The sequence below is a fragment of the Chryseobacterium sp. CBTAP 102 genome (genome assembly GCF_003201365.1).
Taxonomy (GTDB): Bacteria; Bacteroidota; Bacteroidia; order Flavobacteriales; family Weeksellaceae; genus Chryseobacterium; species Chryseobacterium candidae.
On record NZ_QICX01000003.1, the window covers coordinates 115,344 to 346,029 of the forward strand.

A 230,686-nucleotide genomic window follows, 5' to 3' on the forward strand; every position below is an offset into this window, starting at 1 on the left:
GCTTCCGGCTGTATATGGTTTTTACTTATATTCCTTGTTGTAACAACTATTCGTCCTTATAAACTGGCAAGCCAGATGATTGGTGAAAATTATCTCCAGCTGGCTGATTTTTTAAAGATCAAAGCCAATTATTATCAGAAAAATCCTGATTTTAATAAGCTGACAACTCAGGTTATTGCCAAGCAGATTCAAATAAAAAATCTGCAGGAAGATACGCGGGAAACAGTTTTCAAAACCAGAACCATCGTCAATGAATCTACGACCACCAGTCGTTTATTAATGCTGATGTTCCTGAACTCGATGGACCTTCATGAAAAACTGATGACTTCTGAAAGTGATTATCAAAAGCTGCAGCAGAGCTTTGAAGACAGTATGATCCTGGTTAATATCCATGATTATCTAAACCTTTTGGCTGAAGAGATCACCAATATCGGAATTGCCCTTCAAAGTGGTACCAGAGCAAAGCCGATGTTTAATCTGGAACAGGAATTAAAAAGCTTAAATTATAATTATTTCGAACTTAGAAATAAGCAGCTTTCGCCGGACAATCTGGAAAATTTCATGATCCTGCGCCAGATCCTGATGCGTATCTATGAGATCACAAAGGAAATCAACGAGATCTATAAAGTATTTTCACAGGATATCAAACTGGCGAAAAGTTTATCTACAGGGTTAGACCTTAAGAAATTTATGCCTAATGAGCCTAAATTGAATGCCAAGGTTCTGAGAAATAATATATCATTATCATCTTCCCATTTCCGCCATGCCATAAGAATTACAACAGCTTTATTGCTGGGATATGTTTTTTCTATGTTCGATTTTCTTGGACTGGGGCACACGTATTGGATATTAATTACCATTACAGCAATTTTAAAACCAGCTTATTCCATTACTAAACAGAGAAACCTTCTCCGTCTCTATGGAACGATTGCCGGGGCAAGTATTGCGTATGCGATTCTGCATTTTATACATATTAACGGGGTTTTATTTGCGATTCTCCTTATCAGTATGATTATGTGCTTCAGCTTTTTGAAAGGGCGGTATTTCTGGGCAGTTTTATTCATGACAATTTATATTTTTCTGAGTTTTAATTTTTTAAACCCCGGGAAAGTCAATATTATTTTTAAAGACAGAATCCTGGATACTGCCATTGCCGGAATCATAGCTTTTGTGGTGTCTTATATTGTACTTCCGGTGTGGGAACATACACAAAACCTGGATCTGATGAAAAAATCTGCCGCTGACAACCTTATCTATTTCCAGAGTGTAATTTCTAAATTCTTAGAAGGAAATTTCGATCTTGAAGATTATAAGGTAAAACGAAAAAATGCCATTATTTCTTTGGCTAATCTTTCCGATAATTTCCAGAGAATGATTTCCGATCCTAAAAACCAGCAGAAAAAACTGGAAGTAGTACACCAATTTGTGGCTACATCACATCTGATTACGGCCTATACCGCTTCCCTGTCTCAATACTCCAAAAGTAATGAGCAATATCCTGAAATAGATGCTGAAAGCTGGAGCAGAAAGATTGAGGCCGAAATGCAGCAAACCTCTACCCTTCTCAACGGAAACGATGTTAACGAAACACTGAAACGGGAAAGCCGTCTTGAGCCGGAAGATTCTTCCATTGAAGATATGCTTCTGAAAAGAAAAACCGAGATTGAGGAAAATGAAATTGTAGACAGAAGAGACCCTGATAAAATATCACATTTAACAGAGCTTAAAAATATCCATGATATCCTTGAGCTGATCTATGATGTAGCAAAAGAACAGAGAAAAGTGATCGAAAAATATAAAAACGAAACAGAATCTATTGCTACTCCTCCACAATCGTAAAACAGTAATCGTCAAAAAATTCTACTCTGGCTTTGAACTCATCTGAAAACTGATCATCATATACACGGCAGCTTATTTTATGAAGATGCTTCAGCCCGAATGGCTTTACTTCATAGTTTTTCTTTAAAGACCAGTATTTTGAGTGGTGGATTTTGTACATACTTTCCTTCACACTCCATATAATAGTGTAAAAAGTATCCGCCTTATCTTCAGGAATAAATCCACGCTCATTTTCATAGGTAAATTTATCAATAACCCTTAAAATCTTAGGGTTGAATTTTTCAATATCAATTCCTATTTTATTTTTGGAAATAGCAATCGCCGCAAAAGGAAAAGAGTGCGTAATAGAAATTTCCGCATCGTAGGGAGAAAGAAAGGGTTCCCTTTCTTTATATAAAATTTTAGAATCCGGTTTTAATCCTTTCAGGAGCTTGCGAACCATCAGGACTTCCAGTAGTTTTTTAGGATGATAATCTTTTACCTTTTCGGCATTTTCCGGCTCCAGAAGTTCATTGATATCAAGTTCTTCACTTTCATCGTACTTCCAAACCAAAATTGTGGCATTGTCATCTGAAAAATCTCTGTAGAGGGGCATTCTTTTTTATATGAGACAAAAATACTAAAAAAAGCTTGAAGCTGGGAGCTGGAGGATGGAAGTTACTATTCGTGGTAAAAATAATTGTCAGATCAGATAAAAGAAATTGTTGGTAAAAAAGGCTAAGGAAAGGAAGCTGGGAGCTGGAGGATGGAAGTTACTATTCGCGCTAAAAATAATTGTCAGACTTTATAAAAGTAATTCGTTGATGAAAAAACAAACTCTTTGTTTCCCTAATCTTTACAAACCTCCAGCTTCATGCTTCCTGCTTACTTATTTAGCCTGATGGTTCACATCATTTCTATGCTCTACTATTTCCAGATTAGCATCTACAAAATAAGCACTTCCGAAACCGTTTACATAAGATCCTTTTACAGGCTGCAATGCAATTAAAATGAAATCTCCCATTTCGGAAATTACCTCTACTACTTTACCGTGAGTTTTTCTAAGTTTCGCAACTACAATATTCCCTATTTCAGAATCTTTTTCAATCTGAGAAGTGGCTGCTTCAATGGTCAGGCGTTCGCGGGCATAGATTTGTTTAGTCGCCGATTCATCTTTAATAAACATAATAGATGTTTTTCTTCCGTCTGCAAGATTTTTAGTATGTTTTGCCATGAAAGATACCAGAATATAGAATGTATGATCTAGCTGTACAAAAGGTGCATAGCTTGAATTAGGATTTCCTCCGGCATCAACAGTAGCAAGAATTACACTTTTTGAAGCATTAATCAGTTCCTGTACTTTGGGAGCAACAGGTTTGATTTTCTTTTCTGTATGGGTCTGATTCATAATATATTTATTTATCAGCTAAAATTAATTATTTATATTAAGACTAAATAATATTAAATCATGTTTAATCTCATAAAATTGAACCTGGTTTGTCGTTTTTATATCTTAATTATTAATCGTAATTTTGCCTTTCGTTATCAATTGAATTTAAAACTATTCATTACATATGAGTACTACAACACAATACATTCCTTATAAAGTTAAGGATATCTCCCTTGCAGAATGGGGTAGAAAAGAAATTACCCTTGCAGAAGCAGAAATGCCAGGTCTGATGGCTATCCGTGAAGAATACGGACCATCTCAGCCGCTGAAAGGAGCAAGAATCGCCGGATGTCTTCACATGACGATCCAAACGGCTGTGCTTATCGAGACTCTTGTAGCTTTAGGAGCTGAAGTTACATGGTCATCTTGTAATATTTTCTCTACACAGGATCATGCTGCTGCTGCTATTGCTGCTGCAGGAATTCCGGTGTATGCGTGGAAAGGATTAAATGAAGAAGAATTTGACTGGTGTATTGAGCAGACTTTATTCTTCGGTGAAGACAGAAAGCCATTAAACATGATCTTGGATGATGGTGGAGATTTAACGAACATGGTTTTTGATAAATATCCTGAATTCACAAAAGATATTAAAGGTCTTTCTGAAGAAACCACTACAGGAGTCCACAGACTATATGAAAGAATGAAGAACGGAACTTTGGTAATGCCTGCTATCAACGTAAATGATTCAGTTACTAAATCTAAATTCGACAACAAATACGGATGTAAAGAATCTGCTGTAGATGCAGTAAGAAGAGCTACAGACGTAATGCTTGCTGGAAAAAGAGTGGTAGTTTGCGGATACGGAGACGTAGGTAAAGGTACTGCTGCTTCATTCAGAGGAGCTGGTTCTATTGTTACTGTTACGGAAATCGACCCGATCTGTGCACTTCAGGCTGCTATGGACGGTTACGAAGTAAAAAGATTAGACACTGTAGTAGACAATGCTGATATCATCATCACTACAACAGGTAACTTCAATATCGTAAGAGGAGAGCACTTCCTTAAAATGAAAGATAAAGCGATCGTTTGTAATATCGGTCACTTCGATAATGAAATCGATATGGCATGGTTAAACAAAAACTATGGTCATACTAAATCAGAAGTGAAGCCTCAGGTTGATATCTATACTATCGAAGGAAAAGAAGTGATCATCCTTGCAGAAGGTAGATTGGTAAACTTAGGATGTGCTACAGGTCACCCAAGTTTCGTAATGTCTAACTCTTTCTCTAACCAGACATTGGCTCAGATCGAATTATGGAACAACTCTGCTGCTTACAAAAACGAGGTATATATGCTTCCTAAGCACCTTGACGAAAAAGTAGCTGCTTTACACCTTAAGAAATTAAGCGTAGAGCTTGAAACTCTTTCTCCTGAGCAGGCTGAGTACATCGGAGTAGACGTAAAAGGGCCATTCAAGCCTGAATACTACAGATACTAAGGTTCTTAATAAAACATGATATGATCCCACTATTTCTAAGATAGTGGGATTTTTTTATGCAGCATATGAAGCATTTCTTATTTTTGCCGCCTAAAAAATAGCATGAAAAAAATATTATTTCTAGGATTAATGGGATGTGTTGCATTCTTTAACAGCTGCAACAGCAGTAATGACGATGTGGTAAATGGACCTACTGAGAAAAAATTATTATTAAGTAAAATCACTATAGTTTACTATGACAACCCATCTCAGCCACAGACCAGTATAGAAAACCTGGAATACAATAGCCAGGGAGAACTCATAAAAACGATATCCGCATCAGGAAGTTCTACAGTTGAATACAGTAACGGAAAACCCGTCAAGATCAATTACTACACTAACAATCAGACGCTGGAATATTATTCAGTTTTTAATTATAATGGAGATCAGCTGGCAAACGTTAAAGCAATTTATCCAAATCCAGCCAATAACAGAACCGTTACCTACACCTATAATGCAAACGGACAGGTTGCTTCTTCTTCCCTTTGTCAGTCACCGGATTGCTCCAATCCAATGATTGATACTTATACCTATGATGGAAACAATATTTCATCAGAAACTTCAGAAACCGGAGGTTCCTTCGGTACTAGAATCGACTTCTCTTATGATGATAAACTAAACCCATATACGAATCTCAACAAATATCTTAGAATTACGATGAGAGGAGCTTATGTTATAAGCAAAAATAATTATTTGATAGAAAAAATAAGTTACAAAAGTAATGGCGTTTGGATACAAAATCAAACCAGAACTTCCACCATACAATACAACAGCGCAGGCCTACCTATTCAGGTCATTTCAAAAGAAGCCAACGGAAACCTTTCAGCTCAATATAATTACGAATATATCACTCAATAATACAAAGCTCTCCAGAAATTGGGGAGTTTTTTATGAGCTGATCCCGCTATCCGCTCATACTCCTCACGCAAGCACTGTCATTCAATAGGAACGGGCTTTAGCCCGTTTACAGTAAATAAAAATAAGATCCATTGGCTTTAGCCCAAACATAAATATACGTCATACAGTTATTCCGGGTTTTTCCCTATATTTTCTCTCTATTAGAGCTGTATTTATAAAAAATGAATATCTTAGCCCTCTTAAATAAAACATTAAACTATGAAAAAACAAAGAGTATCGAATGCATTCGTTGCTGCGTCGTGGGTAGCTTTGGGAGCAGGAATGATTGGCTTTATTGTTGGTCTTGCAAGAGCAGAAATGCTGCTGAATGAGAAGGGATATTATTTCACCATCCTTCTTTATGGTTTATTTGCCGTGGTTTCGCTGCAGAAAGCAGTACGTGATAGATTAGAAAACATTCAGGTGACAGACATTTACTATGGAATCTGCTGGTTTGCCACGTTATCATCTATCGTACTACTGGCAATAGGGCTTTGGAATGCAACTATTCTTCCAAGTGAAAAAGGTTTTTATGCCTTTGCCTTTTTACTCGCTCTCTTCGGAGCCATTGCAGTCCAGAAAAACACCCGTGATAACATGCTTCAGGAATAAAAAGAGGCTGTCCGAAAAAGTTTGGACAGCCTCAGTTTTTGCTGATTTTATTCGTACCCCTATACAGGAGGCATATTCAAATATTCTATTCTCAAAAGATGTATCTGACTTTTAGGACAGGACATTTAAAAATAAACTATTTATCAAAATGATTGGGATGCTGAGCTTTAATATCATCCACAGTTCCCAGTACTTTATCTTTTAAAGAATCCTGATATTTCTGAAGTTTTGCGGCTACTTCTTCATTGCCGCTTCCTAAGATTTTCGCTGCTAAAATTCCTGCATTCAGTGCACCGTTCAAGGCTACGGTAGCTACCGGAATACCTCCAGGCATCTGAAGAATAGACAATACAGAATCCCATCCGTCTATAGAATTACTGGACAAGATCGGAACTCCGATTACCGGAAGCGTAGTACAGCTCGCTACCATACCCGGAAGGTGTGCCGCTCCTCCTGCTCCTGCTACAATTACCTTTAAACCTCTTTCCTGAGCAGTCTTTGCATAATCGAACATTCTTTCAGGTGTTCTATGCGCCGAAACTACAGTTAATTCGTAAGGGATATCAAGGCTCTTAAGAAAATTTGCAGCCTGTTCCATGATCGGCAGATCACTCTGACTGCCCATAATAATTCCTACCATCTTCAATTTTATTAGATGTTCAAAGATAAAAAATAAAGATGGAAGTTGGAAGAAGGAGGCCGGAAGTTCTTTAAACTCCATGTACCATCTCTATTTTATTCTATCTGTATCAGTAAAAAACAAAGCAACTGTACCCATCATAATCATTTTAAAACGGCTAATTTTGTTGGTTACACTACTTAATATACATTGAAAGATTATAAACTTATTTTTGCTGTTCTTACCGTTGCTATCGTTTGGGGAACTACTTTTTTAGCTATTCGTATTGCTGTGGAAACAATTCCTGCATGGTTTGTAGCGGGAATCCGGCAGCTTCTGGCTTCTGTTATCATGCTTATTGTTCTTATTTCGAGAAAGCAATTCAAGTGGATTGGCTGGAAAAGTTTAGGATATCAGATTATTTTTGCATCCCTGATGCTGGTGGTAGCGAATGGGATGACTACCGTGGCTGAAGAAACTGTTTCGAGCAGTCTTGCCTCGCTGATCAGTGCATGCTCTCCTATTCTTGTGTTTCTGGGAAGTGTAGCTGTAGGATTGCAGAAATTCAGTGTACGCGCACTTAGTGGCGTTCTGCTTTGTTTCAGCGGCATTCTTTTTATTTTTTGGGACGGACTTAAAGATCTTGCCAATCCTGATTACAGAATGGGAATGATCTTCCTTTTCTGTGCCATCGCAGGCTGGGCCTCGGGAACTATTTTCACTAAGAAATTAAACATCCAAAGCGGAAATATTACATTGAATCTGTTCTATCAGTTCCTCTTTGCAGGAGTAGTTCAGGTTATTTTTGCTTTTCTGTTTTCTGAAAATTACAACTTCGGAAACTGGACAATCAAAAGTATTTCAGCGATGTTATACCTTGCTGTTTTTGGTTCTGTTGCTGCTTTTTTCGCTTTTCATTATGCACTGACGAAAATTTCTCCGGTTCAGGTTTCTATCCTTGCTTACATCAACACTATTATTGCCATATTTCTAGGCTGGCTGATTATGGATGAACAAGTAACGTTTAAATTTATTCTTGCAGCTGTCATGATTATCTGTGGAGTTTTCATTATTAATTACAAACCGGAGATGTTCAAAAGACAAAGAATTGAATCTTAAAACAGAAAATAATATCAAATTATCTTACCCTATCTATTCAACTGTTTTCTAACTTATTAAATATAATTAAAATCAGATCTGTTCCTGCTGGGTTTTGTATTTCCTTCATTTTCCTTATATTGTATACTCCAACCGATACAATATGCTGAAAAACACATTTTTTTTATTGCTGGCTGCCTCTTTTCTATTGGTAAGCTGTAATTACAAAGAGAAGGAAAAGAACCTGACAGACAGGGAAAAACAATTATTAGAAAAAGAAAAAGTATTCGCAAAAAAAGAATCCGAATATCAGTCTCTTCTGAAAATGAGAGACAGTATTTTTTCCAAAAAAGATTCTGTAGTAATTGCTGCTGTATGGCCTACGGAAATTTCCGGCCCATGGAACGGTAAGGTAATCTGTACAGAATCCAACTGCAGCGAATATGCTGTGGGCGACCAGCGTACTGATATCTGGGAATTCGACAATGATTCTACCCAGCCCATCACCAAAATCATCAATAACAATAATCTGGTAAGGCTGTATACGGGCAAGTTTGAAAACAATGAGATCAGACTGTCTTTCAAAACCGATTCTACAGCCAAAAAGAATGTAGAAATGAGCGTTCTTCTTAATGATATTTCAGACAACAAGATCAAAGGAACCAGAACTATTACTTCTGATGGCTGTACCGCCAAGTTCTCTGTTGAATTAGTACGTTCCACAAAATAAACACATATGATTTTACTGAGTATACACAACCTGAGTCTTCCTATAGAAGACCCGGTACTGAAATTCCTGTTGGTACTGGTCATCATCCTTGCAGCACCATTGCTGCTTAATAAAATCAAAGTTCCTCACCTTTTGGGACTTATCATTGCCGGGGCCATCATTGGTCCGAACGGATTCAATGTTTTGTCCAGAGACAGCAGTATTGTGGTAACAGGAACTACCGGGCTTCTTTACATTATGTTTCTGGCTGGGCTTGAGATTGATATGGGCGATTTTAAAAAGAACAAATGGAAAAGTCTCACTTTTGGCATCTATACCTTTACAGCCCCTTTTGTATTGGGATATCTGGGAGGATATTATCTTTTACATTTCTCCATGCTGACCTCCATTCTGTTTGCCAGTCTTTTTTCTTCTCACACGCTTATTGCTTATCCATTGGTGAGTAAGTTGGGAATTGCGAAAAATAAAGCCGTTAATATCACCGTTGGGGGTACCATGATCACAGATATTCTTGCCTTATTGGTACTTGCTGTGATTGTAGGAATGTCCCAGGGTGATGTAGGAACAGAGTTTTGGGTTAAATTATCGGTCTCTTTTGTGGTCTTTGCCCTGATTGTACTTATTGTATTCCCTATTATTGGCCGTTGGTTTTTCAAAAGAGTGGATGATAAAATCTCACAGTATATTTTTGTACTGGTGATGATTTATCTGGCGGCTATGCTTGCTGAACTGGCTGGTGTAGAAGCCATCATCGGGGCATTCTTTGCCGGATTAGCTCTGAACAGACTTATTCCTCACACTTCTTCATTGATGAACAGGGTTGAGTTTGTAGGAAATGCCATATTCATCCCGTTCTTTTTGATCAGTGTAGGAATGCTGATTGATTTCAAGGTGTTCTTCAAAAGCTGGGAAACCCTCGAAGTAGCAGGAATTATGCTGGCAGCCTCTATCGGAGGGAAATATCTTTCTGCAGTTGCCACTCAAAAAACATTCAGGCTGACCAAAGAGGAAGGAAAACTGATCTTCGGATTAAGCTCCGCTTCTGCAGCGGCAACACTGGCTTCTGTAATGGTAGGTTACAACATCATCCTTTCTGAAACCGAAACCGGAGAGCCGGTAAGATTATTAAATGAACACGTCTTGAACGGAAGTATTTTACTGATCCTGATTTCCTGTACCATCTCCTCTTTCATTTCTATGGCCAGTGCCCAGAAAATTGCGGAAAGTGATAATGAAGATACCGTTTCAGGAAATACCCACGAAGAAGAAAATATTCTCTTAGCCATCAACCACGAAGCAACGGTTGAGAGAATGGTGAATCTGGGAATTCTGATCAAAGCACATTCCAATACGGAAGATCTTTTTGCGTTGAATGTCATCAACGAAGACAAAAATGAATCTTCGGTAAAGAATGCGGAGAAACTTCTTCATCAGGCAGCAGATACAGCGGCGGCGGCAGATGTAAAATTACAGTCTTTAAAAAGATATGACAATGATGTCATCAATGGAGTGAATAATGTGATTAAAGAACAGAAAATCACCGATCTCATTATTGGACTGGAAGATGAAAAAGGGTTCTCCCCTTCTTTTGTATACAATCTTTACAACGGTTATCTGCAGAATGATGATGTGAATGTACTGGTTTACCATGCTGCACAACCGCTTTCCACCATTAAAAAATATGCAGTGATGATTCCCGAAAATGCTCATCAGGAAGCAGGTTTCTTCCATGCATTGCTGAGGGTGTGGAATATTGCCAGAAATTCCGGGGCCAAAGTTGTCTTTTATGCTCCTGAAAACATCATTGATATTCTTCAGAAAATCATTAAAAAAGCCAATATAGAAGCAGAATTCATTATCATGAGCACATGGCAGGATGGTGAAAGAACTGCTGCCCAGCTGAAAGATGACGAAGCCTTGATTATTCTGATGGCAAAACGCGGCATGAAATCCTATATTCCAAGAATGAGACTGATCCCTGAACTGTTGAACAGGAACCTGAAAGACAATAATTACCTTCTTATTTTTCCTTTCTCAGAATACGACAAAAACAGTCCGGAAATACGTTCTGTAGGAAATCACGGAGATTTTATGGAGATTGGAAATGTGATTCAGAAGATTTTTAAATAAAGCTGGAAGCAGGAAGAGGGATGATGGAAGTTATCGATGGACGAATAATCATTTTTTTTTCATCAATAATCAATAGCGTCGGGCTTTAGCCCGATGTGAACCATAGAAATAAAATTGGTTTTAGCCGAAACCTGAAATTAAGTTTTGGCTAAAGCCATTTGAATTGATAATCATTTGTAAACGGGCTAAAGCCCTTTACTCTTGAATAATCTCATAACAAAAAAGGGAGCTGTTATCTTTCAAACAGCTCCCTTTTATATGTTTTAATTGGGTTATTCAGAAATTACTCTCACCATTCCTTTCACCTGTACAAGCTTTTCCATAAGCTCTTCCCTGGAATCTGCAAGAACGTTGATGTGTCCCATTTTTCTTCCCGGTTTGGTTTCTGTTTTACCGTATAAATGAATGTACGTTTCGGGAAGTTTAAGAACATCTTCCATTCCTTCATACACTACTTTTCCAGCGTATCCTTCTGCTCCAACCAGATTCAGCATTCCACTGTAAGTGATGGCGTCTGTATCAGCTAAAGGTAAGTTTTTCACCACACGGTACATCTGCTCAAATTGCGAATTAGTATTTCCTTCCTGGCTCTGATGTCCTGAATTGTGAAGCCTTGGAGCAGTTTCATTCACCCACACTTTTCCTTCTTTATCAAGGAATAATTCGATAGCAAACAATCCCGGTGAGTTCACAGCCGCCAGAAATTTCTCTGTAATAGAATCAATCTGGTTCTGAACATCTTCTGTAAGAAGAACCGGACATACATTGAAGTCTAAAAGATTCAGTTTTGGATCAGCTACCATTTCCGTTACCGGGAAAATATTGGTTTCTCCTTTTTCATTTCTTGCAACAATCACAGAAAGCTCTTTTTCAATGTCTACAAGACTTTCAATAACAGAAGCTTCAGTCCATATATGCTGATAATCTTCTTCCGTTTTAATTACCTGTACTCCTTTTCCATCATATCCTCCTGTATTCATCTTCTGAACAAATGGCAGTGGCATGATGATCTTCTCATCACTGTTCCACACCACCTGAAATTCCGGACTTGGAATATCATGAGCTTTATAAAATTCTTTCTGAAGGATCTTTTGCTGGATTGTTTTGATAATATTGGCATTGGGAACTACTTTTACTCCCTGCTTTTCAAGTTCTGCCAATGCGTCAGCATTTACGTGTTCTATTTCAATGGTTACAACATCTTTATTTTTTCCGAAGTTCAGAACCGTTTCATAATCATTGAAATTTCCCTGTGTAAAATATGAGATATTATGACATGGAGCATCAGATGCCGGATCCAGCGTATAAAACTCATCATCATACTTCAATGCACTTTGTATTAACATTCTTCCCAGCTGTCCGCCTCCCAGAATTCCTATTTTCATTTTTTATTTTTATTAGATTTACGCTTATTGAATTTTATCGATTTTTAAATAGCCAAGCCCCATCGGGTTCTCCTGATTTTCTTCATCAGACTTTTGAAGGACGATAGAATACTTTTCTTTCATAGAGGCAGGAAGGATATCACTTACATTGAATATATCATCAATATCCACTCCATGTTTATCATCAATATGACTTACAGCGCCTTCAAATCCCATTGTCTGATAAAATTCGGTTACTTTTGCTCTTTTTACAATTTCTCCCATAGACTGTCCTACCATTAAGTGCTGCTCATGAAATTCTTCAAAAAAACCAGGTTTGTACCCGCCTAAATTCAGAAAAAACAACTGATTTTCCGAAGATTTCTCTCCTTTTTCTACAATCTCCACTTTGTACCCATCTGCAAATCTCACTTCCTGATAGCAGTCCAGATGAATTTTTCCTTCAGCTTCCTTCCAAAATTCTTTCATATCAGGAACCAGATCTTTAAGATTTTCCGCTATTCCGAAGAAAACATCGTGCTGTTCTATATTTCTTCCTTCAGGTGTTGCCCCGAGGATGATATAAAATAATTTCAACTCATTTTTCATGCATGCAAAAATACGTTAAATTTATCTTTTTCAAATGTTTGGCAGACTACCACAATAATTTTATATTTGTAATATTATTTGTAGTATGTCAGAAATCATCATACTCTTCCTTGGCGCAATTTCTGCGGGTCTTTTAGGTTCGCTTACAGGTTTAGGAGGAGGAGTTATTATCATTCCTTTATTAACGCTAGGTTTTGGTGTTCCAATGCATTATGCTATCGGTGCTTCGCTTATCTCTGTGATCGGAACTTCTTCCGGGGCGGCAGTAGCTTTCGTAAAAGAAGGCTTTACCAATATGAGAATCGGAATGTTTCTCGAAATAGCCACCACAGCAGGAGCTATTATTGGTGCCCTGGTTTCCGGAATGCTTAACCCCAATACCATCGGAATTATTTTTGCAAGTATTCTTCTTCTAACAGTTATTTTAAATCTTAAAGGAAAACCTGATCACCAGGAACCTTTAGTAAAAGGAAGTTTGGAAGAAAAACTGAAATTATACGGAACATTCCCTGATAAAGGAGTATTGAAAAGCTATTCTGCAAGAAATACTGTTCCCGGATTTTTGATGATGATGTTTGCGGGAGCAATGTCCGGACTTCTAGGAATTGGTTCCGGTGCATTGAAAGTTTTGGCGATGGACAATATGATGAAGCTTCCTTTCAAAGTATCTACAACTACCAGTAATTTCATGATCGGAGTAACGGCTGTGGCCAGTGCACTGATCTACTTCCAGAGAGGTGAAATCATTCCGGTAATTGTGGCTCCCGTATTGATAGGAGTTGTTATCGGAAGTTTTATAGGTTCAAAAACACTGATGGTATCGAAGACTAAAAAATTAAAAGTATTTTTTGCCATTGTTATTACCATTCTTTCTATTTACATGATGTATAACGGTATCAACAAAAGCTTCAGATAATGAAAAAGAATTTTACAGATGTAGATCTGAACCGTTCGGTAGGAAATCTTCTGAGACTGGGTGTTATTCTGTCTGTGGCTACATCGCTGATTGGTTTTGTCAAGTTATTTTTTGAGGGTTTTAAAATGCCTGAAAAATATACCAGTCTTGTGGTAGGAACTTCTTCCGAAAAAGTATGGGGCCATTTCTGGGACTCTTTATGTAAAGGAGAAGGTACGGCTATTATTCAGCTGGGTATTCTTTTATTGATCTTCACGCCTCTGATGAGAATTGTTTTTGCTTTAATAGGCTATTTAAAAGAAAAAGACTACGTATATGTAGTCATTTCTTCTATTGTTTTAGCGATTATGGCGGTGAGTTTCTTTGCAGGATACGCCCACTAATTTTTCACATTTCATAAAACTCTAACGGCAGCTGGTCGGGATCCCGGGTAAAGAAAAATTCTTTTCCGGTGAATTCATCGATTCGGATTTCTTCACAGTTTAACCCTTTTTCCATGAGTTCATTTCGCTTTTCCGAAACATTTTCTACAGAAAAAGCGAGATGCCTTAAGCCACATGCTTCGGGACGTGACGGCCGCTGTGGGGGATTAGGAAAGGAAAACAGCTCAATCACATAATGATCTCCTATGGCCAGATCAAGTTTATAAGACTGTCTTTCTTCTCTGTATACTTCACGGATGATATTCAGATCTAAAATTTCCGTATAAAATGCCTTCGAAACGGCATAATCTGAACAGATGATGGCGATATGATGAATCTTCATTTTTTCTGATTTTAAACTAATTTTTAATTTTATTACTGTATTTCTTTACAGTTATCTTTTCTTCTTGTATCAATAATATACTGAATTTTCCATTCGGTATTCTGTTTTACGAGCTGAAAACTATTAGCCCCGCAATGGGATAATTTCCCCTTTACATAAAAAGAATAAGGAGTAAATACACTGGCCAGATTTCCATCCGTATGAATGGCTTCTATAATAATTCTTTCATCCAGATCTCCTTTTGTAAATTTTGAAACCGAAACAACAAAATCCTGTATGCTGTTACTTTTTACAGTACCCTCTTTTGTAATGGTCTGCAGCACTGCATTCTCTGCAAAAGCGGATTTTACCAACTCAGAGTCTGCATTTTTCATACCAAGGAACAGGTTTCGGATAGGTTTTTCAATATCTTTATTCTGCTGGCCGAAACACGAAATACTGATAAGAACAAGAAATAAAATTATTTTATTCATAGTATGGATTTAGATAATTAAAAATAGATAAAATAAAATTTAAATTGATTAACAAATTTTAAAATTCATTTTCCTTAAATTGTAACCCAATTATTTCAGAGATTTTATATGTGGATTATTTACCTGACACTGGCCATAGTTCTTCTGGTCATGACTATATTACCAAAAATACAGTATTCTCACTGGATATTCAGAGTTCCTGAATTTGCTAAAATACAGGTCACCTACCTTATATGCTTTACTTTTCTATTAGGTTTCTTCATAGATTCTACAGAATATTTCTGGTATTATCAGGGTCTTCTGCTGGTTATGTTCATTTATCATGGTCAAACATTGATCAGATATACCCATTTCTATCCTGTAAAAAAACACAGACAGCGTCACAGGTCTTCTGATAAACTGCATTTTATTTCCGCCAATGTGTATCAGTTCAATAAAGAGTATGAGAAATTCATCGGACTTGTCAAAAAACATAATCCTGATTTTTTCATGACCATGGAAAGCAATGGCGATTGGGAAAAAGCAATGAGACCTTTAGAAAAAGAATACGGTTTCCAACATAAAGTGACTCTCGAAAACACCTATGGGATGCATTTTTATTCAAAAGTTGAGATTAAGGAAGCGAAAACCCATTATTTTGTAGCTGATGATATTCCGAGCATCGAGATCCACATGAAAACAGCTGATGGCTTTTCTTTTGTTTTCTTCGGGGTTCATCCTCCGCCGCCAAGTCCTACGGAGGAAGAAACATCAAAGGAAAGAGATGGCGATCTTTTAAGTACTGCCAAGCGTGTAAAAGAAATCCAAAAACCGGTTATTGTGGTAGGAGACTTCAATAATGTTGCATGGTCACGATCATCTGTTCTTTTCAGAAAAACCAGTCACCTCATAGATCCCAGAATCGGGCACTCTTTTGTTTCTACGTTTCATGCAAAATACCGTCTTTTAAGGTTTCCTATCGATCTGATGTTTCACAGTGAAGATATTTTTATTCAACAGCTGAAGACATTGGAGAATTTTGGATCAGACCACCTTCCGGTCTACTGCGAGTTTTTCATAGATCATCACAACGATGAGCAGGAAGAATTGATAGAAACAGCAACATCTGAGGAGAAAGCTGAGGCTGAAATCATGATAGAGGAAGGAAAGAAAGAAGATGGCGAACGGGAAACGGTTGTTACTGAGGATTAAAAAAGTGGGCTAAAAAGCCCACTCCCATTGAATATTTATTCTTATTTAGAATCTCATCACATCCTTTACTACTCCATTTTTTTGAGTATGCTGTAATAATTCAGCTTCAATAAAGGCTTTCATCTGTTCCTCAGAACCATTGCATGGAAACAGAAGGTGAACATTCGCTCCTGCATCCAGCGTAAAGAATAAAGGAAGACCGGTTTCTCTTCTGAAATCCCATATTTTATTGATAACTTCCAAAGTTCCTGTTTTCATCAGGATAAAAGCAGGATCACTCATCATCATCATCGCATGCAGTGTAAGTGCTTCATGTTCTACCAGCTTGATGAAACGTTCCAAATCTCCGTTTTTCAGGATTTCTTTCATGGGAACAAAGTTTTCCCTTGCTTCCCGGAATCTTCTTTCTGCATAAGGATTGGTATTCATCAAACCATGTCCTACCGTTGAAGAAACACTTTTCTGTCCTTCATGAATCAGCAAAACCCAGTCATTAAAGTTTTTGAAGACTTCATGAATTTCTGCATCAGGATATTGTACTCCGAACAAATCTGAGCTTCCGGCTACCTCATCCGTTTTTCCCCACACCACAAGTCCGTTATATAAGCTTCTGCATGCACTTCCACTTCCTAATCTTGCTAAGAATGAAGCTTTTCTCAATGACTCTTCTTCAGATGTTTTTTCAGTAAAGGAAGCATCTAAAGACATCAGACATTTTGCAATGGCTCCAAATCCTGAAGCTGAACTTGCAATCCCGGAACTATGAGGAAAAGTATTTTCTGTCCTGATGATATATTTTCCTTTTAAAATCCACGGAAGATACTGCTCTATATTTCTGAAATATTTTTCAATTTTTTCGGCAAATTTCACTTCTTCATTTCCAGCCAGGAAAGTCTGTACTGAAAAAGGCTCGTTCGCTGTAAATTCCATTGAAGTATTGGTCTTGCAATGGTTTAAGGTATAACTGATGCTTGGATTAGCAGGAATCTGATCAGCATATTTTCCCCAGTATTTGATCAGGGCAATATTGGACGGACAGCTTTCTGAAACCGTTTGGGTATGAATGGTGAAATTTTCTTTTCCTATAAAATCTTGTGTCGTCATAGTTTAATTTAAGTGTACTGTTTAGTACATTTTCTCTATAATATCTGCGTATTTTTTAATCACTACATTTCTTTTGACTTTCAAGGTAGGAGTAATTTCTCCGGTATTGATATCAAATTCGGCAGGCATTAAGGTGAATTTCTTCACTTTTTCATAGTCTGCCAGATGGTTTTGTAATTCTTTAATTTTCTCTTTATAAAGATTGATTATCTTTTCATTTTTTACCGCCTCTTCCCAATTGGTAAAAGGAATATTATTCTTTTTGATATACTCCTGTAAAAACTCAAAATTGGGAACAATCAATGCTGAAACAAACTGTCTTCCTTCTGCAACCAGCATAATCTGCTGGATAAAATTATTGTTGGTCAGAAGATTTTCAATCTGTTGGGGAGCAATGTATTTTCCGTTGGAAGTTTTCATCAGATCTTTGATTCTGTCTGTAATGATCAGGTTTCCTTTATCATCAAATTTTCCTGCATCACCGGTTTTGAACCATCCGTCATCTGTGAATACTTTCTCGGTTTCTTCAGGCTTGTTGTAATAGCCTTTCATGATTCCGTTGCCTCTGGCCTGGATTTCATCATTTTCTCCAATACGCATTTCTACTCCAGGAAGTGGTTTTCCACTCGTACCATGTTCAAAGTGAGTGAGAGGGAAAAGCGTCAATGTTGCCGTAGTTTCCGTTAACCCATATCCTACTGTTACATGAATTCCCACTGATTCAAAGAAACGGGTAACTTCCGGCGACAAAGAAGCGCCGCCACAAGGCAGGAACCAAAGTCTTCCACCCATTTTATTTTTAATTTTACTGAAAACCAGCATATCAGCTACAGATTCTTTGAATTTTAATCCAAAAGGTACCGGTCTTTCATTTCTTCTTAATTCTGCGGTTTCCCATCCGGTTTTAATCGCCCAGTCGAAAATCTTTTTCTTCAATGATGAACCTTCTTCCGCTTTTTCAAGAACTCCGGCATATACTTTCTGGAAAAACCTTGGTACGGCGCACATGGCAGTAGGTTTTACTTCTTCCAGTGCTTTGGCTACATTTTTAGGATCTTCAAGGAAATAAACACGTGCACCACCGTATAAACAAAGTAAGCTCCAGCTTCTTTCAAAAACGTGGCTTAAGGGTAAAAATGCCAGTGAAAGTTCTTCTTCAAAGTTTTTAAACTTAAAAAACTCAAAGTGTGAGTCGAATGCCCTGATGAAATTTCCATGGGTAAGCATTACTCCTTTTGGGATTCCGGTAGTTCCGGAAGTATAGATCAATGTGGCTGTATCATCATTTTCTTTTTTACAGATCTCAAGTTCTGATGAAGCTTTTGCGATAAAATCTTCAAGATAAAAACTGTTGAATTCTTTCTTGATCCACACTGCTTTTTTGGAAACAATAATGGTTTCCAGATTGTTTTCTTCTTTATGTAAAAACTCAAGACAGGCATCATACTGCATTTGATTTCCTACTAAAACAGCCTTCGCTCCGGAATCGTTGATGATATGTTCTGCCTGCTCAGCATTATTGGTAGAATAAACAGGTACCGTGACAGCACCAATCGCCAAAGAAGCCAGATCCATAATCATCCATTCCGATGAATTGTCTGAATAAATAGCGACTCTGTCATTCTCCTGAACTCCGGATTCTTTTAAAGCATTGGCCGTTTTAAAAATAATCTCACTGAATTTTTTCCAGCTCAGCTCTTTCCATGCTGCATCTTTCTTTTTAAATCCGATAGCTGCTTTTATAGGATGTTTTTCTACATTTTTAAGGATAATTGCCTCTGCAAGGTTCATTTCTTCAGCTTTTTGTCGTTAATATAATTATTCAGGTGAAAGTCTATGCTTTCTTTTACAGGGATAAACTGATAGTTTAGTTTTTCTCTGACTTTGTGATTGGAAATGGTGTTGAATGAAGAAATGGCCTCGATATTTGATCGGGTAACCATTTTCAGTTTTGGAATGAGCCATCCGAAAAGGATATTGGCAACTCTTCCGATATTGAGTACAGATTGTGAAAGAATTCTGGCATCTTTAAGCCCCAATCGTGTTCTTACCTGTTTGGCAAGGTCTGCATACCTCTTGTTTTCAGCGACAATAATAAAACGTTCCCCGAAAAGATTATTTTCCATTAATCCAATAGCGGTATTGGCTACATCTCTTACATCAACGTAGGCAGAACCTCCTGAAAAGGTAAAACTATTGTCTTCAAAGGTTGAGAAAAGCTCACCGCTGCTTTGACTCCAGTTTCCGCTTCCTACGATCATTCCGGGATTGATAATGATCACATTCAGACCTTCTGCTGAAGCTCTCCAGGCTTCCATTTCTGATAAATGTTTAGAAATAGCGTATGCAGAATGTTCCAGTTTCGGATTAAAGTCAGATTCTTCATCAAGTTCTCCTTTTTCATTGAAATTGTCCAGGACGGCAACGGAACTTACATGGAGAAATTTTTTAACGCCTGATCCTTCGCAGGCATACAAAAGATTTTCTGTACCATTGATATTCGTATGGTACATTTCTTTTTCATCTTTGGGATGAAAACTCACTTTTGCAGCACAATGATATACTTCATCTACATCTTGCAGTGCAGTTTTTAAGGAATCGAGGTCATCAAAATCCACGTTTACCCATTCAATTTTATTGAAAAAATCGTCGGGATTCTCCGTATAAAAGCTGTATGAATGCTTTACTTCGTTTAAATTGCTGCCCGGTCTTTTGGAAGCACGTACATTTTTTCCTCTTTTAAGAAGTTCCAGTACAATTATTCTTCCCAGAATTCCGGTAGCACCCGTTACAAAAATCATTAATTATTTTACTTGATTGCTGACTAAAATATAACAATATTTTCTATCCGGCAATTCTTCCGGATCGGTAAAAATTCTTTAGAAAAACTGTTTTTGCAAATTTGCGATTTTTAAAGCATAATTCAACTTAATTTAACCAATATTATCATTCCGAATACAACAAACCGGAAAATTTTAATTTCAGTAGATCATCCAAATGAAAAGTCCTGAAAGAATTGACAACTTTCAGGACTTTTATGCTCAAAAAGCACATTGTTTTTAAGCCATTACCTCATTATTTCTTCTTGGAGCTTTGTCGCAGAGAACATCTGCAATGCTTTTGGAAATAAGGTTTCCTTCTGTAAGATTATCCAGCCAGAAGAATTCTCCTGCCGCATTGATCTCGATAAAATAATATTCGTCTTCAGGAGAAACAATCATGTCTATGGCTCCGTAATCTACGTTGTACATATCAAGCAATTCAAGCAGTTTTGCTTCTACACCTGCCGGAAGTTCTGTTCTGTTCCATTTATCAATAAGATTAACACCGTCTTTTCTCCAGTCTACTTTTGCGTCTTCAGACTGCTGGGAATCTATTTCGAATGCATACACATCTCTTCCCACAATGGTAATACGAAGCTCTTTTTTCTTCTGAATCATCTGCTGAAACTGCATAGGACAATATAATAACGAATCCAGCTCTTCCAGCTTATCCTCTCCCACAACATTCGTAAACACTACATTTTCCACACCGTTTTCATAAATAGCAAAACCGGTTTGCATTTTTGCCACCACATTTTGATGTTTCAGGATAAATTTTCTTGCCTCATCAGGATTATTGGTAAGACAGGTTGCCGGAATGGTAAGACCTAATTTATCTGCAATTTTCAACTGTTCTTCTTTACTGTCGAGCCTTCTGTAAATACTAGGCTTTCCTAAAGAATAAGCATCCACAGATTCAAAGAAACCAAAAAGGGTATTTCTGATTTCTCCCATAGCCGCACCGTAGAACTTAGAATCCATTTCTTCTTTTAATCCTTTTCCGATATTGTAAGCTCTTCTGTACCAGATGGCAGAAATATCGTCCAAACGATGTTTTGTTTCAGGAGTTTCAAGGTAACTGATCCATTCTCCATCCTGGAAAATAGTGGACAGTTTGTTTTGTAATGGATAAACGTCTACATCAAAGCGAATGACTTCACAATTATTTTTTTCTATGTATTCTGTAACTTTTTCAATGGAAAAGTTATCTGCGGTATGGGTAATTATTAAAATTTTATTCATGGAAATTAATTCTTTTGATAAGGTTGTCGGCAATTCTTTCTGCGATGGGAAATCCCAGCTCTTTCTGAAGCATTCCCCATTCTCCCTGCGGATTGACTTCAAGGAAGTAATACGCTCCGTCTCTTCCTTTGATCATATCGATCGCTCCTGTATAAAGTCCCATTTCGTTCATCATGGAAGTGAGATTGGCTTTAACGGATTCAGGTAATTCATATATTTCCCAGAAATACCCTTCACGGGCCACTCTCCAGTCTACATTTTCACTGTTATTGATTTTTCCTGTGAAGAACTCACCGTCTACATACATGATTCGTAATTCGTATTCTTTGTCAATGTAGGGTTGAAAAATCATCGGACAATACGCGATATCTGAAAGGTGTTCAAGAGATTCTTCCTCAATAACTGTGGTAGAAATCATATTTTCTCCTGACATTGTTTTTGCCGTAACTCCGTGAAGCTTCGCAATGGCTTTTCCCTGACAGTATTGATGGAAAAATGTTGTTATTTTTTCTTCATCATTAGAAAAAATGGTTTTGGGAATGGTTAAGTTATTTCTTTGTGCTATTTTCAGCTGAAAGATCTTATTTCCATCTATTTTTTTTTCATTTTCATAAGGGTTGATCCAGGGAATATCTTCTAAAGATGTTATCAGATTATACCTCAGACTTCCATATTCATTGAGAAAGATTTTTTCATAATCCTGATCCAGTTCTTCGGGAGCGCTGATTCTCCAGGCTTTTCTATGCCATACTCCTTTAATGGCATCAGAATGAATGGTATTTCCGGACTCATCGGTCAGTTCAAATGAGTTTTCATAAATGCTGATTTTCTGAAGATGGTTCAGGCGGTCAGAATTCAGTCTGAAATAAGGAATATTTTTAGAAGCCAGATATTCGAAAAAGAGATCAATATTATAAAAATCCTGTGAGTGAGTGATGCAGAGAATCATTTGCCGGTTGTATTAAAAAGGGAAACTTAATGTCTAAGTTTCCCCTACTATTTTATTTAATATTCTTTCTGATCTTACAGTGGAACGTTGATTGTATCATCATCACCATCAGAAGGATATTTCAGCGTGTGCATCATATCGTCTTTTGGAGAAGTCACTGTATCTATTGCCGGTTTTGTAATGACATCTCTTTCAGGAATTGAGATATCTGTTCCTCCTTTTACTGTTTCAGGATCTTTTACCTGTTTTTCTAAAAATGATGCGAAAAACGGCTTTTTCTTTGAGTTGTTGCTTTTCATAATGTTTTAGTTTTGGGTTGATATATTAGCTTAAGCTGTATTTATATTTAGTCTAATTCTAAAACACCTTCATCACCGTCTGAAGGATATTTCATCGTTACATTGTCATTATTAGGCTTTGTAATGCTGTCTTCAAGCGCTGTAGTAGTGATATGATCCTTGATTACTGAAGTAATCTGATCTGCAGCAGCAGAAGTAAGACCTCCTCCTGTTATTGTTTCAGGGTCTTTAACCTGCTTCTCTAAGAATGACGCAAAGAATGGCTTCTTTTTTGAATTTTTGTTTTCCATAAGTTAATATTTTTATCGTTTTGACAAACGCAAAGTACAAAAATTTCAACTCATGGAGAAATAATATAAATTTTTAATAAAATTTTAACATAAAACTAAAAATCAGAGTATAAAATCAATTCAAACCAAGAAAATCCTTGACAACATTTGCAAAATCAACCGGATTTTCTGCCTGTACCCAATGTCCGGCATTCTTTACTGTCACAATTTTAGCTTTAGGAAATTGCTGTTTGATACCGAATTCGTCCTGTGGAAGGATATAGTTGGATTTTGCTCCTGCAATAAACAGTGTATCACCTTCAAAAACCCCAAATTTAATGGCATTGGAGACAAATTCTGTATATTTTTCAGATAGCGTTTTAAGATTGAATCTCCAGCCCAGTTTTTTATTATCATCCCAATACAGGTTTTTCGTAAGAAACTGTACGGTAGATCTTTCAGGAATATATTGGTTCAGGACGGCTTCCACTTCATTTCTTGAAGTTACCGTATTGAAATCAACGGTCTCCAGCGCTTTAATAATTCCCTGATGATGCGGCGGATATGCTTTAGGCGAAATATCTACAACGATCAGTTTTTCAACCCGTTCAGTATATTTTATCGCAAACTGCATCACTGCTTTTCCTCCTAATGAATGTCCCAGAACATGAGCTTTCTGAATACCATAATGATCCATATAACGGGCAATATCATCTGCCAGATCATCATGAGACATACTTTCTGAGTGAAAGCTTCTTCCGTGGTTTCTAAGATCGATCAGGTGTACCGGAAGATATTCTCCCAGATCCTTTCCGAAACTTCCCCAGTTGTCGAGCATTCCGAATAGTCCGTGAAATACAAGAAGCGGCGTATTCGTTACATTTTCGCCAAATATTTTTGAGTTTAAGATTTCCATATTTTTTACCATTTTGCCAGTCTCTTCAGATAAGCCTGAACCGTATTTTCCAATCCCATATAAAGTGCTTCAGAAACCAAAGCGTGTCCGATAGATACTTCCAGAAGGTTCGGAATGGTATCTGAAAAATATTTCAGGTTTTCCAAGCTCAGATCATGCCCGGCATTGATTCCCAATCCGAATTTTGTAGCTTCTACAGCTGTGTCGTAATAAGGTTTTATAGCTTGTTCTTTATTGGTAAGGTAATTTTTTGCATAAGCTTCTGTATACAATTCTATTCTGTCTGCACCTGTTTTAGCTGCATATTCTACCAATTCCGGCAAAGGATCCAGAAAAATAGAAGTACGGATTCCTGCTTTTTTAAATTCTGCAATGATGTCTGTAAGGTAATCGAGATGTTTCTGGGTATCCCAGCCTGCATTGGATGTAATAGCGTCATCAGCATCCGGTACGAGAGTCACCTGTTCAGGCTTCACCTCCAGTACCATATCGATAAAGCTCTGATGAGGGTTTCCTTCAATATTAAACTCAGTCGTAACCAACGGCTTCAGATCATAGACATCTTTTCTTGTGATATGCCTTTCATCAGGTCTTGGGTGTATGGTAATTCCCTGTCCTCCGAATTCCTGAATTTTTACAGCAGCTTCTGTAACACTTGGGGTTTCACCTCCTCTTGCATTTCTTAACGTCGCAATTTTATTAATGTTTACGCTTAGTTTTGTCATTTTTTATTGTAGATGTTAGATATGATATGTTAGAAGCTTGAAGCCTGAGGCTGTAAGTAAATCCAGACATTGTACTTCCTTTGGTCTTCTATATTCATGATCATTTAAAAATTTAATTAAAATTTGTTTTAAAGGTGCTGAAACTTCCAGCTTGCTCTTCTGCCTTCAAGCTTTTCTAAACCTTCACGCTTACCTGCATCACCTGAAGTTCAAATTCTTTCGAAGCCACCAGTAAATGGTCAAAAATATCGGCCTGAATCTGCTCAAAACGTTCCCATTGTGAATCATTGGCAAAACAGTATACTTCAAGTGGCAGCCCTTGTGGGGTAATCTCCAGCTGGCGCACCATTCTCGTTCCGTTTTTATCCACATCAGGATCATTTTCGATATACTGTTGTGCATAGTACCGGAAAACTCCGATATTGGTAAGCTGTTTTCCATTCACAATTTTATCTTTATGTTCCAGGCCTTCTTTTTCTTTTCTGATTTCAGAAGTCTTTTCTTTCAGATAATCAGAAATTAAATTGATTTCTTTTAACCGTTCAATATCTTCATCCGTAAGAAACTTAAAAGAATTAATGTTAAAGTAAATTGATTTCTTAATCCTTCGGGTATTAGATTCAGACATCACCTGCATATTCTTGATCTCGGTGGTCATCAAATCATAAGTGGGAATCGTAGAAACTGTTTTATCAAAGTTGGTAATTTTGGTTGTCAAAAGGTTGATCTCCGTAATATTTCCTTCGATGCTGTATTTCGGAATACTTACCCAGTCTCCTACTTTCAGATTTTTGGAAGTAGCCACGTGAAGACCTGTTACAAACCCAAGAATAGTATCTCTGAAAACCAATACCAGAACAGCTGTAATTGCCCCAAGACTTCCTACAATAGTGGTTCCTTTGATTCCGAAAATCACACAGAGTCCCACTACTGTAAATATGAAAAGTCCTAAAATTTTTACAGTTTCGGAAATGGCATTAAGCGCCATTATTTTATAGAAATCCTGTTTAATGCTGAAATAATTCCTGAAAGCTGTCAGTGATCTGTAAAGCATTCCCGCTAATATCAGGACCAATCCCAGATTGATACATCTTATGATAAAGATGGTTGTTTTTGGCAGTGCATTTTCCGGAAAAACAGATCCCTGAATCCCGGCAACAGCAATCAAAGCAGCAAAATGAGCTACAGAATTGGTGATTTTCGACTGGTAAATGGATTTTAAGATCGGAAACTTCTGTTCATTATGAAATAATCTGAATACGGAATTGATGATGAACTTAAAAATAAAATCGGCAATAAAAAACAGGACAAGAAGTAAGCTCAATTTTACAATGATATGAAAAATCCAATCCAGCCCGGAAGGTGAAATCCGGGTAATGTAAATATAAAGCTGCTCGCTTAGCTCCTGTATAAAGTTTTTGGTTTCTTGTAACTGGTCATTCATCACGGCAAATTTATGAAATTAAGAATCATCATTTTACTATTCACAATCAATTTTCATCCCAAAAGCTATTCACCCTAAAATATTTAATAAAAATTATGAGCAATGATCTTAAAAAATAGTAAGTCTACCACAAACCACAATTATAGATGAAAAATTAACTATTAATTACAGATTTAAATAAAAAATATTAAAATAATTTCCACTTTTAATGTTTTAATATCAAAAATTAATTAAATTTGATTAAAACTAAACCCATCAAAACCAATTAAATATGAAACAAAACTACTTGTTCATCATGCTGTGCAGCCTTGTACTGTTAGTCAATTGTAAAGGCGGTGATGACTCGATCAACCCGGAAGTTTCCAAAACAGTATCCACTGGAACTGTAGAAGGCAAAGTATTTGCTAAAAACGGAACAAAACCTATTGGCGGTGCCATTGTATTTACTATTGACAGCAAAAATCAGGTTTATCACACGTATTCCAATGCGGATGGTTCATTCAGCCTGACTGCACCTGAGGGAAATACAACCCTTCACATCCAGACTGGCAATGGCCTTAATTTCAGGACTGAAATTCCCATTACGGTTAATAAAAATGAAACAACCAGTGTTGCCAGCAAAGATTCCAAACTGAATCAGATTGCAAAAATAGCTTATGTAGAAGGTAGTTATGACGAGATAGAGGCCATTATTACAAGTCTTGGTTACACCGCGACAGAAATCAGCTATCAGGATTTAAAAAATTTCAATACCATTTCTCAGTATGATATTATTTTCCTGAACTGCGGTTCACGTAATCCTGCACAGACGGGAACCAACTCTCCCGGTAATGATCTTTCTGTTTTCAGTAATCTTTCTACTTTTATCACGAATGGCGGAAGCATTTACACCTCAGACTGGGCAGCAGCTTATCTGGTAGGGGGAGATAAATACGTTTCAGGCTGCAGTACTTATGGAGGTTTTCTGGATCTCACAAAGATTTGTTTTACCAACACCGGAAATTCTGCCATGTATAATAACTGTAGTGTTACCAATACTGCTATGGCGGCAGCATTAGGGTTTAGCACACTGGATATTCAGTATGATATGTCTTTATGGGAAAAAATTCAGCATTATGATCCTACATTCTGGGAAGTACTGGTACAGAAAGGTAATGAACCTTTGATGATAAGAACTAATAAATATGTGGATAAAACGGCTCCTAAAATCTCAGTGGGAACATCTTTAAACAATAATCATATGACGATCTGCCATCATACGGCAGGTGGCAACAATGTTACCATTACCATTAATCAGAATGCCTGGAATGCTCACCAGGCGCACGGTGATTACGTGGGATCATGTTCAGGAACAACAAGTAGTGGAAATATCTACTATACCACATTTCATAACCATGCAAGCGGAAATATCGGTAAAGCAGGACCGATTCTGGAATACGTAATCTTAAATTTGTAATAAAATTTTATAACTCAGTTCTCAAAGTGGCTTTTTATAAGGTCACTTTTTTTATATTGCATGTATATTTTTTTTAAGAATGGATACAACAATTATTAATATTTTCTGCCTCATTTTATTATTTATTGGAATATTGGGTACTTTTCTTCCGGTATTGCCTGGTCTTTTACTGAGTATCTGTGGACTTTTGATCTATAAATTCGGAACGGATGCTGATCTTTCCATGATTTATATCTGGGCCTTCGGAATTCTTACCTTAGCTTCAGTAGTATTAAGCTATGTAATTCCGGCAAAGACCAACAGAAAATATGGAGGTACCCGTTGGGGAAGTATCGGTTCTTTTATTGGAACTATTATTGGAATTTTTATTCCGATTCCGTTGGGATTTCTGATAGGAATGTTTGCAGGGGTATTTATTGGTGAATTACTTCACGACAGCAAGGATATGAATAAAGCCTTACAATCAACCAAAGGAGCATTGATTGGATTCATTTATGGAACCGGATTCAGTTTTGTGGTGGGAGTGGCAATGTTTTTGGTAGTATTACTTGATATGTTTAACGTCATTTAATTAAATATAAGAAACTATGTTCCATAAAGTTATCATACTCAGTCTGGGAATATTTGCATTAACAGGATGTGATGCCCAAAAGAAATCCAGGATGAATACAAAAGCTGCTGAAATGTCTACAGGTACAAAATCAACAACTACAAATAACCAGAAAGACGGTGTTATCTACCTGAATGAAGGAGAAAACAAGTTTTTAAGAGAATACCAGATGAATGTGACATTCAAAGGGGTTTCTGAAGACAGCCGTTGTCCTGAAGGAGTCAATTGCATCTGGGCAGGAGTTGCTCTTGCCCAGGTGGAAGTAATGGGAACTTCTACCCGTCCGATGATTCTGAACCTCGCCAGCGGAGATTTCCCGGGAAGAAATTATCACCAATCGACAGAATTTAATGGTTACACTATTACATTGCAGGATATTGCTCCGTATCCGAAATCTCAGGATGGAGCAAAAGCATTAGCCGGAAAATATAAAATCGGAATTACGATAGAAAAAGCAGATCAATCAGCTGATTCTACCAGGAAATAGGCTTTTTTCCCTTGGAAACAAGGTATTCATTGATTTTTGAGAAAGGCTTGCTTCCAAAAAAACCTCTGTATACAGAAAAAGGTGAAGGGTGTGCCGATTTAAGAATAAAATGTTTAGCCGGATCTATGAGTTCGGCTTTTTTTTGTGCAAAAGCGCCCCACAATACAAACACTACATTTTCTTTTTTATCTGAAATTTCCTTAATGATAAAATTGGTGAATTTTTCCCAGCCAAGGTCTTTATGTGAATTGGGTGAATGCGCACGAACCGTTAATGTAGCATTCAGCAGTAAAACGCCCTGTCTTCCCCAATCATCAAGTTCTTTGGAAGTTCTTACCACTCCCAAATCATCTTTTAGCTCAATAAAAATATTTTTAAGTGAGGGCGGTGCGGCAACCTGCTCAGAAACAGAAAAGCATAAACCATTTGCCTGATAATCGTTATGGTAAGGATCCTGGCCAATAATCACCACTTCAATATCATCAAAAGCAGTAAGTTCCAATGCTCTGAAGATCTGATTTTTTGGCGGGAAAACTTTGGTTGTTGCATATTCATTCTTCACTTTCTCCCAAAGGGTAGTAAAGTATTCCGTACTTTTTATGGGGGCTAAAATTTCTGTCCAGGTCATACTGCAAAAATAATAATATTAAAATAAGGGCTTCCATTATACTTTAAATATCTTCACTTTTCTTTCAATAAGCATATACGAAAAATAGGACAGCAATAGTGAAAGAGAGATTAACAAAAGATTATTAAGATGGTAATTATTCACAATAACAAAATCCTGCTTCTTCACCATATAATGGATAATGTATAACGAGTAAGAAATATTTCCTAAAAAATACACAGCCTTGGTTTCTAAAAATGTTTTGAGATAGTTAGGCTTTCCTTCATAGAGATATTTAATCATCAATGCTGATAATAAGGGGATAAACAACAGCCCTTTTTCCACAAACAACATGGACACAAACAATAGGATAATGATATAAAGGATCTGGTTTTCTTTCTTCATTTTAAATGATGGTAAAAGAGCAGCTCCAATACCAAGAAAATAGGAAGAAACTGTTCTTAACAGGGAAACAAAACCATAAGGAAGATCAAGATATCTTGGTGACTCTCCTATTTCCATGGGATGTTCGGAGCCAATATATAAATGTCCGGGTAAATAAGGAAGAAGAAACCTCAAAACCAAACTTATGATGATTAAAATTTCGCTGCGTATTTTATAATACAGGATGAACCATAACATAAAAGGGAATATCAGATAGCAAACCCATTCTGTACTCAGTGACCAATAGACCACATTCAGCAGATAATCCGGGTTAAAAAAACACTGTAATAAGGTGGCGTTTATGAAGAATCCCGCTACAGAAGGCTTCATTAAAAATAATGCTATAAAAACTACTGATATAATGTACACAGGATAAATCCTGTTGATTCTTTTTTTATAAAAAACCTCTATTACTTTATAATTCAGATTCTTCAATTTTCCGGAATAAGAAACTGTTAGTAAAAAAGCACTTAACACAAAAAAAATATCAACTGCTACATATCCCTTTCCTACTACATCCTGAATGAATTCATTCCTAAAAAAACTAAAATGAAAAAACGCTACCCATAATGCAACAATCCCTCTAAGTCCCGTTAAAGATTTTATTTCATTTTTCATATGTAATGTCAATCGGCAATAAAGATAGAGAAAAACCTAGCAGATCTCATAAGAGTTGGCTGAAGCTCTTTTCAAGCTAAAGATAATATTATCCGGAAAACCTTCATCCTGCTTTCCTTCCTGCAAAATAAAATGGTGTTTTAAAAGAAGACCTTTTGAATTTTCATTGAATGTATTGGTAATAGCAACAATTTCATCTAAATGTAATTCATTAAAACCAACATCTAAAACCGCTTTTAATGCCTCAGACATAATTCCTTTTCGGTGATACTCCGGCAACAGTTCGTAACCAACTTCTGCTTTCTTCCGGTCTTCAGAAAAATTCCAGAGACAGATGGTTCCGATAAGATCCGGCTGATCTTTTAAAGAAATCCCCCAATAAAAAGTTTGGTTATTCTTAGTTCTCTCCTTAATGGTCAAAATAAACTGAAGTGCATCATAATTATTCTTCGGTGAGTTTCTTATAACAAACCGATTGATTACTTCATTACTTCGAATGCGCAAAATATCATCAACATGGCTTTCGTTGATGTTTTTCAATAATAATCTTTCGGTTTCCAGTTTCATGGCTCAAATGTAATAAAAGCAGCTCAATCCTATTAAATTCATGGTTAATTTATTCTGTACATCTCTCAGATATACGTAATAATCAAAATTCTCACTAAATTTGCACTGTGTATATAGATAAAGAAGATTTAGACGAATTAGAGTTTCCGCAATTGCTCGCGGAAATCTCCCCATTTGCGTATTCTCCGAAAACAAGAGAAAAAATTCTTCAACTTCGTCCGATGGAAATTGACGAGGCGGAACTTTCATTAAAAAAAACGTCAGAATATCTGTCGAGTTTTGAAAGTTCAAATGCGATTCCGTTTGATGAGTATGAAGATATTGAAAGTGAGCTGAAATTGATGCTGATTGAGAACTACCGTCTGGAAAATGCTGCTTTCATCAAAATAAAAACCATCACGGAACAGATCGGAAGACTTCAGAAATTCTTCCCTACCATGCCGGAAACGTTTCCTACGTTATTAGAAGAAGTTTCTGTACTGGAATTCAGAAAAGAGATCATTGAAAAGGTAGATAAGGTTTTTAACCGTTTTGGTGAAGTGAAAAATGAGGCTTCTCCAGCTTTGAAAGGGATAAGAACTGAAATTCAGCTTGCTAAAAAAGCAATCCAGGAAAATTTTAACCGTGCGCTTACCACGTATGGACAGAGTGATTTTCTGGACGATATCCGGGAAACGATTATTGATGACCAGAGAGTTCTGGCGGTAAAATCAGGATTCAAAAAAAGGGTTGCCGGAAGAACATTAGGAATTTCCAAAACGGGTTCCATTACGTATATTCAGCCGGACAGTGTTGTAAAACACTATTTCAAGCTGCGTGAAAATGAAGAGGAAGAAAAAAAAGAAATTGATAAAGTTCTCCGTAAGCTTACTGCCGAACTGGCAGAATTTCAACCTCAGCTATGGAGATATCAGGTGTATATTTTTGACCTTGATCTTACGAGAGCTAAAGCAAAATTTGGTGAACTGATCAACGGAGTTCTTCCTAAAATCAACCATCATAAAACGCTTAGATTAAAAGATGCTTATCATCCTCTTTTATGGTTAAGAAACAGAGTTGAGAACAAAACAATTCACCCTCAGACACTTACTTTAACAGAACATAACAGGATTATCTGTATTTCCGGTCCGAATGCCGGCGGAAAATCAATTACCCTGAAAACAGTTGGACTATTGCAGCTGATGATTCAGAGTGGTATTCTTGTTCCTGTTCACCCAAAGTCTGAAATGTTTTTCTTTGAGAAAATCATGACGGATATTGGAGATAACCAGTCCATTGAAAACCATTTATCGACCTATTCATCAAGATTGAAGAAAATGTCAGGAATCATCCGTGAAGCAGATGCCAATACCCTTCTGCTTATTGATGAATTCGGTACGGGTTCTGATCCTGAACTTGGAGGTGCGCTGGCAGAAAGTTTTATGGAGTTTTTCTATGACAAAAAGAGTTTTGCCATCATCACAACGCACTATACCAATATTAAACTGGTAATAGAGCAGCTTCCCAACGCTCAGAATGCAGCCATGCTCTTCAATGAAGAAACTTTGGAACCGATGTATAAGCTGGAAGTAGGACAGGCAGGAAGTTCATTTACGTTTGAAGTTGCAGAAAAGAATAAAATTCCGAGATTCATTATCCATTCTGCCAAGAAAAAGGTAGAGCATGATATTGTGAATCTTGACAAAACGATTGTAAAACTGCAGCAGGAAAAATTTGAAGTTGAAAAACTGAAATCCGATCTTGCAGAAAGAAAAGAGTCTGTAGAAGATAAGCGTGATAACCTTCAGAAACTGAATGACCAGCTTCAGCAGAAACTGTTCAATTTCCAGAAATTATATGAAGAGGAACACCGCAAACTTCAGTTTGGAAATAAGATTGAAGCATTCATCGACAGCTATACCAAAGGGAAATCCAGGAAGGATGTTGTAAAAGATTTTGTAAAACTTCTTGAGCAGGAAAAATTCCGAAAACTGGGCAGTGATAAAGATGAAACCAAACGTCTGCAGGTTGTTAAGAGAAAAATTACTCAACAGCTGAAAAAAGAAGAGGTGATTGAAAAAATTGCTGAAACCAATGAAAGACTGGAAGAAAAACGTAAAACCGACCGCGCTGTCTGGATGAAGATTGGACAACGTGTTCGTATTACAGGAAGTACCAGTGTAGGAACTATTGAGAAAATTTCCAGAAACAAAGTGATCGTCAATTACGGAACTTTCAAAACCACGATTGATGCGGATGAACTTGAGAGAATTTAATTAATCTATCTAAGGATTAAGTTACACAAATACAGCGAGAGCACTTTTCAGTGTTCTCGCTTTTAATTTTATTTTTTAATGAATCTTTTAATTCTCTCTTGTATAAAGGTTTTTAATATATTTGAATTCATAAAGTATTAAACATTGTGAGAAACTTTACTATTCTTTGGATCTTTTATAAAAAAATACTGCTTCCTGCGTTACTGTTTTCATTACTTATTTGTTTTCTGCTTCCCTACAGGCTTGAAACATTTGGATTAAGTTTTCTTCTGATTTTACCTGTTCTTCATTACTTTATGTATGAAATAAGGTTTAAAAGCGAATATTACTTTTATGCCAATTCAGGGTTTTCAAGGATTTTTCTTTGGGCAGGAACAATAGTATCAGGGGTTATTGTAAAAATTATAACATTGTTTTTATGAGTAAACTTCATGTTGATAGTGTAACAAAATCTTTTAATGAAAGAAAAATTCTGCAGGATATTTATATAGGATGTGAAACAGGGCAAATTACAGGGTTATTAGGCAGAAATGGTAGCGGAAAATCAACGCTTCTAAAAATTATCTTCGGGATTGAACATGGTAATACGCAGTTTATAAGATATGATCATACCATTTTGAAAACCATTTCCGATAGAAAAAACAGAATTGCTTACTTACCACAGGATCTCTTTTTACCCAGGTATGTAAAAATCAAAAACCTGATTCCTCTTTTTTGCAATCAAAAGAATACTGAACTACTTTTTACTTCAGAATTCATACAGCCTTTCCTCCATGAAAAACCTAAAAACCTTTCTAAAGGTGAACAGAGAATTATTGAAACCCTGATGATTATTTATTCTGAAGCCCATTTTATTTTACTGGACGAGCCATTCCATAGTCTTTCTCCAAAGGTTACTGAAGAATTAAAGAAAAATATACTGCGGGAGTCAGCACATAAAGGTTTCATTATTTCTGATCATAATTTTAAAGATGTTCTGGATATTTCTGAACGTATATTTCTGCTTTCAGACGGTCATCTGAAACAAATACAAGATTTAAGTGAACTGCAGCGGTATAATTATCTTCCGAAAAGCATTTAATTTATATATTTGGAAGATCAAAAAAATTTCATGATGACTTTCATAAACAAAGCATTCTATTTATCCGCTATCAGTATCTTATCTATAACCTTTGTAAAGGCACAGACAAAAGTTCCTTTTGGAGTGGTAAAAGCTGAGGAAGGATATGCTAACGTACGTGTACATAAAGACGATTACCGAAAAATTGTAGACAAGATCCGTATGCGCAAAGGAGATGTATTTGTTTATGTAAAACCGGCTCCGGGAGAAACAGAATGGATCTGGATCAAATATCCGGAAAAACAGGATGACGACAAGCCTTTTGTACGGTATGAAACTCTTGATAAAGAAGGTATGGTGAATAAAGGGCGTATTGCATATGTGGACCAGCTTCCCGCCTATACTCCATCTAAATCTAAAAATGGAAGATCCCTTATTTTCACCGACAATTCGGATCCTAAAATCCCTACTGCCCAAAGAAGCAAAGTGGTGATTGATATTTATCCTTCCAATGCAGGATACCGTAAAAAGGAAAAAGATGCGGATGGAAAGATTCTTACCATTGATAAAGTAAAACCGTGGGGAATTGGAAATGACCTTCCTGAAGGAATGACCGAAATCAAATCCATCAGAGTGCAGCAGCCCGGAAGAGGATCTGTTTTTGTAAGAGAAGCTATCAAAAATATGTTCCAGCCTACCATGGATTTTGAGAAAGTAGGAGTAACATCTCTTGACAATGATAATATTTTTCTTTATATGATCAATGGTTCAGGAGAAAACAGATATACTACCCTGTGGACAATTAAGAAAGGAAGAGTAATCAGCCAGATTATTTATCATAATCCGGAATAAATTCATTATTTTTGCATTCGAAAAGTTTTTACGCTTATTCATCACAGAAATTGGTTCTGCATCACTGCAGATTAAAAGGGAACCGTGTGAAAATCACGGACTGTCGCGCAACTGTAAGTAACTGAAGTCTTTATCAAAGATCCACTGTGCGAGGTATGGGAAGGAGATAAATGATGTTACAAGTCAGGAGACCTGCCTTTTTCTTAAACATGTAACTTTCGCGATTTGAAGTTGTATTGATCTGATGGATTGTTTCAGGAATTCTGTAAGTTCCTGTCATTATTCTGTTGTTTCCAATCATTTCTTATCGCTTTAATTAATAATGATATATGACTACAGAAGAAAGAATTGAAGCATCCGAAACCAGAATCTTTAAAGCGGTTTTCCCTAACACTACCAATCATTATGACACTCTTTTCGGAGGTACAGCCATGCAGCTGATGGATGAAGTAGCTTTTATCACAGCAACCCGTTTTGCCAGAAAAAGAGTGGTAACCGTAAGCAGTGATAAGATTGATTTCAAAAAACCTATTCCTGCCGGAACCATTGTGGAACTGATCGGGAAAGTTTCATACGTGGGAAAAACCAGTATGAAAGTGAATGTTGAAATTTACACTGAACAGATGTATTCCTATGAAAGAGAAAAAGCTATTGTAGGTGATTTTACTTTTGTAGCCATCGATGAATTCAAAAAACCAATTCAGATACTATAAATAAATTTCGGGCGGCCTTTGGCCGCCCGAAATTTTTCCATTCAAAACAATCTATTTACGTATTGACGATAATGATTGGAATTCATTCAGGTTTTCTTTAATTTAGGCCTCAGGAAATTTTTTACCCTTTTCCTAAAACTATAGAAGAACTAATATTACATGAAAAAAATTATTTTAATCATTACACTCATCCTTTCAGTATCACTAACAGCACAAAAAGACGTCAAAATTGAACTCCCGGAAAGTTATGAATTGGGAAATATCATTTTAGCACTCACAGAATACGGTAAAACAGATCCATATGACGTCCAGAAAATCCCTCCGTATTATGATGAAATCATGTCTTATTTTGAGCCTGTAAAAGATCATCCCCTATTAAAAAAAGTAAACTATTCCAGAAAAGACTGGAAAAAATTCTTAGGTTTTCGAACCGATTTCTATGCATTTTCTTTTGATGAAAGTGGTTTACTTAAAAGAGATTTCCCATTCAATTCATTTGGTCCCAAAGAAGTAGATGAAAACCTGGAACTAATTAATGATTTTGTGAAGAAATCGAATTATAGAACCTTTTATAAAAATCATCAGCAGTTTTATAATACCATCATCTCGAACTACAAAGAGTATTATTACATCAATGACACCTATGCTTTTTTGGATAAAATAGCAGCAAGACCAGCCAATGAAGGAGATAAGAAATATGTTATCGCCATTTCTCCTCTGGTAGGCGGACAGAATTGCCATAGAGACATCAACAGTTCATTAACCGTTGACTTCCCTGATATCGGACAAGATCTTATCCTTGGAAATTTAAAAAATAATATTGCCCGAAGACTTCTGGATAATCACACCGTATTTTCAGAAATAGATCATGGTTATGTTAATCCTGTTTCAGATCAGTATTCAAAGGAGATAACGGAAAGCTTCAGTCTGGCGAAATGGGATAAGAAGTCAGGATATCCGGGTATCAGTTCATTCAATGAATATATGACATGGGCTGTTTACGATTTATTTATCAAAGAAAAATTTCCAAAGGAAAAAACAGACAGCCTTTCTGCGATCTATCACAAAGTGAATATCCGACGTGGATTTATTGCACAGACCCTGTTTTCTGAAAAGGTTGCAGAGCTTTATAAAAAGGAAAAGAAGCTGGAAAAATTATATGTCCCATTATTAAAATGGACGAAGAAAATAGGAAACAAAATTTCTCAGCCATCCGTTGTGAATGCCAATAACAAAGATTTTGAAAAAGCTGATCTCAACAATATAGTGGTACAATTCACGGAGCCTATGAAAAAAACACAGACTCTTCAACTGAGATTATTCGAATATGTAGATGGAAAAGAAACCGGTAATACAATAATTACCGTGAAAAACCCGGTGTGGTCCAAAGACGGAAAACAGGTGAAATTTAAACTGGAAACTACTTACAGGAATTTTGAAATGAGGTTTTATGTATGGAACAGTATGGCTGGATTTTATTCGCAGCAGGGAGTTTTATTAAACCCTGATAACTATTTATTGCTGGCCTCATAAAAATTCATGAGATATCCATAAAAAAAGACACTGCCCAATCAATAACCGGACAGTGTCTTTTTTTTTATTATTTCAACACTTTTTCCGTTTCCAGACTTCTGTTTAAAAGAAGTTCAAAAGCCTCTCCCATTTCATCCGATGCTCTGCTGATAGCATTTTCAAGCATATTTCGGATTTGTTTTTCTGTTACTCCTGCTTCCGTCCAGCTCTTTCCTGTAGTATGGGAATTTAAAATAAACGGCATAATCCTGTCGATCCCGCAGGCAAAAATAGCATCCGGTGTTGTCTCTTCTTCAAACTCAAGCCACAGGTTAAAAAATTCTGTACGTAAAGGCTCATCCAGAATTCCAAAGATTTTTTGGGCTGAAGCTTTCTCTCTTTCAAATTTTCCTACCATTGCTTTTTCATCAAAAATAAAAGTATCTCCCGCTTCAATCTCCACAAGATCATGAATGGAAAGCATTCTTATCACCCTTAATAAATCAATATCTGCACGGTTTTTAGCATACGGATAAAGGATCTGGGCAAGAATGATAATCTGCCAGGAATGTTCCGCCGTATTCTCTCTTCGGGAATCATCTGCATTATAATTTCTTCGCTGTACATTTTTAAGTGCATCCACTGCAAGAATAAAATTGATCTCTTTCTGAATTTTCATTTTACTTTTCTCTGTTATATTGTTCTGAAGAGCATACCCTGTGGTTACCCGTTTATTATTTATCTTTTCTTTTGTAAGTACTTTTAGATTTACTTTTTACAAATGATTTAGGTGTTTTTATTTCTAACAAAAATACGAATACTGATACGGACCTCAAAATCAGATAATGAGTAATGAATGATAGCTGGTTACTTTTCTTTTCTCTTCATTTCTTTCATTCTTACTTAAAATTTAAGTGTTTTTTTCACCATTTTTCATTCAAATCTATTTCCAATAAATTTTAAACGAAAATTATTTATTTGATTATCAGTATATTAAATAATTTATTTTAAAAATTTCACTACTTTGTATTGCATAATACCATTTTAATTACATATCTTTGTAATGTAAAATCGAAATAGGTACAACTAGCTAGGTTCCGAACTTCGAAAATTATATAACTAATTAACAAAACTTATCAAAGATGAATACCGAAAATACCAAAGCGCAAATGCGAAAAGGAATTCTGGAATTCTGTATTCTAAGTCTCATCAATAACCGCGAAATGTATGTTTCTGATCTTATTGACGAACTGAAAAAAGGAAAACTGGATGTAGTGGAAGGAACCCTCTACCCTCTTCTTACAAGACTTAAAAACGGAGAGTTTCTCTCTTACAGATGGGAAGAATCTACCGGAGGACCACCCAGAAAATATTATCAGATCACAGAAAAAGGAAAACTTTTCCTGGATGAACTTCTCAATACATGGAATGAACTGACAGCCTCAGTAAACCAAATCACTCAACAAAATTAAAAAACAAAGCTATGAACAAGACACTCTCAATAGGACTCGCAGGTTTTTCTTTTACCATAGAAGAACACGCATATATAAAGCTCAGCGATTACCTGAACGCACTGAGAAGCTCTCTGGATGCTTCTGAGGCTGATGAAGTAATGCATGACATAGAAATAAGAATGGTGGAGATTTTCAAAGATTCTTTAGGAAAACGTGAAGTGATTAACGATACCGATGTAGAAAAGGTAATCGCACAGATCGGAAGCCCTGAAAAAATCGAAGAACAGGAAGAAGCTTATTATTCTGAAAAAACATCTGCCAGAAACAATAATTCAGGGACTCATTATACCGATAAAAAGCAGCTGTTCCGTGATCCGGAAAAACAAAAAGTAGCAGGAGTCTGTGCAGGTTTAGCTCAATATGTAGGAATGGATATTACTACCATGAGAGCAATCTGGCTGGGAATCTTCGTATTAGGAATTTTCACAGCAGCCATTTCCTCTTCATTAATAGGTCTTTTATATGTAATCCTTTGGATCGTACTTCCAAAAGCTGAAACAGCAGCAGATTTCCTGAAAATGCAGGGAAAGCCTATGAACTTCGACAATCTTAAGAATGAGTCTAACAAATTGGTACAATTTGCCAATGAATCTACTCAGAGGGTCGGAGAAATCTACAACGAAAACAAGCCATATATCAACAATGCAAGCAGCGGAGTCTGGAATGTATTCAAGTATATCGTAGGAGGATTCTTCGTACTGATGGCTGTAGGAAGTATTATCGGAGTATTTGTATTATTCGGTCTTTTCGGAATGGATACAGACTTCCCGGGAGCTAATGAGATCAGATTCTATATGGATGATCAGGGGCTTGACAAAGTGCTTGCTGCGATGATGGTGATCGGAAGCTTAATCCCGGCAATCCTTTTCAGCTTATTAAGCATCAAGATTTTCTCTCCAAAAACAAAACTGAGAAATATCGGATGGGTTGTAGGTGGTTTATTCCTTCTTTTGATCGGGCTTGGAACTTACTTCGGAATAAGCATGGCTAAGAAAGACATGATTTACAGAGGAAGCAAGGAAGACGTAGAAAATGTTGCCATCAAAACTACTTCAGATACTGTGTATGTGGATGTAAAACAGATCAACATTCCTCAGAGCTTTAAAGCGTACAACAATGATATTTACTCTGATAAAAGATCGGTGTATGAGGAAGATTATATTTCTGTAGATGTTACAAGAAAACCAGATATTAAAACGCCTTATCTGATCATCAAAAAAGAAGGAAAAGGATATAACTTCCCTATCCAGCTGACAGTTCCTGTAGAAGTGGTAAATAATAAAGTATTACTTCCAAACTACATCAAATATCCATATGAACACAGATTCAGAGATTACAGACTTGATTATGAACTTGTAGTTCCTCAGAAAATGGTGGTTATATCTATGAAAAAAGACCATATCAACATGGATGGTGACTTAGACGGAGACGGTATCAATGACAGCGATCAGGATGGGGATGAAGACAACAACGGTATCAGAATTGAAAAAAATAAAATCACGGTAAACGGTTCCAGTATTGAGTATAACTCTGATGATCAGGACAGTATCATCGTCAATGGAAAAAAGGTTCCGAACAGCCATGCAAAGAAAGTAATTGATTCTGCAGTGTCTACTATCAAAAAATCAAATAAAGATATGGACATCAAAATCAAAGACGGAAAAAACGAAATTTCCATACAAACTAAATAATTAACTTCAGAGAGTGGCAGAAGGTGTGGGTGGATGGCAACCGTTTGAAATTCACACCCTTCTTCTCTCAGAAAAGTGAAAATAAATCTCTATTTAGTTTATTATGTGAAAAAAAAGTTTTAATTTCGTAAAGCTAAATTTAATAACCAAATAATCAAAAACACAGCCTTATCATGATACAATTTGCAATGGAATTCGTAATGAAAATCGTAGATTTAATTAGCGGTTTGTTTTAAGAGCGATAATATTTCAATATATTTGTAAAGTATAACCAAAGCTTGGTTATACTTTTTTGTTTTTAATCCAGGAAATTTATGAAAAAGCTGTTAGGCAAAGCAATGTTAAAAATATTAGGTTGGAAAGTCGTTCTGCAGGGCGATGTCAACAATCTGAACAGGTGTATCCTTGTGGTAGCACCACACACTCATAATATGGAGTACATTTTAGGAAATTTCGCCTATTGGTCTTTGGAAAAACCTTTAAAGATTATTATTAAAGATGCCCACACCAAAGCCTGGTATGGAGGTATCGTAAAAGGGCTTGGAGGTATTGGGATCGACAGGAGCCAGAAAAATGACCTTGTGAATTTCGTAGCCAACCAGTTTTCAAAGGAAGATTTCAGTCTTGTTATTACTCCGGAAGGAACGAGAAGCTGGGTACCCAAATGGAGAAAAGGATTCTATCACATGGCTTTGGCTGCAAAAGTTCCTATTGTTCTGGCAGCAGGAGATTTTAAAAGAAAAATTGTTTATCTGGGCTACACCATTCCCTATGAAAGAATAGCATCAGTCCCTTTTTCAGAGATTATGCAGGAAATCCAGGACTATTATATAAAAAATGACATTGTTCCCAAAGTGCCTACCAACTGGAATCCCGATATTATGGGAACCGAGCTAGAAGCTAGAAGCTAGAAGCTAGAAGCTAGAAGCAAAATTAATCATCATTTATCAATTATTAAAATGAAAGGTAAGACAAAAGAAGAAATATTAGCATTCATCAATAAGTGGGGAGATGTAACTCTTGCCAAAACCCTTGAAATCAAATTTATCGATATTGATCTTGAAAACGAAACCCTTACAGCCACAATGCCTGTTCTCCCAAGAACCCATCAGCCGTTTGGGATCATGCATGGAGGAGCTAGCTGCGTTTTAGCTGAAACCTTAGGGTCAAGCCTGTCTAATATTTTTATCGATGGTGAAAAATATTACGGAGTAGGAACCAATATCAATTCCAATCATTTAAGAAGCAAAAAAGATGGTATTGTAACTGCTACGGCACGTTTTATCAGAAAAGGTAAAACCATGCACGTTTCTGAAATTGAAATCCGTGATGAAAAAGGAGTTTTGATCAATCATACTACAATGACGAACAATATCATTCACAGATAAATTGCATCAACATAAAAAATAAAGAGCTTAAATTAAATTTAAGCTCTTTTTATTTTGACATCTTTAAGACTAGTAATACCTTTGTAGAAAGGAAAATCACAGGGGGGAATTTTCTATAATATTTCCCAATGATGATTTTCAAAATCTTTCATAACCCATGATTTATTTCAAATTTCCTTTTGACGAGAGACTGCTGTCTGCGGATGAAAAAAACACAAAAAATGCTGTCACTTTTTTTTCCTATAACAGCTTAGAACAGATCAGCTTCAGCGGAGATATTTTTGAAATTGATGCTGCAGAATTTGCTCATACTTCTATTAATAACAAAAGCCTGATAAGCGATTCTACTGCTTCTTCTGCCGAAACAAAAGAAGAATACTGCGAAACATTACAGAAAGTAATTGAAGTGATTAAAGAAAATCACCTGCCAAAGATGGTTTACTCCAGAAAAAAGATTTTTACAGAATTTACATCTATCGATTATAAAGAGAGTTTCAAAAATCTATGCGAAACTTACCCCAATGCCTTCAGATATCTGTTTAATGATGGAAAAAATGCTTGGATGGGAGCTTTCTCGGAAGTATTAGGGAAGTTTAATAAAACGACTCACGAATTTGAAACTATGGCTCTTGCCGGAACTCTTCCCGTATCTGAAGAATGGTCTGATAAAGAAATTGAAGAACAAAAGCCGGTTACCAATTACATTCAGGATATTCTTAAGAACTATTCTGACAACGTACAACAATCGGAAACCTATGATCATATTTCCGGTAATATCAAACATTTACGAACAGATTTTAAAACCAGTATAAAACCTGAAGACCTTGATCAAATTATTCAGGACCTGCATCCTACTCCGGCTGTCTGTGGTATTCCAAAAGATTTTTGTAATGAGAATATCCGTAAATATGAAAAATTTCCCCGTGAATTTTATGCAGGCTATATAAAAGTTGAAACACAACAAAGTATTCTTTATTTTGTAAATCTACGCTGTGCAAGGCTTTATAAAGATTCTGTACATATTTTTGTGGGAGGCGGAATAACAGCTCAAAGCAATCCGGACAAAGAATGGAGAGAAACAGAACTGAAATCTGAAGCGATATTGAAAAACTTGGCTATTTTTTAGATCATATTATTTTACGTGTTAAGTTGATCACAGATTGCACAGATTTTCACGGATATTTGCATATAGTTTTCCTTGCTGAGTGCAACGCCCTTGCGAACGATTTTAAAGTGGCTAATAATACCTTTGCGAACTTTGCACCATAATTATAAGCTTGGCTAAAGCCTGTTTCTATTGAATATGAAATCCAATAATGTTTTTAATAACGGCGAAAATTCATAATTCATAATTACTATCATCCAGCCCCCTGCTACCTAAAAACCTGTCACCTAAAAAAACAAAAACCTCCTTCAAAAAGAAAGAGGCTATATCTATATTGAGAAATTCAATTTATTTCTTTACACCAATTCTGCTCCAGGTATCCATTACAAAAAGCAGGATAAGACCTATTGCTGCAGCACCCGCTGAGAATACAAACTTAATGTTATCTTCATCTCCAAGAATATCTGTTGCTTGCCAGTTGATAGCATAAAGATTGATGGTGATGAATACAATAAACAGTACTAAAAATACTTTATAAAACTTCTTCATGACTCTTTAAAAATTAATATAATTCTGCACCAACTGGGCAAAATTTGCGGTGAATAATTTAATTGAAATTGCCAAAAGGATGATTCCGAAAACTTTCTGAAGGATCATTAAGGTAGCATCCCCGATTTTCCTTTCCAGCCATTTCGCTGATTTCAGCACCAAATATACGAAAATTGTATTAAGAATAATTCCGCAGATAATATTAATATCATGAAATTCAGCTCTGAGGGATAGTGCAGTAGTCAGGGTTCCAGCACCAGCAACCAGCGGAAATGCGATGGGTACAATAGATGCGGCCTTTGCTTCAGTAGTTTTATTAATTTCAATCCCTAAAATCATTTCCAGCGCTATGACAAAAATCACAAAAGCTCCGGCAATAGCAAAGGAATTTACATCAACTCCAATAAGCTTAAGAATCTTATTTCCTACGAACAGGAAAACAATCATAATAGCTCCGGCAGTAATAGCAGCCCTTCCCGCTTCAATCTGTCCAAACTTCTGCTGAAGACTTACTATAATAGGAACTGAGCCTATAATATCAATAACAGCAAAAAGAACCATAAAGCTGGTAACAACCTCTTTAAAAGAAAAACCATCAAAAATTTCCATCTATTTGTAATTAAAAATTTCGCAAAAATATGAAAATAAACTGATTATTTGTTAATTTGTGAATATAAATTAACAATAGTTTTTAAAAGTTCTTCAAGAGCTTCAGTTGATTTCACAGGATTGTATTTCTCCATCTGAACTTTCTGCTGCAGCTTGCTGTATTCTTCTGCCACTGAAGAACCGTTGTGCTTTTCAAGAAAAGTCTTAAACTCGGAAGCAGAGCCCTGAAAATACTGACTTCTTACTTCTTCATCCAATTCTTCCAGAGTTACAAAAAACTTTTCATACTCTCCGTTATCTTTAAGATTTTCCAGATATCCGAAATAATCATTGATATCTGTTTTCATCAATTCTCTGATCTCCTTTTCTGTTTCAGCTACTGAACCTAAAGGTTTTGAAGGTACAGTTTCCCTAACTAATGTACGTTTTTTTTGCCAATTTTTAAATAACAGATACGCAACAAATAAGCTGATCAGAATAGCAATATTGGTTAAAAGAATATTCCAGTGGAATTTACTTTTTTCTTTTACTTTAAATGAAGTGGTTTTTAACACCGGAGTATTTACTGTCTCCAAAAGGTTATTGGTGTATTCGTTTACTTTTTCTACCGTAGAACGAGCCTCCATAATCTGATCATGAGAAAATGCGTTAAGATCCAGTGTTTTCTGTCCAAGATCTACATATTCTTTATTGGCAGGATCAAAGAAAGCAAATTGCTCTGTCTTAATTGAAATTACCCCTGATTTTTTAGGAATAATCACATAATTAGCCAGGATTTCACCTTTCATTCCCGCAGTTCCCGGAGCTACTTTAGAGGTAATTTTCGGTGCAAAAACTTCATAGTCCGGAGAAGCAGCAATTCTAGGAAGTTCCATATCCGGTAAATTACCTTCTCCTGAAACTTTCACCACTACATTCAGAGGCTTTTTGGCTTCAGGTTTTTCTTTGGAAGCGTTGTATAAGTTGACATTAAAGTTACCAACAGCATTTTTAAAACATTCCGGAGCTCCTTCAGGAAGCTTTCTTACATTGATTTTAACTTTATTGGAAACAATTTTTGTTTTATTTGAATAAGTACTTACCGAAGCGGATACTCCTGGAATTTCAACATATCCGGCTTCATTCGGAAATACCATAAACATAGCCAGAACCTGTGAAGGCATATTTCCATATCCTGAAGGATCTATCTCAGATTTATCAAAATTGATAGGATGTACATTGATATTGTCCTGCTGAGGAAGACGGATATTTTTCACCTTTCTCAGGTTATCCATATTTCTTGAATACACTCTCAGAACAGCTACGGTAGGCTGATCCTGATATACATCCCGGTCATCAATTTCCATGTTCAGATAGACCTCATTGGAGGTATTGGCAGCCAATGATCTTCTGTCGACAATATCACGGATATTGACATCAAAAGGTTCTGTTTTATAAATCCTGTTGTTTACGGTAACAAGAACGGAACCGATCTTTATTTTCCCTTTTTTCTTAGGCTCAAGAGCAATTCTGGAAACTTTTTGGGTAATTAAAGTATTGGTAGCCGGATCAATAACGGTATTGGTAACAGATCCGCTTCCTATAATATTAAATTTTGAAAGATCCGGAAGCTGAAAACCTGTCTGCTGTACAAGATCACTTCCGTTAAGTTCAAGAACAATGGTCAGATTAATGATATCCTTACCCGCATATTCGGTTTTATCTGCGTCCATAGACAGATTTACCTGTCCGTAAGTAATTACGGATGCCAGAGTAAGCAATATGTAAATTAATTTGTGCTGCATCACCAATCCTTCTCGTTGCTTTCAGGCATCGAATAAGAATTTTTATTTAAAATTCTTCTGGCGGTTTCTTTTTCTTTTTCGTTTATTTTATCTAAGATCGCATTTTCAAGATTCTTTGGCATTCTGCCTTCATTATTTTGATTCTGCTTAGGATTGTCACCCTGGTCACTTTTACCTTCGTTTTGTGGGCCGTTACCCTGATCCTGTTTTTTGTCTTTGTCGCCTTTCTGATCATCCTCTTTGTTCTGATCATTTCCGCCGCCGCCTTTTCCTGAGTTATTCTGTTCGTTTTTTTGCTGTTGTTTTTCTTTCTCTTTCAGTTTGGCAATCTCATAATTTTTTCTCGTTACCTCACTGTGGGGATCCTGCTTCAAAGCTTTTTTATAATAATCAGCAGCTTTTTCCGGCTGATTCATCTGCATATAAGCATTCCCTAAATTATGAAGAGCAGCCGTTTTATCGGAAAGTGTCTGTGAAAGTTTTTCTGCTTTTTCAAACTCAGCTTTTGCTTCTTCGTATTTTTTACTTTTATACAATGCGTTCCCCATATTGTAATGAGCGGTAAAATCTTTATCATTGGATTTTATCGCTTCCATATATTTGGAGGAGGCACCTTCATAATCTTTACCGTCAAATTTCTGATTGCCTTCATACACTAAATTTCTATAGCTTTCCTGCCCAAACATGACGCCTGAGAACGAAAGGGCAACAATAAACGATAAAAATATGATTTTAGTATTCATCACTTGCAAAATTATTCCTTTATATGTTAAGAAACAGAGTTTTATTTGTTAAAATTCGGTTAAAGTAGTTGTAGAATTTCTTCTATAAATAAAGGAATTCTACACATTAAAGTCTTTTTTGGGATTAAAAATATAAATTAAAAAGAAAAACAGAAGAGATACTGCAAGAAAATACTGGTAATAATGATTGGCATTTTGCGATTTCACCATAGTTTCCGCACCGGCAGATTTTTTATTAACTGCTTCTACAATTCTGTCCGGAGCTTCATTGATATTATTTCCGTCAATATAATTTCCGTCTGTAGATTCAGCCATTTTCTTTAATGCTTCTGTCTGTCTTTTTGAAATCACCGTACCTCCGTTGGCATCGGTTTTATAACCCATCAGCTGTCCGAACACATATTCCGGAACCGGAGCACCTTCATCTGTACCCACTCCTACAGAAGTAATGCTTATTCCTTCTTTATTAGCCAATCTGATGGCAGCATTATCATTTCCTTCATTATCTTCACCGTCACTCAAAAGAATTACTTTTCTGGATCCTTTGCTTACATTTTTAAATTTTTCAGCAGCAGCCTGCATTCCTTTCAGAAAATCTGTTCCCTGAATCTGCATAGAGCTGGTTTCAATACCGCTGATATAAGTTTCGGCAGAATTATAATCTGTTGTCAGAGGCATAATAGACATGGCATTTCCTGCAAAAATCACGATACCTACCTTGTCATTATTCATTTTCTTCATGGTAGCCAGCATCAGATTTTTGGCTTCTGTCAAACGGCTTGGATCTATATCTTCAGCGTTCATAGAATTGGATACATCCAGCATAAAGATCACATTGTTCAGTTTTTGGGTACTTTTTACCTCTTCTGAACCGTTCAGAAGGTCAATGATAGAGAATATAAGGAACAATGTACCCAATAAATATAAGGCGGGGAAAAATTTTGTAAATCCCGAACTTTTTTCGAATAAATTATCATGAAACTGGCTACCTGCAAAAATTTCTCTCTTCTTCTTTCTCCATTGTAAAAAACGGATCAAGAAAGAAGCTAACAGCGGCAGAAGCAACAGCAAAAATAAATACCAATAATTTCCTAAAGACCAACTCATCAGCTTAAAATTTTATAAAACACCCATCTCAACAATGCATCCAACACCAATATAGCCAGTGCAATCCAAAGGAATATTTTGAAATATTCTTCATAATTGTACAGCTTGGAAACCTTTACATCAGATTTTTCCAGCTGGTTGATCTCGTTATATACTTCTTCCAGACTGCTGTTTGAGGTAGCTCTGAAATATTTACCTCCCGTTGTGTGTGCTATTTCTCTCAAGGTATTTTCATCAATGGTAACCTCTGTTTCCGTAAAAATAAGGTCTCCAAAAATATCCTGAGATGTCGGCATCAGTGCATAACCATTGGTTCCTATTCCTATTGAATATACCTTGATATTATTATTTTTTGCCAGTTCAGCTGCGATCTGTGGAGGAATTGCATTCTGAATATTGCTTACGCCATCCGTCATCAGAATGATTACTTTACTTTTGGCTTTGCTTTTAATCAAATGATTCACCGCTACGGAAAGACCTTCTCCGATAGCTGTTCCAGGTTCAAGACCTGCAGAATTCAGATTTTTAATTTCATCAATAACGACCTGATGATCTGAGGTAACCGGAACTTTAGTAAAAGCTTCAGCCGCATAGGCAACCACACCTATTCTGTCGTTCGGGCGTTTCTGGACAAATTTCACGGCAATATCTTTCAATGCTGTGATTCTGTCCGGAGTGAGATCTTTTGCCAGCATACTTAAGGAAACATCAATAGATAACATAATATCAACCCCTTTTGTATCGTCTCTGTCCTGAGAAATCGTAAACGTTCTCGGTCTTGCCATGGCAATAATCAACGCAGAAAGAATGATATACTTCGAAATTTTCAGTAAAAAAAGTACACCCTGGATGCCACCGCTATGATCCATATTTTTTACCGTAGGAACTTTTATACCTTTTCTTTTATTTCTTCCAATATCCTTAATTAAAAGTGGAATAAACAGCAGAAAAAGCAGCAAAAACCATGGGCTGTAAAACTCAAAATTAAACATCCTTTCTTAAGTTTTCGAATTCTAAATCTTTGGATGATCTTTTCACAAAATCCCTGATATTGGCAAAATCTCTTTCCATGGTTTCCTGATCCGGGAATGTTTTGGCAAATTTCACCAGGTCTCCTCTAAGAAATACATCTTCTATTATTTTTTCGTTGTCCTGCGAGATTGTATTATTTTTTTTCATGACATCTATAAGGTCATCAGTAAGAAGTACATCTGCCGGAAGGCGGTATTGTTTTGTAATGAAGGTTCTGGAAATATCGATCAGTTCCACATAAAATGAACGGAAGTTTCCGCCTTCAATATATTTTTTCTTTTTAAGGGAATCAAGTTCTTTTAAGGTCTGATTGGTGGCCACTACAGGGGAACTCTTTGATTTTCTTCCCCATTTTACAAACATAATAATGGCAATGACCAGTGCAATCCCTGCCAATGCTGCAAGAATATAAAACTTGTAAAGCTCCCAGTAATCTTTGGGTTCAAGTTTCACCTGCTTGTTATTCATGATATCATTGATCTGATCTGCTTTTTGAGCTGTATTAATGACATCTATTTCATAAGGAATCGTTTTAAGTATTCGATCTCCTACTTTGAATTCCAGTTCCGGAATGGTAAATTTTCCTTCTTCAAAAACAGCAAACTCTATCTTTCTTTCATACGTGTTAGCCGTTTGTCCGATACTGTCTTTAGTTTCTTCAAAATGAAAAGGGAGCAGCTCATTTTTGGCAGCCGAAGTTACCTGCTGTTCATTAAGGTTATCAATCTTTATGGTAAGATGATTAATTTCTCCCAGAGCAAGAGTCTTCTTTTCTACGTTAGAGGATAATATCTGTGAAAAAGCATTTGCACAGATCAGAAAAGATAATATTAAAAGTATTTTTCTCAATGTTAAAATAATAAAGGCAGCTGCCTCATGTTTTTTAATTACGAGCAAAGCCCGATGTTATTTTTTCTGAAAGTAATTATACAATAATTTTGAATAATCTGAGCCGGTATTGATATTCATAAAACTGGCAGAGCTGTTGGCAAAATCTTCTTCCAGGGCTCTCAGTTTTTGTTTTTGAGCTTCCGCGAAGGTATATCGCCATCTTGCACTGGAAGTATTGGCCCATATTTCTTTTCCGGTTTCCACATCAAGTAAACGGGCATATCCTACGTCAGGAATTTCATTATCTTTTTCATCATAAATCCTCATTCCCAGCAACTGATGTTTCTTTGAAGCTACTCTCAGCATTTTGGAATCATAGGCATCCTCAAAATCTGAAAACAGAAATACCAGAGATTTTCTTTTAAAAATTCCCATCATATATTCCATTGCCTTGTCTATTTTAGATTCTGCCGGAACATAATCTGCAGTGAGAATATTACTGATAATGGAAAGAATATGTTTTCTTCCTTTTTGAGGAGGAATGACTTTGTATACTTTATCAGCAAACAAGATCAGCCCTACTTTATCATTATTACCTGCTGCTGAAAAGCCTAAACTGGCCGCAATTTCGGCTACGTATTCCCTTTTCAGCTGAACCTTTGTCCCATAATCCATGGAAGCGGAAATATCAACGAGAATCATCATTGTCAATTCCCTTTCTTCTTCCATCACTTTTACAAATGGCTCACGGAAACGTGCGGTTTTATTCCAGTCGATTCTTCTGATCTCATCACCAAACTGGTAGGGACGTACTTCCGAGAAAGTCATCCCCTGCCCTTTAAAGGCACTGTGATATTGTCCCATTAAAGCAGCCTCCGTCTTTTTTCTGGTACGGATTTCAATCTGCTTTACTTTTTTTACAATATCTTTTATCTGCATAGACGAGTTTAATGTTTAAAATTCTAAGTTTAATGTTGAGTGCGGAATTCGGGGTTAATCTTTTAATTCAATAGAAACATTCAACCACTCATTGTCAAACTTCGGGCTGTATTTTTTATAAAAATTGATGGCAGGTTCATTCCAGTTCAGTACCTGGAATACCATTCCGCTGTAATTATGGGTTTTACCATATTCCAGCGTTGCATCAAATAATTTCTTTCCTATTTGTTTTCCTCTCAGTTTTTCTGTCACAACCAGATCTTCCAGATACAGCCTTCTTCCTTTCCATGTTGAATATCTGTCGTAGTACAATGATATTCCAACTATTTCTCCTTCATATTCTGCCACGAAAGCTCCCCAAACGGGAGAAGCTCCGAAACCATCCTGAGTAAAATCCTCCAAACTAACGGTTACTTCATGCAATGCTTTTTCATATTCTGCCAATTCTTTTATCAAACCTAACATGGGAGCACAATCCTCCTGAACTGCTTTTCTTATGATCACATCACTCATTATGGTGCCTGTATTTTTGCTAAAATTCTATTAATAATTTCTTCTGTTGAAATTTCTTCTGCTTCAGCTTCAAAGGTTAAGCCCATCCTGTGTCTTAAGACATCTTTTGCCAGTGCTTTTACATCTTCCGGAATTACAAATGCTCTTCCTTTTAAGAAGGCATAGGCTCTTGAGGCAATAGCAAGGTTAATGGAAGCTCTTGGAGAAGCTCCGAAACTGATATAATTTTTAAGCTCAGAAAGACCGTAATTTTCCGGATAACGTGTTGCAAACACCATATCCAGTATATATTTTTCAATTTTCTCGTCGAGATAAATCTGATTGATAAGTTCTTTCGCATCTACAATATCCTGAAGGGAAATGACAGGTTTCACTGTGGGCTGATGGGATGTTGAAACCATTCTCATCACCTGTCTTTCGTCTTCAAAAGCAGGATAATCGATCGTACACTTCAACATAAAACGGTCGCTTTGTGCTTCAGGCAGCAAATAAGTTCCTTCCTGATCAATTGGGTTCTGCGTTGCCAATACTAGGAACGGTTTTGGAAGTTTCATGGTTTCATCACCAATTGTCACCTGTTTTTCCTGCATAACCTCCAAAAGAGCGGACTGTACTTTTGCCGGCGCACGGTTGATCTCATCCGCTAAAACAAAGTTCGCAAATACCGGCCCTTTTTTTATAGAAAAATCATTGTCTCTGATATTAAAGATCATGGTTCCTACTACATCAGCAGGAAGTAAATCCGGTGTAAACTGAATTCTTGAAAAATCTCCATGAACAGCGTCTGCCAATGTTTTTATCGCTAAGGTTTTAGCCAGTCCCGGTACTCCTTCAAGAAGGACGTGTCCATTTCCCAAAAGTCCTACCAAAAGACGATCTACCATGTATTCCTGTCCAATAATAACTTTGTTGATTTCCTGTCTCAGAAGAGAAAATAAGTAGTTTTTTTCTTTTACTTTTTCCGTCAATTGGCGGATATCTTCAGCTTGATATATCTCTGACATAGCTTGATTTAAAATAAGTGGTAAATTTCTGATAAATACTTGCATTAATCAACATAATAAATGCCATTTTTGAGTTAAAGTTTGTTAAAAATTCCGGCATTGATGCGAGGTTATGAATTGCTGAAGGCTTAAAACTCAATAAGATTATTAATTTTTTTCATAAAAATATATAAATTTTGCTTCAATCATCTGTTCAAAAATTGTCATTTCCAGTTTATTAAACTATTTTTGGAGATTAAAAATTTTGTAAAATGAATTATCATTTTCAAGCACACAGACAGGTAAGAAAGAACCTATTAGATATCCTTCAGAATACCTCTCATGAAGACCTGATTCTGATTCCGGATGGTTTCAACAACAATATCTACTGGAATATTGCACATACTGTTGCCACACAGCAGCTGCTGCACTATTACCTGAGCGGAAATCCTTTCCGTATTGATAAGTATTGGATTGAGACCTACAAGAAAGGAACTTTACCCAACTTAAATGTTCAGAAATCTGAAGTGGAAGATTTAGAATTTTTGCTTACAGAAACTTCAAAGATTTTAATGAAGGATTATGACAGTGATTTCTTCTCAGATTACACTCCTTACACCACAAGTTTCGGAATGGATCTGAAAAGCATACAGGATGCTATCATCTTCAACAATATGCATGAAACCCTTCATTACGGATATGTGATGGCACAAAAAAGAGCAATTTTAGGAGAGAAAGGCAGATAGTGAATCTTGCTGCGCAAGTCAATAGTCAAATGTAAATATGCATCCGCCAGATTGACTTACAAAGTAAAATTCACGATTGACAATTCACTCTATAACTATATAATATATTTTCAATGAAAGACGATTTTATTTTCGGGCTGCGTCCCGTGATTGAAGCAATTGAAGCGGGAAAAACGATTGACAAGATCTTTGTGCAGAATGCACTTCAGGGTCCTATTTATGCTGAATTAAAAGCCATTTTAGCGAAAAATAAAATCCGTCCCAATTATGTTCCGGTTGAAAAACTGAACCGTTTTACAAGAAAAAACCATCAGGGTGTGGTTGCTTTTATTTCGGATGTACCGTTTCATAAGGTGGAGGATATTGTTCCACAATTATTTGAACAGGGAAAAACACCTTTTCTTTTAATCCTGGACAGACTTACTGATGTCAGAAACTTCGGTGCGATCTGCAGAACGGCAGAATGTGTAGGAGTAGACGCGGTTATCATTCCGGAAAAGGGTGCAGCTCCTATTAACTCCGATGCTATAAAAACTTCTGCAGGTGCTATTTACAACATTAAAATATGTAAAGAAAACAACCTGGCTCATGCAGTAGATTTCCTTCAGCAAAGCGGAATTTCTGTGTATGCAGCCAGTGAAAAAGCTCAGAAATTAATTTATGATGTTAATATGACAGAGCCATGCGCTATTGTTATGGGAAATGAAGAAACCGGAATTTCTAAAGAAGTATTGCATCATGCTGATGAAAAAATAAAACTTCCTATTGAAGGAAAAACTCAATCTCTGAATGTATCTGTAGCATGTGGAGCGATTTTGTATGAAGCGGTAAGACAAAAAATGACCGTAATACCCAATCCATAAACCAGGGCAATACAATCACGTTGCAGTATTGTGAGGATATTATTTTTATATGTATTTCAGATTTATCTGTCAAAAATACAGAATCATAATCTTCTCCAATGAATCAGGTGGAGAATATGAAGCAAAACCGCATGATATTGCGGATTAAGAAATAGTAGTAAAAAATAAAGTTAAAAAAATCAAATGAAGAACATTGCAGCGCTTGCGCTTATATCATCAATAGCCCTTGTATCCTGTAAAAAAGAAACGGCAAAAATAACAAAAGTAGATCCTAAAACCGGAAAGACAGTAACTATAGAAGTTCCTGCTGATTCTGTAGCAAAAGTGGCAGAAAATCCGGCAATTAAAGACTCTGCGGGAGTTATCACACAGACTTTCAAATTAGAAAAAGGAAAGACATATCCACTTACCACTTATCAGAGGGATGTAAAAACGATGACAGATCCTCAGGGAAAATCTATCACGGCTACCAGCGAATCTACAGATGAAATGAATTTTGTAGTGGATGACATCAAAGGAAACGTATATGAGATGACCCTTAACCTTGTAGCAAAGAGAAGTTCTCAGTCAGCACAGGGAAAAACGGTAGTAGTAGACACCAAACTTCCTCTTCCTAAAGAAGATGATCTTAAAATGATCTGGAATGTCAACAAAGCGCTTACCGGAAACAAACTTCAGATGAAGATGGATACAAAAGGGAATGTAATTTCTATTACCGGATTTGATGCTGTTTACACAAAAGTAGGTAACGCCGTAGGTACACTTATCAAAGATGCCAATGAAAAAGCAAGCGTAGTAGCGAGCCTTAAACAGTCATTCAACGAAAAAGTACTGAAAGATCAGTTCCATAAAAACCTGATGATTATTCCTAAAAAAGGAGTAAAAATGGGAGAAAAGTGGTCAACTTCTGAAAATGCTGACCCAAGCGGAAGCGTAAAAGTAACATCGAATTATGTGCTTAAAAGTTTAGGAAACGGAGCAGCAGAAATTGCAGTAACCGGAGGGATTCCTAAGAAAACAGAAAAGAAAGCTCAAGGGCCAATTACACACAGCCTGAGCAGTGAACTGGTTCAGAACGGAACCATTAAATTTGACGAAAGTACTGGATGGATTACCAACCAGAATATCAACGTAAAAACAACTCAGATAGAAACCATTTCAGATGGAAAACAATCTCAGTCTATGAAGAGCGTTTCCAATTCTTCGGTAATGGTAAACCCATCTGCCAAATAACTTGAATAAACATTCAGGGTTTAAAGTTTACATGTTAAGCCCTGAACTTTAAACAAAAAAATTATGAAGTACATTCTTGAGTTAGTACTCTCTGCCATTATTATTTTCTTTGTCTGGAATATTCTGAAAAGAATTTTCTTTAAGACATTCTACAGCTATCGTTTCAATAATGATAACCAGAATAACAAACAGCAGGACCTACACAACTCGAATAAGAATAATCAACAAAACCTTAAGTGGGACGCAGAAACGGTAGACTACGAAGAGGTGAAAGAGAGTAAGGACAAAAGGTAAAAATTCCAAGAAATAAAAGATAATAACCAGCATGGCAAAAAATAAAAACTTAATTTATATTGCAGCTTCATTAGTAGTATTTATAGTTTTAGCATTTTTATATTCCACTCCTGTATTTTCAGGGAAACAGCTTTTCCAGCACGACATCGTGCAATACAGAGGAGGAGCAAAAGAACTGCTCGATTATAGAGCTAATACCGGAAATGAGACCTATTGGAGTGACTCCATGTTTGGGGGAATGCCGACTTATCAGATGGGAAGCCAGTTCAAAGGTGACATCATCAAAAAAATCGACAGCAATCTGAATTTCCTGCCAAGGCCGGTTAATTATCTCTTCCTGCTGTTTGCAGGTTTTTTCCTTTTGGGAATGGTAGTAGTCAGAAATTGGAAATATGCACTCTTAGGAGCCACTTTCTTCGGGCTTTCAACCTATTTTTATATCATTATTGCCGCCGGACATAATGGTAAAGTCAATACCATTGAATATTTTGCACCGCTGCTGGCCGGTATTTTACTGGTGTATATCAGAAAACAATACATCTGGGGATTCATTGTCACTACCCTTTTTATGGGTCTTCAAATTGCTGCGAACCACCCACAGATGACCTATTATCTGTTCCTTGCTTTAGCATTCTTATTCCTATCTGAACTCATCAGAGCCATCCAGAAAAAGACACCGATGAAACATTTCCTTATTTCATCAGGAATTATTGCGGCATCATGTGTTATTGGAGTTGGAATGAATTCACAAAGAATCATGGCCAATTCTGAATATGTAAAAGAAACGGTTCGTGGAAAACAGATTTTAACGAACGACAGCCATACTTCAGGAAAATCCGGAATGGACAAAGAGAGCATGCTGATGTGGAGCTATGGGCAACTGGAAACTTTAAACCTTTTTATCCCAAGATTAATGGGTGGCGGAAGCCAGGAACCTGAAGGAAAAGAAATCATGAACAGAGTTCAGGAACTGGTTCAGGAAAATGTAGGTTCACAGGCAGAAATGGATAGAATTTCCAAAGGTTTCAGCGGGGTAACCTACTGGGGAGATCAGCCGGGAACTTCCGGACCAGCCTATCAGGGAGCTATTGTATGTTTCCTTGCCTTATTGGGATTCTTTTTTGCCTCGAAAAAATACCGTTACTGGATTTTAGGAGCTTCCATTCTCACTATTTTGCTGGCCTGGGGAAGTAACTTCATGCCATTATCGGATTTCTTTATCGATTATGTACCGTTCTATAATAAATTCAGAGCTCCTTCATCCATCTTAGTGGTAGTAGAATTATTATTCCCGTTAATTGCTATTCTGGGATTATACAGATTTTTCACAGATGAAAAACTAACTGAAGAGTACAAACAGAAAATCCTTCTTTATGTGGGAGGTGGAACTTTAGGATTTTTGTTGATTCTTTTAGTCTTTGGAAAGTCATTACTAGGCTTTGTTACAGAAAGCGAAAAAACCTACTTCCCTCCTTTCCTTCTCGATTATCTTGTAGATGAAAGATATAAACTATTCAGAATAGATGCGATAAAAGCATTCATCTATGTAGCGATTGCTGCAGCTGCTTTATTCTTAACTTTAAAGAAAAAGCTTAATCAGAATATAGCTTTGATTATCATCGGAGTGGTAAGTTTATTTGATCTTTGGTCCGTCAACAAGCGTTACTTAAACGATGAAAACTACGTAGATAAAATCTTTGCTGAAAATCCTTTCCAGACAGAAAGCTCAGATCTGCTGGCTGAAAAAGTTCAGGGAAATCCAAATCTGGAATCTATTTTATCCAATGTCAACATCAACAAAACATTGGAAACGATTGCTGAAAAAGACAAAACGCACTACAGAATTTACAACCAGACACTGGGTGTAACCAGTGAAACCAATACGTCTTATTTTAAGGCTTCCATTGGAGGTTATCACGCAGTTAAATTAAGAAGATACGATGATGTACTAAATGAATACATTAATAGTGTCGACAGTGTAAAAACACCTAATATTTTAAACTTATTAAATGCCAAATACATGGTTTTCGGAGGCCCTGAGCAGCCACAGGTTGTTCCTAATCCAAAAGCCAACGGAAATGCATGGTTTGTAAGTGATTTAAAATTTGTAGATACTCCTAACCAGGAAATAAAAGCTATCGGGACTATAGACAACAAAAAAACGGCTGTCATTTCTTCATCTGACAAATCATATTTTGATAACAAACCGGTTCAGGCAGATTCTACAGCATTTATTACTCTCATAAAATACCAGCCTAACGAACTTGAATTTAAATCTCAGTCGAAGACGCCTCAATTGGCTGTATTCTCTGAAGTGTATTATCCTCATGGATGGAAAGTGTTAGTAGATGAGAAAGAAGTTCCTTACATCAAAGCAGATTATTTGCTTCGTGCCGTACATGTTCCGGCAGGAAACCACCATATCAGAATGGTTTTTGAACCTGAAGTGATTGAAAAAGGGAAATGGCTTTCTCTTCTTTCATTCGGATTATTTATCCTGTTGGCAGCATTTGGACTTTTCTGGATGAATAAGAACAAGAAAAAAGAGATTGCAGCTGAATAAAAAGCTTAAACAGTATAATAAGGTTTTTAAATAATATTACGAATGTCATTCTGAATGAAGCATAGCGTAATGAAGAATCTCAAAATGAAAACGTTAGGCACTCATAATTACTATGTTTACATACTGACTAATAAAACAAAGACAGTATTATATACAGGAGTCAACAACGATTTGAAGAACAGACTATACTGGCATAAAAATCCAGAAGCTGTTGAAAAAAGCTTCACCTCAAGATATAAATGCTTTTATTTAATATATTTTGAACATTTTGGTGACATTGAGACAGCAATAAATAGAGAGAAACAAATAAAAGGCTGGACCAGACAAAAGAAAGAAAACTTAATTAAAGAATTCAATCCAGATTGGAAATTTCTCAATGAAGAGATAGAGTGAGATTCTTCACTGCGCTACGCTTCGTTCAGAATGACAAAGACCATTAAGTAAATAAATGGAACAGAAGAAAATATTGATTATCACCTATTACTGGCCTCCTGCGGGAGGTCCTGGTGTTCAAAGGTGGCTGAAATTTGCAAAATATCTGCCAGATTTCGGCTGGAAACCGATCATCTATACTCCGAAAAATCCAAGTTATCCATTGCTGGACGAAACGTTGATGAAAGACGTTCCTGAAAATATTGAGATGGTAAGAACCAAAATCTGGGAACCTTATCAGCTGGCTGAAAAACTGAACAAAAGCAATAAAAAATTCAAAGCAGGACAATTTGATGTAGGAAAAAACCAAAGCTGGAAATCAAAACTTTCGATCTGGGTGAGAGGCAATTTTTTCATTCCTGATGCCAGAGTCTTTTGGGTAAAACCTTCCGTTACATTTTTAGAAAAATACCTGAAAGAAAATTCTATAGATACCATCGTTACTTCCGGTCCTCCCCACTCACTCCATCTGATTGGTTTAGGGCTTAAAAATAAAATGCCGGATTTGAAATGGATTGCCGATTTCCGTGATCCATGGACAGAGATTTCCTATTACAAACATTTGAAATTAACCAAAAGTTCGGATAAAAAACACCGTCAGCTGGAAAGTGCTGTATTTAAAAATGCAGACATTACCTTAGCGACAAGCTACACTGATGCGGAAAATTTCAGAAAAGCCGGAGCCAATGCCGTTTGTATTACGAACGGATTTGATGAAAGCGATTCAAGCAAAAAAGCAGAAGAACAAAAAGGTGAAAATACAAATTCACAAATTGAAAAAGCATTTACGCTAAGCTATATTGGGGTTTTGGAACAGTTGAGAAACCCTGATAATCTATGGAAAGCACTTGATGAACTGATCAGGGAAAATGTCGATTTTGCCACTGATTTTAAATTAAAATTTGTCGGAAGAATAGATGATAAAATTTTACAGTCCATTGAAAATTCAAGCCTGAAAAACCATATCCTGAACCTTGGATACCTTGCTCATGGGAAAGCGGTAGAAGAGATGCAGAATTCTGATCTGCTTCTTATTACCAATTTCCCGAATGAATCTTCAAAGGGAATTATCCCCGGAAAGATATTTGAATATCTGGCTTCAGGAAAACAGATTCTTTCCTTCGGGCCTGAGAAAGCTGATGTGGCAAAAATTCTGGAAGAAACTAAGGCAGGAAAACATTTCAGTTATCAGGATACAGAAACTGTCAAAAAGTTTGTTCTAGAAAAATTTGAACTTTGGAAAAATGGCAGCCTTCTTGAAAACACTCAGCATATTGAGCAGTTCTCAAGAAAAAATCTTACTCAGCAGCTGACTGAAGTTTTGAAATAAAAAGAGAGAGGAAGTTAGAGGCTGGAAGCTGGAAGTTTATTTAAGTCGTCAACTTCTAGCTTCTAACTTTGAACTTTGAACTTTTATATCGTCCACTGATCGTTCACCACAGCAGTCAGATAATATTTACCCTGAAATTCTTCCCATACGAAACGAACCGTTTTCCAGTCCATATTACCGGATTTTTCGGTTCCTTTGATATAATTTTCCGTGAAATCAGCTTTAGGATAAATCTCTTTTAAATTATTCAGGGAATTACCTCCTCCGATAAATTTATTTACTGAATATTGTGAAGCTGTAAAGTCTTTAGAAAAAACCCATTTGCCAAGATAATCGTTGATGGTTGCTTTATAAGGATCTCCTGAACCATCCTGTGTACCCCATGTAAACAATGTTTTAGCAGGCTGGTATTTTTCAAAATCTGCTTTAGAAAAATGTTTATCTTCCTTCTGATTAATAAAAGCATACATTGAAAAGCGAATTCCTTTCTGTGGGTGGATCATAGAAGCAAAAGCAGTGTAATCTTTATTCTGCAGTGCCTTCAAAACCTCATCATTAGCCTGCTTTAAAGCAGCTTCTTTATCAGCATTATTCTCAACGGCACCTGCACTGTCTGTCTTATTTTGTGCAATGGAATCGATCTCGTTCGGAACAGGTTTTCCAGCTTCTTTTTTACAGGCTGCAACAAGACTCAAAACGACTACAGCGATCAATAATTTTTTCATATTTTACATTTTGCAATGGGTAAAAACACCAAAACTGATGCCAAGCGGTAAATAACGTAAAGAGATAAAGACTATGAGGATTGCTGGGTTCTGACTTCCCATTTTAAAAATTACATCGTACATTTGTTAGATGGAAATGTTGGACATTCTGATTATCGGGGCCGGACCTATCGGGTTGAACTGCGCCCTTGAAGCTCAAAAAAACAATCTTAGTCATGTAATCATAGAAAAAGGAACTATTGTCAATTCATTATACAATTATCCTTTGTACATGCGTTTTTTCTCCACTGCCGAAAAACTGGAAATAGGTGAAATTCCATTTATTTCTACCGCTCCAAAACCGGGAAGACAGGAAGCCCTGGAATACTATCAGGGAATCGCCAGACAAAAGAACCTGAATATCAACCTGTATGAAAAGGTTCTGGGTGTTTCAAAAAAGGATGAAATATTTGAGATCAAAACCACCAAAGCAATCTATCTGGCTAAAAATGTAGTCATTGCTACCGGGTTTTATGATATTCCAAACCTTATGAATGTTCCCGGTGAAAACCTTCCTAAGGTTAAACATTATTATACGGAGCCTTACCCTTATGCAAGACAGAAAATTGTTGTTGTAGGATCCAGCAACTCGGCTGTAGATGCAGCATTAGAAACCTACAGAAAAGGGGCTGAAGTAACGATGATCGTCCGTCATTCTGAGATTTCAAAAAGTGTAAAATATTGGGTAAAACCGGATATTGAAAACAGAATTACAGAAGGAAGTATTAAAGCTCATTTTAATGCAGAAATGATGGAGATTAAAGAAAATTCTGTGGTTTTTAAAGATGAGAAAGGAGAAACTCATGAAATTGACAATGATTTCGTACTGGCGATGACCGGCTACCTTCCTGATTTTGATTTTCTGAAAAATTCAGGAATAGAAATCAACGGCGACTGCCTCAATCCATTTTATAATCCTGAAACCATGGAAACCAATATTTCTAATCTCTATCTTGCAGGAGTAGTTTGCGGAGGAAAAGATACCCATCTTTGGTTTATTGAAAACTCCAGGGTTCACGCGAATATGATCATCAATACCATTCTTTCAAAATCTTAATCGTAAACGACTAGTATATAGTAAAAGTTTGCGGGCAATTTCTACGAAATTGCCCGCAAACTTTTTATTTTTAAATTCATGAATCAAAGGTCTATATAATCTCTTTTTCTACCTTATTTTTATCCTTAAGCATCCATGGAATGATAAAGTAAAAGCCAATCGCAATAAATACTGCAAGCAGTCCGGTTCCGATCCATAGTACATTGAATCCTAATTTTTCTGCAATGAGTGTTCCTATATAAGGTGTAATGATAAAGGCAATAGAAAACGACATTCCGTTCAATCCCATATAAGCGCCTTTGTTGTTTTCTCCCGAACGTAATGCCGTAATAGTTGACATAAAAGGGAGGGTCCATATTTCTCCTACACAAAGCAGTGTCATAGACAATACAAGCGTAATCAAACTGTAATCGAAAGCAAGCATAGCGTAGGAAATACCACACAGGAAAGTCCCGATCAACATCGTAAAAGCTAATGTGAAATACTTCTCAGCAATCTGTACCAGTCCCATTTCAAGCAGTACAATCAGGAAACCACTGTATCCGAGAATATACCCGATATTCTGCTGGCTCAGGTGTGCTGTATCCTTATAAAATATCGTCAGAGTACTGAACAACTGGAAGAAACATATGGAAAACAACATACAAAATACGCAGTAAATCAAGAATTTACCGTCACGATAGGGTGAGCTTTCCTTTTTAATAACAATCGCTTCTTTTATCTTTTTCGCTTTCTCTTTCGCCAGTCTTGCACGGTCTTTAAAAAACCAGATATACATCAATCCTGCAAGCAAAGCAGCCAATGCATTGCTGAAAAACAGAAATTCATAAGAAATAGCCGACAAAATACCACCCAGCGCCGGACCAATGGAAAATCCAAGATTAACAGCCATACGATTGAGCGAGAAAGCACGGGTAATATTTTCAGGTTTTGCATATTTGGTAATCGCCACCGAGTTGGCCGGACGGAACGTTTCACTTACAATACTTTGGGCTAAAATAATTCCCGCCAGACCAGCTTCCGTTGTAAAAAGCGGAATCAGACAGAATAAAGGAACGCTGAGCAGTAAACTCAGGCTCTGTACCCTATATTCTCCTATTTTATCCGTGATCATACCGCCCAGCCATGATCCAATGACCGAACCTATTCCAAAAAAACTCAGTACAATTCCGGAATTTTCAATACTGAAATGTAAATGATTGGTCATATAAACTCCCAGAAACGGAAGTACCATAGAACCGGCCCTGTTGATGAGCATTACCAACGCCAGCATCCAACTCTCCTGCGAGAGTCCTTTGAAAGAACTCGTATATACGTTAATTAATCTCACAATACTATTTTGGGGAAATTTGAAAGTGCAAAATTAGCTAAAAATAACCCAAAAAGCCTCTATTTAAAACCTTTTTCATCAATAATTTCCATACAAACAGCCTGTCAGTGTAAAAATGGATTATTTTAAATATAAAATCCAAAGACTTTTATAAAAATCGTAAATTGCAGTAACAGTAAGGCTATTTAAGCTAAAAACCTCTTCAAAACACCATAAAATTTAATCAATACTAAGAATGGTAACCTACGAAAATTTACATGATACGCTATCCTTTTACAGTATTGACTGCCGGCAATCCTATTACATTTCTTCCGGGAAACCCATTTTCAAATTCCCTAAAGCTCCTTTCAGGATGGATTATTACGCTCTGTGTATCTGTACTGCCGGAGAAATTAATATTGAGATAGACCGTCAGAAATATAAAATAGAAGCCCACAGTTTTCTTATGGCAGCTCCTTCCACGATTGTAAAATTTGTAAAGACGAGTAAAGATTTTACGATGAAACTGCTGTTCTTCGACAAGAATTTCCTGATTAAAAATATTTCCAATCCTTTTATTATTGAAAAAATGAATCTTTTTCCCAAAGGTTCATACAGCATCGTAAAAACTACGGCAACAAATTCTTCACTCCTGCAAAATCTTCTGGACTACCTTGATAAAAAATCGAAAAAGCAGGGAAAGTTTACGGAAGAGATTATCCGTACCATTATTTTCAATCTTCTGCTGGAGACTGCTGAGATTATGGAACAGGAAAATGCTTCCAATCCGGAAAAAGAAGAAGGGAAAAAAGACCTTTATCTCAAATTCAGTAAACTGGTCCGTGAAAATATCACCAGGGAACGGGGGGTTCAGTTTTATGCAGACCAACTTCATGTTTCCAATAAATACCTCATTGAAATCATTAAGAAAGCAAGTGGAAAAACCCCTCATGAGGTTATTGATGAAGCGCTGCTTAAAGAAGCTTATGTCATGCTTGGAAATCCCGGGATCACCATATCAGAAATTGCCTTTGAACTTCAGTTTAATTCGGCGTCAGCCTTCGGCCGTTTCTTTAAAAAACATACGACGCTTTCACCTTCGGAATACAGAACTAAAGAAAATATTCAGTCATGAGAATTTGGGGATAATAATTCTGAACTTGAGGATATATATCGCTTTCTGAATAGAGGTACCTTTATACTGTTAATTAAAAACAATAAAAGATGAGTACGATCAATTCAAAATTCGATAAAGTTTTAAATGCCTCTGAGCAGTTCGGCAAAGTAAACCACGAACCGGATTCAAGTAAAGAAGTTCAGATTAACACTCCTGAAAAGACGATGCCTTTCTCCGACCAGATCGGAAATTACCAACGTAATAAAGGTATTCCTTTGCAATCTTACGAAAACAGTAAAATCTATATTGTAGGAAGCGGAATTGCCGGTATGTCGGCAGCGTATTATTTTATCCGTGATGGCCGTGTACCAGGCAAAAACATTATTTTTCTCGATCAGCTGAATGTGGAAGGCGGATCTCTGGATGGAGCCGGTAATGCCAAAGACGGTTACATCATACGTGGAGGAAGAGAAATGGATATGACCTATGAAAATTTATGGGATATGTTTCAGGATATTCCTGCCCTGGAGCTGCCTGCGCCTTACAGTGTGCTGGATGAATACCGCCTCATAAATGATAACGACCCGAACTATTCCAAAGCAAGACTCATTCATAACCAGGGACAGATCAAGGATTTCAGTAAATTCGGACTTGAAAAAAAGGATCAGCTGGCCATTGTAAAATTGTTGCTAAAGAAAAAAGAAGAGCTGGACGACCTTACCATTGAAGATTATTTTTCTGAATCCTTTCTTAAAAGTAATTTCTGGTTTTTCTGGCGTTCTATGTTTGCCTTCGAAAACTGGCACAGCTTACTGGAACTGAAACTCTATATGCACAGATTTCTTCATGCCATTGACGGAATGAAAGACTTCTCATGCCTTGTTTTCCCAAAATATAACCAGTACGATACGTATGTAACTCCATTAAAAAACTTCCTTGTGGAAAAAGGAGTACAGATCCAGTTCAACACTTTGGTAAAAGATCTTGATATTCATATTAGTACGGAAGGAAAAACATTAGAAGGAATCATCACTGAGCAAAATGGCGAAGAAGTAAGAATACCGATCGGTAAAGACGACTACGTAATTGTAACTACCGGATCTATGACTGAAAGTACGTTCTACGGAGACAACAATACTGTTCCCGAAGTTACGATAGACAACAGCAGCGCCGGACAAAGTGCCGGATGGAAACTGTGGAAAAATCTTGCAGCGAAATCTGAAGTGTTCGGAAAGCCTGAAAAATTCTGTAGTCATATTGAAAAATCTTCATGGGAATCTGCTACGTTAACCTGTCGTCCATCTGCCTTTACAGAAAAACTGAAAGAACTGTGTGTAAATGATCCTTATTCAGGAAGAACAGCTACGGGAGGAATTATTACCATTACAGATTCTAATTGGGTGATGAGCTTTACCTGCAACAGACAGCCGCACTTCCCTACCCAGCCGGATGACATTCTTGTAGTATGGGTATACGCTTTACTGATGGATAAAGAAGGTAATTTTATCAAAAAGCCAATGCCTCAGTGTACCGGAAACGAAATTCTTGCTGAGCTATGTTATCACCTTGGAATGACGGATCAATTCGATAACGTTATAGAAAACACCATTGTACGTACAGCATTCATGCCTTACATCACTTCTATGTTCATGCCTAGAGCAATGGGAGACCGTCCGAGAGTAGTTCCTGAAGGATGTACCAACTTAGGCCTTGTAGGACAGTTTGTAGAAACCAATAATGATGTTGTATTCACTATGGAAAGTTCTGTGAGAACGGCAAGAATAGCTGTTTACAATCTTTTGAATCTTAATAAGCAGGTTCCGGATATCAATCCATTACAATATGATATCAGACATTTATTAAAAGCTACCCAGGCTTTGAATGACTATAAACCTTTCTTAGGAGAAGGAATTTTAAGAAAAATATTAAAAGGAACTTACTTTGAACATATCCTTGTAAACCGTCCGGAAGAACAGGAAGAGCATGAATCTTTCCTGACCAGATTTCAGGAATGGGTAAAAGGAGTAAAAGGCTAAAAGATCATCGAATAAAAATATCTTTAATCAAAAATCAATCACATGGATTTTATAAATTAAATATCCAAACCCCACCTATCAGGACAAGGATTTCCTGAAGTAGAATCTTAAATTTCAGATTTTGAACTATTAAATAATAAAAGCAAGACTTCATGTAAGTCCTGCTTTTGTTTTATGATCTGTTCCTGAAAATTATTCAGGTTTATAAGAATCTTTCAAAGTTACTGTTCGGTTAAATACCAATGTATCATCTGTAGAATCCTGATCTTTTGTAAAATATCCGATTCTCTGGAACTGTAATGGTTCTCCCACAGCAACGTCTTTCAGGCCTGGCTCAGCAAATCCTTTTACCGTTGTTACAGACTCAGGGTTGATGAAGTTTAAGAAATCTACATCTTTTTCCGCATCAGGCTGTTCCACTGTAAACAGTTGGTTGTAGATTCTTACTTCTACAGGAATAGCATGTTTTGCAGATACCCAGTGTAAAGTTCCTTTTACTTTTCTTAAACTTTCCTCTGTTCCGCTTCCCGATTTACTCTTCTCATCATAGGTAGCATAGATGGTTGTTATCTCACCATTTTCGTCCTTCTCTACCCTTTCAGCTTTGATGATATAGGCAGATTTCAAACGAACTTCTCCACCCAGTTTAAGTCTGAAGAATTTATTGTTAGCTTCTTCTTTGAAGTCTTCACGTTCAATATAGATTTCTCTTGAGAATGGTACTTCTCTTGTTCCTGCATTTTCCTGTTCAGGATTATTCTCAGTTTCCAACCATTCTTCTTTGTCTTCCGGATAGTTTTCGATCACCAATTTCACGGGATCTACAACTGCCATCACACGCTTGGCAACCTTATTCAGGTCTTCACGCACGCAGAAATCAAGCAACTGAATTTCGATAAGGTTTTCTCTTTTTGCTACTCCTACTTTCTCAATAAAGTTTCTGATAGAAGCAGGAGTAAATCCTTTTCTTCTCATCCCTGAAATGGTAGGCATTCTAGGATCATCCCATCCGGTTACAACCCCTTCAGCAACCAGTCTCTGAAGCTTTCTTTTGGAAGTAATCATATAGGAAACATTCATCCTTGCAAATTCTCTCTGCTTGTTTTTAACTCTTCCTTCTTCGTAAACCTGATCTAAATACCAGTTGTACAAAGGTCTGTGGTTTTCAAACTCCAAAGAACATAATGAATGCGAAATTTGTTCGATATAATCAGATTCACCATGAGCCCAGTCGTACATTGGATAAATTTTCCAGGCTGTACCTGTTCTGTGGTGAGGCTTATTCAAAATTCTGTACATCACAGGGTCACGCATATTCATATTGGGCGAAACCATGTCGATTTTTGCACGAAGAGACATTGAACCACTTTCAAATTCTCCGTTTTTCATCCTTTCGAATAAATCCAACGATTCCTCCACAGGACGGTTTCTGTATGGAGATTCAATTCCCGGTTCTGCGGGGTTCTTTCTTTGCTCAGTAATCACTTCAGACGGCTGCTCATCTACGTAAGCTTTTCCTTCTTTAATTAACTGAACTGCCCAATCGTAAAGCTGCTGGAAGTAATCGGATGCGTACAAAACTTTATCCCATTTGAAACCTAACCATTCAACGTCTTTCATGATAGAATCTACGAATTCCTGTTCTTCTTTTTCAGGGTTCGTATCGTCAAAACGAAGGTTTACGGGAGCATTGTATTTTTCACCAAGACCAAAGTTGATGCAGATAGCTTTTGTATGCCCTACATGCAGATATCCATTCGGTTCAGGTGGAAAACGGAAACGGATCTGATCTCTTTTCAGACCGTTTGCCAAATCATCTTCTATAATTTGCTCAATAAAATTGAGTGATTTTTTTTCTTCTTCCATTAAAGTAGCTTTTATTTTTTAGCAAAAAAAGTTTCACAAAGTTACGGAAAAATAAGCTTTTGTAAAAGTGATAATTTAAAAGCCTCATTGATTGTAATTCAATACTTTTCACTAACTTGGGAAAGCTAATACCATTTTAACCCATTACCCATTATGGCCGTTTATATCTTAAGCAACCGGAAAATTATCCGGCATAAAGGCGAAAAAGTAGACTCTTTTTCCAATGAAGAATACTCAATTCCTAATTTCAGAATCGCTAAATGTGATTTTGACAACTATAAAGAACCAAGCGCTCAGGCCAAAAAGAAGAAAGATTACACCAACAGAAATATTTTAAATTACCAACTTTTTTCTGAACCCGAAAAACCTGGTTATGAGGAAGTTTTAGACGCTCTGTTGAGTGAAAAAGGAATTAAAAAATCCGCTCTTACAGCCAATAATCTTGGCGGAACCCAAAGGATGTTTTATGAACTGTACAAAAACATGTCTTCCACCAAAGACAGAAGTGATGTAATGATATTCATCCATGGTTATTTGTATGATTTTGATGATGAATTAAAGGCTATCCTTGATCTTAAGAAAATATTCATTGATAATCCCGCGTCTCCTGTAGAGCATATCTTATTTGTGAGCTGGCCGGCCTCCGGCAGTATCATCCCATTGAGCTATTTTGATGATAAGGCTTCCAGTATCAATTCCGGAACATCTTTGATGAGAATGTTTTATTTCTATACTCAATTTTTAAAAGATATTTTTTCCAACCGGAATCTTACTCCCTGCAATCAAAGAATACATTTAATGGCACACTCTATGGGAAACAGAGTGCTTCAAAGCATGTTATACAGCCTTAAAAGGGAAAATATCCTTCGTGTCATTGACCAGGTTGTACTGCTGAATGCTGATGTGAGCTATAAAGTATTTGAAGATTCAGAGGACTCATTTAATAAACTTCCTTTATTGGCCAACAGGATTTCTATTTACTTGAACAGACAGGATATTATTCTGGGGGCTTCTCAGTTTACAAAAAACATTCTCACCCCAAGACTTGGCAAAAACGGTCCCAGCGGAATTGATCAGTATAAAGATATTGTGTCTGTTATTGATTGTACCTTCGTAAAAGATGATCTTCTGGACAGCTTTAAATATGAAGTGGGAAACCATTGGGGATATCTTTCAAGCTCGCAGGTACAAAATGATATCTTCCAGAATTTATACGGAATTGACAGAAATCTTATCACCAGCAGAACAAAAGATAACGAAAATATTTTCACAATTATTTCTTAACAAATAATTAGAAGAATTCTTAAAAATAAACCCTATGTTAAAATCAGCTCTCAATTGCAGTATGGCACAGAGATTGCTAATTCATACATTAGGGAAATATAATTTTTTATTATGGGACAGATTAAAAAAAGGGTTTCTTTTATATTAAATTATTTAAAGAAAGCCATCTTTGTAAAAGATGTGATTTAATTGAGTAACAACCTTTAAATCAAAAAAATATCCGAACCACAGCTACCAGGTCTCCCCTACAGACCGGATAAAAAAAATTTATATATTCTGAACAGGAAGGGATTGCCATGCTAAAAGAATGCAACCAACCAAACTCATATTCAAAACTATTCAAACATTTCAGAGGAATTGTTAAATGTTACTAAATAATTCTCCATATGTTGTATAATTAAAAAAAGTTATCGACATTTACTTAACAATCAAATAAAATTATTATCATGAAAAATCTAAAAAAAATCAAAAGAGGGGAATTAAAAACCATCAAAGGAGGAAGACCGCCTCTTGGGTGTAACAGCTGGAATCCGTCTGCAATGTGCTGCAGATCATGGCAGCCGGATTATTGTGGGCAGACGACCTGTCCAGATTCACCTGCACCGTTATGTTAATTACTTTTGTTATATTTGAACCATAGCAGCTCATTTCTGAGCTCCAGATCAGATTCAAAATTATTGACAAATAAAGCTCCAGTGCCTAAACCTTGAGGCATTGGATTTTTTTTGGTAAATGTATACTGAGCAATGGCATTCAAGCCGATATTACTCTCCAGAGCTGAGGTAATCCACCAGCCTGTATTCTGATTTTCAGCCAGGGAAATCCACTCATCAGATCCTGAAAAGCCGCCTACCAGGGCAGGTTTTAAAATAATATATTGAGGCTTAATTTTTTCTAAAAGCTGTCTCTTTTTTTCAGGATCAGTAATTCCGATCAGTTCTTCATCCAATGCAATCGGAATAGGCGTTTTTGTACATAACTCTGCCATATCATCCCAATTTCCGGCTTTGACAGGCTGCTCAATGGAGTGGATATGAAGATCGGCAAGCTGATGTAAAATAATTAACGCTTCCTCTTTACTGAATCCTCCGTTAGCATCCACACGAAGTTCCAGCTGATCTTTGGAGAACTTTTCTCTTAATTTCTGAAGAATAACGTGCTCAGATTTCCAATCGACACCAATTTTTAATTTAATACAATGAAATCCTTTATCCAACTTCTCCTGAATCTGTTCTTCCATATATCCCGCATCGCCCATCCATATCAGCCCATTAATGGTAATGGCAGATTTTCCTTCGGTAAATTCACTTGGAAAATAAAGACTGCCACCATATTTCAAATTCTGAATGGCCTGCTCATAACCAAACCAGATCGAAGGAAACTCTTTCAGTTCCTTCTTCAAAAAAACACTGTCCTGATTGATATTTTCACAAAGCCATTTCAGTTTTTCTTCATAATCAGGCCTGTCATCAAAACTCAGTCCTCTGAAAACAGCACATTCCCCTACTCCTTTTCTTCCTTCTTCGGAAATAGTCAGAATAAAGGTCTCTTTATCAAGCAAAACGCCTCGAGATGTTCCACTCGGGCGTTTAAATTGTAATAAATATTGTAAATACGTTGCTTCCATTTACTTCACGCTGTCAATACGCATAAATTCTTCAGCTTTTTCTACCATTTCAATACTTCCACAGAAGAAAGGAATTCTCTGGTGAAGTTCTGTAGGTTCTACTTCAAGAATTCTTCTGAATCCGTCTGTTGCTTTTCCTCCTGCCTGCTCTGCAAGGAATGCCATTGGATTACATTCGTATAAAAGTCTTAATTTACCATTGGGAGCCTGTGAATAAGATGGATAAATATAAATTCCTCCTTTCAGCATATTTCTGTGGAAGTCTGCAACCAAAGAACCAATATATCTTGAAGTATAAGGACGGTCACCTTCTTCCATCTGGCAGTATTTAAGATAATTTTTTACTCCCTGCGGAAATTTGATATAGTTTCCTTCATTGATAGAATAGATTTTACCTGTTTTTGGGAAAGTCATGTTAGGATGAGAAAGATAATACGTTCCTAAAGATGGATCTAATGTAAATCCGTTTACTCCGTTACCAGTTGTGTAAACAATCATGGTAGATGAACCGTAAATAACATATCCCGCAGCAATCTGATTGACACCTTTTTGTAAAAAGTCTTCAAGCTGCACAGGAGTTCCCGGTTCTGTAACTCTTCTGTAGATGGAGAAAATAGTTCCTACGGAAACATTGACATCAATATTGGAAGATCCATCCAAAGGATCAATTAATACCACATATTTGCTTAAATGTCCGTTTTCACCACATTTAATATCAATAAAATCATCATTTTCCTCAGAAGCAATACCACAAACAACCTCTCTCTGAGATAAAGCCGTAATAAAAATTTCATTAGCGATCACATCCAATTTCTGCTGCTCTTCCCCTTGAACGTTCTGGTTTCCTGCAGCTCCTGTTATATCTACAATTCCGGCTTTATTTACTTCTCTGTTTACCACTTTCGAAGCCAATCTTATTGCACTTAGAAGACGAGAAAATTCACCTGTAGAATACTGAAAATCGTCCTGTTTATCTATAAGAAATTCTCCTAAAGTCTGTAATGGTTGATTTGACATATTTTTCTTTTTACGTTTTGCCCAAATTTCGGAAAATTTATCGCATTAAGAAAATTTAATTAAAAAAGAGATTAATCACTGTATTTCAGGGAGATACAAGCAAAACACAACATAATATCAGGGTTTTATTGAAAATATGACCTCCAAATTTGCCGCTTAATGTCTGTAAAAAATTCAGATTATTTCATGAATTGTTGATTTTAAGGAAATCTTAATTCTATCTCCGCACATGGCTATTTCATATCTCGTTGTAAATTTATAATTTTGACGTCCGTAAAAAACTCATGTAATTTTTTATCTAACAATTTTATTTTTAACAATTTAATGAAAATTTTCAAGTTTGGTGGAGCATCAGTAAAAGATGCCGACAGTGTAAAAAACGTGTCCATGGTTCTAAAAAGCCAGGGATTTGCCAAATGCTTGCTGGTAATTTCAGCAATGGGTAAAACGACCAATGAGTTGGAAAAAGTTGTAGAACTTTATTTCAAAAAAGATAACTATCAAACTGAGATTGAAAAGATAAAACGAAAACACATTGAGATTGCGGAAGGACTTTTTCCTGAAAATCATGCTGTTTTTACTGAAATCAAAGTTTTTTTTGATGATATTGATTCTTTTTTAAGAAGAAATAAATCGCCCAACTACAACTTCGTATACGATCAGGTGGTAAGCTGCGGCGAAATGATCTCAACAAAAATAGTGAGTGAATACCTGAATGAAATTCAGTTTACAAATCAATGGCTGGATGCCAGAGATTATATAAAAACCGATAATTCTTACAGAGAAGGTACGGTAGACTGGAAAAAAACGGAAGAATTTATTTCTCATCTTAATCCTGAAATATGCTATGTAACTCAGGGATTTATTGGTTCAGACGACAACAATTTTACGGTAACCTTAGGAAGAGAGGGTTCTGACTACTCTGCTGCTATTTTTGCTTACTGCTTAAATGCTGAAGCAATGACAATCTGGAAAGATGTACCGGGAGTAATGACCGGAGATCCGAGAAAGTTCAGTGATGTAACTCTTCTTTCCAATATTTCTTATGAGGAAGCTATTGAAATGGCTTACTATGGTGCAAGTGTTATTCACCCGAAAACCCTGCAGCCACTACAGCAAAAAAACATTCCTTTTTATGTAAAATCTTTCGTAGATCCTACCAAAGAAGGAACAAAAGTAGGTGCTTCCGACAAAAATCAACAGGAAGAATCTTATATTCTAAAAGAAAACCAGGATCTTTTGAAAATCTCTACCAGAGACTTCTCTTTTATTGCAGAAGATCATATGAGCCTGATTTTCGGATATTTATCCAAATATAAGATCAAAGTTTCCCTGATGCAGAATTCTGCGATTTCTCTGGCACTGTGCCTTGAGGATAAATTTAATCATATTGATGAGCTTAACGATGAGCTTCAAAAAATTTTTAAAACCGAAGCAATTAAAAATGTATCTTTATTCACAGTAAGAAATGCGAAGAAGGATCACATTGATAAATTTTACCATGAAAAAAATGTATTATTGGAACAAATCTCCAAGAATACGCTTCAAATGGTAACACAATAATATTAATTGCGACTAAACACACATGAGTTTAATTTCGAAAAACGATCTGATCAAAGCTTCCGGCTTAAATAAAATTGGGTTTCTCAAGAACCCGGTAGCATCTGCTGTGATGAGCATTGCTAAAATAAACGAAGTAAATAAATTATACGACAAACTAAAAGACAAGGAAGGCAAAGACTTTTTCGACTCATTTGTGAGAGAAAGAAACCTAAGCTATGTAGCTTTTGAAGAAGATCTGGCAAAGATTCCGAAAACGGGGCCATTTATTCTGGTTTCCAATCATCCGCTGGGTGCTATTGACGGAATCCTGATGTGCAAGGTTCTCACAGAGGTTCGTCCGGATTTCAAGGTAATGGGTAATTTCCTTTTGGAGAAGATCAAACCGATGGAACCTTATGTGATCGCTGTAAATCCTTTTGAAAACAGAAAAGAAGCTTACAGCAGTTCTTCGGGAATGCGTGAAACACTCAAGCATTTGCAAAACGGAGGCTGTGTAGGTATTTTCCCGGCAGGAGAAGTTTCCAACAAGAATAATCCTTACGGAGAAATTTTAGATAAGGAATGGGAAAAAACGGCACTTAAGCTGATCAGAATGGCTAAAGTGCCGGTAGTTCCTATGTATTTCCATGCCAAGAACAGCAGACTTTTTTATCAGGTGGCTAAGCTTCACCCGAATTTACAGACACTGATGCTTCCTGCGGAAATGATGAATGACAGGGAAAAACCTATCAGAATCAGGATCGGGCGTCCTATTACTGTGAAGGCAATGGATGATATGGAAACAATTGAGGAATTGGGAGAGTTTCTGAAACGTAAGGTTTATATGATGAAATCTTATTATGAAAAAAGAAAATCTCTTGCTCAAAGTATCAATCTTCAGAATTTATCTGTAAAATTTCCTTTATTGAAGGAAGAAAATATTGTTCAGAATATCATTGATGAAACGCCTCTCGAAGATATCATTAAAGATGTCGACAAATTAAGAGGAACTGATAAAATGCTTTTCAGTAACGGGAATTATGAGATCTATTTCACAACTTACGAGGAAATTCCATCTATTATGAGGGAAATCGGACGCCAGAGAGAGCTTACGTTCCGTGCGGTAGGTGAAGGAAGTAATCTTCCGTTTGACCTTGATGAGTATGACAAGCATTACCACCACCTTTTCCTATGGGATAACGGTGAGAAAAAACTGGCTGGTGCTTACAGAATGGCATTGGGTAGAGAAGTGATGAAAAAATATGGTGTCAAAGGCTTTTATACAAGCTCTTTGTTTGAGTTTGAGCAGGACATCCACCCTTTCTTTAAAAAGGTGATTGAAATGGGACGTGCCTACATCTGCCAGGAATATCAGCAGAAACCGCTTCCACTCTTCCTTTTATGGAGAGGGATTGTGCATGTATGTCTGAGAAATTCTGATCATAAATTTCTTATGGGTGGTGTAAGTATCTCTAATAAGTTCTCTGAGTTCTCAAAATCGCTGATGATTGAGTTTATGCGTTCTAATTATTTTGATTCTGCAGTAGCTCAATATATCACTCCGAGAAACGAATACAAGGTAAAGCTTCGCGACAGGGATAAAAACATTTTCTTTGAGGAAATGGAATCTGACCTGAATAAGCTGGACAAGATTATTGATGATCTTGAACCTGAATTGAGACTTCCTGTTCTGATCAAAAAATATATTAAACAAAATGCCAAAGTAATTGCTTTTAACGTGGATCCTAACTTCAATGATGCGATTGACGGATTGATGTATATCAGAATCAGTGATCTTCCGGAAAACACGATCAAACCGGTATTGGAAGAGATGAGTGAGCAGATCAGAAAAGAACAGGAAAATAATCCGGCTGATAATCAGTAGGTTTTTAACTTTACGCAAAAAAAGTATGATGAATACTTGCTTTGTATACTAAAACTTACTACTTTTGCATCACTTTAAAACAACGAAGTAAGTCAAACAAAAATATAATGGTTTCTTAGCTCAGTTGGTAGAGCAATGGATTGAAAATCCATGTGTCCCTGGTTCGATTCCTGGAGAAACCACTTTAAAACCTCTGATTAGTCAGAGGTTTTTTTGTATTTTTGCGTATACCAGGGATCAGAAATGATATGGATTATGGGATATATAATTTCATTTTGTAATACCTTAATAGATAATCATAAATAACCATCTCAAACAATCGCTGATTAGAAACAAACAACCGGTTGATATTCATGTGAAAAATGCTACTGAAAAAGCTTTGCAATGATATTCCTAAAGATTGATTTTTATGGTGGTCAATAATATTCCGCAACGCTAAATTACTCTCTTCAATATTAGACATAATAACATTCCGCTCTTCCAAAAAATCTACCGACCTAGTAAAATCTAAATATTTTGGTTTAAACTCCCGATATTTTTTATCCAATTGAGAATTTAATTTTTTATCAGCATTAAATTCCTGTTTAAAAGCTGTATTAAAATCTTTGATCCAATCTAGTTTCTCCTGAACTGAAAGGTTTAGCTTATTCAACATTTCATCAATATAGAAAAGAGAAACAATAATTTTTTCTTCATCATCATAGTGCAGACATTGAAAAGTAAATTCACTGTTTTTGCAAAATAAGGTTTCAGCATCTTCAATGGTATTTTCCCCGTAACGTTCAATTTCTCTATTATAAGTATCAAATATAATGTTTGAAATTTCTCCACTTTCTACAGATTCATATAGGGCTTCATTTATTTTGTCAATAATCTTATTAGAGTTATCAATACTATTTAATTCAAACCTTATTCTTAAATGTGGTTTCGGATCATTATAACGGATAAAAAACCATTTTGAAATAAAATCATTTTCCTGAAAGTATTCTACCAAAGGCTGTGCTGCTTCCTCCAAAATAAGATCTGCTGTTTTCACCCCTGTATAGATTTTCAGATACAGCCATTCAGTTCCCGGAACAAATTTTCTTTTTATCACAACAGTTATTTATTTTTGTGCATGGGGAAAATGAATTCTCTTTTAAATTCATCATTTTCGTTATATAAAAACTCTTCTATAATGATTGACTTTTCACTTTTTACAGCCTGAATAAAAAGCTTTGCCATATCGTAATTCTCCAGATTGATGGTTAAAGTATTATCAAACTTTACCCATTGAATCCACACAGGAGTTTTTCTTTTGCTTCTCCAATTTCTTAGTTTCAGTAAGAAATCTTCTTTATCTGAATTTAATACATCCAAAGAAGAAATATCTTTTTCAGTAATTTTCCATCTGGCTTTTGAAAGAATAATATTATCATATTCTACTCTTGGCAGAAATGTATAAATATGCTCTAATCCACCCCAGCTGAAATAAAGCCCGGATCTGGTATTTTGAGAATACAGATCAGATAAAAAATGATAGACAGGAAGAGTATTTGTATTGTAATTGTGAGCGTTTGTTAAATAAGGAATGATCTTCTTGTTCAATTTCTTTGACCGTAAAACAATTTCATCATTTTTTAAGGAAATATACAAATCCTCAACTTGTATTTGATTTTCTGCAGGCAAAAGCGACTGGGCTAAATAAGGAATTTCATATTGCCTTAAAGTTGGTCTTCTGATTACATTTCCTATTCTTGCTTCTGGTAAATGGATAATTTCTGCCAAAATCACATCAGGATTCAGCTCTTGTTCTTTTTGAGTAATCTTTTTTGTGAGACTCTGAACTTGTGATTTTTCTGAAGAAAATCGCCCTAGAAGATCAGCAGCACTACTTCCGGTACTATTTTTTAATAATAATTTTTTCTGGCTGTTATCAGAAATTATCTCTGTCATTATGGAAATGGTATCCGGTAAATTGTCCCATTTCTCTTCAAAATCTTTGAAATCTTCATCAGATAATGTAATACTATATTGATTATCAGATAAAGCTTCCTGCACCTTTTCATTAAGGATCTGATGAACCGGAGTAAGCTCAATATTCTTGTTTTGATTTTTTTGTAAAACCGGAAAAATCAGGTCTTCCAAATAAGGATGAATACCTTTTGCAGCAATATTTTGTTTGTAACCAATACCTATTTCATTGTCCAGAACATACAGCAATGGCAACTCCTGTGTTTCAAATCTTTCACTAAAGGCTTTTTTAAATTTTGAAAATTCATTTTCCCTTTGACTCAAAGTGATTTTGTTCAAGATTCTTATTCCCTTTTTTAATTGCCTTTTCCATTCAAAGGACAAATGAGGCAATGCTTTATTATAAAGATCAGTCTGGAAGAGATACTTTGGCTCATATTCTATTGCAAAGTATTTTATTAATTTTTCTATTTCAGCATACCTGGCGATTGGATTATTAATGTTCTGGTCTAATTCATTCAATTTATTTTTTATCGAAATTAAAATTTCAGCTTCTTTTTTTATTTCCCTTCTCTCTAAAATAGTAATGATAGTATCCAAAAAATCGTTTCCCGAAACATTAGGTTCCAATTCGCTTACCAATACCTGATTATTGATGAGTTCTTCTACAAATTCCAGGGCCTCGTCTTGTATGATTTTTTCATCAATCAAAATTTCCGCAATTTGCCGTATCGTTTTTCCTTCTTTTGAAAAATTTAATATCTGCTGTAATTCCTCAGAAAGTGGGGCTAAAGAAATAATATACTCCCTTTTTCCTTCGTTGTACTGGTATTCTATATAGCGGATCCTGCTTCCTACTTTATAAATACTGTTATTAGGAAAAAACAAAAGCTTGTTTCTTATCTCCGGTAGCTGCACAAAATGCTGAGCTAAGGAAACAAGAAAGTGCATATCCAATTTGGTATCTCTAATTTTTTCTGAAATTGGAATTGTTATCATGAGCTTGTCGAAGGATCCCAACCCAACCGATGAAAATAAGCCGAATGGAGTACATCGCGTACTTATTCGGCTATAATATTTTAACAGGGTTTGTTTTAGCTTTTGATTTTCTTTTTCTGAATTAATCCATTTAGCCAGCTCATCATGTAAATCTGGCGAGGCTAAATAAACAGCTTCCTGAAATAAGGGATTGATACAGATTTCCTTCAGTTCTGCATCTGTAATTTCATCTTTGCTACTTATTGTCTGTTGAAAGTTTTTGCGTGAAAATAAAGGAGTACGCACTACATATTCATCAAAAAATTGATATGGAAAACGTGACATTTATTTTTTTGTGTTTTCTTTTAGTTGGTAATCTGGATGACCTAGTTGCCAGAATGCAAAAGCAAAAATATCCGAAAGATTTGAATGCCCATGGGCTACAGTTGTATCATTTCCATGACCTCCCTCATAATCTATTTGAAGTAATACAGGATTTTTTGAAGTATTATTCGACTGTAGTTTAGCAGCAAATTTTGCAGGCTCCCAAACCGGAACTCTAGGATCATTTATCCCTCCGGTTATTAATGTTGCAGGATATTTCACTCCTCTTTTGATATGGTAATAAGCATCCATTTCCAGTAAAGCCTTAAACTCTTTAGGATCTTTTAATGTTCCATATTCATCTACATTGCTACCAATAGTAAGCACATCCCTTAATGTATTGGTTGTTGGCACTTCCAGAATTACAGCTTTAAATAAATCAGGTCTTTCTGTCATGGCCCGTCCTACTGTAATTCCTCCTGCACTGGCGCCCCAAATGGCCACTTTATCTTTTGAGGTATACTTTTCATTAATTAAATATTCTGTACAATCAATTAAATCTCTCCAGGTATTGGGTTTTGTTTCTTTATACCCTCCTAAGCGCCATTTTTCTCCTTTTTCTCCTCCTCCTCGCACATGAGCAATAGCCATTACTCCTCCCTGATTTACCCATAATAAATAGGTTCGGGCAAAGAACGGGCTCTGAGAATATCCGTAAGCACCATATGAATCAATTAGAACCGGATTATTACTATCTAATATAATATTTTTATTGTATATGAGAGATAATGGTATTTCTTCACCGTCCCTTGCTTTTATAGTGATTTCCTTAACTAATATATCTTTAAACTCAGGATAATCTGTGATAGGAGACAAATTTTCAGGAGAAAAAGAATTTGTTTTTATATCATATTTAAAGCGCTGCTCTTCATTCGCCCAACCGGAACAACTTACCCAAATGTCTGAAAAATCTTTTCCTTTTGCTTGCAAACTGATGCTTCCTGAGGAGAAAGGTAGTTTGAGAGGAATACTTTTTCCCTCTTTATATAAGTATAATTTTGCTTCAACTCCGTTTTTTGTAGTTGTGTAATAAATACCATCTTTAGTGAATCTATATTGTCCTATCACCTCATCATTTCTTTCTGGAATAAGAATTTCAGGATTTTTATAATTTGGAGCCATTATATTAGTTTTACAAAGTGTGTAATTTTGAGCGTTATACTGAGATAAAAAATACAAATCATTATCTACCAGCTTTAAAGATCTAACTTTATCTTCTTTCGTATAAAGAGTTTTCCACGTTTTTTTATTTTCTAATAAATCTTGTTTAGGAATTATAAATGTTTGTCTGTAATAATTATTATCAAGTAACATTCCTACGTAATATTTATCATTAGAATCTAAGATAATAGGGGATCTTTTTTCATCTATTTTTAGCTCAGGATTATTTTTAGCAGAAAAAATATCTGTCAATTCTTTTGGATTTGTCCCTATTTTGTATAAAATAGCTTGTGTGTGTTTATAGAAATCCTGAGATTTGGAATCTTTGATTGGAAAATACGTATAGAAAAATCCTGAATTATCATTCAACCACTTTATTCCTCCTACATTTGCGGGCATTGTATTAGTAATTACTTCAGTATGAATATATCTGTTTTTTACATCCATAATAATAACCTCTGCAAGCTCCTTCCCTTTTTCGGCCATTGCAATAGCTACCTTACTTCCAATTAAGTCAGGGCTAATGTGGTTAATTACAAACTCATGATTCTGTTCACTACTCTTATAATTAGCAGGATCATAAAGTAATTCCTCCTTTCCTAAAAACCCTTCCCGATAATAAAGCTTTGCTGCTTTTTCATTACCGTTTTTTTTTAAATAAAAATATTTATCATTATTAGTTATATTTAAATTTGACACAGAATACCCCTGTCTTTTATCAAACTCCAGCCTTTTATCTAAATAAAACTTTCTTTTAGGAATTTGACTAAGAATTAAATTAGTATAATCCGTTTGAGTCTTCATCCATTTCTTTGTTAAAGGACTCTCTAAATTTTCTAAATTTCTGTACTCATCTACGATTTTAGTTTCAAAATATTCATCTGTTGTAGAAACAGATGGAGCAGGATTGCTTTTTTGAGCATTTAAAGGAAGGATACAGAAAGTACTAATAATGATAAATATTAATTGTCTCATTTTTTATCTTCTTATTGATACAGGATTTTGAGGAATTAAAGTTCCTGGTTCATCATTAGCATTATCTAATTGATTATTTCCTCCGTTAATTGCTTTCATTTCACTAATTTTCATTATTTGCATTTTCTTTAATGATAATTTTTTTTCTGATTTAATTGTCTTTTTTTTATCGATAATAATATTTAAAAATCAAACGCAAATAAAAGAATATTTTCCAATGCTACAATAAAAATACAATATGGATTTATAAATCCATTATTTCAAAAATAATTTAAAACACTAATTATCAAAATTTAAATACATTTATTTAAGATTTTTCATGGATTCCTAATTTAATGAATAAAATGTAAATTTGCAGTGTATTTACAAAATGATGAAGTATATATTTCCAATTATAATATTATTGTTTAATAATTTGGCAGGTGCTCAAAACGATAATATTGATAGTTTATCTGAATTCAAATATTCCCAGCTGAAAAATAAATTTTATGATTATTATGATCATAATCAATTTCCGCAGTCTGAAAAAATAGCAAAATATTACCTTCAAAAAAGCTAAAAAATAAAAAAATATACTCGAAATAGCGCAGGGCTATAATCTTATACATTTTAATAAAGATTTTCCCACTGCCTTAAAGTACATTGACAGTTTAGCTGTCATTACAAAAAATATAAAAGGAAACTTCTATCCTGCCAGAACTTTTTTGATAAAAGGAAATCTATATTACAAGAATGATAATTTAAAAGCAGCATTGGATAGCTATATTTTGGGGCCGAAATATGCAAAAGAGCAAAATGGAGTAACTCTTTTTTCATACTTTTTACAACTGGAAAATTTGAGGGCGACATTGATAACTTATTTCTTATTTTTAAAAGAATCTACCTTAGAACGTAGTAATAGCTTTGACATATCTATATCCCATTGAGTCTCATTTTTATTAACTATCCATAGTGTTCTGTCATTCAGATCAAATTCTTCAATAAAACAATAGTAAAGCATTCTTGGAAGTCTTTTTTCAAATCGTCCTTCATTCGTACGCAGAGTAAAATAAAGATAAGGAGAATCTGATTTTTTAAACTTCAAAGATAAAATTTGTTCCTCTCCATACAATTCAGCACCAGATTTCCATCCGCTCAAGCGCTTTACCCTACCTTTATCAGATATAACATATTTACCTTCAAATCCAGGTAATGGCTTCCAGCGTTCATCCGGTAAGTCTCTTAAAGATAAATCGAAAATGGCAGGTGGGCTCTTCTTGTTAATGCGTGGTTTACCTACTTTTTCCCAAAGAGAATTATTGAATATTTCTTTGGAATTAAGTACTGTCCTTATACTGTTTATTTCTTTCAGTAAGGATTTCAGTAACAGACTGTAAGGACAATTTTGAAATATCTAAATCCCATTGTGGATCATTTTTGTTTACGATCACCAGATTCCTGTCTTTAAGATCAAATTCTTCTATAAAACAATAATAAAGTATTCGGGTAATTGCTGTATTATAACTTTTTCCATTACAACTTAACTTAGTATAAAGAAAATATTTTTCACTACCAGACTTTTGTACAAAGAGCGAGGTAATATGCTCTTTCCAAAAAGTTTGGCTTACATTCTGTGTCCAGGTGTTTAACCGTTTTACTCTTCCTTTGTTGGAAATGGCAAAATATTCTTCGAGATCTGGAAACGGCCTCCATCTTTCACCGGAAAGATTTTTCAGCGATAAATTCATGCAGGCTGGAGGATTGCTTTCATCAATAAGCGGCTGCCCGAGCCTTTTCCAAAGTTTTGTATTGAGTATCTTTTCCGATTTACTTTTTCTCTCCGGTATGAAATCTTCTTTAGTAGGCTTATATCCTTTCTCAAACCATAAAAATTTTCCTGTCGTAATATTTTTTTTATTGAGTACTGATAGAATATGAGGCGGATAAATCCCCAAAGTTTCACCAGCTGCATAAATGCTTTCGTAAGAAGCAACAAAATTACCATCAACTGTATATTGGCTCACTGCCTGCTGGTAATTTCCTTTCTTTCCCCTACCGGTACTCAGTGACTTACTATGCAGCTTGCTCACTGTTAACTTCTCCAAATTGCTAAAATGTAGATTAAACCGATTATCGTCTTTAAAAGACATAAGAAATGAATGATCATCCATATCAAATTTTTCAACAAAATGATAGTAGACCAAACGGGCTACTGATCTTCCATATGTTTTTCCTTCGACACAGAGATTACATCTCACATTATAAAAATGAGCCTTTAAATGTTTATTAAAATACCTGAAGGTTTGCGGTTTCATAATTCTGTCCAATATTTTTTGCTCTCCTCCGGCAGGAAGTGGAACCCAACGTTCCAAACTCTTAACTCGTCCATGATTAGAAATAGCATAATTTTCAAAACCCTCTATCAACTTCCACTCTTCACCTGGAAGATCTTCCAAGGAAAGATTGGAAAAAAAATTGTTTATATATTCATCTCCTAATTCAGTAGGTAATTTCATAAGTCAAAAATTTGTTTTGTAAAATTACTTTGACATAATCCAATAACTAATTTAACACGAAATTTTATAATATCAACGATAGCTCTCGTTTTTCAATTTCTGTCTTATCAGGAACATATAAGGACAATCATTTCAGAATAAAATCAATTTCAGTAATGAAAATACATTGCCAGAAAACTATTAAAAATAATATTAAAAAAAAGAATCCCTCCAAACAATTGATGAACAGAGCATTGAATACATAAACAGGCTACACCAATACATTTCATCAAAAAAATAACTCAAAAAACTTGCGTAGTATTACAAAATATTATACTTTTGCATCACTTTAAAACAACGAAGTAATAAACAAAAACATAAATGGTTTCTTAGCTCAGTTGGTAGAGCAATGGATTGAAAATCCATGTGTCCCTGGTTCGATTCCTGGAGAAACCACAAAAGTTGAACACAATTCAACTTAAACAATCAATAAAATCCCTTTTAAACAATGTTTAGAAGGGATTTTTGTTTTAGTGATGTTTACTATTGTTTCATCAAATTTAGTCCTTTTTTGTCCCTTTTTTGTCCCTGAGGACAATTTAAAAAGATTTTCAACTGTATCACAGACTAATTTTGAAACAAAAATAGAACTATGAACATTGCATTTTTTTTAAAAGAGCCTACAAAAGCAACCGAAACAATGGTGTACGTCTCAGCAACCTTAAAAGGTCAGAGACTGAAACGCTCCACAGGGGTAAAAGTAAAACCCTCACAATGGACGGGGACAAAAGTGAGACAACTAGCTCCCGAATCAGCAACTAAAAATCTGAAAATCGAAAACACTGTTAAAATCTTAAAAGAGATTGAGCGGGAGTATTTATTGAAAGAACAGCCCCTATCTAAAGAAATTTTAGAAAAAGAATTTGAACACAAGATTACACCCGTCAACACAACAACTGCTAGAAAAAAAGACGTATTAAGCGTTTTTAATGAATTTATTGATATTAGAAAACAATCTGTATCAGAAAATACTATTAAGACCTATAAAACGTGTAAAAACCATCTTCAAACGTTTTCAACTGAAATGAAATTTGATATGTCATTTCAAAACATTACACTTAACTTCTATGATGAGTTATTGGCATATTTCATTGAAAAAAACTTCTACAACTCTACTATTGGAAAATATGTAACAATACTTAAAACATTTATGAATTGGGCAGGAGAAAGACGATTTCATAATAATATGGAATTTAAAAAGTTCTTAGTTTTCAAAGATGATTCTGAAAAAATAAAGCTTACTCCTGAAATAGTAGAAAAATTGAGAACAACTGATTTCGAAGATGATTATAGTAACATCGTAAGGGATATTTTCATTTTTAGCTCCTATACAGGTTTGAGATTTGTTGATATTCAAAACATGAGACCAGAAGACGTTACAGAAGATTTTTTACGATTACATATCAAAAAAGCTAAAGAAATGCTTGATATACCTTTATTAGATGTACCAAAAGAAATAATCAAAGCTCATACAGAACGCTATGGTAGGCTAAAAATACCTACTAATCAATTCTGTAATAGAGAAATTAAAAAACTTTTTGAAACGATTGGTTTTGATGCTAAGATACGGTTTGTAAAATATTCAGGTAAAAATGAGATTACAGTAGAAAAAAATGCTCACGATTATTTAACAATGCATTATGGAAGGGTATTTTTCATTACCAACTCATTGATTAATGGAATGAACGAAGAGTTTATCAGAGAAATTACAGGTCATAAAGATTACAAATCTTTCAAAAAATATGTTCAGTTTTCACGTGAAATGGTAGCTGACAGCTTACATTCTGCATGGAAAAAATAAAATCATATCTTATTGATAAATTCTTATTTTATCCAAAAATGGAGTAACAAAAATATTCATATAGATATTTTAAGAGCCTAACTATTACAATTCCGTAAATTAGGCTCTTTTTTCATAGATTATACATGTAAGTAAAAATTGCGAAATTTTATTATTCTGAAAAATCAACAAACAACTAAATAAAGTACCATTTTAAACATATAGAATTTTAAAAGGACTATGTTTTTAATCTTACTTAAAATGATGGCTTTTCAGCTACTTTCTGATTTGTTGATAGTGATTATTTTATTTTTAGTGAGTGGGCAACCCTTGTCACATCAGATATTATTTTTGACTTTCTGAACAGTTCCGATACTGACCGAACAAATTTTAGCTGTATCTCTGATAGAATTTCCCTTCTTTAAGTTCTTAATCACTTCCTTATATTTGAATAGGAAATCTTCTATGCTTTCCGTAGAACCTTTCTCACGCCCTTTGTAAGTTCCCCTAGCTTTGGCAAGTGCAATGCCCTCTCGTTGACGTTCTAAAATGGTTTCCCTTTCCATTTCGGCTATGTTTGCCATTACAGAAATAATCAGTTTGAAGGCTTGATTCTCCTTCCCTTTGATTAAACTTTCTATTCCGAGATTATCAACTTTGAGAATAACGCCCTTTTCTTTGAAAAATTCCAAAGTCGTAAGAATATCATACAGGTTTCTTCCGAGCCTGTCAATAGAACTTACCGAAACGTAATTAATCTCATTATTTTCAATCACTTTTATCAGTTCCTTTCCCTGCTGTCTTTCTTTGAAAGGTGTAGAACCGCTAACAATATCAATAAAAACCTTTTCGCCCTTAGCTTGTTTCTCTTCTTGTCTTGCGGTGTTCTGCGCTCCTGTACTGACTCTTATATATCTTGCTTTCATAATTGTAAATTGTTATAAAGCACCCTGCATTTAAGCAAGGTGCAAAGATTAGTATTTTAATTAGTTTTTGAAATAATAGCCGTTAGAACTCATATAATCATACATCAAATGTCTGGCGGTTGCTTCCCAATCAATGTAAATGTAAGAGGGCAAATTTTCAGGAATTGAGCCGTCCTGCTCTAAAATATCCTGCGCAAAGTCTTCATCTGAATTGTACTGTCCGAAATAAGAATCTGAAAGATTATGTAAAAGGTCTTCTACGTCCTTATGGTAGTAGCTCATGCACTCTGCATAGGCTTCTATAACCTCGAAATCATAATCTGAACTATTGATTTGTTCGGCTATTTCGTAAATATGTGTTGAAAGATGGCTTTCACTGATTAGCTTTTGTTTGATAAAGAACTCCGAGCATTCATAGTCCTGAATCATAAATTCGGGGTCTTGCTCGTCTTGGTGTAGTTCCCGCATAGCTTCTAAAAGCTCGTCATAACTTGAATAGTTTGATAATTGAAGCCATTCACCGTAAATGCTTCCTGAATTGTACTTGCTGTAAGTACCGACATAGATTTGGAAGTCCTCCAAACAATTTTGTAACTTTGCCATTGTAAGTAAGTTTTAATTAGCGTTAAGAATTATTTTACACACTCCCCGCTCAATATTCTCAGTATTGACGGGGTTTTTTGTTGATTTATAGTAGTCGAAAACCATGCCAAATGTTATAAAAATAGGGTGATATTCAATGAAATAGCAAAAATATTTTGAATCCGTAGAAAATCTCTCGAAACCTGTTCTAACTTTGGATTGTAGTCTAAAAATATTCAAAAAAAGTGCTGAGGTTTTTACACCTCCCAAAACTTTTGTCCGACTTTCAGCAGGTGGGGGGACTACCAAAAACTTGCCCTGAAGTGGGGTACTTTTGTATAGATACCTACTATATTGAGAGATATTGTTGGGATTTATAAATATCTTTGTAAAAAGCATCAGATGAAGTATATCGAAAAGCATAAAACCTTAATTATTTTATTAGTTTTTTTTGTAGCCTTTAACCACTTTCTAATCTCCCTCTATCAAGAATTTATTGTTGATAAATTTTTAGTAAAAGCAGACAATTCAATATTGATGGACGGTATTATTATTTTGCTTTTTATCTTCTCTATAATCTGGACTATATCGAAAATAAAAAAAGGATTTTTTGTAAAATCCGAAAAACTGATTTATCCAGTCATTGGCATCATTGCTTATACAATAATTAGATTAAATTATTGTGATTCATTAATTCCCTTCAAACATTTTGAAGTTCTAAAATATTTTGACTTTATATATATCATTTGTTTAATTCCTGTTGCTTTAACACTTGCTTTACCAAAGCCAACTAATAATAATCAAAATGATAAATTTTATGATGATAACCCTATTGACAAAAATGATAATGATATTTTAGGAAGGAAAACAAAAGCAATTCAAATTGCCAGATTGGTAAAAAATAACAAATCAAAAAGTTCAATTGCTATTGGGATTGTAGGTAAATGGGGGGATGGAAAGTCCTCATTCATGAATTTAATTGAAGAAAATTTAAAGGAAGACAAAAGATTTATAATCGTACAATTTAATAGTTGGCTTAATATTTCAGTCAAATCAATTATTCAAGACTTTTTTAATACCGTTGAAAAAGAAATCACACCTCACAGTTTTGACATTTCTAAAGAATTAAAAAAATACGCAAGTAACGTTTTATCAGTAAACAAAAATACTACTACTGAAACTCTTTTAAATGCCGTTAATTTATTGCCCGAAAATAGTCTTTCGGACGATTTTGATAGTCTAAACAAGCTTTTAAATAGGTTGAATAAAAAGGTTATTGTTTTTTTTGATGATTTAGACCGACTACAGCCTAATGAGGTATTTGAAGTTCTAAAATTAATAAGAAACACTGCATCATTTGATGTTTTCAACTACATTGTAGGATATGACAAAGAATATATTAATGAAGCACTTAAAAATAATCAAATCCCAAATCCTGAAAAATATTGTGAAAAAATATTTTTGAAAGAATTTCCATTGGCTCCAATAACACAAAAAGACATCAATAAATACATAAAAGTAAGATTTATAGAATTTCTGCCAACAAAGAAAGATGAGATAAATGATGCATTTTCTGACATCAATTTGCATTTAGATTACTATCAAGGAAATGTTTTTGCTTCTATTAAGAATATAAGAAATGCTAAAAGATACTTAAATGAGCTTCGAATAAGTATAGAAGGAATAGAAAATGAGGTTGATTTGAAAGATTTCATGTTAATCAAACTCTTAAAATACTCATATTATGACGTTTATAGACTCATGTTTGATAAACAACAATTTATTGATAATCGAGGAAACGACGGCTATAGTGGGCAAGAAAAATTCAATAATTATAAATTGAGAGAAAAAGAGAGTGATAAAAAGAGTTTACCTTTCTCTCTCGATAAATCATTTAATAAATCAATACTAAAAGAAGAAATTGAAAGAATAGGAATCTACAAGAGTGATGAAATTGAAACTATTGGAATTATCTGTGATAGAATTTTCAAAGACAATTATAGAAATGGAAATACTACATCAACATCTTTAGCTTATGGTCAGAACTATTATAAATATTTCAATGATGAAATTGACGATACAAATTTTTTGAAAAAGGATTTTTTAATTTTCATTGCTTCTGATTTTTCAAAAATGATAGAAATTGTTGACAAAGCAAAAACTGATGATAGACTGGTAGCTTTAATGCTATTTATTTACAAATTGAATATTTTTGAAGACTTATCGACAAAAGTTCAATATGAAAATTTCGTAAAGATATTGTTTTACATTGCAAATTTAGACTCGGATAACAGATGGAGGTACTTCGGAATAGATAATAAATTTCTTCATAATGTAACGGACAATTATAAAAATAAAATTGTTTCAACATTTGAGTATAAAGATGAAAATGAACTAAAAGCATTTTTAAAATCAATATTTTACAAAGAAAAAAAATATTATGATTTTGAGCCTGATTACTTAAAATCTGTCTATAATGACTACGGAACAAGTAATTCCCTTAAAATACCATTTACCAAAGAGGAAATCATCGAATACTTAATTTTTTGTTTTGATGTTAACAGTAAACAAATAGAATCTATTGATAATATTTTCTGGGATTGTTATAGACTATGTTTTGTAAAAGATTGGATTAAAGCCACTCCAAACAGCTATAGTGGATACACTAAGGTTGTTGAGCCTAATAAAGAAAAATTTTCATTTGAAATCATCCCATCACTTTTAGATGATTTTCTAGTACATATTGTAGTACCTCAAGATTCATATGGAGAAGAAAAAAATAATTTTAAAGTAGGAATTTCTAATAAGTCACCAATAGAATTATTCGGAACAATTCAAGGGCTCATAGATTACCTTGAATCAAATAAACTGAAACAAAAACTTTATGAATATCCTTCGGAATTTATTACTGAATTTTTAGATTTTGCAAAAAAAGTAGAAATAAAAAAAGAATTTATTGATTTTAATTTCACTTACGGTGCTATGAAACAAAAACTTGAAAACTCAATAAGAAGTTATGACTAATTCAAGAAGTATAAAATTTGCCAAAGACAAAATCACAGGAAAATATTTAAATGCCGACGAAATTTTCAACGATAGACAAGTTGGCTTTGAGTATAGAACACAATACAACCGCAAGGAGATTCAGCCGTATTGTGTTGAATGTGGCGAGAGATTAATCATTTCTTCAAGTAAATATCACAATATTCATTTTAAGCATATTGATTCGGAAATACCTTGTATTTTAAAAGAAAGCCTTTCGCAAGAAGAAAAAGATATTTTTTCTCAAATTAGTTACACTAAAGAGTCTGAAAGACATATATATTTGAAAAATTCTATCGGTGAAAAGCTTTTAACAATAAAAGATGTTAGAAATGTAAGAGTGGATGACCATTTTATTTACGATGGTCACGATAAAAGAAGACCAGACGTTTATTGTGAGTTTTTAGATAAAAAAATTGTTTTTGAGATTCAGCTTTCACAACTTTCTCAGAAATATATTTTAAGTAGATATGACTTTTACAAAAAAAAGGGAATTTATTTAATATGGGTATTAGATGATTTAAACATATTAGAAAGCACTTCTCAAATGGCAAAGGACATCAAATATCTATCAACCCATCAAAATTATTTTAAATTCGATGAAAGTTCAGATAGTCTATATCTTGAATGTAAATATAAATCGACTCATTTATCATCCATAAACGAATTTTATGATAGATGGAATACTGTCAGAATAGGATTAGATTGTCTATATTTTGATAATGCTAATAATGAAGTATTTTTCTATGATTTTGGAAAAGAAAAATCTCTTATTGAAGAAGTTCAAAGAAAGAATAGGATTGAAGAACAGAATCGAAAAAATGAAGAAGAAAAGAAGAAACGCCTACAGCAGATTAAATGGAAAGTTGATGCTATCTGTAGTGAAATTAATGAAACCAAGAATAGTGTATTAAAAAATTTCAGTGCAATAAAAAATAAACTTTTTAGCTTTGATTATGAAGAACTAAACCAATTAAATAAAAAATTATCAATTGATTCTAAATTTGCACTTCACCGTTGGTTAAAGTTGGCAGATAATGAAAGTTTCAATTTCCTAAAGTTTATTTATGAAAATTATGATTTTGTTTATGACATTAATATTGTAGATCCAGAAGGAAATACAGTATTAGATATTCTTTTCAAAAGAAAAGATTTGAAAAACAAAGACTTAATATTTGAACTCATTATTAAGCGTGGATATAAAATCAATGACAGAGATGAAAAATACTTATTTGAATTTTATAAAGACACTCCAGAAGTAGCTGAAAATATTATTATGCTCTCTAACTATTCTAAACAATTTGACAATTCTACTTTCAGAGGATATTTATTTCAGTTCAAAAAAACAATAAGAATAATTGAATCTGCAAAGCAAGGTAAGATTATTGGGTATGCTTTTAACAAAGATGAATGGATAAAATTCGCTAATATGGTTCTAAATTCAAATGCGAAATATTGGGAGTACATAGAAATAGCTTTCAAGCATTATGGATTATATGATAAATTAATTTTACTTGATAGAAAGAAAACTTTTCAAAATAAGCTGAATCAATATTATACTAACCCTGAAAAAACAGACCACAGCTTTAAATGGATTTTTAGAGAACTGTATCCTGAATTAGTGAAACCTGAAAAAGATTTTGACAATCCATTCTAAAGAAAAATTCAAAATCAGTCAAATTATATTGATTTTTTTAGCACTTTTGCAAACTATAAACATTTAAAACGGTTTAATTATTGATATAGAAAAATTTATCTAAAAAGCTAACAAGCTATTTTAGAAGACATCGACGATAAAATAAGTGTTGACTTATTTGCTTTGGCAGAATAAAATTTGGCGATTTTAAAATACAAACAAAGGCAAATAGTGGATACCCACCCTATGGTGTGGGGATTCTGCTTTTGTTTGTAGGGTTACGCCAAATACCTTTTCTGACGAAGTGTGAATTCCTCACACTTTTTTTATTGCTTAAAATCAATCATAAAAATTTAATAGAAATGGGTATTTTATTTTCCACAGACACCGTAAGAAGCCTTAACAAAAGGCAAAAATTGGCAATGCTAACAGTCGTAAAATCAATTTCCGACAATGCAACAGATTCAACAAAAAGATTAAATCAACAAAAAATCCTTACTAAGTATCTTTCGATATTTGAATTGACTGATGTTGCAATGTCAAATTATGAGCAACATTTACTAAGAATTGATTTAAGAAGTCTAAATCCTAATCAACGAGAATATTTTATTGTAATGGGTCATGAGTTGCTAGGTGCAATTCAAGACAGACGATTGGAGGATTATAATATTTTATTTGAAGCTTTTCAAAGCTACGGTACTATCAGTAGTTCAGAATTTTCAGGCACAATTGAACGTTTACAAGGAAACAGCCATTAATATGAGCCGACTATTTACATTATCTTATTTAACGGTATTTGTAGTATCATGTTCAAGCAATAGCAGGGGTGAACTGGAAATCAATTGGGGGATTGTAGGAATTATTGCATTTCTAACAATTGGCTATTTTATGAGCAAAAAGGAAAGGAAAGCCGAAGAAGAAACCAGAAATCTTAACGAGCAAGTAAGAAATCAAAGGGGAAATCCATTGATGCAAAAACTTGTCTTCAATTACAGTAAAATCAAATTTACCAATGAAATAACTTTTAAACCGATTCAAATTGCAACAGCTGAGGTTTACAAAGACAGATTTGAAATTACAATTTACCCCTACTCCGCATATTCGGGAACTTATATTATTGTCAAATCTCAAAAGCAAAGCGACGGAATCCTAAACACTGTTGTCAAAGTTGACGGCGGGAATTTTTCTCAATATAATTCTCAAAAGCCTTGTTTCGTTCACATATCCGAACGAGCAAACATTCTTAAAATATATGATGAAAATCGAATTGGAATAATCTTAAAATTTTAAATACATGAAAAAATTAATTTTTATTTTAATGTTTGCATTACCAACTTTTTATTTCGCACAGGAAGAAAAACCGAAAGAATCACAAATCGTTAAAGAATGTGATTTGCCGAAAGATTTCAAAGAACCAATCAAAAATAACAGATTAAAGAAATTTGTTGCTATTGACAACGGTGTTGATGAAAAAGAGGTAACTATAATCAGAGCGCAAAATGGATTCGGTAGTGGAATTTATACAGCCTGTGTGAAAGGACAACCAATCCAATATCAAAAAATGGGAACTGTGTTTATGCGCGAAGGGAAAAATCCTTTTAACAATGCAAAATGATATTGCAGTTTCAGAGAGCGTGTACTCCACCATTTGAATTTAAACAGTACAGCATTTGGGATGATGTATCACTTATTTTTATACTGTCAGCATATCTCATTTTTTATGTCGGAAGTGCTTATTTCTTCATGCTAGGTTTGAAACTCACAATTAATATAGTGAAAAAGTATTTCAAGAAAGAAAAATGCTAAATACTTCAAAACCTGTTTTAATAAACAGGTTTTGTCGTTAACGTTAATTCAAATTCTTTTTCTCAAAGAAACATATTATTTAAACATAAATAGATATTCTGAACTTTACTTCCCCCAATTACGTACAAAATCTAACAACGGTTTACCTTTTATTGGTTGCAATGAAAATAATTTTATATGTTTTGCTGGTAAAGAGTTAATTCTTAAAACGACATTATTTGTAGTTAATTTATTAGTATCTTTTTCATAATTAATTTGATTTTCCTCATCTATAACAAAAAGCTTTTTTATTAAAGCCATATCTTTAACTAATACTTCAAATAATTCTTTATGATTATTATTGTAGGTTATTCCTTCATAAATAAATTCTTTACCAACAAAATTAGGATATGTTAAGAAGTCAATTTTTTCATTTATATCAGCTAAGTTTGCTTTTACTTTTTCTTTGTATAACTCGGTCATAATTGAAGAAACAAAAACAATATGTTCACACTTTTTTAAATTATCATTAAATATTGATATTTTATCAATATCATCAAATAAAAAATATCTTTCTTTTTTGGGAGACTTTGAATTAATTTCAGCATTATTATATTCTCTTAATAATTCGTTGTTATCATGTGATTTCCTGTAATAATTAAAAGCTTTGATAGTTTGACTACCAGAAAGAGCAATATCAGTGACAAAAATTATTTTTTTATACACTTTTTTTTCTGAACATAGTTTGTCGAAATTCTTTTCCCAGTCAATTTTGCGATCTATTAAATTACATTTTTCTAGTAATCTTTTTAACCCGTTTTCATCATTTATAGGATTTTTAATTGAAAGGATAATTGTGTCCTCATTTTCATTTTCAGACAGGATCTCTTCTACTTTTTCTTTTATAAAAGCAATCCTATCATCCGAAATAAATAGGTGTTTATCAAGAACCATAAGGATACTTTTATGAAGATCAGAGACCTCAAAACCTTTCCCCCTCATAAACACCTGCAAATCACTCCCTTCTATACTTTGCTCATTTAAATTTGACAGCCAGTTAATAATTCTACTTTCTATGTCAGTAGTAATTTTGTAATGTGATTTAAGTTTTTGTAATAAACTTATCCTAGTAGTAAAATTATCGTATGTATGTTTTATCGAATTATAATTTTTATTATTAGGATAAAGGGGCTTCAAAATCTCAATATTGATTGCTTGACTAGAAACATCAACTGTATTGAAAATTTTATCGTATAAATCTTTTCTCTTTTGTATTCTATTAAAACATTTCAAAAGCTCATTTTCTAAAGTATAAATAAAAATATCTTCATTGTCAATTAAGATGAAGTTTCCCCCATTATTTCTTATCAAGCCCCTCAAATCATTTATATCTCTTAAATGAAATTTTTTTGATACATGATTAAAAAAATAAATCTCGTTAAATTCTTTAATCTCACCTTCTATATTTAATTTATAGACAGGTTCATTCGTAAAAATATCACGAGGATTATCTACTGTAATATTTATTTTTTTTAAATCTGCTAAATTTATTTTCTTATTAGTCCCATCAATTTCTATCTCATTTAAATAATCATTAGCAAAAACGTCTTCAAAATTAATATCTTTAATTTGCACTTGGTTCTGAAAGATATTTACTGAAGTAGTAATCGTCAAATAAAAATCCTGCAGATTAGAGTCATTAATTTTAAAGCTATCATCAATTGAGAAAAACAAGTCCATTCTATCATCTTCTTCAAAATGTTTAAAATGAACATCTAAGTAACTAATTAAACTACTAACATCTGTACCTAATTTTTCACATTGCTTAAAAACAGTTTTTGACCATGAATATTGATATTCAAAAATTGAAAAATTTTCTAAATTAATATTTTCTCTAAACTCTTCGATAAAATTTAATTTATCTTCTTCTCTTGAAATTATTGAAGAACCTAACTTAGGAAAAAATCTCTTATCAAGTTCGGTTATATTAAAGTTAAATACTGATTCTTCTGATGACAATTTAATATTTTCATTATTATCGATATTTTTAATCAATTCTTTTATTGACTCCCAATAACTTGACTTTTCAATTTTAATGACATTACCATTATAATCTATAACCTCATCCTGATCAGAATAAAAAGGAATAATTGGTAATGAATTAAAACTATTGAAAGGTTGGTAAAAAACAGGATATTTTGTAGAGTAATCTTTAGAAAAAGACTCATGGATTTTTATTAACTCACTTACTTTGAGTATAAAATCTTTAAAATCTTTAACTTCTAATATCGAAGAAAGCCTTTCATTAGGTATGGAATATTCTAATTCTTCTGTACTTTCATCCTCTAATTTTATATTAAGGTAATCATACTTTTTAAAGTTAATGCTAGAGTTAATGTCTTTAATGAATACTTTTTCAGCATCTTTAAGAACAATAATTCCATTAAGTCCTATGTTTTTAAGTCCAATACCGTCAAACTCTGGATATAAACTTGCTCCTGGTTTTTTTATCCATTTTATGAAAAGAGATTCCTCTTTAATTTTTACTAGTATATCGTCATTAAATCTAGAATAATGGTTTATTTCATCTTTTGAAAACAATAACATGATAACTAAATTTCTATATTGCTTCAAAAATTCATTTTTACAACTAATTTCACTAAGATCAGTCCCTGATTTATCAGACAGAATTAAAGTATACATATTATTAGAAAAATCTTCGTATTTAAAATTTTCTAATTTACTGATCCATAAAAATTGATGATGTTTATTTGATATATCTCCAAACTCTTGAGATTTATTCAATAATAATCTCCAAGACTCTATAATGACTGCATTTTTAGGTGATATTTCAAAAAGAGTTAAAAAGCACAATGCTTGATAATATAGCTTTAAAGTGCCTTCATCTTTCAAAAATGATGTTTCTTGTTTTTCTTCCCATAAAGAGAAACGACTAAATGAATATGTTGCAAGTTCATTTAAGAATTCCTTCGTATAACTATTTTCATTTATGATTCTATTAAGTTCTTTTAAAAAAGAAATTGATTCTGTTTTATCTTGTAATGCTCGGTTTTGTAAGTCCCAATTCTCAATTGACAATTCAAAATCTGGAACTTTGATTGCTGAATACATAATTTTCTCTGAAAAGTTTAGTTTGATTTGGTTATTTGTTTTTAATGCTAATGAAGTGACCAATAATTGATCTGCATCTGAAAGATCACTTCTTAAATGCACCTTCTCGATAATATCATTAATATTTTCTTTATGATATTTTATGATATCTTCGTTTAATAAAATTGTATTAAGAAAGTGAGTCAATGACAGTCTTTGTATTTTGGCTACGTCTTGTTTTAAACTCCAAAATTCATCAGGAAAATTTGAAATAAGATTATTATAAAAAATAAAATACAAAGTACCTCTACCATCATTTGTAAATGGTAATTTTTTTGCTAAACTTTTTTTTAGAAAATCTAATCTTTTATCATCTTTAAAATTACTATAGAAAAATCGAAGATTATCTTTTAATCCAAACTTGAACTCTTCTGTTAGGTTTTCTAATTTAAATAATGCTTCTTGAACATCACTTTCTGGTAAAACAGATTTATTTTTGTTAGCAAAGTTTATATCGTATTTAACATTGTCTTTGAATTTATTGTACTCACCCGATTCAGCATATTTTTTAACATTAATAATTTTTGTCTTTTGAGTATTAAATTCTAAATCATTAATTACTAACCAGTCTTTAATTTTTGAAAAAAGATTATTTGCTCTTTCCTCCGATTCTACAAATATGAATATATCATCTACAAATCGATTATAATATTCTCGTTTTTGATCCTGAATAAATCTATTTTCAATTAGTCCGTCTAATCCAATTAAATAAAGTTCAGCTAAGTATCTCGCATAAGCTGGTCCTTGAGGCAATCCTTTTAAATCATCTCCTGTTGTAGTCTTCGACAAATCAATTAAATAATCTAAAATATTTTTATACTTAATTATATCTTGTTCTGATAATTCTGATAACTTTTCTTTAATTGATGTAGGAGCTTCTTCGAAAAGCCTAATCTTTAATCTATTAAGATTAATTTTATCATAAAAGTTTTTTATATCAAGTTTTATGAGGAAGTAATCTTCATATTCAGAGTTAAAAAGAATAGTTTCAATTTTCCGTGTATACTTTGCCCAGTTTATAAACCAATTATTAAAAATATTATTCTTATAGAAACTACTTGAAAATTCATATCCATATGAATTACCTGAAATTTCACTAAAAAAAATTGAATTTAAAATAAATGTGAAATAAATTGATACAAAATTATCAAGAGGATCAATATTATAAAGTCTTCTTATTTTTGTTGTCTCATTTCTATCAAAACTAAAACTTTCTCTATTTTCAAAACTAAAATTCCCATTATATATACACGAAATAAATTCCTTAATATTTTCAAAGTTTATATTTTGTATAATTTTTAATTGACTAAATAAGGGTACTTCATCGTTTTTTAAAGAATACTGATATAATGATTTTTTTATTTTATCAAAAACATATTCATCAATATTTTGAATATGGTAGTCAGGTAATTTTTCAAACTTAACCCCTTCTATTAATTCGATAGGTGAAACAATAGAACATTCTTTACAAACCGTACATTTTCCTAAACTTTTACAACTAATTGGCTTAAGATACTTTAATGTATCTATTTTTTTTAATGTAATCTCTTCGTTAAAATTTTTAATTTTAGAAAATATTTCTATCAATAGATCTCTTCCAAAATTATCATTATCTTTAGTTTTAAGCTGCCCTAAAAGCCCAACGAGAATACTTCTTTCTTTATTACTCAATCCCTGCTCGTAATTATCAAGAATTCCCCTTAAATTATCACATTTTTTTAGAGAATTTATCAAAGAATCTAAATCTATTTGATTTATTAAATGAGAAGCTATTCTCCTATTTTTGATATATGAAATTGAATTCCTATAAGTATCGGCATATTCATTAATATATTGTGAAACTAACTTATAAGAGATTGGTTTAAAATTTGATAATATTTCAAACTGTTTTTTAAGAAAGGCCATATTAGGACTTTTCAGCCATTTATCTTGATCAAATTCAAAAAATTCATTTTTTTCAAGAAAAAAAGATAATTTATTACTGACCTTATTCTGAGATAATGGAAGTTTAACGCCGTAACCTATACCTTTAGATCTTTTGTTTACATATGGAGTTTTAGGAAATAGATCAGCTGTGATATTTTTCTCAAATTTATCTCTTGTATTTTTATAAATATAGTTAATAAGATTATAGCCTTCTTCTTTAGTAATATTTCGTTCAAATACAATCCAAATATGAAATCCTCTTCTTCCAGAAAATTCAACCAAATGTGGAATATTTATGCTATCAAGATAATTTGATAATAAATCTGTAGTTTTTTTTACAGCTGTTAAATTTTCACTATTAACTTCATTTGTATCTATTTCTGATTTAATAATGTCAAGATCAATACATATCCATTTAATAAAAGCATTATCAACAATATGTAATTCTTGATATGTTAGTAAGCTTTTCTGATGTTTCAGCATATCTTCAACCGTTACTGGTGAAATTTTTTGCTTAATTAACTTATAGCTACCATTATCCTGTTGTATCCCATATTTATGAGAATCAACATAAAAAATATTGAATAATTTATCTGAGATTTTTTTATAAAGATCATCAATATTCATACACTAATTATTTCTTTCTCCAAAGATATAAAGTTCCCTAATTTTTATTAATTATTTGTAAGTAAATATTGAGATTCCTCCACTTGAAATATTTTTAATAGGATTTAAATTTCCATTTGTGAATTCTTAAAAATTATTTCATTTGAATCATAGTTAGAAATCTACTTAAAATAAATTGTTACTCACATCTTTTTGTAATAATAAATAAAAAACATGAATATTTATTCAGTATTTTCACTGTACTTAATATTCTAAAATATCTCAGTAAAAAATTCTTATAAATAGTTTATTTAATCTAATCATTTATAAAAATTAAACACAATAAAGTAGAAGAATATTATTCTCCTACTTCATTTTTTAGCTATCAGTCTTTAATCTTTTGGCTGTATTAAGAACGCTACGGTAGTATTTTTCAACTGTTTTTTTATTTTTGCCCGATACCCCTATTAATGATTTTTGAGTGATTTTTGGATTCTTTTCATAATCCCAATTCATTACACAATCTAGTAGTTCTTTGACAGTTTTTTCAGACCTATCATTTCCTAAAATTCTACCGTTAATCTTTTGTTTTTCAGATAAGGTTTTTATTTCATCACTATATATAACTCTTCTTTTTGCATTATTTCTCGGGTTGACATTTCCTCTTAAATTGTAAATTTTATTAGCTATATGGTCTATTTCCTCCCATTCAAGAGGTGGATTGCAACATTTCGTATTGTATTTTTGTAGATAACGTTTAAAGTTAGTAAAACCAGCATCAGGATTTATTGAAATAAGACAATAGGCGTAAGAACTTACTCGCTGATTCCTTAATCCTTCAGGAACAATTTTACGTGGGGCAAAACATTTACAATAATCAACTTTTTCTTTTCCAAAATCATAAAATCCTTCTTTGTTAAATTCAAAATCTTTCTCTGCTAATATATCAGATAAATTATTGAATCTAATATTACCCCCATTGAGAGAGTAACCTAAATTTTTATTTTTATTACTATTAAAATGGGGGAGTTTTTTAACTGCGTGTACAACAGTTGTATTAAACTCTAATAAATCAATTTCAACAGCATTTTCATTGTAGTGTGCTTCTGTATCAAAACTTATAATGTTCACTCGACTACAATCATTGCATGATTTATCATAAGGGATACCCAATATGCCTACTATATATTCATAGCTTTCCTTGAAATTCTCTTTTACAAGATTTCTCACTTTTACTAATAACCCAAACCCATTTCCTCCAACACTTTTCCATAATGCTGTAATATAAGTTGTGTCGTAGTTAAAGTCTTTTTCTCCGTCTATATCAAAATACAAGAATCCCGTTGATTCATCTGCATTTTCGGTATTGACGTAGTTATTCTTGAAAGTGTAGTTAAAACAAATTGAAGGTAATGTTATTTTTATTGTTTGATATTCTTTACTTTTTTTATCTATTTCTCGTAATTTTAATATTTGGGGGACTTCTACCCTTTTTGCATCTTTAAGATGTTCAACAAATCCAGCTACGGAGTTTATTTGTCCGATAACATTTCGGTTTTTTACGTTTTGTATAACTGAAAACATAAGCTTCTTAATTTTTAGGCAATGGAAAACCATGCAAAGGAATTTCCAATGCGGATTGATATTTGTTCGATAAAATTTGTTTTTTTAAAGTCTTTAGGAAATAAGACTTTGATATGAGATAAACAGCGCTGTTTAGAAAGTAATTTTACTTGAAAAAGTTATTCAATTTTTTGTTTTTCAGAATTATAAATATAATTCAAAACATCACTTCTTCTATAAATAGGGCTTTTTCCAGACCTACCAACAGGCTTTAATAAACCTTTTTTGTTCCAAAGCCAAATAGTTGTTCTCTTTTTTTTGGTAAGTTCACATACTTCAGCTATTAAAAGATGTTCATCTTTTTCTGATTCCGCAGAATCTTTGTCTTTACTTTCTAATTTTGAAATTAATAAATCTAATTTCTCGTCTGTTTTGTTTTCTGACGGAAAGGCACTCACTAATTGAGTGATAATTTTCAAGAATTTTTCTTGTTTCATAATGTTTTATTTAGAATTATGATACAAAAATACTTTAGTGAATTATCCTTAATCAATGCCTGTACCTAAATAGGGACAAAAAAGGGACTCAAAAAAATTAAATTAGATATTTAACCTCTTTTTTGGGAGGCTTACAATCTCTCATTAAAGTTTTTTGAATAGTATCTTTTTTAAACTTTTTATAATCTTCTTCATCGTAAAACATAAAATTTTTGATTATCCATTCCGAAACTTGCTCTTTACTATAAGCAATTAGATGACCTTCATCATAACGTTGTTTAAGAAAATACACAAGCATATTAGAACCTCCTTTGAAAATAATTTCTTTCACTACATTAGTCAATTCACCAAAAATTAGTTTTCTAAAGGATTCGTTACATTCTTCGTGAATATATGGAGAGAGTGAATCAAATACATTTTCTGGGTAAAGAAATTTTATTGGTTCTTGGCTTTTAGTAACTTTTTTAGCAGTTGGCTGTTTATTATCTAAAAAATCAGGATAATCAAACCTTAGATTCATCGCTAACTTTGTGATATTGTCTTTGTATTTTGCAAGTACTTCTAAATTTGAATAATATTCATTTGCTAATTTTTCCAATCCCTTATTTATAAAGCTATTATCAGATATTCGGAGCTCAACAACTTCAAGGTGAAAATCATTTTTTGCATAAATATATTTTATATAGTTTTCTAACATTTCAAAATTAAGAGAAAAGTAATTTTGAATTTTTTGCATGGCATCACCTTCAGATAATTCGGGGATTATTTTATTGTAATCATCTAAAAATCTTGCCGTAATCTTTTCTTTTTCACCCCGATTTTCATTTTTCCTTCCATAATACCAATAATAAATACGGGAAACATAGGCAAAATAGTTATATGATAGGAGTTTACTGTGATAGAATAGGTTTTGAAACTTTTCAGGTAGATCTTGATTTTTAAAATATTGATAATCTAATTCGATAAACTGTTCGTAGTTGTAGTAAGATTCTTTGAGTTTATCCCAAAAAATCATTTCCATCTTATCGGGATTTTCTGTGTACAATTCTTCAAATGCTATCTTAATATCAAACGGAAACTGTTCTTTATTTATTGAATAGATGGATTCTAGAAGAGAAATATCTTCATCGAAACTTTCAGGATTTAACATTAAAATATTTTGAAACCTATATCGAAGTTCATTAAGAAAATTGTAAAAATTGTTTATCTTTGCTTTCATAGTTTACTAAAGAGGGTTAAACAAATATCGGCAAAAAAGACTTAATTTATAAATTATTGTCTCTACTTTGTCCCTCTCAAAAGTAAACATAGATTTAAATCATTGAAAATCAGAATAAAGGGATATTCCTGGAGAAACCACTTTAAAACCTCTAATTCAGTTTAGAGGTTTTTTTGTTTTTATTCATTCTGATTATGTTCTTCAAAAATTACATTGTCTATTTTGAGGATCAAATCTAATGTTGCTTTTAATAATTGAGAATCTGTAAATAGTTGAATGTTTATATATATTTTTAGGAGCTAGTATTGGTGAAGGAAAATGAGATTGGTTGATTGCATCGGGGAAATTTTGCGTTTCTAAACAAAATGCCTCTCTTTCTTGATATATGTGATTCTCTTTTCCTTTTTCATTCTTAATCCAATTGGCGGTATATAATTGTAAGCCCGGCATAGTGGTAAATACTTCCATTTTTCTTCCCGACTGCGGCTCTATAGCGGTAGCTGCTAACTCTAAATTATGTATACGGTGTTTTAAAACAAAATTATGATCATATCCTTTCCCTATAGCTAACTGCTCGTGATCTGTATCAATTCTGTCTCCAATACATGTTAAGGAGGTAAAATCAAACGGGGTATTTTTTACAGTTAAGATCTCACCTGTAGGTTCATGGCTTTTTGTAAGAGGAGTGTAAAAATCAGCTTCAATCTGCAATTGATGATTATTTATTGTTCCACTGCCTTCTCCCGCCAAATTAAAATAAGAATGATTTACCAGGTTGAGTATAGTTTCCTGATCCGTTGTCCCTGAACAATCTAATTGTAATTCATTATTTTCACTAATAGAATAGGTTACTATTACAGTTACTGTACCCGGATACCCTTCTTCCCCGTCAGGAGAAGTGTATTGAAAAGTCACTTTTGAGGCAGAGGACTCTTTAACATCCCATATTTTTTTATCAAAACCAATCAAACCACCATGCAAATGATTGCCTCCATCGTTAATTGTTAATGAGTATTCTTTTCTGTTTAATGTAAATTTTCCTTTTTTAATACGATTAGCATATCTACCACAAATAGCTCCTTGATAGGATTCATTATTATCAATATATTCTTGTGCTGTATCATATCCCTGCACCACATCTGCCAATTTTCCCTCTTTATCTTTAACATTAATACTAACTATGGTTGCACCATAATTAGTTATTTGTACAATCATCCCATTCTTATTTTTCAAAGTGAATAATTGAACTTTTTGATTGTTGTGAACTGTATTAAAAGCCACTTCATTGATGATACCCATTATTTTAAAAGTCTAATTTAACAGCTCCTTTTTCTCGAATAAATAAAGGATGACAAGAACCGGCACCAAATAAATGATTTAAAGTTGTAGTGTATCTTTCAAGCAAATCTTCAGGTACAAAGGCTTGTATCGTTCCTGCGAATCCTCCTCCATGCACACGCCAGGCTCCAGCTCCTTTTAATACTGCTTCGCTATAAGCTAATCCCAATGAAACTGCTTGTTCTTTTATGTTACCTGATACATAAACATTTTGATTGTACATATACGAACTATGTCCTGAATCTATGACCAATTGTAAAAATCCTTTAAAATCATTCTTCTCTAATGCCATTACTTCATCTACTACCCGCTCATTTTCGCACTCAAAGTGAATTGCTCTTAAAATAGCCCGATCTCCCACTTTCTGACGGATAGATGGCGCAATATCCATTACTTTTTCCAAAGTAGTTTCTCTCAGCACACTGCATCCTAAATGGGCTGCAACCTCTTTCATCTCTTTAGGTAAAACAGCATATTCATTATTCAAGTTGGTATGATCCCCTCGGGTATCTGTAATTACAAGAGAAAAACCAGTAGATTCAAAATCAAAATCTACTTTTTTAACAATAGGATTCGCTACATCAGCAAAATCAATGGTCACCAATCCTCCTACCGAACAAGCTACCTGATCCATCAATCCACAAGGCTTTCCAAAGAAAACATTTTCTGCATATTGTCCTATACGAGCATTTAGGATGGGATCTAATGTACCTTCATTAAATAAATGGCTAACAATTACTCCAATTAATACTTCGAATGATGCTGACGAACTTAACCCAGAACCTTTAGGAACGCATCCGTCAATTACAGCGTCGAATCCTCCTATTTTATATCCCAATTCATTTAATCGGGCATTAATCCCACGAACAAGGGCGTTTGGAGTTGAAAATTCATTTTCGTAGGGAATAAGATGACTTAGATCTACTTCGAATGTCTCGTAGCCTGAAGATTCAATCCGGATTATATCTGAATTATTTTTAGCAGCAATGGCAATATTATCCAGGTTTACTGCACCCGCCAATACGCGGCCATGATTATGGTCTGTATGATTACCTCCAATTTCGGTCCGTCCCGGTGAACTGAAAACAGAAACCTCTTTATCCCCAAAAACTTCTTTGAAACGATTTAATGTTTTGGTATATCGGATTGCCTGCTGACGTAATAATTCTGAATTCCTTCCATATAATTCTCTAAAAAGAGGGATATTTCCCTCATTAACTAAAAAATCAATATATTTAATATTTGACATTTACTTGTATCTAAATTTATAAAACAGTCTATCTTTATTAAGAGCTATTCAAATTTTTAAAAAATTAATTCCTTTACCTATATGATGCAGAAATTCCATATCATTATCCTATAAAGCCTTAATAATTTTTTGACTTACCCTTTTTAGTAATGAGGTTGTTTAAACTTTTATATTCATTATTTTAACCACAAAAGGCACAAAAGTTTTAAACACTTAAGTTTTTCAGAACCAAGCCTTATTCGTAATAAGTACACCTAAGTTTTGTGAAAATCTTTACCTATTGAGCGAAGTCGAAATGTTTGTCGTATGCGAACTTTTCTGCGGTATTACATTCAACTTATTTAAGTGAACTCAAGTGTTTTAAAATGAAACCTTGTGTAACTTCTGTGATTTTGTAAAATAAAAACAACTTTAATAATAACTTCGACAGGCTCAGAATGACAACGCTCAAAAATTTCGGTTGGCATTCGACTTTTCACCCTGAACCTGTCGAAGGGATCTCAATAAGAAAATCTTTGTTAATCATTAATCCCAAGTATTAATTAAAAGGATAAGCCAATAATTTTATTTATTTTTATAATGAATTGTTGAACTTTTTTTAAGAATTTCCGCACTTTGTTCAGGAGTAATATCTCTTTGGGCTTCCGCTAACATTTCGTATCCCACCATAAATTTCTTCACGCTGGCTGAGCGAAGCAACGGAGGATAAAAATGCATATGAAAATGCCATTCTTCATGCGATTCTAAATCTGTAGGAGCCTGATGTATTCCGGCAGAATAAGGGAAAGAAATGGAGAAAATATTATCGTATTTTGTAGTTAAATCTTTCAACATCTGAGCAAATAAGGCTTGATCTTCATATGAAAAATCCGATAGGCTATTTAAGGGATTTTTACTGATAATCATTGTTTCAAATGGCCAGGTTGCCCAAAATGGAACCAAAGCTACAAAAGCTTTATTTTCTAATATAATCCGCTCATTAATTTCTATTTCTCTTTGAACGTAATCAGACAGAAGCGTTGTTCCGTTTTTATCATAATAGCTCTTCAAGTTTTGCTGTGTTCTGGCCACCTGAGAAGGAATGGATGACTGTGCCCAAATCTGCCCATGAGGATGAGGATTACTACAACCCATTATTGCTCCTTTATTTTCAAAAATCTGGACATGATTAATGTAATCCAGTTTTCCCAGATTCTGATATTCTTCCTTCCAGACAGACACTACTTTTGTAATTGCTTCTACAGACATTTCAGGAAGAGTGAATGAATGGTCTTGTGAAAAGCAAATTACCCGGTTAATTCCTCTTTCGGGTTTAATTTTAAATAATTCATCCCCGGTTTCATCGAAGGTTACTCCTACGCTCAATAAAGCTCCAAAATCATTATCAAATACATATACACCTTCATACCTGGGGTTTTGGACTCCGTTAGCTCTTGAATTTCCCGGGCATAAATAGCATTCGGCGTCATATTGATTTTGAACGCTTGGTAACGGTTCTTCATGTTGTCCCTGCCATGGCCTATTGGCTCTTTGTGGTGATACTAAAACCCATTCATCCAATAAAGGATTATATCTTCTATGGGGATGATTTTTACTGTTAAATGAATTACTCATATTGAGTTTATTTTTATATCAGTTTAACCCATTTTCAGGGTTTAACTTATCCAAAATAGGTTCGGCTAATGTGTTTAATTCTTTAATTATTTTATTATTTTTCTGTTCAATAATTATAATCTCATTATTATCCTTTTTTAAATAGCATCCTGGTAAATACAATGTCTGCTGTGGCCCTACTGACCAATATCTTCCTAAATTAATACCGTTAACAAATACAATTCCCTTTCCAAAAGGTCGCATATCTAAGAAAGTGTCTCCCACTTTGGATACATTAAAATTTCCTTTGTAGATGGTTGGTCTATTCTCTTTTAAATCAGATTTTTGTTTGGCATCAATTACCGGAGCCTTTTCAAAAGGAAGCCCGTACATTTCCCAATCTCCTGTTATTTTTCGGTCATTAATAAATACAGGAGAAATAATTCCTTTTGTATTTTTATTAATAGCAGCTCCATAGTTAATTCTTCCCATGTTTTCTACCAGAATGTCTAGTTTTCCATTGAAGGGTATATTAACTTCACATTCATATTTTTTATAGTAACGATTAAGCTCTCCAACTTTTTCTCCATTCACATAAACAATTGCATAATCTCTTAATCCATCAAGTTTTAAGGCTCCTTTAATGGGCTGATTAAAATTTTTGCTGTACCAAACATAGCCATGCCCTTGATTTAATTGCTCAAAAGTTAAAGGATTGTCATTAATTACAGGTTTTACATTATTTTTTACATTTTCTAAATCAATTGCCTGAGACAATTTAATACCCTGAATCTGAATAACTGGAATTTTTGCAGGAATAGGGGGCGTAGAGGGAGTTTTTAACAATTCTCTTAATTTCAAATACTTTTCGGTTTCCCAGCCTGCTTCAGTAATAGGAGCATCATAATCATAACTGGTCATACTCGGCTGTATATCATGAGTTTTATCGTAATTAGCTCCAGAGGTAAACCCAAAGTTAGTTCCTCCATGTACCATGTAAATATTAAAAGAAATATCATTATTCATGAATTTTTCAATGTGGCTTTTTACTCTTTCCGCGGCTTTACGAGGGAAAGGTTCTGCCCAATGATCTAACCACCCGGGATAGTATTCTGCTACCATAAAAGGACCTTCTCCATTATGAAATTTCTTGACTTCTTTCTTAATATTGTCTGGATCTTCGTCTCCATTTGCAGTTGGCAACGCTCCAGGCAAAGCACCTCCTTCAAATAACCAGTCTCCATCTGAAGTAAAAAACTCCATTCCTTTGAACCCCGCTTCTTTTAACTGATCAAATACAGATGAACTATATTTTTTATGATCTTCCAGTTTAATGTCTTCTCGTTGACTGACAAAAGACCCAAATTCATTTTCCCCCTGCACCATAACAATAGGGCCTCCATTAACAATCAGATAAGGTTTTACCACTTTGTAAAGCTCTGTGAAATATGCTTTTGTAGAATTTAAAAAAGGAGTATTGTATTCTCTGATTTTCATATCCTTGTCATTTTGCAAAAACCAAGGATAACCACCGAATTCCCATTCTGCACACACATAAGGTCCCGGACGAAGAATGACCATTAAGCCTTCTTCTTTTGCTATTTTCAAAAACTCAGCTAAATTTCGGTTTCCAGTTTGAAAATCCCATTTTCCAGGAGCTATTTCATGATAATTCCAAAATACATAAGTAGCTATTGTATTTAATCCCATCGCTTTAACCATTTTTAAGCGATGCCTCCAATACTCATGAGGAATTCTAGCATAATGAATCTCACCTGAATGCAATTTAACAGCCTGTCCGTTCAATTTAAATTCTCCGCCTTCGATTTTGAAAGATTCGTATTTAATAGGTTTTTGCTGTGCATTTATCGAATTTGCACCTATTAAGGACAAGGCTAAAATTATATTTTTAATAAGTTTCATAGTATGTATTATAGATCTAGTTTAGTTAGTAAAATAAATTTATAAAATTACCCAATGCAATCACACTAGTTCCTACCGGTTTTTGTGAATTTACCACCAGTTTAAAAATTTGGAAATATTTTAATAAGCTCTTACCCAACAACTGCTAAAAAAAAGACAAACCACCTTTCATAAGTAAAGTGTATTGAATAATTTTTTTCAAATGCAAAACTCAAAATTATTTCTATTACCAAAAACGAATATAAATAGCAGTTAGAAGTAATACAATAATGACAATCAGGAATAATGTTCTATTATCCACTTTGAACATATTTTTGTCTGTGACAAAAGCTTTTGGATTTACTTTTGGCCCAAAAATACTTAAGAGAACCATTACAGCTACAGTAATGAAAAATGACCAACCCATATTGATAAGGAAAGGAATTTCTGTAATGGTTTTTACTACACCATTTTCCAATTTTTCATAGGTGAATGCTGTATAAATCCATGTTTCTTTTCCAAATAGTTCAACGGCAAAGCTGTTAAAAAATATAGATAATAAAAAACCAAGAATAACGCCAACTATAGCGGCAGTTCCGGTAGTTCTTTTCCAAAACATCCCTAAAATAAACATAGCAAATACACCGGGACTAATAAAACCGGTATATTTTTGTATAAATGTGAAACCTCCTTCTCCACCGATTCCCAAAATATCTGTCCATGTAAATACCAAAGCAATCAACATCGCTACTATAATTGCCCAACGTCCTGTTCTTACCATTTGTATTTCTGAGGTGTTGGTTTTTAAATATTTTTTATAAATATCTAAAGTAAAAATTGTGGATATACTGTTTACTTTTCCGGCAAGTGATGCTACTATTGCGGCTGTTAAAGCAGCTACTGCAAGACCTTTAAGTCCAGATGGAAGCAACCCCAGCATTGCTGAGTAAGCACTATCTTTTGCCCCATTAAAATTTGACAAATACCCTTTTGTATAGAGCACGTAAGCTGCAATCCCAGGAAGTACAACGATGACAGGCATAAAAAGTTTTAAAAATCCGGCAAATAAAATTCCCGTTCTTGCTGTTTTTAAATCTGCTCCTAATGCTCTTTGGGTAATGTACTGGTTACACCCCCAATAATTAAGCTGTACAATCCATTGTCCGGCAAAATACATTGCTAAACCTGGCAAAGCTATATATTTCTGTGCTGCTAAATTTTCCGGCATTGATAAAGTAGTTGTTGTTATTCGTGGTTTATTTAGAATGAGTTTGAAATGTTCCGGAGCTTCTTTCAAAAGGGTATCAAAACCTGTTAGGGCATTTCCTATAGCAGCCCCATTAATTCTTTGATCCACAACCTGCAATGCCATATAAACTGTAGCAAAGCCACCAATAATAAGAACTGCTACCTGAATAACATCCGTGTAACCAATGACTTTCATTCCTCCCAATCCAATAAACAACGCCATCAGTAAAAGTGCAATCATAATGATATGCAGATGACCTGCACCCAGCAATGAATCAATAGCCACAGCTCCTAAATAAAGAATGGAAGTAAGATTGACAATTACATACAAAAATAACCAGAAAACAGCCATAATAAGAGAAACAGACTTATTATATCGTGTTTCCAAAAACTGGGGCATTGTATAAATTTTATTTTTGAGATAAATAGGAATAAACCATACCGCTATAATTATAAGTGCAATGGCAGCCAGCCATTCATAGGCGGCAACAGCTACTCCTATGAAAAATCCTTCTCCACTCATCCCAATAAATTGTTCTGCCGAAATATTAGAGGCAATCAAACTCGCTCCAATTGCCCACCATGTCAATGAGCCTTCTGCGAGGAAATAATCTTTACTTCCTGCAGTTTTTGATTTTTTCCGCTTGTATATCCATAAGCCGTATAGTGTTACAACCAAAAAATAAATTAGAAATATAACAAAATCAAATGTTGATAGTTTTCCCACGCTTAAAATTTTTATAGTAAGTTTATCATAGATTTCTCTAGTTTTTTAGCACTTTTATGTACTCTAAAGTATTTAATAGTTCAGCACTTCCAATAGATCATTTAAAACAAAACTGAATCTTTTGCGCCAAAACTATACAAAAGGAAACCTTATATTATCAAATGTATAAATTTGGAAAACACTTCCATACTTGTTCCTACCAGTTTTTGTATATTTACTACTAGTTAAAAAAATGGAAATATTATGAAGCTTATTAAAATAATTCCCGATTCGGTTGTCCCTAAATACCAACAGATTATAAATTCCATTGAACAAGCTCTTGCCCAGCAACTGCTGAAAAAAAATGACAAACTACCTTCCATAAATAAAGTGTGCATGGAATTTGGCATTTCCCGAGACACCGTCCTGTATGCTTATGAAACACTGAAAAAGAGAGGTATAGTAAACGCCATTTTAGGTAAGGGATACTATATAAAAAGTACCGATTGGGATTTTGAAGAGCGAATTTTTCTATTATTTGATGAGCTGAATGCTTTCAAGGAAACCCTTTATAATTCATTTTTGGAAGAGCTGCAACAAAGATCTAATATCCACGTTTTTTTCCACTATTTCAATATAGATGTCTTCAAGAAGTTAATTGAAGAAAATAACGGAAACTACACAAAATACATAATAATGCCAGGCAATATGAATGATACGGCACCCATTATCAAGATGCTTCCCAAGAAGGACGTTTACCTATTAGATCAAACCAATTTACATTTAAGAGAATATTCATCTGTACACCAGAATTTCTCAAAAGACATGTATAATGGTCTATCAAAAGCGAAAAAATTGCTTGAAGCCTACCGAAGACTGATTCTTATTTTCCCCGGAAAAAAAGAGCCTATAGGTATGGTAGAAGGATTTACAGGTTTTTGTAAACAGTATAAAATGAAATATGAGATTATCTGTAATTTCACTGATGAGGAAATAATGAACGGAGACGTATTCATAATTCCGGATGACAGGCATTTAGTAAATGTCATTAAGCAATCTAAAAAACAGAAGCTAAAGATTAGAAAGGATTTCGGCATTATCTCCTACAACGAAACACCTCTTAAAGGTATTGTAGAAAATGGTATTACTACAATTTCTACAGATTTCTGGCAAATGGGAAAGATTTTGGCAGAAATGGTTCTCAATACCAAGCAAGGTAGAATTGAAAATGCTTCTGATTTAATTATCAGGAATTCCCTATAATTGATTTGAAATAAATTTATTATCTGAAGTTGTTTCATAAAAATACAAGCCAAAGCTAAAAATGAGGAAACATTCTGAACCCAATGTATGCCTGTTTTTGAAAAAGGCTCAGATTATAAAATCCAAGCCTTGATTTTTTAGCTTACTCATTTCTTGAAATCGTGTCAAGAAAATGTAAATTCTTTCTCTTGCTTTTAATCAATTTTGTTATTAAAAGTCAATAGAATTCAGTGTTTTATCAACCAGCAATCCGTTAGTAGCTTTTATATTAAATGATCCGTTTCGTTTTGCTTTAAATTTAATAATGAATAAATCTGCTGTTCCTTCTAAGGGACTTTTTTGTCCTACATTAACCAGCGTAGGATATAATATCTTCTCTTTGTTGGTATGCAGTCTGTCATAAGTCAGGTTTTCCATCTGGCCGATATTTAATGGTGTTATTCCTATGTATTCCAATTCCTGCTGGTTATATGGAATAGCAAAACTCAATGCATTTACAGATTGCAGATTACTACCTTTTACTACTACTTCAACAATATCATTCTTAGCATATTGCTGTTTTGAAGCAGAGGCTGTAATGCTGCCTTGCAGTGGTTTCAATTCTTCATCGCTTACTCCTCCATCTATTTTTGTAGCGACGTTAGAAATATCAAATGCATCAATGAAGCCGTTCTTATTTATATCCCCATGGCTAATATATCCTTCAAAATCAGAATCTCCTTTTCTCAGACCTGTATAATTCATATATGAAGTAAAGTCATTCCTATCAATTTTCTGATCATTATTGATATCGCCGGGAAGCAAACTTGAAGATCCGGGAACTTTGAATATATATAATTCGTTTCCACTACCAAAGTTTTTGAAAGCACTGCTGACTTCAATCTTCATAAATCGTGTGGTAGGATGGGTGGCGAAGTCTAAAGATTTATTTATGTTATTTCTATCCCATGTAAAAGAGCCAAGTTCTGTCCAGTCTTTTTTATTATCACTATACGAAATTTTACCATTCATCCATACTCCGTTATAACCGCTGTTTCTAGGGATATATTCTAATTTACTGATGGTGTTGATGGAGCCTAAGTCTAAAATTATTTCAAAAGGAACTTTGCTTTTTTCATAATCCGAATGCCAGCCCGTGCTCACATCCTGATCAAAAAGATTTTCTATACCTTCTCCTTCCTGACTTGGAATTGTAACGGTAGCTTTTATGCCTTTAATGGCAAATTCGTAAGGGTTTTTATTGGTTCGGGACGAGAAAGAAACCCAATCAGAAGTATTGGTTTTATTTACGGCTCTTAATTTGAAATCATATTTCGTTTCAGGAGCCAATCCTTCAAACAAGAAAGAGGCATCTTTTATATTACTGTATACCATATTGTTACATAATATTTCATAGTAATCAGCATTAGGGATTTTATTCCATGATGGCAATATAGAATATGCAGTGTTTGTATTTTCTGAAGTGATTGGCTTTAAAGCTTCTGCAAATGCTCCGGAGTTATTTTTTAATTGGTTAGAATTGGTAAATTGGTAATCTTTAATGATAAGCTCTACTTTGTTTTTGCTTATATCGGTAATTTCTGTTTTCACCCAAAGTTGTGGATTTCGGGTAATCGAAACTTTTGAAAACTCAGAACCTTTGGTGGAAAAATTATTGAATTCCGGTTTGCTGTTGTAAAAATAGACGTTGGTGGCATTATTAAATTCATCTAAGGTATTTACTGTATTCAGATTTATATTTTTACCTCCAACAGAAAGTTTTACACCGGATGGTTTTTTAGTAACATTAATTCTAAATTCTGTCATTTTTTCTTTTTCAAAACCATTAAAGTTACCTTGAGTAGGAGAAATACTTATTGTTGCTGTATTTTTAACTACCCTACTTTCTATAAGGGTGCTTACAGATTCATTTTTCTTATAATTTTCGGTTATGCCATCATCATCATATTCTGTAAAACTGGATTTCTCTGAAGGATACACTTCATAAATTCTTAATTTTTTATTGATTTGATGAACGTTATTGTTGGGATTTACCATCGGAATAATAGCGCCTGGCTTCACAAATAGAGGAAGTTTCCAAATTGGGGCATCGAAATGATTTAGAATAATCCCTCCCTCATAAGTTTGTCCTGTAAAGTAATCAATCCAATTGCCTTTAGGAAGATAAATATTATTTCTGATATCATTTCCTTCTTTATCTATTTTTGTGGCCTGATATACTGGAGCTACCAGAAAATAAGGTCCATACTGGTACTGATACTGAGTAGATTTCCCTAAAGTATATTCATTAACCTCATCTAAAAACATTGCTCTGATGATTGGCAATCCATCTACGGCTTCCTTAGCTATACTATACGTATAAGGCAGCAGGGTGGATTTCAATTTTAAATAGTTCCTGTTAATAGAAGCAGCGGATTCACCCAAAGCATGGGGATACTTTTCGTTTGCTCCCCAGCCATCCATGTTGAGCTGCATAGGGGTAAAGGTTTTCCATTGGAAATCCCTTGTATTGATAATCGGGTTTTTCCCGCCAAAAATACCATCCATATCCGAAGTAATGTTAGGCTGGCCAGACAAACCAGAACCTATATAGGTAGGAATATGGAATCTGATATATTCCCATTCTCCACCCGTTTGGTCTCCTGTCCAGATACCGGCATATCGTTGTGAACCAGCCCAACCGTCCAGCGAAATGATAAAAGGACGGCTCCCGTTACCATAGCGTGGTATTATCTGAGCCACATCTGAAATGCCGTTAAGCCCGAATGAGTAGCCAGGGCCTACCCAGGCAACATCCGTTTTTAGGACTCTTACGCCTGCGTCACCCACTTCTTTTATGATATCTCTCTGCAAAAGAGCACTTATTCCTTCTTTTGGATGCAAATCAGACTGTGTCCACAATCCTATTTCTACACCGTTTTTTCTGGCATAATTTCCGAGAGATTTTAAGTTAGCTATATTGCCATCCAAGGTTTCTGTCTGTCCGTATCCTGCACTGTAACCATCATTTGGCAATATCCATCCTAAAGGCATATCTGCATTTTTATAGCGGTCTATAACGGCTCTGGCAGAAAACTGATAATTGTTTTTTTCTCCATTTAAAGATTCTTTAACTCCTCCATTATCTTTTTGGCTTTCTTTATATCTTTTTCCGTCTTCAAATAGGATTCCTTTATCATCTTCTTTCCAATAATCTCTATTGTAGGCATTAAGATGACCTTCATAAAAACCAAACTTAGGTAAAAGTATGGGGTTTCCCGTGAGCTGGTAAAAATCATTCAACAAAGATTTAGGATGATCATCTACCATAAAAAAAACATCCAGGTAATCAGTCTCATGAGCCAGTTTCACTTCATTTTTATTTTGTTTACCAAAATCATAATATCCTTTTTTGAAAGTATGCCACATAAAACCATATCCATTTGTAGACCAGTAATAAGGATTTGGAGAGGCTACGCCACCATCAGTCCAGTTATTTTGATTAACAATTAAAATCGTATTTCCTTTATGAGAAAACCGGCCGTTTTGTACACCGCCTCCATAGAAATATTCATCTTTTCCCTGAGATAAAGTAAGCACTGCTTCTTTGGAATTAAATTCAATGGGAGCCATAAAAGAAAAAGCCTCTTTATTAAGGTTCAGGTTAAACACTTTAAATAAAGAAGTTGTTTTGTCAATTTCTATTTTCATTTTACGAGTAGAGATAGAAATAGTCTGTGGTAAATTGTTGACTGCAATTTCTTGTACTTTTTTTCTGGGCTGATCTACCAAAATCTGAGCGGGAGGTATTGCTTCAAGACTTCTTACTTCTCCACCTTTGGGATCGAAAAATAACCGAAAGATATTTTCTCCATAAAAATCTATTACTATTTTTTTATTGTCAGAAAGCAAAACTTCTACTGAAGTTTCTCCTTTCCTAGCAACATTTTCAATTTTTTGAGCCTGAGTTTTTCCAATGAAGAAAAGAAAAGAACTCAGGAGTAAAATCTTTTGAATTTTTGAATTTAAAACTGCATTCATTTACCTTGATTTTATTTATTAATTTACATTTTATACTACTCTAAGAAATTAAGATTAAAATCAACTTTTAAGATAAAAACCAATTGTAACCCAATGCTATTCAAACACTTTCAAAAGTAGTTTTTTTTGTTAAAAGAGTAGCTCTCTTTTTAAAAACATGGATAACTTATTGAACGATTTCGTTTAAAAAGCTACCCATATTTATTTTAATAACAGACTAATAAAATCTGTGTGCTTGTATAATCACTGTTTAATTTTTAATCAGTCTGGTTTTATAAACCTGACCTTTTTCGTCTTTTACAGAAACAAGGTATATCCCAGAATTGAATGTGCCAAGACTGTTATTGATATTATCATTGAGGGTTTTAATATCTCCTTCAGACTGCAATACTAAAGATCCTGATAATGAATATACAGACATTGTATATTTTCCTTTTGAATCAGCCAGTTCCAGTTTCACGGCATCTGATGATTTCGCAGGATTAGGGTAAATCATCAGTTTACTTACTTTATTTACTTCAGGAGCTGCTGAAGTTTTTGCTTTAGAGGCTGCTGAAATTTTTGGATATACCAATATTTTGCTCCCGTTATAGCCTACAGCGTACACTTTAGCTGATCCTGTGGGATATTCTATTATCGTAGTGTGGTTTGTGGTATCTCCAATACCTGCCAATGATATTCTAGCCAAAGCACCATGAGTATCATAAACTTCATATGCTACAACATTTTTCCATACATTAACCTGGTCTACTTTAAGCTGAGGACCTGTAGCAGTGTTTAATAAAGTAACTCCATTTCCGGTGGTTCCTGATAAAGGGAGCTTATCTCTGAATACTTTTACGTTATGTGCATTAATATAATTCATTACCGGAGAGACGGGCTTAGGGTAATTTTTTGCTTTAACTGCTGCAATAGTAGCATCAATCATATTTTGCGTAACAGTAATATTTTGTACTCCATAATCGTTTATGTTTATATTGACAGGTCTTAGGAAACCTGCATCGGTAAAAAAGTCTGTGAGATCTTCTTGTACAGCATCACAGGTATTTTTAACAAATTCCATAGAGAGCTGTCCGTTGGTTAAATTGGCAGCGTCTGTGTTTCTTGATTTTTCTGCTACATTACCATACCAATGTGCATAGTCTACCCCAGATGCAGGTGACGGATGTTCTTCATCTGTAAGGGCAAGCCCTCCTCTGGCTGCGCCAGCCACCTGATAATACAATTCTAATTGCCAGAATGGACGGAAAATAAGAAAGTTATAGTCCTCAATATTTTCAGCAATAGTCCTCAGCACGTTTTTCTTACCTATAAGAGTATAATTTACACTTTTATTTGCTTTACCCCCTTCTAGTTCTGCTCCGGAGTCAGTTGTTTTAAATGGTTCTCTTTCTAATCTTGGTACCCCTTTACTCATTGTATATTCATTCCAGGCAGAGTAAATATTATTAGTTACTTCGCTTAGCCCTATCCAGCTAAGATTCGGTCTAATTTGATTTACGTGTCCTAGTTCGTGCCCCACGCCCCAGTAATCCATATTACTGACAGAGGTACAGCTAGCAGGTCCCCAAGTTAAATCAAAGTGAGCTCCAGGATTATATTGAAACCAGCCTCCTTTGGATTCAGTATATGCAAATTGGCGATTTTTTGGTGATTTACCATATTTAAACAATCCCATTAGTATTCTTTGTTGTCTTATGATATTATCATAAGCGTTGATGAATTCAGCAGGATTATCCGGAACATATGTCCTTAAAGCACTTTTATCAAATACCAGGTGAATATATTGGCCTCTGATATCTAATTTATGGGAAGCATTATTTAGCAATAATGTTTTCCATTCCGCCGCAGTAATAGTTGCCGCAGAATCAAAATAGCCATTTAAGGTGCCTGTAACAATATTAATTTTAACTGGAGGCAAAGCACTGTTATCATTGTAATAACTGATATATCCTAATCCTCCTGTTTCACTCTCAATAATATTTAATCCTGCTTTAAGAGGATATGATTTTTCCGTAAATTTTCCTTCGTTGGCAAAATTGTGTACTTTTAAAAATACAGGACCTTGGGCACTGTCCATAAATAAAACAATTTTAGTATTTGCCTTAAATACAATTCCTGTCATATTCTCAAATGAATCATAAGCATCTGTTTTTAATGCATTCCGGGTAGTCTTTAAGGTAGGATATACTTCATATGATTTTACTCTGTATTTTTTATTATAGGTTTTACTAAAGAGACACTGAGCCAATGCTTTATAAAAAGGGTTGGTAATTCCGTCTATAATTTCCTGGGTAACGCCCGGCTTCAGTTCAGAATAAATGTTATCTGCAAAAATATCTCCATAAGGAAGTACTTTCTTAGGATAAAACGCCATTTCTGCACAGCTCGCAAAATTATTCAAGCCATTTTGGACAACAATTTTAATATTGGCTGGAGTAATAGTAGATGGAAAATGAACATCTGTAATTGCACCAGTCATACCAAAATCATAATTCATAAGTGGTATGTAAGTGGTATTGCTTATTGTATTATATAAAATTGATACTTTTCCGAAAAAACCATTATTCTGCCCGTCCTGTCTTGGGATATAGCGCAAATAGCCTATAGGCTTTGTCCCATTAAAGTGATAGTTTAACGTAATAGGAAATACATTGGATGTTGGCTCCCACTCAGAGTGATAAAATGTGGAAGTATCTCCATCAAAGCTCATTTTTAAACTATTATTTCCTTTTTTAGTTTCTTTACTGGAAGCAAAAGATCCTGCTGCTATAACGGGTACTTTTACGTTATTGGTTACAGCAGACAGACCACCAATTGGCGGTTTACAATCATCTATGCTATAAACAGGCGGTTGTTGAGATGAATAAAATTTCATTTCAGCACAACTAGAGAAATTACCTCCTCCTTCTGTTATGTAAAGCCTAATAATGTAAGGTTTAGGTATGGGTGATGACGATAGATCTATCGTCTTCTTTTTATTGTTTTCCGCCCACACAATCTGACTTTTCTTTTGAATGAAAGTAGTAGGATTGTCCTGAGTGGAATAATAGACATCTACTTTTGTCCAGATACCATTAGTTTCTGTAGCTCTTGGTATATATTCAAGTTTGTTTATACTTTGTACATCTACAAAGTAAAAATCCAGTTGATCCGGAATACCGTTGGCATTCCATAAGGAGTGGTAGGTTGTTGCGTCATTATCATCAATGCAATTTTCTACTTCTGAACCAGGTTCAGAAGGCTGTAATGATGTTACTTTATAGGCAGTTATTTGGTATTGTGCTTTCGATAAAGAAAACAACATACACAACATAATTAATGTGTAAAACTTTGCTTTCATTTTTATTTTTGGATTAAAATAGCAGACATAGATATTATGTCTGCTAACATATTTATTGATTAATTTTTAATCAGTTTACAGTTATAAATCTGATCTTTTTCACCTTTTACAGAAACAAGATATCTTCCAGAATTGAATGTGCCAAGACTTTTATTGATATTTATTAAGGGACTAATACCTCCTTCAGATTTCAATCATAGAAAATCCTGATAATGAATGTACAGATATCTTAAATGACCTACTTCTAGTTTAAGGTAGCTGATGATGATTTCGCAGGATTAGAGTAAATCATAGTTTACACTTATTTTATTTACCTCAAGAACCTGCTAAAGGAATCGGATATACCCGTATCAGAAGTATCATAAACTTCATACTCATCTTTTATGTATATTAATATCCTTTTGCCGCCTGAGCTTCTTTTAATTTTGGATTTAAATCTACCGCAGTCTGAGGGTAAGGGAATCTGTAAAACTTATCATTCCATACTCTTTTTGCAACCTGTGTATTGGTAATGTCATAAATGGTTTTCATTACATTTGGGGCAATCTTCCATCTTCTGATATCATAAAATCTGTGTCCTTCATTCGCTAGCTCTATTCTTCTTTCATTTCTGATAATATCCCTCAAAGTTTCCTTGGTCTGTGTTCTGCTAATTGCTGGCATCCCTACTCTAGTTCTGATTTTGTCTAGTGCATCATAAACAGAGGCATCCGGCCCATACAATTCATTTTTTGCTTCAGCATAGGTAAGTAATACCTCTGCATAGCGAATCAGCATAAAATTATTACTCGCATTTAAGTTTTCATCTAATGAGTTATAATCTGCCATTTTTTTGTAGTTATAGCCAATTTTCGATGTATTGTTTCCTCCTTTGCTCCATTTGAACAGCTGGCTTGTTCCAAATCCCTGCAGGTAAGACCAAGGCCCATTGGGGTGCATAATACTTGCATATAAACGGGTATCTCTGTTTTTAAACTCGTCCAGATAGGCATCATTTGGATTTCCATCATTATAGTTTGAAGCTCTTACAGCATCAGAAGGGGGTGTAAATGCCGTTCCATCTTTATTCCAATAGGCATTTACCAAATCAATTGTTGGGGTTATAGAGCTCCATCCACTCTCTTCATTGGGCAATAGGAGAAGGGTCATGGAATTACTGTATGTTCCTTTTGAATCAGGTACATATTGAGCTTCTAAAATTGATTCTATACTGCCCTCATTTTTTGCCCAGAATAACGCCTGATAATTACTTAAGCCTTTGTAAAAATTATCTTTATCTGTGGCAGAAGTAAAGGTAACAAAGCTGTCATAGTCTGTACTTGTGTCTATTGAAGCCATATTAAAAAGACTGTACGTTCCGGAGTTCATTACCGATTGAGCAGCCTCGTAAGCTTCTTTGTATTTTCCTGTGTATAAATATACTCTTGCCTTAAATGCCAATACTGCGCCTTTTGTTATTCTACCCTTATCCTGACCAGAGGTATAGGTAATTGGTAAATCATTTTCTATAGCACTCAATTCACTGGTTACAAAATTATCAATTTCAGCTTCAGAAACAGGGGTAAGGGAGGCATCATCTAATTCACCTGATTTTTGCACGAGTGGAAGCGCTCCAAAATACTGGGATAAATCAAAATAATTGAAAGCTCTTATAAATCTGGCTTCTGCTTTATATCTGCCTGCCAAATTTTTGTCCATGGGAATTTTATCAATATTCTCTAAGAAGGTATTTACCTTTCTAATGGTAGTAAAGTCATATCCGAAATCTTTAGAAGGCAGTATATCTCCTGCAGAAGCATCTACTGCATTTGTTTCCCACGGATATTGAGCATATGAATTATCGGTAAAACTATCGTTGTATAAGCTGCTATAAGCTGCTCCAGACAGGTATGCATAAATGCCGTTTAATGCCATGGTAGCATCTTTTTCAGTTTTCCAAAATGTATCTTCTGATATTTTGTCTTCCGGAAACCTATCTAAATTACAAGAACTAGTCACTACAGCTAGGGAAACTGATAGTAATATAATTTTTATTTTTTTCATTTTTTAGATGTTTATTAAATTAAAAAGTAGCATTTATACCAAACGATATGGTTTTTAAGTTTGGATACGTGGAACGGTCACTTGCCATTTCAGGATCAAAATCTTTTACTCTTTTGTCTCCTCTGAACGTAAAGTAATTTTCTAAGTTGGCATATATTCTGAATTTTTTCAATCCTATACGGCTAATGGTTTCCTGAGGAATGGAATATCCCAAAGTAACAGACTTAATTCTAAAGTAACTGGCATCAAAAAGCCAAAAATCTGAAGCAACACCAATATTCTGAGTTCCACCTCCAGACGGCAAAACCCTATGGTATAATGCATTAGGATCTGGATTCTCAGGAGTCCATCGGTTATCCAGGACATATTGTTTTGCACCTGCCCCATTGAAAAATGCCTGAGAAGATTCTTTATCCAGATATACCTGAACATTCTTTACCCCCTGCCCTACTATGTTAAGATCAAAATTTTTATATCTGCCTCCTATGCTTAGTCCGTAGGTAAAACTAGGAACATCATTTCCTATAACTGTCCTATCATTCTCATCAACAACTCCATCTCCATTAATATCCACATACTTTATATCGCCAGCCTGAGAAGAGCTGTATAACTTAGGATAATTATTATTAATATCCTCCTGGGTTAAGAGACCAGCAGTTTTGTATCCGTAGAAATCGCCAATTGAACCTCCTACTTGTGTTATCCAGTTATCTTTATACAGAGGTTTGCTATTGATAAGTGAAAGAACTTCATTACGGTTTTTAGCAAAATTAGCATTGATATAAAAGTCCCCATTTTCAAAATTCTTATTGTATCCCAAAGTAATTTCTATTCCTTTATTTACCACATCACCCGCATTTATAGGAGGTGTTTGGTTTTTTACCGGATCACTGTCCATAATTACCCCTGTTTCATATGGCAATTGATTGTTCATTAACGCCCCTTTTGTAAGACGGTTATATAGATCTACCGAGAATGTGAAAGTATTATTGAATAGAGATCCATCCAGACCAATATTTTTGGTAACAATTTTTTCCCAGCCTATACCCGAAAAACCAAGCTTACCTGGTGATACTGAACCAACAATAACATTCCCCAGAACTGTAGAATTACTATCCATATAGGTCTGGCTGTCATAATAACCGATGGTATTGATAGATCCGGCACTACCATAGGAGCCTCTTAATTTTAGTGTATTGATGAAATTCAGGTTTTTAATAAAATTTTCCTTATCCAGCCTCCAGGAAGCCATAACTGCAGGAAAATACCCCCACCTGTTTTCCTTAGCAAAACGCGAAGAAGCATCTGCTCTTATAATCCCTTCTAAAAAATATTTTTCCTGATAATTATAATTGATACGTGCGAAAACAGACTGGAAAGCATATTGGCTGGTATTAGATTTCAATTCATCTAAGGTTCCGTCAAGGGTAGAAAGAGCACTTAAAGAATGCAATCCATCTTTTGGTATATTAGATTTTCTACCCTCTATTATTCTACGTGTATAGTCTTCATAAGAAGCCCCTCCCAAGACTTTAAAATAATGTGATGATATTTTTTTTTCATAACCTACCAAAACCTGAGTATTAAGCAATTCATCTGATTCCCATTTTTCATGATAGTTATTAACTGCTCTTGCCGTTGCAGCAATAGGAACTTTAGTTAAAAAATTGTTTACAGGGCTTAGCGTATTTGTAAATTCACCTAAACGATAGTTCCAGTTTGAGTAGCTGATTTGGGCATCTATATTTAATCCTTTTACAGGAGTATAACTGGTGGATAATGCTCCCATAAATTTTTGATCATTTGACTTGGAATCTCCTCCTTCTATGTTATTTCTTATAGGATTGGTATTCGCAAATGTATTATCTACTTTACCTGCATTTATAGATCCCCACCATCCGTTGGATTGCCTTAATGCCATAGTAGGAGTTATTCTTGCCAGTTCTCTAGTATTAATACCACCTCCCTGATCATTGATCATTTGTTTGATAAACGATATATTAGAATTGACGGTAAATTTTTCACTTAATTTAGAGGAGGTATTTGCCCTGAAAGAATATCTGTCCATACCTTTTGTAGGGGATAGGGACTCCTGTTTCAGATATCCTAAACTTGCGAAATAACGAATTTTATCTCCCCCTGATACGTTAATCTCATTATTTAGGAGGTTTGCCATTTTTCTATAAGTGGCTTTATACCAGTCTGTGTTAGGGTATCGATCAGGGTCTGTGCCAGCAGCTGTAAGATCGATTTGTTCTTGCTTGTATTGAGAAAAATGACCGACACTATTATCTGCGTTGAAATATGCTTCATTTTTTAGTTTCATATATTCAACAGCATCTACATACTTGGGTAAATAAGTGGGTGTCTGATAGCCATTATACATATTATAACCTATGCTCATCTTCCCTCCGCCGCCTTTTTTGGTCTCGACAAGAATGACACCATAGCCAGCTCTTGTACCATAGATCGCTGCTGCTGCATCTTTTAATATGCTTATGTTTTCAACATCAGCAGGACTCAGCCTGGAAAAGTCTGCAGCACTAGAAAGAATACCATCTATAATATAAAGTGGCGAATTACCCGCAACACTTCTTCCCCTTACATTTAGTGCGGGTACAGAACCTACATCTCCTAAAGAAGATTTAATTGTAACTCCGGGTAATGCACCTTGTATACTCGCTGTTAAGCTTGTTGTTGGGCGGTCCTGCAGTATCTTTTTATCAACAGAAGCTATAGATCCGGAAACAGTTCCTTTTTTCTGTTTTCCATATCCTACCAAAACAATTTCTTCCACATCTTTTACTTTTTTAGTGATAGAGTCTGAAGGTTTGTTTTTAGTTTTCTGTGCATCCACTAATGTTATAGATGACATTAGAAGTGCACTCAAAATAATAGTTTTTTTCTTCATGTTTTATTAAGTTTATTAAAATGTTATCCTATTTAAGGGTAGTTGGCTTCTTACCAATCTTTTTTATAAATAAGATATGATAAGAAAAATCTAAAGGTTTTATATTACTCTTTGCTCTTCAAATTCTATAGAAACAAATGACTATTTCAGTACTGTTTTCACATCTAAACAATTGTTTCTATTTTTTCGTTTGTTCCAGCATAATTGGAAAATATGGAAAAGGAAACCTCCTGATGATCCACAAATACTCTATCTATTTTCTTCTTATTTTGTTTGATTGCAAGTCTTGTTTGAGTGTGAACTAACTATTGCTATAACATTAACTCTATGTTACTCAAATGTAGAGTTTTACCTCATATCTCCATACTGGTAGCCACCAGTTTTTGTCACTTTACCACCAGTTTGAAAAGTATTTGAGTAGGTTTAATCCTATTGATTGGGCTATGGTTTTCAGACTTTAGTTCATTCTTTTCTCCTTTTTGAGAAAAAAAGCCGTTTAGCTTATTGATTTTTTAAAGCATAAAATAATAATGGGCGGAAAAAATCCACCCATGACCGCCTTCTGTACTGGTCAAAAAAATTATATCAGTAAAGAAATTAAATATATATTAAATTTGATTTAGAGATTTGTATTTGTGAAGAATTACGTCCTATCAAAGCATAAACAGAATGTAAAAAATTTAAAGTACAATTACCGAACAACTTTGCAAACAGCCCAAAACATCTGTGATGTATTGTTGAAATACAGGCATAATACTTCCTTCACAAACCTTTAGGAAGTGAATTTCTTCTACAGAATTTACTGCATATAAAAAACTTTGAGCTTTTTGTTTACGCTGTTTATTGCTAAATTCAGAATTTGCTGTATACGAATATCAAAAGGTCTGCCTGGGTTTCATATTTTCCCTATTACCTACCTCAGCAAAGTTAAAACATTCTTTTTGTGTGATTTATAAAACTTCAACGCTGTCTTTTATTGTGAGAAAATATATTTTTTGATTAAGAAAACTGTTTTATTTTTTAGAATTCCCACCTTACAAAAGCTTCCATGGCAGCATAAGTGGCAAGTCCCATTTTATGATAAGTCTCTGCTGTTTCCCTGTTTCTTTCTTCTGCTCTTTGCCAGAATTCTCTCATATCTGTTCCCTGAAATACGACTCCATCTTTTTGAGATTGATGCTTGAAAATTCCATAGCGCTTTTCCAAAATTTGGTCCGGGCTTAGGGGTACTGCCATTTCTATTTCTTCTATAGACCACTCTTTCCATGCTCCTCTATACAACCATAACCAACAATCTTTCATGTATTCCTTCGGTTTTAAACTTTTAACAGATTCGAAAATAGCATCTAAACATACTTTGTGCGTTCCATGAGGATCTGCTAAATCACCAGCTGCATATATTTGATGGGGTTTTACTTTGTCTATTATGTCTGTTACAATTTCTATGTCCTCTTTGCTCAATGGTTTTTTTTCTATTCTGCCTGTTTCATAGAAGGGCATTTCCAAAAAATGAATCCGGCTGTCTGGTATTCCCACAAAATAGCAGGTAGATCTTGCTTCACCTTTTCTTATTAAGCCCTTTATATGTCTTACTTCAGGAATGTCTATATCGCTATTTTTCTTATTTTGTAAAAATCTGACTGCTTTTTCAAAAATCTTTTTTGCTTCACCATTTTCTATACCAAACATTTCATTGTAATCACACACAAAATTTGCAAAACGCAATGCTTCAGAATCTGCTACAGCTATATTTCCAGAGGTTTGATAGGCTACATGAACTTCATGCCCCTGCTGATGTAGTCTTATGAAAGTTCCGCCCATACTGATAATATCATCATCCGGATGCGGACTGAATATAAGAACTCTTTTCTTAGCCGGGGTTTTTCTCTCCGGTCTATTAGTATCATCTGCTCCTGGCTTACCTCCAGGCCAGCCAGTTATGGTATGTTGTAATTTATTAAAAATTTGGATATTGATATCGTAGGCAGGTCCTTTGTCTGCAAGCAAATCGCTCATTCCGTTTTCTATATAATCAGAATCGGTGAGCTTTAATATAGGTTTTTTTATTTTCTGGGCTAGTCCTAAAACGGCTTTTCGGGTCAATGCCTCCGTCCATTCTATTTTTTCTACCAGCCATGGAGTATTAATCCGGGTAAGTTTATGAGCTGCTCCCTGATCCAGTACAAAAGCAGCGTTTTTATGTTCCTGCAGATAGGAAGCCGGCACCAGGTTGGTAACAGGCCCTTCTACAGACTCTTTTATAATATTTGATTTAGATTCACCCCATGCTAATAGTATGACTCTTTTCGCTTCCATTATTTTCTTTACTCCCAATGTAATAGCTGTTCTGGGAGTATTTGACAGTCCTAAAAACTCATTGCTTGCAGCTACTCTTGTGATATGATCTAATGCTACAAGACGGGTTTTGGAGTTTTGTAAGGAGCCTGATTCATTAAACCCGATATGACCATTACCGCCAATGCCTAAAATCTGCAGATCTATCCCGCCTAAAGCTTCTATTTTAAGTTCATATTCAGTACAATAGCCTGCTATTTCTTCTTTGGATAATGTTCCGTCAGGAATGTGACAGTTTTCAGGCAGAATATCTACTTTATCAAACAATAATTCTTTCATAAAGCGGACATAACTATGTATAGAATCCGGTTCCATAGGATAATATTCATCAAGGTTGAAAGTAACTACATTTTTGAAGCTCAAGCCTTCCTCTCTGTGCATACGTACCAATTCGGCATATAAACTCTTGGGAGAGGAACCTGTTGCCAGCCCTAAAATACAAGGTTGTTTTTGAGACTGCTTTACCCGTATAAGATCTGAGATCTCTTTTGCCACAGATTTTGAAGCTGAAAGCGAATCCGTGAAAATAACTGTTTCTATTTTTTCAAATCTTTTTTCAAATCCTGTAGAGGAATCTATTGTGCTTTTTAACATATTAGTTTGGTTTTGGATAGTGCTAGCTAAAATTAAATTTATATATAGAATTTGTATTTCTAAATTTTTAATTAAATTTTTCAGTTAGAAAATTAGATTATTCCCATAAATTCTCTGGATAAAGCTTCTTCATTCTTAATTCTGAAATATTTTTTTGTATAATTTTTTTATCTTCAGGATAGGTAACTCCAAACCACTTGTTGTTAGATTTCAGTAATCTCACGTTAACTTTTCCAGATGCTATACTGTCGGCAACCAAAGTTGGCAAATAGTATTCTGCTTTTAAACTCTGCTTGTTTTCTTCCAAAAAACGCTTAAAAGAATCACTGCCAAATTCAAAACATTTTGGTGTAAATCCCCAAAAATTCATTGATACGGTTACATCCTCTTCAATTGCTGTAAAGCTCTCATTTTCTTCTTTATACCTTAATCCGTTTTCACTTTTCTCTATATGTGTTCTTTCTGTGACGTTTAATAAGTTTCCATTAAAATCTACATCACATATTCCTCGGGAGACATAGCCATGGTCTGAAACCGTATTTTTCAATAAATAACCTATCATACTAAAATTATAAGAATTGATATCTGTTTCTTTTAGAAAATCATACATCGTCATAAAGGCATCTCTTCCATAAAAATCATCGGCATTAATAATGGCAAAATTTTCGTGCACCACATCTTTAGTAAGTAATAATGCCTGCCCAGTACCCCATGGTTTGGTACGTTCTTTATTAAGGTATTTTTCTGGAACAGTATCTATTTCCTGAAATACATATTCTATTTCGGCTTTACTTTTTATTTTTTTCTCAAACATCTCTTTAAATTCCTGTTCAAAATTCTTACGAATAATGAAAACAAATTTCTTAAAACCTGCTTGCAATGCATCATATAAAGAAAAATCTATAATAGTATCTCCCTGTGGAGTAAATGTGTCTATCTGTTTGAGACTTCCGTATCTACTGCCCATTCCGGCTGCTAAAACTATTAGTGTAGGTTGGTGATTTGTATTCATTTTTTTTAATGATGTTATTTAAAATTTCTTAGTTTTTATAAAATTCCTTCGCAGGTATTACCTTAAAAACAGTGTAATTGAAACCTTTACAAGCCCGATATTTTTATATCAAAACGATTGAATATAGAACGAAAGCAGAAATTCTCATTTTGGGGTTGGAAGATTGTGTACTCTTCCACTTTCTATTACAGCTTTATCAAGTATTTAGACATCTTTACCGGAAACCCTTCTTTTGTCAAAATTAAGAATTAAAACAACTGTACAAACCTGTACCTACCTGTTTCTGAATGTTCACTACCAGTTGATTTGTTTTGTCCTGAAATAGATTTATTAAACGACTAAAAAATCAATGTTTCGCTTAGTTCCGCTACCGGACAAAAGATCACTAATGATCTGGGTAATGCTTTTAAAAAAATTACGGATAAAAAATCGTATCCAATCGGGACGAAAATAACTTCTCCGGATCAGACACTAGAAATATTTATTCGAATTTTTTTTAGCTTTCCTGAGAAGACTGTAAAAGTCCTTTGGCTTCTGATTCCGGAGAATTATTCGATTTTGAATCCGGGATTGTTTGGCAATCCAAAAATATAATGTGTTCCTATTGAAATCGCCTTTCTTACAGGGTTTATTTTTAAATTTCTTTTAATTTTTTTGTCATTTCTATTTTATTAACAAAGCTATTTCCAGACAAGTCAACTGGTAGTGAATATTTAAAAACAGGTAGGGATTAGTTTGTTAAATTACTTAAATTCTTAATTTTGAAAGAAGGCTTTCAATATAAATGTACCACAAACTAAAAACAGGAATGCAATGAGAGTATTGCCTGTAAAAAAGCCTTTTTGAGGATAAAGTTTTGAGCTATTAAAGTATTTTTTACCGTAAATAGTATACAACTAATGTTCGGGAAGATGATTGAATACAACTATTATCCAAAAACAAGTCAAAGCTGGATGCATCCAGTGGAGATTTAAATGGCAGCTATACTCCTGTAACCTATTCATACCTTGTCATTTTATTATTTTTTTAATCAAAAATTTACACCAAATGAAAAACAATTATTTTATTCTTTTATTTCTGTTCTTCTTACAGACAGTTTATGCACAGCAATATAAGATGCCTGTAGCTTATGCAAATTCTTTACAGCCTGCACAAGCCGGACAGGAAGCCGGACAGAGTATTGATAATAATGTGAATACACTTTATCATTCTCAGTATAATTTGAGCACAGCACTTCCGGACCAGTTAAATTTCAGATTTTCCAACCGGGTAAAAAGTGTAAAAAGGTTAGTATACAAGCCTAGAACAACAGGTCCTAACGGAATCTGGACGAGTGTGAAAATTTCTTATTCTACACAATCCAATCCTACAGTCTTTACAACAGCAACCGGAGTTATTTCCTGGGCAGCGGATAATACCGCTAAAACAATAGACTTGCCCACAGCAATTGTTCATCCGGGTGTTATCAGGGTTGATGTTCTGAGTGCTCAAAATAATTTTTCAAGTTGTGCCGAGATGGAGTTTTATTCTACAGAGCAGGTGGATCCTGTACAGACAGAATGTACACTGCCAACCAATGAGTTTTCAGCTTATGCAGATATCCCGGTATTGCCTCAGGTGCCAGGATCTTCGGCTTCAAGTTTTCAACCGGGAGAAAATATTGAAAATTCCTTTGATGGCGACGTAAGTACGTTATATCATTGTGATTGGAATGCTACCGCAGCCACTTTTCCTATTTCTCTGATTTATAAGTTTGATGGGCAGACAGCTATGAATTATTTAAGGTATATACCAAGACAGGATGGTGGGCCAAACGGACTTTTCGGAAATATAAAAATAAGTTATAATACCATTTCTAATCCTGCTTACGTTACTATTTCTACTCAGAATTTCGGGCAGACCTCTGCCATAAAAACCGTAAACTTCCCTTCCGCAATTACACCTTTAAATATAAAAATTGAAATTCTTGATGGTAAAAATAACTTTGCGAGCTGTGCCGAAATGGAATTTTTTCAGACCAGTTCCAATATTTTTAATCCATCAGCTTATTCAAACATTTTTAATGATCCTATTCTCAGCACCTTAAAACCAACTGTAACCCAGCAGGATATTGATGCCATTTCCTCACCTTTCATGAAAGGATTAGCTCAGTGTTTATTTAATAATACCTACAACAGAAAATACAGAGTTCAGACTTTCACGCCATATAAAACAACTGAATCTATAAACACCCAATATAAAACAGGGAATTATAACGGATATGAAAACCCAACAGGAATAGCATTTCAGCCTAATACCACTGCTATTGTTTTTGCTAAAGATATTACGGCAGCAAACAAAGTTTACTTAAAAATAAGAGATTTTGCTACTGAAGGGTCATCTCCTGAAAAAACATATGAACTAAAAAATGGAATAAATATCATTGCTGTTAACAATGCAGGGTTAGGGTATATTTCATATTACACTGATGATGTAAACGCTGCACCTGTAACTGTAAATATTACAGCAGGTATTGTAAATGGTATTTATAAAAAAGGTACAACGTCTGCAGAATGGGCAGAAATGCTTACGAATGATGTCTATCCGAAAATTGATATAGAGGGTTATTATACAAAACTGGTTACCAATAAGTCTGCGGTAAGCAATTTCCATTTCACCACCGCTCAGCCTCTGATAGATAAGTACGATGCAATTGCCAAGTCTGAGAGAGAAATGATGGGCTTCTTTAAATTCAATAAAAACTTTAAAAACAGGCAGCTTGTTTATATGGAATCTACAGGAGGATGGTTTGCAGGAGGTTTGGGAGTTCATTTAGACCTTACCTGGGGACTGTCTAATTCAACCTCAGCACCAGGGCTGGATATCTGGGGTGTGGCACATGAATTAGGTCATATCAATCAGGTAAGACCAGGATTAAATTGGGTTGGAACAACAGAAATCACTAATAATTTATACTCATTATGGGCCTATTATAATATGTACTCACCAACAGGCAGCAACAGGTTTACGAGGCTGGAAGGTGAAATTGCCGATAAAACGGTATTTCCTAAAGTGGCAGGAAACAGATTTGGAGAAATTATTATTCAGACACAAATTAACGGGAAGAGTATTATGGATCAGTTCAGAACTGATTATGTGAATCCTGCTGACGCGAATTTCAGAAGCCTTATTCCGTTTTGGCAATTAGAATTGTATTATCAGTTGGCGGGAGCTTCAAAAAATGCTTCACCCCTTGCATTTGATTCAGATATGTCTGATGAAGACACCCCTGTGGTTACCCCTGCAGTTCCAGGAGTAGATTATGCACATTGGTTTGCTACAGTAGCTGAGAAAGTAAGAAATACAAATGAAACGCAGCTCACACAAGGACAATTGCTGATGAATTTTGTAAAAAACACCTGTGATGCCGTGCAGGAGGACCTTACAGATTTCTTCACAAGCACCGGTTTTTTAAAGCCAATCAATGCAACAATATCAGATTATACCAATAATCAAATGACAATTACGCAAAGCATGATTGATGATGTGAAAAGCTATGTCCTTGCAAAAGGATATGCCAAACCTGTATCTCCGGTGATCAATTATCTTTCAGCGAATAGTGTAAATGCATTCAGGAATATGCAGCCGGTTTCCGGGGTTACGGGTGTGGGTGCACAGATTACAACCAATGCGCAAGGACAGTTTTTATTGGTTGATAATTCTAAATGGAATAATGCTGTTGCCTTTGAAACCTATAATGCAAGTAATCAGCTAATCAGTGTTTCTATTGTAGGAACAGGAGATACTACACTGGCAAATACTTATGTAGATTATCCTGCCAGTGCTCTAAACGTGTATGCTGTGGGATATAATGGACAAAAAATACTGGTTTATCCAGCATTTACGTTAGCCACTGATCATATTAAAATAAATAACAATGAATTTAGTATATATCCGAATCCTTTAAAAAATGGACAAAAATTAGTTATTGATATTAAAAATTCAAGAGAAAATTTAAAAGCGGAATTATATGATATGACAGGAAAGTTATTTATTTCAGCAAAAGGCTCTTTAAATGATATTAATAAAGAAATTAATAATAAAATCCAAGATTTGAAAACCGGAATTTATATTATTTCAATAAATAAAGGAACCAATACCTATCAATCTAAGATTATTAAAGAATAATACCTGTATAAGTGTTACAGTCCCGAAAAAGGCTGACTAGTTTAATCATTCAAATATATTTATATCAGAATAGGAAAATTCCTATTCTGATTTTTTGTCTATTTTTAATTAGAAAAAATTTAAATTAATATTTTTAAGACGTAATCAGCTGTTCAGCCAATTCAGGCATTCGGCAATCTGCATTTTACTGATAAAAATTTCTGCATTCACTTCGGGTTCGGGCGAGAGCCTAAGTTCTACTTTCTGACTGGAGTGTTTGATAATCTCAGAAACAGCTTCTTTATTAATGATAAACTTACGGTTTATTTTAAAGAAGATCTCAGGGTTAAGCTTCTGAATAATATCTTTAATGGTATCATCATAAATATAGGTCTGATGATCTTTTGTAGTAAGGAAAAGATATTTTCCTGAGGCAAAAAAATAAGCCGTGTTATGTTCATCTATTGATTTAAGTTTATTTCCTTCTCTTACCATAAATCGTTTCATGATCTCTTCCTCTGCCTGGCGCAGTGATGAAATGGATTTAAGAACCGGTTCAGGATCAAAATTGTTTCTTATGGAGATAAATTTCTGTAACGCTTTATGCAGATCTTCTTCTTCAAAGGGCTTCAGAAGATAATCAATGGTAAAATGCCTGAAAACCCTCATGGCATATTCATCAAATGCAGTAATGAAAATAATGGGGGTAAAAAGTTCTACCTGCTCGAAAATTTCCAGGCTCATTCCATCGCCAAGATGAATATCCATAAAAATAAGATCTGCTGAATCTTTTTCAAAGAAATCAATTGCCTGTTTTTTGGAACGAAGAATAACAGTCTCTGTAGCAGGGACTATGCTCTGTGTATCCAAAAGATTTTTCAGATAATTTACAGCCAGCAGCTCATCTTCTATAATGGCAATTTTCATAACGATGCAAAAGTACAAAAAAACCGCTGAAACAATTAAGTTCAAGCGGTTTCCTCTGTATTGAATTTGATATGAAGTTCTATAGATTAGGGTTATTCTTCTTCGCACTCATTGGATATTCAATGGTATATCGCGGATCATTCTGCTGAAGAATATACTCTTTGCCACTGATGGTGTGGCTTATTTTTTTCTGATTTGCTCTTCTTAAGTCGAACCATCTTTGTCCTTCTAAAGCAAATTCTCTGAATCTCTCATCCAGAATAAAGTTCATAAATGCTGTAGAATCCATTGAGTTCATCGCATTTTGTACTGAAGTATATCCGTCCGGAGTATATCTGTTTTTTAAGACTTTCAGAAGTGTTTCTTTGGCTTCAGTAAGTTTATTCAACTTTAACAATGCTTCAGATTTTATAAAGTACTGTTCTGCCGTTCTGAAAGACACTTTGAATTCTAAACTTCCTCCTTTGGTGATTTTATACTTACTGCCATTTTTTTCAAAATACATGCCAAACCTTTTATCTGCAGTATTATTATAGGAAGAAATAAGTTCCGGAGATGCAAAAGATAGGTTCTTTATAGAATTATCCCATGCATTGTCCAGGGCCATGATAGATTCCGGGGATGCGTAATGGTTGGGTGGCGTATTTACAGTATTCAGATTACTTAAATCACCTTTTACCGCCAGTACCTGATCTGCATAGCTTAATGCTTTGGTCCAGTCTCCTTCATATAGGGCTGTTCTTGCTTCAAAAGCCAGCAATGCTGTTTTTGAGAACCTGTAGTTAACTCCTAACGCCTGTTTTGGCTCAACCATAAGATCTTCTGCTTTTTTAAGATCTGCATGAACCTGATTGTACACTTCCTGTACAGAAGATGGTTTCAGTACCTGTTCAAGATCAATTTCAAGATTGATTGGAACTCCTCTGTCACCAGAAGCGGTAGCACTGTTGTAGGGTTTTCCGTACAGATTTACCATGTCAAAATACAAATACGCACGAAGCGCATAGGCTTCTGCTAAAATCTGATTTTTCTCCGGAGAATCCTGCATGGTTTTGCTTCCTTCATTAATGATCTGATTCAGGTAGAAGTTCACAGAATAAAAACTCACCCATGGAAATTCTGTAGATGCCGGATCATTGTTAGCATCTTTCCACATTGCCATTTCACGGTAGGAAATGAAATCTGTAGAATTATCATCAATATTCACCTCATCTGTACGAAGAGCCACCAGTGATTTGTGAACAGGATATTTTGAATAGGCGGATGTAAGTACTTTCCTGTAATCTTCAGTAGTAGTAGGAATAACTTTTCCTTCAGGCTGAATATCTAAAAATCTGTCGCATCCGATACTGCTAAAGCTGATTGCTGCAAGTGCTATGATTGCTGTAATTTTTCTCATTTTTCTCAAGTTTTAAAAAGAAACATTAAATCCTACGGTCACTGATTTAGTGATAGGCTGTGCATAAATATTACCATACGTTTCCGGATCAAAATAGCCTTTATATCCGTTACTGAATACAAACAGGTTACGCCCTTCAACACTTAGTCTCAGACTCGAAATCCCCATAGGATTTGTAAATTCTTTAGGAAGTGTATATCCCAAACGGATACTGCTGATTCTGATGTAGCTGATCTCCTTCGCCCATACATCCAGTAAACTGTATGCATTGGAACGGTTTCCGGCAAACCATTTATTCGCCATCCATCCATCCGGATTAGCATCCATATCCGGACTGGTAATTCCCGGAAGTGCCCCTCCTGCTTCGTAGATATCTCTTGTATAGTTTCTTCCTCTGTCCAGCTCCATTCCGCGGTAAGAAGGTGTTCTCATTACCGTCTGCTTGAGGTTGAATGTTGCAGAGATGGTAAGGTCAAAATTACTTACTTTAAAGGTGTTGATAATCCCTCCTGTAAATTTCGGGTCTCTGTCTCCTACATACGTAAAAAGGCTTCTCAGCTCAGCATTTGAAAGTTTGGTGTCTACAAACTGTCCCGGAAGGAAATCTGCATATACATCATATAACTTAAAGAATTCTGCTGCTGAAATCTTCTGATCGCCTTTCCAGAATAATGGATTGCCGTGTTCATCCATTCCTGCTGTTTTTAAAGCAAATACAGCATTTACAGGAAGTCCTTCTCTTGATGGAAGCAATGAATTATCACGTGGCTGCTCACTTAATACTCTACTCTTGTTATGGGCAAAGTTGATGGTAGTGGTCCATTTGAAATTATCATGATTGATGTTTCTGGTGGATATTGCCAATTCAAAACCTTTGTTGGTAAGGCTTCCCCAGTTCATCATTGTATATTCGAATCCTGTTTCAAGAGGAGTTTCTTTCATACTGATCATGTCAGTCCCTTTTCTGCTGTAAACATCAGCGGTAAGGCTTACACGGTTATTGAACAATCCTAAATCAAGACCGAAATTAGTATTGGTTGTTTTTTCCCATCTCAGTTTATCGTTCGGAGGGCTGATAACATTGATGATGGGTTCTTTTCCTCCCGGAAGAATCGTTGCATCGTTATATTCACCGATAAAGAAAGGCGATGTATTTCTGTCTATATTTCCCTGAAGACCGTAAGATGCTCTCAGTCTAAGGTTGGATATGGCAGAAATATTTTTCATAAAGTCTTCCTTTGTTACCAGCCATGATCCTGAAACTGCCCAGATGGGAAGGTATTTATATTTTTTATTGACCCCAAACAGGTTGGTTCCGTCATATCTCACACTTCCGAAGAATGTATATTTCTGATCATAGGTATATGATGCTGTTGCAAACATGGAAGCATAAGCATTCTCTATAGGAGCTGCTTCACGATATGTTTCATATCTTTTATCAGCTGCAAAACTCGAATTCGGGAAAACAATAGCCGTAGCTCTTCTTGTTTTTGGATCATACCCGAAAGCTCTTGTGATAGTAGTATTATCTTCTGTTTTACGGATTTCCGTACCGGCCATCAAATCAATCTCATGCTTATTGATCTTTGTGCTGTACGCTGCCTGCAATTTCCAGTTGTACTGGAAGAAATCATTATCCCAGTTTTGCTTTACCGCACCAGCCGGTAGAAAGTAATTGTATTTACCGTCTTTGTAGTAACGGGTATTTTCTCTCATTTTTCTGGTGAAGTAGGTATTCTCTGCTGCAAATTTTTCTGTTTTATTAGCATCATACTGAAGTCCCAACTGAGAAGTAAATCTTAAACTTTTTGAAGCTTTATATTCTAAATCTAAAATCGCTTTCAAAGAGTTATTTTTCAGTGAATAGTTGGTATTTTCTCTTTCTTCAAGGAAGTTGAAAGGAATATAACGGTCTTCAAAACCATCCATATCTCTATCATAATTATAGCTTCCATCTGCATTGAAAGGCTTCATGTAAGGATTGGCATTTCTTGAATAATTCACAGGGTTGATTGAGGCATCAGCATCCGTTACAAAAGATTCGCGTTCACTTTGCGTTCCGAAAATAGAGATTCCTGCATTTAACTTATCGCTTAATTTATAATTGTTTTTTAAAGTCAGGTTATAACGTTTAAAACCTGTCCCGATAGTTGTTCCTTCTTCATCATAGTATCCCAGGGAGAAATAGTAGTCTGCACGGTCACTTCCTCCGGAAACACTTAATCCGTATTGTTTGTTGATAGCATTTCTGTATAACAGTTTACCCCAGTCTGTGTTGTTATTTCTTAAACCGTTAATCTGTTGGCGTGTGAATGAGTTCAACGCATCAAAACCTCCGTTTCTGAAAGCATCAAGCTGGTTGTTCTGAGTCAGAATTCTCATCACTTCTCCTTTATCTGCACGGTAAGTAAGATCTGCACGCTTGGCAAGCATGAGTTCCAGGTCTACTTTTTCAGAAGCATTTAAAAGGTTCAGTTTATCAAAATCAGGACGTGATGTTACAAAAGTATCTGCTGAAAAGTTCAGTTTCAGACTTCCTTTTTTTCCTTTTTTGGTGGTAATGGAGATCACTCCGTTTGCTGCTCTTGCTCCGTAAATAGCGGTTGCAGCGGCATCTTTAAGGATGGTGATATCTTCAATATCATTAGGATTCAATCCTGCAATAGAGAAGTTCTGAAGCTGATCAATATTATCTTTATCCGTAAAATTCGGAACATCATTTCCTTCTAACGGCAATCCGTCAATTACCCATAGCGGATCCTGAGGACCGGAAAGAGAAGCTGTCCCTCTGATTCTGATCTTCGCCGGGCTTCCCGGAGCACCCGTTTCAGGAGTTACTGCCACACCGGCAATCTGTCCTGCCAGCATCTGGTCTACACTGGCCACACCAGCCTGGCTGATGTTGTCCATTTTTACGGTAGAAACCGCTGAGGTCTGTTTACGTTTTTCAATTTTCTGATATCCGGTGATGATAACTTCCTGGATTTTATTTTTGTCTGAAACCTCAGAAGTCAGTCGGATGGTATAGTTGGTCTGTCCTTCATTCAACTGAATCACTCTGGATTCATAACCAGGATAACTTACCAAGACTGTTTTTGTATCGGCAGGGATTTCCAGGATGAATTTTCCGTCCTTATCAGTTACCGTACCTACTGACACACTTTCGATAATTCCTTCTAATTCCGTTTTTGTAGAGACAGACTGTGTCTCGATTTTTATAGATGCCCCCGTAATAACGTGAGAAGTATTTCCGTCTTCTATTTTTCCGGTGATGGTTTTCTTTTGCTGGGCCATTGCTATATTAGCAGCCAAAAGAGGTAAAAGTATTAGAGTTTTTTTCATTGCCGTTTATTTGTTTAAAGCCTCTTGAATACGAATAATTAAATCTGTGTAATGTGCTCTGGAAGCATCATCACCTCTGTATCTTGTTCTGTTCAGTAAGTCCAGAACCTTCTGAAGTTCTGCTCTCTTGTAGGTAGTGACTTCAGATACTCTTTTCATGGAAGAATAATTAATGTTTCTCAAGCCGTGATCATCTTCATGAAAATTACAGATGGTTGGGATATTCAGCGTGTTATCTGCTTTCAATCCTTTTACTGCTGTTTTTTCAAACAATTTGTTCACAGAGACAATCAAAGCATCCACATAATTTTTCTGAGTCATTTTCTCAAGCATCGTAAGGCTTCCTTTCTTACTGAAAATAGCGGTTCTTAACTGCTCAAATAAGTTCTCTACAGTGTAGATTTCTTCTTTTGATCCTGAAACCTGATGTTTTAACTCATTTTCAAGTAACCTCAACAAACGGTCGTCCATCAACAGAGAATAGATATTTGCGTACTGCATTCCTCTTGCCATAGTGTATGGTGTCTGCTCGAATGGTCCCATCGGCGAGTTTTTAACAGGATAGGTTTTTTCTGTAATCGGATTAAAGAATAACCATTCCGGAAGGTTGATCGCATTTTTAACAAGATAATCAACTGCTCTCCTCTGAATTTCTGCCGGAACAGCCTCGTAAGCTTTTTTCTTATTTCCAAAAACAGTATTGTTCAGGTAGATTCCTCCAACATTTGCCATTACGTGACCTGTATACAGATCCCATTGCCCGATCACTCCCAGATACAGTTTTCCGGCATCGGTGTATTCTTTACCGTCTTCATACGTCCATTTCAGGAGATTATTGATCACAACTTTCAGGTTTTTCATTCCGTACTCGCTGGCTTTCATCGCATCATCACCTAAATCTTCAGACTGCGAACGCGGATCAATGGTTTCCAGATAGCTTTGCTGCTCACCATAGAAATACATCGGGTCATCTTCGTGCTTTTCAATTAAATTTTTCAGCGCTTTTTTCTCTACGAATTCATCCGGATACCAACGGTAACCCCACTCTATGGCATATTTATCGTAAAGACCAATTTTCGGAGTAATTGCTGTAACGCCATCTTCCGGCTGAGCTACGTAATTGTAACGTGCATAATCCATAATGGAAGGTGCTGTACCGCCCATTTTATCCGTAAATTCTTTGGAACGAAGCGACTCTACAGGGAATGCAAAGGATGCTCCCATATTGTGCTTCAGTCCGAAAGTGTGTCCTACTTCATGAGATGAAACAAAACGGATGGCTTCACCCATATGTTCATCACTGAATCTATTTCCTCTTGCTTTAGGATCAATAGGTCCCGTCTGAATTCTCATCCAGTCATGAAGAGAAGTCATTACATTATGCCACCAGATGATATCTGCTTCGATAATTTCACCACTTCTCGGATCTACTACGGATGGTCCCATTGCATTTGACTTTGGCGAAGCGGCGTAAGTAATCACAGAATATCTTACATCATCAATATCAAAATCTTCATCTTTTTCATCCGGCATTTTCGCAATCACTGCATTTTTGAATCCTGCCTGCTCAAACGCCGCCTGCCAGTCATGTACTCCGGCAATGATTTTCTCACGCCATTGTTTTGGAGTTGCCGGATCGATATAATAAACAATCGGTTTCTTAGGCTCTACCAGCTCTCCTCTTAAATATTTTTCTTTATCTTCATCTTTAGGTTCAAGATTCCATTTGGTAATGAAGAATTTTTCATCCATTTTCTGCTGATTGTCATTAAACGACCAGTGTTTTTCGGAGAAAAATCCTACTCTTGAATCAGCTACTCTTGGTTTCATCGGTATTTTGGAAAGTAAAACCAGATTGGTAGTAACGCCTAATGTTACCGGCAGATCTACTCCACCTTCATTGACAGAAGTAGACAATTGAGACTTCACCACAAGGTTCTTAGGAAATGTCTTCACTCCTTCTATATAAGAAAGACTTGATTTCACAGATCCTCCCAATCCTACATTGGCCAACACGTCATTAAAACTCTTTTGGTTTCCGTCAAAAACTTTGTTGACTTTAATTGCCACAGCTGTAGAATCACTGTTTTGTGCCTCAATATCAAAGACCTCAATTACAGATTCTGAGAAGTTATCTTTCACAGATTTTGTAATGGCATCATTCTTTGGGGATGACACTTTAGGAACCACCGTTTTTACCCATACTTTTTTAGCTACAGGATCGCGGTGAAAAGAGATGACCTTATTTTCATAGTTCATTCCTTTGTTCAAACCTGCCTCATTAACCTGCATGGGTACCTGAGAAAGTTTGTTCACCACCAAAAACTGACGTCCCATTAAGCTGTCAGGAATCTCAAAATAAATATCCGTTTTTACCTGAATGGTATTAAAAAGTCCCTTTTTATAAGTTCCTTTTTTGATCAGGTCTTCAATTTTTTTTGTTTTTTTTGACGAGGATGTCTCTGTCTTATCCGTTTTTTCTTTGTTGACCTTTACCGTATCTTTATCTTTTTTCTGTGCTATTGCCATTGGTGAAGCCATAGCAAGACCGAGATACAGTGCCAGCCTGTAATTCTTCATTAAAATAGTCCGATTCATTCCAAATAGTAAATATCTTAGTTTCAGTAAGCAAAGCTATAGGTATCGTGAATCATATATATAATATTAGGGAGTGAATGGTGATATTTTGGGAGTGAATGGATTTTTATTTTTACTTCAATAATGGCAAAAAACATATGAAATATTCACCATCTACAGAAATATGAAGAAGATTATTCTTAAAATACCCATAAACCTGATTCAAATATTCAATCCCGAATTTCTCTCCCTGCACCGGTTCAGTTTTAGGCTGCCAGGTGTTCTTTACCGTGATCCCATCCTTATCAACGGTAATGATGATTTCCAGAGGCTGATCTATCGTTGCAATATTGTGTTTGGTTGCATTTTCAGTGACAATCTGAAGGGATAAATAGGGAATTCTTTTTTTCAGACTTTCAGGAGCATTTATAATCAGTTCAAATTTCAATTCTTCATCAAACCTGCTTTTCAGAAGTTCCATATATTGCTGTATAAATTTAATTTCCTGCGAAACCGGAACAATATTATCTTTTGGAGGCACTATCAGATATCTGTAAATCCTGGAAAGATTCATGGTAAACTTCTGTGCATTTTCTTTGTTAATCCCGATCAGCATATAAAGGGAGTTCAATGAATTGAAAAGAAAATGTGGATTGATATTATTTTTAAGCTGCTGAAGCTGGTTGATCACTTCTGCTTTGTGCATCTTTTCATTCTCTATCAACAGTAAATTCTTCTCAGACTGTATTTTCTCTTTTTCCTGATAAGCCAGGCTGGTGGCTCTCTGAAACAATATAAATACCGTTACAATAAGAAACAATGCTGCCAGAAAAATATAAACAGTATAAGTTTTTATTTTACTGATATTCTCATCAATAATAAAATTCACATGATTCACCACTGTATAGCCATCAAAATTATCGGTCTTCAACGGTTTTATGAAGCGGGTTACTTCAACTCCAAGATATTCTGAAACCGCTGTCCCTTTGGTATATCCCGTTTCGGTTTTGCTGGTTAACGTGTCATTCGGTTTAATATCTGTAAAACCGAAGATATTTTTTCCGATATATTTTTTTTCAGGATGGGTGATGCAAATTCCTTCTTTGGTAAAGACATAAGCATAGGTATTGGAGCTTTTGTCAACATTGATAAAATATTGATGAAGATCATCCAGACTTACCGTAGAGCCGTAGTATAATTTGTTTTTATCAGGCAGTACCAGAGAATCATAGCTCATCCAGTACATACTGTCTTTTTTAGCAATCAAAACATCTTTGAAATGCCCCGGACCGTTGTTTTTTATCACAATAGAATTCTCTTTACGATCTGTCTTTGTGAAAATACCGGATAAAGGATTATTGCTCTCAGATTTCCCTGAACTGGTGTTTTCATAATAATACCAGCTGTAAGGCAGCAGGTTTCTTTTCTTATTTAAGTCATTTAAAACCAAAGAATAATCCTTGTAATTCTTCAGACCGTCTTTCTGAATCAGGGCACGAAGCAGATACTGATAATCCTCAATATTTCTGAATTCATGTTCTATTGATTCATACTTTCGGAAAAATGTCTTCTTTGCAAAATCATCGGTATTTTTACGGCTGTCTTCTGTAATCAGAAGACTCAGAACAGCAAATGCTGCCACGGCAATCAGGCAGGCAGACAAAGCAGTAATATAAATGGACTTTTTGGATAAAGCGTGCTTAAAGTTAATAATCAAATTTTCAAAATTGTAGGTTCCTCAACATATAAATTATTCGTTTGCAAAGATATAACAAAGATCTCAGGACTGGAAAGTGAATTAAATTTAGATTTCAATTTTTTAAAACCAGATGCTTTATATGGGAAATAAATCAATAATAAAAGCGTCTGAGTACTTTTATATTTTTAAACTAAAAAACAAAAACCCAGATAAGCTGAAGTCTTAAAGTTCGTTAATATCGTCATTCAGACCACAGATTCAGCATGCTATATTTTGAAAATTAATTATCTTCGCCTACAAATCTTATTTGAAAATGAAGAAGATCATCTCCGGGATATCTATTTTTTGTGCTATCGCGACCTCTGCTCAGGAAGCCATCCAGTTTCAGGAGCTTCCATACAAAGATATTATTGCAAAAGCCAAGAAAGAAAAGAAATTGGTTTTTATTGATGCCTATGCTTCCTGGTGTGGCCCATGTAAAATGATGGAAAAAAATGTTTTCACTCAGAAAGCAGTGAGTGATTATTACAACACCAACTTCATTAATGCAAGATTTGACATGGAAAAAGGAGAAGGCAGAGACATCGCTTCGAAATTCGGTGTACGCTCCTATCCTACTTATCTTTTCCTGAATGGAGAAGGAGAGCTTGTTTCCAGAAATACAGGGTACATGGAAGAAAGCCTGTTTGTGGCTATGGCCCAGGACATCAACTCACCCGGAAATAAAAAAGGATCGCTGAAAGATCGTTTTGCCGGTGGTGAAAAAGATCCGGAATTTCTGATCAACATCATGAAACTTAATGCCAACTCAGATTATGAATTTGCAAAAAAAGCTTCAGAAAGATACTTCCAGAACAAAAAGAAAACCGAAGAACTGACAAAAGATGAAATTGGATTTCTTCTTTACTTTGTAAAATCATCGGAAGATACCAACTACAATGTCTTTGCATCCAGAAAAGCAGAGATTATTAAATATCTTCCTGAAGAAACTTACAATGAATTTGATGCCCAGTTGAAGTTAGGAAAAATAGTAGAACAGTCTATTGATGATAAAAATAAAAAAATCAACGATGACTATTTCATGAAAGCTGCCGAACCATTGGTAGGAAAAGAAGCTGCTGTTAAAAAACTGAATCAGACGAAGCTCAGCTATTATGAACAGAACAGTAATTTTCCTGAATACGAAAAAGCAGCTTTAGAATATTATAAAAATTCTGATGCCTTTGATCCGAATGAGCTCCTGAGAGCAGCCTGGATCTTCGCCGATCATGTGAAAACCCCATCTTCCTTAAAGAAAGCTACCGAGTGGGCAGAAAAATCTGTTATGAGAAGTGAAACTTCAGAAAACACTTATATTCTTGCCAGACTCTATCACCTTACAGGAAACAAAGAAATGGCAAAAAACTATGCTGAAATGTCTAAAAACATGGCTGTTCAGAGCAATAAGGATTCTCAACTGGCAGATGAATTATTAAAGCAAATAAAATAAACATTACATATAGATGAAATATAAATTATTAGCAGCAGGCATTTTAGCTTTTCTGTCGTTGGGTACGTTGAGTGCTCAGGAACAGGAACAAGGAGGACAGGAGAACGGTTTATACATAAAAGGGAATGCTTTATTTGCTCCGATAGGTATTTTAAATCTGGGAATAGAAAAACAGATCAGTCCAAAATATACCCTTCAGGGAGATGTTTTTATTTCACCATGGAAGTCTTTCGCAGGACATAAACTACAGTTTTACTCAGTATCTGCAGAAGGAAGATACTACTTTACTGAAGCTTTCAAACATTGGTATATAGGTGCAAACGTAGCTTTTGCAGCTTACAATGCCTCAAAATGGAACTATTGGAATGACGATACAAGTGAAAACTGGAATGGAGAGATCCTTACCAACTCCAACCTGTACCAGAAAGGATTCTCTGTAATGTTGGGTGTTACAGCAGGATATCAGTTCCAATTGTCTGAACGATGGAATCTTGATCTGTATGCCACTGTAGGAACCTCACAAGGATTTTATAAAGGGTATGACAAGTCTACGGGAAGACGTTACGATTCTGCTGAGAAATTCAATAAAAGCGGTGAAATCATCCCATACAGAGGAGGTGTCATGATTTCTTATAAATTAAAATAATACAATGAAGCTATTCGGAAAAAATCATATTATCATTTCAGTGATCACTTTTGTGATTCTTTTTTTAATGAATTATATCGGGAATGATCTTCCTGATAAATTACAAAGAGCATTAATGACTGCCTTTGCCGGAGTTATCGGGCTGACTGTGGGACTTTTTATATTAAATAAGGGCAGAAATGATAAAAATCCGCCCCAGAATTTTGATTAATTAATTTTCATATATCACATATCGGGTTCTGATCTTTTCAAAACTTTCCAGATCTTTTTTCCATGAAACTTTAATTTCCTGAATTGATTTTCCTGCGATGATCTGTTTTCTCAATTCATCAGTTCCGGATAAAGTATCAAACCAAAAATTTTTCCCGGAAGCAGGCTTTAGGAAAAAGTCTAGTTCAGAATTTTTATAATTCTGATACGCTTTGATGACCCACTCAAGATTCAATTCTCGTAGATCTTTAGGATAACTGGAAAGGTTTTCACCATAACACAGCTTGCCGTTCAGAAAGGGATCTTTAGCCCCATAACTTGGCTTTGGAGTAAACTGATAAGGCAAATTTTCCGTCCATGGAGACCCATAAATCTGAAAAGGAAAATCTGTTCCTCTTCCTACAGAAACCTGAGTGCCTTCAAAAAAACAAAGGCTTGGATATAAATTGATGGCTTTATCATTGGGTAAATTAGGTGAAGGTCTATCAAGCATATGATAACGCTGCTTTTTATGATAATTTTTCATCGGAACAAGCGTATATTGAGCCTGAACTCCATTTTTCAGCCATTTTTCACCATTAACCATCTTTCCGTACTCTCCTATTGTCAGCCCATAGACTACAGGAACTTCGTGTAGTCCAACAAAACTGGTCCATTTTTTTCTCAATACAGGTCCGTCAGTATATCCGTCATGGGGATTGGGACGATCCAAAACCATGATCTCCACATTATTTTCAGCTCCGGCTTCCATCAGGTAAGACAAAGTTGAAATATAAGTGTAGAACCTCACGCCGACATCCTGAATATCAAAAACAACAATGTCAATTCCGGATAGTTGTTCCGGTTTTGGCTTTTTATTATTTCCATATAGAGAAACAATAGGAATTCCTGTTTTCACATCTACTCCGTTTTTTACCTTTGCACCTGCATCAGCATCTCCTCTGAAACCATGTTCCGGAGCAAAAATAGACTTGATTTTAATCCCATTTTTTACCAGAAAATCAACCAGGTGGGTTTTATCACTCATTAAACCTGTCTGGTTGGTCACCACTCCTATCGTTTTATTTTTTAACAGTGGCAGGTAGATTTCAGGCTGGTCGACACCCGTTTTAAAATCCGGTTGAACTTGAGTCTGAGAATAATATTGGTTGAATACTCCTAAAAAAATTAGGCAAATCAGAAGTAAATTTTTAATTTTGAAATCTAAATTCATAAGCTTGAAGTTTCCTTTATATTTCTCCAGAAAAATAGCATTTTCCAAAGATAACAAAAATAACCTTTCAAGGGTTATCATCTTCATTGGCAGGCTTTCCGTAGCGTTAGGAATAATTGTTTCCTTAATTACCGTAGCCACCGGTTTTGGTTCCAAAAAAGCGATCAAAGAGAGACTGGCTGATTTCAGCGGACATATTACCGTAAGATCCACCCGTTCGAATTCTTCATACAATACTTCTGTACTGGATAATCAGGGACTGAATATTGCCAAAATAAAAGAGCTTCCCGATGTGGAAAGCACTCAAAAATATGTTACAGTTACCGGAATTATGCGTAATGAGCATAATTTTGCCGGAATTATATTTAAAGGAATAGGAAAAGATTTTGACAGTTTAAGATTTAAAAAATTTCTTATAGCCGGAACTACTCCAAAGGTAACGGAAAAAGGATTCAATAGTGATATAGCCATTTCGCAGAAAGTAGCCAACGACCTGCATCTTAAATTGAATGACAGTATTGTAACCGTATTTTTAAAAGCTGATCAGAAACCGCTTTACCGTAAATTCAGAGTGATCGGTATTTACAGAACTGATATCAAGCTCATTGACGAACAATTTGTCATAGGAGGAATTAACCATGCCAGAAAAATTCAGGATATGAAACCTGATGAAATTGGCGGAATTGATATTTTCCTGAAAAACGTGAATGATATTGACAAAGATTTTCCTGATATTGAAAAACTGATCGGTTATAAAAACTATGCTGAAAAAGCGACTGAAAAATTCCCGCAGATTACAGACTGGATCAGTATTTTTGATACCAATATTGCTTTAATCATCATCATCATGCTGATTGTAGTGGTAATCAATATCATCATGGTTCTTCTGATCCTTATTATCGAAAGAACCAATTCTATTGGTCTTCTGAAAACATTGGGAGCAAGCAATTCACAGATAAGGGCAACTTTCATCAATTATACCCTGATTATTATGATTCCGGGACTTTTGTATGGAAATGCCATTGGATTGGGATTGATTTTAATCCAGAAATTCTTTGGAATCATTAAACTTAATCCTGAAAATTACTATGTAAGTACAGTTCCGGTAGATCTTAATCCGATTGCCATTATCTCCATCTCAGTAGGAATTCTTATCATCTCTGGCTTGGCTTTGATTATTCCTAGCTACCTGATCAGTAAGATTTCTCCGGTGAAAGCGATTAAGTACAACTAACAGGATAATTGATAATTGATAATTGATAATTGATAATTGATAATTGATAATTGAAAGTTATTAACTGTAATTCAATTAGTTTAAGTGTTATCCACAACTTATCCACACGTTATCCACAGTGCAGATAATTTTAAAAGCCTTATCTTTGCGCCGCTTATAGAACATTTATGAAATACGCAAAAAATATCCTTGAAACGATAGGTAACACACCGCTGGTAAAGCTTAACAAAGTATTAGGTGAAGATTTTCCGGCATTAGTATTAGCAAAAGTAGAGACCTTCAATCCCGGAAACTCAGTAAAGGACAGAATGGCTCTTAAGATGATAGAAGATGCTGAAAAAGACGGCAGATTAAAACCCGGAGGAACGATTATCGAAGGAACTTCCGGAAATACAGGAATGGGACTGGCACTGGCGGCCATCATCAAAGGGTACAAATGTATCTTTGTAACCAATTCAAAACAGTCTAAAGAAAAATGTGATATTCTTCGTGCTGTAGGGGCTGAAGTAATTGTTTGTCCTACTGACGTAAAACCTACCGATCCGCGTTCTTATTATTCAGTTTCCAAAAGACTGGCAAAAGAAACAGAAAACGGATGGTATGTGAACCAATACGACAATTTATCCAACAGAGCAGCTCATTATGAGTCTACCGCTCCGGAAATCTGGGAACAGACTGAAGGAAAGCTGACTCATTTTGTGGCAGGAGCCGGAACAGGAGGTACAATTACGGGATGTGGAACATTTTTCAAAGAAAAAAATTCAGACATCAAAGTAATCGGAGTGGATACTTATGGTTCTATTCTGAAGGAATTCCACGAAACAGGGGAATTGCATTACGACCACGCATATACATACATTACAGAAGGAATCGGGGAAGATATCATTCCTGAAAACTATGATATGTCTGTGATTGATCACTTTGAAAAAGTAACGGATAAAGATGGAGCTGTCTATGCCAGAAAACTGGCTAAAGAAGAAGGTATTTTCTGCGGATATTCTGCAGGAAGCGCTATTGCATCATTGATCCAAATGAAAGATCAGTTCACTAAAGATGATGTCATTGTTGTGTTACTTCACGACCATGGTTCAAGATATGTAGGGAAAATCTACAATGACGAGTGGATGAAGGAAATGGGCTGGCTGGAAGAAAGCAAATAAGCTAATTTGTAAATAATAAAAAAACGGAGCAAAATAATTTTGCTCCGTTTTTTGTTTTTATTGATCGATTTTCACTTTATCTTTTAGTGTATTCTTGAGAAAACTGTACTCTTTTTCACTCATCGCCTTTCTGGGAAACATATAGCTGTATTTTCCTTCAAGAGAAATAAACTCGTTATTGCTTTCAGTATATTCAAAATCTTTCCATTCGCTGGATTCTTTTTCACCATCAATATTCACTGTGAAAAAGTTATTATCAAATCTTATTTCGTATAGTTTACATCTTTCAAGCGTACTCAGATAATGATTCACCTGCTTTTTCCATCTTGACACTTTATTAACGCTTACAGACAAAAAAACAGCACAAAGCAAAAATATAAAGCTTAAAAAGTATAAAATTCCCACACTTTCTTTACTTAAAAGATCTTTGAAAAGAAAAACAACGAAAACAATTACCGCTGCTGCAATGGTGGCAATAGTTTTACCTTTTGTAGTGGGTGAAAAAAGCAGACTTCCCTGATTACCGCTAAAATAAATATCTTCAAAAATTTTTCTGTCCGGTTTTAGTGTAATCACCTTTTCTTCATTCATAATTATAGAGTTGGCTTTAAAAAGCTACAAAACTAAACTAAATATCTTCATATTGATCACTTATGGCAGAAAGTTTATTCATCAGTTCTCTGTTTCTTCGGTTCAGAGCATCCAGTTTTTTCAGCATATTATGAATCACTTCAAGACCAGGCAGATTTATTTCAAGATCATAATGCCAGTTGGCAAATTTTTCCAGATTGGGTAAGTCTTCATACATCAGATAGTGAATATTGTTTTCAATCTGAATATTCAGCAAACCATAATCTACAAGCTCATCAAAAAAAGTGATTTCTATATTATAGATTTTTACGAGTTCTTCCCGTGATATTCTTTCACTCATAGCTTATGAATTTTTTAGTTGTTCAAAAAGTTCTTTCTGCTTCTCGGTAAGGTTGGTTGGCAGTTTTACTTCATAGGTTACAAAAAGATCGCCATGTTCTCCTTCTTTTTTATAGACAGGAAAACCTTTTCCTTTGAGTCTTACCGTCATTCCGGTTTGGGTTTCCGGTTTCACTTTAAGGTTCACACTTCCATTGAGAGTATGTACTTTTACTTCTCCGCCCAGAACCGCTGTATACAGATCAATAGTGACTTTGGTTTTCAGATCATCACCGATTCTTTCAAAATCCGGATCTGCCGGAATATTGAAGGTGATGTACAAATCTCCGTTTGGACCGCCATTTATACCGGGATTTCCATGCCCTTTTAACTTGATCTGCTGCCCGTCATACACCCCGGCAGGAATAGTGATTCTTACTTTTTTACCATTGATTTCAAAAGTTTGCGGATGAGTGGTTGCAGCATCTCTTAAATTGAGATTCAATTCGGCGGTTATATCCTGTCCTTTGAATTTACCGGAAGCCCTTCCTCTCGAACTTTTACCAAATCCGCCGCCTGCTCCGCCAAACATATTCTGGAAGAAATCTGAAAAATCTTCCCCTTCACCAAAGTCTGCTCCGGAATATCCTCCGTTGTAACTCTGCTGTTGATACTGTCTTTGCTGCTGTTGCTGGGCTTTTTCGTATTCTTCGCCGTGTTTCCAGTGTTCGCCGTACTTGTCATATTTTGACCTGTTTTCCGGATTACTCAGCACTTCATTAGCTTCATTCAGTTCTTTGAATTTCTTTTCTGCTTCTTTGTCTCCGGGATTGAGATCGGGATGATGTTTTCGGGCCTGTTTCCGGTAGGCTTTTTTGATATCATCCTGTGTTGCGTTTTTATCTACGCCTAAAATTTTATAGTAATCTATATAAGCCATAGAAATGTAGTTTACTCAAATTTATGAATTTTAGGTCTGAAAATTGTATAACAGAATGTTAAAAATAAACCTATCTTTGATAAAAAGCCATACATGAAAGATGTATTGAAAAACTACTCCGGAATCGTATTTTTACTTTTAGGAATCACTATTGGAAGCATCATTGGAATTGTTGCTCCTGGTATTGTGGAATACATTAAACCTTTGGGAGATATTTTCCTTAATCTTCTTTTTGTGAGTGTAGTACCATTGGTATTTTTTGCTGTTTCCAATTCTATTGCTTCTTTGGAGCAACAGTCTAAATTCGGAAGAATTATTCTTGTAATGGCCTTTACTTTTTTATTCTTTATTCTTACTGCTGCCATTTTTACCATCTGTGCAGTATATCTTTTCCCGGTTTCCGGGGTTTCAGGAAGTTCTGAGATGATTACAGAAGCAGCCAATGAGGATACATGGGGCAACAGAATTGTAAGTTTCTTTACCGTGGGAGAATTCACGGAGCTTTTCTCAAGAAGAAATATGCTGGCTCTTCTGGTATTTGCTTTTCTTACAGGATTTGCAGCCAGAAAAACGGGGGAAAAAGGGCAGCCTTTCAGGGTTTTTATTGCTTCGGGATATGAAGTGATGAAAGAACTTCTTCTATTGGTGATGAAACTTGCTCCTATAGGTTTAGGCGCTTACTTTGCTTATCAGGTAGCGACTTTAGGACCTCAGCTTTTTGGATTTTATGCTAAACCTTTAGGGTTATATTATATTGCGGGTGTTATTTATTTCCTGGTGTTTTTTTCTATCTATGCGTTCATGGCGAATGGGCAAAAAGGAGTCAAAAGTTTCTGGACGAATGCCATTTACCCAACTTTAACAGCCATAAGTACATGCAGCAGTTTTGCAACAATGCCTGCTAATTTACAAGCTGCTTCCAAAATCGGGATTCCGAATTCTATTGCCAATCTGGTGATTCCTATCGGGACCACGCTGCATAAAAACGGATCTTCCATGTCTTCAATCATCAAGATTTATGTAGCATTCTTAATCATTGGAAAGGACTTCTTTGATCCTGCCAACCTGCTTTTGGCATTGGGAATTACTGTATTTGTCAGCATTGTGGCTGGTGGTATTCCTAATGGTGGGTATATCGGAGAGATGCTGATGATCTCTGTTTATAAACTCCCTCAGGAAGCGATTCCTGCGGTGATGATCATCGGGACTTTGGTAGATCCTCTCGCTACCGTTCTGAATGCTGTAGGAGATATCGTTGCAGCGATGTTTGTCAACCGGTTTGTAAAAGTCTGAATTGTTTTTTGTTACACCCCACTATTCACTGCGCTTTATCGGTTCCAGATTTTCATATTCTTCCGGAGTGAAAAGTCTGTAGTGAACCTTAAATGTCTTTCCCAAAGGAGTTTCCAGCGAGAAACCTCCCGGTCCGAAACCATCCGTAACGTCGAGTGTAAAATGGGAATATTTCCAGTATTCAAAAAGGTCGCGGTCTATCCAGAACTCATGTCCATTAATAGTACCGATCATGGCATCGTTCATTCTGGGAAAAAAGCCTCCTTTTTCAAAGCATTGCGGCTGGGTTCCTTCACAGCATCCTCCTGCCTGATAAAACATCAGAGGACCATATTGTTCTTCCAACCTGTTAATTACTTCAAGAGCCTGTTTTGTTGCGGAAAGTCTTGATATTTTTGTTTCCATTGTTTTTATTTTGGTTTAATGCAAACCTTATATTGATAAAAGATCCCGGTAAAATACATTCTAACCGGGATCAGCAACACATCATCAAATTAATTTGAGCCGGCAATATCTAGAACGATTCTGCCATCAATTTGTCCTTTTTTCATTTTATCAAAAACGTCATTGATGTCTTCCAGCTTTGCCGCAGTAACTGTAGCTTTTACCAATCCTTCATTGGCAAAATCCAATGCTTCCTGCAAATCTTTTCTAGTTCCTACAATGGAACCTCTTACTGTGATTCTTTTTAAAACCGTTTCAAAAATAGGAAGTTCGAAAGAGCCGGGAGGAAGCCCGTTCAGAGCAATCGTTCCTTTTCTTCTCAACACATCTATTCCCTGCTTGAAAGCAATTGGTGAAACTGCTGTAATCAATGCGCCATGCATTCCGCCAACTTCTTTATGTAAATATTCTCCGGGATCTGTGTTTTTTGCATTGACCACAAGGTCTGCTCCTAATTTTTTCGCCAGCTCAAGCTTATCGTCGGCTACATCAATAGCGGCTACACGCATTCCCATTGCTTTAGCATACTGAACGGCTACATGTCCCAGTCCTCCGATTCCTGAAATGGCCACCCATTCTCCGGGTTTTGTTTCTGTTTCTTTCAATCCTTTGTAAACAGTTACTCCGGCACATAAAATTGGGGCAATCTCCAGAAAATTGACATCAGATTTCAAATGCCCCACATATCTTGAATCTGCAATAACGTATTCTGCAAATCCTCCATCTACACTGTATCCTCCGTTTTTCTGTGCTTCACAAAGGGTTTCCCATCCTGTGATACAATAATCGCAGCATCCACATGCACTGTACAGCCATGGAACTCCTACTGCATCTCCTTCTTTTACAAAAGCTTCTGGTCCGCAGGCTACTACAATACCTACTCCTTCATGTCCCGGAATAAGAGGCATTTTGGGCTTTGCAGGCCAGTCACCATCTACCGCATGTAAATCTGTGTGGCAAACTCCGCAGGCGATAACCTTGACAAGCACTTCATATCTTCCGGGTTCTCTTACAGGTACTTCTTCTATTTTCAAAGGTTGACCGTAGCCCTGAACTACTGCCGCTTTCATTGTTTTTGGAATCATATTTTATTTTTGGAATTGAGTTATTTTGATTGATTAGTTTTCTATCTTCATTTCTGAACAGATAAGTTCTTTGCGTGAGGGATAGGAAGTGCGGCGAGGAACGAGCCGGTGCGCAATGTAATGAAGCACCGAAACGAAGTGCAGCCCTGGATAGCCCGACCGTGTTGCCCTGGATAAAGCCAAGGCAATCGGGCACGTCCTGAATAATATTAAAAGAAACCTAGCTTATTCTTGTTATAAGAAATCAGCATGTTTTTGGTTTGGCGGTAATGATCGAGCATCATTTTATGGTTTTCTCTTCCAATTCCTGATTGTTTATAACCCCCGAAAGGTGCTCCGGCCGGATACGAGTGATATTGGTTCACCCATACTCTTCCTGCTTCAATCTGGCGTGGAATATTGTACAACTGGTGAGCATCTCTGGTCCAGACTCCGGCTCCAAGACCGTAGATGGTATCATTGGCAATTTTTACAGCTTCTTCTTCATCTTTGAAAGTGGTAAATGCCAGCACCGGGCCGAAAATCTCTTCCTGGAAGATTCTCATTTTGTTGTTTCCTTTGAAAATCGTAGGCTGGATGTAGTATCCGCCTTCAAGATCTTCACCCAGGTTGTTTACAGCTCCTCCTAAAAGCACTTCTGCTCCTTCTTCTATTCCCAATTGAATGTAAGAGAGGATTTTATCTTTCTGAATCTGTGAAGCCTGCGCTCCCATCATCACGGTCTTATCCAGTGGATTTCCTACTTTGATGGCTTTTACTCTTTCGATGACTCTTTCAATAAAGGCATCTGCAATATCTTCCTGAACGAGTAATCTTGAAGGACAGGTACAGATCTCTCCCTGATTTAGGGCAAAAAGAACAGCGCCTTCTATGGCTTTATCTAGAAATTCATCATCTGCATCCATTACAGAATTGAAGAAAACGTTAGGGGATTTTCCTCCCAGTTCCAATGTTACCGGAATAATATTTTCTGTAGCGTATTGCATTACCAGCCTTCCTGTAGCGGTAGAACCTGTAAATGCTGCTTTTGCTACTTTCGGATTGGTTACCAAAGCTCTTCCCAGCTCTGCCCCGAATCCGTTAACAATATTAATAACTCCTGCCGGTAAAAGGTCACCAATCAATTCCATTAAAACCATAATGGAAACAGGAGTGCTTTCTGCCGGTTTTAGTACAACACAGTTTCCTGCTGCCAATGCGGGAGCCAGTTTCCAGACTGCCATCAGGATCGGGAAGTTCCATGGAATGATCTGTGCAATGACTCCAAGAGGTTCGTGAACAATTAATGAAACAGTGTCTTTGTCCAGTTCGTTATGCGATCCTTCATCAGCGCGGATCACAGAAGCAAAGTATCTGAAATGATCAATGGCTAAAGGTAAATCTGCTGCCAGTGTTTCTCTTACAGCCTTTCCGTTATCAATTGTTTCTACTGTTGCCAGATACTCTAAATTCTGTTCTATTCTGTCTGCAATTTTATTCAGGATAATACTTCTTTCTGTGGAGGAAGTGTTCTTCCATGTCTGAAATGCTTTTTCCGCTGCATTTACTGCTAACTCCAGATCTTCTTTGGAAGAATGTGCTACCTGAGTAAATTTTTTCCCATCAACCGGGGAAACTACGTCAAAATATTGTCCTTTAACAGGTGGAGTGAATTTTCCGTCAATATAGTTATCATATCTGTTTTTGAACTCCGGGCGCTGTAAAAGTGTCGTTGATCTTGGTTCTGTAATAGTGCTCATATTAGTATTGTTTTTATTTTTTCGATAACGCCAAATTACACTGAGAAGCCAAAAAGTATATAGCACAATCGTATAAAAAAAGTGGAAAATAGTGCAAGGAGTTCAATTTTAGTATTTTATTAACAGCAACGTACTCTCAAATTTTCTATATTTGAGTTACCTCCTTTTCAAAAAAATTTAGAAATGAATAACAATAGTAAGATTTTATTAAATACTCCTGAATTACGTAAGGAAAACCAACTATTGAGTCTTGTTGAAAACCAGACGAAATTCAATCTAAACAATTGTGAATTCAGCATTTATGAGACTCATAAAGCAGCTTTTGATGTAAAGCTTCATTTCGAGAACATTGCATTTACAGCGATGCTGAGAGGTAAAAAACATATGAAACTGGATAAGAAGACCAGTTATTTTGATTACTATCCGGGGGAAAGTATTCTGGTAGCACCGGGAGAAACAATGGTCATTGATTTTCCGGAAGCAGATGAAACGCCTACGCAATGTATTTCGTTGAGCCTTAATCCGGATTTTATTGAAGATTCTCTCAATTACCTCAATTATCATCTACCCAAAGTGGATGAGACTTCACAATGGAATATTCAGCTGGATGAGTATTTTCTGTTTAATAATAAAGCACTTGCTTCGGCCACCAACAATATCATGAGAATTGCGATGGATGATAATTCCCAAAAGGATATCATGGCAGATTTTGCATTAAAAGAACTGCTGATCAGATTAATGCAGACCCAGGCAAGAGGCATGGTAGAAAAGAATATTGTTAAGAATAAATCCAGAATAGGTTTTGTGGTAGATTATATTAAAAGAAATCTGCACCAGAAATTGTCTATTGACAGTATCGCCAAACTGGCTTATGTAAGCAAGTCTAATTTCTTTAAAATGTTTAAAGATGAGCTGGGAACTTCCCCTAATGATTTTATTTTGCAGGAAAGAATTAACCGGGCAAAAGAATTGCTTGCCAGCCAGACCAGCATCAAGGAAACTGCTTTTCAGACGGGATTTTCAGATACGAACTATTTTACAAGGGTATTTAAGCAGCTGGAAGGAGTGACTCCGAAAAGTTATCAGGACAGGATGCTTCTACGATAGCTTTACAACAAAAAAGAGTCCCATTTCCGGGACTCTTCTTAAAAAATATATTAAAATTAAATCTTAATATTTGTCATTCTGCTGGATATTCGGGTTTGCCTGAATAGCAGTAATAGGAATTGGCCACTGCCATTTGAAGCTTCCGGCTGCAAGAGTCTGTTCAACTGCAGGTGTACCTGTACCGTCAAAAAGATCTCCTTTACCAGATCTCTGAACTGGAAGGTTTAATCTCTTCAATGTATACCATCTGTCATTTTCAAATGCAAGCTCCAGCCTTCTTTCTTTCAGGATCGCATCTAAAAGAGCCTGTCCTGTTTCTGTACCAGGAGTAAATGATGAATATCTTTCAGCTCTTAATTTATTTAATAGAACTAAAGCCTGTGTACCATTACCTGTTCTGTAATATGCTTCAGCTACATTCAATAATACTTCAGCAGATCTAAGATATTTAACCGGTACGATATTAGAAGGACCACCATTACCAGAATATTTTGTAACGTGGTTGTATTTTTGTCCGCTATATGTACCCACTGTAAAGTAAGCTCCTTTTCTAACATCATTTGATGTATAAGCTGTATATAAATCGTAATCTACAACAAATTCTGATCTTAAAGCCGGAACTGACTGGTTGTATGCAACTCCTACGGTATTTTGCTCGGCTGCAGAGTTCAATATCTGGAATAATACTCCATCAGTAATTCTGGATATACCTTCGTTTTCTTTCCAGATTCTTGTAAAGTTATCCAATGTTGTGATACTTGGAGAAAGGTTTAATGCTAATTCACCATATTTGATAGTATTAACATAGTCTCCTCTATAAAGATCAATTCTGGACAATAATCCGTATATAGCTGCTTTGCTCAATCTTCCTTTATCAGCATCATTCTGAGTTATATTATCAGCAGCAAATAATAGATCTGCTGTAATTTTATCATATACCTGATCAACGGTAAGATTTCGGGATGATGTATTATTTAAAGGAGAATAGGTCTCTGAATAATAAATTCCGATTGTATTCTTAGCTCCTGCAGATTGAGTTGGGATTTGGGAATATGCTCTTACAATATCAAAATGAGCGATTGCTCTTAATGCTCTTGCTTCAGCTTCCAAATTTGTTTTCTGTGTTCCGGATAATACTCCGTTATTGATATATTTCAAAACAAAGTTAGCTCTGCTGATTACAAGATAAGCTGCATTAAACAAACCTGTTGTCTGTGAGTTATCTGATGAGAATTCGAAGTTTGACGCCGCAAAATTGGTATTTCTTCCTGTAGTGGTACGAACCAAGTTATCAGTGGTAAGATCACCCATGATAAGTTGGTTTCCTGTATCACTAGTATAGTAACCACTTCCTTTAAGAGCTGTATAGGCACCATCCATGGCCTGTCTGAAGGTCTCAGGTCTCGTCATCGCCTGCTCCTGATCTTCATTGATTGATGAGATTTGATCTAAATTTCTGTCACAAGACGTTAACGATACAAAGGCAGTTAACGCAGCTAAACTTATTTTTATTATATTCTTTTTCATAAAGCTATTCAATATTAAAATTCTAATTGCAGTCCTACCAAGATTGTTCTTACAGCAGGGTAAGTATAAAGGTTAAATGATCCGGGAACAAATAATGATGATGAGTCAGCAGATCCTACAGAAACTTCAGGCTCTCCGTGGAATTTAGTTACCGTAAATAAATTTTGCCCCTGTACATATGCTCTTAGCTTATTAATTGGCGATCCTTCTCCAAGGAATGCTTTATCAAATGTATATCCTAATGTAAGTGATCTTAATCTCAGGTAATCTGATTTTTCAATCCACTGATCAGAATCACGCATACCGTTTGAGTCAACTTTCTGGAATACTCCTGTGTCTCCAGGATTTTGCCAAACCTGAGCAGCAGCCTGTGCCATATTTCTACCTGCAACAGCCAAAGTTGGGTTAACAGCGGCAAAATACATGTTGTTATAAGTATATCCGCCTAGCTTAAATGCAAAGTCTGCACTGAAATCAAGTCCTTTGTACTGAACTGTAGTTCCGAATCCACCAAAACTTTTTGGAAATGGAGATTTATCTGTAAGAGGAACTGCATTGGAAGCGCTGTAAACATCTGTAACGTTTCCAGCTTTATCATAATATAATGCTTTTCCGTTACTTGGATCTACTCCTGCAAACCTAACATTATAGAATACATATGGAGTTTCACCTACCTTAAGATAAGTATACCCTAAATTTCTTTCTGTCTGGTCACCTGCTAGCCTGTCAAGAACAGACTTCTGGAAAGAGATGTTAGCATGTAGATTCCATTGGAAATCTTTTTGTTTGATCACATCTACACTCAATTCAACTTCAAGTCCTTTCTGAGACATGTCTCCTGCATTGATATACTGGTAGTATCCACCTTCCTGTTTATCCAAAGGTACAAGCTGTACGAAATCTTTTCTCTTGTTCTGATATACTTCTACGGATCCTCGAATTCTTCTGTTCCACATCGTAAAATCAACTCCTAAGTTGGTAATCGCATTAGACTCCCATTTAAGATTGCTGTTACCAATAATATAATCACCTTTTGAAACTGTTCCCGGGTATGATGTACCATTAGCACCATATAAACCGTAGCTGATATTATTGACATTATAATAATCAGGTAAAGTACCATCATTTCCTGTAGTACCGTAAGATCCTCTAAGCTTTAAATCATTAATAAACCCACCTTTCATGAAGTCTTCCTTCGCGATATTCCATGCTGCACTTGCAGACCAGAAAATACCACTTTGGTTATTGGCACCAAATCTTGAAGAAGCATCTCTTCTCAATGATCCTGTTACCAGGTATCTACCTTCATAGTCATAGTTTAACATCCCCGCTAAACTGAATAAAGTATTTCTTACTTTAACTCCAGTAAATGTATTTCTATCTGAAGGTGTAGTAATAGATGGAACATTGATTACCGGAGATTTCAATCCGTAAGCCCCTCCATTCATTGTTTCGTTGTAGTTATCGTTATATTCGATAAATCCTAAGAAATCGAAGTTGTGGCTTCCGTATGACTTTTTATAGTTAATGGAGTTGTTCCAGGTATAGTTAAATGTGTAGAATGAATTTTTGTTTAATGACCCTGTAGGAATTTTGTTGTTTAACGTTAAATCAAGGTTTGAACCTTTCTTCAACCACTGAGTTCCCATGTACCAATCGAAAAGTCCGTTAAAGTTTGTTTTAAACTTCAGACCATCGATAATTTTATATTCTGCAAATAAAGTTACCGGGATTCTTAACCTCTGATCATCCAGTCTGTAATTACGGATCTGCTCAACAACGTTAGAACCCGCTCTCATGGTCTGATTATAGCTACCATCAGCATTATAAACCGGTTCATATGGAGCATATTTATACATGGCTCCGAATGGGTTCTGCGTATTGTTTCTGTCCATAAAATTCTGAGTTTCCTGATACTGAACACCTAGGTTAATCCCTACGTTCAGTTTTTCACTCAGTTTATTGGTAAATCCAAAGTTACCTGTATATCTCTTAAGCCCATCGATATCTCTGATAATCCCGTTATCAGAATCATATCCTAAAGAGTAATAGAAAGTACTTTCTCTGGATCCTCCTTGTGCGCTGAATAAGTAAGACTGAATGCTTGAAGGTTTTAACAGGTCTTTTTGCCAATTGTGATCATAGGCAGCAAGTACGTCCATTTCCTGTTGAGATCTTGGTTTAAATCCAAGGTAACCCAATTGATTCTGAAAGTTCATTAACTCCCTTGAATTCATCATGGTGTAGTTATTATCCTTAAGCCTTTCACTGAAACCAAACTTAGTTTCAAATGAATAGTGAGTTTTCCCAGCTTTTCCGGCTTTAGTAGTTACTACTACTACTCCATTTGCTCCTCTCGCACCATACTGTGCTGTCGCAGCAGCATCCTTAAGAATTGAAATAGACTCTACGTCTGCAGGGTTGATTGCACTGAACTGTCTTGCAGTCATATACATCCCGTTTACTACATAAGTAGGCTCTGAAGAACCACCAACACCGGCAATACCTCTTACCTGAATGGTAGCAGCAGCACCTGGCTGCCCGGTAGTACTTTGTACAAATACCCCTGAAGCTCTACCCTGTAAAGAGTTACCAATAGATGTAGTAGGAGAGTTTCTTCTGATTTCGTCACCCCCAACAACAGCCTGAGCCTGGGTAATTTCATCTGCTTTTTTCTTCTGGTATCCAGTAACGATTACCTCATCGATCTTATTCTCCTTCAGAACAGAATCATTCTTAGATTTTTGTGCAAAAGCAGCTTGTCCTAAAAAAAACAAAGCTCCTGCACTTAATACATGTAACTTCACATTCATATTAACAGATTTTAATATATTCAAGCGACAAATATGTCGATAAATATCTATAACATCAATTCGTTGAATGCTGAAAACACGCTTCCAGAACGGAGAGATTCACATTCATCTTAAAAAAACGATAAAGAATCATTTTGAATATATTTAAAAAATTAACAAAAAATAAGTCAATTTATATATTAACAGAATTTTAATAAATTTTAAAATTTAAATCAATTTACATTGATTTTAAAAAAATGATTAAAAAAATAAACTTTAAACATCATTTATTAAGTAAAATTTACACTAAAATAATTTACCAATTTGAAGAAAATGGAGCAAAAAACAGCTTATTTTCTTAAATTTTATATAAAAAACAGTATTCTACAAGCTGAGAATTCCTTTTCCATGATCTCTTATTCATCATAACAATTAAAATTTACAGAGGTTTCATTGATAAAAAAAGTAAAGCATCCCAAAGTATGATGAGATGCTTTTATATAATTTTATTGAATGCACTTATTTCTGAAACCCATAATATCTGGCTCCTATTAAAAACGGATTTTCTGTTTCAATAGAGACAAGTCCAAAGCCTTTGTAATTTTTATTTACAGAATCATTCAACTGTTTTCTGTGAAGTTTTTCATAGGTTTCAAAGTTTACAGCAGTTCTTTGGTTCAAACTTTCAAACAAATTCCATTTCTCTACTACTTTTTTCCAGTTCCCGGCAACTGTTCCAGCAAATACTTTTGATTTTGAGCCACTTCCATACCCTACAAAACCAATTTCTTTTCCGGAAAGTTCTTCATTTTCGTTAAAAGATGTCTGTAATGCTGAAAGAAGCGCCATAAATATGGAAGCTGTGTACATATTTCCTATTTCTGAAGAGGCTCTCTGGGTCTTTTCTATCTTATCATTAATTAATTTCAGATAGTTTTCTGATTTAGCCACTGCTTTTTGTTCATCTGCTGTTTCATAGGAAAGGCCATTCTCAAGGCTGTAGATTTCGGTAAAAACCCTTTTCCCATGGAACGCATAAGGAAGGTGGAAAATAATATACTGCCAGTTTTCATACGGTTTTTCCTGCCCGGTTATTTCTTTATAATGATAATAAGCTTCTTTTATTCTATCCTGATAGCACTGGTTAGAATATTGTCCGTCAAAAACTGGTTCGTCTGTAAAAATTTCAATCTTTTCAGGAAATGTTTCCGGAGCTCCATTCAAGTCTTCTTTTTTATATGATCTTCTCGGTTTAAAAAAATCAAAGACACTTTCTGAGGCTACTCCCCAATTATTTTCTATTTCAAGAAGATCCGGTTTTGAGGAAATCAAAAGAGCCACAGCACCGCCTCCTTGTGTATATTCTCCTGATGATGCCAATTCATATTTTGCATAATCACTGGCAATTACTACTGCTTTTTTATCAGGATTTACTCTTACAAAGTCCAGAGCGTTATGTAAAGCATCTACTCCCCCTACACAGGCAAAAGTCATATCAAGTACGTCACAGTTTCTGAAACATCTTGTTCCAAATTCTTCTTCCAATACTTTTTCTACCATCTGTACAGCATAGGAAGCTGTAGGTTTTGCAGCATCCACTGCGCTTTCTGTCCCAAGGTATACTCTTGCTATTTCTTCAGGATTGATTTGATAGTCTTTTATAAGCTTCAGTAATGCTTCTGCTGCAAAAGTGGCAGCATCTTCGTGAACGTCAGAAAGTCCCATTTTATGAAGGCCTAAGCCTTTTTCCAATTTCGCTGGTTCTATTCCTCTTTTTTCTGCTAAATCCTTAATCTCCAAATATAAACCAGGTACATAATACCCCGCTGCTTCAATTCCAAAACTCATAATTGTCTAAATTTTAAACGAATTTATGAAAGATAACACAAAAAACGGTGGTAAAAAATGCTAATTTTTGCAATATCATTAAAAATCAATGTATTTAAAAATATAATCCTGCAGTTTATATACATCTTCATCATACAAAGAAAGCCAGCAAATCTGCCGGCTTTATCTGTTTATTTATAGTTTTCAATTGCTTTATTAATGACATCAATCTGCTTATTGATACTTGCTGCGCTTTGTGGATTTTGTTTGAGCAGTTCCATTTTTTTACTCAAACCATCTTTCAGCATCTGAACCATCATCATTTTAGCCTGCGGATTGTCTGCCATTTGGTTTTTGGCATATCCTGCTATTTTTGTTATGCTTTCTGTTGCTTTCAGGTTGTCGGAAGTCATGATCCAGTTGAAACCATCTTCTGCGGCTTTTCCCAATTCCGGATTCTGGAATTTAATGAAGGGATAAAAAGTAGCAAGAGGTGCAATATTTTCGATCTGCGAAGTAATCTTGTTCTTAACAATAATCGGGAGCAATTGTGCCTGCAACGCATCAGAAGCTCCTTTCATATCAATTTTATCAGCCAGGCTGTTTGCTCTTGACGGATCAATAGAAAGAAGGGCACTCATTGAACTTCCTTTCACTGCATTCGAAACTGCATTCACTCCTTTTTCAAATAACGGAAGATATTTTTTATCTTTTGACTTTCCTAAAGCCGTAATAGCTGCCGCCTGCACCAATGTTTTAGGATCATTGGAAGCCAGTTTTTCAACTTCGGCACCCATCGCCTTCATTTGTTCAGGATTAGTAAGGTCTATTACATTCAAAGCCTTTATTCTTACCCTGAAGAAAGGATCTTTCAATGCTGCTGCCAATAATTTTACAGCTGCAGGGCTTTTCCCGGTCTGATCTTTAATTCCGTTTAAAGCCAGATATCTGCTTTTGAACTCCTTAGAGCTGGTAAACTGCATCAGATTCTGTTCCGGAGTTTTAGTATCGGTAATATCAGCCAGTAAGACTCCGTCTGCATTGATATTAACAAGATCCGGTGCTTTAGAAACATCAAAACTGAATGTATTTTTTGCTTCTGCATTTACCCAGACATTGTATCTTTTAGGTTTTCCGTTGTCATAGATATCAATGGCCAGAGGAAATTCAAAGGGTTTTTCCTGAGTTTGATTAATGGTTACAGCCACCTGTTTTTTTACCGGCTCAAAGGTGGATGAGTAATTAATTTTAGGATTTCCGCTTCCGAAATACCATTGGTTAAAGAACCAGTTTAAGTCTTTACCCGATACTTTTTCAAAAGAAAGTCTTAACTGGTGTGCTTCTGCGTTCTGATATTCGTTGGTTTTCAGATAATCATTCATTCCTGCAAAGAAGGCATCATCTCCAAGATAATTTCTCAGCATGTTTAAAATCCCGCCACCTTTCTGATATGTTACGAGGTCAAAAACATCTTCCCTGGATTCATAGTTGAATCTTACCAGATTTTTATTAAAATCTGAAGGATTATGGATATACTGATTTACGTCTGTCATGAGGTGATAATCGGCCTGATCTTTTCCGTACTTGTATTCATTCCAAAGGTATTCGGAATAATTGGCAAAAGATTCATTAACGGTAAGATTACTCCAGCTTTCTGCAGTTACCAGATCTCCAAACCAATGGTGAAAGAGTTCATGAGCAATAGTATCTTCCCACGTATTCTCATCGATGAGCTGTCCCGGCTTCTGAAGAATATCACTTCCATGAAGAGTGGCTGTGGTATTTTCCATTGCACCACTTACATAATCTCTTCCGGAAATCTGAGCATATTTCGCCCAGGGATAGTCATAATTCAGTTTTTTAGAGAAAAAGTCGATCATTTCCGGTGTATTTCCGTAGATCTGTTTAGCATAAGGCTCGTATTCCTTTTCAATATAATAATCAACCGGAATGTTTTTCCATTTGTCTTTTACAACGGCATATTCTCCCACTCCCATAAAGAAAAGATAGGTAGAATGTCTTTTATCCATCACCCAATGATCTGTTCTGAGTCCGTTGGATTCTTTTTGAGAATCTTTCATAATACCATTGGATAATGTTACATATTTATCAGGAACTGTCATATAGATTTCCTGGGTTGTCTTTTGGTTGGGTTTATCAATAGTAGGAAACCATGCAGAAGAAGATTCCGTTTCTCCCTGTGTCCAGATTTGGGTTGGCATATCCGGATCTGTTCCCTGAGCATTGATGAAATACAGCCCTTTTGCATCATTGATTGCCATGCTTCCCTGCTGCTTCACTTCATTCGGGCGGGATGTATATTTGATGTACACTGTATACTCCTGATTTTTCTGATAGGTTTTATCGAGAGTAATTTTTAGAATATCGTCTTTGTATTCGTATTTTAAAGGAGACTTTTTGCCGTTGTTATCAAGAGCCACTTCATGAATCAGCATTCCTTTTGCATCAAGGGTAAGCTCATTGGTGGCATAGAAGTAAGGTGAAGCGGTAAGCCATTCTTCCCCATTCATCTGTTCTTTCTGATAATCAAAATTCACTTTCAGTTTTGTGTGCTTAAGCTCCGTTACTTTAGTGTGAGTAGCTCTGTATATTTTTTCTCTTCCTGAAGTTTCGGTTTGTGCTGATACATTTGTGGAAAATAAAATTCCAAGTATAGCAATTGATAAAATGGCCTTTCTCATCGGTCTGCTTTATTATTTTTTAGAATTATTTTTTTATGATGATGTCGAAAATGTCATTGACTAAAGTTTCATAGTCGCCCTTTTTAAGCTGTTCTTTTGTTTTTGCAAAGGCTTTTTTGAGTTCACTTTCAGGATTTTCGTCATCCACTATTTCTGCTGATGCTACACCTTTCAACTGAAGTACTGCATTTTTCAGTACTTCAACATCTGCATTGTCTTCTATATTAATTTTTAAATACTTCATAATTTATTCTTAAGTATTTGATATTTATGATTTCCTGTCTGCCAACGGATCCCTTTACAAAAAGAATCCAACGAACCGGAATTGTTCATTCAAATGTAAGAAACAATTGCCAAAAGAAAGTGTAATAAAGGATTTATATTCCGATTCCTTAGTTTATGACCGCAGATAATGGCATCTATTAATAAAAAAATAGACGTAAATTTAAAAAATAAAGCGATATAAGAATATTAAATGGCTACAGGAGCTTTGATCCCCGGATGTGGATCATAATTTTCTAAAGTAAAGTCCTCGAAATCGAAATCAAAGATATTTTTAACTGCAGGGTTTAATTTCATTGCCGGAAGTGCTCTTGGTTCTCTTCCAAGCTGTCTGTTTACCTGCTCAAAGTGGTTATTATAGATATGAACATCTCCAAAACTGTGAACATAATCCCCTACTTCAAGATCACAAACCTGCGCTACCATCATCAAAAGTAATGCATAACTTGCAATATTGAAAGGTACTCCAAGGAAAACATCAGCACTTCTCTGATACAGCTGCAAAGATAGTTTACCATCCGCTACGTAAAACTGGAACAGGGCATGACAGGGAGCCAAAGCCATGTTTGGAATTTCTGCAACATTCCATGCTGATACGATAAGTCTTCTGGAATTCGGGTTTTTCTTGATCTGATCGATCACTTCTGTAATCTGATCTACAATTTTTCCGTCTGCTCCATTCCAGCTTCTCCATTGTGCTCCGTAAACAGGTCCCAGGTCTCCATTTTCATTCGCCCATTCATCCCAGATGCTTACTCCGTTATCTTTAAGGTATTTGATATTGGTATCTCCTTTCAGAAACCAAAGCAACTCATAGATAATGGATTTTAAATGCACTTTCTTTGTGGTTACCAAAGGAAATCCTTTTGACAGATCATATCTCAGCTGATATCCGAAAACACTTCTTGTTCCAGTGCCGGTTCTGTCGGTTTTATCAGTTCCGTTGTCTAAAATATGCTGTAAAAGGTCCAGGTAGTTTTGCATTTTGAATGAGATTTTAAGTTTCAAATTTAGTAAAAACCATTAAAAAAAGCACTCACTTTTATGAATGCATTTTATAGCGGTGATGTTTATTTTCTATTAAACAGCTGTATATCTGCCATCTAACAGAAATTAATTTTACCATATATTTTCAATGGTCTGATGAATGGTATTGACTGTAAATGTTTCTCCTGTTTTTTTTCCATACATAACTTTCACCAAGGGTGATTCTGCAGAAACGGTCATGATTTTCTGGTTCTCAAAAACAATTTCTCCCATGGAAGCAGCAATATAGAACAATCCTTTATCGGTTTTTACCAATGCTCCGTTCTGAACTTTTTCTGAATGATCCGAAGTTATTTTCTGCAAAACAGCCTGTTGGCTCAACACTTCGTTAAGCTGTCTCTGCAGATTATTGATTTCCTGCTGAAGCATTTCTCTTCCGGTTTCGTATTTGTCCCCCATTGAGCTTTTGGTGTCATTGTTGGATGCCCGTGTTTCTGCGATCAGGTTTTCAAAATACCGGATTTTGTCTGCTGTTTTTGCTTTAATGATATTGATTATTTCCTGTTTGTTCATTTCAATGGACGTTTTTTTATGGTGAGCGGTAAAAACCACCCCGTCAAAATCATAGATTTTGACACCCCTCCAGCGGAGGGGAATTAAGTACTGCTTAGTGGCTATTCATTAAGATAAAGCCAAAGATCTAAATATTATTTTTCAAATACAGCAAAATCAGATACTTTAAAGCTAAAATCTTTTCCATCGCTGAAATCTCTTTTGGTTTTATCAAAAACATTTCTGAATGTTCCTGACAGATGTTCGTCTTCAATAGAAAAGTTAACCGGTTCTTTTGACATGTTCAGAACAACCAAAACTTCATCATTGCCGTTTTTTCTTACATAAGCCAGAATTTTATCATTTGCTGTTGTATTAAGAAGGTAAGTTGTAACGTTGGTATCTCCTCCTCTTAAAGCCGGATTCGAAGCTCTCAAATCCAATACTGTTTTATAGAAATCAGCAACCTGATAGGTATTCGTCCATTTGATGACATCTTTTTCGAAAAACTCCAGTCTCTTCATATTCGGAAGCTCCTGCCCTGAGTATAATAACGGAACACCATTCCATGTGGCGGAGAATACAGCCATGGGTTTTGTGATGACGCCATATTTTTCATATTCGGTTCCGTTCCACGAGTTTTCGTCGTGGTTTGTGGTAAACCAGGCTCTCATGGAGGCGTCTCCAATATTAGAATACTGTCTCAACAGATCCTTGAGCTCCTGAAGAGGTTCATTTTTTTTATAATAGTCGGCAGATTTGTGCATCCATTTCCAGGAATAGCTGGCATCAAAAACTTTTCCGTATTCCGGGCTTTCCAGCTCATCAAATTCTCCCAGCCAGAAAAGAGGTTTTATTTTTTCTACTTCAGGACGTGCCTGTTCCCAGAAGTCTACTTCTACCCATGAAGCTAGATCACATCGGAAACCATCAATATCGGTTTCCTGCACCCAGAATCTCATGGCATCTATCATAGCCTGACGCATTTCCTGATTTTTATAGTCCAGCTCAATAATATCGTCCATTCCGGAAGCTATATGGAATTTTCCATCCGGATCTTTAAGATAAAATTCAGGATGTGTTTTTGTCCACACATGATCCCAGCCTGTATGATTGGCCACCCAGTCTATAATTACTTTAAATCCCAGTCTGTGTGCCTCATTCACCATATCTTTAAAATCCTGCAGTGTCCCGAATTCAGGATTGATGGAAGTGTAATCTGCAGCGGCATAAGGACTTCCCAGACTTCCCTTTTTATTCTGCTGGGCAATTGGGGTAATGGGCATGAACCAAAGTGTTTTTACGCCCATAGATTTCAGCCGGGGCATTTCTTTTGCAAATGCTTTGAAAGTTCCTTCCTGAGTATATTGTCTTATGTTTACTTCGTAGATATTTGTATTATGTTTCCAATCTTTTGGCAGTTCTGTCATCTTCCGTGTATTTTTTTGAGTGGTACAGGAAACAATTCCCAGACCAATTACAGCTAACAAAAGTAATTTTTTCATTAAACTATTTTTAACAAAAGTAAGGATTGTTTTTGGAGGGAAGCGGGAAAAGAACAAAATTGTAAAGGTAAAAAGGCAAAATTACTAAATGGTAAATTTATGAAAAGCTTATTTATGGAAAGGCAGAGGAAATCCGTTTACTTATTTACCAGTTTATTATTTTAATTGTTATGCATTTGCCATAAAAAAGCCCCGGATCAAAATCCAGGGCAGTATATTGTTGTTGACTATCTTTCGTCATCATTATCATCTTCATCATCAAAGACATCATCATTGTAGTCTTCTTCCTCATCATCATCGAAGCTGTCATCATCTTCATCTGCAAAATTTCCTCCTGCTCCAAAATCATCATCGAAGCCGAATTCATCATCTACCAATGGCATTGCTGATTTCTTTTTGCCACCTGCGCTTCCGTTTTTGCCAGGAGCTTTCAACGGAACATTTCCAAATCTGTATACCGTGATTGGATAGTTCACGCCTTTTGTTTCTTCAATTACTTCAATAAGCTCACAGAAAAATTCCCAAAGATCAAGAAGCCCATACTGGAACTGTGCTTTGTCTCCTACATTTTCAAAAGCCTCATCAATGTAAACATCTGACATAATTTCGCCGTCACCATCATCACTCATATCTTCCAATGGGACACTTTTTACGATCGTTCCGTCGTCTTCCAACAGATTAAAGGTAGAAAGCTCATCTCCCTGCAGACTGAATGCACTTTTAATTCCTAAATGTAAGTTCCATAACGTTTGTTTTCCCTTAACTTCAATATCACGGAAAATATCCTCTTTCGCATCTAATATTACGCGGATTTTGTAAACCATATCAGTTTCTTAAATTACTTTTTTGCCTTTATAATTATGATAAATCTCTGTTGCAAATATATAATAAATGACATGTGACAAAAAAATATTTCAGGATTTTTTAAAATATTTTTTTTTCTTACATTTTGCCGGAATTATTTACTTTTCTCAAGCATAAAACTAAACTTTGTGCCTTCAAGGTAAACGCTTTCTACGGTAATATTTTCGTTATGAGCTTCAAGGATGTGTTTTACAATAGCCAGGCCAAGCCCGGAGCCGCCTTCTCTTCTGCTTCTGCTGGTTTCCACACGATAAAATCTTTCGAAGATTCTTGGAAGAATTTCGGATTTGATCCCCATTCCGTTGTCTATGACCTCTATCAGCACCTTATTTTTCAGGATACTGGTTTTTACAATCACTTTTGCTTCCTGTCTGTTAGCATAATGAATGGCATTGGAGATGAGATTAATAAAAACCTGAGAAATCTTCTGTTTATCAGCTTCTACAAAAATCTGTGGATGAAGGGTCTGAATCTGTAAAGTTGTATTTCGTTTTTCAGCTTCAAGATCAAGAAGGTCAAAAATCTCTTTGATCAGAAGGTTGACATCAAATTTTGAAACGGTAAGGTTGATTTCGCCAGCTTCCAGCCTATTGATCATATCAAGATCGGTTACAATAGCAATAAGTCTTTCTACCGATTTATCAATTCTTTCCAGATATTTATCCCGGATCGTAAGATTGTCTACTCCGCCTTCTCTTAGGGTTTCTACATATCCCTGAATAGAAAATAAAGGGGTTTTCAGTTCATGGGAAACATTTCCGATATATTCTTTACGGTAGCTTTCCATCTCTTTCATCATATCAATTTCAGATACCTGCTGCTGATTGAGATCTGAAAATCTTTCACCTAACTCTTTGATGGTGATATTTTCATCATGATTCTGTACTATTTCCTGCGGAAGAAATCCTGAAAGACCTTTTACCTGTTTTCTGCTGTAGTAATTGAAAAGGAGTTCCAGTACTACACAGTTGATCAGGAAGATCAGGACAATACAGATGAAAAGACCCGTTTTGAACAAAGGGGTCTTATAGTAGATATCTTTCAGCGAATCGAATACGACACCTAAAAGGAGCATTACCAGTGTCAGCAGACAGGAGGCAACGAGGGTAAGTCTGTAAAATTTCAATTTTACAACGTTTTAATGATTGAACGTAAAGTTAAGATTTTTAAATAATTAAACGATCAGTTTATATCCAATCCCTTTTAATGTCTGAATGGTATTGATCCCTAATTTTTCTCTTAGTCTTCTGATGTGAACATCAATGGTTCTTTCTCCTACAATCACATCATTACCCCAAACTTTTTCCAGAATCTCTTCTCTTTTGAAAACCTTTTCAGTATTGGAGGCCAAAAGGTAAAGCAAATCAAATTCTTTTTTGGGAAGAAGAAACTGCTGCCCGCTTTTGGAAACTCTGAAGTTATCTTTGTCGATAACAAGGTCTCCGATTTCGATGAGTTTAGCATTGTCAGAAACCTGAGAGGTTAGCTGCAATAATGCATTTACCTTAGAGATAAGGATTTTCGGTTTGATCAGTTTTACGACATAGTCATTAGCACCCGCCTGAAAACCTGCTAATTGAGAAAATTCTTCGCTTCTTGCAGAAAGGAACACAATAAGTGTTTTTTGCAGTTCTTTCACTTTACGAAGTTCCTGACAGGTTTCTATACCATCTTTTTCAGGCATCATGACATCTAATAAGATAAGGTCCGGAACAATTTCCTTTGCTTTCTCTATACCTTCATTACCATTGGTAGCGGTATAGATATCGTACCCTTCCTTTTCCAAATTGTAAGACAGAATCTCTAAAATGTCCAGTTCATCGTCTATTAAAAGAATTTTTTTGCTCATCTTCTAGTTTAAGAATTCCCACAAAATTAATTATTTCAATTGATTTCATCTATCCGCCAAATGTTAACTAATTATTAAAAAACAACATTTTAAAAACAAATTACAAAATCAATAAAAAAAACAATAAATAAATATATAAAAATCAAATATAAGGAATAATATTCAATATTAAAACAAAAATTATAATTATATAAACAAAACATCGATAACTATAAAATCCATTCATTCGTTAATACAAACTTCATAATTAATTAAGATTCTCCTAAAGTTTTCTTAAAAACTTAGCCCTTATTTTGCCCTTGAAAAAGAAGTAAAAGAAGTAATAATGAAAAAACAACTCCACAAGAGCATCATGCTACTTGCCTTGTTTTCTGCTGGCTATGCTTTTGCACAAAGTCAGATTTTGGAAGGTAGGGTATTGGACGAGAAAGATAATACTCCTATAGAAGGTGTAAAAGTAAAGGTAAACGGTCAGGAAGTAACCACTGACATTTCCGGATACTACTCTATCAACCTTTCTCCCGGTGCCAATTACATTGTAACGGTAAGCTCCAATGGGTATAACAGAAAAGAGATCAGTGAGGTGATTATCAAAAATGAAGGTAATACTCACCTTGATATTGTTCTGGATAAGCCATCTACCAAAGAAAAAGAAATTGAGGGTGTTGTCATAAAATCAAATGCAAGAAAAGAAACCATAGCCTCTACCATCGGTTTACAAAAGAATGCGGGTGTAGTTTCTCAGGTTATTGGTGTTGAAGCTATTAAAAGAAGTCCGGACAGAAATACGGGTGAAGTTCTGAAAAGAGTCTCCGGGGTGAGTTTGTTTGATGGAAAATATATTGTAGTAAGAGGTTTATCAGACCGTTACAATCAGGCCATGCTGAACGGCATCCAGTTATCCAGTACGGAACCAGACAGAAAGACTTTCTCTTTTGACCTTTTCCCTGCTAACGTTATCGAAACCCTTGTGATCAACAAAACTTTCATTCCTGAATATACAGGTGAATGGGGAGGTGCATTGATCCAGGTAAATACTAAAGATATTCCTAATAAAAATTTCTTCAATGTACAGGTAGGCGTAGGAGGAAACACCGCTACTATAGGGCAGGAATTCCATATGCAGAAAGGAGGAAAATGGGACTTTTTAGGAATTGATGACGGTTACCGAAAACTTCCTACCAATATGCCTGCAAAAAACGCTTTCAGTATTCTGACTGAAGCACAGAAAACAGAGATCGGTAAAGGATATACAAAGAATCTTGGATACAACAGTATCGGTTACCCTGAAAACTTAAGTTTACAGTTAGACGGAGGTTTCAACACGAAGTTATTCGGAAAAGATTTAGGAGTAATTGCTGTTTTAAACTACAGTAATAACAAAAGAAGAACTGAATCTACCAACCGTTTCTTTACCATCAACAATCAGCTTGCTGATACCAACTTCGATTATTTTACAGAAAAATACAGCAATGATATTATTTTGGGAGGGATGTTGAACCTTTCTTTAAAGCTGAACAGCAACAATAAAATTTCCCTGAAGAATATCATCACCAACAATACAGTAAATCACATGTCCTTCAGAACTGGAAAGGACTTTGAATTTGATCCTATTAACGGAACAAACATCATGGCAAGGGAAATTGGATTTAAAGAAACCACTTTCTATAACTCTACCCTTTCCGGTAACCATAAACTTGATATTCTTGGCGGTCTTACCGTAAACTGGTACGGAAGCTTCGGGATTCTTGATCAATACATCCCTTTGCTACAGCGTTTGCAGTATAACCAATATACGAACATGCCGGGAAGCCCTTATTTAGCATTGATTTCTAATGGTCTTTCTCAAAAATCAGGAAGTGTATTCTACTCTACGCTAAGTGACTATTTATATAATGCAGGAGGTGATGTATCCAAAACATTTACGATGTTCGGACAAAAACAAACGATCAAAGGTGGGTATTTATTCCAGGTAAAAGACAGAATATACAACTCAAGACCGTTCTCTGTAAGACTTGAAAACTTCAATCAGGGATTGCTTTCTCAGCCTTTTGAAACGATCTTCAATCCTGGTAATTTTGGAACTAACGGAGGATTTACATTTGATGAAATTGCAGGAAACCAATACCGATATATTGCCAATACGATCCTTAACGCAGGATATTTACAGTTTGACAACAACTTCACACCATGGTTAAGAGCAGTCTGGGGATTAAGAGTTGAAAACTTTGACCAGCTGGTAGGAAGCACAAAAAAGAGTGATGACCGTTTTGTCAATACAAGAGTGACAGACTTTTTACCTGCTGTGAACTTGACATTCAAGGTAAATCCTAAAATGAATATCCGTCTTGCAGGTTCACAAACTGTTGTAAGACCGGAATTCAGAGAGGTTTCTCCTTTGGCTTATTATGATTTTGACCTTGGAGCAACTGTAATCGGTAACAAATCTATTGAAAGAACTAAAATCACGAGTGCTGACCTTCGTTGGGAATTCTACCCAAGAAACGGAGAAATTATATCCGTGGCAGGTTTCTATAAAAACTTCAAAAAACCGATCGAATTATACTTCAACCAATCAGGGGTAGGAACCAGTAACACTTTCAACTACCTTAACGTAGATAAAGCTGATGCTTATGGATTAGAAGTGGAAGCGAGAAAAAAACTGGATTTTGTAAGTGCTCTTAAAAACTTTACGCTGGGTGGAAACGTAGCATTAATTAAAAACAGAGTAACGGACGAAGCTACCAACATAGACAGACCAATGCAGGGACAGTCTCCATACACGGTTAACTTAAGTCTTCAGTACGATACTGAAAAATCAGGTTGGTCTTCTACTCTATTATTCAACATGATCGGAAGAAGAATCTTATATGTAGGAAACGATCAGGTTCCACCAATCTGGGAAGCACCCAGACCTCTTTTAGACTTCCAGCTTGCTAAAAAATTATGGAGCAACAAAGGAGAAATCAAGCTGAATGTTTCAGATATCCTGAACCGTCGTGCTAAATTCTACCATGACCTGAACGACAATGGTAAGTATGACAGCAAAGATGCTCTTGCTATTGAAAGACTTACAGGAACCAATATCAGTTTAACACTGGGATACAATTTTTAATTCACTCAACAAATAATCTAATAAATAATTTAATTCTTTATAACATGAAAAAGTTCGTTTTATATTCTTTAATGCTTGGCGCTCTAGTATCAACTACCGCTTGTAGAAATATAGAAGAAGATGGACCTACCATTATTCAAAATGGAGGTAACGGAAACGGAGAAACTGAAAACCTTATTCTTTCAGGAAAAATCACTTCCAATACTACACTTAAAGCCAATAAAATCTATAAGCTGAGAGGACTGGTATATGTAACTAACGGAGCTACTTTAACTATTGAGCCAGGTACAAAGATTGTAGGTGAAGCTGATAAAAACGGAGCTTTGATCATTACAAGAGGGAGCAAAATCATGGCGGAAGGAACTGCTGCCAACCCTATTATCTTCACTTCAGAGAAACCAAGTCCTAAAAGAGGAGACTGGGCAGGTGTAGTAATCTTAGGAAACGCTCCTACTAATGCATCTTTCGGAGGAGCAAACGGAGTTGGAGAAATTGAAGGAGGTATTAACAACTCTGAAGGTCTTGGACTTTATGGTGGTACTAACGCAGCTGACAACAGTGGTGTATTAAAATATGTAAGAATAGAATATGCAGGATATGCATTCTTACCGGATAAAGAGATCAACGGAATTACGTTCGGGGGTGTAGGTAGCGGAACTACAGTAGACTATGTAGAAGTTGCTTATGCTAATGATGACAGTTTTGAGTGGTTCGGAGGAACGGTAAACTGTTCTCACCTTATTTCTTACAAAGGTCTTGATGACGATTTTGATACAGATAACGGTTTCTCAGGAAAGGTACAGTTTGGTATCGCAGTAAGAGATTCTCAGGTAGCAGACGTTTCAGGTTCTAATGCATTTGAATCTGATAATGATGCTAACGGTTCTACTTTAAATCCTCAGACATCTGCTACATTCTCTAATATGACGATTATCGGGCCAATCAACTCTGCGGCTTCTGGGTCTATCAACGCATTATTCCAGAATGCATTACAAATCAGAAGAAATTCTTCTATCTCTGTTTTCAACTCTGTATTCACAGGATTCCCTGTTGGATTATTCATTGATGCTACAAAAGGATCTCCAACAGATAACAATATTGTAGGTAATAAACTATTCTTTGAAAACAACGTTTTAGCAGGAATGCAAACTCCTTTAAAGTTCGGACCATCTACCTCTACTCCAACAACGTATACGTTAGCAGATCTTACAACCTGGTTTAATGCTAAAGGAAACACAATCCTTGCTTCTACTGCTGATGTAAAGCTTGCCAACGCATGGGCTCCTGCAGGAACTACACCAAACTTCGCTCCTGGCTCAGGTTCTCCATTATTAACAGGAGGTGCATTTACTAACCCTAAATTAGCGACTTGGTTTACACAGGTTACTTACAAAGGTGCTGTAAAAGATGCGAACGATACCTGGTATGCAGGATGGACAAACTTTAACTTATAACATCATCATATAAGTACCTAGATTTAATTTCAAATAGAAGGCCTCCGGAAGTATTTCCGGGGGCTTTTTTTATCGTTATTATGAGATATTACCAATATTAGGAATTTTGAATATGAATAGATGTTCACATTGTAAAAATACCGGATTGCAATTTGAACAATTATTTTTATGTTTAGACACATACCCTTCCTTGATAAGTTTTGGCTAAAGCCGGAGGAATATCTTTTTCCATTCAAACGGGCTAAAGCCCGTTCCTATTGAATATAAACAATCTCGAAATTCACCATCTGAAACTCTGATCCGGAAAATAAAAACCAGGATCACGAAAAGTCTAAACCCGCACTCCGGAACCCATTCAAAAAAAGCCACCCGAAAAGCTTCCGATGGCATTACAAAAAACAAGTGCATAAATATATATACTTCTGATTAGTTTCTCCAGAATAAATATCCATCTTCGCAGCTTCTTTCAAATAAGGTACGGAATCCGTATAGAAAACACCATGCTGTGGAAAGGCTACCAGCTCAGCTCCAAAGCTTTTCTTTTTATTTTCTAACGCTTTTTGCAAATTTTTTAATGACTGAAGTTTGGAAGTCGGTTCAATATTCACGTGGCTTCTTGCATAGGAAGTTCCCTTCGATTGTAATAGCTCGATCAGTTTTTCAGCTTTGAATGTTGATTTTTTCAGCATCTCAGGAAGCATTTTCTGCTCCAGTTCTATCATTCCTTTTACTCCTCCGGCTCTTTTTTTAACGGACTGCCACTGATCTCCATAAAAGGTTTTATCAAGGTGAATATGCATATCTTTAAATGCAGGAAGCATCAATAGTCCTTTTGCATCTACAGCTTTAGCATTGGGTTGATTGGGTGTGATCTTTGTGATTTTTCCTTTTTCAACTTCTACATAAAACAGATCTGTTTTGGTAGAAGCTACTTCTCCATCCTGGTATTCAAACCTTGTTTCCGACGAACATTTTTAAGGCTCATTTTTCCTTTTACTGAAAGATTTTTCTCATCGAAAGGCGATGCAGTCATGATATTGGGTATTAAAGTGAGTCCCGCTACAGCCAAAGCCGAATTCCGGATAAAATGTTTGCGGGAGATGTTATTGTCGAAGGTCTTCATTTCCAATCTATTTAAGACAAAATTAAAAAGAAGTACTCTGAACGAAGTGTATGGTTTATTACAAAATCTGTATGATTTATGCTTTGTGTTGATTCCCTAGGGGAATGCTTTATGATCTACTTAATTTATCCACAACGCTTGTCATTAGGTAGGAATCCTGATTATGATGTTTTTACTCTGTTGAGACTCCTACGGAGTGACAAATAGACCGACTAAACTTTCTATATCAAGTATGTTTAATATAAAAATATCGACAATGCCTGTCATTACGCAGGAATCCTGATTATGATGTTTTTACGCTGTTGAGACTCCTACGGAGTGACAAATAGACCGGCTAAACTATCTGTATCAAGTATGTTTAATATAAAAATATCCACAACGCCTGTCATTACGCAGGAATCCAGATTATGATGTTTTTACGCTGTTGAGACTCCTACGGAGTGACAAAGGGGCAGCCTTTACTTTTTGTATAAAACTAAGACTAGTAATTATGACTAGTATAAAAATATCCACAAGCAGGAATCCAAATTATACTGTTTTTATGCTGGTGAAACTCCTGCTGAATGACAGAGATTGCGTTGATTTTTTTTCAATCTAAACTTTCTTTTCCATAAAAAAACCGGATTTTAAATCCGGTTTCATTATTATTTATTTGAATATTCAAATTTTCTTACTGCTTCCAGTGTCATATCAATCTCTTTATCCTTGATGGCATCACTGATGAAATATGTTTCATAACCGCTTGGCGGAAGATAGACTCCATTCTGAAGCATCTGGTGGAAGAAATTATTAAACAAAGAATGATTTGCTTCCTGTGCTTCATCAAAGTTGGAAACGCTTTTAATATGGAAGAATACAGACATCATAGAACCTTTTCTGTTGATTCTGTGAGCAATTCCTTTTTCATTTAAGATTTTTCCAATCTCAAAATCCAATGTTTCTGTTGTTTTCTCCAATCTGCTGAAAAACTCAGAATCATTTTTAATAAGCTGAAGAGTTTTTAATCCGGCTCTCATTGCTAAAGGATTTCCACTTAATGTTCCCGCCTGATAAACACCGCCTTTTGGTGCAAGATGATCCATGATTTCATTTCTACCAGCGAAAGCTCCTACCGGAAGCCCTCCTCCGATTACTTTTCCGTAAGTCACCAGATCAGCTTTTACATTGAAAAGTTCCTGAGCTCCTCCGAAAGCTAATCTGAAACCAGTCATCACCTCATCAAAGATCAATAATGCTCCGTTTTCATCACAGATCTTTCTCAGTTTTTGTAAAAAATCGTTTTCCGGCAATACACAACCCATATTTCCCGCAACAGGTTCTATAATTACCGCTGCAATTTCTCCCTGATTATGACGGAATAAATCTTCAACCTGTTCAAAATCATTATAACGCGCTAACAAAGTATCTTTTGCTGTTCCAGCTGTTACGCCCGGAGAATTTGGATTTCCAAAAGTAGCTGCACCACTTCCTGCTTTGATCAGGAATGAATCCGAATGCCCATGATAACAGCCTTCAAATTTTACAATTTTATCTCTTCCTGTGTATCCTCTTGCCAGTCTGATGGCACTCATACAAGCTTCTGTTCCTGAAGAAACCATTCTTATCTGGTCGATATTCGGAACATTTTCAATGATGAATTTTGCAATTTCTGTTTCCAGTTCTGTAGGAGCACCGAAAGAGAATCCTTTTTCAGCCTGTATTTTCAGTTCTTCCAGTACCTCAGGATGAGTATGTCCTAAAATGGCCGGGCCCCATGAGTTGATATAATCGATGTAAGTATTGTCATCTGCATCGGTAAGGTAAGCCCCTTTTGCCGATTTCATAAAAACAGGCACTCCTCCTACGGATTTAAATGCTCTTACCGGAGAGTTTACACCTCCCGGAATGTATTTGTAGGCTTCATCAAATAAAGCCGAACTTCTTTGATACTTCATATATATTTAGTTGGTGCTGACAGCTGCTGGTTGGCATGTAATTGTCAACGATAAACTCTCAACAAAAAAATTAAATTAGTTTCGTGGTTTTTTGTCTATTAAATAAATAAGCTGTCCTGCAGATGGCTGCTGTCCTTCATCCATTCTGTTTTTAGCGTATAATTTATTTAATTTGATTCCGAATTTCTGTGCAATATCATGCATATCTTCTCCGTATTCAGCTTTATAGGTGGCTGTATTTCCGGTAGAATTTTTAGACTCAAGGAAAACGATGTCATTTTTCTTTAACGTTTCATTTTCCAGCTCATTCCACTTCATCAGTCTGCTTTCGCTTACTTTGAATTTGTTGGCAATGAATTTCACATCGGTATCTTCAGGAATTACAATATATTTCAGCCCGTCATTCGGGTGGCTTTTGATAAGAATAGAATTCAGAATTTCAGCTTTCGTTTTAATTCTCTCTACTCTTTTTTGTTGTTGTGCGTAAGAGGTTTGTTTGTAAGGGACTTCAACGGTAACAGGTTCTTTCACTTTTCTGGTTGCTTTTGAAGGTTCCAGCTGTGCCATGAAAGTTCTGTCGTCTTTCAGATCCGGGTACATTTTAAGAACAGCATACAATACTTCATTAGAATTGGTATTGTCATATTCATATAACTTATACTTTTCAATTTTGGAGATAAGAATGGAAGCATAGCGCGGATTGGTAGCGTACCCTGCTTTTTTTAAGCCGGTTGCCCACGCTCTGTAATCTTTCATATCCAGTTTGAAAAGGTTGGCGTAATATTTTCTTGTGGATAAAAATATAGAATGGTCTTCATAAGACTGTCTTGGATCATCGTACACACGGAAGCATTCGTTAGGTGCATCATCGGTATGTTTCATTGTTCTACCGGTCCAGTCTTCTTTACATTTTATACCGAAGTGATTTTTACCTTCCTGTGCCAGTCTGCTCTGTCCGCCCCCGGTTTCCAATAATCCCTGGGCAAGGGTAATAGAAGCCGGAATTTTATATTTTTCCATTTCTTCTACTGCATATTTAGCAAACTTCTGAATATACTGATCTTCGGTTGCCCAAGTCTGGGCTGAAAATTTTGATAAAACTAAAAGGCTTATGGATAGAAAAAGTCTTTTCATGTTTTTCAATTTTACTTATATAATTAAATTTCTATTCTGTTTTTCCAACAGTAAATTAGCTCCTTCAATTCCCTGTAAACCACCAGTATGAAAGCACAAAACCTTACTGTTTTCAGGAAAATATTCTTCTTCTATCAGTTCAAAAACTTTCTCCATCATTTTCCCTGTATAAACCGGTTCCAAAGGAATACCGTACCTCTCCTTGAAATCATTGATAAAACGAACGTTTGCATCATTTATTTTACCATAACCTCCAAAACATGAATCTATTAGATTAAAATTCTGTCTCAAAGTTAATTCAAAAATTTTATTTTCCAGTGAAGCATCGTCAACGGCTTTAAATCCTATAACTTTCTGATTCTCTTCACAAAATTTTGAAATTCCTGCAATGGTACCTCCGGTTCCAACTGCGGTGCAAAGATAGTCAAAATCTTTTGTTTGTTCATTGAGCATCATTTTCACTCCTTCTACAGCGTCTTTATTGGTTCCTCCTTCAGGAACTATCAAAGCTTCAGGAAACTCCTGCTGAAGGAATTCTGTCAGTTTTTCTTTGTGACGGTATTCTTCACGGGTGACAAATTTCAGATTCATCCCGTTTCTTTTTGCAAAAAGCAAAGTAGGATTATCACGCCATTTATGCTCCAGTTCTTCTCCTCTGATGATTCCCAGTGTTGGAATACCTGCCATATTACCTACTGCAGAAACCGCTGCAATATGATTGGAAAAAGCGCCTCCGAAAGTAATGATGTATGGATTATCAGGAACTTTTTCCAGATAGTGATTCACATTGTGAAAGAGTTTCCAGTATTTATTGCCTGAAATCAACGGATGAATCTGATCTTCCCTTTTAATAAAAAGCCTAATGTTTTTCTCGATAAGAATTTCCTGGATAAAAACAGGTTGTGTGGGAAGTTTTAATAGCATTTCAGTTTTACGACACAAGATTATTCTTTGCAAAAGTAGGAAAAGATTTAATCTTGCGGGATTTTGTTTGTTTTCCCACAGATCATACAGATTTTCGCGGATGACTGTTTTGATAATTTTAGGTTTTGGCTAAAGCCGACTGAATTTTTTATTTATTTGATAAACGGGCTAAAGCCCGCTCCTATTGAATATAAAGAACATCAAAATTGATATCCAAAAACCAAATCCCAAACCCCAACATTCACTTTACAAATATTTCCTGAAGTTCCAGAATTTTCTTTCTTTGAGATAATTCATGCTGTTTTCGTTGGCGTAAGCTTCTCTTTCAAAGGAGATTCGTCTATAAGCCACATAACCGTCTTTCAGTTTGAAAAACCAGTAATAGTATTCAATAACATAGAAAATATAGAAGAAAATAATGAGCATTTCCAGTTGTTGCTGTAAATGAATTTTTTCGTGATTGATCAATACATTATTTTCCTTATCTTCGGGTTTCCTAATGAAGATAAAGGGAAAGAGTGCGATGCCATTAATTTTTAATTTTTTTAAAGGCTTTTGGCATACAATTATCATAGTAACAAATATAAAAAGTTTTTTGACAAGCATTTAACTTATGGCCCATTATGACATCAAAGAAGGTGAAGACTTCTACTATAATGAACAGGGGTACAAGGTTTTTACAGAAAAATTTCATCTGAAAAGAGGATATTGCTGTAAAAGCGGCTGCAGACACTGTCCTTACGGGTATGATAAAAAGACTGATACATTCATTAAAAGTGATAAAAAAAATAAATAAAATGAAAAAATATATTTTTATTTTGTTGGCATCTGCTACATTAGGCTTAACTTCTTGTAGCCCTTTTCAGATACGTTCAGATTATGCTGAAACCGCCAATTTCAATTCTTATAAAACCTATAAAATCAGAATTGATGATCTAAAACTGAATGATATTGATAAAGACAGAGTACTGAATGAACTGTCGAGACAGCTTCAGAGCAAAGGACTTCAGTCCGGAGAAAACCCTGATCTGATTATCAACGTAAAAGCAAATCATAAAAAGATTACTGATATCAATTCTTCTTCTCCTTACGGAATGTGGGGTTGGGGCGGACCATTCGGATGGGGCGTTGGCATGAACAGAACATGGACAACCAACTACAATGAAGGCGCTCTGATTGTTGACCTTATTGATGCAAAAAGCAACAAACTGGTTTGGCAGGGTATCGGAAGCGGAATTTCTGTTGATTCTCCAAAAGCAAAACAGAGACAGATTCCAGAGATTATGGCTGAGATTATGAAAAATTATCCGCCACAAAGAAAATAAAATTAATGTCATCCATTATATAGCCGGTACTTTTTGTATCGGCTTTTTTTATGGATAATTATTTGTTTATCCCGCAGATAGCACAGATTTGTACTGATAACTGTGGATATAATCTTCCATTATTTAAGTTTCGGCTAAAGCCAAATGAAATCGTTTATTTTTAAACCGGGCTAAAGCCCGGTGCTATTGAATATCCAATATTGAGGATAGATTATAAAATTCATAATTCAAATATAAAACGGAATCTCATACAAAACCTCGTTATTCATTATTCATTACTCATCACATATTTACATGCAGTGCATTTAAAATTAACGATTTTGTAATTTTTTATTCACAAAAATTGTAGTATTCTTGCTGAAACTTAATATTAATTATGAAAAAAATCATTTTATTTTCTGTATTTGCAGGGCTTGCCCATGCTCAGGCTCCTGCAGGATATTACAATTCTGCCAACGGACTGAGTGGCGCAGCACTAAAATCTGAATTAAGCAGCATTATCACCAACGGACATACTGATAAAGGATACAGTGGACTGTGGACAGCGTATAAAACCACGGATATTGATAAGGACTATGAGAATGATGGTACTATCCTTGATATTTATTCTGAAAAGCCTTCAGGCACAGATCCTTATAAGTATAATCCGGGGACCAACCAGTGTGGAACGTATTCTACTGAGGGAAATTGTTATAACAGAGAGCATATTGTGCCTCAAAGTCTTTTCAATCAGGCATCTCCAATGGTAGCGGATATTCATTTTATCAGAGCTACAGACGGAAAAGTAAACGGAATGAGAAGCAATTATCCTTTCGGAAAGGTAGGAAGTGCTTCTTTTACTTCTCAGAATGGTTCAAAACTTGGCACCTCTGTTTCTTCAGGATATTCAGGGACGGTATTTGAGCCGATTGATGAGTTTAAAGGAGATGTGGCCCGTATGATTTTTTATTTTGTAACACGTTACCAAAGCAAACTTTCTACTTTCTCATCAGGAAATATGTTAGGAAGTTCTACATTCCCGGGATTACAGACCTGGGAACTGAATGTTCTACTGGCATGGCATAATCAGGATCCGGTTTCTCAGGCTGAGATCAAAAGAAATAATGCATCCTATACTTTTCAGGGGAACAGAAACCCTTTTATTGATAACCCGAATTATGTTAACCTTATATGGGGTTCTCAGCAGCCCTCAGGTGACACTCAGGCACCTACTGCGGCAACAGGTCTGAATGTTTCAGGAACAACTTCCGGCAGTATTTCTCTTGCATGGAATGCTTCTACCGATAACGTAGGCGTAACAGCTTATAATGTTTATATGAACGGAAGTCTGCAAACAACTACAGGTTCAACTTCAACAACCATTTCAGGGCTTACTCCTTCTACAACTTACAGTTTTTATGTAGTAGCGAAGGATGCGGCAGGAAATTCTTCATCAAACAGTTCAACGGTTTCCGGGACTACTAATTCAGGAGGGACTACTCCAGGTACGAACTGTGCCAATGAAAATTTTGAAACAATCCCTGCAGCCAGTTCTACCTATACAACCAGAACATGGAGCAATGGTGGTATTTCCTGGACAGCAACGGATGCAAGAACAGATCAGACTATTAACAATAAAGCGATTACGGTAAGAAACGGTTCTTTAACTTCCGGCACTTCAGCAAACGGTATTGGCTCTTTGACGGTAACTACACAGCTTAAATTCTCAGGAACCAATGGTACTTTTGATGTAAAAGTAAACGGAACAACCGTAGGGACAATTCCTTACAGTACTTCATCTACAACGACGACCATCAATAACATCAATCTTTCCGGAAATGTAGTGGTAAGCCTTGTTAATAATTCATCAAGCAACAGAGTGGCTATTGATGATCTTGCATGGACATGTTATTCCGGATCAAGTGCAAGAATGGCTCAAAGCACAGCTACTGAAACTACTTCTAACAGTTTTAAAATCTCTCCTAACCCTATCACCAATCAGGAAATCTTTGTAAAAGGAGATCTTGAGAAGGTAAGAAAAGCTGAGATTTATAACCTTCAGGGGAAAACTCTTCAGACGATTGACCAGCCTTTCAGAAATGGAAACTCTATTAAAACCAGAAATCTTGGTCAGGGAGTTTATATTTTGAAGCTGGATCAGGTAACGATGCAGTTCTTAGTAAAATAATTCAAATACTGATTTGATATAAAAATGCCGGTTCTTTTTGGACCGGCATTTTATGTTTCTATTAAACTCCTGTAGATTTTTGCGTATTGAACGTTATAAAGAAATCTTATCCAGATCCGGATATCCTGATCCTTTTAAGAGGTCTTTCCATTCTTTATTTTTGAAAACGAAGAGATTGCAGCGGTATTCGTCCGGTTTATTATCTATTTTGGTTTCACAGTAGTAATAGAGCATATCTCTGTTTCTCCAGATGGCAACTTCCTGTCTGAATTTATTATGAGTCTGAATGATTTCATTGTCTTTAACTTCAGATTCAAAACCTTCACGGATTGTATCAAAACTCGGTTTTTGAAGTGTTCTATTCAGGTTATCCAAAAGCGCTTTTTTTTCATGCTCTGTATAAATATCTAGCTGATACATTCCCAATTCATTTTCTTTTTCATTAGCAAGCGGGCCGATTTCCTGATCTACTTTTCCAAAATGCAGAAGGACTTTATTGATATTTTTATTATTTTTTCCTTCTAAATCTATCCCGTTGAAATGTAATAATTCTTTTGATGAAAAAGCCAGCTTTTCATTTCCGATCAGCGTAACGTCAGTGGTACGTAAAGCATCCTTAGCCGTTGCTCCGGCAGATTTTAAAATTTCATTGATATTCTGTCCTGCTTTAAGCTGTGCAAGATTAAAGGGCTCTGTTTGTGTACCTCCCTGTGTTTCAACCAAAGACTCACCCTCTTTATTTTTCTGCTGGCTGCATGATGCAAGACTCAGGCAGATTACTGGTATTAATACATATTTCAATTTCTTCATAATGCTAGTGTTAATATCCGGTTATTAATAATAAACAGAAAAAACAGGATTTAAGTATCAGGAAACGGTTCTTTTATTACTCTTCTCTTGACTGCCGCCTTTTAATTCATGTACTTGTACCATGGAGAAGCCGGAGGGGTAGGATATTTTAATCCAAATACAGCATTATTACGGTAAGCATCTTTTGATACAGAAATATATTTATTTCTTATTTTCCCATCATCTTCAATGGAGATACTTAGTATGGAATAATTTTTCCCATCATCCCAGAAAAAAGAAGTTGGATAAGTAAAGGAATTTTTCTCATTTTGATTCCATGAGACTTTTTCCGGAGAAAGTTTTTTAAGTTTTTCAAAAATTGGTTTTACTAATTTGGCATCTACGGTTGCTTTGTCTGTAATAGAAGCGGTAGGATTTCCATGTTTTTTTACTATTTTTTCTACAAATTCCAGAGAGTACTTTTCGGCAGCATTGGTATCAACTGCTCCTACTTTTCCTTTGTATACGGTAATTCTTGTACCCATTGTCTTGTCTAAGGGTATATTTCCGTAGGTTATCCCTTTATTTTCATCAGCATAATATTGAATAATATCTGTTTTTACGGCATCTTTCAGAAATAAGTCTTTGTTTTCAAAATCATACTTCTTTGCATCCTCACCTAAGGAAACTGATGACAGGTCAAATGATTGATTTCCACAACAGATATTGATCAATACTACAAAAATCAATACCAGCACTCTTGCTTTTTTCATCATGCTATATTTTTCTAAAATTACTGATTTTGTCTTTCCTTAATTATTTTAGACCAATCACTAAACATTTTGGTAATAGTATTGGCATTGATTAAACTGAAAACAAACATTCCCGTAAGTATCGTAAGCCAGCAATAGGCCAGTTTCACTCCATTTTTATCAGTAATAAAGAAAAGGATAAATATGGTCAGTGTTCCTATTATAAATGTAAAAAGCAAAGTATACATCAATACATGAATGATGTACATATTGAATTTTAGCTTTCTGAAGATCCATCCTATCACGGCCATCGGAAGAAACAACAAAAGCGGCAAAAACATAGCTCCGAAAATGGTTACTTCCGGGTAATCCGCTATTTTATCTTCTAATCCGAAAAAGGTATTAAAACTGAACCCCGTCATACTGTTTTTCTTCGTTTGTGATTTCCAGTAAAGTTTTATCTTTATAGCCTATCATTTTCGCCAGTATAACATTGGGAAATTCATGAATTCCAATGTTGTAAAGATTCACGCTGTCATTAAAAAATTCTCTTCTGTCCGCTATTTTGTTCTCCAGATCGGAAATTCTTTTCTGCAGTTCAAGAAAATTATTATTAGATTTCAGTTCCGGATAGTTTTCTGAAACCGCAAAGAATGAAGAAAGCGCTTTTGAGGTTTCATTGGCAATCTCGGTTCTCTTATTGGCATCAGTACTGTTATTGTAAAAAGTTCTGAGCTCTGTAAGGCGGGTAAGCAGCTTTTCTTCGTAGTTCATAAAGTGTTTGGCAACGGTGACCAAATTGGGAATTTCATCCGCACGTTGTTTCAGCACCACATCAATATTGCCGTATGCTTTGTCAACGTTAAATTTGAGCATGACCAATTTGTTGTACAGATTGATCAGAAAACTTATAATAACTACCCCAAGCAGGATAAGTAATATGATAGCGACCGTCTGATTCATTATTGTGTAAGTATATAAATAATTATTAAAAGGATGATGGAACAGGTAAACATAAATGACCTCAGCAAGGGCTGGTATTTGTTCCAGACTGTGATTCCTGAGGAAGAAGTAATACCAAGTATTTTATAATAATCGTCTTTTCTGATGAAAGGTACTCCGTTTTTAGAATCGGCATAGCCTACCAGCAGCATCTTCTGACCATCTTTTAAAAGAGTTTCTTTGTACCTTTTACCGCCGTAGCTGCTTACATTGGTTTCTTCTAATAAAACCAGCTCTATTCCTTCCGGTTCTACTTCTATGATTCCTGTGTCATCTTTAACCCGGAAGATATTGCATTTCGTTTCCCTGTGAATGGTTCTGTAACTTTCTTTTCCGTCTGAATCTCTGTCAATATCTTCAATGGTATAATAATATCCGATGCAGGCTTCATTATTTACTGGTGAAAATAAAGGATTCATCATCTTTAAAGTTCCTTCAATCTCTGCCAGTCCTTTTGCTACAGAATGGATCTTAGAGGTAGGTAGTGAGGATTGCAGGCGTAAAAAACGTTTTGAAGCAGTAGGCTTCATTAAAACAATAAAAATGAAAACAAAAAAAAGTAATGGAAAAAAAACGATCGCTTTCTCTGCGTAACTGTCATAGTTATTGGAAATTTCAGAAGCATATTCATGCAGCGGCATTCTATCTTTGAAAATAATCCACAGAATAAAATAAATAAAGCCTGCGGCTATTATTCCTAAAATACTATATACGATGTATGGTCTTTCCTTTTTAACTCCCATTTATTCTGTTATAAAACTGGTGGAAATACCTAGATCTTATTTCCAGTGTTTTTTTCTTTTAAAGATTGCTATATAATCTCAAACTCATCTTTCCCTTCGGGAATATAAAATGTTATGGGCAGAACTAATTCTTCCTCACTTTTCGGATTTTCCAGACGTAATGCAGACATCATATCTGTACATTTTAGTGCGGCCAGCTTTCCGTAGGCTGAATACTCTACCTGAATATCATCCGGAAGACTCTGTGCTTTATATCCATTCTGCATATCGGAAATAATACCCTGCATTCTGGCTTCTGCCTGACTTTTGCTAAGATACATGGCTAAAGCGTTATTATTTTCTCTTTTTTGATATTGATCAATGAATGAACTGTAATTGCCTCCATTGATCAGCTTTATAATTTCGTTATACTTTTTGATCAATTTTTCTTTAACATCGAATTTAGCACCTTTAAGATCTATTCCGTTTTGCCATGCCTCCAGTTTGTAGGGTACTTCGGCTTCAAATGTACTTACATGTCCTATAAACGGTATATTTTTATCTGGCTTCTTGGTAAAATATTCATCAAACTGCTTTACAAAAGCATATTCTCCGGAAGACATATCGTAGAGATTTACTCTGTATCTTATATAAGAATCTTCATGCAATTCTTTATGCCCATCCATTGGAAGTCCTTTCACTTCAATTGTTTGTTTACCTCCTTCCAGAATAAGATGATTGATGGGAAAATCTGATCTTGTCTGTCCCTCAATACTCAATGAAATTAATTCCACATCATTAATTTTGATCTGAAATGAACACATTACCGCACTAAAATCTATTTCGTAATAAGGTTTCATCTTTTATTTTTTAGGATAAGCAAGGGTAAAACTGTCTAAGATGGAGAATGTACCTGGATCTGAAGAATTTTCAACTCTGGTTCCTTTCTTTACTACGATCAGTTTTGTGTTGGTATATTTTGTATTGTCCTGAGTAAGCTCCTGGGTTTGGGTTAAAAACAGCCATTTATTTTTAGCTGATGCATCCCAGAAGTAAGCAACTCCGGTTTTATCAGTGGATCTTTTTTCTGGATTACCATAGGTCTTAGTCAGATAATCAATCAGCTTTTTCCCTTCGTCTTCTTTAGCAAGGTTCAGTATAAATCCGAGGTATTGATTATTCTGGTAAGAGTTTACAAAAAGCGCAAGGTTGTTGTTGGAATAATCGTATCCTTTAGGTACTGCATACTCGGAAAATGATGCTGTTCCCAGCTTATAATTGTTAACTTTGGCCTGTTTATAAGATAATAATCCGTAATTGGCTTCTGTATCCTTCTCTCCCTTCAAAATATTATCCGGCAGTTTTTCATCAAATTTAAGGGACTCCAAGTCAGTTTGTCCATTGCAGGAAACGATAGCCAAAAAGCTAAATAATAAGATAAGATTTTTCATTGTCTGAATATTAATCATTTTTAATCAACGGAATATTTGCACTTATTCCAAATAAGGACTCTAATTCTTTTATCACATCAAAAGGAGGAATTACATTTTTAAAATCCCCTTTGGCAATTTCATATTTTCCATTTCTGCTTTCCTCCACTTTATGTTTATTTTTTGCAATTTTAATAGCAAGACCTACACTTATTGTAACTACATATTGGGCATCAAGACCGTCAAATCCGAGAACAGGACGGTAATACAATCCTTTTTCATCGTAGTTGATACCATGTCCATACGTTATGGAAGCACTTCCTGATGCTGAAGCTTCAAAATAAGCCTCTGCTTTAATAACAGCCAGTGAAACTTCTCCCTGAATTTTCACTCCTACTTTCAATTCCAGTTTAAGTTTACTCTTACTTGAGACTTTAAAGTCGGAATCTTTGAGTTTTCCTGCTGTATTAAATTTAAATTCAGATTCCACTTCTATCGTACTGGAAATAATAAGATCCATAAAGATATCAACCGATGCTTTAAAACCTGCATTATCATTCCCTACATCTATTCCGGATTTCAGTTTTCCCTGAATTTCCTGATATAATCTTGTTACTCCCGGCGCAGCTGTTCCTCCGCTTACCGCTCCGGAAATACCAAATACCAGGGCTCCCAGAAGATCAACTGTCATTTCCAGCCCAATCAGCGGATTTGCTTTTAAACCTATAGCTACATCTGTACCAATAATGGCATTATTATCTTTTGGATGCTTTAAAAGCCAGTTACCTGATAGCTCCATGTTGGGCGGTTTTACGGCAAAACTTACCGGAATCCCTTTAGGAGAAATGGAGCGTACTTTTCCTTTGGCCTGATTAAGAACTCCATCCGACAGCGCTCCTATGGCAGCAAATGTATCATATATTTTCTTAAACTTGGTTTCGTATTGATATTTTAGCTCTTTTTCCTGCTGATCATTGTTCCATTTTGCCTTTAAACTAAATGCCAGTGAAGCATCTTTTTGCTTCCATCTTTTTTCAGCACCCATTTTGCCTGCTCTTTTCTGCAGCTCTTTATGCTCATGGGGATCCATATTCATCCATTTTACGCTGAGATCATTGGTAAGATTCAATGTAAAACTCAGTGTCCAGTTGACGTCCGGATAGGCTTTTATTAATACCGTAGTCCTTTTCTCATTACTATAGTATCTGCAGGTATGTACATGCAAATGAAACTGATTCGGGTTTGTTCCGGCAGGCCAGATATATTGTATAGGAAAAGCATTGAATTGTGATAAATCTGAATATACTCCATAAGTAAAGGAAGGAGCCGTAAATGTTTTTACCGTATCTCCATTATCTATTGCCTGTCCTACATCTACAATCTGTATCTGTTTTTTATGTTTTCCTTTACTGTCTCTGAAACATTCTTTTGTTTCAAAGCCGGCAACATCAATGATCAGATTTTTCTTTGTAGACACACTAGGTGCCGTTACTTCATAATGAACAGTTTGCGCATCATGAGCATTGAATACAAATGAGATATCTACTCTACGGTTATTTTCGTAGTCTTTCTCGTTTTTGTATCTGATATTATCTCTTCCCATTTTATCATCGGTAGGATCTACTTCCCCTTTTCCTACGGAGATAATTCTTCTTGGATCTAATCCGCCGTCTGCAAAGAATTTTTTCACAACATCAGCTCTTCTTTGGGAAAGCCCTTTGTTATAATTTTCTTTTCCTATGACACAGGCATACCCGCTGAGATTCATGGTGGCATCTTTGTGTTCGAGAAGAAATTTGAGCACATTATTCAGGGTGGCTTCTCCGTCTTTATCAATAACTGTGGAATCAAATTTATAATAGATTGTTCTCTGAATATGTTCCTGTAATGCAGCAGATTTTATCAGTTTGACACCATTACCATTGTCAAAAACTTTAACGGTTGTATTGCTGGCTTTGCCGTCTTTTGTTTCATTTTCCGTGATTTTAATGACTTCAAATTTACACGGCTCGAGTCTGACGGAGTTGACATCCGGCTTATAAACCTTAGTTGGTGTCTGGTTCTGAGCACCATTGGTATTGGTAGTGGCAACTTTATTCTTAACATTCAGATAGATGGCATGAAGATCATCACCCAGTTTATCTTTGATATACTGTCTGGAAGCAACATCTTTCACTTTAACATAGAATTCCTCTACATTCTGAATATTGTCTACATAAGCCATCCAGGTGAAGGTATTTTCTATTTTAAGATTGACTTCGCCGTCTATTACCTGTACATTATTGTAGGTATGTACCAGTTTATCTGCCTTGGCTGTCTGCTGATTCCAGAGTTCGATACTGACTGTATTTCCATTCAGCCCTTCTGTCATCAGGTTCAGGTGAACAATATGGCCGTAGGAAATGTATTCGCTTTTTTTATTGTTTTTGATGCTTTTGCTGTTCTTTTGTGTAGACCATTTGCTGCTTACAATTTTGGGTTCACACCAGCCTTTTACATATAGCCCTGTATTACCTTTAGGATCTCTTACTCCTGAAAGACTGGCTTCAATATAAAACTGATAGCTTCCGCAGTACTGCTTGCCAATTAAAAATTTATATCCTGTAGCAGAGGTAATCTGATTGATAATAATTTTTTTGCTGCTGTTCTGCCTCATCCACGTAAGAGGTTTCTTTTTGTCTGCATCTGTAGTTCCCGGCAGCCATTCATCCACACCAAACTGCACCCACTGATCCGGCTTTATGGTAATCCTTTGACCTAATACAGACATTTTCGGGTAATACAAGCCGCTTACAACTTTTATTTTTTTTACGCCTTTTGCCATTTTCTTATCATTTAGATTGCACCATCCTGCCCTCCTCCTGAAGGCTGTTCATTATACATTTCTTCGGAATCTACCAGCGGATTGATCTGCTGCTGAACGTCTTTGTCGGCATTTTTAAAGTTCTGCTGGCTGGCTTCTGCTCTCTGCCCGTGGTCTATAATCTCAATACATGGAGTTCCCGCAACCGCACATACGGCTTTGCTGTCTTCTACAATGATGTATCCACCGTTGCTGAGCTGTACTTTATCATAAAAATTCTGCCATTCTGTAACCATAATTTTGCATGGAGGCGGCGGTCCTCCCATTTTGGTACAGTTCCCGAATGTATTTTTTTCAAATGTGGCTGCTCCAATTTCTTTCGTGGTAACGATCAGTTTTTTGGAAGCGCTTTTATCATTGGCATATTCTTTTTGGTGTGTAAGTACTTTCAGCTTGTCCGGAGCCTGCCCGAACTGGCATTTGCATAGGGCGCCCTGTACTACAATATGTTTTTCTGCCATATTAATTTATCTTTAGTGAAGTGGTCATTTATTTATTATCAATTCCTGAAACTGATACTGAAATCTTTTTTTCTTCCTGCAGCATGATACTGCATTCCAGGTAAAGAGATTCCGGAAGTGAAGTTTCTCCTTTCAGATAGCTTATGAGTCTGAAAGTTCCTTCTTCATTCATCACAGGATGATCTTCTATAATCAATGAAAAAGGTGATTTTCTTATAAAATCATCAATATCCCTTTCTTCATATAACTTTCCTGCTCCTTCTATGGTAATCAGCCCTGTTTCTCCTTTAACAGGATCTGTTTCCAGGGTCAGTTTATATCTGGGTTCAATTGCATTGTCTGTTACAGGAAAAGTTTCTGTCATCTCAGTTCTATAATCCTTTCCGAAACTCTGATAGATTCCAAAAAACAAGGCACGGATGAAATAATCGTTTTTGATATAAAGATTGACGGCTTCAGGCTGGCTGATCACTTTTTCAATCTTTCCGCAATATTCGTCTACGGTTTCGCCTTCAAATTCTTTATAGAGTTCTTCTTTTACAGCGGGCCATCTTTTGGAAAATACCTCAGCGTTTTCTACTGTTTCAAATCTTCCATGTTCATCTGTACTGATGTGTAAAGGATATAAAACACCTGAGGTTCTGTAGGCCAGCAGATCTGCAATTTCATTTACTTCTTCTTCATTAAGATAGAGCTTTGATGTTCTGTCTATCTCAAAAAAATGATGCCCTTTTTCTGTTGTAAGCCAGCGAACAGATGCTTCATATTTTAATTCGTTTTTGGATTCTCCTTTTTCAATGGTAATGACTACACTGTATCTTCGCAATGATTTTTCCGGCTGAAGGGTAAGACTATTTCCTTTTCTGAATTGTACCAAAAGGTTTTTATCTGCCACTGCAGTTCTCGGAACAAAAAGTTCTTTCTGCCCATTAAGATTGATCAGGATCATGTCTTTAACAGCGCAGTGATTATTATGGAAAAGTTTTAATGCATCTTTATCCAACCCGTACAGCGACGCTATACTTTTTAAAGTTTCATCTTTCTGAACAGTATGTATATTATATTTCTGCATAAAAATATTCCTGCTTCAATTTCTTTTCTGTATGATAATCTTATTGTTAAAGATTTTAATTCTAATGGATAACCCTTGTTCTGTTCGGTCTCGGATCCATACCAATCCCTTCTCTTCTGGCTGACCAGTGAAGGTATTTGTGACGAAGCTTTCTTAAATCATCCTGTTCCTTTACTTCTTTCTGATAAGCTGCCTGACGGTCTTCCGGAATTTCGTTTCCTCCATAGGCATCCCTCAGTTCTTTATAATGTCTGAAAGAGTAAGGTTTGCCATCTCCCATTACGTAAGTTCTGAGACGGTCTTTAATTCCTATCAAAAACTGATCATCCAAAATGGAGTATTTATCATCTGTCATTTTTTTTAAGGTGATGGGAAGGTTTTTATCAATGCCGTATTCTGCCATAAAATGTAAAGGAATATAGCTGAAAGTCTTCAGAAGATCACGTGTTCCTCTTAATGACAAATAGAATCCGGGGGTAATGGTGAGTTCACCTTTATGATACCAGCCTTCATTTTCAAGCTCTGCCTTTAATGCTTCTAATTTACTGCTGGTAGTCCATGAAGTTTCCACTTCTTCCCATGTTTCCCTTCCGTTTTCATAGGCTCCGCCTACATCGCAGTGTACGCCCGGAAATGTTTTTTCAGTTCCGATGTGTACCCTTGTGAGGTCAAAGTTTTCTCTGTGTTCATCGGCAGCGATAAAGTGAACTACAGTCTGGGCTTTTCCAATTTCATTCAGGCTTAATTCTTCTACGTCATTGCTGAAATTAGGCATTGGTGACAGATATTTTGAATAGGAAGAAACAGTATCATAAATTCCCAGAAATCTTACTTTCAACACATCAACCTTTAATCCTGCTTCTTCGAGCTTAAGGCCAAGGTGTCCCCATTTTGGAAGTTCTTCTGATGCTACACTTTTGCCGTCATCATCTGAATAAGTGGTCACCGAAACCGCTTCGTTGGCAACGGTGCGTGAAGTGGCTTTATACTTTGCTTTTCCGATTTCGTATACAAAATTACGTGCGGCAGCAGCTCCACGGCTGAATCCGAATACATCGAAAGTAAGAACCGCAATTTTATCGGCCTTCTTTTCTGCTTTAATGGTTTTCACCTTTTTTACAATCTCTTCGCAGCCTTTTCTCACTTTAGATCTGATCCCTGTATCTCCTGTTCCGAAAGCGTAGCCCAGCGTAGCATCTCCTTCTTTATCCTGTGTACCAATACCTTCTATATAAATACCGAAGTTTTTATCATAGTTATCCCACATGCGAGCTACATTGCTCCAGTCATTATTGTAGCTGGTATTGTCTTCAGCTTTTCCGCCATGTTTTTTATGGGCATCCGTTCCTTTCCTTCTCTCTTCAGTATTGGTTTTATTATTCAGGGTTCCGTCAAAAAAAATCCCAATGGTAATATCCAGTACTTCCTCTTTGGATACAGATGGTGTATAGCTTCCAAATTGATTGTTGTGCATCGTTCTTAATTTTTAAATTGACTGAGTGAAACCTATCATTCTATCTTTTTAGATACCCTTATTTTTGCTTTGGTTACCGGAAACTTCTCTTTTTCAGACTCAAGGGATACCAAAACCTTTGTGTTATCTTCATTGACTTTAATGGTCAGATCAATATTTTTGTCTTTTCCTGATTTCTGAAACAGATCAAATATTTCTTTGTCATCAAAAGCGTCTATCCATACTGCATATCTGTTGCTGTTTTTATCTTTCCAATAAAAACCGCAGAATTTTGGTATAGCCCTGCTTTTGTAAGTATTGTCTTTTAAGCTCTGATCAAAAAGATTTTCCTGCTCACCGTTGTAATTGGTAAAACCGAAATCTATCCATGCAGCTCCTTCAGGAAGAATCACGGAAGGTTTCCAGTTGTATTTTTCTCTGTATACGTTATAAATATCTGCTGGCGGATAGCCTTCTTTTTCAATTTTCTCACGAACTTCCGGCTTGAATGTCTTGTAAGACGGGTCTTTGAGCATTCTTTCTGCAAATCCTACTTTCAGCATGTACTGAGCATTATCGTAGGCTTTTTCTTTGGTGATAATTGTATCATGAGCCTGGAAAGCTCCTACTTCTTTCTGGTTTCCGGGACCTTTCATCCAAAGCACTACTCTTCCCTGCGGAGCTAATCCTACCACGAAGGAATTATAAGTGGCTTTCTTTTTCGTATCCTGATCAACAAACCCTTCATCAAAAAGGCTTTTTATCTTTTCTTTATCCAGATTCCATTTTCCGGTGTAGAATTTATTTTCCACCAAAGAATACCATGTAAATTCCAGTTCATGAGGAGCACTCATTCTTTCGGTATTGACGTTCATGGTACCGCCTTCTTTTCCCCATCCTGTATTCTGTGTTCCCCAGATGGCATCAAAACTGTAAGTAAAACCATCGGCAACAATAGCTCCTTCATATACTTCCATCGGGTATTCCTGCGGGGCGGAAACGGTTCCCAGCCAGCTGTATTTTTCTTCCATTTTTTTATTCTGACAATTCGTTAATGAAAAACACCATATAAAAAGGATCAGCAGGTTATATTTACTTATGGCCATGGGACATAATCTTCTTGTTACTTGCTAAAACCAGATTATCTCTGTGTGCCTCCACATTGATTTTCTTTGCTATTTTCTCCACCTTTTTTCCTACGCTCAGATGATAAGAATCTTTAACTGTTATGCGCAGATTGGTTGCTGTTTTGATGATCGCCATATCAGAAAAGTTTTGATTTTTCAGCACTGTTGAATTCTACAATCTTTCCGCTCTGCATGGTCATATTTTCCAGTTCGCTGAACATGGAAATTTCACCTGCAATTTCGTTGGATGTTTCGGACTGTCTTTTGAATTCTTTTTCAATCATTTCCGTTCTGGTGTCGGATGTTTCGGTAATGTCTCCCGAAGCCGTAAGTTTCATATCCTTCCCTGCAATGGAAATAATATTGTCATTCGCAGTACTGGTTATACTTGCTCCTGCTCCTATTGATATTTCTTTTCCTGCGGTGATATTGATGTTGTCGCCTGCATTTAAAGTAAAGTTTTTAGGAGCTTTCATGCTGATATTCCCTTGTCCGTCCATGTAATAAGTATTTCCGCTTGGATCAAGAATGGTTACGCTTCCTTCTTCATCATTCATCAGAATCCTGATTCCGCTTCTGGTTTGAATAGATTTCAGATGATTGTTAACACCTCCTCCTAATGCCACTCCTCCATGGAACATTCCTCCCATTACGAAAGGTCTGTCCGGATGGCTGTGCACAAAGTTGACCATCACCTGATCTCCCACTTCGGGAATGGCTACATAGCCACGGTTTTGGGTAATCTGATCTGTTCCTCCGGCATCAGGGCTCATCATACGGATAAAATGAGTGGTATCATTGGTCTGCCAGTCAAATCTTACCTGTACTCTTCCCTGTCCTTCCGGATCTGTATTGGAAATTACAGTGGCAGTCTGTGGTTCAGCCTTCGGAACAGTGAATTCCGGTTTTGGAAGAAACCCTGTATCTGCAGCTATTCCTACGAAGCTTCCTTTGTAATGGCCTATGGTATCAATTTCATGTTCTGCTTCTGTAATCATTATCCTTGTGAAATAAGAGGTTTCATTGGAATCCTGCTTACGCATCTGGACGTCTGCTACGCAACCCGGGTGCAGGAAAGGAACCGTGGTATTTCCTGAAATAGAAAAAACATTTACCGCTTCACTTCCGGATGCACTTTTCTGCGAGTACTCCACATCCAAATGTGTAGTGGCTTTAATGGGAGCCATCTGCAGAGCCGGAGTCTTATAAATAGTTTCGTTATGACTGTATGCTGTTTTCGCAAGGTCACTCACGTGTTTTATGGGTGTAGAACCTGATGTCAGTCTTTCATTTTTATTACTGTTGTAGCCGTAGAACTGAGGCTTTGTATGTACAGCTTTCAATTCAACTTTTATTTCATTGGCACTGCTTCCGTAAGTAAGGGTAATTGCTTTGTTCTGAGCAGGAAGTTTTCCGAAATGTAAAACTTCACCGTCATAATAAAACTGCTCACCATAGGCTTCAGCCATTCTTGCCAGATAGTTATAATGGGTTTCGTTATACTGGCTGCTGTAGATGATCTGGGAAAAATTATTGGCATCTACTCTTACATCGAACCGGCTTTTATCAATTCCTTGTTTGATTACTTCTTCGGCAATAATTCCTACGTTAACCGACTGGCTGCCTCCAAAACTCTGGATATGCGGTGCACCGTCAAGAAGGATGGTCGGGCTGTAGCCTGTAAGCACAATATTTCCCAAACTCATATGTTCCTGACTGAATCCCACTCCGGTAATCACTCCCACAAAAGTTCGTTCCGGGCTGTTGTCAATATCTTTATAGGAAATAACAGCTGTAAGTCGTTTCCCAAGGAATTTATTAGCTTCTTCCAATGAATGGGTCTGTCTGCCTCCCAAGGTATCATGTGCCAGTGTCAGCGTAAATTCGTGATGCCGTCTGGTACTTTGCTTAAGCTTGAAATGCTTATAGTACTTGATAATTTTCCCTTCTATGACAAGAGAAAGCTTTACCAGACGGTTGATACCTGTATGATGGTTTTCGGAAATACCATCTGCATTCTGCGTCGGACGAAAAGACGTCGCTTGTGAGTTTCCAGGTGTATTTGACATATTTTTAGTGATTTGATTAGTTTTCTAAAAGATTATTCTACAGAAGGAGAGTTTAAAAATTAAAAACAAAAGATCCTGCAGAATATAGTTTTAGGTAAAAAAAGACCGTCTTGTAAGGACAGTCTTTTATTTCTAGCTCATGAAAGACTTAGCTCATTGGCCAAAGTCCGTCATAGGATGAATTTCCATACGTAATGCTTTCAGCACTTACTACAAAACTGATCAGCATATTATTGCTATCAATGGCATCGAAGTCTACTTCATGCTGGATCACATATCCGTTTTCCCACTTCAAAGAGATCAGTGTTCCTTCTTCGTGAGATTTATTAAAGTTGATTTCTCCGCTTGTTGGTTTATATTTACTGTTTAATAAACTTTCCAAAACATCAGATTTTTCTGTTGCTTCAATGGTTACTTTAATCAATGCGTTTGACGGGTCAGATGCTACACGTCCTGAAACATCTGTAGATCTTGACACGCTATAGTTAAGCTTTAACAACTTCTGACCTTCACCTCCATTGAATTTTAAGATTCCTCTTGAATTTCCTGCCATATTCTTACATTTTAATCATTAACGACTGTTCCCTGATATAGGATTTATACAACAAAGATAAAGGTCATGTTCTAATTTAAAAAGTTTTTAGGGCACTGTTTCAGAAATTGTAGTAGTTCTACGACATTTTAAAATTCTACACAATAAAACAATTCGGGAATATTAATCTAATAAATCATATTTTTTATTAAAATTTTCCTACATACTGTTGAACAAAAAATCAAAACACAAAAGCAGTTCACAATCAAATACTTATTTTTAACTTTTATAGTTAATAATGTTTATACAGATACCCAATCACCATAATAATCAGGTTAACAACCACCATAATCATTAAAATATTACTGTATTTTCTTTTTTTATCGATAAAGCTAACCCCAAGGATCAAAAAGAATAACAATAAGGTGTATACAGCCGGATACATTTGAAAGGCTTCTGAAAACTTTCCTTCAAATACCAATACGATTGCTCTCTGCGCACCACAGCCCAGACATTCTACCCCTAGGAATTTTTTACTGGGGCAGGTAAGCATGAAATCATTGATATCCATTTCTGTTGTTTTACAGATTATTTGTGATCATTAAGTAGAGATTTTGGCTCTGGTATACTGATGTGGGAAAAAGCAGTCTTCTTTCATTTCAAAAGATCCCTGAACAGCAATATAAGGATTTCTCAGAATTTCTCTTGCTACGAAAATAAGATCAGCATCCCCTTTCTGAAGAATCTCTTCGGCCTGTTCTACCTTGGTAATCAATCCTACAGCTCCTGTCTTCACTTCAGCCTCATTTCTCACCTTGGATGAAAAAGGAACCTGATAGCCATCAAAAACCGGGATTTTCGCTCCATGAATATTTCCACCACTGGATACATCTACAAGATCTACGGCATGTTCTTTTAGAATTTTTGCCAGTTCAACACTGCTCTGAATATCCCAGCCATTCTCAGCATATTCCGTTCCTGAAATTCTTACAAAAAGGGCTGTGTTTTCATTCAGTTCTTCATTAACAGCATCTACAATTTCGATCAGAAATCTGATCCTGTTTTCAAAACTTCCGCCGTATTCATCTGTTCTGATATTAGAAAGTGGCGACAAAAACTGATGAATCAGATATCCGTGAGCACCATGAATTTCAATAACATCAAAACCAGCTTCTACCGCTCTTCTGGCTGCTTTTTTAAAATTCTGAACCTGTTCTTTTACCTCATCTATCGTTAATGTATGTGGAATTCTTTCTGTTGGATGGTAAGGAATAGGACTAGGTGCCACCGTTTCCCAGCCATCTTCTACAGAAATCTGTATATTATTCCATGTTGACCCTTTTCTTCCGGCATGAGCCAGCTGAATTCCTATTTTACTTTCTGAATTTTTGTGTACAAACTCAACAATTCTCTGTAATTTTTCTGCCTGCTCATCATTCCAGATTCCCATGCAGTGATTGGTAATTCTTCCTTTGGGTTCTACACCTGTAGCTTCTACCATCAAAAGACCTGTACCGCCCTGTGACCGGCTTCCATAGTGTACAAAATGGAAGTCGTTAGCTTCTCCGTCTTCACATGAATACATACACATAGGTGACATTACCCATCTGTTTTTCAACTCTATATTTCTGAATTTTATTGGTGTGTATAACATTTTTTTAATCTTAAAAAAATTGAACTTTTGCCGGGAGAATAAAATATTGCCCACTTCATTAAAAAGAACTACTTTTACCCCCCTTTTTTAGTCGACAATATATGAAAAAAGACATACAGATCGGTTACGAATATTTTAAAAATAGCAGCGAACTGAGCGATATAGAAAAACAGTTATTTGAAAGAGCCAAAGAGGCTCGTGAGAATGCTTATGCGCCTTACTCTCAATTTTTGGTAGGATGTTCCGTTTTATTGGAAAACGGAGAAATCTATTCCGGTAACAACCAGGAAAATGCAGCTTATCCGTCCGGACTCTGTGCGGAAAGAACAACTGTTTTTTGGGTAGCTGCCAATTTTCCAAATATGAAAATAAAAAAGATTTTTGTAGTTGGAGGTCCTAAAGAGTTTCATGAGAAAAACCCTCCGATTCCTCCTTGTGGAGCATGCCGCCAGAGTTTAATTGAGTATGAAACCAAACAGAATGAAAACATTGATCTTTATTTTTCAAGTATGAATGAAGAGGTTGTAAAAGTGCATGCAGTGAAAGACCTTCTTCCTTTCTATTTTGACTCTACGTTTTTGTAACCAAGTAAAACTTGATTTTTAAGCGCTGACAGGGTGTGAAACAAAAAGTTCACATCGACTAGTCCTAAATAAATCTTACAGTTAAATAAGATAAGAAACCTGACAGGTTTTGGAAACCTGTTAGGTTTGTATGTTAAAGAATAAAGATTTGAATACTATAGAATAAGGATCAGCATAAAAAAGGCTGTCTCCTGTATTGGGACAACCCTTATTTTTTTATTCTTTTTCAGATTCTACATCGTCATCTTCGTCTTCGTACTGCTCGAGATAATAGCTGAAACTAAAGTCTTCAATTTCTTCTTCCGCATCCTCCAGCGTTGTCAGAAGATCTTCAAATATCTCAAGCTGATCTACAGTCATGTTGACGAATTCTACATGGAGCGGCATTTCCATATCTCCGGTAATCGTATCAAAAAGGGCATCAAGATTATCACCGAAATGCTCAGGAAGCTCAACTTTCTCCTTTAGCTGGGTGTAAAAATCTTCATAGTCACCTATGTCTGTAAAATCTATATATACTGTCTTCATATTGAATTAAATTTCCAATTTTTATTGATTAAAAAAGTTTTGCATTTTTTGCAGAAATCCGTTTCTTCATTGGTAGGATTCTTGCCTTCTGCATCTCTCATAAAACACATTTTTTCCGGGCAATGTGGCAGCCCCTGAGTATGTCCCAGCTCATGAATGGCTATTTTATAAAACTGCTCATCCCGGTTTTCTTTATTCAGTCTGAAATTTGAAGCCACGCAAGCTTTTCCAGGTCTATACCCCAACCCCATGATTCCAAAGTCTTTGATCGTTCCTCTGGTGGCACTGATATCCTTCGCTGTCAGACCAATTGTGACAAAACCTTCTTTTGTTTCTTTATTCAAAAACTTAATGATTGAATCGGCTCTATACCGGCTTCTCTCTTTATAATAAGTATTTTCAGGAAATTCTATCGCATCCAGAACTTTTACATTCGGATATACTTTCTTTATTCCTTCCGTTACTTTTTCTATACTCTCCGGTTGAATATCTTTAAACTGCTGAATGAGTATTGTTACGGCTGGTTTTGCTGCTTTTTCCTTTACTACATTTTTCTTTTCCGAACATGAAAGTATCATAAATAGAATGATAGTAAAGTAAAAAAGGTTATAATTTTTCAAAATTAAGATTTATAATAATTACAATGCAAATTATACATTGGTCATTGCGAGGAGCAAAAGCGACGAAGCAATCTCAAAAAACATCTAAAATATGTTGAATGTCGTCCGTAAGATCTTTCCAATCAGGATTTATACTGTTTATCAAATCTAACTTCTTTTGTCTGGAACCTGCTTTTATTTGTTTTTCTCTAAATATAGCATCCCCTATTTCCTGAAAGGATTCCCAATAGACAAGTATATACAAATTATATCTTGAAGTAAAACTTTGAGAATAACAGGACTCCTTATGCTGTTGAACACGTTTGGGCAGATTTGAAGTCACTCCTGTATAAAGAGTAGTGTGGTTTTTATTTGTCATGATGTAGACAAATCCTGCTTTCATCTTTGATTCTTTTATAGAGATTGCTTCTTCACTTCGTTCCTCGCAATGACGCTACTGCTTTTCAAAACTTTTATAATGGTTTTTGGTAAGATACACATCTCCATTCTGGGTGTAGATGATACGGTCAGCATTTCTCCCACCGCAATGGTAATTTACATCTGCTTCAAAGTATTTTTCGCCATCCGGCAAACGTTTTTCCCTGTTTCCGAATTGATCTCCGCCAATTGCTTTTCCTGGAAGTACGTCACAAAGATTTCCTTGGGAAGGATTCCACCCCTGTTTTCTGGCTTCATTTTTAGTGATATAATAATCCGGCAGCTTATGATTTTGTTTTACATAGCTGATCACCGTTTTTTCTTCCGTAAGCTGATCTATAGAAACCTGAGCAGAGGAATTTCCCTCCGAAGAAGCACTTCCGCAGCTCACTGTTTCTTTTTTTACAGAATCTGACTGATCTTTTTTATCTTCAATAAAATTTCTGTAGACATACATCACAGACATTCCGAAAAGAAGTCCCAGACATATAAAAAAAACAGATCTTATTTTTCCGTTCATAGCTGTAATTTAATGTAATATGATTTCTATGCTCTCCATTCTTCAGGAATATCACAAACCGGAATAGGATCTATTTTATGTTTTGCAGCCTTATGCATTCTGTCGAAAATCAGGAATACTTCTTTATCCCGTCCTTCGTAATCATCAGCAGTTTTAGTTCCATATTCTTTCTGGATTTTTTCCAGTTCCGGATAAGTAGCACCAATCTGCTGCTCATCTGTTCTTTCCGTATCCCAAAGTCCATCGGTAGGAATGGCTTCCTGAATGCTTTTGATCAGATTTAACCCTTTCGCAAGTTCATATACTTCAGTTTTATAAAGGTCTGCAATGGGTGACACATCTACTCCGCCATCTCCATATTTTGTATAGAAACCAATTCCAAAATCTTCCACTTTGTTTCCTGTTCCACATACCAGAAGCCCGTTCAGCTGTCCGTAATAATAAAGTGTAAGCATTCTAAGACGTGCTCTTGTGTTGGCAAAGGTCAAATTCTCATTGGGATACACCTCATCATGTACATGAAAGGTTTTATAGATCTCTTCAAAGGCCGGGGTCAGATTTACAGAGATTGTTTCTACATTGGGAAATCTGGATTTAAGGTCATTCATATGATCCTGCGCACGATCTACCTGATCGGCTTTCTGGCGGATCGGCATTCCGATCAGTAATGTTTTCATGCCTGTCATTGCCGCTAAAGTAGAAACAACTCCGGAATCTACTCCTCCGGAAACTCCAATTACATATCCTTTTACTTTGGCATTTGTAGCATAATCCTTTAACCAGTTTACAATGTGATCTATTACTTTTTGTGTCTGCATCGTTTATTTTTTTAGTCTATTTCAAATTCATGAGGGTATTCGCTCCTCTTTTTTTATCTTTTAATCTGTCTTTTACCAATTCTACAGCCATTCCGTTTTCTTCCGGAATATCGAATGGAAAAGAAATTCCAAAATTACTTGTTTTTTTGTAAAGAGAATATGCACGGCAATCTCGCAGGTTTCATTTCTATGAAAGCTTCTTCTGCCAATTGAAAAATCTGTTTGGTCGTCTTTTTCTCTTCCTGTTATACTGTTATCATTTTTTATTATAGTTTTCCCGCTTCAGTTCGTACCAGAAGCAAATTCCGTCAGGTTCTTCAAATTCACTGGTTTTTTCAAATCCTAATTTTCTTAAAATATGGTTGGAAGCATCATGTTCGGAATGAGCATACGCATAAATAACTTCTGCATTAAGATCATTAAAACCATACTCCAGAGAAGCTTTTCCAGATTCCGTAGCATACCCTTTTCCCCATGATTCCGGCAGAAAACGGTATCCCAGTTCCAATACATTTTTGTACCCATTGGTTTCATGGGTAAGTAATTTCAACCCGCTCCAACCTATCAGAAGTCCGCTTTCTTTTTCCACCACTCCAAATCTTCCGACTCCATTTTCCTCATACTGTTTCTGAATCATGCTGATGACCTTTTTTGATTCATTGATATCCTTCAAAACCGGTACACCAATGTATTTCATGACTTCAGGATTGGAATCCAGCAGAAATACGCGTTCAAAATCATCATCTTCGAGTTTTCTTAAAATAAGTCGTTCAGTTTCTATTTTCATAATGATTAGTTTTATTCTTCAGCTCCAAAAATGGTCACCTCTGCTTTTGTGCTTTTTTTTATATCTGTTTTTCTTATCTTATTCCCTGCTATATTAAGGGTTTGTAAGGCAGAATTACCGGAAATATCAATTTGCTGAAGCTTATTATGTTCTACATTCAGTTTTCTTAATACTTTAAACTGAAGCAGATTTATTGTTTTTAATTGATTTAAAGATAATGTTAATTGATCAATTTTTGGAATTCCTGTCAGCGAAATACTTTCCAACAGGTTATTATCCAGGTATAATGAGGTTAAATTTTTCAGGTTTTCTGCTTTGAATGAGGATATTTTACATTGTGTACACGAAAACAATTCCAGCTGATCAAGATTGTTTACTACAATATTCGGGATCATATTATCATCAAGGACAATCATTTTTACATTTTTAAAAAGATGCAGATCTTCTGTGGTAGTAATTCCCTTTTTAACAAGAAACAGATTCGTAACCATACCAGCTTCAGTGGATTCAAGCACTCCGTTTTTATTCACGTCAAAATTTTCGAGTACTGCTTTTTCAAAGTTTTTATCTTTAAATTCAAGTGATTGTCCATAGAAAAAAGGAAGTCCTGAAATAAGGCAAACGGTTGTAAATATTTTTATTTTCATCATTAATTGTGTATTTAATCCTTATTTTTGTAAACTTAAATTCCATGTAAAAATAATGAAGATTTTTAGATATATTGCACTTTCTTCTCTTTTAGCTGCCGGACTTATTTCCTGCAAAAAAGAACCTGAAAATCAATGGAAGGTAGAAGTAAAACAAACTGCCCAAAAAGTTGACATCACAGATATTTCCAAAGAATTTTACAATCCGGATATTCCTCTGGATCAGTTTAAAGCTAAGTTCCCGTGGTTTCAGGGAAGTGTTTCTGATGCTGATTTTGGAAAAAGAAGAGCGGATGCTGAAGAGATAAAAATCTACAAGGAAGCTATTGGAAAAATAGATCAGACAAAGCTGCAAAATGAGCTTCAGAGTTTATTTTCGCACATCAAGTATTATTTCCCACAATTTAAAAATCCCAAAGTATATCTGTTTTCATCTGCCCTACAGATGGTTCAGGATCCGATATTTTATGATGAAAAAGGGAATCTCTTATTTATAGATGTTACCGGTTTTATGGGCGATGGAAATCCCAATTATAAAGGACTGGAGCTGTATTTTCAAAAATCGATGAACCCGCAGAATATTGTTCCGAAGGTATCACAGCTTTTTGCAGAAAATATTGTCACAGAATCTCCTGATCATCAGAAATTCATTGATCAGATTATTCTGAACGGAAAAGTAATGATTCTTCAGGATGCTTTTCTTCCGGATACGCCTGATTATCTGAAAATGAATTATACTCAGAAGCAATATGAATGGGCTGCCGGTAATGAGGCGAATATCTGGAATTATTTTGTAGAAAGTAATCTGATCTTCGGCGATGATCCTAGACTGGGAGAACGTTTTATTTCACCCGGACCATTCTCGAAGTTTTATACAGAAATCGACAATGAATCTTCCCCGCAAATCGGGATTTTTACAGGATGGCAGATCTGTAAAGCATATCTTAAGGAAAAACCTGAAACGAAGTTAACAGAGTTCCTGAAAATGGATGCTACCACAATTTTTAATCAATCCGGTTATAAACCGAAACTTAAATAAAGAAAATTTTAGAATTTAGAAAAAATAGAAAAATGAGAAAGACTCAGATTACGATAGATGTAGAGCTTGATGAAAATCACGTACCGGAAAATATTACATGGAATGCTCAGGATGGTGGTATAGAAAAACAAGATACCAAAGCTACCATGATTTCCGTATGGGATGATAAAACAAGAGAAGCATTAAGAATTGATCTTTGGACCAAGGAAATGCCTGTAGACCAGATGAAGATGTTTATTCACCAGATTTTAATATCTTTAGGAAGCACGTATCAGAGAGCAACCGGAGAAGAGGATGTAGCGCAGTGGATGGAGGAAATTGCAGAAGAATTTGCGGTAAAATCTGCTATTAAGTAAAAAATACAATTGCAATAAGCAGGAGGCAGTAAGCGGTAAGCTTTTTGCATTCAGCTAGAGCAACTTTTATTAAAAACAATGAACATTAATCAATAGATATATCTGCTTAATGTTCAAAGCCTAAAGCAAAAAATTATGAATTTTAACACAAAAGTAATTCATGGAGGGCAGCACCACGAGTCTGCAACTGGTTCTGTAAATGTACCTGTATTTTTAACCTCTACGTTTGCACAGAAAAGCCCGGGAATACATTCCGGATATGAATATTCAAGAGCTGCTAATCCTACAAGACAGGCATTAGAGGATTCTTTGGCAAGTATTGAAAACGGAGCGAGAGGTTTAGCTTTCGGTTCTGGTCTTGCTGCGATCGACTGTGTTTTGAAATTATTAAATCCAGGTGATGAAGTGATTGCTGTAGATGATCTTTACGGAGGAACTTACAGAATGTTCACCAGACTTTTTGAAAAATACCAGCTGAAATTTACCTTCGTGAATTTTGACGATACTTCTAAAATTGCTGATGTTATCACGGATAAAACAAAACTGATCTGGGTAGAAACTCCAACTAATCCTTTGATGAAATTAGTAGATATCAAAGCGGTTGTAGATATTGCAAAAGGAAAAGATATTTTAGTAGCTGTAGACAATACTTTTGCTACGCCTTATATCCAGAGACCTATTGATTTGGGAGCTGACATTGTAATGCATTCTGCAACAAAATATTTAGGAGGACACTCCGATGTGATTGCAGGAGCTCTTATTGCTAAAGATGCTGAGCTGGGAGAAAAGCTTCACTTTATCCAGTTTGCAAGTGGTGGTATTTTGGGACCTCACGATTCTTACCTGGTATTGAGAGGAATCAAAACATTGGCATTGAGAATGCAGAGACACTCTGATAACGGTCTTGCAGTAGCAAAATATTTGGAAACTCATCCGGCGGTAGATAAAGTAATTTATCCGGGATTGGAATCTCACCCTCAATATGCATTGGCAAAATCTCAGATGAAGGAATCCGGAGGAATGGTGTCATTCACTTTCAAATCAGGAAAGAAAGAAGATGCGATCAAATTCCTGGAAAAAGTAAGAGTATTCACCTTAGCAGAATCTTTAGGAGGAGTAGAATCTCTGGCCAATCATCCTGCTTTGATGACACATGCTTCAATTCCCGCAGAAAAACGTGCTGAACTGGGAATCACCGATGACCTTGTTCGTTTAAGCGTAGGTATTGAGGATGCAGAAGATCTTATTGCAGATCTTGAGAAAGCTTTTTCTTAACATACCATACATTAAAATGAGAAGGATTACATCATCTTTCTCATTTTATTATAACACCGCCAATACTATGAAAAATACAAGAAAAGCTGTTCTTTCCGACTTACCACAACTGGCGGAATTGTTTGATCAGTACAGAATATTTTATCATAAAACATCAGATATTCCCGCAGCTGCCAATTTTCTTCAGGAAAGACTGGAAAATAAGGACTCCGAAATTTTTGTTGCAGAAGAAAACGGAATCCTGACAGGCTTTGTACAGCTATATCCCATATTTTCATCTACAAGAATGCAGCGTTACTGGCTGTTGAACGACCTTTACGTCAATATAAACCACAGAGGAAAAGGCTATTCTAAAAAGCTGATTGAAGAATCTAAAGAACACTGCCGTTCATCAAAAGCATGTGGTATTCTTTTAGAAACAGGAAAAAGCAATGATATCGGAAATCAGCTTTATCCAGCCTGTGGCTTTGAACTGTATGACTCCGTAAATTTCTACGAGTGGACTAATCATGAGCAATGAGTAATAAGTAATTTATACATTACACTCACTATGCCGAATCTAGAAACTAGAAAACCCGTACCCCAAAAAGAAAAAATGATATGACCGACTTTCAAAAATATATTCAAAGATACTTAGATCAGATTCCATCAGGAAACTGGATCAACGAACTGCAGATATCTGCCGACAAAACCATTGGAATTTATTCCAATCTTACCGAAGAACAATCTAATTTTTCTTATGCAGAAGGAAAATGGACATTGAAAGGACTTCTACTCCACTTATCCGATACAGAAAGAGTTTTCCAGTACAGAATATTAGCTTTCGCAAGAGGAGAGAAAAACAACCTTCCGGGATTTGACGAGAATGAATATGCAGACCAATCTTTTGCCAGTGAAAGAACTCTTGAGTCTCTTCTGGAGGAATACAAACTGGTAAGAAAATCTTCTCAGATTCTACTGGAAACGCTTCAACCTTCTGCTCTACAAAATACAGGTACAGCCAATGGCCATGAAATTACGGTAGAAACCATCGGAAAGCTTATTGTAGGTCACAATTATCACCACCTGAATATTATTGAGGAAAGGTATTTATCGAAATTGGGATGGATGTAGGAAATTAAAAAGATTTTTAATTATTATAAATTTTGACTAAAGTCAGAAGGTTTGTAATTTTTTATCTAAATGGGCTAAAGCCCATTTCTATTGAATAGAATAACAGCTCTAATAATTCATGAAGTCATTTCTTAATGACACTATACAAAACATAATACATTTATCATTAAAACATCAATAGGAACGGGCTTTAGCCCGTTTTCATGTTACATACCATTCCATTGGCTTTAGCCGAAACTTAAAAAACATTACTTTTGATAAAACAACACAAATGGCTTTTATCAAAATTTATATTCATCTTGTCTTTTCTACAAGAAATAGAGATCCATTTCTCAATACATTTAACATACGTCTTAAGGTCTGGAAACATATTAAAGAATATGCTACAGAAAAAGGGATATTTTTAGATATGATTAATGGATATTCAGACCATTGTCATTGTCTTATTTCTCTGGGTTCTAATCAGAACATTGAAAAAATTGTACAATTAATAAAGGGAGAATCATCACATTGGATTAATAAGAATGATCTTGTAAAAGGAAAGTTTTCATGGCAGGATGAATATTTTGCAGTCTCCGTTTCTGAATCTATGGTAGATTCTGTAAGAAATTACATTAAGAATCAGGAGAAGCATCATCAGAAAAAAAGTTTTAGTGATGAATATAGAGAGTTTATTGAGAAATATAGTTTTAAGATATGAGTAGGTTTTGGCTAAAGTCTAAGGATTTGTCTCTTTTTATTTAAATGGGCTAAAGCCCATTACTATTGAATTAGATATTCGATGTTTTTTTTTAATATTCCACTGATTAATAAAAAACATCAGTAGGAACGGGCGTTAGCCCGTTTTTATGTTACATATCATTCCATTGGCTTTAGCCAAAACCTATCAATACGGGCACATTTATATCCTTATTTTTTGCCTGAAATTCATAGATTTTCTACCTTTATCCACTGATTGAATTCACATACAATTATGGAACATATTATTGAAATATTAAAATCCGGCGGAACCATTCTTTACCCTACAGATACAATATGGGGAATTGGTTGTGATGCTACCAATATAGAAGCTGTCAATAAAATTTTTGACATCAAAAAGCGTGAAAAAAACAAATCCATGATTATCCTTGTAGAATCTGAAAAAAGACTACAGGATCTGGTGGATGTTCCTGAAATGGCATGGGAAATCATTGATCTGAGTGAAAAGCCGGTAACGATTGTTTATGAAAACCCCAGAGGTTTACCCAAAGAACTTCTTGCAGAAGACGGAAGCATCGGAATCCGATTGGTAAAAAATGATTTCTGTAAAAAACTGATTACAAAACTGAACAGACCTTTAGTATCTACTTCTGCCAATTTCAGTGGGGAGAAAAGTCCGCTAAAATTCTCCGATATTTCTGAGGAGATGATCAGCCTTTTAGATTACGCAGTGGAAGAAGACAGAGAAAAGGTTTCAAAATACTCAGGTTCATCAGTAATCAAAATATGGAATGACAACAGGATAAAAGTTCTTAGAGAATAAGAATTCTGAACTTTTATGTTAATTTTTTAGAGTCTTGTCAGTTTATATCGGCAGGATTTCTTTTTTTTAATTCTATCTTTGCAAACTCAACTCATAAACTATTTGCTATGGATCATCATGAATTTGCTCAACTGTGGATTAATGCATGGAATTCTCATGATCTGGAGGATATACTTTCCCATTATTCGGATGATATTGAGATCACCACTCCTATGATCGCACTGGCTACCGGCGGTAAAGAAAGCTCTTTAAAAGGAAAAGAGGCAGTTCGTGAATACTGGAGAAAGGCATTGGATAAATTTCCGGATCTTCATTTTGATCTGATACATTCCACTGCGGGAGTAGATTCGGCAGCATTATTTTATAAGTCGATTATGAATAAAAATGCTGTTGAAGTCATGTTTTTTAATGAAGAGGGAAAAATTAGTAGAATGTATGCTCATTATGATTAATGGGTAACATACATAGAAACTGTCACTATTATTAACGATGAAAATTAATCTTAATCAAAATAAGAATTTAAAACTATTTAAAATCATTTCTGAAGCGGCAGAAAGGAATAACCAGTCCGTATACATTGTGGGCGGTTATGTACGAGACCTTCTGATGAACAGAAAAGCTTCTACGGATATAGATTTTGTAACGGAACAAAGCGGTATTGAGCTTGCTCAGAACGTAGCTCAGGATATAGATCCTAAATTAAAGGTTTCTGTATTCAAAACTTACGGCACGGCCATGATCAAGTATAAAGAACTTGAACTTGAGTTTGTGGGAGCAAGAAAGGAAAGCTATACAGAAAACAGCCGGAAGCCGGAAGTGGAAGGCGGAAGCCTGGAAGATGACCAGAAAAGAAGAGATTTTACCATCAATGCGATGGCTATTTCTTTAAATAAAAATAATTTCGGAGAACTGATTGATCCGTTTAACGGAATCGGAGATCTTGAAAATGAGATTTTAAGAACACCTTTAGAACCGGCGCAAACCTATTCTGATGATCCTTTGAGGATGATGAGAGCAGTGCGTTTTGCTTCTACTTTAAATTTTAAAATCGAGGAAGACTCTCTGAAAGCTATCCAGCAGGAAGCAGAAAGAATCAAGATTGTTTCTATGGAAAGAATCATGGTGGAATTCAATAAAATCATGCTTTCTGAAAAACCATCTATCGGACTGAGACTGATGGAACAAACCGGTCTTATGAAGCTGATTATTCCTGAATTAATCGAACTGAAAGGCGTAGAAGAAGTAGAAGGACAAACCCATAAGGATAACTTTTACCATACGCTAGAAGTTGTAGATAATATTTCTGTGAATACGGATAATCTTTGGCTTCGCTGGGCTGCCCTACTCCATGATATAGGAAAAGCTCCAACTAAAAAGTTTGTAGAAGGAACGGGATGGACATTTCACGGACATGAATTTTTAGGTTCAAAAATGGTAAAAACGCTTTTTCAAAGATTAAAATTACCTTTGGGAAGTGATATGAAATATGTGCAGAAAATGGTAAAGCTTTCATCAAGACCAATTGCTTTGATTACTGATGATGCTTCAGATTCTGCGTTGAGAAGGCTTTTATTTGATGCCGGAGAAAATCTGGAAGATCTTTTTACGCTTTGCAAGGCAGATATTACCACTAAAAACCCTAAAAAGCAGGAGAAATTCAAAAGAAACTTTGAATATGTAGCGGTAAAAATCAAAGAAGTAGAAGAAAAGGATCAGGTAAGAAATTTCCAGCCGCCCATCACCGGAGAAGAGATTATGGAAATGTTTAACCTTAAACCGGGCCGTGAAATTGGTATCTTGAAAGAGAAAGTGAAAGAAGCTATTCTTGAGGGTGAAATTCCTAATGAAAAAGAAGAAGCGACAAAATTTGTTATTGCTGAAGCAAAAAAATTGGGACTGACAATCTAATTCAATACAAATACGAACAAGCCCGGCGGGATGTTCCATCCCGCCGGGCTTGTTCGTATTCAAAATATAAAACAAAGCCGGCCGGTTTCTTCGAAACCGGCCGGAAAAAAACACAAATGATGAAAAAATAAAAAATTATATGATATACGCCGAAGCGTAGTATTTAGTTTTTATAGAATCCATTTGTTCCAATTCCTGCAGTAAAGTTTTTCAGTAAAATACCGTTAGAGGCATTATAAACATTCACTTTACCATCTGTGCTATAATTTGCATCTGCAGCAAAAATTTTACCATCGATTACGTTGAATCCATATACATCCCCTACAGCTGTAGTAATAGGAGTTGTTGGAACTGTTGTAGATCCAACAGCCATTGTATATATCTTATTGGTGTCGGTGATAAAATAGAATCTGTCATTATCAGCTCTAAGCTTCTGAACTTTAGGTATAGCTGTCAAAGTGGTAGTTTCATAAGTACCGTTTGCCGTATTAATCTTATAGATAAATGAATTTGTATTGTCTGAAACCAGTACATAAGCATTTCCTTTATATGAGATAAGGTCTTTAATAATTCCTACGTTTGGAAGATTTACCGTATAACTTACCACATTTGTAGACGGATTCACAACGGTTACAGTATATCCTGTCGGAATTGGATTCCAGCTTGAGTCGTAACCCACACCGTCAGTCTGAACAACGATACTTCCGCTTGCTTCAACTACTTTTTCAGCAGCGTTTGTAAAATCAATACTTTTCACAAAGGAGTTATCCGAAATATTATAAATATTAAGTTTTCTTTTATGAGTATCAAAATTATTGTTGGTTACATAATATTGGTTTCCTGAAAAAGCAATATATCTTGCGCCATCCAGGTTAGCCGTTACAGTAGTCAGTTTCTTGAATGTATAACGGTCTACAATGTCAATCTTATTAGGAATATTACATACCAGATAAGCAAGGTTTCCATTGAATCCTATTGTCTGAAGGACTTTCCCCAGGTCTTCCTTATTATTACTCATTCCATAGATCTTATTAAATACTGTAGTAAGATCATTGCTTACAAAGGAAACTTCAGAAGTTGTAGTGGTAAAACCACCTTCATTGGAGATAAGCACTCCGGAGTCAAATCTAAGCGTTCCATCATCAGTACTTTCATAGCTGCTGTCTGTGCTGCATGAAACATTGAAAAGTAACATAGAAGCGAATGCAAGAGATAAAATTTTTCTAATATTCATATATAATTAATTTATTTTAAAAATTGATATTTAAAGTGAGACTATAATTTCGTTTAGGTAATGGATAAGAAAGCATGGTATAATAGGTTTCATTCAAAATATTATTTATTTTAAAACCTAGGGTATAATTTTTAAAGAAAGTTGTACTGACACCGGCATTCATCACAAAATATGGATCTAAGGCATCACTCTTGGTTTCATTAGAATCTGTATACGTTAATCCATTAAACATCCCTTGTACATACACCTTCACAAAGTCATACTGATAGTCTATGTTTCCAATAAATTTATGAAGAGGCACATACATAAGCTTCTTTTGAATATCAAGATCTGTTGACTTTGTATAAGAATATCCAAGATTAGATTTCAAAATATGTTTTCCAAGTTTTTTCTCAAATTCCAGTTGGGACTCCAGTCCATATGTTTCTACTCTATTGGTATTTGAAGCTCCATAATATCCGGCAGGAGTTCTTAACCATCGGATCATATCCCGGATATTCATGTAATAAGGAGTAACGGAAAGTTTAAAGTCTCCTATTTTAAAGTGGTTTCTTAATTCAAATTGGTAAGAAGTTTCCGGTTTTAAATTCATATTACCTCCCTGAGCCCAATACAAATCATTAAATGATGGTGCTCTGAAGTTTCTTGAAAAATTGAATTCAACATCATACCATTTTACAATATCCCATTTTCCTGAAAAAGAAAGCAGAACAGGAGAGCTGATATCTTCTACAAAATCTTTCTTGATTCCTGCTTCAAAACGCAAATCTTTCGTTGGAAAATAACGCAGTAATCCTGCAATAGATCCTGCACTTCTGTTAATATTTCCAATTCCTGAACTACCTGCTCCATTCCCTTTATTAATTTGAAATTCGCCGATAATATTAACATTCCACTTTGAATTCAGAAAATAATTAAAATCATTTTTCAGAATATAATTCTTCCCTACCCCTCCGCTGGTTTCAGCACCGTTAATATTACCAAAGTACTGAAAATTTTCCTCTGTATAGGCTGTTTTGAATGAGTTACTAAATTTTATGGTACTCCAATCCCAGGAAAGTAAACTTCGGGTATTCTGAGTTTCATATTTTGTTTTGTTTTCCAAATCTCCAAAATGAACAGGATAATGTTGTTGCCCATTAAAAAATTCTGATATCCAGGAAATCTGATGATGCGGAGCAATTTTATAGGCTGTTGCTATATTGATATTCGTATTATAATATTGTCCGTTATCATTACTGTAAGTTTTTCTTTTATCCACCTCAACCTGATAATCATTTTTACTTATTGAGTGATTGCCAGAAACTTTAAAAGTGAACTTATCATTACTGTAAGAACCTTTTACAAAATTATTATAGGTATTAAAAGAAGCGGCTTCTGAAAATAATGAACCATGGAAACCTTTATTAAAATCAAGGGTATTATTCAGGTGAATACTTCCCCCGATAGCACCACTTCCATAGATTACACTTCCACCACCAGCTTTTATACCAATCTGATCATAGCCGAACAAAGCAATATTATTGATATCTCCTTGTCCTAAAAAATTAGAATTGATATTAATTCCGTTCCATAAAAATGCAGTCTGCTGGGCGGTAGTTCCTCTGAAAGAAGGGGAAGAAACAGCACCACGCCCGTTTTCTTTGATATAAACCTGTGACTGAAATCTCAGGAGTTCTGAAAGGTTACTGGAGTTTTTCCCGGCCTCTTCTGCCGAAATTGTTTTTACGGGATGAAAAAGCTTCACCCTGTTCATCTGGTTGTCGAAGACATAAATAGTGTCAATGGTTTTCTCTTGTCCAAAAAGAAAACAGCCATAAGATGAAAAAAGCAGTACTAAAGATCTTTTTATATCCATTCCTTTTTACTTTTCCTCCGAAAGCAATATGTTTTTATAATTACAACTCTGGCAGGTCTCCTGACTTTCGCATTCTGCACCTTCCCGTTATATACAGTGGTTTTTTGCAGAAACTTTTGTTGCGATTTACAGTTGCGGGGACAGTCCGGGAGTTACACCCGATTCCCTTTTCATTCCAAAATACTGGAAACCAAAATTTTTGCAAAGATAGTTTTTTATGTGTATATGCCAAAAAATAGGGATTAGAAACAGATAGTATCTTTTAAGACCGGGAAATCCTTTCTCAGGAAAACGCCAGATTCAAAATTTGATGGGAAATGAATAATAAAATAGCTGCTTCCAGTTGAAAGCAGCTATATATCATGAAATAACGTTTAATTAATTATTTACCAATAACTTCGGTAATCGGGTTTCCTACATTTCCGCTTGGGAACTGAATTTTCAATAGAGAAGATACTGTTGGAGCAATATCTGTCATATGATATTCCTTATTGCTTTCTCCCTGTTTTACTCCCCATCCCATAAAGATCAACGGAATATGAGAATCGTAAGAATTCCATACGCTGTGTGTAGTTCCTGTTTTAGAATATGGCGGAAGCATAGAGTCATGAGAAATTAACTGGATATCTCCACTTCTCTGTCTGTTGATTCCATTAATAATTCTTTGTTTGATTGGCTCCGGAATGCTTGACTCCTGAACTTTGTCTACAGAAACAGCATATAAAACGGCAGGATCTTTCTCAATTTCTTTTACAGCAAAGTTTCTTACATCATCCAGCTCAAGCTTATTGTCTGCCAATACTTTTCTGTCGAAATAAACCTGGTAGTTATCAATGGCATTAACCAGTTTATCTGCCCCAAATTTCTCTTTCAGTTTCTGGTTCAGATTCTTTTCCGCATCTTCTCCGAAGAAACCTGTCGGGATTTTATGTTCTTTAAGGAATCCCACAGAATGTGCTCCACCATGGTCGGCAGAAAGGAAAACGGTATACTCTCCTTTTCCTACCTTTGAATCAAGATACTTGAAAAATTCAGCTAGATCCTGATCTAATCTGATATAAACATCTTCCACTTCAATAGAATTCGGTCCGAATTTATGGCCTGCATAATCTGTAGATGCCAGGTTGATGGCTAAAAAGTCTGTGATATTATCTCCACCCAGTTTTTCACCTTCTACAGAAGCTTCTGCCAGTTTCAATGTCAATGTATTTCCGAAAGGCGTATAACGGATGTTATCTTTTTTAGTCTGATAGTCTTTTGCTAAATTACTGTAAGGGAAAGTAGGTGTTTTTGCACTTCCCAGCAACCCTTCCCAGGGAGAATTGTCCGGTGCACTTTCTGTATATTCATTGATTGGAAGTAAAGTATTCCAGCCATTGGCTACTAATTTTTCAGGAAGATTCTGAGAATTGAATGATTTTACCCATTGCGGAAGATCATTCATATACCATGTACTGGTAATGAAATTCCCTGTACTGTCATCAAACCAGAAAGCTCCGTTTGGAGTATGTCCTGCTGGAAGAATGGAAGCACGGTCTTTCAAGGAAACCCCCACTACTTTTCCCTGGAAATTTGTTGCCAGTCTCAATTCGTCAGTTACTGTGGTAGACCAAAGATTTTTAGGAGAGTGGCTTCCCGTTTTTATATTGGCAGTTCCTACCGGCTGAACGCTGTCATCTGCAGTACAATAAACTCCTTTACCCGTTTCTTTATCCGTCCAGTCGTTTCCTGCAATCCCGTGAATTGCCGGTACAGATCCCGTATAGATACATGTATGTCCCAAAGCCGTAATGGTAGGAACATAAGGAATATGTACATTATTTAAAGAATATCCTGTATTCAAAAGTCTTTTGAAACCATCATTTCCATATTTACCATAAAAACGGTATAAATAGTCCCAACGCATCTGGTCTACTACCAGACCCACAACTAATTTGGGTCTTTCAAGTTGGGTATTTCTGTTCTTCTGTGCATTGATTGTAACTACGGAGAATAAAGTAGCTGCCGCAATTGAAATGTTCCTAAGCATCCAAGTAAATTTTATTGGTGACAAATTTAAGGGTTTTGAAAGTTTTGGAGTGTGAAATTTTATTTAAATTTGATTATTGTACAATTATCAACCAATCTTTTATGATTTTAGGTGTATACTGGTATTTCAAATTCCCGGATCATTTATATGACTTTCAGTTTTTCAAATTCTATCCGGGACTTGGAGGGCACGCCGATACCCCAGCTGAATTGACCGCCAGAATACAGGTGGAAAATACAGATGATTTTGTCCATCAGCTGGAATCGCTAAAATCAGGTTCCAAAAGAACATATTTACACCTGAATATCGATGAAAATCAAATCGTCATCAATATCGATGACTATATGCTTTTTGATTTCCACTTTCAGTTTGCATTAGAAATAGAAAACCTATTAATTCGGGAAAATGCTTTATCCGTGGGTTTCAGCATTCCTTTTACCATTCAGTCCACCAAAATTTTTGCTCCGGAAAGGGAAGAATTCAAAAATATAGAACACCGTTTCATTCAGATGGTGGGTTCTGACTTCAAAAAAAGTAATGCAGAAAATTATGCTGCCAGAATTGATTGCAATCTTCCTTTACCATACAAACAGAGGCTTATTGATGACTTAGTATCGATATGTAGAGAGGAAAACATCCATGTATTTTACTATAATGATTTCGATTGTAAAGATCATTGTAACCTGATGCTCTTTTTCACCAATGGCCGACAGAGAAAAGATTCTTTTCAGAAGGTTGACATCAATTCATTTGGGAGTAAAGTAAGACAACTTACCCAGAAATACCCTCTTCATTTCGGTCATTTCGGAAGCTTTAAAGAGTATCCTTTACTCGGGCCTCATATAGAACTGATGATAGACGAAGAATATATTATAAATAAGAAGTAAAAACCATTTAAATTCAATCATATGATCAAATTTAAGTATGTCATTCTCTATGTAGAAGATGTAGAACAGTCTATGAATTTTTATAAAAACACCTTTGGCTCTGAAATAAAATTCATTACGCCCGAAAAAGATTATGGTGAACTGCTGACCGGAGAAACTAGTCTGTCATTCGCCTCTGTGAGCCTGGCTAATTCCAATATTAAAAAAGGATTCAAAACAGCAAAAACTGAAGACAAACCGTTCGGGATGGAACTGGGGTTTACAACGGATGATATAGAGGCTTTGGTAGAAAAAGCAATAAAAAACGGAGCCGTCCTTTATGAAGATATCGCCATAAAACCATGGGGACAAAAAACAGCTTATATCAAAGATCCCAACAACTACCTTGTAGAAATCTGTACTGAAATGCAATAAGCGTAAAACGAACTGATTTGGAAATAAGAAGATTACAAAAACTCACCTTTGATCCCACCTTAACTTGGGGACATAATGGTTATACAACGAATATAAGATATGTGTTATCCTCCATAGAGGTTGGAGGTTCTTTTGAGTTTATTCTGAAAGAAAAAGCTTTACCATACAACAAAATCTGGGAAACAACTTCCGAAGATCTTGAAGAATTGAATACCATCATTGAACAGGGAAATTCCTTCGGAGCCTATGTGGATGGAGAAATTGCAGGCTGGATCATCTGCGAACAAAGAATATGGAACAACAGTTTTTATATTGAAAATATCCTGATCAACGAAAAATACAGAAGACAGGGAATCGGGATCATGCTGATTAAAAGCGCCATTAAAGAAGCCAGGAAATTAAACAGCAGAGTGATTGAGCTGGAAACCCAGAATACGAACTATCCTGCGATACAGTTTTACAGAAGAATGGGATTCAATATTACAGGACTGAATACAAGATTATATGAAAATGCAGAGGAAATTGCGCTTTTTATGACCTTGGATATAGAATAATTTTTCTAAATACATTAAAACACTTGTTAGTGTGTTGAAAATTTTATACATTAGTAATCAACAAATTAAAAAAAATAATTACTATGAAAAATCTGAAAAAGCTCAAGAGAAATCAGCTGGTTCTGATCAGTGGTGGCGACACTCCTTATGCATTGTGTGACATGGATGGCAATTGTCCGCACACTACAGGCTCTTATTATTGTAGTGGCGGTACCTGTTACAGAGTGTCCGGCGGCGGTGGCAACCCCGGATGCAATGAACCTATGCGTCTTTGCCAGGAATGGGAAACAGGATGCGGATGCGTTTATATGTAAAAAATATTTGTTAGATAAAATTTTGTTGAGGGCGGTTTTTACCGCTCTTTTTTGCAACCAGCCATAACATTCATTAACTTGCATTTCTTAATAATACATCAAAGAATATCATTATGAAAACATTGATCTGGAAAGGAATCTATTATCAGTCCCTTGAATATTTTAATTTATTTTCCAATGATAAAAACTATACTGTAGAATCAAAAATCATTGGTTGCCATGAAGATAATATGTATACTTTAGATTATAGGATTCTTATTGATGAAAACTGGATCGTTCAGGATTTTCTGATCGAATCTGAAATTAATAAGGTTAAAAGAATTTTTTCGGGAAAAAGAAACCAGAACCAATGGGAAATCAATGGGGTTATACATTCTGAATATAATAATTTCAAGTTCATAGACATTTCTCTCACTCCTTTCACCAATACCCTGCCGATCAATAATTTAAAACTTTCAGAGAGCAGTTCTCAAAAGATTGATGTCATGTATATTGATGTGCTACAAGATCATATCAGACCCGTCCAACAAAAATATACCCGGACAGCTGTTAATAAATACCTGTATGAAAATATCGAAACCGATTTTAAAGCTGAAATTTCAATTGATGAAGCGGGATTTGTAACAGCTTATCCTAAGCTGTTTGAAAAGATTACGGAACTTTGAAAAGTTGAAATGAGCCAGACTTATATTCCAAAATAAAGAGACTGTCCAAAAAGTTTGGTCAGCCTCTTTATGTATTTTAATCCTGCTTAAAAGAAGTTAATGATTAGAATTTCAAATCTCCGTTCACCTCTCTTACTGCATTGGCAGCTTCAGCAAATTTCAATTGCTCTTCAGCAGTCAAAGTTACGTTTACAATTGATTCTACTCCGTTTGCTCCGATGATAGCCGGAACACCTAAGCAGATATCGTTTTGTCCGTATTCACCTTCAAGCATTAAAGAACAAGGAATCATTTTCTTCTGGTCACATGCAATAGCCTGAACCATTACAGAAACTGCTGCACCTGGAGCATACCAGGCTGAAGTTCCTAATAATTTAGTAAGCGTAGCTCCTCCTACTTTAGTTTCTTCGATTACATATTTTTGTTGCTCATCACTTAAGAACTCAGTTACAGGAACCCCATTTCTTGTCGCTTTGCTCAATAACGGAAGCATACCTGTATCACTGTGAGCAGCGATTACCATTCCGTCAACATCAGAAATTGGAGCTTCTAATGCCTCAGCCAATCTGTATTTGAATCTTGCAGAATCTAATGCACCACCCATTCCGATGATTTTGTGCTTAGGAAGACCTGAAGTTTTGTGAACAAGGTAAGCCATAGTATCCATTGGGTTAGAAACCACGATGATGATTACTTCCGGAGAATGTTTTACTAAGTTTTCAGTAACTTCTTTCACGATACCAGCATTGATACCGATCAATTCTTCTCTTGTCATCCCAGGTTTTCTAGGAATTCCTGAAGTGATTACTGCTACATGAGAACCTGCAGTTTTGCTGTAATCTCCTGTTGTACCCGTAATTTTTGTATCAAATCCGTTAAGAGATGCTGTCTGCATCAAATCCATTGCTTTCCCTTCAGCAAACCCTTCTTTAATGTCTACCAAAACTACTTCTGAACAGAAGTTCTTCATTGCGATGTATTCTGCACAGCTTGCTCCTACAGCGCCTGCACCTACTACAGTTACTTTCATATTGTTACTTTTTAAAAATTATTTTTTGTTAGTTAAGTTTAAATTTGAAACTCTCCAAATTTAACAATTCCTGAAAAAATGCGCAATTTTTCAGGAATTTAATTAGAACTAAAATAAATTAGTTGACGCTCAGTAAAAACGTATAGAGTTTTTTCGCCCCTGAAAGCACATCATTATAGTTTTCTTCAGCAACTTCCGTATCCAGAACTTCCTTAAAATTTTTCCACATTGGCCCTGTATTCTCCTGATAGCATCCGAAAAAGTTGAAAGTAACCTCATCAAAACCCTCCGTTTTAGAAAGCTGTTTTGCAATTACATTTCCTCCAAGGGTAGATCCTTCAATCACATACATCGCTCCAAGTGCTTCATGCTCGTTATTGAATTCAAGAGGATGAGAAACTTCCTGATTTTCGAGAGAGAGACTTTTCAGGTCTTTTTCAATAAGGGAAAGCTTCTTTCTTTCATCAAGCTGAAGTTTTTCTGCATACTTATCAGAAAGGCTGCCGAATATTTTATCTTCGCTGTGAAGAAGCATTAGGTAATTGGTATGAATGATTTTTTTATAATCTTCTAAAGTGAAGGTTTTGTTGAAAATCTTTTCAGAATTAAAAAGTTTTTCTGCCGCATCGTGATAACCTGCTGTATTCTGTTTAAGATATTCTGATACCATACATAACGTTTTAAAAGTTTCTCAAATATAAGGCTTTTTGAACGTTAAAATAAAGGAAGTGCCTTCACTGTTGCTTTCAAAATCTACATTTCCTCCCAATCTTCTCATGATGCGGTGTACAATAGACAAACCTACTCCGTTTCCTTTGAATTTCTTGGCATTATCCATCCTGTTAAAGATTTTGAACATCTTATGTTTTTCCTCCGCAGGAATACCAATACCGTTGTCTGAGATCCTGTAAATAATGGTCTGCCCATCCTCAGCTCCTTCAATTTCCACTTTTGGAAGATCTTTATGGGAAGAATATTTCACAGCATTGTTGATGATATTCAAAAATACCTGATGAAGCATGGTTTTATCAGCCAATACATCAGGGCATTCTTTAATGATAATTTCACTGTTGGGACTGCCATAGGTTATCTTTGCATTTTCGGAAATTTTCTCAATCGTATGGGCTGTTTTCAGACTTTCAAGCTGGATTTCACTGTGTTTGGCGCGGCTGAGCTGGAGTACATCATGCATCATTTCTGCCATATTATCGATTTCCTCAATAATTGAATTGATCTTGGTTTTACTTTTTTCAGAATCACCTGCAAGATTTCCCAGAAGCATTTGTGCATTCAGTTTCATTACAGTGAGAGGAGTTCCCAGGTCATGAGAGATTGTATAGGAAAAACTGTCAAGTTCCTCATTCACTTTTTTAAGCTCATCATTAAGTCTTTTAATAGCATTATAATTTTTATGGGAAGTTTCCAAAATCAAATCTCTTACTGCCTTTACTGCATCAACACTTCTGGAATTCCATCTTTTAGAATGGCCTTTAATATTTTCTGTAAAAATACGGAATGAAGTTCTCGGTGATATCATTTGCCTTTCTTCTCCATTCTGAGAAAATACACTTACTTTTTTCTCCGGATTTCCTGCCCAGTTGATATGTTCATCAAACTCTTTTCTGAACCAGATCAGCATTTCATTTTTATCCCTTTCAATAAAATAGATGGCAATTCCTGCTGTATTTTCAGTCAGCTCAAGTTCTTTATCATAATCTTTAAGAAAATTTCTGCTCATATAGATATGATCCTGGGTATTACCAAGAGCCCATTGTGCAATTCTTCCGATACTTCTCAGATCAGGAGTATTGCCGTCTGTTATTATATTTTCATCCGAAACAATGGCAAGCCCGTCTGCTTCAGGTAACTTTCTGATCTCCTTTTTACATTCAATAAGAGAATCAAACAGGTTATGATGTTTTAAAAACTCTGTTTTCAACTGAGATATTTTATCATTCAGCTCCAAACGGTAATTCAGTTCGTTTTTAGATTTAAAAGATGAATAGGCATTAGCAGCAAGCGTAGTAAAAATTCCGGCTTGTACCCTGTCTTCAAGATCTATATGCTTAGGTGCTACATTCTGGCAGGTTACCAATCCCCAAAGATGATCATCAATAATAATGGAAACGCTAAAACTTGAAGCTACGCCGGAATTCTTCAGATACTGCGCATGAACTGGTGACATCCCTCTGGATGCTGAAAAAGTAAGATCAATACTGTCTGGGATTCTGCTTACAACAGGAACATTATCCGCATATACATTGCTGAAAATTCTTTTTCTTTTCTTTAAATAAAGATCACGTGCCTGTTTCGGAATATCAGACTCAGGATAATGCAGCCCAAGGAAACTTTCCATATCCTCATTTTTTCTTTCGGCAATCACTTTACCGGAGCCGTCCATTATAAATTTATAGACCATCATACGATCATAGTTTACCACCTTTGAAAGGGTTTCCAGAAGATGATTCCAGAGTTCCTTTTCATTGTCAATGATGTAAAAGTTATCATACTTATTGGAAATTCGTTTATTGGGATTAATGATCACCTCTTCAAACTCCAGAAAGATATAAAGCTCACTTCTGAAAACAGAAAAATGATACTCTTTATCATTTATAAAAATTTTATCGAAATACGTTTCATTCTTACGTTTGGTAAACTTGTCCAGTGAAGTATAGATTTCTGAATCAATAATGTTTTTAAAACTTTCAGGAAAGTCATTAAGCGTTCTTCCGAACAGTTCTTCTGAACTCCCGATTTTAAATAGATCCGCAATATTCCTGCTAAAAAAAGTAATGATGTGGGATTGTGCATCAATGCCAATTAAATAACCAAAACTCTGTATAGAACCCGGAATATGGATAGGTTCTTCATGGCATTCTATAAAATTCATATATCTTTTCAGTCTGTCTATCAAATATAGTTTTTTTTTGAACACCTTTTTACTTTGTGGTATCTAAAATCAGATACCCTTCCGACAAGCATTTACGGGAAATCCCCCCATCAAAAAAAACATAAAAACTTATTAAGATATTCTTTATTTATACCCATTTTTTATGTCATTTCTTTTAAATATACAAAAAAAGATCCAATAATCAAACCTTTTCATCTTTAACCATGATTCATAACATGGATTACATATTATTAACCTTATTAATTGTTTTATTTAGACAATTTTCGCTAAATTTATATCACCAAATAATGAATACAACAAGAATCCATTGAATTATTCACAATAAATTCAACACAAAATTTAAATTCAAATAATACTATTATGAAAAAGTTCCCATTAATTTTATTTTCTCTGATCCTCTTTACAGGATTATGGAATCCATCCGAAGCCTGTACAAGAGTCGTTTACAAAGGACCTCAAAACACTGTTATCACAGCCCGTTCTATGGACTGGCGTGATGAGATTCCCGCCAACTTATGGGTGTTACCCAAAGGAATTGACCGCAACGGACAGGTAGGCCCCAAATCTGTAAAATGGACCGCCAAATATGGAAGTCTTATCAGTTCTTCATGGGACATTGCTTCAGCAGATGGGATGAACGAAAAAGGGCTGGTTGCCAACCTGCTTTGGTTAGGAGAATCTCAATACCCAAAGTTCGATGGAAAAGGAAGCAAAAAGGGAGTAGCCATTTCATTATGGGCACAATATTATCTTGATAATTTCGCGACAGTAAAAGAAGCCGTAGAATTTTCACGCAAAGAACCTTTCGTTATTGTGAGTGATTATATTCCGGGAACAGAAAGATTTACAACCGTCCATCTTTCCATTTCTGACGCTTCAGGTGACAATGCTGTATTTGAATATATTGACGGAAAACTGGTTATTCATCATGATCCATCTTATACGGTAATGACCAACTCTCCTGTATTTGAAGAACAGTTAGCTCTTAATAATTACTGGAAAGGTATTCCGGGAACGGTAATGCTTCCGGGAACCAATCGAGCAGCAGACCGTTTCGTAAGAGCGTCATATTATATCAATGCGATTCCTCAGACTGCAGACACCCGCACAGCAGTAGCCAGTGTTTTCAGTGTAATCAGAAACTGTTCTGTTCCTTACGGGATTACGTCTGCTACAGAACCTAATATTTCCTCTACAAGATGGCGTTCTGTTTCGGATCAGAAAAATCTGGTGTATTATTTTGAAACGGTTTTCACTCCCAACACGTTTTGGGTAGATCTTAAAGATTTTGATCTAAGCCCTAAAGGAAAAGTGATGAAGCTGGATCTTAGCAACAACCGCACCTATAACGGAAAATCCAATGCGGAGTTTAAAGAGTCTGCACCGTTTACATTCCTAGGATTAAAATAGATATTTTACCACAAAAAATGCTCGTGCTTAGCAGATAATATCCTGAGCAATCCACGTTACAATTAAACAATATTCTGAAAATCAAATATTGACGAGGCAAGCAAGCAGTTGTGGCACAATAAAATTCACAATAAAAAAACAAAATAGATATGGCCTTTTTTTCGATTAAAAAGAAAAGCCTGATCCTGTGCATGCTGGCCTGCGGATTATCCGCTTATGCACAAAGTCAGGATTCTCTGAAAACTACACCTCCTCCACAGGAAAAAGATAATGTAAAATATCCGCAGCTGCAGATCAAAGGCCTTTTTCAGGCGCGTTATCTTGTAGGGATGAGTAAAGATGTTGATGTAAACGGACTTCACCACACTGATGGTTCCGGAACTGATAATAATTTCATGCTCAAGTACATGAGAGTTCAGGTTCGGGCACAGATCAGCAAACGTACAGAAGTTGTTGTTCTGGCCAACCTTGCAGATTTTAAAAATGACCCCAAAAGCAGAGTTCTTGAAAACGCTTATCTGAAGTACACTTTCAATCCTAAATTAGCAATTACCGTAGGACAGTTCAGGCCCTGGTTTGGTATTGAAGAGACTTATCCTATTGATATTATTAAATCTTTAGACTGGTCTAATCAGTATACCGAATTTGGAAAACTGGGATGGACAAGTTTCCAGATCGGAATGTCTGCTACAGGACAGCTTCAACTAGGAGAAATTCCTTTCCAATATGCTGTTTCGGTAGTAAATGGAAATGGAAAAAATCAGGTCAATGATAATGACAACGGAAAGCAGTATTCTACCCGCCTTGTTTTCGGATTATCGAAAAAATACAACTTCAATGTAGGTTTGAATGGCGGTATCGGAGAAGTTTTCAGCAAAAAAGTATATGCCTTGGGCGTAGACCTGAGTTCACTGATCCATTTTGATCCTAAATGGAGTCTTGACATGCAGCTGGAAGCCAAACAGGCAACCAACCACGTTCTGTATAATTCTATTGCACCTGAATTAAGACCTGATAACCCAGACCAATATCTGATCCGTGGCGCTTATTTTCTTCCGAACATAAGATATGAGATCAACCATAAAAATCTTAGTGCCTTCGAATTATCCTGCCGCTACGAATATCTTGATACCAATTTCAGAATGGCTTCTAACCCAAGACAAACGATTACTCCGATGTTCGGATTGGAGTTCCTGAAAAATTACGGCGCAAGAATTCAGCTGGGAGTACAGTTTGATCGCTACAAACATCAGGTAGAAAACACATCACAATACAATAACAATCTATTCATTGTCCAGGTACAAAGTAGATTTTAAATGATTAAATAGTAGTATCATGAAAGAAATTAATATCAAAAACGTAGCGATCACATTTGTTGTTGCGTTAATCATATGGTTCATTCCTGCTCCGGAAGGTGTTGCAGAGAATGCCTGGCATCTGTTTGCCATCTTTGCGGCAACCATTTTAGGAATCATCCTTAAAGCAGCTCCAATGGGAACTATGTGTATGATGGCCATTGGTTTTACAGCCCTCACACAGGTGGTTGCACCGGGAGATGCAGGAAAATCCATTACCAAAGCACTGTCTGGTTTTGGAGATAAAGTAATCTGGCTGATCGGGATCTCATTCTTTATTGCCAGAGGGTTTATCAAAACCGGACTGGGAAACCGCATCGCATTTTTATTCATCAGAGTTTTTGGGAAAAGCTCGTTGGGACTGGCTTACGGATTAGGACTTGCTGATGTTTGTCTGGCACCTGCCATTCCGAGTAACACAGCAAGAGGTGGCGGGATTATTTATCCTATCATGAAATCTATGGCGATAAGCTTTGATTCTGTTCCGGAAAAGCCGGAAACCCATAGAAAATTAGGATCATTCCTGACTTTAAACAGCTATTATATGAACCTCATCGCTTCTTCCATGTTCCTTACCGGGACAGCGAGTAACCCGATGTGCCAGAAGTTTGCGGCTAACCTTGGTATTGATATTACATGGATGTCATGGGCAGCAGCAGGTTTCATTCCCGGTGCGGTAGCTTTCTTTGTAGTTCCTTTGGTATTGTACAAATTGTATCCGCCTGAATTGAAAAAAACAGGAGATGCACCGAAAATGGCGGCTGAGAAATTAAAAGAAATGGGACCTATTTCCAGAAACGAATGGCTGATGCTGCTGGCATTCTTTATCTTATTAGTCCTTTGGATATTTGGTGGAGCACTTTCCATTGATGCTACCACAACAGCGTTCATCGGATTAACCTTATTATTGTTAACCTCAGTATTAACCTGGGAAGATGTAAAAAGTGAAAAAGGAGCATGGGATACTATCGTTTGGTTTGCCGTATTGGTAATGATGGCAAGTTCTTTAAATGAACTGGGTTTCATTGGCTGGTTCAGTAACCTGATCAAAGTACAGATCGGAGGATTGAGCTGGCAGGTAGCCTTTCCGGTTATTATTGCAGTCTATTTTTTCAGTCACTATATTTTTGCAAGTGCTACCGCTCACGTAGCCGCTATGTATGCAGCCTTGCTGGGTGTAGGCGTTTCTTTGGGAATTCCTCCTATGTTATTGGCGATGATGCTTGGTTTCATGGGTTCAATTTACGGGGTATTGACTCATTACGGCCACGGTCCTGCTCCGGTATTCTTCGGAAGCGGATATGTAGATCTGAAGGTCTGGTGGCTCAGAGGTCTTGAAATAGGAATCGTTCTATTGATCATTTATATGGTTGTAGGAGGATTGTGGATGAAAGTCTTAGGATATTATTAATCATTAAATCAAAAATATGTTATCAACACTGTCAAGAAAAATGCTGATGTGCCTTACCGGACTCTTTTTGGGATTCTTCCTGTTGATTCATTTCCTTGGAAATCTTCAGCTTTTCCTTCCGCAAGAGCAGGCGCACCTGCAGTTTAATGCGTATTCGCATTTTTTATCAGGAAATATAGTCATCAAAATAGTTTCTTACGTTTTGTATACCAGTATTATTCTGCATGCTGTAGACGGACTGATCATTACTTTAAAAAATAAAAAATCCGGTGGCAGTTATCAGTCTGACAGACGCGGAAGAGCCAGCAAATGGGCTTCCCGGAATATGGGAATTCTCGGAACATTCATTCTGATTTTCCTGGTGATCCATTTCCAGAACTTCTGGTATATCTACAAATTCGGAAATCCTCCTTTGGATGAGAACGGAAATAAAGATCTCTACATCCTGGTAGTGAATGTCTTTAAAGAATGGTGGTACGTTATCATTTATGTTTTATCAATGATCGCTTTGTGTTATCACCTGATTCATGGAATACACAGTGCTGTAAGAACTCTGGGATTATATCATCCTAAGTTCGTACAATGGTTCAAAACTATCGGAATTGCTTATTCAATCATTATCTGTGTAGGTTTTGCGTTGATGCCGGTGTATGTATTCTTTACTTATCATTAAAAGGAACGATCATGATTTTAGATTCAAAAATACCACAAGGCCCATTGGAACATAAATGGGAAAATTATAAAAAGAAAGCAAGACTCGTTAATCCTGCCAACCGTAAAAAGCTGGATGTTATTGTTGTTGGAACAGGACTGGCGGGAAGCTCAATTGCAGCTTCTCTGGGAGAAATGGGCTATAATGTGAAATCATTCTGTTTTCAGGACAGCCCGAGAAGAGCGCACTCCGTGGCAGCACAGGGAGGTGTAAATGCTGCCAAAAACTATAAAAACGATGGCGATAGTGTCTACAGAATGTTTGTAGACACTTTAAAAGGAGGAGATTTCAGAGCCCGTGAAGCCAATGTATACAGAATGGCAGAATGTTCTCTGAACCTTATCGATCAGGCAGTGGCCCAGGGCGTACCTTTCGGCCGGGAATATGGCGGATATCTGAACAACCGTTCCTTCGGAGGAGTTCAGGTAAGCCGTACTTTTTATGCGAGAGGACAAACGGGACAACAGCTTCTTCTGGGTGCTTATCAGGCTTTGATGAGACAGGTTGGAAAAGGTTCTGTACAATTGTTTTCAAGACATGAAATGCTGGATCTGGTTACTGTTGACGGTAAAGCCAGAGGAATTATCGTAAGGAATTTAGACACAGGAGACATTGAAAGACATGCAGCCCATGCTGTAATATTAGCAACCGGAGGTTACGGAAAAATCTACTACCTGTCTACCCTTGCCATGGGATGTAACGGCTCTGCCATATGGAGAGCCCATAAAAAAGGAGCATTAATGGCTTCTCCAAGCTGGATTCAGGTACACCCTACTTCGCTTCCTCAATCCGGAGATTATCAGTCTAAACTCACCTTAATGTCTGAATCATTACGTAATGACGGCCGAATCTGGGTTCCGTTAAAAGAAGGAGAAAACAGACCTCCCAATGATATTCCTGAAAATGAAAGGGATTATTATCTTGAAAGAAGATATCCGGCTTTCGGAAACCTTGCTCCAAGGGATATCTCGTCCCGTGCAGCCAAGGAAAGAATCGATGCCGGCTTCGGTATCGGACCTTTGAAAAATGCAGTATACCTTGATTTTTCAAAAGCAATTCAGGAACAGGGAAAAGATAAGATCAAGGAAAAATATGGAAACTTATTCGATATGTATCTTAAAATAACAGGATATGATGCGTATAAAGAACCCATGATGATCTCCCCTTCTGCCCACTTCTCCATGGGCGGACTTTGGGTAGATTATGAACTGATGACTACCGTACCGGGATTGTTTGCTTTAGGTGAGGCTAATTTTGCCGACCACGGAGCCAACAGACTGGGAGCGAATTCCCTTCTCCAAGCTTCTGTAGACGGATATTTCATTGCTCCTTATACGATTGCCAATTATCTGGCTGATGAAATTCACACCGGGAAAATTTCACCGGATACTCCTGAATTTGAACAGGCTGAAAAAGCAGTTAAAAACCAGATCAATGATTTTATCAATATCAAAGGAACTAAAACTGTTGATTACTTCCACAAAACATTAGGAAAACTCCTGTATGACTATTGCGGACTGGCCAGAAATGAAGAAGGCCTGAAATACGCCATTCAGGAAATCCGAAAACTGAAACAGGAATTCTACAAAGACGTAAGAGTTTCCGGACAGGGAGATCAAATGAATACCGAACTGGAAAAAGCAGGCCGTGTTGCCGATTATTTCGAAATAGGAGAACTGATGTGCTATGATGCATTAACCCGTAACGAATCCTGCGGAGCACATTTCCGGGAAGAGTTCCAGACTCCGGACGGAGAAGCCATGAGAAATGATGCGGAATATCAATTTATTTCTGCCTGGGCATGGAAAGGTGAACATGGAGAACCTGAACTGATTAAAGAACCTCTGATCTTTGAAGAGATTCAGCCAACGGTAAGAAGTTACAAATAAAAAACAGAAAATTATGGATTTACATCTTAAGATATGGAGACAGAAAGACAGAAAAAGTGAAGGAAAACTGGTAGGTTATGACCTGAAAGGATTGAATTCTCACATGTCTTTCTTAGAAATGCTGGATACCTTAAATGAAAAACTGATCATTGAAGGAGATGAGCCTGTAGAATTTGATCACGACTGCCGTGAAGGAATCTGCGGACAATGTGGGATGATGATTAACGGCATTGCCCATGGTCCATTGAAAAATACAACTACCTGCCAGCTTCATTTACGGTCTTTTAAGGATGGGGAAACCATTCTGATAGAGCCTTTCCGTTCTGAAGCTTTTCCGGTGAAAAAAGATTTAAAAGTAGACCGTTCTGCTTTTGACAGAATTATATCTTCAGGAGGTTTTGTATCGGTGAATACAGGTCAGGCACCTGATGCTACTTCCATTCCGGTAACTCACCAGACGGCTGAGGAAGCTTTTGATTCTGCTGCGTGTATCGGGTGTGGAGCATGTGTTGCCACCTGTAAAAACGGAAGTGCTGCTTTATTCACTTCTGCAAAAATCACCCATATGGCACTCCTTCCTCAAGGGAAAGAAGAACGAAGCAAGAGAGTTTTGGATATGGTTGCCCAAATGGATACGGAATTATTCGGGCACTGCTCCAATACGGAAGCCTGTGAAGTGGAATGTCCACAAGGAATTTCTGTACTGAATATTGCCAGAATGAATTTTGAGTATAACAGAGCCTTATTTTTAAGGAAGAAAAATTAAGCTGGAAACACAATAGTAACAGACAAAAAGGCGGATTTGAAATTAATCAAATCCGCCTTTTTTATTTTTTAGAGGTGAAAAAATTCTTTCTATGCATCCATCATCGCGACTACTCTCGCCGGAGCAGCAGAACCACCAACAATCTTCAATGGAAAAACACAGATTTTAAATCCGGATGGAGGTAATGCACTTAGGTTCGTAAGCTGTTCGATGTGTAAATATTCTTTTTCAATGCCTACACGATGGCCTTCCCAGAAGAATTCCGGATCATTAAGTTCTTTAGCTTTCTGAGCCATATATTTTAGAGGAAGATCCCAGCCCCACTGGTCAATTCCCATTACTTTTACGCCCTGATCAATCAGCCATTCTGTAGCTTCTTTGCTCATTCCTGTTCCTTTTTCTACAAAATCAGGAGTG

General features: G+C 35.6%; 193 protein-coding genes, 2 tRNA genes, 1 pseudogene and 2 riboswitches (2 of these 198 only partly in view). Of the genes and pseudogenes, 79 read left to right on the forward strand and 117 right to left on the reverse strand.

Annotation, left to right across the window (positions count from 1 at the left end; all coding sequences use genetic code 11):
- Positions 1 to 1,839, forward strand: the 3' portion of a protein-coding gene (locus tag C8D70_RS05760) for an FUSC family protein (protein ID WP_110366688.1). Its footprint begins 432 nt before the window's first position; the window shows 1,839 of its 2,271 coding nt (coding positions 433–2,271); its start codon lies off the left edge, out of view; its stop codon occupies positions 1,837 to 1,839.
- Here the strand turns inward: C8D70_RS05760 and C8D70_RS05765 are convergent.
- On the reverse strand, positions 1,820 to 2,434 hold the full coding sequence (locus C8D70_RS05765) for a 4'-phosphopantetheinyl transferase family protein (protein WP_110366689.1): 615 nt from the start codon (positions 2,432 to 2,434) through the stop codon (positions 1,820 to 1,822). The two genes, C8D70_RS05760 and C8D70_RS05765, sit on opposite strands and share 20 nt — an antisense overlap.
- A gap of 273 nt (positions 2,435 to 2,707) precedes the next feature.
- Complete coding sequence (locus C8D70_RS05770; protein WP_110366690.1) at positions 2,708 to 3,226, reverse strand: HugZ family protein; 519 nt, start codon at positions 3,224 to 3,226, stop codon at positions 2,708 to 2,710.
- Positions 3,227 to 3,392: 166 nt separating this feature from the next.
- Here C8D70_RS05770 and ahcY point away from each other — a divergent pair, with 166 nt between their 5' ends.
- The 3 genes from ahcY to yiaA all read left to right on the forward strand — a co-directional run bounded on the left by ahcY (position 3,393) and on the right by yiaA (position 6,254).
- Positions 3,393 to 4,706, forward strand: coding sequence for an adenosylhomocysteinase (gene ahcY / locus C8D70_RS05775; protein ID WP_076597398.1), 1,314 nt, complete (start codon positions 3,393 to 3,395; stop codon positions 4,704 to 4,706).
- 102 nt (positions 4,707 to 4,808) lie between these two features.
- Complete coding sequence (locus C8D70_RS05780) at positions 4,809 to 5,603, forward strand: hypothetical protein (protein ID WP_110366691.1); 795 nt, start codon at positions 4,809 to 4,811, stop codon at positions 5,601 to 5,603.
- 258 nt (positions 5,604 to 5,861) lie between these two features.
- Positions 5,862 to 6,254, forward strand: coding sequence for an inner membrane protein YiaA (yiaA, locus tag C8D70_RS05785; protein ID WP_034699887.1), 393 nt, complete (start codon positions 5,862 to 5,864; stop codon positions 6,252 to 6,254).
- 136 nt (positions 6,255 to 6,390) lie between these two features.
- Here the strand turns inward: yiaA and purE are convergent, their stop codons facing one another.
- Positions 6,391 to 6,894 (reverse strand): 5-(carboxyamino)imidazole ribonucleotide mutase, encoded by a 504-nt coding sequence (purE, locus tag C8D70_RS05790; protein ID WP_034699885.1) that lies wholly within the window; start codon positions 6,892 to 6,894, stop codon positions 6,391 to 6,393.
- Positions 6,895 to 7,083: 189 nt separating this feature from the next.
- On the opposite strand from purE, the gene C8D70_RS05795 reads away from it, so the two are divergent.
- The 3 genes from C8D70_RS05795 to C8D70_RS05805 all read left to right on the forward strand — a co-directional run bounded on the left by C8D70_RS05795 (position 7,084) and on the right by C8D70_RS05805 (position 10,831).
- Positions 7,084 to 7,992, forward strand: a complete 909-nt coding sequence (locus C8D70_RS05795; RefSeq protein WP_110366692.1) for a DMT family transporter — start codon at positions 7,084 to 7,086, stop codon at positions 7,990 to 7,992.
- A gap of 142 nt (positions 7,993 to 8,134) precedes the next feature.
- On the forward strand, positions 8,135 to 8,701 hold the full coding sequence (locus C8D70_RS05800; RefSeq protein ID WP_076597401.1) for a hypothetical protein: 567 nt from the start codon (positions 8,135 to 8,137) through the stop codon (positions 8,699 to 8,701).
- Between the two features lie 6 nt (positions 8,702 to 8,707).
- Entirely contained in the window at positions 8,708 to 10,831 is a 2,124-nt protein-coding gene (locus C8D70_RS05805; protein WP_110366693.1) for a cation:proton antiporter, read from the forward strand.
- 272 nt (positions 10,832 to 11,103) lie between these two features.
- Here the strand turns inward: C8D70_RS05805 and C8D70_RS05810 are convergent, their stop codons facing one another.
- Together C8D70_RS05810 and C8D70_RS05815 are read right to left on the reverse strand one after the other, a co-directional pair.
- Positions 11,104 to 12,216, reverse strand: a complete 1,113-nt coding sequence (locus C8D70_RS05810; RefSeq protein WP_110366694.1) for a 5-(carboxyamino)imidazole ribonucleotide synthase — start codon at positions 12,214 to 12,216, stop codon at positions 11,104 to 11,106.
- A gap of 24 nt (positions 12,217 to 12,240) precedes the next feature.
- Positions 12,241 to 12,804: a DUF1543 domain-containing protein gene (locus C8D70_RS05815; protein ID WP_228407988.1), complete on the reverse strand. Its 564-nt coding sequence runs from the start codon at positions 12,802 to 12,804 to the stop codon at positions 12,241 to 12,243.
- Positions 12,805 to 12,889: 85 nt separating this feature from the next.
- On the opposite strand from C8D70_RS05815, the gene C8D70_RS05820 reads away from it, so the two are divergent.
- Both C8D70_RS05820 and C8D70_RS05825 read left to right on the forward strand, forming a co-directional pair.
- The gene (locus C8D70_RS05820) at positions 12,890 to 13,720 is read left to right on the forward strand and encodes a sulfite exporter TauE/SafE family protein (RefSeq protein WP_076597404.1); all 831 of its coding nucleotides are present in this window, start codon (positions 12,890 to 12,892) and stop codon (positions 13,718 to 13,720) included.
- Positions 13,720 to 14,103 (forward strand): DUF1634 domain-containing protein, encoded by a 384-nt coding sequence (locus C8D70_RS05825; protein WP_076597405.1) that lies wholly within the window; start codon positions 13,720 to 13,722, stop codon positions 14,101 to 14,103. The genes C8D70_RS05820 and C8D70_RS05825 overlap by 1 nt, the downstream gene beginning before the upstream one ends.
- Positions 14,104 to 14,107: 4 nt before the next feature.
- On the opposite strand, the gene C8D70_RS05830 is transcribed toward C8D70_RS05825, so the two are convergent.
- Together C8D70_RS05830 and C8D70_RS05835 are read right to left on the reverse strand one after the other, a co-directional pair.
- A complete protein-coding gene (locus tag C8D70_RS05830; RefSeq protein WP_110366695.1) occupies positions 14,108 to 14,485 on the reverse strand; it encodes a VOC family protein in 378 nt (125 codons plus the stop codon).
- Between the two features lie 32 nt (positions 14,486 to 14,517).
- Positions 14,518 to 14,958, reverse strand: coding sequence for a nuclear transport factor 2 family protein (locus C8D70_RS05835; protein ID WP_110366696.1), 441 nt, complete (start codon positions 14,956 to 14,958; stop codon positions 14,518 to 14,520).
- A gap of 108 nt (positions 14,959 to 15,066) precedes the next feature.
- Here C8D70_RS05835 and C8D70_RS05840 point away from each other — a divergent pair, with 108 nt between their 5' ends.
- Entirely contained in the window at positions 15,067 to 16,149 is a 1,083-nt protein-coding gene (locus C8D70_RS05840) for an endonuclease/exonuclease/phosphatase family protein (protein WP_110366697.1), read from the forward strand.
- Between the two features lie 45 nt (positions 16,150 to 16,194).
- Here C8D70_RS05840 and C8D70_RS05845 read toward each other — a convergent pair whose 3' ends face one another.
- The 10 genes from C8D70_RS05845 to C8D70_RS05890 form a co-directional block, all read right to left on the reverse strand.
- Positions 16,195 to 17,253 carry a diphosphomevalonate/mevalonate 3,5-bisphosphate decarboxylase family protein gene (locus C8D70_RS05845; RefSeq protein ID WP_110366698.1) on the reverse strand — a complete coding sequence of 353 codons (1,059 nt, stop codon included), beginning with the start codon at positions 17,251 to 17,253 and terminating at the stop codon, positions 16,195 to 16,197.
- A gap of 21 nt (positions 17,254 to 17,274) precedes the next feature.
- A complete protein-coding gene (locus tag C8D70_RS05850; RefSeq protein ID WP_076597410.1) occupies positions 17,275 to 19,044 on the reverse strand; it encodes an AMP-dependent synthetase/ligase in 1,770 nt (589 codons plus the stop codon).
- Positions 19,041 to 20,054, reverse strand: coding sequence for an NAD-dependent epimerase/dehydratase family protein (locus C8D70_RS05855; RefSeq protein ID WP_076597411.1), 1,014 nt, complete (start codon positions 20,052 to 20,054; stop codon positions 19,041 to 19,043). The genes C8D70_RS05850 and C8D70_RS05855 overlap by 4 nt, the downstream gene beginning before the upstream one ends.
- Before the next feature lie 258 nt (positions 20,055 to 20,312).
- Positions 20,313 to 21,317, reverse strand: a complete 1,005-nt coding sequence (locus C8D70_RS05860) for an MvdD family ATP-grasp ribosomal peptide maturase (RefSeq protein ID WP_110366699.1) — start codon at positions 21,315 to 21,317, stop codon at positions 20,313 to 20,315.
- The gene (locus C8D70_RS05865) at positions 21,310 to 22,266 is read right to left on the reverse strand and encodes an MvdC family ATP-grasp ribosomal peptide maturase (RefSeq protein ID WP_110366700.1); all 957 of its coding nucleotides are present in this window, start codon (positions 22,264 to 22,266) and stop codon (positions 21,310 to 21,312) included. The genes C8D70_RS05860 and C8D70_RS05865 overlap by 8 nt, the downstream gene beginning before the upstream one ends.
- Before the next feature lie 74 nt (positions 22,267 to 22,340).
- A complete protein-coding gene (locus C8D70_RS05870; RefSeq protein WP_076597416.1) occupies positions 22,341 to 22,565 on the reverse strand; it encodes a microviridin/marinostatin family tricyclic proteinase inhibitor in 225 nt (74 codons plus the stop codon).
- 47 nt (positions 22,566 to 22,612) lie between these two features.
- Positions 22,613 to 22,855 carry a microviridin/marinostatin family tricyclic proteinase inhibitor gene (locus C8D70_RS05875; RefSeq protein ID WP_076597417.1) on the reverse strand — a complete coding sequence of 81 codons (243 nt, stop codon included), beginning with the start codon at positions 22,853 to 22,855 and terminating at the stop codon, positions 22,613 to 22,615.
- A 115-nt stretch (positions 22,856 to 22,970) separates the two neighbouring features.
- Entirely contained in the window at positions 22,971 to 23,750 is a 780-nt protein-coding gene (locus C8D70_RS05880) for an alpha/beta fold hydrolase (RefSeq protein WP_228402635.1), read from the reverse strand.
- A gap of 5 nt (positions 23,751 to 23,755) precedes the next feature.
- Positions 23,756 to 24,475, reverse strand: coding sequence for a pyridoxine 5'-phosphate synthase (locus tag C8D70_RS05885; protein ID WP_076597419.1), 720 nt, complete (start codon positions 24,473 to 24,475; stop codon positions 23,756 to 23,758).
- Positions 24,476 to 24,650: 175 nt separating this feature from the next.
- Positions 24,651 to 25,919, reverse strand: a complete 1,269-nt coding sequence (locus tag C8D70_RS05890) for a mechanosensitive ion channel family protein (protein WP_076597420.1) — start codon at positions 25,917 to 25,919, stop codon at positions 24,651 to 24,653.
- Positions 25,920 to 26,190: 271 nt separating this feature from the next.
- On the opposite strand from C8D70_RS05890, the gene C8D70_RS05895 reads away from it, so the two are divergent.
- The 3 genes from C8D70_RS05895 to C8D70_RS05905 all read left to right on the forward strand — a co-directional run bounded on the left by C8D70_RS05895 (position 26,191) and on the right by C8D70_RS05905 (position 28,472).
- On the forward strand, positions 26,191 to 27,375 hold the full coding sequence (locus C8D70_RS05895) for a carboxypeptidase-like regulatory domain-containing protein (RefSeq protein ID WP_228407989.1): 1,185 nt from the start codon (positions 26,191 to 26,193) through the stop codon (positions 27,373 to 27,375).
- Positions 27,376 to 27,454: 79 nt separating this feature from the next.
- Positions 27,455 to 27,946: a DUF456 domain-containing protein gene (locus tag C8D70_RS05900; RefSeq protein ID WP_110366701.1), complete on the forward strand. Its 492-nt coding sequence runs from the start codon at positions 27,455 to 27,457 to the stop codon at positions 27,944 to 27,946.
- A 16-nt stretch (positions 27,947 to 27,962) separates the two neighbouring features.
- Positions 27,963 to 28,472 (forward strand): hypothetical protein, encoded by a 510-nt coding sequence (locus C8D70_RS05905; protein WP_110366702.1) that lies wholly within the window; start codon positions 27,963 to 27,965, stop codon positions 28,470 to 28,472.
- Here C8D70_RS05905 and C8D70_RS05910 read toward each other — a convergent pair.
- The 3 genes from C8D70_RS05910 to C8D70_RS05920 are packed head-to-tail and all read right to left on the reverse strand — an operon-like array spanning position 28,459 to position 30,708.
- Complete coding sequence (locus C8D70_RS05910) at positions 28,459 to 29,100, reverse strand: uracil-DNA glycosylase (RefSeq protein ID WP_076597424.1); 642 nt, start codon at positions 29,098 to 29,100, stop codon at positions 28,459 to 28,461. The genes C8D70_RS05905 and C8D70_RS05910 overlap by 14 nt on opposite strands.
- 36 nt (positions 29,101 to 29,136) lie before the next feature.
- Positions 29,137 to 30,141, reverse strand: a complete 1,005-nt coding sequence (locus C8D70_RS05915) for an acyltransferase family protein (protein WP_110366703.1) — start codon at positions 30,139 to 30,141, stop codon at positions 29,137 to 29,139.
- 36 nt (positions 30,142 to 30,177) lie between these two features.
- Complete coding sequence (locus C8D70_RS05920) at positions 30,178 to 30,708, reverse strand: GNAT family N-acetyltransferase (RefSeq protein WP_076597426.1); 531 nt, start codon at positions 30,706 to 30,708, stop codon at positions 30,178 to 30,180.
- Positions 30,709 to 30,815: 107 nt separating this feature from the next.
- Here C8D70_RS05920 and C8D70_RS05925 point away from each other — a divergent pair, with 107 nt between their 5' ends.
- The 5 genes from C8D70_RS05925 to C8D70_RS05950 all read left to right on the forward strand — a co-directional run bounded on the left by C8D70_RS05925 (position 30,816) and on the right by C8D70_RS05950 (position 37,121).
- Entirely contained in the window at positions 30,816 to 32,963 is a 2,148-nt protein-coding gene (locus tag C8D70_RS05925) for an endonuclease MutS2 (RefSeq protein ID WP_110366704.1), read from the forward strand.
- A gap of 418 nt (positions 32,964 to 33,381) precedes the next feature.
- Positions 33,382 to 34,044 carry an ATP-binding cassette domain-containing protein gene (locus tag C8D70_RS05935; RefSeq protein WP_110366706.1) on the forward strand — a complete coding sequence of 221 codons (663 nt, stop codon included), beginning with the start codon at positions 33,382 to 33,384 and terminating at the stop codon, positions 34,042 to 34,044.
- Positions 34,045 to 34,074: 30 nt separating this feature from the next.
- On the forward strand, positions 34,075 to 34,875 hold the full coding sequence (locus C8D70_RS05940) for a hypothetical protein (protein ID WP_110366825.1): 801 nt from the start codon (positions 34,075 to 34,077) through the stop codon (positions 34,873 to 34,875).
- A 34-nt stretch (positions 34,876 to 34,909) separates the two neighbouring features.
- A riboswitch (cobalamin riboswitch) is annotated at positions 34,910 to 35,090 on the forward strand.
- Positions 35,091 to 35,204: 114 nt separating this feature from the next.
- Positions 35,205 to 35,588: an acyl-CoA thioesterase gene (locus C8D70_RS05945; protein ID WP_002977578.1), complete on the forward strand. Its 384-nt coding sequence runs from the start codon at positions 35,205 to 35,207 to the stop codon at positions 35,586 to 35,588.
- Between the two features lie 159 nt (positions 35,589 to 35,747).
- Complete coding sequence (locus C8D70_RS05950) at positions 35,748 to 37,121, forward strand: DUF4932 domain-containing protein (RefSeq protein WP_110366707.1); 1,374 nt, start codon at positions 35,748 to 35,750, stop codon at positions 37,119 to 37,121.
- Between the two features lie 67 nt (positions 37,122 to 37,188).
- Here the strand turns inward: C8D70_RS05950 and C8D70_RS05955 are convergent, their stop codons facing one another.
- Positions 37,189 to 37,779, reverse strand: coding sequence for an HD domain-containing protein (locus tag C8D70_RS05955; protein WP_110366708.1), 591 nt, complete (start codon positions 37,777 to 37,779; stop codon positions 37,189 to 37,191).
- A 463-nt stretch (positions 37,780 to 38,242) separates the two neighbouring features.
- Here C8D70_RS05955 and C8D70_RS05960 point away from each other — a divergent pair, with 463 nt between their 5' ends.
- The 5 genes from C8D70_RS05960 to C8D70_RS05980 all read left to right on the forward strand — a co-directional run bounded on the left by C8D70_RS05960 (position 38,243) and on the right by C8D70_RS05980 (position 42,819).
- Positions 38,243 to 38,572 carry a PadR family transcriptional regulator gene (locus C8D70_RS05960; RefSeq protein ID WP_002977573.1) on the forward strand — a complete coding sequence of 110 codons (330 nt, stop codon included), beginning with the start codon at positions 38,243 to 38,245 and terminating at the stop codon, positions 38,570 to 38,572.
- A gap of 11 nt (positions 38,573 to 38,583) precedes the next feature.
- A complete protein-coding gene (locus C8D70_RS05965) occupies positions 38,584 to 40,305 on the forward strand; it encodes a PspC domain-containing protein (RefSeq protein ID WP_110366709.1) in 1,722 nt (573 codons plus the stop codon).
- Between the two features lie 314 nt (positions 40,306 to 40,619).
- Complete coding sequence (locus C8D70_RS05970) at positions 40,620 to 41,216, forward strand: 1-acyl-sn-glycerol-3-phosphate acyltransferase (protein WP_076597433.1); 597 nt, start codon at positions 40,620 to 40,622, stop codon at positions 41,214 to 41,216.
- A gap of 48 nt (positions 41,217 to 41,264) precedes the next feature.
- Positions 41,265 to 41,693 (forward strand): PaaI family thioesterase, encoded by a 429-nt coding sequence (locus tag C8D70_RS05975; RefSeq protein ID WP_110366710.1) that lies wholly within the window; start codon positions 41,265 to 41,267, stop codon positions 41,691 to 41,693.
- Positions 41,694 to 41,850: 157 nt separating this feature from the next.
- Positions 41,851 to 42,819, forward strand: coding sequence for a chorismate-binding protein (locus C8D70_RS05980; protein WP_110366711.1), 969 nt, complete (start codon positions 41,851 to 41,853; stop codon positions 42,817 to 42,819).
- Positions 42,820 to 43,146: 327 nt separating this feature from the next.
- Here the strand turns inward: C8D70_RS05980 and C8D70_RS05985 are convergent, their stop codons facing one another.
- The 10 genes from C8D70_RS05985 to C8D70_RS06030 all read right to left on the reverse strand — a co-directional run bounded on the left by C8D70_RS05985 (position 43,147) and on the right by C8D70_RS06030 (position 51,909).
- Positions 43,147 to 43,347: a hypothetical protein gene (locus C8D70_RS05985; protein WP_076597436.1), complete on the reverse strand. Its 201-nt coding sequence runs from the start codon at positions 43,345 to 43,347 to the stop codon at positions 43,147 to 43,149.
- Between the two features lie 6 nt (positions 43,348 to 43,353).
- The gene (locus C8D70_RS05990; protein ID WP_076597437.1) at positions 43,354 to 43,956 is read right to left on the reverse strand and encodes a MarC family protein; all 603 of its coding nucleotides are present in this window, start codon (positions 43,954 to 43,956) and stop codon (positions 43,354 to 43,356) included.
- A gap of 44 nt (positions 43,957 to 44,000) precedes the next feature.
- Positions 44,001 to 45,740 carry a BatD family protein gene (locus C8D70_RS05995; RefSeq protein ID WP_110366712.1) on the reverse strand — a complete coding sequence of 580 codons (1,740 nt, stop codon included), beginning with the start codon at positions 45,738 to 45,740 and terminating at the stop codon, positions 44,001 to 44,003.
- Positions 45,740 to 46,483, reverse strand: a complete 744-nt coding sequence (locus tag C8D70_RS06000) for a tetratricopeptide repeat protein (RefSeq protein WP_083688910.1) — start codon at positions 46,481 to 46,483, stop codon at positions 45,740 to 45,742. Before C8D70_RS06000 ends, C8D70_RS05995 begins: the two co-directional genes overlap by 1 nt.
- Positions 46,484 to 46,582: 99 nt before the next feature.
- Positions 46,583 to 47,590, reverse strand: a complete 1,008-nt coding sequence (locus C8D70_RS06005) for a vWA domain-containing protein (protein WP_110366713.1) — start codon at positions 47,588 to 47,590, stop codon at positions 46,583 to 46,585.
- Complete coding sequence (locus C8D70_RS06010) at positions 47,590 to 48,582, reverse strand: VWA domain-containing protein (RefSeq protein ID WP_110366714.1); 993 nt, start codon at positions 48,580 to 48,582, stop codon at positions 47,590 to 47,592. The genes C8D70_RS06005 and C8D70_RS06010 overlap by 1 nt, the downstream gene beginning before the upstream one ends.
- Positions 48,575 to 49,471 (reverse strand): BatD family protein, encoded by an 897-nt coding sequence (locus C8D70_RS06015; protein WP_051934306.1) that lies wholly within the window; start codon positions 49,469 to 49,471, stop codon positions 48,575 to 48,577. Before C8D70_RS06015 ends, C8D70_RS06010 begins: the two co-directional genes overlap by 8 nt.
- 57 nt (positions 49,472 to 49,528) lie before the next feature.
- Positions 49,529 to 50,392 carry a DUF58 domain-containing protein gene (locus C8D70_RS06020; RefSeq protein ID WP_076597442.1) on the reverse strand — a complete coding sequence of 288 codons (864 nt, stop codon included), beginning with the start codon at positions 50,390 to 50,392 and terminating at the stop codon, positions 49,529 to 49,531.
- A gap of 54 nt (positions 50,393 to 50,446) precedes the next feature.
- Positions 50,447 to 50,905, reverse strand: a complete 459-nt coding sequence (locus C8D70_RS06025) for a GNAT family N-acetyltransferase (RefSeq protein WP_110366715.1) — start codon at positions 50,903 to 50,905, stop codon at positions 50,447 to 50,449.
- On the reverse strand, positions 50,905 to 51,909 hold the full coding sequence (locus C8D70_RS06030; RefSeq protein WP_076597444.1) for an AAA family ATPase: 1,005 nt from the start codon (positions 51,907 to 51,909) through the stop codon (positions 50,905 to 50,907). Before C8D70_RS06030 ends, C8D70_RS06025 begins: the two co-directional genes overlap by 1 nt.
- Positions 51,910 to 52,160: 251 nt before the next feature.
- Here C8D70_RS06030 and C8D70_RS06035 point away from each other — a divergent pair, with 251 nt between their 5' ends.
- From C8D70_RS06035 to C8D70_RS06065, 7 genes are all read left to right on the forward strand, one after another.
- Complete coding sequence (locus C8D70_RS06035; RefSeq protein ID WP_110010139.1) at positions 52,161 to 52,634, forward strand: DinB family protein; 474 nt, start codon at positions 52,161 to 52,163, stop codon at positions 52,632 to 52,634.
- 113 nt (positions 52,635 to 52,747) lie between these two features.
- The gene (rlmB, locus tag C8D70_RS06040) at positions 52,748 to 53,497 is read left to right on the forward strand and encodes a 23S rRNA (guanosine(2251)-2'-O)-methyltransferase RlmB (protein ID WP_181416097.1); all 750 of its coding nucleotides are present in this window, start codon (positions 52,748 to 52,750) and stop codon (positions 53,495 to 53,497) included.
- A gap of 183 nt (positions 53,498 to 53,680) precedes the next feature.
- Positions 53,681 to 54,730, forward strand: coding sequence for a DUF6263 family protein (locus tag C8D70_RS06045; RefSeq protein ID WP_110366717.1), 1,050 nt, complete (start codon positions 53,681 to 53,683; stop codon positions 54,728 to 54,730).
- A gap of 63 nt (positions 54,731 to 54,793) precedes the next feature.
- Positions 54,794 to 55,024 carry a hypothetical protein gene (locus C8D70_RS06050; protein ID WP_076597448.1) on the forward strand — a complete coding sequence of 77 codons (231 nt, stop codon included), beginning with the start codon at positions 54,794 to 54,796 and terminating at the stop codon, positions 55,022 to 55,024.
- A 31-nt stretch (positions 55,025 to 55,055) separates the two neighbouring features.
- Positions 55,056 to 57,587, forward strand: a complete 2,532-nt coding sequence (locus C8D70_RS06055; protein WP_110366718.1) for a YfhO family protein — start codon at positions 55,056 to 55,058, stop codon at positions 57,585 to 57,587.
- Positions 57,588 to 57,671: 84 nt separating this feature from the next.
- Positions 57,672 to 57,980 (forward strand): GIY-YIG nuclease family protein, encoded by a 309-nt coding sequence (locus tag C8D70_RS06060; RefSeq protein ID WP_076597458.1) that lies wholly within the window; start codon positions 57,672 to 57,674, stop codon positions 57,978 to 57,980.
- Positions 57,981 to 58,035: 55 nt separating this feature from the next.
- A complete protein-coding gene (locus C8D70_RS06065) occupies positions 58,036 to 59,349 on the forward strand; it encodes a glycosyl transferase family 1 (RefSeq protein ID WP_110366719.1) in 1,314 nt (437 codons plus the stop codon).
- 83 nt (positions 59,350 to 59,432) lie between these two features.
- Here C8D70_RS06065 and C8D70_RS06070 read toward each other — a convergent pair whose 3' ends face one another.
- Complete coding sequence (locus tag C8D70_RS06070; protein ID WP_110366720.1) at positions 59,433 to 60,074, reverse strand: hypothetical protein; 642 nt, start codon at positions 60,072 to 60,074, stop codon at positions 59,433 to 59,435.
- A gap of 130 nt (positions 60,075 to 60,204) precedes the next feature.
- Here C8D70_RS06070 and C8D70_RS06075 point away from each other — a divergent pair, with 130 nt between their 5' ends.
- Entirely contained in the window at positions 60,205 to 61,170 is a 966-nt protein-coding gene (locus tag C8D70_RS06075; RefSeq protein ID WP_110366721.1) for a YpdA family putative bacillithiol disulfide reductase, read from the forward strand.
- A gap of 91 nt (positions 61,171 to 61,261) precedes the next feature.
- Here C8D70_RS06075 and C8D70_RS06080 read toward each other — a convergent pair whose 3' ends face one another.
- Positions 61,262 to 62,443, reverse strand: coding sequence for an MFS transporter (locus tag C8D70_RS06080; protein ID WP_083688912.1), 1,182 nt, complete (start codon positions 62,441 to 62,443; stop codon positions 61,262 to 61,264).
- A gap of 292 nt (positions 62,444 to 62,735) precedes the next feature.
- Between C8D70_RS06080 and C8D70_RS06085 the strand changes: the two genes are divergently transcribed.
- Both C8D70_RS06085 and C8D70_RS06090 read left to right on the forward strand, forming a co-directional pair.
- Positions 62,736 to 63,614, forward strand: a complete 879-nt coding sequence (locus C8D70_RS06085) for an AraC family transcriptional regulator (protein WP_110366722.1) — start codon at positions 62,736 to 62,738, stop codon at positions 63,612 to 63,614.
- Between the two features lie 89 nt (positions 63,615 to 63,703).
- A complete protein-coding gene (locus C8D70_RS06090; RefSeq protein WP_110366723.1) occupies positions 63,704 to 65,632 on the forward strand; it encodes an oleate hydratase in 1,929 nt (642 codons plus the stop codon).
- Positions 65,633 to 65,824: 192 nt separating this feature from the next.
- Here C8D70_RS06090 and C8D70_RS06095 read toward each other — a convergent pair whose 3' ends face one another.
- On the reverse strand, positions 65,825 to 67,498 hold the full coding sequence (locus C8D70_RS06095; protein ID WP_076596044.1) for a glutamine--tRNA ligase/YqeY domain fusion protein: 1,674 nt from the start codon (positions 67,496 to 67,498) through the stop codon (positions 65,825 to 65,827).
- A 153-nt stretch (positions 67,499 to 67,651) separates the two neighbouring features.
- Here C8D70_RS06095 and C8D70_RS06100 point away from each other — a divergent pair, with 153 nt between their 5' ends.
- Positions 67,652 to 68,782 (forward strand): alpha/beta hydrolase, encoded by a 1,131-nt coding sequence (locus C8D70_RS06100; protein ID WP_110366724.1) that lies wholly within the window; start codon positions 67,652 to 67,654, stop codon positions 68,780 to 68,782.
- Positions 68,783 to 69,228: 446 nt separating this feature from the next.
- Entirely contained in the window at positions 69,229 to 69,396 is a 168-nt protein-coding gene (locus C8D70_RS20735) for a bacteriocin-like protein (RefSeq protein ID WP_168801946.1), read from the forward strand.
- Here C8D70_RS20735 and C8D70_RS06105 read toward each other — a convergent pair.
- Together C8D70_RS06105 and fbp are read right to left on the reverse strand one after the other, a co-directional pair.
- Positions 69,393 to 70,409 (reverse strand): o-succinylbenzoate synthase, encoded by a 1,017-nt coding sequence (locus tag C8D70_RS06105; RefSeq protein ID WP_110366725.1) that lies wholly within the window; start codon positions 70,407 to 70,409, stop codon positions 69,393 to 69,395. The two genes, C8D70_RS20735 and C8D70_RS06105, sit on opposite strands and share 4 nt — an antisense overlap.
- Complete coding sequence (gene fbp / locus C8D70_RS06110) at positions 70,410 to 71,426, reverse strand: class 1 fructose-bisphosphatase (protein WP_076596047.1); 1,017 nt, start codon at positions 71,424 to 71,426, stop codon at positions 70,410 to 70,412.
- Between the two features lie 324 nt (positions 71,427 to 71,750).
- Here fbp and C8D70_RS06115 point away from each other — a divergent pair, with 324 nt between their 5' ends.
- From C8D70_RS06115 to C8D70_RS06125, 3 genes are all read left to right on the forward strand, one after another.
- The gene (locus tag C8D70_RS06115) at positions 71,751 to 72,989 is read left to right on the forward strand and encodes an aspartate kinase (protein ID WP_110366726.1); all 1,239 of its coding nucleotides are present in this window, start codon (positions 71,751 to 71,753) and stop codon (positions 72,987 to 72,989) included.
- 22 nt (positions 72,990 to 73,011) lie between these two features.
- Positions 73,012 to 74,853 (forward strand): lysophospholipid acyltransferase family protein, encoded by a 1,842-nt coding sequence (locus C8D70_RS06120; RefSeq protein ID WP_076596049.1) that lies wholly within the window; start codon positions 73,012 to 73,014, stop codon positions 74,851 to 74,853.
- A gap of 109 nt (positions 74,854 to 74,962) precedes the next feature.
- A tRNA-Phe gene (locus tag C8D70_RS06125) sits at positions 74,963 to 75,035 on the forward strand.
- A 71-nt stretch (positions 75,036 to 75,106) separates the two neighbouring features.
- Here the strand turns inward: C8D70_RS06125 and C8D70_RS06130 are convergent.
- From C8D70_RS06130 to C8D70_RS06155, 5 genes are all read right to left on the reverse strand, one after another.
- Positions 75,107 to 75,949: a thiopeptide-type bacteriocin biosynthesis protein gene (locus C8D70_RS06130; protein WP_228402525.1), complete on the reverse strand. Its 843-nt coding sequence runs from the start codon at positions 75,947 to 75,949 to the stop codon at positions 75,107 to 75,109.
- 5 nt (positions 75,950 to 75,954) lie between these two features.
- Complete coding sequence (locus C8D70_RS06135; protein ID WP_110366727.1) at positions 75,955 to 78,129, reverse strand: lantibiotic dehydratase family protein; 2,175 nt, start codon at positions 78,127 to 78,129, stop codon at positions 75,955 to 75,957.
- Positions 78,130 to 80,304: a prolyl oligopeptidase family serine peptidase gene (locus C8D70_RS06140; protein WP_110366728.1), complete on the reverse strand. Its 2,175-nt coding sequence runs from the start codon at positions 80,302 to 80,304 to the stop codon at positions 78,130 to 78,132.
- 856 nt (positions 80,305 to 81,160) lie between these two features.
- A complete protein-coding gene (locus tag C8D70_RS06150) occupies positions 81,161 to 81,697 on the reverse strand; it encodes an NUMOD4 domain-containing protein (RefSeq protein ID WP_110366730.1) in 537 nt (178 codons plus the stop codon).
- Complete coding sequence (locus C8D70_RS06155) at positions 81,621 to 82,799, reverse strand: NUMOD4 domain-containing protein (protein ID WP_110366731.1); 1,179 nt, start codon at positions 82,797 to 82,799, stop codon at positions 81,621 to 81,623. The genes C8D70_RS06150 and C8D70_RS06155 overlap by 77 nt, the downstream gene beginning before the upstream one ends.
- Positions 82,800 to 83,161: 362 nt before the next feature.
- Between C8D70_RS06155 and C8D70_RS06160 the strand changes: the two genes are divergently transcribed.
- Together C8D70_RS06160 and C8D70_RS06165 are read left to right on the forward strand one after the other, a co-directional pair.
- Positions 83,162 to 83,234: transfer RNA gene (locus C8D70_RS06160), tRNA-Phe, on the forward strand.
- A 196-nt stretch (positions 83,235 to 83,430) separates the two neighbouring features.
- On the forward strand, positions 83,431 to 84,639 hold the full coding sequence (locus C8D70_RS06165) for a tyrosine-type recombinase/integrase (RefSeq protein WP_110366732.1): 1,209 nt from the start codon (positions 83,431 to 83,433) through the stop codon (positions 84,637 to 84,639).
- Between the two features lie 317 nt (positions 84,640 to 84,956).
- On the opposite strand, the gene C8D70_RS06170 is transcribed toward C8D70_RS06165, so the two are convergent.
- Together C8D70_RS06170 and C8D70_RS06175 are read right to left on the reverse strand one after the other, a co-directional pair.
- On the reverse strand, positions 84,957 to 85,544 hold the full coding sequence (locus C8D70_RS06170) for a recombinase family protein (protein WP_110366733.1): 588 nt from the start codon (positions 85,542 to 85,544) through the stop codon (positions 84,957 to 84,959).
- A gap of 60 nt (positions 85,545 to 85,604) precedes the next feature.
- Positions 85,605 to 86,147, reverse strand: coding sequence for an antirestriction protein ArdA (locus C8D70_RS06175; RefSeq protein WP_110366734.1), 543 nt, complete (start codon positions 86,145 to 86,147; stop codon positions 85,605 to 85,607).
- Positions 86,148 to 86,528: 381 nt separating this feature from the next.
- On the opposite strand from C8D70_RS06175, the gene C8D70_RS06185 reads away from it, so the two are divergent.
- The 5 genes from C8D70_RS06185 (at position 86,529) to C8D70_RS06205 (ending at position 92,419) form a co-directional block, all read left to right on the forward strand.
- The gene (locus C8D70_RS06185) at positions 86,529 to 89,150 is read left to right on the forward strand and encodes a P-loop NTPase fold protein (RefSeq protein WP_110366736.1); all 2,622 of its coding nucleotides are present in this window, start codon (positions 86,529 to 86,531) and stop codon (positions 89,148 to 89,150) included.
- Positions 89,143 to 90,825 carry a DUF6035 family protein gene (locus tag C8D70_RS06190; protein WP_110366737.1) on the forward strand — a complete coding sequence of 561 codons (1,683 nt, stop codon included), beginning with the start codon at positions 89,143 to 89,145 and terminating at the stop codon, positions 90,823 to 90,825. The genes C8D70_RS06185 and C8D70_RS06190 overlap by 8 nt, the downstream gene beginning before the upstream one ends.
- Positions 90,826 to 91,166: 341 nt before the next feature.
- Complete coding sequence (locus tag C8D70_RS06195; RefSeq protein ID WP_110366738.1) at positions 91,167 to 91,562, forward strand: hypothetical protein; 396 nt, start codon at positions 91,167 to 91,169, stop codon at positions 91,560 to 91,562.
- A 1-nt stretch (position 91,563) separates the two neighbouring features.
- Positions 91,564 to 92,094: a hypothetical protein gene (locus C8D70_RS06200; RefSeq protein WP_110366739.1), complete on the forward strand. Its 531-nt coding sequence runs from the start codon at positions 91,564 to 91,566 to the stop codon at positions 92,092 to 92,094.
- 4 nt (positions 92,095 to 92,098) lie between these two features.
- A complete protein-coding gene (locus C8D70_RS06205; RefSeq protein ID WP_110366740.1) occupies positions 92,099 to 92,419 on the forward strand; it encodes a hypothetical protein in 321 nt (106 codons plus the stop codon).
- A gap of 296 nt (positions 92,420 to 92,715) precedes the next feature.
- On the opposite strand, the gene C8D70_RS06215 is transcribed toward C8D70_RS06205, so the two are convergent.
- From C8D70_RS06215 to C8D70_RS06255, 9 genes are all read right to left on the reverse strand, one after another.
- Entirely contained in the window at positions 92,716 to 98,313 is a 5,598-nt protein-coding gene (locus C8D70_RS06215; RefSeq protein WP_110366742.1) for a TOTE conflict system archaeo-eukaryotic primase domain-containing protein, read from the reverse strand.
- A gap of 357 nt (positions 98,314 to 98,670) precedes the next feature.
- The gene (locus C8D70_RS06220) at positions 98,671 to 99,876 is read right to left on the reverse strand and encodes a hypothetical protein (RefSeq protein WP_110366743.1); all 1,206 of its coding nucleotides are present in this window, start codon (positions 99,874 to 99,876) and stop codon (positions 98,671 to 98,673) included.
- A 158-nt stretch (positions 99,877 to 100,034) separates the two neighbouring features.
- Complete coding sequence (locus C8D70_RS06225; protein ID WP_110366744.1) at positions 100,035 to 100,352, reverse strand: helix-turn-helix transcriptional regulator; 318 nt, start codon at positions 100,350 to 100,352, stop codon at positions 100,035 to 100,037.
- 97 nt (positions 100,353 to 100,449) lie between these two features.
- Positions 100,450 to 101,502 (reverse strand): hypothetical protein, encoded by a 1,053-nt coding sequence (locus tag C8D70_RS06230; protein WP_146212859.1) that lies wholly within the window; start codon positions 101,500 to 101,502, stop codon positions 100,450 to 100,452.
- A 270-nt stretch (positions 101,503 to 101,772) separates the two neighbouring features.
- Positions 101,773 to 102,870 (reverse strand): aldose epimerase family protein, encoded by a 1,098-nt coding sequence (locus C8D70_RS06235; protein WP_110366746.1) that lies wholly within the window; start codon positions 102,868 to 102,870, stop codon positions 101,773 to 101,775.
- Between the two features lie 4 nt (positions 102,871 to 102,874).
- Positions 102,875 to 104,158: a galactokinase gene (locus tag C8D70_RS06240; RefSeq protein ID WP_110366747.1), complete on the reverse strand. Its 1,284-nt coding sequence runs from the start codon at positions 104,156 to 104,158 to the stop codon at positions 102,875 to 102,877.
- 564 nt (positions 104,159 to 104,722) lie between these two features.
- Entirely contained in the window at positions 104,723 to 105,772 is a 1,050-nt protein-coding gene (locus C8D70_RS06245) for a UDP-glucose--hexose-1-phosphate uridylyltransferase (RefSeq protein WP_110366748.1), read from the reverse strand.
- Between the two features lie 18 nt (positions 105,773 to 105,790).
- Entirely contained in the window at positions 105,791 to 107,674 is a 1,884-nt protein-coding gene (locus C8D70_RS06250) for a glycoside hydrolase family 35 protein (protein WP_110366749.1), read from the reverse strand.
- Positions 107,675 to 107,900: 226 nt separating this feature from the next.
- Positions 107,901 to 109,628, reverse strand: coding sequence for a sodium:solute symporter family transporter (locus C8D70_RS06255; protein WP_110366750.1), 1,728 nt, complete (start codon positions 109,626 to 109,628; stop codon positions 107,901 to 107,903).
- Between the two features lie 243 nt (positions 109,629 to 109,871).
- On the opposite strand from C8D70_RS06255, the gene C8D70_RS06260 reads away from it, so the two are divergent.
- Complete coding sequence (locus C8D70_RS06260; protein ID WP_076596078.1) at positions 109,872 to 110,870, forward strand: GntR family transcriptional regulator; 999 nt, start codon at positions 109,872 to 109,874, stop codon at positions 110,868 to 110,870.
- A 210-nt stretch (positions 110,871 to 111,080) separates the two neighbouring features.
- Here the strand turns inward: C8D70_RS06260 and C8D70_RS06265 are convergent, their stop codons facing one another.
- From C8D70_RS06265 to C8D70_RS06290, 6 genes are all read right to left on the reverse strand, one after another.
- Entirely contained in the window at positions 111,081 to 114,890 is a 3,810-nt protein-coding gene (locus C8D70_RS06265; RefSeq protein WP_110366751.1) for a TIM-barrel domain-containing protein, read from the reverse strand.
- Between the two features lie 250 nt (positions 114,891 to 115,140).
- Complete coding sequence (locus C8D70_RS06270) at positions 115,141 to 118,197, reverse strand: M60 family metallopeptidase (protein WP_181416098.1); 3,057 nt, start codon at positions 118,195 to 118,197, stop codon at positions 115,141 to 115,143.
- A 426-nt stretch (positions 118,198 to 118,623) separates the two neighbouring features.
- Positions 118,624 to 120,276, reverse strand: coding sequence for a RagB/SusD family nutrient uptake outer membrane protein (locus tag C8D70_RS06275; protein ID WP_110366753.1), 1,653 nt, complete (start codon positions 120,274 to 120,276; stop codon positions 118,624 to 118,626).
- 19 nt (positions 120,277 to 120,295) lie between these two features.
- Positions 120,296 to 123,187 (reverse strand): SusC/RagA family TonB-linked outer membrane protein, encoded by a 2,892-nt coding sequence (locus C8D70_RS06280; RefSeq protein ID WP_110366754.1) that lies wholly within the window; start codon positions 123,185 to 123,187, stop codon positions 120,296 to 120,298.
- 1,020 nt (positions 123,188 to 124,207) lie between these two features.
- Positions 124,208 to 126,136: a glucosamine-6-phosphate deaminase gene (nagB, locus tag C8D70_RS06285; protein WP_076596082.1), complete on the reverse strand. Its 1,929-nt coding sequence runs from the start codon at positions 126,134 to 126,136 to the stop codon at positions 124,208 to 124,210.
- 97 nt (positions 126,137 to 126,233) lie between these two features.
- On the reverse strand, positions 126,234 to 127,148 hold the full coding sequence (locus C8D70_RS06290) for an NDP-sugar synthase (protein ID WP_110366755.1): 915 nt from the start codon (positions 127,146 to 127,148) through the stop codon (positions 126,234 to 126,236).
- Between the two features lie 1,047 nt (positions 127,149 to 128,195).
- Between C8D70_RS06290 and C8D70_RS06295 the strand changes: the two genes are divergently transcribed.
- Entirely contained in the window at positions 128,196 to 131,315 is a 3,120-nt protein-coding gene (locus C8D70_RS06295; RefSeq protein WP_110366756.1) for a M60 family metallopeptidase, read from the forward strand.
- 144 nt (positions 131,316 to 131,459) lie between these two features.
- Here C8D70_RS06295 and C8D70_RS06300 read toward each other — a convergent pair whose 3' ends face one another.
- From C8D70_RS06300 to C8D70_RS06320, 5 genes are all read right to left on the reverse strand, one after another.
- Entirely contained in the window at positions 131,460 to 132,221 is a 762-nt protein-coding gene (locus tag C8D70_RS06300; RefSeq protein WP_110366757.1) for a LytR/AlgR family response regulator transcription factor, read from the reverse strand.
- Between the two features lie 79 nt (positions 132,222 to 132,300).
- On the reverse strand, positions 132,301 to 133,620 hold the full coding sequence (locus C8D70_RS06305; protein WP_110366758.1) for a RagB/SusD family nutrient uptake outer membrane protein: 1,320 nt from the start codon (positions 133,618 to 133,620) through the stop codon (positions 132,301 to 132,303).
- 12 nt (positions 133,621 to 133,632) lie between these two features.
- On the reverse strand, positions 133,633 to 136,962 hold the full coding sequence (locus C8D70_RS06310) for a SusC/RagA family TonB-linked outer membrane protein (protein WP_110366759.1): 3,330 nt from the start codon (positions 136,960 to 136,962) through the stop codon (positions 133,633 to 133,635).
- A 6-nt stretch (positions 136,963 to 136,968) separates the two neighbouring features.
- Positions 136,969 to 139,542 (reverse strand): zinc-dependent metalloprotease, encoded by a 2,574-nt coding sequence (locus C8D70_RS06315; protein WP_228402527.1) that lies wholly within the window; start codon positions 139,540 to 139,542, stop codon positions 136,969 to 136,971.
- Positions 139,543 to 139,672: 130 nt separating this feature from the next.
- Positions 139,673 to 141,256, reverse strand: coding sequence for a histidine kinase (locus tag C8D70_RS06320; protein WP_110366760.1), 1,584 nt, complete (start codon positions 141,254 to 141,256; stop codon positions 139,673 to 139,675).
- A gap of 295 nt (positions 141,257 to 141,551) precedes the next feature.
- Between C8D70_RS06320 and C8D70_RS06325 the strand changes: the two genes are divergently transcribed.
- The 3 genes from C8D70_RS06325 to C8D70_RS06335 are packed head-to-tail and all read left to right on the forward strand — an operon-like array spanning position 141,552 to position 143,584.
- Positions 141,552 to 142,727 carry a thioredoxin family protein gene (locus C8D70_RS06325; RefSeq protein ID WP_110366761.1) on the forward strand — a complete coding sequence of 392 codons (1,176 nt, stop codon included), beginning with the start codon at positions 141,552 to 141,554 and terminating at the stop codon, positions 142,725 to 142,727.
- A 13-nt stretch (positions 142,728 to 142,740) separates the two neighbouring features.
- Positions 142,741 to 143,373, forward strand: coding sequence for a DUF3575 domain-containing protein (locus C8D70_RS06330; protein WP_110366762.1), 633 nt, complete (start codon positions 142,741 to 142,743; stop codon positions 143,371 to 143,373).
- Positions 143,374 to 143,377: 4 nt separating this feature from the next.
- A complete protein-coding gene (locus C8D70_RS06335) occupies positions 143,378 to 143,584 on the forward strand; it encodes a hypothetical protein (RefSeq protein ID WP_110366763.1) in 207 nt (68 codons plus the stop codon).
- Here the strand turns inward: C8D70_RS06335 and C8D70_RS06340 are convergent, their stop codons facing one another.
- Positions 143,585 to 144,796, reverse strand: a complete 1,212-nt coding sequence (locus C8D70_RS06340; RefSeq protein WP_110366826.1) for an exo-beta-N-acetylmuramidase NamZ domain-containing protein — start codon at positions 144,794 to 144,796, stop codon at positions 143,585 to 143,587.
- A gap of 4 nt (positions 144,797 to 144,800) precedes the next feature.
- Here C8D70_RS06340 and C8D70_RS06345 point away from each other — a divergent pair, with 4 nt between their 5' ends.
- Positions 144,801 to 146,030: an ABC transporter permease gene (locus C8D70_RS06345; protein WP_110366764.1), complete on the forward strand. Its 1,230-nt coding sequence runs from the start codon at positions 144,801 to 144,803 to the stop codon at positions 146,028 to 146,030.
- A gap of 167 nt (positions 146,031 to 146,197) precedes the next feature.
- Entirely contained in the window at positions 146,198 to 147,190 is a 993-nt protein-coding gene (locus C8D70_RS06350; protein ID WP_076596094.1) for a PLP-dependent cysteine synthase family protein, read from the forward strand.
- Positions 147,191 to 147,247: 57 nt separating this feature from the next.
- Here C8D70_RS06350 and C8D70_RS06355 read toward each other — a convergent pair whose 3' ends face one another.
- The 3 genes from C8D70_RS06355 to C8D70_RS06365 are packed head-to-tail and all read right to left on the reverse strand — an operon-like array spanning position 147,248 to position 149,039.
- Complete coding sequence (locus C8D70_RS06355; protein ID WP_110366765.1) at positions 147,248 to 147,781, reverse strand: hypothetical protein; 534 nt, start codon at positions 147,779 to 147,781, stop codon at positions 147,248 to 147,250.
- Positions 147,782 to 147,818: 37 nt separating this feature from the next.
- Positions 147,819 to 148,121, reverse strand: coding sequence for a chaperone modulator CbpM (locus C8D70_RS06360; protein ID WP_076596096.1), 303 nt, complete (start codon positions 148,119 to 148,121; stop codon positions 147,819 to 147,821).
- Positions 148,122 to 148,124: 3 nt separating this feature from the next.
- Positions 148,125 to 149,039, reverse strand: coding sequence for a DnaJ C-terminal domain-containing protein (locus C8D70_RS06365; RefSeq protein ID WP_076596097.1), 915 nt, complete (start codon positions 149,037 to 149,039; stop codon positions 148,125 to 148,127).
- A gap of 93 nt (positions 149,040 to 149,132) precedes the next feature.
- On the opposite strand from C8D70_RS06365, the gene C8D70_RS06370 reads away from it, so the two are divergent.
- Positions 149,133 to 150,332, forward strand: coding sequence for a dicarboxylate/amino acid:cation symporter (locus C8D70_RS06370; RefSeq protein ID WP_110366766.1), 1,200 nt, complete (start codon positions 149,133 to 149,135; stop codon positions 150,330 to 150,332).
- Between the two features lie 21 nt (positions 150,333 to 150,353).
- Here the strand turns inward: C8D70_RS06370 and C8D70_RS06375 are convergent, their stop codons facing one another.
- The 3 genes from C8D70_RS06375 to C8D70_RS06385 all read right to left on the reverse strand — a co-directional run bounded on the left by C8D70_RS06375 (position 150,354) and on the right by C8D70_RS06385 (position 153,600).
- Positions 150,354 to 150,737 carry a DUF779 domain-containing protein gene (locus tag C8D70_RS06375; RefSeq protein ID WP_110366767.1) on the reverse strand — a complete coding sequence of 128 codons (384 nt, stop codon included), beginning with the start codon at positions 150,735 to 150,737 and terminating at the stop codon, positions 150,354 to 150,356.
- 89 nt (positions 150,738 to 150,826) lie between these two features.
- A complete protein-coding gene (gene adhP, locus C8D70_RS06380) occupies positions 150,827 to 151,861 on the reverse strand; it encodes an alcohol dehydrogenase AdhP (protein ID WP_110366768.1) in 1,035 nt (344 codons plus the stop codon).
- 209 nt (positions 151,862 to 152,070) lie between these two features.
- Positions 152,071 to 153,600 (reverse strand): aldehyde dehydrogenase family protein, encoded by a 1,530-nt coding sequence (locus C8D70_RS06385; protein ID WP_110366769.1) that lies wholly within the window; start codon positions 153,598 to 153,600, stop codon positions 152,071 to 152,073.
- Between the two features lie 183 nt (positions 153,601 to 153,783).
- Between C8D70_RS06385 and C8D70_RS06390 the strand changes: the two genes are divergently transcribed.
- Positions 153,784 to 154,707 carry a helix-turn-helix domain-containing protein gene (locus tag C8D70_RS06390; RefSeq protein ID WP_076596102.1) on the forward strand — a complete coding sequence of 308 codons (924 nt, stop codon included), beginning with the start codon at positions 153,784 to 153,786 and terminating at the stop codon, positions 154,705 to 154,707.
- A 63-nt stretch (positions 154,708 to 154,770) separates the two neighbouring features.
- Here the strand turns inward: C8D70_RS06390 and C8D70_RS06395 are convergent, their stop codons facing one another.
- The 11 genes from C8D70_RS06395 to C8D70_RS06445 form a co-directional block, all read right to left on the reverse strand.
- Entirely contained in the window at positions 154,771 to 156,234 is a 1,464-nt protein-coding gene (locus tag C8D70_RS06395; protein WP_110366770.1) for a RagB/SusD family nutrient uptake outer membrane protein, read from the reverse strand.
- Between the two features lie 14 nt (positions 156,235 to 156,248).
- Positions 156,249 to 159,047 carry a SusC/RagA family TonB-linked outer membrane protein gene (locus C8D70_RS06400; RefSeq protein WP_110366771.1) on the reverse strand — a complete coding sequence of 933 codons (2,799 nt, stop codon included), beginning with the start codon at positions 159,045 to 159,047 and terminating at the stop codon, positions 156,249 to 156,251.
- A 498-nt stretch (positions 159,048 to 159,545) separates the two neighbouring features.
- A complete protein-coding gene (locus C8D70_RS06405; protein WP_110366772.1) occupies positions 159,546 to 160,874 on the reverse strand; it encodes a hydroxymethylglutaryl-CoA synthase family protein in 1,329 nt (442 codons plus the stop codon).
- A 170-nt stretch (positions 160,875 to 161,044) separates the two neighbouring features.
- Positions 161,045 to 163,555, reverse strand: coding sequence for a M1 family metallopeptidase (locus C8D70_RS06410; RefSeq protein WP_110366773.1), 2,511 nt, complete (start codon positions 163,553 to 163,555; stop codon positions 161,045 to 161,047).
- A gap of 25 nt (positions 163,556 to 163,580) precedes the next feature.
- On the reverse strand, positions 163,581 to 163,799 hold the full coding sequence (locus tag C8D70_RS06415) for a hypothetical protein (protein WP_076596107.1): 219 nt from the start codon (positions 163,797 to 163,799) through the stop codon (positions 163,581 to 163,583).
- A 227-nt stretch (positions 163,800 to 164,026) separates the two neighbouring features.
- A complete protein-coding gene (locus C8D70_RS06420) occupies positions 164,027 to 164,821 on the reverse strand; it encodes a thymidylate synthase (RefSeq protein ID WP_110366774.1) in 795 nt (264 codons plus the stop codon).
- Positions 164,822 to 164,956: 135 nt separating this feature from the next.
- Entirely contained in the window at positions 164,957 to 165,397 is a 441-nt protein-coding gene (locus C8D70_RS06425) for a hypothetical protein (RefSeq protein WP_110366775.1), read from the reverse strand.
- 134 nt (positions 165,398 to 165,531) lie between these two features.
- Entirely contained in the window at positions 165,532 to 166,881 is a 1,350-nt protein-coding gene (locus C8D70_RS06430) for an alpha-amylase family glycosyl hydrolase (protein ID WP_110366776.1), read from the reverse strand.
- 227 nt (positions 166,882 to 167,108) lie between these two features.
- Positions 167,109 to 167,705: an IS1096 element passenger TnpR family protein gene (locus tag C8D70_RS06435; protein ID WP_076596111.1), complete on the reverse strand. Its 597-nt coding sequence runs from the start codon at positions 167,703 to 167,705 to the stop codon at positions 167,109 to 167,111.
- 134 nt (positions 167,706 to 167,839) lie between these two features.
- The gene (locus C8D70_RS06440; protein WP_076596112.1) at positions 167,840 to 168,871 is read right to left on the reverse strand and encodes a sensor histidine kinase; all 1,032 of its coding nucleotides are present in this window, start codon (positions 168,869 to 168,871) and stop codon (positions 167,840 to 167,842) included.
- A gap of 48 nt (positions 168,872 to 168,919) precedes the next feature.
- Positions 168,920 to 169,594, reverse strand: a complete 675-nt coding sequence (locus C8D70_RS06445; protein WP_076596113.1) for a response regulator — start codon at positions 169,592 to 169,594, stop codon at positions 168,920 to 168,922.
- Positions 169,595 to 169,919: 325 nt separating this feature from the next.
- Here C8D70_RS06445 and C8D70_RS06450 point away from each other — a divergent pair, with 325 nt between their 5' ends.
- Both C8D70_RS06450 and C8D70_RS06455 read left to right on the forward strand, forming a co-directional pair.
- Positions 169,920 to 172,709, forward strand: a complete 2,790-nt coding sequence (locus C8D70_RS06450; RefSeq protein WP_110366777.1) for a TonB-dependent receptor — start codon at positions 169,920 to 169,922, stop codon at positions 172,707 to 172,709.
- 44 nt (positions 172,710 to 172,753) lie between these two features.
- Entirely contained in the window at positions 172,754 to 174,163 is a 1,410-nt protein-coding gene (locus C8D70_RS06455; RefSeq protein WP_110366778.1) for a hypothetical protein, read from the forward strand.
- Between the two features lie 443 nt (positions 174,164 to 174,606).
- On the opposite strand, the pseudogene C8D70_RS06465 reads toward C8D70_RS06455, so the two are convergent.
- The 5 genes and pseudogenes from C8D70_RS06465 to C8D70_RS06485 all read right to left on the reverse strand — a co-directional run.
- A pseudogene (locus C8D70_RS06465) lies at positions 174,607 to 175,286 on the reverse strand (amidohydrolase family protein); the annotation flags it as partial.
- A gap of 644 nt (positions 175,287 to 175,930) precedes the next feature.
- Positions 175,931 to 177,220 (reverse strand): glutamate-1-semialdehyde 2,1-aminomutase, encoded by a 1,290-nt coding sequence (gene hemL, locus C8D70_RS06470; RefSeq protein ID WP_110366779.1) that lies wholly within the window; start codon positions 177,218 to 177,220, stop codon positions 175,931 to 175,933.
- 75 nt (positions 177,221 to 177,295) lie between these two features.
- Positions 177,296 to 178,354, reverse strand: a complete 1,059-nt coding sequence (locus C8D70_RS06475) for a glucosaminidase domain-containing protein (RefSeq protein ID WP_076596118.1) — start codon at positions 178,352 to 178,354, stop codon at positions 177,296 to 177,298.
- Between the two features lie 15 nt (positions 178,355 to 178,369).
- Positions 178,370 to 179,278 (reverse strand): 1-aminocyclopropane-1-carboxylate deaminase/D-cysteine desulfhydrase, encoded by a 909-nt coding sequence (locus C8D70_RS06480; protein ID WP_110366780.1) that lies wholly within the window; start codon positions 179,276 to 179,278, stop codon positions 178,370 to 178,372.
- Between the two features lie 246 nt (positions 179,279 to 179,524).
- Entirely contained in the window at positions 179,525 to 179,851 is a 327-nt protein-coding gene (locus C8D70_RS06485; protein WP_076596161.1) for a hypothetical protein, read from the reverse strand.
- 40 nt (positions 179,852 to 179,891) lie between these two features.
- On the opposite strand from C8D70_RS06485, the gene C8D70_RS06490 reads away from it, so the two are divergent.
- The 3 genes from C8D70_RS06490 to C8D70_RS06500 all read left to right on the forward strand — a co-directional run bounded on the left by C8D70_RS06490 (position 179,892) and on the right by C8D70_RS06500 (position 182,770).
- Positions 179,892 to 180,074, forward strand: coding sequence for a DUF5522 domain-containing protein (locus C8D70_RS06490; RefSeq protein WP_047434227.1), 183 nt, complete (start codon positions 179,892 to 179,894; stop codon positions 180,072 to 180,074).
- A 1-nt stretch (position 180,075) separates the two neighbouring features.
- The gene (locus C8D70_RS06495) at positions 180,076 to 180,603 is read left to right on the forward strand and encodes a DUF4136 domain-containing protein (protein ID WP_076596120.1); all 528 of its coding nucleotides are present in this window, start codon (positions 180,076 to 180,078) and stop codon (positions 180,601 to 180,603) included.
- Positions 180,604 to 180,979: 376 nt separating this feature from the next.
- Positions 180,980 to 182,770 (forward strand): endonuclease, encoded by a 1,791-nt coding sequence (locus tag C8D70_RS06500; protein WP_110366781.1) that lies wholly within the window; start codon positions 180,980 to 180,982, stop codon positions 182,768 to 182,770.
- Positions 182,771 to 182,863: 93 nt separating this feature from the next.
- Here C8D70_RS06500 and C8D70_RS06505 read toward each other — a convergent pair whose 3' ends face one another.
- The 17 genes from C8D70_RS06505 to namA all read right to left on the reverse strand — a co-directional run bounded on the left by C8D70_RS06505 (position 182,864) and on the right by namA (position 198,696).
- The gene (locus C8D70_RS06505) at positions 182,864 to 183,580 is read right to left on the reverse strand and encodes a hypothetical protein (RefSeq protein ID WP_110366782.1); all 717 of its coding nucleotides are present in this window, start codon (positions 183,578 to 183,580) and stop codon (positions 182,864 to 182,866) included.
- Positions 183,581 to 183,681: 101 nt separating this feature from the next.
- Entirely contained in the window at positions 183,682 to 184,335 is a 654-nt protein-coding gene (locus tag C8D70_RS06510; protein ID WP_110366783.1) for a hypothetical protein, read from the reverse strand.
- A 17-nt stretch (positions 184,336 to 184,352) separates the two neighbouring features.
- The gene (locus tag C8D70_RS06515; RefSeq protein ID WP_110366784.1) at positions 184,353 to 184,733 is read right to left on the reverse strand and encodes a hypothetical protein; all 381 of its coding nucleotides are present in this window, start codon (positions 184,731 to 184,733) and stop codon (positions 184,353 to 184,355) included.
- The gene (locus C8D70_RS06520; RefSeq protein ID WP_228407991.1) at positions 184,714 to 185,187 is read right to left on the reverse strand and encodes a LemA family protein; all 474 of its coding nucleotides are present in this window, start codon (positions 185,185 to 185,187) and stop codon (positions 184,714 to 184,716) included. The genes C8D70_RS06515 and C8D70_RS06520 overlap by 20 nt, the downstream gene beginning before the upstream one ends.
- Positions 185,188 to 185,273: 86 nt before the next feature.
- Positions 185,274 to 186,056, reverse strand: a complete 783-nt coding sequence (locus C8D70_RS06525; RefSeq protein WP_110366786.1) for a hypothetical protein — start codon at positions 186,054 to 186,056, stop codon at positions 185,274 to 185,276.
- Between the two features lie 68 nt (positions 186,057 to 186,124).
- Positions 186,125 to 186,895 (reverse strand): hypothetical protein, encoded by a 771-nt coding sequence (locus C8D70_RS06530; RefSeq protein ID WP_110366787.1) that lies wholly within the window; start codon positions 186,893 to 186,895, stop codon positions 186,125 to 186,127.
- Positions 186,896 to 186,898: 3 nt separating this feature from the next.
- Positions 186,899 to 187,486 carry a hypothetical protein gene (locus C8D70_RS06535; RefSeq protein ID WP_146212860.1) on the reverse strand — a complete coding sequence of 196 codons (588 nt, stop codon included), beginning with the start codon at positions 187,484 to 187,486 and terminating at the stop codon, positions 186,899 to 186,901.
- A 10-nt stretch (positions 187,487 to 187,496) separates the two neighbouring features.
- The gene (locus tag C8D70_RS06540; protein WP_110366789.1) at positions 187,497 to 190,289 is read right to left on the reverse strand and encodes an OmpA family protein; all 2,793 of its coding nucleotides are present in this window, start codon (positions 190,287 to 190,289) and stop codon (positions 187,497 to 187,499) included.
- Positions 190,290 to 190,300: 11 nt separating this feature from the next.
- Positions 190,301 to 190,789 carry a DUF4280 domain-containing protein gene (locus C8D70_RS06545; RefSeq protein WP_110366790.1) on the reverse strand — a complete coding sequence of 163 codons (489 nt, stop codon included), beginning with the start codon at positions 190,787 to 190,789 and terminating at the stop codon, positions 190,301 to 190,303.
- Between the two features lie 28 nt (positions 190,790 to 190,817).
- On the reverse strand, positions 190,818 to 191,861 hold the full coding sequence (locus C8D70_RS06550; RefSeq protein WP_110366791.1) for a hypothetical protein: 1,044 nt from the start codon (positions 191,859 to 191,861) through the stop codon (positions 190,818 to 190,820).
- A gap of 61 nt (positions 191,862 to 191,922) precedes the next feature.
- The gene (locus tag C8D70_RS06555) at positions 191,923 to 193,335 is read right to left on the reverse strand and encodes a T6SS phospholipase effector Tle1-like catalytic domain-containing protein (protein WP_110366792.1); all 1,413 of its coding nucleotides are present in this window, start codon (positions 193,333 to 193,335) and stop codon (positions 191,923 to 191,925) included.
- A gap of 35 nt (positions 193,336 to 193,370) precedes the next feature.
- Entirely contained in the window at positions 193,371 to 194,345 is a 975-nt protein-coding gene (locus C8D70_RS06560) for a DUF2931 family protein (protein WP_262509780.1), read from the reverse strand.
- A gap of 61 nt (positions 194,346 to 194,406) precedes the next feature.
- Positions 194,407 to 194,577 carry a hypothetical protein gene (locus C8D70_RS20740; protein WP_156106421.1) on the reverse strand — a complete coding sequence of 57 codons (171 nt, stop codon included), beginning with the start codon at positions 194,575 to 194,577 and terminating at the stop codon, positions 194,407 to 194,409.
- 1 nt (position 194,578) lies between these two features.
- Positions 194,579 to 196,510 (reverse strand): type VI secretion system Vgr family protein, encoded by a 1,932-nt coding sequence (locus C8D70_RS06565; protein ID WP_110366794.1) that lies wholly within the window; start codon positions 196,508 to 196,510, stop codon positions 194,579 to 194,581.
- A gap of 148 nt (positions 196,511 to 196,658) precedes the next feature.
- The gene (tssD, locus tag C8D70_RS06570; RefSeq protein ID WP_002977458.1) at positions 196,659 to 197,063 is read right to left on the reverse strand and encodes a type VI secretion system tube protein TssD; all 405 of its coding nucleotides are present in this window, start codon (positions 197,061 to 197,063) and stop codon (positions 196,659 to 196,661) included.
- Between the two features lie 271 nt (positions 197,064 to 197,334).
- Positions 197,335 to 197,613: a DUF2752 domain-containing protein gene (locus C8D70_RS06575; protein WP_076596134.1), complete on the reverse strand. Its 279-nt coding sequence runs from the start codon at positions 197,611 to 197,613 to the stop codon at positions 197,335 to 197,337.
- Between the two features lie 30 nt (positions 197,614 to 197,643).
- Positions 197,644 to 198,696, reverse strand: coding sequence for an NADPH dehydrogenase NamA (gene namA / locus C8D70_RS06580; RefSeq protein ID WP_110366795.1), 1,053 nt, complete (start codon positions 198,694 to 198,696; stop codon positions 197,644 to 197,646).
- Between the two features lie 101 nt (positions 198,697 to 198,797).
- Here namA and C8D70_RS06585 point away from each other — a divergent pair, with 101 nt between their 5' ends.
- Positions 198,798 to 199,280 carry a cytidine deaminase gene (locus C8D70_RS06585; RefSeq protein WP_076596136.1) on the forward strand — a complete coding sequence of 161 codons (483 nt, stop codon included), beginning with the start codon at positions 198,798 to 198,800 and terminating at the stop codon, positions 199,278 to 199,280.
- 216 nt (positions 199,281 to 199,496) lie between these two features.
- Here C8D70_RS06585 and C8D70_RS06590 read toward each other — a convergent pair whose 3' ends face one another.
- From C8D70_RS06590 to C8D70_RS06625, 7 genes are all read right to left on the reverse strand, one after another.
- Positions 199,497 to 199,808, reverse strand: coding sequence for a barstar family protein (locus C8D70_RS06590; protein ID WP_110366796.1), 312 nt, complete (start codon positions 199,806 to 199,808; stop codon positions 199,497 to 199,499).
- Positions 199,805 to 200,386, reverse strand: a complete 582-nt coding sequence (locus tag C8D70_RS06595; RefSeq protein WP_110366797.1) for a Zn-dependent protease — start codon at positions 200,384 to 200,386, stop codon at positions 199,805 to 199,807. The genes C8D70_RS06590 and C8D70_RS06595 overlap by 4 nt, the downstream gene beginning before the upstream one ends.
- Positions 200,387 to 200,501: 115 nt before the next feature.
- A complete protein-coding gene (locus tag C8D70_RS06600) occupies positions 200,502 to 200,810 on the reverse strand; it encodes a GIY-YIG nuclease family protein (protein ID WP_076596139.1) in 309 nt (102 codons plus the stop codon).
- A 51-nt stretch (positions 200,811 to 200,861) separates the two neighbouring features.
- Positions 200,862 to 201,365, reverse strand: coding sequence for a ribonuclease domain-containing protein (locus tag C8D70_RS06605; protein WP_110366798.1), 504 nt, complete (start codon positions 201,363 to 201,365; stop codon positions 200,862 to 200,864).
- Between the two features lie 26 nt (positions 201,366 to 201,391).
- A complete protein-coding gene (nadE, locus tag C8D70_RS06610) occupies positions 201,392 to 202,183 on the reverse strand; it encodes an NAD(+) synthase (RefSeq protein WP_076596141.1) in 792 nt (263 codons plus the stop codon).
- A 256-nt stretch (positions 202,184 to 202,439) separates the two neighbouring features.
- Complete coding sequence (locus C8D70_RS06620; protein WP_076596142.1) at positions 202,440 to 202,970, reverse strand: GNAT family N-acetyltransferase; 531 nt, start codon at positions 202,968 to 202,970, stop codon at positions 202,440 to 202,442.
- A gap of 11 nt (positions 202,971 to 202,981) precedes the next feature.
- Entirely contained in the window at positions 202,982 to 203,620 is a 639-nt protein-coding gene (locus C8D70_RS06625) for a leucine-rich repeat domain-containing protein (RefSeq protein ID WP_110366799.1), read from the reverse strand.
- A gap of 52 nt (positions 203,621 to 203,672) precedes the next feature.
- Between C8D70_RS06625 and C8D70_RS06630 the strand changes: the two genes are divergently transcribed.
- The 9 genes from C8D70_RS06630 (at position 203,673) to C8D70_RS06670 (ending at position 210,830) form a co-directional block, all read left to right on the forward strand.
- Positions 203,673 to 204,656, forward strand: coding sequence for a gliding motility protein GldB (locus C8D70_RS06630; protein WP_083688849.1), 984 nt, complete (start codon positions 203,673 to 203,675; stop codon positions 204,654 to 204,656).
- Between the two features lie 32 nt (positions 204,657 to 204,688).
- On the forward strand, positions 204,689 to 205,012 hold the full coding sequence (gldC, locus tag C8D70_RS06635) for a gliding motility protein GldC (protein ID WP_076596144.1): 324 nt from the start codon (positions 204,689 to 204,691) through the stop codon (positions 205,010 to 205,012).
- A 132-nt stretch (positions 205,013 to 205,144) separates the two neighbouring features.
- On the forward strand, positions 205,145 to 206,287 hold the full coding sequence (locus C8D70_RS06640; RefSeq protein WP_262484566.1) for a cystathionine gamma-synthase: 1,143 nt from the start codon (positions 205,145 to 205,147) through the stop codon (positions 206,285 to 206,287).
- A gap of 67 nt (positions 206,288 to 206,354) precedes the next feature.
- On the forward strand, positions 206,355 to 206,807 hold the full coding sequence (locus tag C8D70_RS06645) for a GNAT family N-acetyltransferase (RefSeq protein WP_076596163.1): 453 nt from the start codon (positions 206,355 to 206,357) through the stop codon (positions 206,805 to 206,807).
- A gap of 80 nt (positions 206,808 to 206,887) precedes the next feature.
- Entirely contained in the window at positions 206,888 to 207,400 is a 513-nt protein-coding gene (locus C8D70_RS06650; RefSeq protein WP_076596146.1) for a DinB family protein, read from the forward strand.
- Between the two features lie 271 nt (positions 207,401 to 207,671).
- Positions 207,672 to 208,100, forward strand: coding sequence for an IS200/IS605 family transposase (gene tnpA, locus C8D70_RS06655; RefSeq protein WP_110366800.1), 429 nt, complete (start codon positions 207,672 to 207,674; stop codon positions 208,098 to 208,100).
- 273 nt (positions 208,101 to 208,373) lie between these two features.
- On the forward strand, positions 208,374 to 208,922 hold the full coding sequence (locus tag C8D70_RS06660; protein ID WP_110366801.1) for an L-threonylcarbamoyladenylate synthase: 549 nt from the start codon (positions 208,374 to 208,376) through the stop codon (positions 208,920 to 208,922).
- Between the two features lie 107 nt (positions 208,923 to 209,029).
- The gene (locus C8D70_RS06665; RefSeq protein ID WP_110366802.1) at positions 209,030 to 209,374 is read left to right on the forward strand and encodes a nuclear transport factor 2 family protein; all 345 of its coding nucleotides are present in this window, start codon (positions 209,030 to 209,032) and stop codon (positions 209,372 to 209,374) included.
- A gap of 37 nt (positions 209,375 to 209,411) precedes the next feature.
- Complete coding sequence (locus tag C8D70_RS06670) at positions 209,412 to 210,830, forward strand: CCA tRNA nucleotidyltransferase (RefSeq protein ID WP_110366803.1); 1,419 nt, start codon at positions 209,412 to 209,414, stop codon at positions 210,828 to 210,830.
- A gap of 163 nt (positions 210,831 to 210,993) precedes the next feature.
- On the opposite strand, the gene C8D70_RS06675 is transcribed toward C8D70_RS06670, so the two are convergent.
- The 3 genes from C8D70_RS06675 to pafA all read right to left on the reverse strand — a co-directional run bounded on the left by C8D70_RS06675 (position 210,994) and on the right by pafA (position 215,951).
- A complete protein-coding gene (locus tag C8D70_RS06675; RefSeq protein ID WP_076596151.1) occupies positions 210,994 to 212,064 on the reverse strand; it encodes a hypothetical protein in 1,071 nt (356 codons plus the stop codon).
- 16 nt (positions 212,065 to 212,080) lie between these two features.
- Positions 212,081 to 213,922, reverse strand: coding sequence for a TonB-dependent receptor plug domain-containing protein (locus C8D70_RS06680; RefSeq protein WP_110366804.1), 1,842 nt, complete (start codon positions 213,920 to 213,922; stop codon positions 212,081 to 212,083).
- 32 nt (positions 213,923 to 213,954) lie between these two features.
- Positions 213,955 to 214,132, reverse strand: a riboswitch (cobalamin riboswitch).
- 172 nt (positions 214,133 to 214,304) lie between these two features.
- On the reverse strand, positions 214,305 to 215,951 hold the full coding sequence (pafA, locus tag C8D70_RS06685) for an alkaline phosphatase PafA (RefSeq protein WP_076596153.1): 1,647 nt from the start codon (positions 215,949 to 215,951) through the stop codon (positions 214,305 to 214,307).
- Positions 215,952 to 216,052: 101 nt separating this feature from the next.
- Here pafA and C8D70_RS06690 point away from each other — a divergent pair, with 101 nt between their 5' ends.
- The 4 genes from C8D70_RS06690 (at position 216,053) to C8D70_RS06710 (ending at position 218,785) form a co-directional block, all read left to right on the forward strand.
- On the forward strand, positions 216,053 to 216,838 hold the full coding sequence (locus C8D70_RS06690; RefSeq protein WP_110366805.1) for a hypothetical protein: 786 nt from the start codon (positions 216,053 to 216,055) through the stop codon (positions 216,836 to 216,838).
- Between the two features lie 21 nt (positions 216,839 to 216,859).
- Positions 216,860 to 217,252, forward strand: coding sequence for a VOC family protein (locus tag C8D70_RS06695; RefSeq protein WP_076596155.1), 393 nt, complete (start codon positions 216,860 to 216,862; stop codon positions 217,250 to 217,252).
- A gap of 17 nt (positions 217,253 to 217,269) precedes the next feature.
- Positions 217,270 to 217,806, forward strand: a complete 537-nt coding sequence (locus tag C8D70_RS06700) for a GNAT family N-acetyltransferase (protein WP_110366806.1) — start codon at positions 217,270 to 217,272, stop codon at positions 217,804 to 217,806.
- Between the two features lie 427 nt (positions 217,807 to 218,233).
- Positions 218,234 to 218,785: a putative glycolipid-binding domain-containing protein gene (locus C8D70_RS06710; protein ID WP_110366808.1), complete on the forward strand. Its 552-nt coding sequence runs from the start codon at positions 218,234 to 218,236 to the stop codon at positions 218,783 to 218,785.
- A 103-nt stretch (positions 218,786 to 218,888) separates the two neighbouring features.
- On the opposite strand, the gene C8D70_RS06715 is transcribed toward C8D70_RS06710, so the two are convergent.
- From C8D70_RS06715 to C8D70_RS06725, 3 genes are all read right to left on the reverse strand, one after another.
- The gene (locus tag C8D70_RS06715) at positions 218,889 to 219,815 is read right to left on the reverse strand and encodes a malate dehydrogenase (RefSeq protein ID WP_034699354.1); all 927 of its coding nucleotides are present in this window, start codon (positions 219,813 to 219,815) and stop codon (positions 218,889 to 218,891) included.
- A gap of 118 nt (positions 219,816 to 219,933) precedes the next feature.
- Positions 219,934 to 220,485: a biliverdin-producing heme oxygenase gene (locus C8D70_RS06720; protein ID WP_110366809.1), complete on the reverse strand. Its 552-nt coding sequence runs from the start codon at positions 220,483 to 220,485 to the stop codon at positions 219,934 to 219,936.
- Between the two features lie 21 nt (positions 220,486 to 220,506).
- Positions 220,507 to 222,705 carry an ATP-binding protein gene (locus tag C8D70_RS06725; protein WP_110366810.1) on the reverse strand — a complete coding sequence of 733 codons (2,199 nt, stop codon included), beginning with the start codon at positions 222,703 to 222,705 and terminating at the stop codon, positions 220,507 to 220,509.
- Positions 222,706 to 223,086: 381 nt separating this feature from the next.
- Between C8D70_RS06725 and C8D70_RS06730 the strand changes: the two genes are divergently transcribed.
- The 6 genes from C8D70_RS06730 to C8D70_RS06755 all read left to right on the forward strand — a co-directional run bounded on the left by C8D70_RS06730 (position 223,087) and on the right by C8D70_RS06755 (position 230,269).
- Positions 223,087 to 224,136, forward strand: a complete 1,050-nt coding sequence (locus C8D70_RS06730; protein ID WP_110366811.1) for a linear amide C-N hydrolase — start codon at positions 223,087 to 223,089, stop codon at positions 224,134 to 224,136.
- Positions 224,137 to 224,285: 149 nt separating this feature from the next.
- Entirely contained in the window at positions 224,286 to 225,452 is a 1,167-nt protein-coding gene (locus C8D70_RS06735) for a porin (protein ID WP_110366812.1), read from the forward strand.
- A gap of 19 nt (positions 225,453 to 225,471) precedes the next feature.
- Complete coding sequence (locus tag C8D70_RS06740) at positions 225,472 to 226,902, forward strand: anion permease (protein WP_076596526.1); 1,431 nt, start codon at positions 225,472 to 225,474, stop codon at positions 226,900 to 226,902.
- A gap of 16 nt (positions 226,903 to 226,918) precedes the next feature.
- Positions 226,919 to 227,575: a succinate dehydrogenase cytochrome b subunit gene (locus C8D70_RS06745; RefSeq protein WP_110366813.1), complete on the forward strand. Its 657-nt coding sequence runs from the start codon at positions 226,919 to 226,921 to the stop codon at positions 227,573 to 227,575.
- Between the two features lie 11 nt (positions 227,576 to 227,586).
- On the forward strand, positions 227,587 to 229,503 hold the full coding sequence (locus C8D70_RS06750) for a fumarate reductase/succinate dehydrogenase flavoprotein subunit (RefSeq protein ID WP_110366814.1): 1,917 nt from the start codon (positions 227,587 to 227,589) through the stop codon (positions 229,501 to 229,503).
- Between the two features lie 13 nt (positions 229,504 to 229,516).
- Positions 229,517 to 230,269 (forward strand): succinate dehydrogenase/fumarate reductase iron-sulfur subunit, encoded by a 753-nt coding sequence (locus tag C8D70_RS06755; protein ID WP_110366815.1) that lies wholly within the window; start codon positions 229,517 to 229,519, stop codon positions 230,267 to 230,269.
- Positions 230,270 to 230,358: 89 nt separating this feature from the next.
- Here C8D70_RS06755 and C8D70_RS06760 read toward each other — a convergent pair whose 3' ends face one another.
- Positions 230,359 to 230,686 carry the 3' portion of a cyclase family protein gene (locus tag C8D70_RS06760; RefSeq protein ID WP_110366816.1) on the reverse strand. It continues 446 nt past the right edge of the window, so 328 of the gene's 774 nt are visible here — the last part of the coding sequence; the start codon falls outside the window, past its right edge; the stop codon is at positions 230,359 to 230,361.

Excerpts from the sequence above, each read along its gene's own strand:
- C8D70_RS05765 (WP_110366689.1), bottom strand. The coding sequence starts at position 2,434 with ATGCCCCTCTACAGAGATTTTTCAGATGACAATGCCACAATTTTGGTT.
- C8D70_RS05770 (WP_110366690.1), bottom strand. The coding sequence starts at position 3,226 with ATGAATCAGACCCATACAGAAAAGAAAATCAAACCTGTTGCTCCCAAA.
- ahcY (WP_076597398.1), top strand. The coding sequence starts at position 3,393 with ATGAGTACTACAACACAATACATTCCTTATAAAGTTAAGGATATCTCC.
- C8D70_RS05780 (WP_110366691.1), top strand. The coding sequence starts at position 4,809 with ATGAAAAAAATATTATTTCTAGGATTAATGGGATGTGTTGCATTCTTT.
- yiaA (WP_034699887.1), top strand. The coding sequence starts at position 5,862 with ATGAAAAAACAAAGAGTATCGAATGCATTCGTTGCTGCGTCGTGGGTA.
- purE (WP_034699885.1), bottom strand. The coding sequence starts at position 6,894 with ATGGTAGGAATTATTATGGGCAGTCAGAGTGATCTGCCGATCATGGAA.
- C8D70_RS05800 (WP_076597401.1), top strand. The coding sequence starts at position 8,135 with ATGCTGAAAAACACATTTTTTTTATTGCTGGCTGCCTCTTTTCTATTG.
- C8D70_RS05805 (WP_110366693.1), top strand. The coding sequence starts at position 8,708 with ATGATTTTACTGAGTATACACAACCTGAGTCTTCCTATAGAAGACCCG.
- C8D70_RS05810 (WP_110366694.1), bottom strand. The coding sequence starts at position 12,216 with ATGAAAATAGGAATTCTGGGAGGCGGACAGCTGGGAAGAATGTTAATA.
- C8D70_RS05815 (WP_228407988.1), bottom strand. The coding sequence starts at position 12,804 with ATGAAAAATGAGTTGAAATTATTTTATATCATCCTCGGGGCAACACCT.
- C8D70_RS05820 (WP_076597404.1), top strand. The coding sequence starts at position 12,890 with ATGTCAGAAATCATCATACTCTTCCTTGGCGCAATTTCTGCGGGTCTT.
- C8D70_RS05825 (WP_076597405.1), top strand. The coding sequence starts at position 13,720 with ATGAAAAAGAATTTTACAGATGTAGATCTGAACCGTTCGGTAGGAAAT.
- C8D70_RS05830 (WP_110366695.1), bottom strand. The coding sequence starts at position 14,485 with ATGAAGATTCATCATATCGCCATCATCTGTTCAGATTATGCCGTTTCG.
- C8D70_RS05835 (WP_110366696.1), bottom strand. The coding sequence starts at position 14,958 with ATGAATAAAATAATTTTATTTCTTGTTCTTATCAGTATTTCGTGTTTC.
- C8D70_RS05840 (WP_110366697.1), top strand. The coding sequence starts at position 15,067 with ATGTGGATTATTTACCTGACACTGGCCATAGTTCTTCTGGTCATGACT.
- C8D70_RS05845 (WP_110366698.1), bottom strand. The coding sequence starts at position 17,253 with ATGACGACACAAGATTTTATAGGAAAAGAAAATTTCACCATTCATACC.
- C8D70_RS05850 (WP_076597410.1), bottom strand. The coding sequence starts at position 19,044 with ATGAACCTTGCAGAGGCAATTATCCTTAAAAATGTAGAAAAACATCCT.
- C8D70_RS05855 (WP_076597411.1), bottom strand. The coding sequence starts at position 20,054 with ATGATTTTTGTAACGGGTGCTACCGGAATTCTGGGAAGAATAATTGTA.
- C8D70_RS05860 (WP_110366699.1), bottom strand. The coding sequence starts at position 21,317 with ATGAATAAAATTTTAATAATTACCCATACCGCAGATAACTTTTCCATT.
- C8D70_RS05865 (WP_110366700.1), bottom strand. The coding sequence starts at position 22,266 with ATGATTCTCTGCATCACTCACTCACAGGATTTTTATAATATTGATCTC.
- C8D70_RS05870 (WP_076597416.1), bottom strand. The coding sequence starts at position 22,565 with ATGAAAAGCAACAACTCAAAGAAAAAGCCGTTTTTCGCATCATTTTTA.
- C8D70_RS05875 (WP_076597417.1), bottom strand. The coding sequence starts at position 22,855 with ATGGAAAACAAAAATTCAAAAAAGAAGCCATTCTTTGCGTCATTCTTA.
- C8D70_RS05880 (WP_228402635.1), bottom strand. The coding sequence starts at position 23,750 with ATGGAAATCTTAAACTCAAAAATATTTGGCGAAAATGTAACGAATACG.
- C8D70_RS05885 (WP_076597419.1), bottom strand. The coding sequence starts at position 24,475 with ATGACAAAACTAAGCGTAAACATTAATAAAATTGCGACGTTAAGAAAT.
- C8D70_RS05890 (WP_076597420.1), bottom strand. The coding sequence starts at position 25,919 with ATGAATGACCAGTTACAAGAAACCAAAAACTTTATACAGGAGCTAAGC.
- C8D70_RS05895 (WP_228407989.1), top strand. The coding sequence starts at position 26,191 with ATGAAACAAAACTACTTGTTCATCATGCTGTGCAGCCTTGTACTGTTA.
- C8D70_RS05900 (WP_110366701.1), top strand. The coding sequence starts at position 27,455 with ATGGATACAACAATTATTAATATTTTCTGCCTCATTTTATTATTTATT.
- C8D70_RS05905 (WP_110366702.1), top strand. The coding sequence starts at position 27,963 with ATGTTCCATAAAGTTATCATACTCAGTCTGGGAATATTTGCATTAACA.
- C8D70_RS05910 (WP_076597424.1), bottom strand. The coding sequence starts at position 29,100 with ATGACCTGGACAGAAATTTTAGCCCCCATAAAAAGTACGGAATACTTT.
- C8D70_RS05915 (WP_110366703.1), bottom strand. The coding sequence starts at position 30,141 with ATGAAAAATGAAATAAAATCTTTAACGGGACTTAGAGGGATTGTTGCA.
- C8D70_RS05920 (WP_076597426.1), bottom strand. The coding sequence starts at position 30,708 with ATGAAACTGGAAACCGAAAGATTATTATTGAAAAACATCAACGAAAGC.
- C8D70_RS05935 (WP_110366706.1), top strand. The coding sequence starts at position 33,382 with ATGAGTAAACTTCATGTTGATAGTGTAACAAAATCTTTTAATGAAAGA.
- C8D70_RS05940 (WP_110366825.1), top strand. The coding sequence starts at position 34,075 with ATGATGACTTTCATAAACAAAGCATTCTATTTATCCGCTATCAGTATC.
- C8D70_RS05945 (WP_002977578.1), top strand. The coding sequence starts at position 35,205 with ATGACTACAGAAGAAAGAATTGAAGCATCCGAAACCAGAATCTTTAAA.
- C8D70_RS05950 (WP_110366707.1), top strand. The coding sequence starts at position 35,748 with ATGAAAAAAATTATTTTAATCATTACACTCATCCTTTCAGTATCACTA.
- C8D70_RS05955 (WP_110366708.1), bottom strand. The coding sequence starts at position 37,779 with ATGAAAATTCAGAAAGAGATCAATTTTATTCTTGCAGTGGATGCACTT.
- C8D70_RS05960 (WP_002977573.1), top strand. The coding sequence starts at position 38,243 with ATGAATACCGAAAATACCAAAGCGCAAATGCGAAAAGGAATTCTGGAA.
- C8D70_RS05965 (WP_110366709.1), top strand. The coding sequence starts at position 38,584 with ATGAACAAGACACTCTCAATAGGACTCGCAGGTTTTTCTTTTACCATA.
- C8D70_RS05970 (WP_076597433.1), top strand. The coding sequence starts at position 40,620 with ATGAAAAAGCTGTTAGGCAAAGCAATGTTAAAAATATTAGGTTGGAAA.
- C8D70_RS05975 (WP_110366710.1), top strand. The coding sequence starts at position 41,265 with ATGAAAGGTAAGACAAAAGAAGAAATATTAGCATTCATCAATAAGTGG.
- C8D70_RS05980 (WP_110366711.1), top strand. The coding sequence starts at position 41,851 with ATGATTTATTTCAAATTTCCTTTTGACGAGAGACTGCTGTCTGCGGAT.
- C8D70_RS05985 (WP_076597436.1), bottom strand. The coding sequence starts at position 43,347 with ATGAAGAAGTTTTATAAAGTATTTTTAGTACTGTTTATTGTATTCATC.
- C8D70_RS05990 (WP_076597437.1), bottom strand. The coding sequence starts at position 43,956 with ATGGAAATTTTTGATGGTTTTTCTTTTAAAGAGGTTGTTACCAGCTTT.
- C8D70_RS05995 (WP_110366712.1), bottom strand. The coding sequence starts at position 45,740 with ATGCAGCACAAATTAATTTACATATTGCTTACTCTGGCATCCGTAATT.
- C8D70_RS06000 (WP_083688910.1), bottom strand. The coding sequence starts at position 46,483 with ATGAATACTAAAATCATATTTTTATCGTTTATTGTTGCCCTTTCGTTC.
- C8D70_RS06005 (WP_110366713.1), bottom strand. The coding sequence starts at position 47,590 with ATGAGTTGGTCTTTAGGAAATTATTGGTATTTATTTTTGCTGTTGCTT.
- C8D70_RS06010 (WP_110366714.1), bottom strand. The coding sequence starts at position 48,582 with ATGTTTAATTTTGAGTTTTACAGCCCATGGTTTTTGCTGCTTTTTCTG.
- C8D70_RS06020 (WP_076597442.1), bottom strand. The coding sequence starts at position 50,392 with ATGCAGATAAAAGATATTGTAAAAAAAGTAAAGCAGATTGAAATCCGT.
- C8D70_RS06025 (WP_110366715.1), bottom strand. The coding sequence starts at position 50,905 with ATGAGTGATGTGATCATAAGAAAAGCAGTTCAGGAGGATTGTGCTCCC.
- C8D70_RS06030 (WP_076597444.1), bottom strand. The coding sequence starts at position 51,909 with ATGTCAGAGATATATCAAGCTGAAGATATCCGCCAATTGACGGAAAAA.
- C8D70_RS06035 (WP_110010139.1), top strand. The coding sequence starts at position 52,161 with ATGAATTATCATTTTCAAGCACACAGACAGGTAAGAAAGAACCTATTA.
- rlmB (WP_181416097.1), top strand. The coding sequence starts at position 52,748 with ATGAAAGACGATTTTATTTTCGGGCTGCGTCCCGTGATTGAAGCAATT.
- C8D70_RS06045 (WP_110366717.1), top strand. The coding sequence starts at position 53,681 with ATGAAGAACATTGCAGCGCTTGCGCTTATATCATCAATAGCCCTTGTA.
- C8D70_RS06050 (WP_076597448.1), top strand. The coding sequence starts at position 54,794 with ATGAAGTACATTCTTGAGTTAGTACTCTCTGCCATTATTATTTTCTTT.
- C8D70_RS06055 (WP_110366718.1), top strand. The coding sequence starts at position 55,056 with ATGGCAAAAAATAAAAACTTAATTTATATTGCAGCTTCATTAGTAGTA.
- C8D70_RS06060 (WP_076597458.1), top strand. The coding sequence starts at position 57,672 with ATGAAAACGTTAGGCACTCATAATTACTATGTTTACATACTGACTAAT.
- C8D70_RS06065 (WP_110366719.1), top strand. The coding sequence starts at position 58,036 with ATGGAACAGAAGAAAATATTGATTATCACCTATTACTGGCCTCCTGCG.
- C8D70_RS06070 (WP_110366720.1), bottom strand. The coding sequence starts at position 60,074 with ATGAAAAAATTATTGATCGCTGTAGTCGTTTTGAGTCTTGTTGCAGCC.
- C8D70_RS06075 (WP_110366721.1), top strand. The coding sequence starts at position 60,205 with ATGGAAATGTTGGACATTCTGATTATCGGGGCCGGACCTATCGGGTTG.
- C8D70_RS06080 (WP_083688912.1), bottom strand. The coding sequence starts at position 62,443 with ATGCTGGCGTTGGTAATGCTCATCAACAGGGCCGGTTCTATGGTACTT.
- C8D70_RS06085 (WP_110366722.1), top strand. The coding sequence starts at position 62,736 with ATGGTAACCTACGAAAATTTACATGATACGCTATCCTTTTACAGTATT.
- C8D70_RS06090 (WP_110366723.1), top strand. The coding sequence starts at position 63,704 with ATGAGTACGATCAATTCAAAATTCGATAAAGTTTTAAATGCCTCTGAG.
- C8D70_RS06095 (WP_076596044.1), bottom strand. The coding sequence starts at position 67,498 with ATGGAAGAAGAAAAAAAATCACTCAATTTTATTGAGCAAATTATAGAA.
- C8D70_RS06100 (WP_110366724.1), top strand. The coding sequence starts at position 67,652 with ATGGCCGTTTATATCTTAAGCAACCGGAAAATTATCCGGCATAAAGGC.
- C8D70_RS20735 (WP_168801946.1), top strand. The coding sequence starts at position 69,229 with ATGAAAAATCTAAAAAAAATCAAAAGAGGGGAATTAAAAACCATCAAA.
- C8D70_RS06105 (WP_110366725.1), bottom strand. The coding sequence starts at position 70,409 with ATGGAAGCAACGTATTTACAATATTTATTACAATTTAAACGCCCGAGT.
- fbp (WP_076596047.1), bottom strand. The coding sequence starts at position 71,426 with ATGTCAAATCAACCATTACAGACTTTAGGAGAATTTCTTATAGATAAA.
- C8D70_RS06115 (WP_110366726.1), top strand. The coding sequence starts at position 71,751 with ATGAAAATTTTCAAGTTTGGTGGAGCATCAGTAAAAGATGCCGACAGT.
- C8D70_RS06120 (WP_076596049.1), top strand. The coding sequence starts at position 73,012 with ATGAGTTTAATTTCGAAAAACGATCTGATCAAAGCTTCCGGCTTAAAT.
- C8D70_RS06135 (WP_110366727.1), bottom strand. The coding sequence starts at position 78,129 with ATGTCACGTTTTCCATATCAATTTTTTGATGAATATGTAGTGCGTACT.
- C8D70_RS06140 (WP_110366728.1), bottom strand. The coding sequence starts at position 80,304 with ATGAGACAATTAATATTTATCATTATTAGTACTTTCTGTATCCTTCCT.
- C8D70_RS06155 (WP_110366731.1), bottom strand. The coding sequence starts at position 82,799 with ATGAAATTACCTACTGAATTAGGAGATGAATATATAAACAATTTTTTT.
- C8D70_RS06165 (WP_110366732.1), top strand. The coding sequence starts at position 83,431 with ATGAACATTGCATTTTTTTTAAAAGAGCCTACAAAAGCAACCGAAACA.
- C8D70_RS06170 (WP_110366733.1), bottom strand. The coding sequence starts at position 85,544 with ATGAAAGCAAGATATATAAGAGTCAGTACAGGAGCGCAGAACACCGCA.
- C8D70_RS06175 (WP_110366734.1), bottom strand. The coding sequence starts at position 86,147 with ATGGCAAAGTTACAAAATTGTTTGGAGGACTTCCAAATCTATGTCGGT.
- C8D70_RS06185 (WP_110366736.1), top strand. The coding sequence starts at position 86,529 with ATGAAGTATATCGAAAAGCATAAAACCTTAATTATTTTATTAGTTTTT.
- C8D70_RS06190 (WP_110366737.1), top strand. The coding sequence starts at position 89,143 with ATGACTAATTCAAGAAGTATAAAATTTGCCAAAGACAAAATCACAGGA.
- C8D70_RS06195 (WP_110366738.1), top strand. The coding sequence starts at position 91,167 with ATGGGTATTTTATTTTCCACAGACACCGTAAGAAGCCTTAACAAAAGG.
- C8D70_RS06200 (WP_110366739.1), top strand. The coding sequence starts at position 91,564 with ATGAGCCGACTATTTACATTATCTTATTTAACGGTATTTGTAGTATCA.
- C8D70_RS06205 (WP_110366740.1), top strand. The coding sequence starts at position 92,099 with ATGAAAAAATTAATTTTTATTTTAATGTTTGCATTACCAACTTTTTAT.
- C8D70_RS06215 (WP_110366742.1), bottom strand. The coding sequence starts at position 98,313 with ATGAATATTGATGATCTTTATAAAAAAATCTCAGATAAATTATTCAAT.
- C8D70_RS06220 (WP_110366743.1), bottom strand. The coding sequence starts at position 99,876 with ATGTTTTCAGTTATACAAAACGTAAAAAACCGAAATGTTATCGGACAA.
- C8D70_RS06225 (WP_110366744.1), bottom strand. The coding sequence starts at position 100,352 with ATGAAACAAGAAAAATTCTTGAAAATTATCACTCAATTAGTGAGTGCC.
- C8D70_RS06230 (WP_146212859.1), bottom strand. The coding sequence starts at position 101,502 with ATGTTAAATCCTGAAAGTTTCGATGAAGATATTTCTCTTCTAGAATCC.
- C8D70_RS06235 (WP_110366746.1), bottom strand. The coding sequence starts at position 102,870 with ATGGGTATCATCAATGAAGTGGCTTTTAATACAGTTCACAACAATCAA.
- C8D70_RS06240 (WP_110366747.1), bottom strand. The coding sequence starts at position 104,158 with ATGTCAAATATTAAATATATTGATTTTTTAGTTAATGAGGGAAATATC.
- C8D70_RS06245 (WP_110366748.1), bottom strand. The coding sequence starts at position 105,772 with ATGAGTAATTCATTTAACAGTAAAAATCATCCCCATAGAAGATATAAT.
- C8D70_RS06250 (WP_110366749.1), bottom strand. The coding sequence starts at position 107,674 with ATGAAACTTATTAAAAATATAATTTTAGCCTTGTCCTTAATAGGTGCA.
- C8D70_RS06260 (WP_076596078.1), top strand. The coding sequence starts at position 109,872 with ATGAAGCTTATTAAAATAATTCCCGATTCGGTTGTCCCTAAATACCAA.
- C8D70_RS06265 (WP_110366751.1), bottom strand. The coding sequence starts at position 114,890 with ATGAATGCAGTTTTAAATTCAAAAATTCAAAAGATTTTACTCCTGAGT.
- C8D70_RS06270 (WP_181416098.1), bottom strand. The coding sequence starts at position 118,197 with ATGTTGTTTTCTTTATCGAAAGCACAATACCAAATAACTGCCTATAAA.
- C8D70_RS06275 (WP_110366753.1), bottom strand. The coding sequence starts at position 120,276 with ATGAAAAAAATAAAAATTATATTACTATCAGTTTCCCTAGCTGTAGTG.
- C8D70_RS06280 (WP_110366754.1), bottom strand. The coding sequence starts at position 123,187 with ATGAAGAAAAAAACTATTATTTTGAGTGCACTTCTAATGTCATCTATA.
- nagB (WP_076596082.1), bottom strand. The coding sequence starts at position 126,136 with ATGTTAAAAAGCACAATAGATTCCTCTACAGGATTTGAAAAAAGATTT.
- C8D70_RS06290 (WP_110366755.1), bottom strand. The coding sequence starts at position 127,148 with ATGAATACAAATCACCAACCTACACTAATAGTTTTAGCAGCCGGAATG.
- C8D70_RS06295 (WP_110366756.1), top strand. The coding sequence starts at position 128,196 with ATGAAAAACAATTATTTTATTCTTTTATTTCTGTTCTTCTTACAGACA.
- C8D70_RS06300 (WP_110366757.1), bottom strand. The coding sequence starts at position 132,221 with ATGAAAATTGCCATTATAGAAGATGAGCTGCTGGCTGTAAATTATCTG.
- C8D70_RS06305 (WP_110366758.1), bottom strand. The coding sequence starts at position 133,620 with ATGAGAAAAATTACAGCAATCATAGCACTTGCAGCAATCAGCTTTAGC.
- C8D70_RS06310 (WP_110366759.1), bottom strand. The coding sequence starts at position 136,962 with ATGAAAAAAACTCTAATACTTTTACCTCTTTTGGCTGCTAATATAGCA.
- C8D70_RS06315 (WP_228402527.1), bottom strand. The coding sequence starts at position 139,542 with ATGAAGAATTACAGGCTGGCACTGTATCTCGGTCTTGCTATGGCTTCA.
- C8D70_RS06325 (WP_110366761.1), top strand. The coding sequence starts at position 141,552 with ATGAAGAAGATCATCTCCGGGATATCTATTTTTTGTGCTATCGCGACC.
- C8D70_RS06330 (WP_110366762.1), top strand. The coding sequence starts at position 142,741 with ATGAAATATAAATTATTAGCAGCAGGCATTTTAGCTTTTCTGTCGTTG.
- C8D70_RS06335 (WP_110366763.1), top strand. The coding sequence starts at position 143,378 with ATGAAGCTATTCGGAAAAAATCATATTATCATTTCAGTGATCACTTTT.
- C8D70_RS06340 (WP_110366826.1), bottom strand. The coding sequence starts at position 144,796 with ATGAATTTAGATTTCAAAATTAAAAATTTACTTCTGATTTGCCTAATT.
- C8D70_RS06350 (WP_076596094.1), top strand. The coding sequence starts at position 146,198 with ATGAAATACGCAAAAAATATCCTTGAAACGATAGGTAACACACCGCTG.
- C8D70_RS06355 (WP_110366765.1), bottom strand. The coding sequence starts at position 147,781 with ATGAATGAAGAAAAGGTGATTACACTAAAACCGGACAGAAAAATTTTT.
- C8D70_RS06360 (WP_076596096.1), bottom strand. The coding sequence starts at position 148,121 with ATGAGTGAAAGAATATCACGGGAAGAACTCGTAAAAATCTATAATATA.
- C8D70_RS06365 (WP_076596097.1), bottom strand. The coding sequence starts at position 149,039 with ATGGCTTATATAGATTACTATAAAATTTTAGGCGTAGATAAAAACGCA.
- C8D70_RS06370 (WP_110366766.1), top strand. The coding sequence starts at position 149,133 with ATGAAAGATGTATTGAAAAACTACTCCGGAATCGTATTTTTACTTTTA.
- C8D70_RS06375 (WP_110366767.1), bottom strand. The coding sequence starts at position 150,737 with ATGGAAACAAAAATATCAAGACTTTCCGCAACAAAACAGGCTCTTGAA.
- adhP (WP_110366768.1), bottom strand. The coding sequence starts at position 151,861 with ATGATTCCAAAAACAATGAAAGCGGCAGTAGTTCAGGGCTACGGTCAA.
- C8D70_RS06385 (WP_110366769.1), bottom strand. The coding sequence starts at position 153,600 with ATGAGCACTATTACAGAACCAAGATCAACGACACTTTTACAGCGCCCG.
- C8D70_RS06390 (WP_076596102.1), top strand. The coding sequence starts at position 153,784 with ATGAATAACAATAGTAAGATTTTATTAAATACTCCTGAATTACGTAAG.
- C8D70_RS06395 (WP_110366770.1), bottom strand. The coding sequence starts at position 156,234 with ATGAAAAAGAATATAATAAAAATAAGTTTAGCTGCGTTAACTGCCTTT.
- C8D70_RS06400 (WP_110366771.1), bottom strand. The coding sequence starts at position 159,047 with ATGAATGTGAAGTTACATGTATTAAGTGCAGGAGCTTTGTTTTTTTTA.
- C8D70_RS06405 (WP_110366772.1), bottom strand. The coding sequence starts at position 160,874 with ATGAGTTTTGGAATTGAAGCAGCGGGGTATTATGTACCTGGTTTATAT.
- C8D70_RS06410 (WP_110366773.1), bottom strand. The coding sequence starts at position 163,555 with ATGAGAAAGGCCATTTTATCAATTGCTATACTTGGAATTTTATTTTCC.
- C8D70_RS06415 (WP_076596107.1), bottom strand. The coding sequence starts at position 163,799 with ATGAAGTATTTAAAAATTAATATAGAAGACAATGCAGATGTTGAAGTA.
- C8D70_RS06420 (WP_110366774.1), bottom strand. The coding sequence starts at position 164,821 with ATGCAAAACTACCTGGACCTTTTACAGCATATTTTAGACAACGGAACT.
- C8D70_RS06425 (WP_110366775.1), bottom strand. The coding sequence starts at position 165,397 with ATGAACAAACAGGAAATAATCAATATCATTAAAGCAAAAACAGCAGAC.
- C8D70_RS06430 (WP_110366776.1), bottom strand. The coding sequence starts at position 166,881 with ATGAAAAAATTACTTTTGTTAGCTGTAATTGGTCTGGGAATTGTTTCC.
- C8D70_RS06435 (WP_076596111.1), bottom strand. The coding sequence starts at position 167,705 with ATGGTTTACAAAATCCGCGTAATATTAGATGCGAAAGAGGATATTTTC.
- C8D70_RS06445 (WP_076596113.1), bottom strand. The coding sequence starts at position 169,594 with ATGAGCAAAAAAATTCTTTTAATAGACGATGAACTGGACATTTTAGAG.
- C8D70_RS06450 (WP_110366777.1), top strand. The coding sequence starts at position 169,920 with ATGAAAAAACAACTCCACAAGAGCATCATGCTACTTGCCTTGTTTTCT.
- C8D70_RS06455 (WP_110366778.1), top strand. The coding sequence starts at position 172,754 with ATGAAAAAGTTCGTTTTATATTCTTTAATGCTTGGCGCTCTAGTATCA.
- hemL (WP_110366779.1), bottom strand. The coding sequence starts at position 177,220 with ATGAAGTATCAAAGAAGTTCGGCTTTATTTGATGAAGCCTACAAATAC.
- C8D70_RS06475 (WP_076596118.1), bottom strand. The coding sequence starts at position 178,354 with ATGAAAAGACTTTTTCTATCCATAAGCCTTTTAGTTTTATCAAAATTT.
- C8D70_RS06480 (WP_110366780.1), bottom strand. The coding sequence starts at position 179,278 with ATGCTATTAAAACTTCCCACACAACCTGTTTTTATCCAGGAAATTCTT.
- C8D70_RS06485 (WP_076596161.1), bottom strand. The coding sequence starts at position 179,851 with ATGATAATTGTATGCCAAAAGCCTTTAAAAAAATTAAAAATTAATGGC.
- C8D70_RS06490 (WP_047434227.1), top strand. The coding sequence starts at position 179,892 with ATGGCCCATTATGACATCAAAGAAGGTGAAGACTTCTACTATAATGAA.
- C8D70_RS06495 (WP_076596120.1), top strand. The coding sequence starts at position 180,076 with ATGAAAAAATATATTTTTATTTTGTTGGCATCTGCTACATTAGGCTTA.
- C8D70_RS06500 (WP_110366781.1), top strand. The coding sequence starts at position 180,980 with ATGAAAAAAATCATTTTATTTTCTGTATTTGCAGGGCTTGCCCATGCT.
- C8D70_RS06505 (WP_110366782.1), bottom strand. The coding sequence starts at position 183,580 with ATGAAGAAATTGAAATATGTATTAATACCAGTAATCTGCCTGAGTCTT.
- C8D70_RS06510 (WP_110366783.1), bottom strand. The coding sequence starts at position 184,335 with ATGATGAAAAAAGCAAGAGTGCTGGTATTGATTTTTGTAGTATTGATC.
- C8D70_RS06515 (WP_110366784.1), bottom strand. The coding sequence starts at position 184,733 with ATGACGGGGTTCAGTTTTAATACCTTTTTCGGATTAGAAGATAAAATA.
- C8D70_RS06520 (WP_228407991.1), bottom strand. The coding sequence starts at position 185,187 with ATGCTCAAATTTAACGTTGACAAAGCATACGGCAATATTGATGTGGTG.
- C8D70_RS06525 (WP_110366786.1), bottom strand. The coding sequence starts at position 186,056 with ATGGGAGTTAAAAAGGAAAGACCATACATCGTATATAGTATTTTAGGA.
- C8D70_RS06530 (WP_110366787.1), bottom strand. The coding sequence starts at position 186,895 with ATGAAACCTTATTACGAAATAGATTTTAGTGCGGTAATGTGTTCATTT.
- C8D70_RS06535 (WP_146212860.1), bottom strand. The coding sequence starts at position 187,486 with ATGAAAAATCTTATCTTATTATTTAGCTTTTTGGCTATCGTTTCCTGC.
- C8D70_RS06540 (WP_110366789.1), bottom strand. The coding sequence starts at position 190,289 with ATGGCAAAAGGCGTAAAAAAAATAAAAGTTGTAAGCGGCTTGTATTAC.
- C8D70_RS06545 (WP_110366790.1), bottom strand. The coding sequence starts at position 190,789 with ATGGCAGAAAAACATATTGTAGTACAGGGCGCCCTATGCAAATGCCAG.
- C8D70_RS06550 (WP_110366791.1), bottom strand. The coding sequence starts at position 191,861 with ATGCAGAAATATAATATACATACTGTTCAGAAAGATGAAACTTTAAAA.
- C8D70_RS06555 (WP_110366792.1), bottom strand. The coding sequence starts at position 193,335 with ATGCACAACAATCAATTTGGAAGCTATACACCATCTGTATCCAAAGAG.
- C8D70_RS06560 (WP_262509780.1), bottom strand. The coding sequence starts at position 194,345 with ATGGAAGAAAAATACAGCTGGCTGGGAACCGTTTCCGCCCCGCAGGAA.
- C8D70_RS20740 (WP_156106421.1), bottom strand. The coding sequence starts at position 194,577 with ATGGCGATCATCAAAACAGCAACCAATCTGCGCATAACAGTTAAAGAT.
- C8D70_RS06565 (WP_110366794.1), bottom strand. The coding sequence starts at position 196,510 with ATGTCAAATACACCTGGAAACTCACAAGCGACGTCTTTTCGTCCGACG.
- tssD (WP_002977458.1), bottom strand. The coding sequence starts at position 197,063 with ATGGCAGGAAATTCAAGAGGAATCTTAAAATTCAATGGAGGTGAAGGT.
- C8D70_RS06575 (WP_076596134.1), bottom strand. The coding sequence starts at position 197,613 with ATGGATATCAATGATTTCATGCTTACCTGCCCCAGTAAAAAATTCCTA.
- namA (WP_110366795.1), bottom strand. The coding sequence starts at position 198,696 with ATGTTATACACACCAATAAAATTCAGAAATATAGAGTTGAAAAACAGA.
- C8D70_RS06585 (WP_076596136.1), top strand. The coding sequence starts at position 198,798 with ATGAAAAAAGACATACAGATCGGTTACGAATATTTTAAAAATAGCAGC.
- C8D70_RS06590 (WP_110366796.1), bottom strand. The coding sequence starts at position 199,808 with ATGAAGACAGTATATATAGATTTTACAGACATAGGTGACTATGAAGAT.
- C8D70_RS06595 (WP_110366797.1), bottom strand. The coding sequence starts at position 200,386 with ATGATACTTTCATGTTCGGAAAAGAAAAATGTAGTAAAGGAAAAAGCA.
- C8D70_RS06600 (WP_076596139.1), bottom strand. The coding sequence starts at position 200,810 with ATGAAAGCAGGATTTGTCTACATCATGACAAATAAAAACCACACTACT.
- C8D70_RS06605 (WP_110366798.1), bottom strand. The coding sequence starts at position 201,365 with ATGAACGGAAAAATAAGATCTGTTTTTTTTATATGTCTGGGACTTCTT.
- nadE (WP_076596141.1), bottom strand. The coding sequence starts at position 202,183 with ATGCAGACACAAAAAGTAATAGATCACATTGTAAACTGGTTAAAGGAT.
- C8D70_RS06620 (WP_076596142.1), bottom strand. The coding sequence starts at position 202,970 with ATGAAAATAGAAACTGAACGACTTATTTTAAGAAAACTCGAAGATGAT.
- C8D70_RS06625 (WP_110366799.1), bottom strand. The coding sequence starts at position 203,620 with ATGATGAAAATAAAAATATTTACAACCGTTTGCCTTATTTCAGGACTT.
- C8D70_RS06630 (WP_083688849.1), top strand. The coding sequence starts at position 203,673 with ATGAAGATTTTTAGATATATTGCACTTTCTTCTCTTTTAGCTGCCGGA.
- gldC (WP_076596144.1), top strand. The coding sequence starts at position 204,689 with ATGAGAAAGACTCAGATTACGATAGATGTAGAGCTTGATGAAAATCAC.
- C8D70_RS06645 (WP_076596163.1), top strand. The coding sequence starts at position 206,355 with ATGAAAAATACAAGAAAAGCTGTTCTTTCCGACTTACCACAACTGGCG.
- C8D70_RS06650 (WP_076596146.1), top strand. The coding sequence starts at position 206,888 with ATGACCGACTTTCAAAAATATATTCAAAGATACTTAGATCAGATTCCA.
- tnpA (WP_110366800.1), top strand. The coding sequence starts at position 207,672 with ATGGCTTTTATCAAAATTTATATTCATCTTGTCTTTTCTACAAGAAAT.
- C8D70_RS06660 (WP_110366801.1), top strand. The coding sequence starts at position 208,374 with ATGGAACATATTATTGAAATATTAAAATCCGGCGGAACCATTCTTTAC.
- C8D70_RS06665 (WP_110366802.1), top strand. The coding sequence starts at position 209,030 with ATGGATCATCATGAATTTGCTCAACTGTGGATTAATGCATGGAATTCT.
- C8D70_RS06670 (WP_110366803.1), top strand. The coding sequence starts at position 209,412 with ATGAAAATTAATCTTAATCAAAATAAGAATTTAAAACTATTTAAAATC.
- C8D70_RS06675 (WP_076596151.1), bottom strand. The coding sequence starts at position 212,064 with ATGAATATTAGAAAAATTTTATCTCTTGCATTCGCTTCTATGTTACTT.
- C8D70_RS06680 (WP_110366804.1), bottom strand. The coding sequence starts at position 213,922 with ATGGATATAAAAAGATCTTTAGTACTGCTTTTTTCATCTTATGGCTGT.
- pafA (WP_076596153.1), bottom strand. The coding sequence starts at position 215,951 with ATGCTTAGGAACATTTCAATTGCGGCAGCTACTTTATTCTCCGTAGTT.
- C8D70_RS06690 (WP_110366805.1), top strand. The coding sequence starts at position 216,053 with ATGATTTTAGGTGTATACTGGTATTTCAAATTCCCGGATCATTTATAT.
- C8D70_RS06695 (WP_076596155.1), top strand. The coding sequence starts at position 216,860 with ATGATCAAATTTAAGTATGTCATTCTCTATGTAGAAGATGTAGAACAG.
- C8D70_RS06710 (WP_110366808.1), top strand. The coding sequence starts at position 218,234 with ATGAAAACATTGATCTGGAAAGGAATCTATTATCAGTCCCTTGAATAT.
- C8D70_RS06715 (WP_034699354.1), bottom strand. The coding sequence starts at position 219,815 with ATGAAAGTAACTGTAGTAGGTGCAGGCGCTGTAGGAGCAAGCTGTGCA.
- C8D70_RS06720 (WP_110366809.1), bottom strand. The coding sequence starts at position 220,485 with ATGGTATCAGAATATCTTAAACAGAATACAGCAGGTTATCACGATGCG.
- C8D70_RS06725 (WP_110366810.1), bottom strand. The coding sequence starts at position 222,705 with ATGAATTTTATAGAATGCCATGAAGAACCTATCCATATTCCGGGTTCT.
- C8D70_RS06730 (WP_110366811.1), top strand. The coding sequence starts at position 223,087 with ATGAAAAAGTTCCCATTAATTTTATTTTCTCTGATCCTCTTTACAGGA.
- C8D70_RS06735 (WP_110366812.1), top strand. The coding sequence starts at position 224,286 with ATGGCCTTTTTTTCGATTAAAAAGAAAAGCCTGATCCTGTGCATGCTG.
- C8D70_RS06740 (WP_076596526.1), top strand. The coding sequence starts at position 225,472 with ATGAAAGAAATTAATATCAAAAACGTAGCGATCACATTTGTTGTTGCG.
- C8D70_RS06745 (WP_110366813.1), top strand. The coding sequence starts at position 226,919 with ATGTTATCAACACTGTCAAGAAAAATGCTGATGTGCCTTACCGGACTC.
- C8D70_RS06750 (WP_110366814.1), top strand. The coding sequence starts at position 227,587 with ATGATTTTAGATTCAAAAATACCACAAGGCCCATTGGAACATAAATGG.
- C8D70_RS06755 (WP_110366815.1), top strand. The coding sequence starts at position 229,517 with ATGGATTTACATCTTAAGATATGGAGACAGAAAGACAGAAAAAGTGAA.